Source organism: Pseudoxanthomonas sp. UTMC 1351 (assembly GCF_040948865.1).
Taxonomy (GTDB): domain Bacteria; phylum Pseudomonadota; class Gammaproteobacteria; order Xanthomonadales; family Xanthomonadaceae; genus Pseudoxanthomonas_A.
Window position 1 is genome coordinate 1 of the sequence record NZ_JAVGJT010000018.1, and the last position, 191,974, is coordinate 191,974.

At 62.1% G+C, this 191,974-nt stretch carries 158 protein-coding genes, 4 tRNA genes and 1 pseudogene; 82 read left to right on the forward strand and 81 right to left on the reverse strand.

What is annotated here, in order from left to right; all coding sequences use genetic code 11:
- Nucleotides 1-425: 425 nt before the first annotated feature.
- Entirely contained in the window at nucleotides 426-1,601 is a 1,176-nt protein-coding gene (locus AB6O04_RS13005; RefSeq protein ID WP_368564437.1) for a PQQ-dependent sugar dehydrogenase, read from the reverse strand.
- A gap of 209 nt (nucleotides 1,602-1,810) precedes the next feature.
- On the opposite strand from AB6O04_RS13005, the gene AB6O04_RS13010 reads away from it, so the two are divergent.
- The 4 genes from AB6O04_RS13010 to AB6O04_RS13025 are packed head-to-tail and all read left to right on the forward strand — an operon-like array spanning nucleotide 1,811 to nucleotide 5,629.
- Entirely contained in the window at nucleotides 1,811-2,059 is a 249-nt protein-coding gene (locus AB6O04_RS13010) for an acyl carrier protein (protein ID WP_368564438.1), read from the forward strand.
- Between the two features lie 13 nt (nucleotides 2,060-2,072).
- Entirely contained in the window at nucleotides 2,073-3,602 is a 1,530-nt protein-coding gene (locus AB6O04_RS13015; RefSeq protein WP_368564439.1) for a class I adenylate-forming enzyme family protein, read from the forward strand.
- Nucleotides 3,599-4,579 (forward strand): NAD(+) synthase, encoded by a 981-nt coding sequence (nadE, locus tag AB6O04_RS13020; protein ID WP_368564440.1) that lies wholly within the window; start codon nucleotides 3,599-3,601, stop codon nucleotides 4,577-4,579. The genes AB6O04_RS13015 and nadE overlap by 4 nt, the downstream gene beginning before the upstream one ends.
- Before the next feature lie 3 nt (nucleotides 4,580-4,582).
- Complete coding sequence (locus AB6O04_RS13025; RefSeq protein WP_368564441.1) at nucleotides 4,583-5,629, forward strand: hypothetical protein; 1,047 nt, start codon at nucleotides 4,583-4,585, stop codon at nucleotides 5,627-5,629.
- A gap of 342 nt (nucleotides 5,630-5,971) precedes the next feature.
- Here the strand turns inward: AB6O04_RS13025 and AB6O04_RS13030 are convergent, their stop codons facing one another.
- Complete coding sequence (locus AB6O04_RS13030; RefSeq protein WP_368564442.1) at nucleotides 5,972-6,991, reverse strand: polysaccharide deacetylase family protein; 1,020 nt, start codon at nucleotides 6,989-6,991, stop codon at nucleotides 5,972-5,974.
- Between AB6O04_RS13030 and AB6O04_RS13035 the strand changes: the two genes are divergently transcribed.
- Nucleotides 6,990-7,904, forward strand: coding sequence for a glycosyltransferase (locus tag AB6O04_RS13035; RefSeq protein ID WP_368564443.1), 915 nt, complete (start codon nucleotides 6,990-6,992; stop codon nucleotides 7,902-7,904). The two genes, AB6O04_RS13030 and AB6O04_RS13035, sit on opposite strands and share 2 nt — an antisense overlap.
- Nucleotides 7,905-7,925: 21 nt before the next feature.
- On the opposite strand, the gene AB6O04_RS13040 is transcribed toward AB6O04_RS13035, so the two are convergent.
- On the reverse strand, nucleotides 7,926-9,320 hold the full coding sequence (locus tag AB6O04_RS13040) for a TIGR03013 family XrtA/PEP-CTERM system glycosyltransferase (protein ID WP_368564444.1): 1,395 nt from the start codon (nucleotides 9,318-9,320) through the stop codon (nucleotides 7,926-7,928).
- 534 nt (nucleotides 9,321-9,854) lie between these two features.
- On the reverse strand, nucleotides 9,855-11,426 hold the full coding sequence (locus AB6O04_RS13045; RefSeq protein WP_368564445.1) for a right-handed parallel beta-helix repeat-containing protein: 1,572 nt from the start codon (nucleotides 11,424-11,426) through the stop codon (nucleotides 9,855-9,857).
- 295 nt (nucleotides 11,427-11,721) lie between these two features.
- Here AB6O04_RS13045 and AB6O04_RS13050 point away from each other — a divergent pair.
- Nucleotides 11,722-11,798: transfer RNA gene (locus AB6O04_RS13050), tRNA-Arg, on the forward strand.
- 379 nt (nucleotides 11,799-12,177) lie between these two features.
- Here the strand turns inward: AB6O04_RS13050 and AB6O04_RS13055 are convergent.
- From AB6O04_RS13055 to AB6O04_RS13090, 8 genes are all read right to left on the reverse strand, one after another.
- Nucleotides 12,178-12,270, reverse strand: a tRNA-Ser gene (locus AB6O04_RS13055).
- Between the two features lie 75 nt (nucleotides 12,271-12,345).
- Complete coding sequence (gene csrA / locus AB6O04_RS13060) at nucleotides 12,346-12,552, reverse strand: carbon storage regulator CsrA (RefSeq protein WP_368564446.1); 207 nt, start codon at nucleotides 12,550-12,552, stop codon at nucleotides 12,346-12,348.
- Between the two features lie 146 nt (nucleotides 12,553-12,698).
- On the reverse strand, nucleotides 12,699-15,347 hold the full coding sequence (alaS, locus tag AB6O04_RS13065; protein ID WP_368564608.1) for an alanine--tRNA ligase: 2,649 nt from the start codon (nucleotides 15,345-15,347) through the stop codon (nucleotides 12,699-12,701).
- A gap of 93 nt (nucleotides 15,348-15,440) precedes the next feature.
- Nucleotides 15,441-15,953, reverse strand: coding sequence for a recombination regulator RecX (recX, locus tag AB6O04_RS13070; protein WP_368564447.1), 513 nt, complete (start codon nucleotides 15,951-15,953; stop codon nucleotides 15,441-15,443).
- A gap of 66 nt (nucleotides 15,954-16,019) precedes the next feature.
- On the reverse strand, nucleotides 16,020-17,054 hold the full coding sequence (recA, locus tag AB6O04_RS13075) for a recombinase RecA (protein WP_368564448.1): 1,035 nt from the start codon (nucleotides 17,052-17,054) through the stop codon (nucleotides 16,020-16,022).
- A gap of 184 nt (nucleotides 17,055-17,238) precedes the next feature.
- Nucleotides 17,239-17,868, reverse strand: a complete 630-nt coding sequence (lexA, locus tag AB6O04_RS13080) for a transcriptional repressor LexA (protein WP_368564449.1) — start codon at nucleotides 17,866-17,868, stop codon at nucleotides 17,239-17,241.
- Nucleotides 17,869-17,940: 72 nt separating this feature from the next.
- Nucleotides 17,941-18,438, reverse strand: a complete 498-nt coding sequence (locus AB6O04_RS13085; RefSeq protein WP_368564450.1) for a CinA family protein — start codon at nucleotides 18,436-18,438, stop codon at nucleotides 17,941-17,943.
- Between the two features lie 133 nt (nucleotides 18,439-18,571).
- Nucleotides 18,572-21,139, reverse strand: coding sequence for a TonB-dependent receptor (locus AB6O04_RS13090; RefSeq protein ID WP_368564451.1), 2,568 nt, complete (start codon nucleotides 21,137-21,139; stop codon nucleotides 18,572-18,574).
- A 412-nt stretch (nucleotides 21,140-21,551) separates the two neighbouring features.
- On the opposite strand from AB6O04_RS13090, the gene mutS reads away from it, so the two are divergent.
- From mutS to AB6O04_RS13105, 3 genes are all read left to right on the forward strand, one after another.
- On the forward strand, nucleotides 21,552-24,143 hold the full coding sequence (gene mutS, locus AB6O04_RS13095; protein ID WP_368564453.1) for a DNA mismatch repair protein MutS: 2,592 nt from the start codon (nucleotides 21,552-21,554) through the stop codon (nucleotides 24,141-24,143).
- A gap of 471 nt (nucleotides 24,144-24,614) precedes the next feature.
- Complete coding sequence (gene katG / locus AB6O04_RS13100; RefSeq protein ID WP_368564454.1) at nucleotides 24,615-26,867, forward strand: catalase/peroxidase HPI; 2,253 nt, start codon at nucleotides 24,615-24,617, stop codon at nucleotides 26,865-26,867.
- A gap of 233 nt (nucleotides 26,868-27,100) precedes the next feature.
- Complete coding sequence (locus AB6O04_RS13105) at nucleotides 27,101-27,712, forward strand: DUF937 domain-containing protein (protein WP_368564455.1); 612 nt, start codon at nucleotides 27,101-27,103, stop codon at nucleotides 27,710-27,712.
- 62 nt (nucleotides 27,713-27,774) lie between these two features.
- Here the strand turns inward: AB6O04_RS13105 and AB6O04_RS13110 are convergent, their stop codons facing one another.
- The 8 genes from AB6O04_RS13110 to ffh all read right to left on the reverse strand — a co-directional run bounded on the left by AB6O04_RS13110 (nucleotide 27,775) and on the right by ffh (nucleotide 33,268).
- Nucleotides 27,775-28,182, reverse strand: coding sequence for an RNA-binding S4 domain-containing protein (locus tag AB6O04_RS13110; RefSeq protein WP_368564456.1), 408 nt, complete (start codon nucleotides 28,180-28,182; stop codon nucleotides 27,775-27,777).
- A gap of 33 nt (nucleotides 28,183-28,215) precedes the next feature.
- Entirely contained in the window at nucleotides 28,216-28,470 is a 255-nt protein-coding gene (locus AB6O04_RS13115) for a hypothetical protein (RefSeq protein ID WP_368564457.1), read from the reverse strand.
- Nucleotides 28,471-28,598: 128 nt separating this feature from the next.
- The gene (rplS, locus tag AB6O04_RS13120; protein ID WP_368564458.1) at nucleotides 28,599-28,997 is read right to left on the reverse strand and encodes a 50S ribosomal protein L19; all 399 of its coding nucleotides are present in this window, start codon (nucleotides 28,995-28,997) and stop codon (nucleotides 28,599-28,601) included.
- A 172-nt stretch (nucleotides 28,998-29,169) separates the two neighbouring features.
- The gene (gene trmD, locus AB6O04_RS13125) at nucleotides 29,170-29,925 is read right to left on the reverse strand and encodes a tRNA (guanosine(37)-N1)-methyltransferase TrmD (protein ID WP_368564460.1); all 756 of its coding nucleotides are present in this window, start codon (nucleotides 29,923-29,925) and stop codon (nucleotides 29,170-29,172) included.
- Nucleotides 29,926-30,034: 109 nt separating this feature from the next.
- Nucleotides 30,035-30,562, reverse strand: coding sequence for a ribosome maturation factor RimM (rimM, locus tag AB6O04_RS13130; protein WP_368564461.1), 528 nt, complete (start codon nucleotides 30,560-30,562; stop codon nucleotides 30,035-30,037).
- 38 nt (nucleotides 30,563-30,600) lie between these two features.
- Nucleotides 30,601-30,858 (reverse strand): 30S ribosomal protein S16, encoded by a 258-nt coding sequence (gene rpsP, locus AB6O04_RS13135; protein ID WP_337342173.1) that lies wholly within the window; start codon nucleotides 30,856-30,858, stop codon nucleotides 30,601-30,603.
- A 101-nt stretch (nucleotides 30,859-30,959) separates the two neighbouring features.
- Nucleotides 30,960-31,757, reverse strand: coding sequence for an aminotransferase class IV family protein (locus tag AB6O04_RS13140; RefSeq protein WP_368564462.1), 798 nt, complete (start codon nucleotides 31,755-31,757; stop codon nucleotides 30,960-30,962).
- A gap of 137 nt (nucleotides 31,758-31,894) precedes the next feature.
- Nucleotides 31,895-33,268, reverse strand: coding sequence for a signal recognition particle protein (gene ffh / locus AB6O04_RS13145; protein ID WP_368564463.1), 1,374 nt, complete (start codon nucleotides 33,266-33,268; stop codon nucleotides 31,895-31,897).
- A gap of 156 nt (nucleotides 33,269-33,424) precedes the next feature.
- Here ffh and AB6O04_RS13150 point away from each other — a divergent pair, with 156 nt between their 5' ends.
- Entirely contained in the window at nucleotides 33,425-34,216 is a 792-nt protein-coding gene (locus AB6O04_RS13150; RefSeq protein ID WP_368564465.1) for an inner membrane protein YpjD, read from the forward strand.
- A gap of 332 nt (nucleotides 34,217-34,548) precedes the next feature.
- On the opposite strand, the gene radA is transcribed toward AB6O04_RS13150, so the two are convergent.
- The gene (gene radA, locus AB6O04_RS13155; RefSeq protein WP_368564466.1) at nucleotides 34,549-35,940 is read right to left on the reverse strand and encodes a DNA repair protein RadA; all 1,392 of its coding nucleotides are present in this window, start codon (nucleotides 35,938-35,940) and stop codon (nucleotides 34,549-34,551) included.
- A gap of 167 nt (nucleotides 35,941-36,107) precedes the next feature.
- Nucleotides 36,108-38,819 carry a GNAT family N-acetyltransferase gene (locus tag AB6O04_RS13160; protein ID WP_368564467.1) on the reverse strand — a complete coding sequence of 904 codons (2,712 nt, stop codon included), beginning with the start codon at nucleotides 38,817-38,819 and terminating at the stop codon, nucleotides 36,108-36,110.
- A 146-nt stretch (nucleotides 38,820-38,965) separates the two neighbouring features.
- Here AB6O04_RS13160 and AB6O04_RS13165 point away from each other — a divergent pair, with 146 nt between their 5' ends.
- Complete coding sequence (locus AB6O04_RS13165; protein ID WP_368564468.1) at nucleotides 38,966-39,364, forward strand: VOC family protein; 399 nt, start codon at nucleotides 38,966-38,968, stop codon at nucleotides 39,362-39,364.
- 146 nt (nucleotides 39,365-39,510) lie between these two features.
- Here the strand turns inward: AB6O04_RS13165 and AB6O04_RS13170 are convergent, their stop codons facing one another.
- Nucleotides 39,511-41,331 (reverse strand): diguanylate cyclase, encoded by a 1,821-nt coding sequence (locus AB6O04_RS13170; RefSeq protein WP_368564469.1) that lies wholly within the window; start codon nucleotides 41,329-41,331, stop codon nucleotides 39,511-39,513.
- Between the two features lie 443 nt (nucleotides 41,332-41,774).
- On the opposite strand from AB6O04_RS13170, the gene AB6O04_RS13175 reads away from it, so the two are divergent.
- Nucleotides 41,775-42,239 (forward strand): DUF6265 family protein, encoded by a 465-nt coding sequence (locus AB6O04_RS13175; RefSeq protein WP_368564470.1) that lies wholly within the window; start codon nucleotides 41,775-41,777, stop codon nucleotides 42,237-42,239.
- A gap of 136 nt (nucleotides 42,240-42,375) precedes the next feature.
- On the opposite strand, the gene AB6O04_RS13180 is transcribed toward AB6O04_RS13175, so the two are convergent.
- From AB6O04_RS13180 to murJ, 7 genes are all read right to left on the reverse strand, one after another.
- Nucleotides 42,376-42,451 (reverse strand) — tRNA-Thr (locus tag AB6O04_RS13180).
- A 66-nt stretch (nucleotides 42,452-42,517) separates the two neighbouring features.
- Complete coding sequence (locus AB6O04_RS13185) at nucleotides 42,518-44,164, reverse strand: GMC oxidoreductase (RefSeq protein ID WP_368564471.1); 1,647 nt, start codon at nucleotides 44,162-44,164, stop codon at nucleotides 42,518-42,520.
- Between the two features lie 333 nt (nucleotides 44,165-44,497).
- The gene (ispH, locus tag AB6O04_RS13190; RefSeq protein ID WP_368564472.1) at nucleotides 44,498-45,448 is read right to left on the reverse strand and encodes a 4-hydroxy-3-methylbut-2-enyl diphosphate reductase; all 951 of its coding nucleotides are present in this window, start codon (nucleotides 45,446-45,448) and stop codon (nucleotides 44,498-44,500) included.
- 54 nt (nucleotides 45,449-45,502) lie between these two features.
- Nucleotides 45,503-46,003 (reverse strand): signal peptidase II, encoded by a 501-nt coding sequence (lspA, locus tag AB6O04_RS13195; protein ID WP_368564473.1) that lies wholly within the window; start codon nucleotides 46,001-46,003, stop codon nucleotides 45,503-45,505.
- Nucleotides 46,004-46,160: 157 nt separating this feature from the next.
- Complete coding sequence (gene ileS / locus AB6O04_RS13200) at nucleotides 46,161-48,992, reverse strand: isoleucine--tRNA ligase (protein ID WP_368564474.1); 2,832 nt, start codon at nucleotides 48,990-48,992, stop codon at nucleotides 46,161-46,163.
- Nucleotides 48,989-49,936 (reverse strand): bifunctional riboflavin kinase/FAD synthetase, encoded by a 948-nt coding sequence (locus AB6O04_RS13205; protein ID WP_368564475.1) that lies wholly within the window; start codon nucleotides 49,934-49,936, stop codon nucleotides 48,989-48,991. Before AB6O04_RS13205 ends, ileS begins: the two co-directional genes overlap by 4 nt.
- A gap of 85 nt (nucleotides 49,937-50,021) precedes the next feature.
- Nucleotides 50,022-51,641 (reverse strand): murein biosynthesis integral membrane protein MurJ, encoded by a 1,620-nt coding sequence (murJ, locus tag AB6O04_RS13210; RefSeq protein ID WP_368564476.1) that lies wholly within the window; start codon nucleotides 51,639-51,641, stop codon nucleotides 50,022-50,024.
- Between the two features lie 113 nt (nucleotides 51,642-51,754).
- Between murJ and rpsT the strand changes: the two genes are divergently transcribed.
- Entirely contained in the window at nucleotides 51,755-52,027 is a 273-nt protein-coding gene (gene rpsT / locus AB6O04_RS13215; protein WP_337342199.1) for a 30S ribosomal protein S20, read from the forward strand.
- A gap of 193 nt (nucleotides 52,028-52,220) precedes the next feature.
- On the opposite strand, the gene obgE is transcribed toward rpsT, so the two are convergent.
- The 3 genes from obgE to rplU form a co-directional block, all read right to left on the reverse strand.
- On the reverse strand, nucleotides 52,221-53,288 hold the full coding sequence (gene obgE / locus AB6O04_RS13220; protein ID WP_368564477.1) for a GTPase ObgE: 1,068 nt from the start codon (nucleotides 53,286-53,288) through the stop codon (nucleotides 52,221-52,223).
- A gap of 271 nt (nucleotides 53,289-53,559) precedes the next feature.
- Nucleotides 53,560-53,820: a 50S ribosomal protein L27 gene (gene rpmA / locus AB6O04_RS13225; RefSeq protein WP_337342201.1), complete on the reverse strand. Its 261-nt coding sequence runs from the start codon at nucleotides 53,818-53,820 to the stop codon at nucleotides 53,560-53,562.
- Nucleotides 53,821-53,832: 12 nt separating this feature from the next.
- Nucleotides 53,833-54,153, reverse strand: a complete 321-nt coding sequence (gene rplU / locus AB6O04_RS13230; protein ID WP_337342202.1) for a 50S ribosomal protein L21 — start codon at nucleotides 54,151-54,153, stop codon at nucleotides 53,833-53,835.
- A gap of 375 nt (nucleotides 54,154-54,528) precedes the next feature.
- Between rplU and uvrA the strand changes: the two genes are divergently transcribed.
- A complete protein-coding gene (uvrA, locus tag AB6O04_RS13235) occupies nucleotides 54,529-57,468 on the forward strand; it encodes an excinuclease ABC subunit UvrA (protein WP_368564478.1) in 2,940 nt (979 codons plus the stop codon).
- Nucleotides 57,469-57,488: 20 nt separating this feature from the next.
- Complete coding sequence (locus AB6O04_RS13240) at nucleotides 57,489-57,893, forward strand: acyl-CoA thioesterase (RefSeq protein WP_368564609.1); 405 nt, start codon at nucleotides 57,489-57,491, stop codon at nucleotides 57,891-57,893.
- A 167-nt stretch (nucleotides 57,894-58,060) separates the two neighbouring features.
- Here the strand turns inward: AB6O04_RS13240 and AB6O04_RS13245 are convergent, their stop codons facing one another.
- The gene (locus tag AB6O04_RS13245) at nucleotides 58,061-58,522 is read right to left on the reverse strand and encodes a copper chaperone PCu(A)C (RefSeq protein WP_368564480.1); all 462 of its coding nucleotides are present in this window, start codon (nucleotides 58,520-58,522) and stop codon (nucleotides 58,061-58,063) included.
- Nucleotides 58,523-58,560: 38 nt separating this feature from the next.
- Here AB6O04_RS13245 and AB6O04_RS13250 point away from each other — a divergent pair, with 38 nt between their 5' ends.
- Both AB6O04_RS13250 and AB6O04_RS13255 read left to right on the forward strand, forming a co-directional pair.
- Nucleotides 58,561-59,337 (forward strand): enoyl-CoA hydratase/isomerase family protein, encoded by a 777-nt coding sequence (locus AB6O04_RS13250; RefSeq protein ID WP_368564481.1) that lies wholly within the window; start codon nucleotides 58,561-58,563, stop codon nucleotides 59,335-59,337.
- Nucleotides 59,338-59,387: 50 nt separating this feature from the next.
- A complete protein-coding gene (locus AB6O04_RS13255; RefSeq protein WP_368564482.1) occupies nucleotides 59,388-59,693 on the forward strand; it encodes a YciI-like protein in 306 nt (101 codons plus the stop codon).
- A 233-nt stretch (nucleotides 59,694-59,926) separates the two neighbouring features.
- Here the strand turns inward: AB6O04_RS13255 and AB6O04_RS13260 are convergent, their stop codons facing one another.
- The 3 genes from AB6O04_RS13260 to AB6O04_RS13270 all read right to left on the reverse strand — a co-directional run bounded on the left by AB6O04_RS13260 (nucleotide 59,927) and on the right by AB6O04_RS13270 (nucleotide 62,779).
- A complete protein-coding gene (locus AB6O04_RS13260; RefSeq protein ID WP_368564483.1) occupies nucleotides 59,927-60,778 on the reverse strand; it encodes a sulfurtransferase in 852 nt (283 codons plus the stop codon).
- A complete protein-coding gene (locus AB6O04_RS13265) occupies nucleotides 60,775-61,578 on the reverse strand; it encodes a CoA pyrophosphatase (RefSeq protein ID WP_368564485.1) in 804 nt (267 codons plus the stop codon). Before AB6O04_RS13265 ends, AB6O04_RS13260 begins: the two co-directional genes overlap by 4 nt.
- A gap of 499 nt (nucleotides 61,579-62,077) precedes the next feature.
- Nucleotides 62,078-62,779, reverse strand: a complete 702-nt coding sequence (locus AB6O04_RS13270; RefSeq protein ID WP_368564486.1) for an FKBP-type peptidyl-prolyl cis-trans isomerase N-terminal domain-containing protein — start codon at nucleotides 62,777-62,779, stop codon at nucleotides 62,078-62,080.
- A gap of 160 nt (nucleotides 62,780-62,939) precedes the next feature.
- Between AB6O04_RS13270 and AB6O04_RS13275 the strand changes: the two genes are divergently transcribed.
- The 3 genes from AB6O04_RS13275 to nth are packed head-to-tail and all read left to right on the forward strand — an operon-like array spanning nucleotide 62,940 to nucleotide 64,800.
- Nucleotides 62,940-63,722, forward strand: coding sequence for an enoyl-CoA hydratase/isomerase family protein (locus AB6O04_RS13275; RefSeq protein WP_368564487.1), 783 nt, complete (start codon nucleotides 62,940-62,942; stop codon nucleotides 63,720-63,722).
- Nucleotides 63,723-63,775: 53 nt separating this feature from the next.
- Entirely contained in the window at nucleotides 63,776-64,138 is a 363-nt protein-coding gene (locus tag AB6O04_RS13280; RefSeq protein WP_368564488.1) for a hypothetical protein, read from the forward strand.
- Nucleotides 64,135-64,800, forward strand: coding sequence for an endonuclease III (gene nth, locus AB6O04_RS13285; protein ID WP_368564489.1), 666 nt, complete (start codon nucleotides 64,135-64,137; stop codon nucleotides 64,798-64,800). The genes AB6O04_RS13280 and nth overlap by 4 nt, the downstream gene beginning before the upstream one ends.
- A 119-nt stretch (nucleotides 64,801-64,919) precedes the next feature.
- On the opposite strand, the gene AB6O04_RS13290 is transcribed toward nth, so the two are convergent.
- Nucleotides 64,920-66,218, reverse strand: coding sequence for an OprO/OprP family phosphate-selective porin (locus AB6O04_RS13290; RefSeq protein WP_368564490.1), 1,299 nt, complete (start codon nucleotides 66,216-66,218; stop codon nucleotides 64,920-64,922).
- Between the two features lie 554 nt (nucleotides 66,219-66,772).
- Here AB6O04_RS13290 and pstS (AB6O04_RS13295) point away from each other — a divergent pair.
- The 13 genes and pseudogenes from pstS (AB6O04_RS13295) to AB6O04_RS13355 all read left to right on the forward strand — a co-directional run bounded on the left by pstS (AB6O04_RS13295) (nucleotide 66,773) and on the right by AB6O04_RS13355 (nucleotide 77,754).
- Nucleotides 66,773-67,792 carry a phosphate ABC transporter substrate-binding protein PstS gene (gene pstS, locus AB6O04_RS13295; protein ID WP_368564491.1) on the forward strand — a complete coding sequence of 340 codons (1,020 nt, stop codon included), beginning with the start codon at nucleotides 66,773-66,775 and terminating at the stop codon, nucleotides 67,790-67,792.
- A gap of 365 nt (nucleotides 67,793-68,157) precedes the next feature.
- Nucleotides 68,158-69,126 (forward strand): annotated as a pseudogene (gene pstS, locus AB6O04_RS13300) (phosphate ABC transporter substrate-binding protein PstS); the annotation flags it as partial.
- Between the two features lie 192 nt (nucleotides 69,127-69,318).
- A complete protein-coding gene (gene pstC, locus AB6O04_RS13305) occupies nucleotides 69,319-70,290 on the forward strand; it encodes a phosphate ABC transporter permease subunit PstC (RefSeq protein ID WP_368564493.1) in 972 nt (323 codons plus the stop codon).
- Nucleotides 70,290-71,141 (forward strand): phosphate ABC transporter permease PstA, encoded by an 852-nt coding sequence (gene pstA / locus AB6O04_RS13310; RefSeq protein ID WP_368564494.1) that lies wholly within the window; start codon nucleotides 70,290-70,292, stop codon nucleotides 71,139-71,141. Before pstC ends, pstA begins: the two co-directional genes overlap by 1 nt.
- 34 nt (nucleotides 71,142-71,175) lie before the next feature.
- Complete coding sequence (gene pstB, locus AB6O04_RS13315; protein WP_368564496.1) at nucleotides 71,176-71,988, forward strand: phosphate ABC transporter ATP-binding protein PstB; 813 nt, start codon at nucleotides 71,176-71,178, stop codon at nucleotides 71,986-71,988.
- A gap of 99 nt (nucleotides 71,989-72,087) precedes the next feature.
- Nucleotides 72,088-72,798, forward strand: a complete 711-nt coding sequence (gene phoU / locus AB6O04_RS13320) for a phosphate signaling complex protein PhoU (RefSeq protein ID WP_368564497.1) — start codon at nucleotides 72,088-72,090, stop codon at nucleotides 72,796-72,798.
- Between the two features lie 222 nt (nucleotides 72,799-73,020).
- Entirely contained in the window at nucleotides 73,021-73,542 is a 522-nt protein-coding gene (locus AB6O04_RS13325; RefSeq protein ID WP_368564498.1) for an RNA polymerase sigma factor, read from the forward strand.
- A gap of 83 nt (nucleotides 73,543-73,625) precedes the next feature.
- Complete coding sequence (locus AB6O04_RS13330; RefSeq protein ID WP_368564499.1) at nucleotides 73,626-74,105, forward strand: hypothetical protein; 480 nt, start codon at nucleotides 73,626-73,628, stop codon at nucleotides 74,103-74,105.
- A gap of 5 nt (nucleotides 74,106-74,110) precedes the next feature.
- Nucleotides 74,111-74,962 (forward strand): DUF692 domain-containing protein, encoded by an 852-nt coding sequence (locus AB6O04_RS13335; RefSeq protein ID WP_368564500.1) that lies wholly within the window; start codon nucleotides 74,111-74,113, stop codon nucleotides 74,960-74,962.
- Complete coding sequence (locus AB6O04_RS13340) at nucleotides 74,955-75,710, forward strand: DUF2063 domain-containing protein (RefSeq protein WP_368564501.1); 756 nt, start codon at nucleotides 74,955-74,957, stop codon at nucleotides 75,708-75,710. The genes AB6O04_RS13335 and AB6O04_RS13340 overlap by 8 nt, the downstream gene beginning before the upstream one ends.
- Nucleotides 75,711-75,792: 82 nt before the next feature.
- On the forward strand, nucleotides 75,793-76,440 hold the full coding sequence (locus tag AB6O04_RS13345; protein ID WP_368564502.1) for a DoxX family protein: 648 nt from the start codon (nucleotides 75,793-75,795) through the stop codon (nucleotides 76,438-76,440).
- A gap of 81 nt (nucleotides 76,441-76,521) precedes the next feature.
- Entirely contained in the window at nucleotides 76,522-77,151 is a 630-nt protein-coding gene (gene rnt, locus AB6O04_RS13350; RefSeq protein WP_368564503.1) for a ribonuclease T, read from the forward strand.
- 81 nt (nucleotides 77,152-77,232) lie between these two features.
- A complete protein-coding gene (locus AB6O04_RS13355) occupies nucleotides 77,233-77,754 on the forward strand; it encodes an O-acetyl-ADP-ribose deacetylase (RefSeq protein ID WP_368564504.1) in 522 nt (173 codons plus the stop codon).
- Between the two features lie 130 nt (nucleotides 77,755-77,884).
- Here AB6O04_RS13355 and rlmB read toward each other — a convergent pair whose 3' ends face one another.
- Both rlmB and rnr read right to left on the reverse strand, forming a co-directional pair.
- Nucleotides 77,885-78,628: a 23S rRNA (guanosine(2251)-2'-O)-methyltransferase RlmB gene (gene rlmB / locus AB6O04_RS13360; RefSeq protein WP_368564505.1), complete on the reverse strand. Its 744-nt coding sequence runs from the start codon at nucleotides 78,626-78,628 to the stop codon at nucleotides 77,885-77,887.
- Between the two features lie 127 nt (nucleotides 78,629-78,755).
- Complete coding sequence (rnr, locus tag AB6O04_RS13365) at nucleotides 78,756-81,251, reverse strand: ribonuclease R (protein ID WP_368564506.1); 2,496 nt, start codon at nucleotides 81,249-81,251, stop codon at nucleotides 78,756-78,758.
- 87 nt (nucleotides 81,252-81,338) lie between these two features.
- Between rnr and AB6O04_RS13370 the strand changes: the two genes are divergently transcribed.
- A tRNA-Leu gene (locus AB6O04_RS13370) sits at nucleotides 81,339-81,425 on the forward strand.
- A gap of 157 nt (nucleotides 81,426-81,582) precedes the next feature.
- The gene (gene parC / locus AB6O04_RS13375; RefSeq protein ID WP_368564508.1) at nucleotides 81,583-83,826 is read left to right on the forward strand and encodes a DNA topoisomerase IV subunit A; all 2,244 of its coding nucleotides are present in this window, start codon (nucleotides 81,583-81,585) and stop codon (nucleotides 83,824-83,826) included.
- 596 nt (nucleotides 83,827-84,422) lie between these two features.
- On the opposite strand, the gene bfr is transcribed toward parC, so the two are convergent.
- Nucleotides 84,423-84,908: a bacterioferritin gene (gene bfr, locus AB6O04_RS13380; protein ID WP_368564509.1), complete on the reverse strand. Its 486-nt coding sequence runs from the start codon at nucleotides 84,906-84,908 to the stop codon at nucleotides 84,423-84,425.
- Between the two features lie 156 nt (nucleotides 84,909-85,064).
- On the opposite strand from bfr, the gene AB6O04_RS13385 reads away from it, so the two are divergent.
- Entirely contained in the window at nucleotides 85,065-87,479 is a 2,415-nt protein-coding gene (locus tag AB6O04_RS13385) for a penicillin acylase family protein (protein ID WP_368564511.1), read from the forward strand.
- Nucleotides 87,480-87,726: 247 nt separating this feature from the next.
- Here AB6O04_RS13385 and asnB read toward each other — a convergent pair whose 3' ends face one another.
- From asnB to map, 6 genes are all read right to left on the reverse strand, one after another.
- On the reverse strand, nucleotides 87,727-89,415 hold the full coding sequence (asnB, locus tag AB6O04_RS13390; RefSeq protein ID WP_368564512.1) for an asparagine synthase B: 1,689 nt from the start codon (nucleotides 89,413-89,415) through the stop codon (nucleotides 87,727-87,729).
- 357 nt (nucleotides 89,416-89,772) lie between these two features.
- Entirely contained in the window at nucleotides 89,773-90,906 is a 1,134-nt protein-coding gene (gene dapE, locus AB6O04_RS13395) for a succinyl-diaminopimelate desuccinylase (RefSeq protein ID WP_368564513.1), read from the reverse strand.
- Nucleotides 90,903-91,262: a Spx/MgsR family RNA polymerase-binding regulatory protein gene (locus AB6O04_RS13400; RefSeq protein WP_368564514.1), complete on the reverse strand. Its 360-nt coding sequence runs from the start codon at nucleotides 91,260-91,262 to the stop codon at nucleotides 90,903-90,905. Before AB6O04_RS13400 ends, dapE begins: the two co-directional genes overlap by 4 nt.
- A gap of 71 nt (nucleotides 91,263-91,333) precedes the next feature.
- Entirely contained in the window at nucleotides 91,334-92,200 is an 867-nt protein-coding gene (dapD, locus tag AB6O04_RS13405; RefSeq protein ID WP_368564515.1) for a 2,3,4,5-tetrahydropyridine-2,6-dicarboxylate N-succinyltransferase, read from the reverse strand.
- Nucleotides 92,201-92,216: 16 nt separating this feature from the next.
- Nucleotides 92,217-94,820, reverse strand: a complete 2,604-nt coding sequence (gene glnD, locus AB6O04_RS13410; protein ID WP_368564611.1) for a [protein-PII] uridylyltransferase — start codon at nucleotides 94,818-94,820, stop codon at nucleotides 92,217-92,219.
- A gap of 35 nt (nucleotides 94,821-94,855) precedes the next feature.
- Nucleotides 94,856-95,632: a type I methionyl aminopeptidase gene (gene map / locus AB6O04_RS13415; RefSeq protein WP_368564516.1), complete on the reverse strand. Its 777-nt coding sequence runs from the start codon at nucleotides 95,630-95,632 to the stop codon at nucleotides 94,856-94,858.
- A 350-nt stretch (nucleotides 95,633-95,982) separates the two neighbouring features.
- Between map and rpsB the strand changes: the two genes are divergently transcribed.
- Together rpsB and tsf are read left to right on the forward strand one after the other, a co-directional pair.
- Complete coding sequence (gene rpsB / locus AB6O04_RS13420; RefSeq protein ID WP_368564518.1) at nucleotides 95,983-96,795, forward strand: 30S ribosomal protein S2; 813 nt, start codon at nucleotides 95,983-95,985, stop codon at nucleotides 96,793-96,795.
- 129 nt (nucleotides 96,796-96,924) lie between these two features.
- Nucleotides 96,925-97,803: a translation elongation factor Ts gene (gene tsf / locus AB6O04_RS13425; protein WP_368564519.1), complete on the forward strand. Its 879-nt coding sequence runs from the start codon at nucleotides 96,925-96,927 to the stop codon at nucleotides 97,801-97,803.
- 73 nt (nucleotides 97,804-97,876) lie between these two features.
- Here tsf and AB6O04_RS13430 read toward each other — a convergent pair whose 3' ends face one another.
- Nucleotides 97,877-98,572, reverse strand: a complete 696-nt coding sequence (locus AB6O04_RS13430) for an AIM24 family protein (protein ID WP_368564521.1) — start codon at nucleotides 98,570-98,572, stop codon at nucleotides 97,877-97,879.
- Between the two features lie 238 nt (nucleotides 98,573-98,810).
- Between AB6O04_RS13430 and pyrH the strand changes: the two genes are divergently transcribed.
- The 16 genes from pyrH to AB6O04_RS13510 all read left to right on the forward strand — a co-directional run bounded on the left by pyrH (nucleotide 98,811) and on the right by AB6O04_RS13510 (nucleotide 118,454).
- Nucleotides 98,811-99,536 (forward strand): UMP kinase, encoded by a 726-nt coding sequence (gene pyrH, locus AB6O04_RS13435; RefSeq protein ID WP_337342238.1) that lies wholly within the window; start codon nucleotides 98,811-98,813, stop codon nucleotides 99,534-99,536.
- A gap of 283 nt (nucleotides 99,537-99,819) precedes the next feature.
- Nucleotides 99,820-100,737, forward strand: a complete 918-nt coding sequence (locus AB6O04_RS13440) for a cation diffusion facilitator family transporter (RefSeq protein WP_368564522.1) — start codon at nucleotides 99,820-99,822, stop codon at nucleotides 100,735-100,737.
- Between the two features lie 104 nt (nucleotides 100,738-100,841).
- Nucleotides 100,842-101,399 (forward strand): ribosome recycling factor, encoded by a 558-nt coding sequence (gene frr / locus AB6O04_RS13445; protein WP_368564523.1) that lies wholly within the window; start codon nucleotides 100,842-100,844, stop codon nucleotides 101,397-101,399.
- Between the two features lie 8 nt (nucleotides 101,400-101,407).
- On the forward strand, nucleotides 101,408-102,166 hold the full coding sequence (gene uppS / locus AB6O04_RS13450; protein WP_368564524.1) for a polyprenyl diphosphate synthase: 759 nt from the start codon (nucleotides 101,408-101,410) through the stop codon (nucleotides 102,164-102,166).
- Nucleotides 102,163-103,023, forward strand: a complete 861-nt coding sequence (locus AB6O04_RS13455; RefSeq protein WP_368564526.1) for a phosphatidate cytidylyltransferase — start codon at nucleotides 102,163-102,165, stop codon at nucleotides 103,021-103,023. Before uppS ends, AB6O04_RS13455 begins: the two co-directional genes overlap by 4 nt.
- 2 nt (nucleotides 103,024-103,025) lie before the next feature.
- On the forward strand, nucleotides 103,026-104,216 hold the full coding sequence (locus tag AB6O04_RS13460) for a 1-deoxy-D-xylulose-5-phosphate reductoisomerase (RefSeq protein ID WP_368564527.1): 1,191 nt from the start codon (nucleotides 103,026-103,028) through the stop codon (nucleotides 104,214-104,216).
- A 13-nt stretch (nucleotides 104,217-104,229) separates the two neighbouring features.
- Entirely contained in the window at nucleotides 104,230-105,606 is a 1,377-nt protein-coding gene (gene rseP / locus AB6O04_RS13465) for an RIP metalloprotease RseP (RefSeq protein WP_368564528.1), read from the forward strand.
- A 122-nt stretch (nucleotides 105,607-105,728) separates the two neighbouring features.
- Nucleotides 105,729-108,245, forward strand: a complete 2,517-nt coding sequence (gene bamA, locus AB6O04_RS13470) for an outer membrane protein assembly factor BamA (protein ID WP_368564529.1) — start codon at nucleotides 105,729-105,731, stop codon at nucleotides 108,243-108,245.
- Between the two features lie 113 nt (nucleotides 108,246-108,358).
- On the forward strand, nucleotides 108,359-109,375 hold the full coding sequence (gene lpxD, locus AB6O04_RS13475) for a UDP-3-O-(3-hydroxymyristoyl)glucosamine N-acyltransferase (protein ID WP_368564530.1): 1,017 nt from the start codon (nucleotides 108,359-108,361) through the stop codon (nucleotides 109,373-109,375).
- Nucleotides 109,375-109,830 (forward strand): 3-hydroxyacyl-ACP dehydratase FabZ, encoded by a 456-nt coding sequence (gene fabZ / locus AB6O04_RS13480; protein WP_368564531.1) that lies wholly within the window; start codon nucleotides 109,375-109,377, stop codon nucleotides 109,828-109,830. Before lpxD ends, fabZ begins: the two co-directional genes overlap by 1 nt.
- Before the next feature lies 1 nt (nucleotide 109,831).
- Complete coding sequence (lpxA, locus tag AB6O04_RS13485) at nucleotides 109,832-110,617, forward strand: acyl-ACP--UDP-N-acetylglucosamine O-acyltransferase (RefSeq protein WP_368564533.1); 786 nt, start codon at nucleotides 109,832-109,834, stop codon at nucleotides 110,615-110,617.
- Nucleotides 110,618-110,640: 23 nt separating this feature from the next.
- A complete protein-coding gene (gene lpxB, locus AB6O04_RS13490; RefSeq protein ID WP_368564534.1) occupies nucleotides 110,641-111,867 on the forward strand; it encodes a lipid-A-disaccharide synthase in 1,227 nt (408 codons plus the stop codon).
- A complete protein-coding gene (locus AB6O04_RS13495; RefSeq protein ID WP_368564537.1) occupies nucleotides 111,860-112,513 on the forward strand; it encodes a ribonuclease HII in 654 nt (217 codons plus the stop codon). The genes lpxB and AB6O04_RS13495 overlap by 8 nt, the downstream gene beginning before the upstream one ends.
- A gap of 349 nt (nucleotides 112,514-112,862) precedes the next feature.
- Nucleotides 112,863-113,297: a hypothetical protein gene (locus AB6O04_RS13500; RefSeq protein ID WP_368564538.1), complete on the forward strand. Its 435-nt coding sequence runs from the start codon at nucleotides 112,863-112,865 to the stop codon at nucleotides 113,295-113,297.
- A gap of 397 nt (nucleotides 113,298-113,694) precedes the next feature.
- Nucleotides 113,695-117,252, forward strand: a complete 3,558-nt coding sequence (gene dnaE, locus AB6O04_RS13505) for a DNA polymerase III subunit alpha (RefSeq protein WP_368564539.1) — start codon at nucleotides 113,695-113,697, stop codon at nucleotides 117,250-117,252.
- Between the two features lie 242 nt (nucleotides 117,253-117,494).
- On the forward strand, nucleotides 117,495-118,454 hold the full coding sequence (locus tag AB6O04_RS13510) for an acetyl-CoA carboxylase carboxyltransferase subunit alpha (protein WP_368564540.1): 960 nt from the start codon (nucleotides 117,495-117,497) through the stop codon (nucleotides 118,452-118,454).
- 108 nt (nucleotides 118,455-118,562) lie between these two features.
- Here the strand turns inward: AB6O04_RS13510 and lepB are convergent, their stop codons facing one another.
- Nucleotides 118,563-119,105 (reverse strand): signal peptidase I, encoded by a 543-nt coding sequence (gene lepB / locus AB6O04_RS13515; RefSeq protein WP_368564541.1) that lies wholly within the window; start codon nucleotides 119,103-119,105, stop codon nucleotides 118,563-118,565.
- 169 nt (nucleotides 119,106-119,274) lie between these two features.
- On the opposite strand from lepB, the gene AB6O04_RS13520 reads away from it, so the two are divergent.
- From AB6O04_RS13520 to AB6O04_RS13535, 4 genes are all read left to right on the forward strand, one after another.
- On the forward strand, nucleotides 119,275-120,021 hold the full coding sequence (locus tag AB6O04_RS13520) for a tetratricopeptide repeat protein (RefSeq protein ID WP_368564542.1): 747 nt from the start codon (nucleotides 119,275-119,277) through the stop codon (nucleotides 120,019-120,021).
- A gap of 95 nt (nucleotides 120,022-120,116) precedes the next feature.
- Entirely contained in the window at nucleotides 120,117-121,469 is a 1,353-nt protein-coding gene (gene tilS, locus AB6O04_RS13525; protein ID WP_368564612.1) for a tRNA lysidine(34) synthetase TilS, read from the forward strand.
- 26 nt (nucleotides 121,470-121,495) lie between these two features.
- Nucleotides 121,496-121,756, forward strand: a complete 261-nt coding sequence (locus AB6O04_RS13530; RefSeq protein ID WP_337342256.1) for an exodeoxyribonuclease VII small subunit — start codon at nucleotides 121,496-121,498, stop codon at nucleotides 121,754-121,756.
- On the forward strand, nucleotides 121,746-122,624 hold the full coding sequence (locus AB6O04_RS13535) for a polyprenyl synthetase family protein (RefSeq protein WP_368564544.1): 879 nt from the start codon (nucleotides 121,746-121,748) through the stop codon (nucleotides 122,622-122,624). Before AB6O04_RS13530 ends, AB6O04_RS13535 begins: the two co-directional genes overlap by 11 nt.
- 203 nt (nucleotides 122,625-122,827) lie before the next feature.
- Here AB6O04_RS13535 and AB6O04_RS13540 read toward each other — a convergent pair whose 3' ends face one another.
- Complete coding sequence (locus tag AB6O04_RS13540; RefSeq protein WP_368564545.1) at nucleotides 122,828-123,211, reverse strand: DUF4870 domain-containing protein; 384 nt, start codon at nucleotides 123,209-123,211, stop codon at nucleotides 122,828-122,830.
- 400 nt (nucleotides 123,212-123,611) lie between these two features.
- The gene (pmbA, locus tag AB6O04_RS13545) at nucleotides 123,612-124,973 is read right to left on the reverse strand and encodes a metalloprotease PmbA (protein WP_368564546.1); all 1,362 of its coding nucleotides are present in this window, start codon (nucleotides 124,971-124,973) and stop codon (nucleotides 123,612-123,614) included.
- Between the two features lie 90 nt (nucleotides 124,974-125,063).
- Between pmbA and yjgA the strand changes: the two genes are divergently transcribed.
- On the forward strand, nucleotides 125,064-125,627 hold the full coding sequence (gene yjgA / locus AB6O04_RS13550) for a ribosome biogenesis factor YjgA (protein ID WP_368564547.1): 564 nt from the start codon (nucleotides 125,064-125,066) through the stop codon (nucleotides 125,625-125,627).
- 77 nt (nucleotides 125,628-125,704) lie between these two features.
- Here yjgA and tldD read toward each other — a convergent pair whose 3' ends face one another.
- From tldD to AB6O04_RS13570, 4 genes are all read right to left on the reverse strand, one after another.
- Complete coding sequence (gene tldD / locus AB6O04_RS13555) at nucleotides 125,705-127,147, reverse strand: metalloprotease TldD (protein ID WP_368564549.1); 1,443 nt, start codon at nucleotides 127,145-127,147, stop codon at nucleotides 125,705-125,707.
- Nucleotides 127,148-127,302: 155 nt separating this feature from the next.
- Nucleotides 127,303-131,136: a YhdP family protein gene (locus AB6O04_RS13560; RefSeq protein ID WP_368564550.1), complete on the reverse strand. Its 3,834-nt coding sequence runs from the start codon at nucleotides 131,134-131,136 to the stop codon at nucleotides 127,303-127,305.
- Between the two features lie 360 nt (nucleotides 131,137-131,496).
- Complete coding sequence (rng, locus tag AB6O04_RS13565; protein ID WP_368564551.1) at nucleotides 131,497-132,990, reverse strand: ribonuclease G; 1,494 nt, start codon at nucleotides 132,988-132,990, stop codon at nucleotides 131,497-131,499.
- A 169-nt stretch (nucleotides 132,991-133,159) separates the two neighbouring features.
- Nucleotides 133,160-133,804, reverse strand: coding sequence for a nucleoside triphosphate pyrophosphatase (locus tag AB6O04_RS13570; protein WP_368564552.1), 645 nt, complete (start codon nucleotides 133,802-133,804; stop codon nucleotides 133,160-133,162).
- A 171-nt stretch (nucleotides 133,805-133,975) separates the two neighbouring features.
- Here AB6O04_RS13570 and AB6O04_RS13575 point away from each other — a divergent pair, with 171 nt between their 5' ends.
- Both AB6O04_RS13575 and AB6O04_RS13580 read left to right on the forward strand, forming a co-directional pair.
- On the forward strand, nucleotides 133,976-134,716 hold the full coding sequence (locus tag AB6O04_RS13575) for an SIMPL domain-containing protein (protein WP_368564553.1): 741 nt from the start codon (nucleotides 133,976-133,978) through the stop codon (nucleotides 134,714-134,716).
- 594 nt (nucleotides 134,717-135,310) lie between these two features.
- Nucleotides 135,311-135,976 carry an energy transducer TonB gene (locus AB6O04_RS13580; protein ID WP_368564554.1) on the forward strand — a complete coding sequence of 222 codons (666 nt, stop codon included), beginning with the start codon at nucleotides 135,311-135,313 and terminating at the stop codon, nucleotides 135,974-135,976.
- Nucleotides 135,977-136,118: 142 nt separating this feature from the next.
- Here AB6O04_RS13580 and rlmH read toward each other — a convergent pair whose 3' ends face one another.
- Nucleotides 136,119-136,589, reverse strand: coding sequence for a 23S rRNA (pseudouridine(1915)-N(3))-methyltransferase RlmH (rlmH, locus tag AB6O04_RS13585; protein ID WP_368564556.1), 471 nt, complete (start codon nucleotides 136,587-136,589; stop codon nucleotides 136,119-136,121).
- A 120-nt stretch (nucleotides 136,590-136,709) separates the two neighbouring features.
- On the opposite strand from rlmH, the gene AB6O04_RS13590 reads away from it, so the two are divergent.
- Nucleotides 136,710-138,248, forward strand: coding sequence for an alkaline phosphatase PhoX (locus AB6O04_RS13590; protein WP_368564557.1), 1,539 nt, complete (start codon nucleotides 136,710-136,712; stop codon nucleotides 138,246-138,248).
- 87 nt (nucleotides 138,249-138,335) lie between these two features.
- On the opposite strand, the gene rsfS is transcribed toward AB6O04_RS13590, so the two are convergent.
- The 5 genes from rsfS to leuS all read right to left on the reverse strand — a co-directional run bounded on the left by rsfS (nucleotide 138,336) and on the right by leuS (nucleotide 143,966).
- Nucleotides 138,336-138,758 (reverse strand): ribosome silencing factor, encoded by a 423-nt coding sequence (rsfS, locus tag AB6O04_RS13595; protein WP_368564558.1) that lies wholly within the window; start codon nucleotides 138,756-138,758, stop codon nucleotides 138,336-138,338.
- Between the two features lie 55 nt (nucleotides 138,759-138,813).
- Entirely contained in the window at nucleotides 138,814-139,467 is a 654-nt protein-coding gene (nadD, locus tag AB6O04_RS13600; RefSeq protein WP_368564560.1) for a nicotinate-nucleotide adenylyltransferase, read from the reverse strand.
- Nucleotides 139,468-139,568: 101 nt separating this feature from the next.
- Nucleotides 139,569-140,603: a DNA polymerase III subunit delta gene (gene holA / locus AB6O04_RS13605; protein WP_368564561.1), complete on the reverse strand. Its 1,035-nt coding sequence runs from the start codon at nucleotides 140,601-140,603 to the stop codon at nucleotides 139,569-139,571.
- Nucleotides 140,603-141,124: an LPS assembly lipoprotein LptE gene (gene lptE, locus AB6O04_RS13610; protein ID WP_368564563.1), complete on the reverse strand. Its 522-nt coding sequence runs from the start codon at nucleotides 141,122-141,124 to the stop codon at nucleotides 140,603-140,605. The genes holA and lptE overlap by 1 nt, the downstream gene beginning before the upstream one ends.
- Nucleotides 141,125-141,326: 202 nt before the next feature.
- The gene (leuS, locus tag AB6O04_RS13615) at nucleotides 141,327-143,966 is read right to left on the reverse strand and encodes a leucine--tRNA ligase (protein ID WP_368564564.1); all 2,640 of its coding nucleotides are present in this window, start codon (nucleotides 143,964-143,966) and stop codon (nucleotides 141,327-141,329) included.
- 104 nt (nucleotides 143,967-144,070) lie between these two features.
- Here leuS and AB6O04_RS13620 point away from each other — a divergent pair, with 104 nt between their 5' ends.
- Entirely contained in the window at nucleotides 144,071-145,360 is a 1,290-nt protein-coding gene (locus AB6O04_RS13620; RefSeq protein ID WP_368564565.1) for an amidohydrolase family protein, read from the forward strand.
- A 44-nt stretch (nucleotides 145,361-145,404) separates the two neighbouring features.
- Here AB6O04_RS13620 and AB6O04_RS13625 read toward each other — a convergent pair whose 3' ends face one another.
- Nucleotides 145,405-146,019: a DUF998 domain-containing protein gene (locus AB6O04_RS13625; RefSeq protein WP_368564566.1), complete on the reverse strand. Its 615-nt coding sequence runs from the start codon at nucleotides 146,017-146,019 to the stop codon at nucleotides 145,405-145,407.
- A 317-nt stretch (nucleotides 146,020-146,336) separates the two neighbouring features.
- Here AB6O04_RS13625 and trxA point away from each other — a divergent pair, with 317 nt between their 5' ends.
- The 10 genes from trxA to AB6O04_RS13675 all read left to right on the forward strand — a co-directional run bounded on the left by trxA (nucleotide 146,337) and on the right by AB6O04_RS13675 (nucleotide 161,235).
- Nucleotides 146,337-147,194 (forward strand): thioredoxin, encoded by an 858-nt coding sequence (gene trxA, locus AB6O04_RS13630; protein WP_368564568.1) that lies wholly within the window; start codon nucleotides 146,337-146,339, stop codon nucleotides 147,192-147,194.
- 71 nt (nucleotides 147,195-147,265) lie between these two features.
- Nucleotides 147,266-147,718 carry a DUF4442 domain-containing protein gene (locus AB6O04_RS13635; RefSeq protein WP_368564569.1) on the forward strand — a complete coding sequence of 151 codons (453 nt, stop codon included), beginning with the start codon at nucleotides 147,266-147,268 and terminating at the stop codon, nucleotides 147,716-147,718.
- Between the two features lie 208 nt (nucleotides 147,719-147,926).
- Nucleotides 147,927-148,646: a DUF502 domain-containing protein gene (locus AB6O04_RS13640; RefSeq protein ID WP_368564570.1), complete on the forward strand. Its 720-nt coding sequence runs from the start codon at nucleotides 147,927-147,929 to the stop codon at nucleotides 148,644-148,646.
- A gap of 372 nt (nucleotides 148,647-149,018) precedes the next feature.
- Nucleotides 149,019-149,795, forward strand: coding sequence for a queuosine precursor transporter (locus tag AB6O04_RS13645; protein WP_368564571.1), 777 nt, complete (start codon nucleotides 149,019-149,021; stop codon nucleotides 149,793-149,795).
- Nucleotides 149,796-150,030: 235 nt separating this feature from the next.
- On the forward strand, nucleotides 150,031-151,902 hold the full coding sequence (locus AB6O04_RS13650) for a DUF885 family protein (protein WP_368564573.1): 1,872 nt from the start codon (nucleotides 150,031-150,033) through the stop codon (nucleotides 151,900-151,902).
- Between the two features lie 154 nt (nucleotides 151,903-152,056).
- Nucleotides 152,057-153,118, forward strand: a complete 1,062-nt coding sequence (locus AB6O04_RS13655) for a serine hydrolase domain-containing protein (protein ID WP_368564613.1) — start codon at nucleotides 152,057-152,059, stop codon at nucleotides 153,116-153,118.
- Nucleotides 153,119-153,309: 191 nt separating this feature from the next.
- A complete protein-coding gene (locus AB6O04_RS13660; RefSeq protein ID WP_368564574.1) occupies nucleotides 153,310-154,914 on the forward strand; it encodes a FecR domain-containing protein in 1,605 nt (534 codons plus the stop codon).
- Nucleotides 154,911-156,614, forward strand: coding sequence for a CHASE2 domain-containing protein (locus AB6O04_RS13665; protein ID WP_368564575.1), 1,704 nt, complete (start codon nucleotides 154,911-154,913; stop codon nucleotides 156,612-156,614). Before AB6O04_RS13660 ends, AB6O04_RS13665 begins: the two co-directional genes overlap by 4 nt.
- Before the next feature lie 202 nt (nucleotides 156,615-156,816).
- The gene (locus AB6O04_RS13670) at nucleotides 156,817-158,916 is read left to right on the forward strand and encodes a M13 family metallopeptidase (protein WP_368564615.1); all 2,100 of its coding nucleotides are present in this window, start codon (nucleotides 156,817-156,819) and stop codon (nucleotides 158,914-158,916) included.
- Between the two features lie 297 nt (nucleotides 158,917-159,213).
- Nucleotides 159,214-161,235: a M13 family metallopeptidase gene (locus tag AB6O04_RS13675; RefSeq protein ID WP_368564576.1), complete on the forward strand. Its 2,022-nt coding sequence runs from the start codon at nucleotides 159,214-159,216 to the stop codon at nucleotides 161,233-161,235.
- Between the two features lie 248 nt (nucleotides 161,236-161,483).
- Here AB6O04_RS13675 and AB6O04_RS13680 read toward each other — a convergent pair whose 3' ends face one another.
- Complete coding sequence (locus AB6O04_RS13680) at nucleotides 161,484-162,149, reverse strand: rhomboid family intramembrane serine protease (protein WP_368564577.1); 666 nt, start codon at nucleotides 162,147-162,149, stop codon at nucleotides 161,484-161,486.
- Nucleotides 162,150-162,192: 43 nt separating this feature from the next.
- The gene (locus AB6O04_RS13685; protein WP_368564579.1) at nucleotides 162,193-162,531 is read right to left on the reverse strand and encodes an MGMT family protein; all 339 of its coding nucleotides are present in this window, start codon (nucleotides 162,529-162,531) and stop codon (nucleotides 162,193-162,195) included.
- Between the two features lie 40 nt (nucleotides 162,532-162,571).
- Between AB6O04_RS13685 and AB6O04_RS13690 the strand changes: the two genes are divergently transcribed.
- On the forward strand, nucleotides 162,572-162,982 hold the full coding sequence (locus tag AB6O04_RS13690) for a hypothetical protein (protein WP_368564580.1): 411 nt from the start codon (nucleotides 162,572-162,574) through the stop codon (nucleotides 162,980-162,982).
- 165 nt (nucleotides 162,983-163,147) lie between these two features.
- On the opposite strand, the gene AB6O04_RS13695 is transcribed toward AB6O04_RS13690, so the two are convergent.
- Both AB6O04_RS13695 and AB6O04_RS13700 read right to left on the reverse strand, forming a co-directional pair.
- The gene (locus AB6O04_RS13695; RefSeq protein WP_368564581.1) at nucleotides 163,148-164,269 is read right to left on the reverse strand and encodes an anion permease; all 1,122 of its coding nucleotides are present in this window, start codon (nucleotides 164,267-164,269) and stop codon (nucleotides 163,148-163,150) included.
- 9 nt (nucleotides 164,270-164,278) lie between these two features.
- On the reverse strand, nucleotides 164,279-164,905 hold the full coding sequence (locus tag AB6O04_RS13700; RefSeq protein ID WP_368564582.1) for a DUF47 domain-containing protein: 627 nt from the start codon (nucleotides 164,903-164,905) through the stop codon (nucleotides 164,279-164,281).
- Between the two features lie 256 nt (nucleotides 164,906-165,161).
- Between AB6O04_RS13700 and AB6O04_RS13705 the strand changes: the two genes are divergently transcribed.
- Together AB6O04_RS13705 and AB6O04_RS13710 are read left to right on the forward strand one after the other, a co-directional pair.
- The gene (locus AB6O04_RS13705; RefSeq protein WP_368564583.1) at nucleotides 165,162-166,469 is read left to right on the forward strand and encodes a hemolysin family protein; all 1,308 of its coding nucleotides are present in this window, start codon (nucleotides 165,162-165,164) and stop codon (nucleotides 166,467-166,469) included.
- The gene (locus tag AB6O04_RS13710) at nucleotides 166,447-167,094 is read left to right on the forward strand and encodes an exopolysaccharide biosynthesis protein (RefSeq protein ID WP_368564584.1); all 648 of its coding nucleotides are present in this window, start codon (nucleotides 166,447-166,449) and stop codon (nucleotides 167,092-167,094) included. The genes AB6O04_RS13705 and AB6O04_RS13710 overlap by 23 nt, the downstream gene beginning before the upstream one ends.
- A gap of 139 nt (nucleotides 167,095-167,233) precedes the next feature.
- On the opposite strand, the gene AB6O04_RS13715 is transcribed toward AB6O04_RS13710, so the two are convergent.
- The 3 genes from AB6O04_RS13715 to AB6O04_RS13725 all read right to left on the reverse strand — a co-directional run bounded on the left by AB6O04_RS13715 (nucleotide 167,234) and on the right by AB6O04_RS13725 (nucleotide 171,119).
- On the reverse strand, nucleotides 167,234-169,354 hold the full coding sequence (locus tag AB6O04_RS13715) for a putative bifunctional diguanylate cyclase/phosphodiesterase (protein WP_368564585.1): 2,121 nt from the start codon (nucleotides 169,352-169,354) through the stop codon (nucleotides 167,234-167,236).
- On the reverse strand, nucleotides 169,351-170,181 hold the full coding sequence (locus tag AB6O04_RS13720) for a phosphate/phosphite/phosphonate ABC transporter substrate-binding protein (protein ID WP_368564616.1): 831 nt from the start codon (nucleotides 170,179-170,181) through the stop codon (nucleotides 169,351-169,353). Before AB6O04_RS13720 ends, AB6O04_RS13715 begins: the two co-directional genes overlap by 4 nt.
- Nucleotides 170,182-170,339: 158 nt before the next feature.
- On the reverse strand, nucleotides 170,340-171,119 hold the full coding sequence (locus AB6O04_RS13725; protein ID WP_368564586.1) for an RNA methyltransferase: 780 nt from the start codon (nucleotides 171,117-171,119) through the stop codon (nucleotides 170,340-170,342).
- A 95-nt stretch (nucleotides 171,120-171,214) separates the two neighbouring features.
- Between AB6O04_RS13725 and AB6O04_RS13730 the strand changes: the two genes are divergently transcribed.
- Nucleotides 171,215-172,033, forward strand: coding sequence for an inositol monophosphatase family protein (locus tag AB6O04_RS13730; protein WP_368564587.1), 819 nt, complete (start codon nucleotides 171,215-171,217; stop codon nucleotides 172,031-172,033).
- A 179-nt stretch (nucleotides 172,034-172,212) separates the two neighbouring features.
- Here AB6O04_RS13730 and secF read toward each other — a convergent pair whose 3' ends face one another.
- The 7 genes from secF to AB6O04_RS13765 all read right to left on the reverse strand — a co-directional run bounded on the left by secF (nucleotide 172,213) and on the right by AB6O04_RS13765 (nucleotide 179,147).
- Nucleotides 172,213-173,178 carry a protein translocase subunit SecF gene (gene secF / locus AB6O04_RS13735; protein ID WP_368564589.1) on the reverse strand — a complete coding sequence of 322 codons (966 nt, stop codon included), beginning with the start codon at nucleotides 173,176-173,178 and terminating at the stop codon, nucleotides 172,213-172,215.
- A 15-nt stretch (nucleotides 173,179-173,193) separates the two neighbouring features.
- A complete protein-coding gene (secD, locus tag AB6O04_RS13740; RefSeq protein WP_368564590.1) occupies nucleotides 173,194-175,086 on the reverse strand; it encodes a protein translocase subunit SecD in 1,893 nt (630 codons plus the stop codon).
- Between the two features lie 112 nt (nucleotides 175,087-175,198).
- Complete coding sequence (yajC, locus tag AB6O04_RS13745; protein ID WP_368564591.1) at nucleotides 175,199-175,543, reverse strand: preprotein translocase subunit YajC; 345 nt, start codon at nucleotides 175,541-175,543, stop codon at nucleotides 175,199-175,201.
- A 247-nt stretch (nucleotides 175,544-175,790) separates the two neighbouring features.
- Complete coding sequence (gene tgt / locus AB6O04_RS13750; protein ID WP_368564592.1) at nucleotides 175,791-176,924, reverse strand: tRNA guanosine(34) transglycosylase Tgt; 1,134 nt, start codon at nucleotides 176,922-176,924, stop codon at nucleotides 175,791-175,793.
- Between the two features lie 40 nt (nucleotides 176,925-176,964).
- Complete coding sequence (locus AB6O04_RS13755; protein ID WP_368564593.1) at nucleotides 176,965-177,573, reverse strand: flavin reductase family protein; 609 nt, start codon at nucleotides 177,571-177,573, stop codon at nucleotides 176,965-176,967.
- On the reverse strand, nucleotides 177,563-178,639 hold the full coding sequence (queA, locus tag AB6O04_RS13760) for a tRNA preQ1(34) S-adenosylmethionine ribosyltransferase-isomerase QueA (RefSeq protein ID WP_368564594.1): 1,077 nt from the start codon (nucleotides 178,637-178,639) through the stop codon (nucleotides 177,563-177,565). Before queA ends, AB6O04_RS13755 begins: the two co-directional genes overlap by 11 nt.
- 76 nt (nucleotides 178,640-178,715) lie before the next feature.
- Complete coding sequence (locus AB6O04_RS13765) at nucleotides 178,716-179,147, reverse strand: Lrp/AsnC family transcriptional regulator (protein WP_368564595.1); 432 nt, start codon at nucleotides 179,145-179,147, stop codon at nucleotides 178,716-178,718.
- A 123-nt stretch (nucleotides 179,148-179,270) separates the two neighbouring features.
- Between AB6O04_RS13765 and AB6O04_RS13770 the strand changes: the two genes are divergently transcribed.
- Nucleotides 179,271-180,767 carry an aminotransferase class III-fold pyridoxal phosphate-dependent enzyme gene (locus AB6O04_RS13770; protein WP_368564596.1) on the forward strand — a complete coding sequence of 499 codons (1,497 nt, stop codon included), beginning with the start codon at nucleotides 179,271-179,273 and terminating at the stop codon, nucleotides 180,765-180,767.
- Nucleotides 180,768-180,822: 55 nt separating this feature from the next.
- Here AB6O04_RS13770 and AB6O04_RS13775 read toward each other — a convergent pair whose 3' ends face one another.
- Nucleotides 180,823-181,902 carry a phytase gene (locus AB6O04_RS13775; protein WP_368564597.1) on the reverse strand — a complete coding sequence of 360 codons (1,080 nt, stop codon included), beginning with the start codon at nucleotides 181,900-181,902 and terminating at the stop codon, nucleotides 180,823-180,825.
- Between the two features lie 283 nt (nucleotides 181,903-182,185).
- On the opposite strand from AB6O04_RS13775, the gene AB6O04_RS13780 reads away from it, so the two are divergent.
- The 4 genes from AB6O04_RS13780 (at nucleotide 182,186) to upp (ending at nucleotide 187,660) form a co-directional block, all read left to right on the forward strand.
- A complete protein-coding gene (locus tag AB6O04_RS13780; RefSeq protein ID WP_368564599.1) occupies nucleotides 182,186-184,519 on the forward strand; it encodes a TonB-dependent receptor plug domain-containing protein in 2,334 nt (777 codons plus the stop codon).
- A gap of 229 nt (nucleotides 184,520-184,748) precedes the next feature.
- Entirely contained in the window at nucleotides 184,749-186,278 is a 1,530-nt protein-coding gene (locus AB6O04_RS13785; RefSeq protein WP_368564600.1) for a catalase, read from the forward strand.
- Nucleotides 186,279-186,379: 101 nt separating this feature from the next.
- Nucleotides 186,380-186,952, forward strand: a complete 573-nt coding sequence (locus AB6O04_RS13790; RefSeq protein WP_368564601.1) for an ankyrin repeat domain-containing protein — start codon at nucleotides 186,380-186,382, stop codon at nucleotides 186,950-186,952.
- 75 nt (nucleotides 186,953-187,027) lie between these two features.
- Complete coding sequence (gene upp / locus AB6O04_RS13795) at nucleotides 187,028-187,660, forward strand: uracil phosphoribosyltransferase (RefSeq protein ID WP_368564604.1); 633 nt, start codon at nucleotides 187,028-187,030, stop codon at nucleotides 187,658-187,660.
- Nucleotides 187,661-187,847: 187 nt separating this feature from the next.
- Here the strand turns inward: upp and AB6O04_RS13800 are convergent, their stop codons facing one another.
- The 4 genes from AB6O04_RS13800 to AB6O04_RS13815 form a co-directional block, all read right to left on the reverse strand.
- A complete protein-coding gene (locus AB6O04_RS13800) occupies nucleotides 187,848-188,312 on the reverse strand; it encodes a transposase (RefSeq protein ID WP_368564605.1) in 465 nt (154 codons plus the stop codon).
- 341 nt (nucleotides 188,313-188,653) lie between these two features.
- Nucleotides 188,654-189,544, reverse strand: coding sequence for an MBL fold metallo-hydrolase (locus AB6O04_RS13805; RefSeq protein ID WP_368564606.1), 891 nt, complete (start codon nucleotides 189,542-189,544; stop codon nucleotides 188,654-188,656).
- A gap of 160 nt (nucleotides 189,545-189,704) precedes the next feature.
- Nucleotides 189,705-191,426 carry a gamma-glutamyltransferase gene (gene ggt, locus AB6O04_RS13810; protein WP_368564617.1) on the reverse strand — a complete coding sequence of 574 codons (1,722 nt, stop codon included), beginning with the start codon at nucleotides 191,424-191,426 and terminating at the stop codon, nucleotides 189,705-189,707.
- A 62-nt stretch (nucleotides 191,427-191,488) separates the two neighbouring features.
- Nucleotides 191,489-191,737, reverse strand: a complete 249-nt coding sequence (locus AB6O04_RS13815) for a YfhL family 4Fe-4S dicluster ferredoxin (protein ID WP_337342304.1) — start codon at nucleotides 191,735-191,737, stop codon at nucleotides 191,489-191,491.
- Between the last annotated feature and the right edge of the window lie 237 nt (nucleotides 191,738-191,974).

The following is a 191,974-nucleotide window of genomic DNA, read 5'->3' on the forward strand; positions in this document are numbered from 1 at the left end:
AGTCGCGACCGGAAACATCAACGTCGCGACTCACATCGCTCCCACAAGGACGCTATGCCGATGCTGCTGCCATGACGAGTTGAGCGGCCACATAGGGTCTCGGCTCTACGTGAAGCACACTACTGTGCGCCTCGCGATAACACCGAGTCGATAGCAATGAGGCCGTCGCAACGGCAGGCGATAACAAACAACTGCGTTTCGGCCGCCCTCCGTAGAGCGGAGCTTGCTCCGCTGCTCTAAACAAAGAGCAGCCGAGCAAGCTCGGCTCTACAAAGGCGCGGATCAATTCTTTGTGGGAGCGACGTGAGTCGCGACCGGAAACATCAACGTCGCGACTCACATCGCTCCCACAAGGATGCTATGCCGATGCTGCTGCCATGACGAGTTGACCGGCCATATCGGATCTCGGCTCTACGCGGAGCACACTAATTCGCCGGCGTGATCTTCAACAACTTGCCATCCGCCGCATCGACCAACACGTAAAGCGCACCATCCGGCCCCTGTCGCACATCGCGTATGCGCTGCTGGCGCTGCCCCAGCAGGCGCTCTTCATGAACGATCCTGTCGCCGTCCAGCTCCAGTCGAATCAACTCACTGGGTGCAAGCGCGCCGAGGAACAGATTCCCCTGCCATTGCGGGAACAGTTCACCGGTATAGAACACCATCCCACTCAGCGCGGGCGACTTGGCCCAGACGTGGTGTGGCGGAATCATGCCTGGTGCGGTGTTACCTACGGAACCCGGTACCGGCTTGCCGCTGTAGTCGATGCCATGGGTCACCACCGGCCAGCCATAGTTGGAGCCGGGCTGCGGCAGGTTCAACTCATCGCCTCCCATGGGGCCGTGCTCGCTGGTCCATAACTGGCCAGTCTGCGGATGCAATGCGGCGCCCTGCATATTGCGGTGGCCGTAGGACCAGATTTCCGGGCGGGCGCCTTCGCGGCCAACAAACGGATTGTCCTGCGGGATTCCGCCATCGGGCAGTATCCGCACCAGCTTGCCCGGCAACTTGTCCAGTTCCTGCGCGGCCGCGGCGGCCACGCGATTGTCGCCCTGGGTGACGAACAGATGGCCGCTGCCGTCGAACACCAGCCGCGAACCGACGTGCGTGCCATGGGACAGTTTGGGTTCCTGGCGATAGATCACTTCCACGTCTTGCAATGCATCGCCCTGCAGGCGTCCACGCACGACGGCGGTGCCAGCCTTGTTGCCGCGGAAGTTAGGTTCGGCGAACGACAGGTAGACCCAGGGATCCTTGTTGAAATCCGGTGGCAGCGTGACATCCAGCAGGCCGGCTTGACCATCGACGAAGATATTCGGAAATCCACTGATCGGCGCCGAAACCTCGCCATTAGCGCCAATGCGGCGCAGGCGGCCCGGGCGTTCGGTCACCAGCATTCCGCCATCAGGGAGGAAAGCCAGCCCCCAGGGATGGGCCAGGCCGGTGACGAGCTCGGTGACGGTGTAATCGCCTTTTTCCGAGGCATAGGTTTCCGGTGCCATATCCCGCACCGCCTGTGGCGCGACGACAGGCGCCGACGCCGATTCGCCACCCCGGCAAGCCGAAAGTCCCAGCAGAACAACGATAGTCAGACGCCGCATGACCCGATCCCCACATGCATGCCTTGTTGGCGCGGATGTTAGCACCGCCATGGGACCTGCCAGGGCACTGCCGCTGCGATATCGCGCAGCCGCGCGGCTTTGGCTGCGGACCGCCATCTAGCACCCCGACCCGTGTCGCCGCTGGCCGGAACGTGCCCCAAGCTGCGTTTCTGAAGACTAGTAAGGGCAGAAAATTCCAGGGGACTCCCATGCAGCAACGGCGGCAAATCAAGAAATTCATTCTCGAAAATTTCCTGTTCTCGGACGACGAATCCGCCATTGACGATCAGGTTTCGCTGATTCGCGAGGGCATCATCGATTCCACCGGTATCCATGAGCTGATCTTCTTCCTGGAAGACGAGTTCAAGCTCAGCATCGTGCCCGATGAAATGGTGCCGGCGAATTTCGATTCGATCCAGACGGTCGACGAGTTCGTCAGCCGCAAACTCGCTAGCTGACGCTGGAATCCGCGTGAGCAGCTTGCCTGAGCGTGCTTTGACGGAGCGTGCTTTGCTGGAGCATGTAGCCCGCATCGCGCGGGAAACTCCCGACCGCATCGCGATGGTCGATGGCGAACGACGCATCGACTTTGCGCAGCTGTGGGCGTACGCGCAAGGATTCGCTACGCATCTGCGTGAGCAAGGTCTGCAAGCGGGCGACCGCGTTGCCATCCTGCTGCCTAACCGCATCGAAGCCGCGGTGGCCTGCTACGGCACCTGGCTGGCCGGTGGCGTTGCGGTGCCGCTGAACGTGCAGGCACGTGCGCGCGATTTTCTGCCGTGGTTACGTCATTGCGATGCCCGCCACGTGGTGTACGAACAAGGACACCGCGACGCGGAACTTGCATTGGAACAATTGGGCAGCTCACCCGCCATTACGGCCGTTGCCGATGCGAAGCCGCTTTGCCCTTCGTACAACGGCGCTGCGGAACCGCCGCGGATCGATCCGTCTGCGGCTGCCCTGATCCTCTACACCTCTGGCACCACCGGCGCGCCGAAAGGTGTAGCACTCAGCCATGCCAATCTGCTGGCCAATGCAGAAGCCGTGGTCGCGTATCTTGGTTTGAAAGCGGATGATCGCGTGCTGAGCGTACTGCCGTTCTATTACGCGTATGGCGCATCGGTATTGCATACCCATTTGATGAGCGGTGCCTGCGTGGTGCTGGCGCCGAACCTGTTATTTCCGCATCTGGTATTGGAAGCTTTGGGCCGCGAACGCGTCACCGGATTTTCCGGCGTTCCTTCAACCTACGCGCTGCTGTTGGAACATGTCGCACTAGGCGACTACAACCTGTCTTCATTGCGTTATCTGACCCAGGCCGGCGGCGCGATGTCGCCCGCGCTGACGCAGAAGCTGCGCGCCGCGCTGCCGAAGCCGCGCCTGTTCGTCATGTATGGACAGACCGAAGCCACCTCGCGGATCAGCTGGCTTCCGCCCGAGCGACTGGATGAAAAGCTGGGCTCGGTAGGCATACCGGTGCAAGGCGTTTCCTGGAAGATCCAGTGCGAAGACGGCAGCGACGCAGCGCCGGGCCACGACGGCGAAGTCTGGGTCCGCGGCCCGAACGTGATGCTGGGCTATTGGAACAATCCCGAAGCGACTGCCGCCGTGCTGCGTGATGGCTGGCTGCACACCGGCGATATCGGCCGCCTGGATGCGGACGGATACCTGTTTCTGCACGGCCGACGCAACGACATGATCAAGACCGGCGCACATCGCGTGCATCCCACCGACGTGGAAGAGGTCATCGCCGAGATGCCTTTTATCCGCGAAGTGGCGGTGGTAGGCGTGGACGATGCCGTTCTTGGCCAGCTGATCAAGGCGTTCGTGGTGGCCGATGACATTCCGCCGCGCGCCGAAGACCGCATCAAGGCGCACTGCCGTGCGCGCCTGGCGCCTTACAAGATTCCCCGCCTCATCGCCTTCGTCGACGCCCTGCCCCGTACCGCATCGGGCAAGGTCAGACGCGTCCAATTGATGGAACCAGAGACCACACCATGACCGTACTTCAACGCAACGTCCTCGATATCGATTATCAGCAGGAGGCCGACCGCATCGCCGAGCGCCTACGCGAAATCACCGCGCGGCAGCTGCATCGGCGCGGTCTGGTGGTCGCCATTTCCGGCGGCATCGACAGTTCGGTCAGCGCAGCTTTGGCGGTGCGGGCACTGGGGCCCGACCGCGTGTTCACGCTGATCCTGCCGGAGCAGGATTCCTCCGACGATAGCGCCGCGCGTGCCCACATTCTGGCGCAGCACCTGGGCGTGCGCACCGAGACCGTGGACATCGCGCCGGCACTGGCCGCTATCGGCTGCTATCGCCACCGCGATACTGCGGTGCGTAATGCGCTGCCCGAATATGGCGAAGGCTGGAAGTTCAAGATCGTCATCGATGGCGGCACCGAAGGCCGCATCAATCGCTTCCGCTTGATCGCCGAATCGCCGGATGGCGCGCGCCACGAGCGCGACCTGGCGCTGGCCGACTATCTGACCATCGTCGCCGCCACCAATTTCAAGCAGCGCATTCGCAAGACACTGGAATATTTCCATGCCGACCGCTTGAACTACGCCGTCGTCGGCACACCCAATCGCGTCGAATACGACCAGGGATTCTTCGTGAAGAACGGCGACGGCTCGGCCGACGTCAAACCTATCGCACATCTGTACAAATCGCAGGTCTACGGCATGGCCCGGTTCCTCGGTTTGCCGGAACGCGTCTGCGCCGCCATTCCGACCACCGACACCTACAGCCTTAGCCAGGGCCAGGATGAGTTCTACTTCGCGCTGCCTTATCAGCAGATGGACCTGGCGCTGTGGTCGCTCAACCATGACGTGCCGGCGGCTGACCTGGCGACAGACCTGGGCATCAGCGAAGCTCAGGCGCAGGCCGTGTACGACGACATCCGCAACAAGCGCCGCACCACCCGCTACCTGCATTCACCCCCGGTACTGGTGGGCGAAGTGGCGGAACTGGAATAACCAATGACCACGCTGTCTCCGCCCCCACAGTATGTCGTGCATGCCGCCGACGCATTGCGTGAGCGTGAAACGGTGCAGGCGATATGGCGTGGCAATCTGGGGCAACAGGACCGGATGGCGGCCAAGTACGACTGGTTCTATCTCTCCTGCCCGCACGGTCCGCCCTTGCTGCAGTTGCTTCGCCATGCCAGCGGCGACTGGGTGGGCACCGCCTGCGCCGGTCGCCGGCGGATGCGCTGGCAGGGTCGCGACATCACTGCCGGTGTGCTGGTGGATCTGGCCGTATTGCCAGAACACCGTTCGCTGGGTCCTGCACTGATTCTCCAACAGGGCCTGATCGAAGCCGGCGCACGCCAAGTGGATTTGCTTTATGGCTTCCCAAATCCGAAGGCCGCGGCGGTATTCAAGCGCATCGGCTACAGCAAACTGACCGACATAGTGCGTTATGCCCGCGTGCTGCGGCATGGCCGTTATCTCCGCGAGCGCATGCCTTCATGGTTAGCGCTGCCGCTGGGCGCCGCCGCTGACCTGGCCGTTGCGCTGCGTGATGGTTGGTGGCGTTTTAGAGCGGCAGCGGTGCGCAGTGAATGGCGCGACCTCGCTGATCCGCGGATGGATTCGCTGTGGGCTGATTCGGCGCAGGGGGAAGGCTTGGTTGCGGTTCGCGACAGCCGGCATGTCACATGGCGATTCGACGAATCTCCGCTGGAACGCACGCGGTATCTGCTGATTACCGCGCCGGATGGCAACCGCCTGCTCGCCTGGTTCGCGACACAGGACGACGGCCGGACTTTGCAAGTTCGCGACTTCTGGTCGTGCAATGGCGCTGCCGGCGACCGGGCTTATGTCCTCGCACTGCTCGCTGCAGCACGCACCGCTGGTTACGCAGCGGTATCGGTGGAAATAGCGGGCACGGCGTCAGTGATCGGGAACTGGAGTGCCTGCGGCTTTGTCGCGCGTGGCCGGCGGCCGGTGTTCGGTCGTTGGAGCGGCGCGCAGCAACACGAAGACGCTGAAATATTCCTTACTTCGGCCGACGAAGACGAGTAGTGGCGCCCTGCTTTGCCGGCCCAGCTTACGTAGGAGCGGCGTCCCGCCGCGAGCTCTTCCAACAGCTCATCCAAAATGTGTTCGATAAAAATTTGCCGACGATATGTCGATCAATCCCCGTTCTACATTCCCTGCCTGCTTACGTAAAAATCTCGCGGCCGGACGCCGCTCCGCGCCTCGATAACTGCTCAGCGAATACGATCGAGAACGCGCCGCAGCGCGTCTGGGTGGCGAACGGCGGGCTTCAAATCGCTCTTCCTTTTTTCGCGATCTGACGGGAAGAGCTCGCGGCGGGACGCCGCTCCTACGAAGGCATATGCCGGACAGATCGATAGTCGAGGGTCAAGCCAATCGCCGCGCCTCGCGCCGAAACAGATACAACGCCAGCCAGTCGGGACGGAAGCGACCGCGGCGATCCACCACGCTGTCGGTCTCGAAACCCGTCCTGCCCAGCAGCCAGCCCACCTGAGGCGCGACCGGGTTCAATACCGGCACGCTGGTGAATATCAACTCGTAACCTGCCTCTTGGGCCTGCTGCGCTATGGCGGGTGTAAACGCGCCATGCGGGAACGACATCGATTCAGCGCTGGGTTCGCGCCCCAGCAAATTCGCCAAAGCGACGCGCGCGCCCGTCAGCTCCGCGTCCAGATCCGGTGCGACGGTCATCGGCGTATGCGTCTTGCCGTGTAGCCCAAGCGCGACACCGCCGGCTTCCAGCTGCCGTAGTTCGTTGATGTCGACCATGTGGCGGAGGCCATCGTCCAACGCAGCCATGAACGGAGCAAGCACGGCCTCGCGTTGCGCTGCCGGTAGTTGCTCAAGTTGTGCGATCGCCTCACGCAGGCTACCGATCGATTCGTCGGCGGGTGTCCACGTCTTCGTCAGGTACGGCTGCAGGGCGGCGGCCAGGTCGGCAACGCGCAGCGCATCGCGTCGCCAGGCAGCTATCAGGCGCTCCTGGAAAAACGGTTGCGTGGTACCCACGGCGTCGGCGACCACGAACATCAGCGCGGGCAGCCCGGCGCGTTGGAGCTCTGGAAGCGCGTAATCCGCGTTGTCCGCCCAGCCGTCGTCGAAGGTGATCAGCAACGCACGTGGCGGCAGCGGGGTGCCGCTGCGTCGGGATGCCAGCACCTGCGCCAAAGACACCACGTTGTAGTGATGCTTGAAGAAGGCCAGCGACTCGCCCAGCCGATCCGTGGCCAGGGTGTAGTCGGGGTCGCAACTGCGCCAGCGCGAATCGTCGGGGGCCAGCGTGCGGTGGAACATCACCACGGTTAGACTGTCCGCATTGCGGAAGCGGTGGTACAGGCCCAGTAGACCGCTGACATAAAGCAGCTTCTTGGAGAGATCCTTCAGCATGGCGTCAGCGATCGAAGTTTCGGCGATTATACCCACCTACAACCGGCGGGACCTGGTGATACGGGCCATCGAATCGGTGCTGGCCCAGACACGGAGCGTCGACGAAATCGTCGTGATCGACGATGGTTCGACCGATGGTACCGGGGAGCTGTTGCGCGAACGCTACGGCGACCGCGTGCGTTACGTCTACCAGTCCAACGCCGGCGTTTCCGCCGCGCGCAACCACGGTATGTCGATCGCGCAAGGCAGCTACTTCGCGCTGTTGGACAGCGATGACGAATGGTTGCCGGAGAAAACCACGCGCCAGATCGAATGGATGGAGGCGCATCCCGATTTCGGCATGGTGCTGTGCGACGTCGAGCGCATCGACGCGGAACGCCGGGTCATCGATATCTTCCACCGCCGCGAAGTGATCCGCGAAGACGGTTGGGCGTTGCGCTGGATCATCCACAACCCGGCTTTGGCGCCCGCATCGGCGATTTTGCGCCGCGAGGTCTTCGCGGATGTCGGCGGTTTCGACGAGAGCTTGCGCACGGCCGAAGATATCGATTTCCATCTGCGCGTCGCGCATCGCTGGCAGATCGGCGTGGTCGAGGCGCCACTGGTGCGAGCGATGCGTGGGCACGACGGACTTTCCGCCGAGTCCAGTACCTACGACGATTACGTCCGCGTGGTTGAGCGCGCAGTCGACAACGCACGCGGCAAAGTGGATGCCGCTGAACTGAACCGCGCGTTGGCGGCGACCTATGCGCGCAACGCGCGCGGCCTGCTGATCCAGAAGCGCTGGGGCGACGGCTACCGGATGGCGACGCAGGCGTGGCGGCTTACGCCGGATGCCGCGCTGCGCCGCGACTTGCTGCGGCTGATCCCTTTCGGCTTGCGCCGTGCGGTGCGCGGGTTGCTGCCGGGATAACCTGTCGGCGACAACACCCATTCAACGCGCGCCGCGACCGAACAGCACCACTTCGACCGTCTGCAACAGGATCATCAGGTCGAATACCAGACCATGGTTTTTGACGTAGAAGAGGTCGAACTTGAGTTTCTCTTCGGCATCTTTCACAGAGGCGCCATAGGGGTAGCGCAACTGCGCCCAACCGGTCAGCCCGGGCTTCACGCAATGGCGCACGCCGTAGTAGCGGATCTCGTCGTTCAAGAGATCGACGAAATGCGGGCGCTCCGGGCGCGGCCCGACGAAACTCATGTCGCCGCGCAGCACTGCGAACAGTTGCGGCAGCTCGTCCAACCGAGTCAACCGAATGAATCGGCCCACGCGCGTGCTGCGGTCGTCATTCTTGGTAGCCCACTGCGCCACGCCATCTTTCTCGGCATCCACGCGCATGCTGCGGAACTTGGTCAACACGAAGTGCTCGCCGCGTTCACCAACGCGCGTCTGCCGATACAGGATGGGAGTGCCCGATTCCACCCAGACCGCCAACGCCACCAGCAGCATCACCGGCCAAGCCAGCAATAGCAGCACACTGGCCGCGACCAGATCGAAAAAGCGCTTGCTCAGGCGGCGCGGCGTGGAATAGTCGAAGCCGCCTGAAAACACCAGCCAGGAGGGATCCACCACATTGAGCTGTACCATGCCGGCTTCGCGTTCGAAGAACGTGGAAAGATCGATAATCGAAACGCCGCGCTGTACGCAGATCAGCATTTCCTCCATGGGCAGGCCGCCACGGCGCTCGTCCGGCGCGATCACCACCTCATCGATCTGCAGCCGTTCGGTCAGTTCCGCCAGCCCGTTCTGCGGCTGCAGCAACAAATCTTCCGCGACCATCACCGGATGTCCCGCCACCGGCACGAATCCGACCACAACAAATGATCGCCGGTCCGATTGGCGGCGCATGCGGCTGTTGATCAGGTCCGCATTCTTGCCAGCACCCAGGATCAGCACCCGCTGCTTGAGCACGTCCGCCCGGAACACATGGACGGAAAGCACGCGCGCGAGCACCACCGCCACCAGGCCGATCGCCAGCGACATCGCCAGCACGCCGCGGCCGATATACGTCTGTGGGACCAGGTAATAGAGCACCACCAGCCCGATGCCGCCGAAGGCAAAGGACAGCGCGATGCGTAGCACGAAGTCCATGCGGTTATGGCGAACGTGGACCTGGTAAAGCCCGAATGCCGCCATGGACCCGGTAACGAAGAGCGCTACCAGCATGGCGCGTAACGGTGCCTGCTCGACGAAACTGACCTGGGTTTCCGGATCGTTGTGGAAGCGGATCCAGGCGGCAATCAATACTGCCAATACCAGCAGCACCACTTCCGCCATCCACAGTAGCCGGGTAGCACGCGATTTGCGGCTCGCAGGATTGGCTTTCATCACGCGGCGCCCCCTTTCGGAAAGCCCGCGAAAAAGCCAAGGCAAGACCCCGTATCGAAAGGCCCGCGGCGGCCGCCGCCCAGCAGTGTCACCAGCATATGCATATCGCCCCCTGTAGTTCGCAATTCCGCGCGCGACCTTTCACGCCCCGAGCGGAGAGCCCCAATTTCGGCCATAAGGCATCCCCGCGTTTCTGATGCAACACAGGTATTAACGGCGCAAGGGGAGCGATCCGGCCACGGCACGGCGCCCGCGGGATGCGGAAACGGGGAAGGCTTTTGCTTTGCTCCCCTTGACCAGCCATTCGGCTGTTGAAAGCGTATAGGGGGATTGATTAAGGGGAATTGCTTTTGCTCTTCAAGAAAAGCAAAGAAAAGGGGCTGTCCTGGACAAGCAACTTATCCAGGACAGCCCCAAAGAAAATTCCCCATCATCCGCTGCGTGGGCGCCATTTTTTCTGCGCTCAACCGCTGAATGGATGGAAAAGCGGGCTATGCCTGACCGTCAATGCGGTTTCTTCCCGCTTCCAAAACCCTAAAGCATCTGTCTCACGATCCCACGGCGATAGCGCATCGTCGGACTCTGGCGCCAGCGGTGCCGTTGGACTTTCTGCTTCGTACCGGTTGTCGCAGCCGGCGCCGTCTGCGTGGGCTGGTTCTGCGCAGAAGTGGCTTGGGAGCGCGGAGGAATCAAGGGCTGCGAGCCGTTTACACGGATCATCGCGGGTGTCTCGTCGATGTCGAACTGCTCCAGCGCACCGATATCGATCCGGTCCGACAACATCAAACGGGCATGCTGGTCGCCGATGGCCATTTTGGCGCGCATTGGTGGATCAAAGGCAGGCAATGGCTGCGGCGACGGAAACGGAAAAGCCGCTGGCGTAGTCGGAGAATTGTTGCCGGCATTGATCAGCGGGCTACCTGCCCGCGGACGCAGATTCCGCTGCGCCACGTTGGCGAACATCGGGTCGGCTCCGCGCAACGTGCCCGACCATTCGGCGGGAACCAACGTCGCGGCGCTTTGCACCCAATTGTTGCTGCCGGCGACCTGGCGCGTTCCGGACCAGGGCTCGCGGCTCTGTGGTTCGCAAAAATCCGGTTGGTCCACATCGCTGGCGGGATTTTCACGAACGATGGCCGGCGTGCTGCCGGAGGCCGTCTGATAGACCACGTTGTTGTGCATCTCCAGCGAACCCAGCCCCAACTGCACCATCACCGCATTCGCCACCCCGCTCCGGTCGAACACGATGGTGTTGTTGACCATGCGCACCCGGCCTTGACTGCGGCCATCAAGATCGCCGCCCGCACGCACGGCGTTGCGCCAACTATTGGTGTGCACAATGACATTGCCCACCACATCCGCGTCCTCGCGCCGCAGGTTCGTCGTCCAGCCGGCCTTCTGCGTGTCGCAGTCCGGGCCGATCAGTTCCATCTCGCCATAGACGGCGTTCTCGATCCAGTTGTAGTAGATCAGGCTGCGCTCGTGGCGCGTGCGCACCAGCACGCCGCCGGTGCCGTCATGCACATAGTTGTAGTGCATCCGGAAAACCGAGTTCGGATACGTCACTTCATCGGATTGCATATAGATGGAGTGGCGCGTGGTGCCGGAACCGGAACGCGCGATCTCGCTGTATTCCAAGGTGAACGAACCCGAGTTCTGGTCCGCGCCGAGGATCCCGTGCGAAGGGCAGTCATGGATGTAGGCATCGCGCACGGTGACGTTGTGCGCCTCACTGAACACGCAGGTGCTGGAGCCGCCGCGGACTTCAAAGCCTTCGAATACCACATGGTTCGATTGTTCGAACTTGATGGTGTGGGTTCCGCCTTGCAGCACCGGCCGCGTAGCACCCGCCACGCGACGCCAACGGATGATGATGGGGCTGGCCTGAGTACCGCTGTCGTCGGAGCCCACGACGATATTTCCCGAATAGGTTGCGTTGCCGTCGACCTCGACGATGTCGCCCGGCGCCAGGTTGTTGCTACTGAAGACAGTCGACAGCTGCGTGTATTGACGACCCGTCGGCCCGACGGTGAATGTGGCGGCGGCCGCCACTCCTGGGACCGTCATCAGTAGGCACAGACCCGCCCATTTCTTTAAACCTTGCATCGCTTTTTGAACTCCTGTTGGCCATTGATTGGCCGTTGTCGGCAACGCGCGGAGAGCCATTGGATTGGCCATCGCCGCCACCTGAAAGCGCTGCGCCAACTTAGCCACGCCCTCTTTAGAGACGCTATGGCGCGTTTATGAGACGCCTAAAAGGACAGAAAACCGGCCATCGAGCAACCGTGGGCAGTGTTTGGACTAAGCGGGTGTTTAGTCGTTCCTGGCATGAGCCAAATTTGTTACGCCGGAATGATTGACGCCACGAATCAGTTCGTGCAAAATTCCGCTTCTACGCAACGCGCCCGTAGCTCAGCTGGATAGAGTACCTGGCTACGAACCAGGCGGTCGGGAGTTCGAATCTCTCCGGGCGCGCCAGTATCAAGAAGAGGACCACGAGGAAACTCGCTGGTCCTTTTTCTTTGCGTCGATGTTTCCGCGCCGCTGGCTCGCCGCCGCCAACCGCGAGCACTAGCGTTTGGTATCCAGCATGGCGGAGGGTCCGAGCAACTATTCGGTGCGGATCGCCGCAGCTATCGGCTGCTGAGTACTCCAACGTCGCGCGAGGCTTTGATCGGAATAGATGCCAATACAAACTGCGCTTTGGCAGTGCGGCGACTGCGACTCGATGACGGTCGCGCGCGCGCCAACTGATTGATTGAATCTGTGTGTCGGAGAGACCAAAACAAGAGGAACCGCGTGTGAAGAATCGCGCGGTGGTAGCCAGTTAGCCCCTACGAAAGGGGACTTATACAACTGGCGGAGTGAGAGGGATTCGAACCCTCGATAAGGCTTTTGACCCTATACTCCCTTAGCAGGGGAGCCCCTTCAGCCGCTCGGGCATCACTCCGGATGTTTGTTGCGCGCCGCGGCATGCCACGGCGGCCGCATAGGATAACGGCTGACCGTGATTGCGGCAACGAAATTAATCCGACGGTGTATTTTCCGACGCGGGAGCTGAAGCTTCCTCACCGCGCTGGATCCGTTGATAGATCTCTTCGCGATGGACGGCCACATCCTTGGGGGCGGTGATTCCGATCCGCACCTGATTTCCCTTGACGCCGAGGACGGTCACCGTGACCGAGTCGCCGATCATCAGGGTTTCGCCAACACGGCGGGTCAAAATCAACATGTTTCTTCTCCGTAATCCGACGATATTACCGTCGGGGGTGCGTTTGCGCTGTCAAGGCGACAAACTGCTCCAGGTAAATTCATGAACGTAAAGCATGTTAGCGGGCCGAGCTGCCAGCCCGCAAGCAGTTCTAACGTTAACCAATGCTAGATGAGGCGCTCTTGAACCCAGCCAGGAATTCCGCGAAGAGCGGAAGCAAGGGCGGGCCCATCCTCGCCACCACCCTGGGCGAGATCCGGACGGCCGCCGCCCTTGCCCCCGATCTGACTCGCAACATGGGCCAGGAGTTCCCCCGCCTTGACCTTGCCAGCCGCGGCGCCACTGACGCCCGCCACCAGCGCGGCCTTGCCGTCGCTCGCCCCCGCCAGCACGATGACTGAATCGCCGAGCTGCTGCTTGAGCCTATCCACCGCGTCACGCAACGCTTTTGCGTCGAACCCTTCCAGCCGCGCTGCCAGCACGCGCACGCCGTGAATATCCTGCGCTGAGCTGGCCAGATCGGCCGTCGCCCCGGACGCAGCCTTGGCTTTCAGGGCTTCCAGCTCCCGCTCCAGCTTCTTTTGCCGATCCGTCAGCGCGCGGATCTTGTCCACCACATCGGTGGCATTGCCACCCAGCAGCGCCGCTGCCTCTTCCAGACGCCGCTCTTCGGCAGCCACGTAGTCCAGGGCACCTTGCCCGGTCAGCGCCTCGATACGGCGGACACCGGCCGAGACACCGCCCTCACTGACGATCTTGAACAGACCGATGTCGCCAGTACGCCTCACGTGGGTACCTCCGCAAAGCTCGGTGGAGTAATCGCCCATCTTCAACACGCGCACGTTTTCCCCGTATTTCTCCCCGAACAGCGCCATGGCACCGAAATCCAGCGCCTCTTGCATGCCCATGTGATGCACTTCGGCTGCATGATTGGTGCGGATCTGTGCATTGACGAGGCGCTCGATCTCCGCCAGCTCCGCCGAGGCCATCGGCTGGAAGTGAGAGAAGTCGAAGCGGAGCTTGTCGGGTGCGACCAATGAGCCTTTCTGCTGAACGTGCGTGCCCAGCACTTGGCGTAGGGCAGCATGCAGAAGATGGGTGGCGGAATGGTTGAGGATGGTGGCGTTGCGACGCTGCGCGTCGACCGAGGCGACCACGTGATCGCCCCGCTTCAGGGCTCCCTTGGCCACCTTGCCTACATGGCCGTGGAACTGGCCCGCGAACTTCTGCGTGTCGTTCACGTCGAACTCGACGCCCTGCTCCGCCAACACTCCGACATCACCGACCTGCCCGCCAGACTCGGCGTAGAACGGCGTGCGGTCCAGAAACACCACAGCCTCATCGCCCGCGGACACCGTGTCAACCGGACGACCATCCTTGAGAATCGCCACGACCTGCAAGCCGCCGGCGTCCAGATGTTCATAACCCTGGAACTCGGTGGGCTTGAGTTGCGCCACCAGTTCGGCCGGCAAGCCGGTACCCGCAGAGAATTTGCCCGCAGCGCGCGCTGTTTCGCGCTGTTGCTCCATGGCCGCGTCGAAGCCGGCCATATCCACCGACAAGCCGCGTTCGCGAGCGATATCGGCGGTCAAATCGACAGGAAACCCGTAGGTGTCGTACAGACGGAATGCGTCAGCGCCGGGGATCACATCCTGCGAGCGCGAGGCAATGTCGTCAAAAATCCGCATGCCCGAATCCAGTGTTTCGGCAAAACGCTCTTCCTCGGCACGCAAAGCGCGCTCGACCAGATCACGGGCGGACAGTAACTCCGGATACGCCGCGCCCATCAGTTCGGTCAGCGTGCCGACCAACTGGTGGAAGAACGGCTGGCGGACGCCCAGCATCCAACCATGGCGCAACGCACGGCGGATGATCCGGCGCAGCACGTAGCCACGGCCTTCATTGGAAGGCAGAACACCATCGACAATCAGGAATGCGCACGCGCGGATATGGTCGGCAATCACCCGCAGCGACTTGTTTTCAAGATCGGCGGTATGAGTCAGCTCCGCCGCCTTGCCGATCAGCGCCTGGAACACGTCGATCTCATAATTGGTATGAACGTGTTGCAGGATCGCTGCCAGGCGCTCCAAACCCATCCCGGTATCCACGCAGGGCGCCGGCAGAGGCATCAGTGTGCCGTCGGGCTGGCGATCGAATTGCATGAACACCAGATTCCAGATTTCGATGAAGCGATCGCCGTCTTCGTCCGGCGATCCGGGAGGACCACCGGCGATATGTTCGCCATGATCGTAGAAAATCTCGGTGCAAGGACCACAGGGGCCGGTATCGGCCATTTGCCAGAAGTTGTCGGACGCATAGGGCGCGCCCTTGTTGTCGCCGATGCGGACGATACGTTCCGTGGGTAGGCCGATATGGGTGTGCCACAGATCATAGGCTTCGTCATCGGTGTGATAGACCGTGACCAGCAACCGCTCTTTTGGCAGTTTCCAGACCTGGGTCAGCAGCTCCCAGGCCCATTCGATGGCTTCCTTCTTGAAATAGTCGCCGAACGACCAGTTGCCCAGCATTTCGAAGAAGGTGTGGTGACGGGCGGTATAGCCCACCGAATCCAGATCGTTGTGCTTGCCACCGGCGCGCAGGCAGCGCTGCACGTCCGCCGCCCGTACATAGCTGCGTTTCTCAGCGCCAAGGAACACGTCCTTGAACTGGACCATGCCCGAGTTGGTGAACAACAAGGTGGGATCGTTGCCCGGCACCAGCGGCGCGGATGGCACGATGGTGTGGCCCTTGCTGCGGAAGAACTCAAGGAAATCGCTGCGGATCTGGGAGGTGCTGATTCTGGAAGGACTGGTCATCTGGCTGGCATTGGCTGGAGGGCGCATCCACGCACCGCGTCTCCCGCAAGATGCGGGCGCGGGCTGGAGCAAGCAACCCAATGCCTTAGATTATCAGGACGGCCCCGCCCAGTCCTCTGGGTCGACCCGGATCGCGGCGCGAATGCTGGCGCTGTCGAATCCACGGCGCGCCAGGAATTCGGCCGCTTTTCGCTGTTGCGCGAGATCATCTGGGCGAACCGGACCGAAACGGCGGCGGACGAGGTCGCACGCCGTTTCGGTCCAATCGCTTTCGAACGTCTCCATCGCGACGCTAATGGCTTCCCGGTCCAGCCCATGGGTCGCCAGTTCAGCGCGGATGCGCAGAGGGCCATAACCGCCGCCGGCCCGGGTACGTACCAGGACTTCGGCGAAGCGGCTGTCGTCCTGCCAGCCCTCCCCTGCCAGCCGCTCCACGGCGGCCTGCGCTTGCTCTACCTCAATACCCCGCGCGGTCAACTTGCGGGTCAACTCCTTGCGTGAGTGCTCACGCCGGGTCAGCAAGCCGAGCGCCCGCTGTAGCGGCGTTTGTTCTTGTGCCTTCCCACGGCGGCGCTCCTTGCGTCCGCCTTCGCCCTCACTTTCCATTTCATCGTCCCTCTTCCCTTCCCTGCGGGGTAAAGGGAAGAACGTTATCCGCCGCTGCTTTCAGAACTACTCTTCCAGAGCCTCGGCGGCATCGCCGCCAATCACTTCGGCCGGCTGGAACTTCTCGCGCAATTCGGCTTCCAGCTTGGCGGCGATCTGCGGGTTTTCGCGCAGGAATGTGCGTGAATTGTCCTTGCCCTGGCCGATACGTTCGCTGCCGTAGCTGTACCAGGCACCGGCCTTATCCACCAGTTTGGCTTCCACGCCCATGTCGATGAGTTCGCCTTCGCGGCTGATGCCCTCGCCATAGAGAATTTCGGTAACGACCTGTTTGAACGGAGGCGCCAACTTGTTCTTGACCACTTTGATCTTGGTCTGGTTGCCGATGATCTCGTCGCCTTTCTTGATGGCACCGATACGGCGGATATCCAATCGCACCGAGGCATAGAACTTCAACGCGTTGCCGCCGGTGGTCACTTCCGGGCTCTGGCCCGGCATCATCACGCCGATCTTCATGCGCAACTGGTTGATGAATACCACGGTGGTGTTGGAACGCTTGATATTGCCGGTCAGCTTGCGCAGGGCCTGGCTCATCAAGCGGGCCTGCAATCCTGGCAGCTGGTCGCCCATTTCGCCTTCGATTTCTGCCTTGGGCGTCAATGCCGCCACCGAGTCGATCACCACGATATCGATGGAGCCCGAGCGCACCAGCATGTCGGCGATTTCCAGCGCCTGCTCACCCGTATCCGGCTGCGACAGCAGCAGATCATCCACGTTGACGCCCAGCTTGGCGGCATAGATAGGATCCAGGGCATGCTCGGCGTCGATGAACGCAGCGGTGCCGCCCAGCTTCTGGGACTGCGCGATGGCTTGCAGAGTCAGCGTGGTCTTGCCGGAGGATTCCGGCCCGTAGATTTCAACGACGCGGCCGCGCGGAAGACCACCAATGCCGAGCGCAATGTCCAGCATCAACGAACCGGTGGGAATGACTTCGACCGGCTCGATCACTCGGTCGCCCATGCGCATCACCGAGCCTTTGCCGAACTGGCGCTCGATCTGCGTCAGGGCCACGGAAAGGGCGCGCTTCTTGTTCTCGTCCATCGTCGGATTCCTCGGTGAATTTAGGTTGATGCAAGACTATCGGGCCCGGATCGCACGGATTGCGACGCTGGAGCCATGATTGAAAGTATCGTGTGGGAAGCGGTGGATGCCATCGGAGAAATCCGCATAGGCTCGTGGGGAAACACCACGAGCGACGCCCTCAATGACCCGAGCGCCAGCCCACTCACCGATTTGGCCTCACCAGGCCGCAGTAAAGCCCTTCGATGGCGAAATCCTGGTCCGGCAGCACGTCGATGGGCGCGTAGTCGGGATTGCGCGGCAGCAGACGAATGCGGTCTTTGCCGATCTTCAACAGCTTGACGGTGATCTCGTCATCGATACGCGCCACCACGATCTGGCCGGAGCGAGCATCGTGCGTGCGATGAACGCCAATCAGGTCGCCATCGAAGATCCCTTCATCGCGCATCGAATCGCCCTTGACCTTCAGCAAATAATCAGGGGGCGGTGCGAAGAAGGTCCGATCCAAGAGGACGTAGTCGTGGTTGCCGGCATCGGCACCGATGGGAGCACCCGCTGCGACGCGCCCCAGTATGGGAACCCGCAACGCGTTGTCGTCACCGGCGGGAGCCGTCTCCGCCATAACCGGCTGCACCAGGCGAATGCCACGGGCCTGTCCCGGCACACGTCGAATGGCACCTGCCTGTTCCAGCGCTTCCAGATGGTATTGGGCGCCACGGACGCCTTTGAAACCGAAAGCGCGGGCGATTTCGGTCTGCGAAGGCGGCACGCCTTCGCTACCGATCCGCTCAGTGATCAGGGCAAGGATGGCTTGCTGGGTATCGGTCAGATCCATGGTTAGTAGTAATACTACTAACTAAAAGAATCCGCAAGCGTCTTTTTTTCAGATCGCGGCCAAAGTAGAGCCTCAAGCCACCAGCGCCCCCACACCCCGCAGTGCGGCCGCCACGGTCTGCCGGCGGACGACTTCGCGATCGCCATCAAAATGGAAAGTCTCCGCGCGCGCATAGCCGCCGCGCCGCTTCCACCCTATCCAAACGGTGCCCACGGGCTTGTCTGCGCTGCCACCGCCAGGGCCGGCGATGCCGGTGACCGCCACGGCCACGCTGGCGCCGGAATTGACCAGCGCTCCAGAGACCATCTCAATCACCGTTTCCCGGCTGACCGCACCGAAGTTTTCCAAGGTTTGCGGGCGCACGCCCAGCAACGCCTGCTTGGCTTCGTAGCTGTAGGCCACCATGCCGCAATCGAACCAATCCGATGAGCCGGCGATATCGGTCATGCACTTGGCGATCCAGCCACCGGTGCAGCTTTCGGCAGTAACCAGGTGTTCGCGCGCATCGCGCAGGCGTTCACCCAGTTGCTGCGCCAACTGGCGCAGTTCGCTATCGGACAGTGTGGACATCAGTAAGGGTCATTGGGGGAAACCGCCGTTGTATCCCAAATCGACGTGACTGTCTTGCCCGTCGCACCCTAGCGCCGGGAAAAACAAAGCCCGCCACTTCCGTGACGGGCTTTGTCGATTACGCGGGCTGACCTCAGTAGCGTACGCGCAGCGTCATCCCGTACATCCTGGGTGCGCCCAGGAACGCGTTGTAGGTGTTGAACGGATTACCCGGTGCGGGCGAGACGTTCTGCAATGGCCCGTCGAAGCCTACCTGTGCATAGTCTTCGTCGAACAGGTTGGTGCTCCACAGCTCCAACATCCAACGCTGGTCCTGCGCACCAATGCCGAAACGCGCATTGGCCACGGTGTATGCGTCCTGCATCTTCTCCACATCAAGATCCGAGCCGGTGTTGTATTCGGACACGTACTTGGCACCGATGTTGAAACGCCCCATCAGACTGCCAAAATCCCACTCGTACGTCACCGAAGCCGAACCGGACCATTTGGGTGCGAAGCTCATCTGCCCGCCGGGCAACTTGTACAACTGCCCGGTCGGTGCGACGAAGTCCCCGCCGGGAATGTTGTCGCCATATTGCGTATCGGCGTACATCAGTCCGCCCTGCAACATCAGGCCGCGCAGCGCGCGCGGCTGCCACAGAATTTCAGCATCGACACCCTGCGACACCACTTCCGGGATCGAGCGCACCACGAAGCTGGTGCCAAGGAAGCTGTTGAGCTGGAAGTCCTCGTATTTCTGATGGAATAGTGTGGCATTCAACAGCAGATTGCCGTCGGCCCAGGTAGTTTTGGCGCCCAACTCATAGCTGTCGACGAACTCGCCGGCGAAGGATGTATCGAGCACCGGCACGATGCCCGCGCCGCCACTGGATAAGCCATTCGACGACTGCACGCGGTCCAGATTGAAACCACCGCCCTTGTAGCCGCGCGCGGCCGAGGCATAGGTCATGACGTTCTCGTTCCAGCGGTAAGCCGCCTTCAACGTGCCCGACCATTCCTTTTCCTCGCGGTCCTGCACGGTGTCGCGCGTGGGCGAGTTATGCAGCGGGTTGGCCCAAGGCAGGCAGCCGTAACCAATGACCTGGGGGATTACCGCTGGCAGCGCAGCCGCGGGCACACCGCGCGCCATCAATGCCGAAGCGATACGCGCCTGACCACCTGGGCCAAGCATCGCCGAACAACCCGGACTGCCGTTGGGGTTGCTGTAGTTGGAGATCAACTCCTTCTTTTCGCGGGTATAGCGAAGCCCCAACGTGAGGTCCAAGGCATCGGTGGCGTGCCAGGTATTGTTGGTGAACAGTGCCGTGCTCTTGGCGCTCTGTTGGTAGCGATCCAGCGCTCCGAGCCCGGCGAACACCGTTCCCGGCGCAAGGCCTGTGGCCTGGGATAAAAACAGGGGCGCGGTGGGCGAGGCGCCGAGCGCCGGGTTGACCAGCGACAGCAACGCCACCGACAAATACGGTTCATAGTGGCGGCCGATGCTGTACGTCTCGGTGCGGTCCAGATCTTCGTCGGAATAGAAAAGACCCACCATCCAGTCCAGCCGGTCGGTGGCACCGGTCAGGCGAAACTCCTGGCTGAAGGTCTCGAAACCGGTGAAGGATTCGTCCTCGTCAGGGTTGCGGTATAGAACATCCGCGGTGCTGAAGTCGTAATCCAAACCATTGATCGCCTGCCATTCGCGCGAGGCCGTGATCGAGGTCAACGTCGCATCGCCTAACCACGATGTATCCCAATTGACTTCGACCGAAACACCCTTGTCCTTGATGTCCTGGCTGGTGGGGCGGTTGCTGTAGGCGACGCGGTTGAAGGGATTGTCGCCGGGGCGAGCCAGCGCTTGGCCGCCCACCAGCGCATTGAGAATGTTCGCGGTGGCGCCTACCGTTGTCTGCACCGCCGTGCAGCAGTTTTCCTCGCGGCTGGTGAAGTCGCCGGTCAGCAGGATTTCCAGGTTCTCGGTGGGCTCCAGCAGTAGCTTGCCGCGCAAGGTGTGGAAGTTCTGGTCGTAGTCCTCAGTTTCACGGCGCGGGCCGCTGCCGGTACGCACGTCCATCCAGCCGTCGCGCTTGCGCTTGGCCGCGTAGATGTTGAATGCGCCGACCTCCCCCAGCGCATCGTTGTAACTGCCCGACACCCCCAGCGCGTTGTAGTTGCCTACGGTGATCTCGCCCTCGGCGCTTTGGGTGTAGCTAGGACGGCGGGTAATCACGTTGATGACGCCTGCCGAGGTGTTCTTGCCGAAGACGGTGCCCTGCGGCCCCTTCAGGACCTCGATGCGCTCCAGTTGACCTAGATCGCCAAAGCCCACGCTGTTGCGCGGCCGGTACACGCCATCAATGACGACGCCCACCGACGATTCCAGACCGACGTTATCGCCCACGGTACCGATGCCGCGAATGCGCGCGGTGGTGATCGCCTCGCTTTGCGTGCTGGTCACCGTCATGCCGGGCACCAGGACCTGCAGGTCCTTGATGTCGCGCACGCCGGTGTCTTGAAGCAGTTGCTCAGGCAATGCGGTAACCGAAATCGGTACGTCCTGCATCGCCTCTTCGCGCTTTTGCGCGGTCACCGTCATGGTGGCGAGTGTGGTGGGCTCTTCTTCCTCGGCGGCATTCTGTTGCGCATAGGCTTGCGGCCCCATGCATAGCGCAGCGAATACGGCGAGCGTGAGCGTCTTTTTCTTTTGCTTTGCGATGACCATGTTGTCCCCTCCCCGGGTCATGTTCTTGCAGCAACTGTTCGACTTGGCTTGTCCGGCTCAAAGCCGGGAGATACACACTTCCACCTTGGTTGGACGATCGACCGCTGTTAACCCCTACCCGCCGGACTGTACTCCGATTTCGCAATTGGGCATCTTGCACTGCATCGATACCTAGACCGTCCGCCGAGAATGGGGCCGGCACAAGGCTAGCGGCCTCATAGGGACGCCGCCACTGCCGAATTTCATACCCGTTACGGTTGCGGCGGCATGCCGGTCGGCACATCGCCAAGTTGCGGCGAAAAACGTCGCGTTCTGCCTACCAGCGCCTCCCCAAACGATGGCCTGCCCACCTGGACCGGGGCAACCGCGCCCGCTTTCCGGCACAATGCCCTGCGCGCAAACGTCAGGTTTTATGAGCATCGAAAAGACCCCCGAACACACCCCGCTGATGAAGCAATTCTTCAGCGCCAAGTCCGAATACCCCGATCTGCTGCTGTTCTTCCGTATGGGCGACTTCTATGAGTTGTTCTACGACGACGCGCGCAAGGCGGCACGATTGCTGGACATCACCCTGACCCAGCGCGGCAGTTCGGGCGGGGCCCCGATTCCCATGGCCGGTGTACCGGTCCATGCCTACGAAGGTTACTTGGCGCGGCTGGTGGCGCTGGGCGAATCGGTCGCCATTTGTGAACAGATCGGCGATCCCGCGCTGGCCAAGGGGTTAGTGGAACGCAAGGTGGTGCGTATCGTCACCCCCGGTACGGTCACGGACGAAGCGCTACTCAACGAAAGACGGGATACGCTTCTGATGGCGGTCGCCCGTGGCCGCAGCGGTTATGGCCTGGCTTGGGCCGATCTGGCCGGCGGCCGCTTCATGGTCAATGAAGTCGAGAACGACGACGCCCTGGAAGCCGAACTATCGCGCCTTGAGCCCGCCGAGCTGTTGATGCCGGACGAGGAAGGCTGGCCGGAGTTTCTGCGCCAGCGCAGCGGCATTCGCCGGCGCGCGCCGTGGCTGTTCGATCCGGATAGCGGTCGCCGACAGTTATTACAGTTCTTCGGCCTGCACGACCTGACCGGTTTTGGCATTGACGACAAACCTTTGGCGACCGCCGCCGCAGGCGCGTTGCTGGGCTACGTCGAAGAAACCCAGAAACAGCGCCTGCCGCATCTGACCGCGATTGCAGTGGAATCCGCTGGCGATGCGATTGCGATGAACGCGGCCACTCGGCGCCACCTGGAACTGGATACCCGTGTCGACGGCGATACCAAGCACACCTTGCTCGGCGTGCTGGATTCCACCGTCTCGCCGATGGGCGGACGGCTGCTGCGCCGCTGGCTGCACCGGCCTTTGCGCGACCGCCGCGTACTGGCTGAGCGGCACCAAGCCGTCGATACCTTGATCCGGCAAGGCGCGGAACGCGATCTGCGCGACCGCTTCCGCGCATTGGGCGATCTGGAGCGCATCCTCACCCGCGTGGCACTGCGTTCGGCGCGTCCACGGGATCTGTCCACCTTGCGCGACGGCCTGGCGCTGCTACCTGCCATACGCCAGATCATCACACCACTGGATTCGCCGAGATTGAATGCGTTAGCCGCCGAGCTCGGCGAGCATGACGACACGGCCGCGATACTGATGAGCGCCGTGGCCGAACAGCCGCCGTTGAAACTCAGCGATGGCGGCGTCATCGCCACCGGTTTCGACGGTGAGCTGGATGAACTGCGGCGGCTCAGCACGCATGCCGATCAGTTCCTGATCGATCTGGAAATCCGCGAACGCGAAAGCAGCGGCATTGCGACGCTGAAGGTCGGCTACAACCGTGTGCATGGCTATTACATCGAAATCAGCAAAGGCCAGTCGGACAAAGCGCCGGTGCACTACACCCGTCGGCAAACGCTGACCAATGCCGAACGCTACATCACCGAAGAACTGAAAAACTTCGAGGACAAGGTGTTGTCCGCGCGCGAACGCTCGCTTTCGCGCGAAAAGCTGCTGTACGAAAGCTTGCTGGACACGTTGAACCAGAATCTTGAGCCACTGAAACGCTGTGCGTCGGCGCTCAGCGAACTCGATGTACTGGCTGGCTTCGCAGAACGCGCGCAAGCGCTGGATTGGTCGCAGCCGGAGCTCCGTGAAATGCCGGGTTTGGAGATCGAACGCGGCCGCCACCCGGTGGTGGAAGCGGTTCGGCAGGAACCATTCGAACCCAATGATCTGGTCTTGCACGAAGACCGCCGCATGCTGGTTATCACCGGCCCCAATATGGGCGGCAAATCGACCTACATGCGCCAGAACGCATTGATCGTGCTGTTGGCGCACATCGGCAGTTTCGTGCCGGCCTCGCGCGCCAGCATCGGTCCTATCGACCGCATCCTGACCCGCATAGGTGCCGGAGACGACCTGGCGCGCGGGCAATCCACCTTCATGGTGGAGATGGCCGAAACCAGCTACATCCTTCATCACGCCACGCCGCACTCGCTGGTGTTGATGGATGAAATCGGCCGCGGCACCTCCACTTACGACGGCCTGGCCCTGGCAGACGCGGTGGCGCGCCACCTGGCGTCCAACAACCGCTGTTACACCTTGTTCGCCACGCATTATTTCGAACTGACCTCACTCGCTGAGCCGGGCAGCGGCATCGCCAACGTGCATCTGGATGCGGTGGAGCACCACGACAAAGAGCGCGGCGACACGTTGGTGTTCATGCATGCGGTGAAGGACGGCCCGGCAGATCGCAGCTTCGGTCTGCAAGTCGCTGCGCTGGCCGGCCTACCCAAGTCCGCCGTGCAACAGGCGCGCCGACGCTTGGCGGAACTGGAACAACGGGGGCGCGAGACACACGCTTCGGACATGGCGCCTCAGGCGCTGGATGCTCCGCAGCAGTTCGGATTGTTCGCGCCCGCGCCTTCCGCGTCGCTGGAAGCCCTGGCGGCGATCGATCCGGACGAACTCACGCCCAAGCAGGCGTTGGAAGCGTTGTATCGCCTGAAGTCGCTGCTATAGCGATAGTTACTCTGGCGCAGCGCTTGCTCTAGTAGAGCCAAGCTTGTTACATCCCCTTGGGGGCTCGGCTGCTCTTCTCTTCAGGAGCGGGCAAGCGTGACAGCAGCGGAGCAAGCTCCGCTCTACGAGAAGCGGCATCGCTTTGGGCATGGGCTCGGTTTATGTGATACGAGCCATAGCTTCTCCCTATCAAACGATTCATCACAAACGATTTTCACAAATCGTTCAATAGGACTACGCTGCTTCCACTTTCCTAGGAGCGCGACCAGCCCCCGGAGAAAACAGGTCAGCTCTAGAAGCCGTTCGAACGGATGCCTGTACGCGGAAAACCGAATCGCCAAGAAACGGCGATCCGTTACTGCACGCCTGGCCAGAACGGTTATCCATCGCATCGCATTGGAAAAAGATTCACCGGTACTCGAATCCAGCATTGGATCGAGTTGGATGCAAAACACCAAAAGGAACCGAGTCATGTCATCAGAAGCAAAATGCCCGTTCAAACACAGCGCAGGCGTCGGTCCCTCGAACCGCGACTGGTGGCCAAATCAACTACGGCTTGACCTGCTGCATCAGCACTCGTCCAAATCAGATCCAATGGGCGAAGACTTTGATTACGCCAAGGAGTTCAAGAGCCTCGACCTGGCCGCTTTGAAAAAAGATCTTGCCGCGCTGATGACCGACTCCCAGGACTGGTGGCCGGCGGACTTCGGTCATTACGGCCCGTTGTTCATCCGCATGGCGTGGCACAGCGCGGGTACATACCGCATCGGCGATGGCCGCGGTGGCGGCGGCCGCGGCCAGCAGCGCTTCGCGCCACTCAACAGTTGGCCGGATAACGTCAGCCTGGACAAGGCGCGTCGCCTGCTCTGGCCGATCAAACAGAAATATGGCCGCAAGATTTCCTGGGCCGACCTGATGATCCTCACCGGCAATGTCGCCTTGGAAACGATGGGCTTCAAGACCTTCGGTTTTGCTGGCGGGCGCGAGGACGTGTGGGAACCGGATTTGGATGTGTACTGGGGCCGCGAAACCACGTGGCTGGGTGGCGACATTCGCTACGCCCACGGTTCCGAAGGCGTGGAAAAAGAGAGCGGCGTGCTGGTGACCGACAACGCGGCGGACGGCGATGTGCATACGCGCAACCTGGAGAACCCGCTGGCTGCCGTGCAGATGGGCCTGATCTACGTCAACCCGGAAGGCCCGGACGGCAACCCCGATCCTATCGCTGCTGCGCGTGACATCCGCGAGACCTTTGCGCGCATGGCAATGAACGACGAAGAGACGGTTGCGCTGATCGCCGGCGGCCACAGCTTCGGCAAGACGCATGGCGCGAGCGCCGCTTCTCACGTGGCGGCCGAACCCGAAGCCGGCGACATCGAGGACCAAGGCTTCGGCTGGAAGAACAGCTTTGGCAAGGGTGCGGGCGCCGACACCATCACCAGCGGTCTTGAGGTCACCTGGACCACGACGCCGACGAAGTGGAGCAACGACTTTTTCCAGCACCTGTTCGGCTACGAATGGGAACTGACCAAGAGCCCGGCCGGCGCGCATCAATGGCAGCCCAAAAGTGGTGCGGGTGCCGACACGGTTCCGGATGCGCACGATGGTTCGAAGCGGCGCGCCCCCAATATGCTGACAACGGATCTTTCCCTGCGACTCGACCCGGCGTACGAAAAGATCTCACGGCGTTTTCTGGAGAACCCGGACCAGTTCGCGGACGCTTTCGCCCGCGCGTGGTTCAAGTTGACCCATCGCGATATGGGCCCGCTCGCGCGTTATCTCGGCCCGGAAGTACCTGCCGAAGAGCTTATCTGGCAGGACCCACTTCCCAAGGCCAACCACAAGCCCATCGACGAGCAGGATGTCGCTTCCCTCAAGGAAAAGATCCTGGCTTCGGGCTTGTCTGTTTCCCAATTGGTGTCGGCTGCGTGGGCCTCGGCTTCCACTTTCCGTGGCTCCGACAAGCGCGGTGGTGCCAACGGCGCCCGCGTCCGACTGGCGCCGCAGAAGGACTGGGCGGTCAACCAGCCCGCACAGTTGGCGAACGTGCTGAAGACGCTGGAAGGCATCCAGAACGAGTTCAACAACGCGCAAGCGGGTGACAAGAAAGTGTCCCTCGCCGACTTGATCGTACTGGCCGGTTGTGCCGGCATCGAGCAGGCAGCAAAGAACGCCGGCCATGCGGTGACGGTTCCCTTCTCGCCGGGCCGCACCGACGCCTCGCAAGAACAGACCGATGTGGATTCGTTTGCGCCACTCGAACCCGCCGCAGATGGCTTCCGCAACTATCTCAAGGGCAGGTACGGCGTTCCCGCCGAGGCCCTGCTGATCGACAAAGCACAGTTGCTGACGCTAACCGCGCCGGAGATGACGGTTCTCATTGGCGGCATGCGTGTGTTGAATGCGAATGCCGGTCAATCCCAACATGGCGTGTTCACCAAACGGCCGGAAGCACTTACCAACGACTTCTTCGTGAATCTGCTCGACATGCGCACGGAGTGGAAAGCGGTTCCGGATGACAAGAACGTGTTCGAAGGACGCGACCGCAAAACCGGCGAGCTCAAGTGGACCGGCACCCGGGCCGACCTGGTGTTCGGCTCCAACTCGCAACTCCGCGCCTTGGCTGAAGTCTACGGAAGCTCGGACGCACAGGAGAAGTTCGTCGGTGATTTCGTGGCGACCTGGAACAAGGTGATGAACCTCGATCGCTTTGATCTTGCTTGATTTCTGAGGAAGCAGCGCCCGGGGTTAGGTCGTAGGAAATCGGCTTCCGCTAGTGTTCGAGCCGGGACACTACAGCGAGGCATACAGAGAGCCGCACGCCGTCAAGCGTGCGGCTCTTTCTCGTTGCGGATGTCCGCTGGTCGGCCAGCGGCCGGTACGGGTCGGCGGATGCCGGGATTAGCGCTAGCATGGCCGCTCGCTTCACCCCCAAACGTCCAGGAGGACGGCCGACCATGAGCAACCACGCATCTTTGACAGAACAGCTCGCTACGCAACTTCAAGGCGCCCCGTTGCAACAACTCTCTCAGCAACTCGGTATCGACCAGAATCAGGCCTCCAGTGCGGTCAGCGCCGCCCTACCCCTGCTTATGGGCGCATTGGGCCGCAACAGTGCGCAACCGCAGGGCGCTGAAGCATTGTTCGGAGCATTGCAGCGCAACCACAGTGGCTTGGATATCGGCAGCGTGCTGGGTGCGGTGATGGGTGGTTCCAGCACCCCGCAAACCAACGGCGCCGGCATGCTGGGGCATATTTTCGGCGGCAATCAGCCGCGTGCCGAACAAGGCTTGGCCCAGGCCACCGGTCTTGATGGCGACCGTGCCGGCCAACTGCTGAAGACCCTGGCACCTATCGTGATGGCCTTTCTGGCGCAGCGTATGGCGCAAGGCGGACAAGACGCCTCCGGCCTCAGTCGCACTCTGGGCCAGGAGCAGCAGCAAATCGCACAGCAGGGCGGTGTGGGCGGCGGTCTGCTGGGTGCGGTGCTGGATCAGGATGGTGACGGCCAGCTTGGACTGGGCGACCTATTGAAGATCGGCGGCGGGCTGTTGGGCGGCCGCCGTTGAGCGGACACGACTGAAAGCCCGCGACCGAAGCGCATGCGAATTGCGCTTCGGTCGTTCACTCCCTACATCGCGTCAATGTCGCCCAAGGCGCGAATCAGGCGTCTTGCCCGTTTATCAGGCTTGGACTGCGGTGCCTGGTAGCCGGTGCGCTCGGCGCGACGCTGTGCAGCTGCGGCTTCCCGCTTGATGCGCGAGTCTTCGCTCTCGTGATAAAGCGTCCTCGCAACGGTTGCGGGACCTCGTTGGTCACTGAATGCCGTGACCTGCACTTCGAATATTTCTTCGCCGCGCGCGATCTTCAATTCATCGCCCACCCGGACGCCGCGCGCGGGCTTGGCGCGTTGGCCGCCGATCTCGACCTTCCCCGTCTCCACGGCCTGCTTGGCCAATGCGCGGGTCTTGTAGAAACGTGCGGCCCATAGCCAGATGTCGAGGCGGATGCTGGGCGTGGAAGCGGGAATATCTGTCATGCGGTGTTTGGATTTGCAGTATCGAAATGTGGCTCAGGACGGCGGCTTGCCAACTGGGAGGCGGATTTCGGCGGATTGATCGTAGGCCTGCTGACAGGCCTTGGACATGTGGTAGTCGCGCACCGCTTGCTGCTGTTCCCTACTGGCGTCGACGGATAACGGCTGCGATGCAACAGCGCGCGCCTCATCAGCGCACCAAAGGTGCGGCGCCGGTGGGGAGGCGTCCTGGACATATCCGCCGCTGGCGCAACCTGCGGTGGAGGCAATCAGGGACAGCGTCAAAACCAAGAACATCTTCCTGTGCATGGAGTCAGCTCCGACGATCCGGGTACCGGCAGTTTGCTCCCGCCGGCCGCGGACCACAAACGCAAACGGCCACCCGAAGGTGGCCGTTGCTGCAACACTGAAGACGCCGATTACTTGGCGGCGGCAGCGGCGGCCTGGCGGGCCTGCTTGGCAGCGGCGTTGCCGGCCAGATCTTCCTTGATGCGGGCAGCCTTGCCTTCCAGTTCGCGCAGGTAGTACAGCTTGCCGGCGCGAACCTTGCCGCGGCGCTTCACTTCGACGGAGTCGATGATGTGGCTGTGGGTCTGGAATACACGCTCGACGCCGTAACCGTGCGAGATCTTGCGCACCGTGAAGGCGGAGTTCAGACCCGCGTTCTTCTTCGCGATGACCACGCCTTCATAGGCCTGCACACGCTCGCGGTTGCCTTCCTTAACCTTGACGTTGACGACAACCGTGTCGCCGGGGCCAAACGCAGGCAGCTCACGCTGGATCTGGGCGGCTTCGAATTCCTGGAGGAGATTGCTCATGATGGCACCGTTACTTGTTAGCGTGGTTGTGTCGTTCGACAACAAAAACTAATGCAGTCGCCGAATTGCGCTGCACGATATTCTTATGGGGTCCGGCAGCCAGTCATGGCCTAGGAACCGCGTATATTACCCGATTTCCTGGCTACGTGGCTAGGCTGTAGCTTAATTTTGCCTATTTCTGGCCGCGTTCCCGCCATTCCTGCCGGAACGCTTCCAAGAGAGAGAGATCGGCTTTGGACAACCGCGCCTCGTCCACCAGCTCCGGGCGCCTCAGCCAGGTCCGTCCCAGCGATTGCTGGCGGCGCCAGCGGGCAATGGCGGCATGGTCACCGGACCGCAGCACCGCAGGCACTTCGCCCAGCGCATGGACGCTGGGGTGGGTGTAATGCGGGCAGTCCAGCAAGCCATCGCCTTCGAAGCTGTCCTGAATGGCAGATTCGGCGTCATTCAGGACACCTTCCTGCAGCCGCGCCACCGCGTCGATGACCACCGCGGCCGCCAGTTCACCGCCGGACAACACGTAATCGCCGATCGAAATCTCTTCGTCCACCTCGGCCGCCAACAGGCGTTCGTCCACGCCTTCGTAGCGCCCGCACAGCAGAATCAGGCGCGGACGAGTGGCCAATTCGCGAACCTTCCGCTGGGTGAGCGGCTCGCCTTGCGGGCTCAGGTACACCACCGGCGCCGGCTCCGGGTCGGCCGCACGCGTCGCCGAAAGGCAAGCCAGTAGCGGCTCGATCATCATCACCATGCCGGGGCCACCGCCGAAGGGCCGGTCGTCGACGCGGCGGTAGCCGCCTTCGGCATAGTCGCGTGGATTCCAGCCCTGCAGTGCCAACAGGCCGCGCTCTTGCGCACGTCCGACAACGCCGAAGCCCGCGCACTGCGCGATGAATTCGGGAAACAGGCTGACGACGTCGATGCGCATGGCTGGAGGGTAGTAAAGGGGAAAGGGTGAATAGTGAAGGGTAAAAGCAGGTGCTGCATTTTCTCTGCACTATTTACTCTTAACTATTCACCCTTTGCCATTTACCGCTTCAAAAATCCGGGTCCCAATCGACGGTGACGACACCCGCGTCGAAGTCCACCGATTTGACGAATTCGGGCTCGACGAATGGGATCAATCGTTCGCGTTCGCCGCGCGCCACCAGCACATCGTTGGCGCCGGTGGAGAACAAGTGCGAGACATGGCCGAAGTCGGTGCCGTCCGCATTCATTACCCGCAGCCCCTCCAAATCCACCCAGTAAAACTCGCCGGGTTTGGGCGGAGGCAGCGCCGAACGTGGCACGTGGATTTCGGTCCCGCGCAATGCTTCCACCGCATCGCGGTCTTCCACGCCCGGGAACGTCGCAACCAGATGCTTGCCCGAGTCCTTGCCGCGCGCACCGCTTAGTTCGCGCTCGTCGCCAGCCGGATCGCGCAGCGTCCAGGGTTGGTAGCGAAAGATCGCATCGCGCGGTTCGGTCCAGGATTCGATCTTTATTTGGCCGCGCACACCAAAAGCGCCCACTACCCGCCCCAACAGAATCGTTTTCTGCTGGACGGTGGGGCGCTCGGTACTCATTTCGCTTGAAGGATGCGCCGCCGCAACGGCGCAACCGTTTAGGCCGAAACCTGAGTCTTGGCCGCTTCCTTGTACAGGCTGCGGACTTTCTCGGTGAGCTGGGCGCCATTGCCTACCCAATGATCGACGCGGGCGATGTCCAGCTCGACGCGCTTTTCGTTGCCGGCGGCGACCGGGTTGTAATAACCCACGCGCTCGATGTTGCGGCCGTCGCGCGCGCTGCGCGAGTCGGTGACGATGATGTGGTAGAAGGGACGCTTCTTCGCGCCGCCACGGGTGAGACGGATCTTGACCATTTGCTTGTTTTCCAGTGTTGCCCAGTCGCCAGAATGGCGAGGTAAGCCGAGCATTCTAAGCCATTGAATGCTTGAAGGAAACCGGGGTATGCGCCTTGTTTCTAGCTGATCACCTGCCAGGGCTGGCTGGCCAAGGCAGCCTTCAGCTGCGCCATCAGCGTCTCATCGGTGCCGAAGACGACCCCGTCGATGCCCAGCACCGGTTGGATTCCGCTGGCATTGGCGGCGAAAGCGGCGCGAAACCCCTTCGCCTCCCTCAGCGTCACCCGGCGCTGCTGCTGTGCCACCCCTAGATGGTTCAAGCCAGCCTGAAGCAGTTGTTCAGCTACGCCGCGCAGGGCGGGCGCTTCCGGCCAGACCACGTTCGCGCCGTCCCAAAAGCCAATATTCCAGATCGAACCTTCCGAAACTGCGCCGTCCGGGGTGACGAATAGTGCATCGTCGTACCCCGCCTGGATTGCCAGGCGCCTGTAATGGAACAAAGGAAACGTGCCCACGTGTTTGACGTGCGGCAATGGACGCACGAAAGGGTACGACTTCAGTTGTAACGCTGGCTTGTCCGAGCTTGCAGGCGGCGACAGCGACACCAGCAGGTCAGGAAGAAACGCGCCAGTGGGGTGCCGATAGTCGAAGCCGCGAGCGAACACGGTCAGGCGGAGCGAGCAATCCGGTTCGCCAGCGTCTAGCGCAATGCGCAGATTGTCCAGGATGCGTGCTGCTGGCAGGTCGCTGTCGAACAATTCGCGCGTAGCGCTTTGCAATCGACGCAGATGCAAGTCCAGGCCCTGCACGGCGCCACCGCGCACTTGCATCGACGTGAAATGACCGTAGTTGGTCAGCGCCAATGCGCGCAGATCATCAGCGCTGGCAGGGTGACCGTTGAGGAAGGCGATGGACATGGGGTGAGCAACGTCTCCGATGTGCGATCTCAGCTTTGCCTATAGGAATGATGTCGGCACGTCAGCAACATCGGACTGCGACGGCTAGTTAGACATCAAATCGCGACTTACGTCGTTCCTACATGAGCCGGTGCGGATCAACGGAACGGCATGCCGCCGCGCGCGCCACCCATCATGCCCTTCATGCCGCGCATCAGCCCTTTCATTCCGCCACCGGCCAATTTGCCCATCATTTTCTCCATCTGCTGATACTGCTTCATCAGCTTGTTGACGTCCGCTGGCGTGGTGCCGGAACCCCGCGCGATGCGGGCGCGGCGGGAGCCGTTGAGCAACGCCGGGTTGCGACGCTCCTTCTTGGTCATGGAATTGATGATGGCGACCATGCGCGGCACTTCTTTTCCTGCCGCCACCTGCTGCTTCACATGGTCGGGAATCTGTCCCATGCCGGGCAGCTTGTCCATCAGGCCGCTCAGGCCGCCCATATTTTGCATTTGCTCCAGCTGGTCGCGCATGTCGTTGAGGTCGAACTTCTTGCCCTTGGCGACCTTGGCCGCCAGCTTGGCCGCCTTTTCCTGGTCGACGTTTTGTTCGACCTGCTCCACCAGCGACAGCACGTCGCCCATGTCCAAGATTCGGTTGGCCAGGCGCTCGGGATGGAATACGTCCAGACCGTCGGTTTTTTCGCCCACACCGATGAACTTGATCGGCTTGCCGGTGATGTAGCGCACCGAAAGCGCCGCGCCGCCACGCGCATCGCCGTCGGTCTTGGTCAGCACCACACCTGTCAGCGGCAAAGCCTCGGAGAACGCTTTGGCCGTGTTGGCGGCATCTTGTCCCGTCATCGCGTCGACCACGAACAACGTCTCGACCGGCTTGACCGCTGCGTGCAGCGCCTTGATCTCGGCCATCATCGCTTCGTCGATCGCCAGACGGCCGGCGGTGTCGACGATCAACACGTCGGCGAAGGACTTGCGGGCGTCTTCGATAGCGGCGCGCACGATGTCTTCCGGCTTCTGGCCGGCGTCGGACGGGAAGAACAGCACGTCCACCTGCTGGGCCAGCGTCTTGAGCTGCTCGATGGCGGCCGGACGGTAGACGTCGGCGCTGACCACCATCACTTTCTTCTTGCGGCGTTCCTTCAGGTGCTTGGCCAGCTTGGCCGCGGTGGTGGTCTTGCCCGCACCCTGCAGGCCTGCCATCAGGATCACCGCCGGTGCCGGAACGTTGAGGTTCAGGTCGCTGGCGCTGGAGCCCATCACCGTGGTCAGCTCGTCGCGGACGATCTTGATCAGCGCCTGGCCCGGGGTCAGGCTTTTCAGGACCTCTTGGCCGACGGCCCGTACTTTGATGCGTTCGATCAGCGCCTGAACCACCGGCAGCGCCACATCGGCCTCAAGCAGCGCGATGCGCACTTCGCGGGTGGCTTCGCGGATGTTTTCCTCGCTCAGGCGGCCGCGGCCGCGCAGGCGCTCGATGGTGCCGGAAAGACGCTGGGTGAGGGATTCGAACATGGAGGTGTACTGCGGACGGTAAACGGGCACGGATTATAGCCCGGCGGCACGAAGGAGCCTTCCGGAACGGACAGCAAGGCTGACGAAGGAGCCTGGGCGGGCTCGTACCGGCTTGGCACCCGTTGAAGGGCAATGCCGATATGCGACACTTCTGCGATGACAATAATTCTCATCGCGGTAGCGCTCTATCTCCTGGCGACGGGGCTGCTGATCCGGTCCGTGATCCGGGACAGCGGGAACAGGTCGCGCCTGTGGCTATTGCCCGCGTTGGCGGCGGTGCTGCTGCACGGCGGCTATCACCTGTGGGTTGCGTGGGGAACGTCAGGCGGGCCCGACATGCACTTTTTCGCCGCGCTCTCGCTGGTCAGCCTGGGGATGGCGGCCATGACGTCGGTCGTGGGCGCGCAGGGTCGCATGGCGGCCGTGGGCGTCGTCGCTTTTCCGTTGGCGGCACTGCTTCTGTTCACGTATCACGCCAATGGCCATGTTCCCGCTCCCGCCTTGGATTGGCGTTTGCAATTGCATGCCTGGCTGGCGCTACTGGCCTACGCCACGCTGGCTATCGCGGCGTTGCTGGCGGTGATGCTGTGGGCACAGGAACGGGCGCTGCGCAGGCGCGAATTCCATGCATGGCTGCGTGCCCTGCCCCCGCTGACCGAACTGGAAGATCTGCTGTTTCGCACCATCGCGGTCGGTTTCGCGTTGCTTACGGTGACGTTGTTGACCGGCATCTTGTTCGTCGAGAATTTCTTCGCGCAGCACTTGGCGCACAAGACCGTACTGAGCATCCTTTCCTGGCTGGCGTTCGGCGCCTTGCTGGTGGGCCGCTGGCGCTACGGCTGGCGCGGTGGCAAAGCGGTGGGCTGGACGCTGGCGGCGATGACGCTGTTGGTGCTGGCGTTCTTCGGTAGCAAGTTCGTGCTTGAGTTGGTGCTGCAGCGGGGATGACACCAACTCGTAGAGCGGAGCTGCGCCCGGCGATAGGTCCGAATCAGTGGCAATGAGGCCGTCGCAACGGCAGGCGATAAGGAACAACCGTCTGTCGTAGAGCGGAGCTTGCTCCGCTGCTCTTAGCGCATCGGCTCCGGAAGCGCCCGGGATTTCATGGTTCAGGATGAAAAGCAGCGGAGCAAGCTCCGCTCTACGAGAAGCACTTCTAAGTGGCTATTCGCTACCACCTGCCGTTGCGACGGCCCCATTGCTACTGACGCCGAACTATCGCGAGGCGCAGCTCCGCTCTACGAGAAGCGCTTTTAAGCGGCTATTCGCTATCCGTGGCCCTACTCCGCTGCCGCCTCCAACGCCTGGGACAGCCGCTCCACCGCCACTACTTCCAACCCCTTGAACGCACCCGACTTTGGCGCATTGCCTTTGGGCACGATGGCGCGCTTGAAACCGTGGGTCGCGGCTTCGCGCAGGCGCTCCTCGCCGTTGGGTACTGGGCGGATTTCGCCGGAGAGGCCCACTTCGCCGAATGCGACGGTCTTGTCCGCCAAAGGTCGGTCGCGCAACGATGACAGCACCGCCAGCAATACCGGCAGATCGGCCGCGGTTTCCTGCACGCGGATGCCGCCGACGACATTGACGAACACGTCCTGGTCACCGACCACCACGCCACCATGCCGATGCAGCACGGCAAGCAGCATGGCCAGGCGGTTCTGTTCCAGGCCAACCGCCACGCGGCGTGGGTTGGACAAGGGTGACGAATCGACCAATGCCTGCACTTCCACCATCAACGGACGCGTGCCTTCGCGCGTCACCAGCACACAGCTGCCGGGTTGCTGCGTGCTGCCGCCCGACAGGAAGATAGCCGAGGGATTGGGCACTTCCTTCAGCCCTTTCTCGCCCATGGCGAAAACGCCGAGTTCGTTCACTGCCCCGAAGCGATTCTTGAACGCCCGCAATATCCGGAAGCGGCTGCCGCTTTCGCCTTCGAAATACAACACCGCGTCGACCATGTGTTCCAGCACGCGTGGACCCGCGATGCCGCCTTCCTTGGTCACGTGGCCGACCAGGAATACAGCGGTGCCTGTTTCCTTCGCGTAGCGCACCAGGCGGGCCGCGCTCTCGCGCACCTGGCTGACCGACCCGGGCGCGGCGGTCAACGATTCGGTCCACAGCGTCTGCACCGAATCGGCCACGATCAGCTTGGGACGGGTGGCAACCGCCTGGTCCAGTATCTTCTCGATGCCGGTTTCGGCCAATGCCTGCAAGTCATCCAGCGGCAGCCCAAGCCGCACAGCGCGTCCGGCCACCTGCGCCAGCGATTCCTCACCGGTCACATACAACGCTGGGAAATTCGCCGACATCGCCGCTAACGCCTGCAGCAGCAAAGTGGATTTGCCGATGCCTGGATCGCCACCCACCAATACCACCGCGCCTTCCACCAGGCCGCCGCCGAGCACGCGGTCGAATTCGCCGATGCCTGTGGAAACGCGCGCTTCTTCACTATGGCGCACATCTTTCAGCGCCGTGATCTTCGGCGCGTCCGCTTTACCCGCCCAACCCGAACGGCGTGCCGCCGGCGGTGCGCTACCGGCCGCCTCCAACACGATTTCCGAAAGTGAATTCCATGCACCGCATTCGCCGCACTGGCCTTGCCATTTGTTGAAATCGGCGCCGCATTCGCCACAGACATAGGCAATCTTGGTCGCCGTCTTACTCTTGGCCATAAGTTTCCATCGTGCTTGACGGCGTACAGAATAGCCGCGTCACGTCGCAGCTGGCGAGACACAGGCGTTCAGGCCGGCAAGAGGCGCTAGTGCCGCAGATGTAACGGGAACGAAGCGAGAATCGGATCAAGCTTGGCTTGCCGAGCGAAGAAAAAGACATCCCGCTGCTATAAACCATTCGCCGCATCACCCTCACGGATCGACAGCACGACATCCACAAGCAAAGAATCATCCGGATCGGGCACGACACGAAAACCGAACTGCTGGCACATCGCCAGCATGGTGCGGTTTTCGCGCAGCACCTGCCCTTCGATGACCCGCAGCCCCAGCCAGCGCGCATATTCGATCATGATCTGCATCAGCTGCCAGCCGATCCCCTGCCCTTTGAGATCGGAGCGCACCAGGATGCCGTATTCACCGCGATCATAGTCGGCGTCGGCATGCAAACGTACCGCGCCCAGCATCTCACCGCTCTCAGGATCAATGGCGACTAAGGCGATAGAACGCGCGTAGTCCATCTGTGTCAGTCGGGCGATGAACTCATGACTGAAATGCCGCACCGCCTGGAAGAAACGCAGGCGCAGATCTTCCTCGGTCACCTTCGCAAAGAATTCGCGGAACATCGCGTCGTCTTCCGGACGCACCGGGCGGACGAATGCCGGATGGCCGTCGGCGCGAATGATCGTTCTTTCCCATTCCTTTGGATACGGCAGGATGGCGAAACGCGAATGACTGCGGCCTTTGTGCAGGCGGCGCGGCTTGGAAATCGCCACGCGAGCATCCACGGCAACGACGCCATGCTTATCCGCCAGCAGCGGATTGATATCCAGCTCGCGAATTTCCGGAATATCCGCCGCCAATTGCGCCAACTTGACCAGCACCAGCGCCACCGCGCGTTCGTCCGCGGCAGGCATGTCGCGGTAGGCCTTCAGCAACCGCGAGACGCGAGTGCGCGCGATCTGCTCGTGCGCCAGCCGCAAATCCAGCGGCGGTAGCGCCAACGCTTTGTCGTCGATGATTTCGACCGCCGTGCCGCCGCGCCCGAATACGATCACCGGGCCGAAAGTCGGATCATCCGCGATGCCCACGATCAGCTCCCGCGCCTTCGGCCGTACCACCATCGGCTGCACCACCACGCCTTCTATGCGTGCCTCCGGCTTGAGCGTGCGTGCCCGGGACAGAATGGATTCGGCGGCCGTGCGCACGGCCTGTTCGCTGACCAGGTTCAGCCGCACGCCGTCGACATCGGATTTGTGCGCGATGTCCGGCGACAGCACCTTTACCGCCACTGCCTCACCGCCCGCCAGCAACGGTGAAGCCGCCCGCACTGCGGCATCGGGGCCATCCACCACCGTCACCGGGACAACCGGAATCCCATAGGCTTCCAACAACCGCACGGTCGCCAGTGGATCCAGCCAGGTCTGTCCGGCGGCGAGCGCTTCAGCCACGATGGTCTGCGCTGTGGCAACGTCGACACTGAAATCCTCGGGCAAGCTGGGCGGTGTTTCGATCAATGCCTGCTGCGCCTCCCGATAGCGCACCAGATGCATGAATCCGCGTACCGCATCGGCTTCCGTTGGATAGCTGGGTATCCGCGCCGCGTTGAGCGTCTCGATCGCGCCGTCGTCACCCAGCCAGACTGCGAACACAGGTTTGCCGCCGGAATGCCGGGGACGTTCGCCCGTCACGCGCGTCAAGGCTTGTGCCGTTTCGATGGAAGAGGAAAGCGCGGTGGGCACGTTGACCACCAGCACGGCATCATTATCCGAGTCGGTCAACACTGCCTCCAACGCGGCCTCGTAATGAGTGTTGTCGGTATCGCCAACGATGTCGATTGGATTGGAACGCGACCAGGCCGCTGGCAGCATCTTGTCGAGGCGGCGCACCGTTTCGTCCGACAGTGTCGCCAGGGTGCCGCCGAGGTCGACAAGGCGATCGGCTGCCAATGCGCCCACTCCACCGCCGTTGGTGACGATCGCCAGCCGACGCCCCGGAAACGTGCTGAGCCGGTGCAAGGTTTCGGCTGCCGCAAACAGCTCGTCCAACGCCATGACTCGCAGCAGGCCCGCACGCCGGAACGCCGCATCGTAGACCGAATCAGGACGTGCCAACGCGGAGGTATGGGTGAACGTCTCGCCTTTCACTGGCATATGGCGCCCGGACTTGACCACGACGACGGGTTTGGCGCGCGCGGCGGCGCGGGCAGCGGACATGAACTTGCGCGCGTCCTTGATCGATTCGACGTACAGCAGAATCGCGCGCGTTCGCGAATCGGTGGCGAAGAAATCGAGCAAGTCGCCGAAGTCGACATCCAGCGAACCGCCTAGCGACACTGCCGCGGAAAAACCAATGGAACGCGCCATGCCCCATTCGACGAGTCCAGCGGCGATCGCGCCGGACTGCGAAATCAGCGCCAGGTCGCCAGGCGGCGGACAACGTGCCGCGATGCTGGCATTCAATGCTGCGCCCGGTGCCATGATGCCGAAACTGCCCGGCCCGACGATCCGGAGGCTTCTGGAACGCGCAAGCGCTTCGAGTTCTTCGGCGATGGAGCCCCGCCCTTCACCCAGCCCCCCGGTTAGTACCACTGCCGCGGAAACGCCCTTGTCGGCGGCGGCGCGGATAGTGTCCGGCAGCACCCGCGGAGGCGCGGTGATTACCATCAGTTCGGGCGTCCATGGCAAATCGCCGATCCGCGATACCGCCTTGACGCCATCGATCTCGCGGTAACGCGGGTTGACCAGGCCGATTGGCCCGGCAAATCCACCTTCGCGCAAATTTCGCAGCACGATGCGGCCCACCGAACGTTCACGCGGGCTGCCGCCGACAATCGCCACCGACTCCGGCTGGAAGACCGACTGCAGTCGATATGTGCTCATCTTGGGCCTGTTACGGTGTGCGCCAAAGATACACCGCTGTGCCGCCATTGCCATCAGCCATAGCAGACTCAGCAGCGGAACGACGCAGCTACCAGCTCTACACGGCCTTCATGCCCGCTGACCTAACGTGAACTTGAAATGGAACCATGTGCGAGGTCTTCCACGTGCATCGCAGCAGGCTCGGGCAAATCATCATCGATTGCCAGGTCACCGACCTTGATACCGCCGCCCACTTTTGGTCATCGGCCCTGGGACACGAGTGCCAACACCTCAAGGACCCGGCAGATGCGCACTATCGACAACTGGTCACCGAGGAAGGGCAGCTGTGCATTCTGCTGCAGGCGGTGGATCACCCAAGTCGCGTGCATCTGGATATCGAATCCACCGATGTCGAAGCCGAAGTACAGCGACTGGAAGCACTAGGCGCTCGTCGTGTCCAACAAATCCGTACGTGGTGGATCATGGAAGCGCCGACCGGGCACCGGTTCTGCGTTGTCCGCCAGCAACGTTCCGGCCTGGAGGAGCATGGTCATCCATGGCAATAAAACATCGAAGAGGGTGCGTCCCTGTAGGAGCGGCGTCCCGCCGCGAGCTCTTCCCGTCAGATCGCGACAGAAGCAAAATCTCGCGCCAAGGGTGGCGCTCCTACAAACCTATCGGGAAGCGGTGCGCAGGCGGACACAATCGCGACTCACGTCGCCCCAACAGTGAGGCTTCCCTTCCCCGCCTCAATGACCCTGTACCCGTTCCGGCCTCCCTCTTTTGCGGCATAGAGGGCATCGTCCGCACCCACCATCAAATCTTCCGCGACAACGTTCCCGGCAGCAAACGCCACTCCGATGCTGGTAGTGACCGTCAATCTTGCCACCCCTATCTCAACAGGCTCTCTCATCGCTTCGAGTATCTTGGCGGCGATCGCTTCAGCGGCCTGAATCCGCGTGACGTCTTCCATGAGGATGACGAACTCGTCCCCACCAAGCCGAACCACCAAGTCCGTGGTTCGAACGTTTGACGTAAGGCGTTGCGCAAACGTCTGAATCACCCTGTCTCCGGCCGCATGGCCGTATGTGTCGTTGATTCGCTTGAAATGGTCGATATCCAAATACATCAGCGCCACCGGCCTTCCACTGCGCTCAAGCCGCGCAAGCGCCAACGGCAGACGCTGCTCAAGTTGCCGGCGATTGGCCACGCCGGTCAACGCGTCCACTTGACTCAAGCGCTCCAGCTCACGCCGGCTCGCCTCCAATGCCTCTTCAGCCGCCACCCTGTGGCTGATGTCACGCCCCGCGAGTATCAGATCCATTTCACCGATCTGTTGCTCGCTGGGTATGGGGCTCATGATGACTTCCATCCATATGTGGTGGCCGTCCTTGTGGCGTACGCGATACCTGAGCGTCTGCGGCTCTCCCAAGGTCAGCACCTCCGTCATGGCAGCCCGCTGCCTTGCGCGGTCGGCGGGATGAACCAGATCCCAGCGCTGGCCCAGCATTTCCGACGGCTGCCAACCGAGTGTGTCGATCGATGACGGCGATACATAAACACGCTCGCCATCCGCCTTGAGCCGCACGATAAGATCCCCGGAGTAATCTGCAAGCAATCGATACCTGCGCTCGCTCTCGCGCATGCGGGTGTTAAGGCGGTCTCGTTCGGCCATGGCCAGGACCACGGGAATCGTCATCAGGCAGCCGCCAGCGATATACAACTGAAGCAGCGCAATTCGCCCTGCAGTACCGATGTCTTGCAAGAGCCACAAGGGACCATGGCCCGCTGACGTGAGGGCGCTACCGATGGTCGCCAAGAGAATGACGCCCCCCGCCACGCCGAGGAACCGGTGCCGGAAGGCGCCTAGCAGCAGCGGCGGATAGGTCATGAATAGCAAAGGATAGTCAGCTAGAAATACCGCCACGCCAACCGCTGCGATGAGCAACATGCTAATCGCAAAGCTGAGTCGCTTGCCTGACGGCGCGAGGGCGCGGAACCCCTGCCGGTGAATGGCAAGGGTTGTCGTTGCGATGATTACCATTCCGACAACGTGCGCAGCGTACCAACCGATAAAGTTCGCCCAGAACGGACTGTCGTAGATAAACCAAGTCACGGTTGATGCGAGTGAGCCCGACAGAGCGCACGCCACCAGTGTGCTGGCTGTCGCAACGCCACCTAGGCTAACCCAGTGCTTAGGGTCGCCCACATCGGGAACTTTGTAGCGAACAGCGCCCGCGACCGTAAGCACCTCAATGAGATCGCAAAGGCTTATCAACAGGGCCGAGAGCCCGGAGCCACCGGCGAGAAGCTGGGCAGCACTATTCGCCAAGAGGCCGGTAACGATATACGCAGGCCAGGCGGACGTCGGCTTGGAAAGCAGCCAACCCGTGAATATGCCGTTGCCAATCCAGATCGCAGCGAGCTCGCCCGGCCCCTTCGCCAACGTCAGGGACAACCATGCAGTGGCCCCTATCAAGAAACCCATCGTGAGATGGTCTACCCACGGGCGCGCTGGCAACTTGGTTGGCATTCAGTAGGTCCGCCGCTGGAAGCCCCCGAATAGTAGGCCAATCGCCTGCTGTTATGAACCTCGATCAAGCGCGCGTGAGTAGCCCCGAGAGAAAGAAGACGCAAACAACACAACACCGTGACGGGCAGAAGGGCAACCATCACATTTTCCCGCACCACACGGCATTCTGCGAAGCCTCCAGCAAAAGCGAGTTATTTTTCAGACCTTCCCAGGAGAAATCCTCGATACGTTTCTTGAGATGCGCAAGAACGCATGCTTAGACATTAAAAATGATCCAGGCCATGTCTCGGCCCAACTATCGAGCCGACTGACGCCGCGATCTGCCGCGCCGACCGACAACCATAGCCAACGGCGCATGTTCAACGAAGCCGCCGTCCAAAGCAATTCCGACTTCGATAGCGGTTACGATGCACGCCAGCACCCGCGACGTACTCAGGACAGCCATGCGTCAGATACTCCTGCTTGCCGCGCTGTTGATCAGCGCCCCATCCGCTTCACTGCAAGCCGAAGAAACAGCCACGCAGCTGCGGCAGATGGCTTGGCTAGCCGGCACCTGGAAACGCGTCGAGCTGCCCGATGGCCAGAGCGGCTATGAACGATGGACGTACGACGACGCACAGGGTTTCGTCGGAATTGGAGTGACCGAGCGCAACGGCAAGACTACATTCGAGGAAAAGCTGCGTATCGTACCGAAGGACGGCACCGTCTATTACGTAGCCGATGTTCCGGAAAATGCGCAACCGGTTTACTTCAAACTAACCAAACTCAGCGAAACCGAATTCTCATTCGAAAACCCCACGCACGATTTCCCACAAAAGATCGCCTATAGAAAAGACGGCTCACACTTGCACGTCAAAGTGTTCGCCGGCGAAAAAGCCGAGCAATTCGAATTCGAACGCCAGCGTTGAGGCAATCAGCGCTGACGATAAACGAGGCAACCGTTCAGCGGCGGCAACATGAGGATGCACGCCACTCACACCCGGCATTGCCCGCCACGGAACCCTGCAAAAACAAAGCCCCGCATCAGCGGGGCCTTGTCTAACCTGGTGCCGGAAATAGGAATCGAACCTACGACCTACGCATTACGAATGCGCCGCTCTACCAACTGAGCTATTCCGGCGGGGCTGCAGATTCTAGGCGTCGCGCGGGGTGTGGTCAATTCGGAGCGTCCGTGAACGGGCGGGATTCATAGCAAAGGCCGCAGGTGGTCGGCCAGGCGCAGGCTCATGGATACCAGGGTGAACGTGGGAAACGCCCATCCGCCGGTGGGAAATACGGAGCTGCCCGCGACATAGAGGTTGCTCATGCCGTGGACGCGGGAATTGAGGTCCACTACGCCCTGACTGGGGTGTTCCGCCATGCGCGTGGTGCCTATGTGGTGGGCGGTTCCTTGGATCTGCGGGCTCTCGTCGCGTCCGTTGGCCAGCCACGGCTGGAGTTCGAATCGGCCGTTGCAGGCCCGCGCCAATTCGGAGCCGAACATTGACGCGGCCGTCCGATAGGTATGCCAGTCCAGTGGGGTCAGCCGCCAATCGATGCGCACCTTGCGCTGGCCCAGCGCATCGGTTTCTTGCCCTAGCGTTATGCGGCTGTCCGGATTGGGGGCTTGCTCGAAAAAGCCCACTACGTCGACGCGTTCGGTTTCCACCAGGGGTTTTCCGGCCCGCTTCCGCAGCATGGCTCGGGCGACATCGCCGAATCCTCCGCCAAGATCCAGAGCCAGCGAGCCCATTGTGCGTGCTGCCGGCTGCGGCGCACCGCAGCCCGCCATGCCGGGTGTGCCGGTATGTATCTTCCCTTCCAAGGCCATCGAATCATCGCGCGAGGGTTTACGCATGGCTTTACGCAAATCACGCAGGGCCCTCACTCCCCGAGGGACCGGACCCTCGACGGCGATCGGCCGAACGCGGCTGCTCAATAGTCGGTGCCCGCGCTGCGCGGGCTCGGACAAACAGAGTTCGGGAAAAGCAGGTGCAACGCCTTTTCCGCCTTTTCGGTTATAGGCCCACGTTACCTGCTCTGAAGCGCCAGTAGTCAGGGTGCCCAGGATTCCGCTGGGGTGATCCATGAAATAGCGCCCGACCAGATCGCGGTCGTTACCCAATCCTGCCTTCGCGACCGAATCCGAAAGCAGCAACAATCGTGCGTTTTCTATTCCACCGCTCGCCAGAACGTACTGCTTTGCACGCACGGTTCCGCGCTGTCCGTGAAGCGAGGAAACCTGCACTTGCCGAACACTCCGCGCGTCGGGGCAGCTCTCCAGTTGCAGTGCATTGACGTGCAGGAACACTTGGATGTTGGGCGCACGCCTCAGGTCTTCACCGTAGGTTTCGGCAAAGTAGACCGGGCTGAGAACGAAATTGCGATTGACCAGCTTGTCTTCGTCGAATGACGGCGGCTTTCGTGCAGGAGCCGTATGGAAAGAGCCTTCGCCGAAATCATGTCCGTCGATCCTCAATAGCGAACGGGCACGGGAATAGAAAGGTTGCAGTTGCTCGTAACTCAGTGGCCAACCGCTATGCGGCACCCATTCACGGCATTCAAAATCAAGATGGGATAGCGGGATGCAACCGCCACCCCACACATTGGTGCTGCCGCCGAAAGCGCGTAAACGGCAAGCCGCGGCATTGAAGGGGGCCTGGCCAACCGAAGTTCCTTCGCACAGCATCTGGCTGTTTGCTTCCGCATTCATCCCTCCGCTTTCCAGCACGCACACGGTCACGGAGGTGTTCAGGAACTCCCGCGCTATGGTGATTCCCGCCGGGCCGGCGCCAATAATGCAAAGATCGACTTCGATCTCCGAAAACGGATCGTTTCGATAGTCGAATATCACCCCGCCTCCTGTTCGAATAGCCGAGTTATTCGGACCAGACCTTACTAGAGACGAAAAAGCCGGCAATGGCCGGCCAACAAAACAGAACAGATGAACGGAGTGGACATGCCGCAGCTATCGCGCTGTCCGTACCCCTGCTAGAACATTTTCGAATCAATGTTTATAGTGGGAGGTTGTTTCGTCACCCCCGCGAAGGCGGGGGCCCAGCGACTTGGCCGCGATCTGGACGGTTCTCAACAGCCGAATGGCTGGTCAAGTCGCTGGGTCCCCGCCTTCGCGGGGACGACGGCGCGGCAACTATCTGGGCCAAAAACGCGCCAGAACCAAGCCCGGTCAACTCACCAACCGCAACCGCAGCTCCTTGGGCAGCGCGAAGACCATATTTTCCGGCTCGCCTTCCAACTCGCCGACGCCGCTGGCGCCCAGTTCCCGCAGGCGCTGGATGACGCCGTCTATCAGCACGTCAGGGGCAGAGGCACCGGCGGTTACACCGATACGCTGTTTGCCCACGACCCAGACCGGGTCGATTTCCTGTGCGCCGTCGATCAGGTAAGACTCCACGCCATCGCGCTCGGCCAGCTCACGCAGGCGATTGGAGTTGGAACTGTTGGGCGAACCGACCACCAGGACCAGATCGCACTGCTTGGCCAGATCGCGCACGGCATCCTGCCGGTTCTGAGTGGCGTAGCAGATGTCGTCGTTCTTGGGCCCCTGCATCTTCGGGAACTTGTCCTGCAGCGCCCGGATAATACCCACCGTATCGTCCACCGACAGCGTGGTCTGGGTGGTATAGGCCAGGTTTTCCGGCTGGCCGACTTGCAGCGAGGCGACTTGATCGATGTCCTCGACCAGATAGATGTGCCCGGTGCCGCCCTCGGCACTCCATTGGCCCATGGTGCCTTCGACTTCCGGGTGGCCGGCATGCCCGATCAGCACTACGTCACGGCCGGCTCGGCAATGGCGGGCGACTTCGAAGTGCACTTTGGTTACCAACGGACAGGTGGCGTCGAACACCTTCAGACCGCGCTGATCGGCTTCCTTCCGAACCGCCTGGGAAACACCATGCGCACTGAAGATCACGGTGGCGCCATCCGGCACTTCGTCCAACTCTTCCACGAAGATCGCGCCGCGCTGCTTTAGATCGTCCACCACAAACCGGTTGTGCACCACTTCATGGCGCACATAGATGGGCGCGCCCAGCGTCTCGATGGCGCGCTTGACGATTTCGATGGCACGGTCGACGCCGGCGCAGAAACCGCGGGGATTGGCGAGCAAGACTTTCATAAATGGACCGTCCGGTCAGGCGGGTTCTTCAACAAGGACGTTGGCACGCCATTATCACGCTTTCTTACTACGCTTGCCGTCAAACAGCCCGAACAGCGCAATACCGACGGCGCCGGCCACGATGGCGGAATCGGCCAGGTTGAAGGCGGGCCAATAATGATCGCGCCAGTGCCATTGAATGAAATCGATCACGTGGCCATGCATCAGCCGGTCGATGACGTTGCCCAAAGCCCCGCCAACCACCAGCGAGTACGGTAGCGCCTGGCGCCAGTCACCCCGGGCGGCACGCGAGAGCCAGAACGTCAGCAACCCGCTGATCCCCACCGCCAAACCAGTAAAGAACCATATCTGCCAGCCCCCCGCGTCACTCAGGAAACTGAATGCAGCGCCGGTGTTGTAGGTGCGATACCAATTCCAGAAGCCCTCGATCACGGGGATCGCGGTGTACTCCGGTAGGTCGCGCAGCACCCAGGCTTTCGACCATTGGTCCAATGCGATGACGACCACCGACAGGATCAGCCAGATCAGCGCATTGGGTTTTGGATGTTTCGACATGAATGCCTTTGTTTTTAATCCTTCTCCCTCTGGGAGAAGAGCCTGCCCCGTACCTGATACGGGGTGCCCGAAGGGGATGAGGGAATGGACTATCGGATCACGGAAAGCGTGCTACGGAATGCGAACAGATCACTCTCTCAGGCGAAGACAGCAAAGCCTAGAACCATTTCCGATCCTCTCCCTGTCCGTCCACATTGCTCACGCAGCGCCCGCACAATTCCGGATGCTCCGCATGCGCACCGACATCAGCGCGATGATGCCAGCAGCGCACGCACTTGGTCTTCTTGGTCGGTTCGGCCAGGACAAAGACTTCGTCCGCATCTACCGGCGTTACCGTGACGTCGCCGCTGATGAAAAGAAAACGCAGTTCTTCGGCCAGCGGCTGCCACTTGGCGGCCGTCGCGGCGTTGACGGAAATTGCGATCTCCGCTTCCAACGCGGCGCCGATCAATCCGTTGGCGCGCATCGGCTCCAGCACCTTGGAAACCTGTTCGCGCAAGGCCAGCAGCTGGTCGAAATCTTGCGCAGACAGCGCACCATCCGTCGGCATCGGCGCCAGACCGTCGTACCACGTCGCGAACAGCACGTTGCCGACGTGTTTGCCCGGCAGATAATTCCACATTTCGTCTGCGGTGAAGCTGAGTACCGGCGCGATCCAACGTACGAACGCCTCGGCGATGTGGTACATCGCACTCTGCGCCGAGCGGCGGCCGCGCGAATCCCCGCGCATGGTGTACAGACGATCCTTGGTGACGTCCAGGTACAACGAACCCAAATCCACACTGCAGAAGTTCAACAGCGCCTGCACGATCTCGGCGAAATCGTAGCGCTCATAAGCCGCGGTGATCTTCTGCTGGGTTTCCCAGGCGCGGTGCACGATCCAGCGGTCCAGCGCCACCATGTCTTCCAACGGGCATAGATCGCGCGCGGGCTCGAAGCCATGCAGGTTGCCCAACAGGAAGCGCGCGGTGTTGCGCAGGCGGCGATAGGCGTCGGCGTTGCGTTTCAGGATTTCCTGCGACAGCGACATCTCGTTGCTGTAGTCGGCCGAGGCGATCCACAGGCGCAGGATATCCGCACCCAGGTTCTTCATGATGTCTTGCGGTTCGATGCCGTTGCCCAGCGACTTGGACATCTTGCGGCCGTGCTCGTCCACGGTGAAGCCGTGGGTCAGGCACTGCTTGTACGGTGCTCGCTTGTCGATGGCCACGCCGGTGAGCAGCGACGACTGGAACCAACCGCGGTGCTGATCCGAACCTTCCAGATACAGGTCGGCCGGCTTGCCCAGGCCGCGTTCCAGCAGTACGCCCTCGTGGGTGATGCCGGAATCGAACCAGACGTCCAGGATATCGGTGATCTTGTCGTAGTCAGCGGCTTCGGCGCCCAACAGATCAGCCGTGTCCAGCGTGTACCAGACGTCCACGCCACCCTGCTCCACGCGATCCGCGACGGCATGCATCAGTTCCACGCTGCGTGGATGCGGCTCGCCGGTTTCGCGATGCACGAACAACGCGATCGGCACACCCCAGGTGCGCTGGCGCGAGATGGTCCAATCCGGGCGGCCTTCCACCATTCCGGCGATGCGTGCCTGGCCCCATTGCGGGAACCAGCCTACGTGCTTGATCGCTTCCAACGCATCGGCGCGCAGGTTGGCCTGCTCCATCGAGATGAACCATTGCGGCGTGGCACGGAATGCAATCGGAGTCTTGTGGCGCCAGCAGTGCGGATAGCTGTGCTCGAACTTGGCGAACGCCAGCAACGAGCCGTTCTCGCGCAGTACGTCGACCAGTACATCGTTCGCTTTCCAGATATGCAGGCCGGCCAGTTCGACACCATTCGCAGGCGGGGTCGAAGGCAGATAGACGCCACGGCCATCCACCGGGTTGAGCTGCGCCGCTGTGTATTTATCGAGCAGGCCATATTGCTTGCCCACTACATAGTCGTCCTGGCCGTGGCCGGGCGCGGTGTGGACGGCGCCGGTGCCGTCTTCGGCCGACACGTGATCGCCCAGCACGATGGGAATGTCGCGTTCGGAATAGAACGGATGCGCGAGCATCTGATTTTCCAACGCAGTGCCGCTGACGCGCGCATGCACGACCGCTTCCTGCACGCCATAGCGTTGCAGCGCACGCGCCGCGAGCGCATCGGCAAGAATCAGCCAGCGGCGATGTCCGTCATGCAGTGGACCTTCGACGAGTGCATATTCCAGGTCGCCGCCTAACGACACCGCCAGCGAAGCCGGGAGCGTCCAGGGCGTGGTGGTCCAGATCGGCAATGCGATGTCCACGCCCGCCGGCAACTCCACACCGAAGATACGCGCCAGCGCCTGGCTATCGCGCGCTGTGTAGGCAACATCGACGGCGGGTGAAACCTTGTCCTGGTATTCGATCTCCGCTTCGGCCAATGCCGAACCGCAGTCGAAACACCAATGCACCGGCTTCACGCCGCGCGTCAGGTGACCATTGGCGACGACCTTGGCCAGCGCACGGATCTCGTTCGCTTCGAACCGGAAGTCCAGCGTTTTATACGGATTTTCCCAATCGCCTATAACACCCAGGCGCTTGAAGTCCTTGCGCTGGATGTCGATCTGTCCGTTGGCGTATTCGCGGCACTTTTGCCGGAACTCCACCGCATCCAGTTTCACGCCGACCTTGCCGTACTTTTTCTCGATGGCAATTTCGATAGGCAAGCCGTGGCAATCCCAGCCTGGAATGTAGGGCGCATCAAAACCGGCCAGGTATTTGGACTTGACGATAATGTCCTTGAGGATCTTGTTGACCGCGTGGCCCAAGTGGATCGCGCCATTGGCGTAGGGCGGACCGTCGTGCAGCACGAACAGCGGGCGGCCCTTGGCGTTGTCACGCAGCTGCGCGTACAAGCCATCGGCTTCCCAGCGCGCCAGTGTGTCCGGCTCGCGCTTGGGCAGGTCGCCGCGCATCGGGAATTCCGTTGCGGGCAGATTTAGTGTGGCTTTGTAATCCTGAGTCACGCCGTCGCTCGTTGTTTTTCTGCGGTAAGGAGACGACGCGCAGTTTCGGCGTCGCGTTGCATCTGCTCGGTAAGGCTGGGCAGATCGGGGAACTTCAATTCTTCGCGCAGTTTTGCGACGAATTCGACTTCGATATGGCGGCCGTACAAATCGCCATCGAAATCGAAGAGGTGTGCTTCCAGTAGCGGCTCCACGCCATCCACGGTAGGCCGGGTGCCGAAGCTGGACACCGAAGGCCACGGATGGTCGCCCACACCATGCACCCAGGTGGCATAGATGCCGGACAACGCCGGTGTTTTCGGGAAGCGCAAATTGGCGGTTGGGAAGCCCAGCGTGCGGCCTAGTTGTTTGCCTCGCACCACACGTCCGCTGATCGCGTAGGGTCGACCCAACAACCGCGCCGCGCCCGAGAAATCGCCGTTGCGCAGCGCCTCGCGGATGCGGGTGCTGGAGACGCGTTCGTCCTGCACGTGCACCGGTTCGATTTCGCCGGCAGTGAAACCCAGGTCGCTGCCCATTCGCTGCAAAAGCGCCAGATCGCCGCCACGGCGATGGCCGAACCGGAACTCGGGACCAATCCAGACTTCCCGCGCATTCAAGCGCTTCACCAGCACGGTCCTGACGAACTCTTCCGCACTCATCGCAGACAGTGCGGCGTTGAAACGCAGCAAACCCACCCAATCCGCGCCCAGTGCGTGAAGCCCTTCGACTTTGGCACGCGCCAGCGTCAGGCGCGGCGGCGGATTCTCTTTGGCGAAGAATTCCCGCGGCAGCGGTTCGAAAGTCAGCGCCGCCGCAGCGACCCCGCATTCACGCGCACGCGTAACCGCATGGCGCACCAGCGCGCGGTGACCCGAATGGAGGCCATCGAAGGCGCCGATGCAGACCACGCTTCCCTGCGGACACAAAGGCCCGCCATCGACGTCACGAAACAGCCTGCTCATAGATGCTTGGTTGGTTTACGACCGGAAACGGCCTGACCGATGCGAAATACCCACATCCCATGAAGTATAGCCGGCCCGTCCAGTCTCAATGCCCCTTCAGATCGCGCAAGCGGATGCCTTGCAGCCAGAGTAGCGCCGCGTACAGCGCGCCACCGGAGCCGACCAGCACCGCCAGATGCCAACCGCGCTCCCACCAGGCCCAGTCCGACCAATCCGGCCAGACCAACCGGAAGGCGATCAGCACCACGGCCATGGCCAGGGAGGCGACACCGATCTGACGCAGGAAACGGCCCCAGCCAGGCTGGCGCTGATAGACGCCGGCGCGGCGCAGATACCACGCCAACTGCACCGCATTGGTCCAGCCAGCCACTGCAATCGCCAGCGCCAGCAATGCATGCGCACCGGGGATGTGAGCTAGCGCGTCCAAGTACCGGCCGTCCGCCTTCGCCAGCGCAGCCTGTCCCACCTCAGTCAGCATCAGCAGACCGATGAAGAACAAAACGGTGGCCACCACGTTCACCAACACCGAGACTACGGCCGCCTTCACCGGCGTGCGGGTGTCCTGCCGCGAATAGAACGCCGGTGCCAGCACCTTCACCAGCAGAAAAGCAGGCACCGCAGTGGATTGGGCCATCAGGCTCCAGCTGATCATGCGCGTGTCTTCTGCGGTCAGATTGCCATATTGGAACAGCGTCGCGAAAAGCGGCTCGGCGCTGAGAACCAAGCCCAAACAAGCCGGAATGCCGATGAGCAAACAGAGGCGGAAACCCCAGTCCAGCCCTTTGGAAAAACCTTCCGGATCGGTGACTGCATGGCGGCTGGATAGATGCGGCAGGATCACTGTACCGATGGCTACGCCGAACATGCCCAACGGGAACTCCAACAGGCGGTCGCTGTAGTACAGCCAGGTCATGCTGCCGCCGATCAGGAACGACGCCGCCATGGTGTTGAACAGCAGGTTGAACTGCACCACGGACGAGCCAAATAGCGTTGGCACCATCAGCTTCATGATCTTGCGAACGCCCGCGTGGGCAGCACCCCACTTGGGACGCGGCAGCAATCCCAGCTTGGCAAGGGCTGGCAATTGGAACAACAACTGAAGGATGCCCGCGAAGAACACGCCCCAGGCCAACGCCATGACGGAACCGTCCATCAGCGGGGCCAAGCCTAGAGCAGCGGCGATCATCGCTAGGTTGAGCAGAACTGGCGACAGTGCGGGAATGGCAAAGCGCTGGTAGCTGTTCAGGATGCTGCCGACCAGCGAGGCCAGCGAGATGAACAATGCGTACGGGAAAGTGAGGCGCAGCATCTCGATCAGCAACTGGTGCTTCTCGCCGCCCGCATCGAAGCCCGGCGCTATGACCTGAGTGAGCCAAGGTGCGAAGGCGATAACCAGCGCCGTCATGACCACCAGCGCGGCCGTCAAAGTGCCGGTGACCCGGTCGATCAACTCCCGCACGGCCTCGGGTCCATGCTTCTCCTTGTACTCGGCCAGCACCGGTACAAAAGCCATCGAGAACGACCCTTCGGCCGAAAGCCGCCGCATGAAATTGGGAATCCGGAATGCTGCAATGAATACGTCCATGGCCGGATTTGCCCCGAACACGATGGCGTATATCTGATCGCGGACCAGGCCCGAAACCCGCGAAATGAAAGTCATCGCGCTAAAAATGGCCGAGGACCGCAGCAGGCGGTGGCCGCTCATCAGGCGCTCTCCGCGGCCGAACGGCCCGGGTTGACCCAAACCCCTGAATAGTCCATACTTTTCTGTCTAATTTCCCGCAATTTCATCTCTACCCCAGCTTTCAGGAACCCACCGTGGCCAATATCAAGTCCGCCAAGAAGCGCGCCAAGCAGACCGTCGTGCGCAATGCGCGCAACGCAGGTCAGCGTTCGATGCTGCGCACCGCCGTCAAGAAAGTGCTCAAGGCCCTTGACTCCAACGACGCCGCCGGCGCCCAAGCCGCTTTCGCTGTCGCCCAGCCGATTCTGGACCGTTTCAGCTCGCGCGGCCTGATCCACAAGAACAAGGCTGCTCGCCATAAGAGCCGCCTGACCGCCCGCATCAAGGCCCTTCAGGTCGCTGCCTGATACGGCATTGACGGGAAAACAAAAAAGCCCGGCTTCGGCCGGGTTTTTTGTTGTCTCGAGAGAAGGGCCGCAACGTAGAGCGGAGCTTGTTGCATCCCCTCGCGGGGCTCCGCTGCCTTTCATTCTCCGTTCGGCAAGACCCTCAAAGCAGCGGAGCAAGCTCCGCTCTACATAGGGGTGACAGGCCGCTGCCTCAACCATCGTTTTGCGCGGCCTCTTGCGCTTCTTCGCGCTGACGGTCGAAGAATGCCATCACGTCCTGCATGATCGGCCAGGTACCTTCACGCGAGATCGCCGAGACCAAGTACCAGGGGCCACTCCAGCCTAGCTCGTCAATGATTTCGCGAGCACGCGTCTGCGCCTCATCCTCGAACATCAGATCGGCTTTATTGAGCACCAGCCAACGCGGTTTCTGCAGCAGTTCCGGGTCATGCCGCTCCAGCTCGCGCTCGATGGCGCGCACCTGCTCCGCGGGCGAAGCCACCACGCCGCTGTCAGCAAACTCTTCTGAAACCGGCGCCATGTCCACCAGATGCAGCAACAACCGGGTGCGCTGAAGGTGTCGCAAGAACTGCGCACCCAGGCCAGCTCCATCCGCGGCACCCTCGATCAGACCAGGGATGTCGGCGATCACGAAGCTGCGATGCGCTTCCACACTGACGACGCCCAGGTTCGGGTACAGCGTAGTGAAGGGGTAGTCCGCCACTTTCGGCGTGGCCGCGGACACCGCGCGGATGAACGTGCTCTTGCCGGCATTGGGAAAGCCCAAAAGGCCCACGTCGGCCAACAATTTCAGTTCGAACTTCAGCAAGCGTTGCTCGCCCTCTTCACCCGGCGTGGCCTTGCGCGGCGCGCGCGTGATCGAGCTCTTGAAGTGCATGTTGCCCAGGCCGCCCTTGCCGCCCTTGGCCACCAGCAGGCGATCGCCCTGCCGGGTCAGATCGCCGATCACTTCGTCGGTTTCGACGTTGATGATGACGGTACCCACCGGCACCGTAATGGTCAGATCGTCCCCCGCCTTGCCGTACATCTGCCGGCCCATGCCGTTCTCGCCACGCTGGGCGCGGAACTGTTTCTGGTGGCGGAAATCAACCAGCGTATTGAGGTTTTCGTCGGCGACCACCCAGACATTGCCGCCGTTGCCGCCATCACCGCCATCCGGCCCACCCAGAGGAATGAACTTCTCCCGCCGGAAGCCAATGCAACCATTGCCGCCATTGCCGGCGATGACTTGGATTTCTGCTTCGTCTACTAGTTTCATGGGGGACCGGAAATGAGCGGGGAACGGGGAACGGGGAACGGGGAACGGGGAACGGGGAATGAAATAGTGCGTCGAAGGAAGAGTCTAGCGGCCTGCGGTGGAATGGCGGCATACACCGCGTCGCATCTGACTATAGAAAGCATGTGGAAGGGTCAGAGGTAGTGATCTCTCATTCCCAGTTCCCCGTTCCCCGTTCCCGCCTTTTCACGGCTTCCCAACGAAAAACCCCGCCGAAGCGGGGCTTTCCAATGTGCAGCGGGAACCGGAAGGCTTACGCCTCGGTCACCACGCTGACGGTGCGGCGCTTCTTCAGACCCTTGGTCGAAAACTCGACCTTGCCATCGACCAGCGCGAACAGCGTGTGGTCGCGGCCCAGGCCGACGCCCGGACCCGGATGGAACTGGGTGCCGCGCTGGCGCACGATGATGTTGCCGGCGTCGATGGCCTGACCGCCATAAACCTTGACGCCCAGCATCTTCGGGTTGGAGTCGCGGCCGTTGCGCGATGAGCCTACGCCCTTTTTATGTGCCATGACTGCTTCTCCTTACTTGCTATCGCCACCGGCAATGCCGGTGATCTCGATTTCGGTGTAGTACTGCCGATGCCCCTGCTGCTTCTTGTGGTGCTTACGGCGACGGAACTTGATGATGCGAACCTTGTCGGCACGGCCCTGCGACTTGACGGTAGCGGTGACGGTGGCGCCCTTCAGCGCATCGCCCAGCTTCACGCCTTCGCCATCGCCCAACATCAGGATGTTGTCGAAGGTGATCTCGTTGCCAGCCTCGACGTCGAGCTTCTCGACGCGCAAGGTTTCGCCCTTCATCACGCGGTATTGCTTACCGCCGGTGACTAGAACTGCGTACATTGGGTGTTTCCTCTTCTGTAGTTATTTTATGCCCTGGCCGCCATCGAGGGCAGACAGGAGCGGAATTGTAGAGCTTTCAGGGGGTTAGGGTCAACACGCCCGTGGATCGGGAATGCCGAGGCTCCGTTCAGCCTTTGACCGAAGGCCGGGCTCGGGATCGCGGAGCGGGAGAGGAGCCGCGCCCAGGCCAAAAACGCGGCGGTCGCCTGGCCTGCCGCCCCAACGTTCACGCCCCGCCGGGAGGGCGCCTGCGCCCCGCTGATCTTTCCTAGCCGGCGCTGACCGCGGCGGTCCACACTTGCTGGTAAATCCGGTATTTGCCCCCAGATCGGGAGACCGCTACGCTTCCTTGTTCGCTTTCCGGACCCCCACCCGATGGCTATGGATTTCATCCGCATTCGCGGCGCTCGTACGCACAACCTGAAGAACATCGATCTCGACCTGCCGCGCGACAAGCTGATCGTGATCACCGGTCTGTCCGGATCCGGCAAATCGTCCCTGGCGTTCGACACCATCTATGCCGAAGGCCAGCGCCGTTATGTCGAATCGCTGTCGGCTTACGCGCGGCAATTCTTGTCGGTGATGGAAAAGCCCGATGTCGACCACATCGAAGGCCTATCGCCGGCGATTTCGATCGAACAGAAATCGACCTCGCACAACCCGCGTTCCACCGTCGGCACCATCACGGAAATTTACGACTACCTGCGCCTGCTGTACGCGCGGGTCGGTTTGCCGCGCTGCCCCGACCATAGTTATCCGCTGGAAGCGCAAACCGTCAGTCAGATGGTCGACCAAGTGCTGGCACTGGGCGCTTCCGATGAAAGCCGCGAACAGCGCTACATGCTGCTGGCGCCGGTGATCCGCGAACGCAAGGGCGAACACGCACAAGTGTTCGATCAGCTGCGCGCGCAGGGATTCGTGCGCGTGCGGGTGGACGGTGAGCTATACGAGATCGATGCCGTTCCGCCGCTGGCGTTGCGTCAGAAGCACACCATCGAAGCGGTGATCGACCGCTTCAAACCGCGCGAAGACATCAAGCAGCGCCTGGCCGAAAGTTTCGAGACCGCGCTGAAACTGGGTGATGGCATGGCGTCGGTGCAATCGCTCGATGACGCCACCGTCGCGCCGCTGCTGTTCTCGTCCAAATACAGCTGCCCGGTTTGCGATTATTCGCTGCCGGAACTGGAACCCCGCTTGTTTTCGTTCAACTCGCCGGTCGGCGCCTGCCCCACCTGCGATGGCTTGGGCGTGGCGCAGTTCTTCGATCCCGGCCGCGTGGTCGTGCATCCGGAACTGTCGTTGTCCGCGGGCGCGGTGCGCGGATGGGACCGGCGCAACGCCTACTACTTTCAGCTGATCGCTTCACTGGCCAAGCACTACCGCTTCGATGTGGATGCCCCGTGGCAGTCTTTGCCGGAGAACGTCCAGCAGGCGGTGTTGTACGGCAGCGGCAGCGAGATCCTCACTTTCACCTATCTCACCGAATCCGGTGGCCGCACACAGCGCAAGCACAAGTTCGAAGGCATCGTGCCGAACCTGGAGCGGCGCTATCGCGAAACCGAGTCGTCGGCGGTGCGCGAGGAACTGGCGAAGTACATCAGTGAGCAACCCTGCCCAACCTGCGGCGGCGCCCGTCTCAACAAGGCCGCACGCAACGTCTTCGTCTCCGAGCGCCCGCTGCCTGACTTGGTCGTGCTGCCGGTGGACGAAGCACTGAAATTCTTCCGGGAGCTGTCGTTGCCGGGCTGGCGCGGCGAGATCGCGGCCAAGATCGTCAAGGAAATCGCCGAACGCCTGGGCTTCCTGGTCGATGTCGGCCTGGATTACCTGACACTGGAACGCAAGGCCGACACGTTGTCGGGCGGTGAAGCCCAGCGCATCCGCCTGGCGTCGCAAATCGGTGCCGGATTGGTCGGCGTGATGTACGTGCTGGACGAGCCCAGCATCGGCCTGCATCAGCGCGACAACGAACGTCTGTTGGGTACGCTGACGCGTCTGCGCGATCTGGGCAACACGGTGATCGTGGTGGAACACGATGAAGATGCGATCCGCGCGGCCGACTACATCCTGGACATCGGTCCGGGTGCCGGGGTGCACGGCGGCGAAATCGTGGGCGAAGGCCAGTTGGACGACATCCTGAAAGCGCCGCGCTCGTTAACCGGCCAATACCTGTCCGGCAAACGCCAGATCGAGGTTCCGAAGGTACGGCACAAGCCGAATCCGAAGATGTCGCTGCATCTGCGTGGCGCCAGCGGCAACAATCTGAAAGATGTCGACCTAGAGATTTCATCCGGCCTGTTCACCTGCATCACCGGCGTGTCCGGCTCTGGCAAGTCGACGCTGATCAACGACACGCTGTATGCGCTGGCCGCCAACGAGATCAACGGCTCTTCGCACAAGCCAGCGCCGTACCGCGAAGTGAAGGGATTGGACCTGTTCGACAAGGTAGTCGATATCGATCAGTCGCCGATCGGCCGCACTCCGCGCTCCAATCCAGCGACCTATACGGGGCTGTTCACCCCGTTGCGCGAACTGTTTGCGCAGGTGCCGGAATCGCGTGCGCGTGGCTACTCGCCGGGCCGCTTCAGCTTCAACGTGCGTGGCGGCCGCTGCGAGGCCTGCCAGGGCGACGGCCTGATCAAGGTGGAGATGCACTTCCTGCCGGACGTGTACGTGCCTTGCGATGTGTGCCACGGTAAGCGCTACAACCGCGAGACGCTTGAGATTCTGTACAAGGGTTTCAACATCAACGATGTGCTGGAAATGACCGTCGAGGATGCGCTGAAGTTGTTCGAGCCGGTGCCCAGCATTGCCCGCAAGCTGGAAACGCTGATGGACGTTGGCCTGAGCTACATCAAGCTGGGCCAGAGCGCGACCACGCTGTCCGGCGGCGAAGCGCAGCGCGTCAAACTATCGAAAGAATTGTCCCGCCGCGACACCGGCCGCACGCTCTATATCCTGGACGAGCCCACCACCGGCCTGCACTTCCACGACATCGAGCACCTGCTCGCCGTGCTGCACAAGTTGCGCGACGACGGCAATACCATCGTGGTGATCGAACACAATCTGGACGTCATCAAGACCGCCGACTGGGTGGTGGATCTGGGGCCGGAAGGCGGCCACCGCGGCGGCCGGATACTGGCCACGGGCACGCCCGAAGACATCGCGGCGCATCCCGATTCGCATACCGGTCAATTCCTCGCCAAGCTGCTGCCGGCATCTAAAGTAGCCAAGGCCAGCAAACCGGCGGCCATCGCCAAACCCGACGTGCTTCCGCCCAGGAAGTCCGCCACCAAGAAGAAGGCCGCACGATGAGTCCCGCTACTGACGCTACGATCCCGTCACGCAAGCTCCTGGCGCGCATTCCGATCAGCGTGCGCTGGCGCGACATGGACAGCATGGGCCACGTCAACAACGCCAAGTTCATTTCCTACCTGGAAGAAGCACGCGTGCGCTGGATGTTGACCGTGCCCGGCGTGTCGATGACCGATCGGATTGCGCCGGTGGTGGCCGCCAACAACATCAACTACAAGCGTCCGCTGACCTGGCCGAACGACGTCGCCGTTGAGCTCTACGTGGATCGCCTGGGCACCACCAGCGTGACCATCGGCCACCGCATCGTATCGGCGAGCGACGAAACCGTGCTGTATTCGGATGGCAATGTGGTGGTGGTGTGGATGGACACCCAGACCGGCCACAGCGCGCGGTTGCCGGAAGCGATTCGCGCCGCTTCCGTTTGAAGAGGTATCAATGACACGCAGGAGCGACGTAGTCGCGATCGGAAACCTAAACCTTTAGACACGGATCAACGCAGATAAACACGAATAAGAAAAATGTTTTTATCCGTGTTTATCTGCGTTGATCCGCGTCCAAGGGTTTGATCGCTTTTTACGACCGTGCGTGAGTTTCAGGGTTTGGGCTTGCGGACCGTAAACGTGACCGGAATCGATCGCCCGTCCTGCAACTTCAAAGCGATCACCGCTTCGTCGCCTTCCTTCAGCGCCTCGTACGGGCGATAGAGCATCAGGTGCATGCCGCCGGGTTTCAACTCGACCGCTTTGCCTGGCTCGATGCGCAGCTGCTCTACTTCGCGCATCTTGTTGACGCCATCGACTTCGCGCGTTTCGTGGACGGTCACCTCGCCGAAGGAAAGGCTTTCCGCCGAAACGATCACTGCCGCTTGGGCGCATGGGTTTTCGATCCGCACGAAGCCGGCCATCATCGGCATCGCCATCGGCGGTAGCCGTATCCAGCCCTGCCCGGCCTTGGGCAGGCAGTCGGCGGCATGGGCTGATGCGGAAATGCTCAGCGACAAAGGGGCCAGCAACAGCGTGGCGGCGAGAAGGTGACGGGCGGGATGGCGGCTCATGGCCCTATGATATCCGTCCCCGAATACGGAGAAGGTAAATGACCGACCTTATCGAGATCGTCGCCCATGGCGACATCCGGGAAATCAGACTGGCCCGGCCACCGGTCAACGCGCTCAATACCGAGCTGTGCCGCGCGCTGATCGCGGCTTTGAATTCGGCGATGGGCGAAGGCGTGCTCGGTATCGTGCTCTCGGGTAACGAGAAGATCTTTTCCGCGGGCATGGATGTGCCGTACCTCATGTCGGTGGGTGAGGATCGTCATGCGCTGATGGACAGCTGGCAAGCCTTCTTCGGCGCCGCCCGCACCTTGGCGGAATCACGAATTCCGGTGGTTGCTGCCATGGCCGGTCATGCGCCGGCCGGCGGTTGCGTGCTGGCGCTGTGCTGCGACTACCGGATCATGGCGCGCAGCGTCGACCCGGCGCGTCCGTTCGCCATCGGGCTCAATGAAACCCAAGTGGGCTTGGTGGTTCCTGAAGGCATCCAGCGCCTGCTGCGCCGTGTGGTGGGCACCTATCGCGCCGAGCGTTTGTTGGTGGCTGGCGAAATGGTACCGGCTGAGCGCGCCTTGGAAATCGGGCTGGTGGATGAACTGGTGGACCAACCCGACGTTGCTACCCGCGCCGTAACTTGGCTGCAGGATCTGATCCGTCTGCCCCACCACCCCATGCTGCAGACGCGCGCCATCGCGCGCCGGGATCTGGTGGAAGCGATGAGCCCCGACCTCATCCAACTGGATCGCTTCATCGATGCGTGGCACGCACCGGATACGCAGGCGGCGTTGCAGGCACTAGTGGCCAAACTCAAGAAATAGCGGCGGGTGTCAGCGATTGCCTGTCACGAGTAACGGCGGAGAACATCAGAATGCACTACGTCATGATTTACGACTGCTCACCCGATTATCCAACCCGGCGTGCTGAGTTTCGTGCGGAGCACCTGAAGCTCGCATGGGAGGCGCATGCACGCGGCGAACTGATCCTGGCTGGCGCCATGGACGACCCGCTGGATGGCGCGTTGCTGCTTTTCCAATGCGATTCGCCGGCGATCCCCGAGGCTTTCGCAAAAGCGGATCCTTACGTCAAGAATGGACTGGTCACGCAATGGCGCATCCGGACCTGGCATACCGTGGTGGGCACGGATGCCACTCAGCCGATCCGGCCGGGAGCTTAAGGCGGAACAGACGTCCTTGTAGGAGCGGCCTCCGGCCGCGAGCTCTTCCTGTCAGATTGCGATAGAAGCAAAGAGCTCGCGCCGAGACGGCGCTCCTACAAAAGCATGGATGTTCCAATGAAGGTGGTTGCAGCCGTTCGACTTCGTCCCGCTGTAGGAGCGACGTGAGTCGCGATGAAGCGTTCTTGGGAAAGCTTTATCGCGACTCACGTCGCTCCTACACGTCAAGTTTGCTAGTCGCCTTGTGCGATCGGACGCGACGGATCGCTGATCCAGCCGCTCCATGAGCCGGCGTAGATCTTCGCGCCGTGCAGTCCCGCATGTTCGAACGCGAGCAGCAGATGACAAGCGGTGACGCCTGATCCACACATCAGCACCGTATCGGAAGGATCGCGGCCAGCCAGCATCGGGACCAACTCTTCCCGCACTTTTTCCGAAGATTTGAACCGGCGGCTCCGGAGGTTTTCGGCGTACGGACGATTGATCGCGCCTGGTATGTGGCCTGCCACCGGATCAATAGGTTCGACATCACCGCGGAATCGTTCCGCGGCGCGCGCATCGAACAGCCAGCCGCTGTCTTCGTCCAACCGCTCGCGGACTTCGTCGGCCGTCGCGACGCGATGCCAGTTGAACCGTGCCGGGTAGCTCGGCACCGGATCGATGTCGGGAACGGCGCTGGTCTCCGGCAACCCTTGTTCACGCCACGCCGCCAGCCCGCCATCCAGTACCGCAACACGCGAATGCCCCAACAGCCTCAGCATCCACCAGAAACGTGCGGCAGCCATGCTGCCGTCGCCAGCGTCGTAGACCACCACCTGGTGTTCAGGACCGATGCCCCTCTCGCCGAGTCTGCTGGCGAACGCGATGTCATCCGGCAAAGGGTGGCGGCCTGCGCCCTGCCTCCCCAGATCGGAAAGATCATTGTTGAGGTCTGCGTATACCGCACCCGGAAGATGCGATTGTGCGTAGCCCTCCCGCCCCGCGTCGGGATCGGTCAGCACGAAACGCGCATCGACGATTCGCAGCTCATCGTCGCTCAAAGCCGCTAAAAAATCGGTGGTGGTTACCAAGGTCGTCCAATTCATAACGAGCTCTCCAGACGTTGCCTCAGGTTGAACAGAATGGCCGCCGTCGCTCCCCATATGCGCTGACCCGGCCAATCGTATTCCAGCACCACACGTCGGCGGCCGCGGTACTCCATGTCCACTTGGCGCAGATTGTCGGGTGACATCAGGTACTGCAGCGCTACTTCGAACACATCCGCGACCTCACCCGGCTGCGGCTTGGCGACGTATGTCGGATCGATAGCAGCCACGACCGGAGTAACACGGAAACCGCTGATAGTCGTAAAAGGATCCAGAAAACCCAATGGTGCGGCCTGCGTCGGCGCCAGGGCGATTTCCTCATGGCTTTCGCGCAGCGCAGCCGCCACCACGTCAGCGTCGCTGGGCTCCACGCGCCCACCGGGAAAGCTCACCTGTCCCGCATGGTGGCGCAGGCTGTCGGTGCGTCGGGTCAGCAGCACATGCGTACCTGTCGGGCGCGGGACCAGACCCACCAGCACCGCCGCCTCAGCCGGGTCGCCCGGCGGCAGCAGATCGGCCAACTCTTTATGGTTCCAGCCAAGGCCCATCGGCGTGGCGTTGAGCGGGTACAGCGCTTTTCGCAAGGCGGAAGCCTCGGAAAGCTCCATCACAAACGGCGCCCGCGCGAATTCGCGGGCCGGCAGAACCGTTTCCATCAAACGCAGGCGTTCGTCATCATTCATTTGCGACCAGCGTGCAATCTCTGAAGTCGTGCGCAAACAACCTTCGCACAACCCGTCGTTTCCCAGCGTACAGACGCCAGTGCACGGGCTGAGCACAGCGCGGAAGGCACTATTCATGGACTCTTACACCTGCGGGGGGCACGCGCAACGCCATGGATACGGTCTCCCCTAAAGCATTGCGCCGGCACTAGGCCGGCGCAATGGTTGAAGCTGCTGAAAGCCATTGGATGACCCGCCATCCGGCGGTTAAAAAGCGCTTCCCGCCTTCGCGGGGGTGACGCACAACGGCTAAAGGCTCTAGATCCCCGCCTGCGCGGGGATGACGCTACGGCAAAGGCTCTTGATCCCCGCCTGCGCGGGGATGACGCTACGGCAAAGGCTCTTGATCCCCGCCTGCGCGGGGATGACGCTACGGCAAAGGCTCTTGATCCCCGCCTGCGCGGGGATGACGCTACGGCAAAGGCTCTTGATCCCCGCCTGCGCGGGGATGACGCAACGGCAAAGGCTCTTGATCCCCGCCTGCGCGGGGATGACGCAACGGCAAAGGCTCTTGATCCCCGCCTGCGCGGGGATGACGCAACGGCAAAGGCGGGCGCTTTGCGCCCGCGCCGTTGCGTCACTTGACGCTGATCAGCTTGATTTCAAACACCACCGCCAGGTTGGGCGGGAAACCGGTCCGCGGGTCGGCACCGTATGCCTTATCCGGCGGCAGGGCGATTTCCCACTTGGAACCGGCTGGCATCTGCAGCAAGGTTTCGCGCATGGCCGCCATTTCGACCGCGCTGACCTTCAGGTCCTTCATCTGCTGGGCAGGACGCGCTTCGGCCGGACGCTGGCCGAAGGGGAACGGACCGGCAACTTCCAGCTCGACCGTGCTGGCCTGGGTCGGTTTGGCGCCATTGCCGGCCTCGATCACGCGGTACTGCACGCCGCTGGGCAGCGTCTGCACGCCGGCCTTGGCCTTGTTCTGAGCCAGGAACTGATCGCTCTTGGTTTTGTTCTCGGCGGCGACCTTGTCGTAATCGGCCTTGGCCTTCTGGGCGCGAGCCTGCTCACGCTTCTGGAAAGCTTCCAGCGCCGGACGCAACTGGTCGGCTGTCAGCGCAGGCTGCTTTTTGCCATACGCATCCTGCAAACCCTTGATCACCGTGTTGATGTCGAGTTGCTCGCCTCGGCCAGTCAGTTCGGCGAGGTTATTGCCATAGTCGTAGCCGAAGTAATAACTCAGCTTGCCTTTCTCGGACGTGGTGTCCTGAGCCAAGGCGCTGCCGGCCATGGCGAATGCCGCAACAGCGACCACTAACGAACGCAACTTCATCAAACGATTCTCCGGGTGGTGGCGGACATACCGCCTGGAATGACGCGCTAGGATAGCCGTCGAAGCGCTTAACCGCTACTGCACGACCGGTTCTTGCGACCGCGGGCTGTGTGGAAGAGTTCCCTTTTACTTAATATTTACAAGTCCCCGAGATTCCCTCATGTCCGATACCCCTGTCGCCATTTCCGATCAAGGCGCCGTTCGCCGCATTACCGTCAACCGCCCCGAGAAGCTGAACGCATTGAACGCCGCCACCCTGGACGCCTTGTCGCAGGCGTTCGAACAGGCCGCAGACGACGTAGCGGTGCGGGTGGTGGTATTGACGGGTGCCGGTCAGAAAGCTTTCGTTGCCGGTGCGGACATTGCCGAAATGGCGGATCTTCGGCCTACCGAAGGCCGTGACTTTTCGCTGCGCGGCCAGCGCCTGATGCGCCGTATCGAAACCTTGCCCAAACCCGTGGTCGGCATGATCAACGGATTCGCGCTGGGCGGCGGGCTGGAGCTGGCCATGGCCTGCCACCTGCGGATCGCAGCCGACAGCGCCAAGATCGGCCAACCCGAAATCAACCTGGGCCTGATACCTGGTTTTGGGGGCAGCCAGCGGCTACTGCGGCTGGCGGGCCGTGCCGCGGCATTGGAACTGTGCCTGCTCGGTGTGCCGATCACGGCCGAACGGGCACTGCAGCTAGGCATCGTCAATAGAGTGGTAGCAGCCGCGGAGCTCGAAGCAGAAACCCAGAGAGTGACCGACCAACTAGCCAGTGCCGCGCCGTTGGCGCTACGCGGGACGTTGGACATCATCAATGTGGGAGGCGAATGCGGCATCGAAGAGGGACTGCAGTATGAGTCGGCTCAATTCGGGCTCATGTTCGCCACCGACGACATGCGCGAAGGCACTCGCGCCTTCCTGGAACGTCGTAAACCCGAATTCGCTGGACGTTGAATTGAACCGCAATACCGAGAACTACCGCGACTGGGGTGCCTATGCATATTCATATGCATAGTTGCCAGTCCGGTCCGTCGCCACAGGCTTTGCTGCGCTTGTTGCAAAGCGACGACGTGGATGCCGCTATCGAAGCGGGCCTGATGCGCTTCCGTCCTTGCGCGGCTTGCGAACGGGACGTGGCGGGTTATATGTCGTTGTGCGCACCGATCATGGAAGCGCAGCAGCGCCTGAGCCGCGCGTGGGCGGCGCGTGATCGTTACCGTGCGCGGCAAGCACGGCTGGCACGCGTTGCTGCGGAGCGAGACGCGCGGCGCGCGTCAGCGCCAGCAGAAAAAGAAAAGTCCGCGCTGCCACCCAGCGCCGCGGCCATCCTGGCACGCGCCAAAGCCAAGGCGGCGGAACGCAACCGATGACGGTAAAGACCAGGCGCAGCAAGACGCTGACAAGGGAAGAAATTCGCGAGCTGTTCTCGCGCCTTTCCGAACTCAATCCCAAGCCAACGACGGAACTGACGTACTCCACACCCTTCGAATTGCTGGTGGCGGTGATCTTGTCGGCGCAAGCGACCGATGTAGGCGTCAACAAGGCGACCCGCCGACTGTTTCCGGTCGCCAACACACCGGAAAAGATACTTGCTCTCGGCGAAGAGGAATTGAAGCGCTACATCTCGACCATAGGCTTGTTCAACGCGAAGGCCAAGAACGTGATCGCTGCCTGCCGCATGCTCGTCGAACAGCATGGCGGTGAAGTCCCCCGCTCGCGCGAGGCCCTGGAAGCCCTGCCCGGCGTCGGACGCAAGACCGCGAACGTTGTGCTGAACACCGCGTTCGGCGAACCGACCATCGCGGTGGACACGCATATCTTCCGTGTATCCAACCGCACCGGCCTGGCGCCGGGCAAGGACGTTCGCGCGGTGGAAGATAAATTACTGAAGGTGGTGCCGGACGAGTTCAAACAGGATGCGCATCATTGGCTGATCCTGCACGGCCGCTATGTCTGCAAAGCGCGCAAGCCGGACTGCCCGCAGTGCGTGATTCGCGATATCTGTCGGTTTCCCGACAAGACAATTGCCTGACGCAGCATCCACTGTCTGCCGCCGCCGACAAGAGCCAGGGTCAAGGTCTTTCGAAGCTGAAATGAAAATGCCCCGGCCAACCACGCCGGGGCATTCGATTCTCAGCTAAGCGTAAGCGATCAGAAGCTCAGCTGTGTGCGAAGCGCGTACTGGCCGGTCTCGTCGCCGGTGAAGTCGTTTTCGCCACGGGTGTAGTTGAACATGAAACGTACGTTGGAATTGACGTAGTAGTTCAAACCCAGCGTCGCGGCAGTCGCCTTCATATCGGCGATTTCCTTGTTCTCAATAGTGTCGTAGCGCGCGGTCAATTCCCAAGCACCGCCGTCACCCAGCTTCGGGCTTCCGAACACGCCGGTAGCCGACTTGTAAGGCTTGTGCTGACCGGTCAGCATCCAGCTGCCCATCACGTAGAACGTTTCCACGTCCTGGTCCCCGCCGATCGGACGGCCGTACTTGGCACGCGCGAACTCAGACTGGAAATAGGCTGGGCCAAACGCACCCGCGAATTCCAGGCCTACCGTATCGATGGAGTCGCCGCTGGCACCGGTGGTCGTGGCGAGTGTCTGCGAGGGACCGCGACGTCCGGCATAGTTCGCTACCGCCGTCATGTTGGCCGAACCCTTGTTGGCGTTCTCGGTGCTGGCGGAAACGCCGAAGTGCAGCGTGCTGTCGTCGTTGTTGATCGGCGCATAGGTGAAGCGAGCCGAAGCGCCAGTACCTTCATTGCGCGAACCGGAAGCACCGCGCAGATTGAATGCGGCTGCGCCGAACGTGTAGTTGTTGCCAGCGGTCAGGTAGCCCACGCCCTGCTGGAACTGACGGCCGTTATAGATGCCGGTGGCCGAGGCGAACGGACGTTCCATCATGGTGATTTCGTTGGAGCTGGTCAGCTCTTCCATCGAACGGTACGGCTTGAAGTGGCCGATGGTGAACTTGCCGCCCAGTGCGCTTTTGGCGATGTACATATCGCGCATGCCATCCAGGTTGCTGCCGCCGGCGAAATCCTGCTCCATCTTGTATTCCCAGCCCAACGCCTTGCCCGCCAGCGTCAAGCGGGCACGACGGAACTCGGTGGTGCCGGTGACGTCGGCCAAATCGCGGTCGAAGGCGTAGGTGTCGAAATGGATGCGGCCGCCAACGGAGGCTTCGAATTTCTTGTCGGCCGAGGTGATCTTGATACCGCCCTTGGTTTCCACCTTCGGCATGCTGGTGGTCATCTTGTCCAGGCTTTCCTGGGTGCCGACGTTGATGTCGGATTGCGCATCGGTACGCTCTTCCAGTTCGACCACTTTGGCCTGCAACGCAGCCAGCTGCGCCTTAAGTTCTGCGAGTTCCGCATCGCGGTTTTGCGCCGTGGCGGTGAAGCTGGTGCTGCCCATGGCGACGGCAAGCGCGGCGGCCAGGATGGAATAACGCATGATGGAACTCTCCAATAGGTGGATACGTGGTTAACGCGGGACTTTGGAGGCGCTTTCTTCGTAGAAAACCATTAAGCGCTTGTCAAAGATGCGCTAAGGATGAGGACGAAATTTGACAGCCACATGTGAGTTTCATGACGGCAATGTGACAATCCCACTGCGGTATCCGACACGGACGCCCTGCGCAAGTGTGAAGCTCTGAGATTTCAGGCTTCTTACTGATCGAGATTCTTATTGGTAGGAATTTGCCGTCGCCCTCGCCTGGATGCGCCATTCGACTTCCAGACAGCAGGGGCCATGAGACGCGAGAAAGGATGCGAGAGAGAAGCTCCTAACGCTCCACGCCCTGCACAACTCCGCTGTAGAGCAGGAAAGAAACCACTAAACAAAGGCCGGGCGCCTGAATAGCGGTGCGCCTTCGCGCAGGAACCGCTCGCGCCCCGTCATCTGGAAGTCGTCTGACCGACACACAAACGTCACATAAACGTCGTGCAATGCACACCAACGGGCATTCCGTGCCGTTGTTATTCCTATTCCTCTGAGGAGCAGCCACCTTGTTCAAATCACTCAAGTCCCGCGTTGCGGTGCTGACGTTCGCCGCTACGCTCTCGACCGGCGTGATCGCCGCCGACATCACCGGCGCAGGCGCCACGTTTATCTACCCACTGCTGTCCAAGTGGTCGGCCGACTACAACAGTGCCACCGGCAACAAGATCAACTACCAGTCGATCGGCTCGGGCGGCGGCATTGCGCAGATCAAGGCCGGCACGGTCGATTTCGGCTCGTCCGATGCTCCGATGAAGCCAGAAGAGCTGGCCAAGTTCGGCCTGGGCCAGTTCCCCTCCGCCATCGGCGGCGTGGTGCCGGTGGTCAACATCGCCGGAGTACCGGCCGGCGCCATGAAGTTCGACGGCCCGCTGATGGCCGACATCTTCCTGGGCAAGATCAAGATGTGGAACGATCCGCGCATCACCGAACTCAACGGCGGCGTGCAGTTGCCGGCCATGAAGATCACGGTGGTCCATCGTTCCGACGGCTCGGGCACCACCTTCAACTGGGTCAACTACCTGTCCAAGGTCAGCCCGGAATGGAAGAGCAAAGTGGGCGAAGGCACCTCGGTCAGCTGGCCGGCCGGCGTCGGCGGCAAGGGCAACGAAGGCGTCGCCGCTTACGTCAAGCAGATCAAGGGCGGCATTGGCTATGTCGAACTGTCCTATGCGCTGCAGAACAAAATGTCGTATGCCCGCATGAAGAACGCCGCCGGCAACTTCGTACTGCCCAGCGATGAAACCTTCCAGGCCGCGGCCGCCAGCGCCGACTGGGGCAAGAGCAAGGACTTCTACCTGATCATGACCAATGCCCCGGGCGAGAACTCCTGGCCGGTCGCCGCCACCAACTTCATCATCATGTACAAGAAGCCGAAGAACGTCGAGCGCGCCAAGGCCGCCAAGGAGTTCTTCCGCTGGGCCTACGCCAATGGCGACGCCCAGGCCAAGTCGCTGGATTATGTGCCGCTGCCGGATCCGTTGGTGGCACAGATCGAAACTTATTGGAAGCAGAACTACCAGTACTGATCCAATCGTTTGATCCAACCGGATCCTGTCCGCTTCTCTCCCTCCCATGGCGGGCGGGGTCCACTTCTCCGCTGTACCTTGTAAGCGGACCCTCACGGGTCCGCTTTTTTTTTGGCCGACTAGCATTGGCGCATCAATGTCTCATTACGTCGCAACCAACCATGAGACATGATGTCATCACGCTGTAACAAAAACATCATTTCATAGGGATACCCCGCCTTATTCCTATGGGAATCGCCATGTCAGCCGCCAGACCGGTTCATATTGCACTGCTCGCCTTCGCCGCCACCGCCTTCGTGGCAGGCTGCAAACCTTCCACGGATGCTCCGCTGCCAGGCAAGGACTCGAATGCTGCTACGGCTCCGGCCGCTGGCGAGCGCATTACCGCCGAGATCACCGGCGCGGGCGCGACGTTCATTTACCCGCTGCTGTCGCGCTGGTCGGCCGACTACAACAAGAGCACCGGCGCCAAGATCAACTACCAATCGATCGGTTCCGGCGGCGGCATTGCCCAGATCAAGGCCGGGACGGTCGATTTCGGTTCGTCCGACAAACCCCTGACGCCGGAAGAACTCGCCGAAGCTGGCCTGGGCCAGTTCCCCTCCGCCATCGGCGGCGTGGTGCCGGTGGTCAATCTGGAAGGCGTCGAACCCGGCAAGCTGCGCCTGACGGGTCCGCTGGTCGCCGACATTTTCCTGGGCAAGGTTGCCAAGTGGAACGACCCCGCCATCGCCGCGACCAACCCTGGCGTGACGTTGCCCGACAGCAAGATCACTGTCGTGCACCGCTCCGACGGCTCGGGTACCACGTTCAACTTCGTCAACTACCTGGCCAAGATCAGCCCGGAGTGGAAGACCAAGGTCGGCGAAGGCACCTCGGTCAACTGGCCCACCGGCGTGGGCGGCAAGGGTAACGAGGGCGTCGCGGCGTACGTGAAGCAGATCAAGGGATCGGTAGGCTACGTCGAGCTGGCGTACGCCACCCAGAACGGCATGTCCTACACCAGCATGCAGAACGCGGCCGGCAGTTGGGTGCAGCCCAGCGCCGAGAGCTTCCAGGCGGCCGCGGCCACTGCGGATTGGACCAACGCCAAGGATTTCAGCCTGATCATCACCAATGCTGGCGGCGCCGATGCCTGGCCGATCGCTGCGACCAACTTCATCCTGATGTACAAGCAGCCGAAGGATGCCAAGCGTTCGAAAGATGCGCTGAACTTCTTCAAGTGGGCGCTGGAGAACGGCCAGGCCCAGGCCAACGAACTGCATTTCGTGCCGTTGCCCAAGCCACTGGTCGATCAAGTCGAAGCCTACTGGGCTTCTGAATTCAAACTGTAATCGCCCTGAAATGAAGCGCCGGCGATGATGATCGCCGGCGCTTGGAACCTGTTCAAAGTCTGTCGCTAGCGCCGCCATGTGGCGCGTGGCGGAGCGCATCAAGACTTTGAACAGGTTCTTATGCATTCCTCGGCCCAACGCGCGGCGTCGCATAGGGTCGGCTTCTCTCACGAATCGGTCATTGGCCCTGCGATGAATGCTGCAACACTTCCGGTAGCAAAAATCTCCGACCGCGATACCAAAGACACCCGTGCCGACAACGGCTTCCGCTGGCTGGTCACCGGTGCCGGCCTGCTGGTGCTGCTATCGCTAGCCGCCGCCGCGTTTTCCATGCTGTGGGGCGGCCGCGCCGCTTTCGAAAAATTCGGCCTGGAATTCCTGTGGCGCGATGCCTGGGACCCGGTACTGCAGGATTTTGGCGCGTTGGTGCCGATCTACGGCACGTTGGTCACCGCTTTCATTGCGATGCTGATCGCCGTGCCGATCAGCTTCGGCATCGCGATGTTCCTCACCGAGATTTCGCCCAAGTGGCTGCGCGGCCCGATTGGCGCTGCGATTGAACTGCTGGCGGGCATCCCCTCGATCATCTACGGCATGTGGGGCCTGTTTATCCTGGTTCCGTTCCTGGCCGAACATGTCTATCCGTGGATGGACGAAAACATGGGCCAGCTACCGCTCGTCGGCATGTTCTTCTCCGGTCCGCCGTTGGGCCTGGGTATGGGAACCGCTGGCCTGGTGCTGGCCATCATGGTCATTCCCTTCATCTCCTCGGTGATGCGCGAGGTCTTCCTGACCGTACCGGGGCGACTCAAGGAATCCGCTTACGCGCTGGGCTCCACGCGCTGGGAAGTGGTCTGGGATGTCGTGCTGCCTTACACCCGCTCGGCAGTGATCGGCGGCATCTTCCTGGGCCTGGGCCGCGCCCTGGGCGAAACCATGGCGGTGACCTTCGTGCTGGGCAATGCGCACAGCCTGACGACATCGCTGCTGGAACCGGGCAACTCAATTGCCGCCACCATCGCCAACGAATTTGCCGAGGCTGATTCGCCGATGTATCTGTCCTCGCTGATCGCGCTGGGCTTTGTGTTGTTCCTGGTGACCTTCGTGGTCCTGGCGATCGCGCGCCTGATGCTGCGCCAACTTTCCAAGCGGGAGGGCAACTGATGAGCGCCTCGCTCTACGGCGTCCGCCGTGCAAAGAACATCGCAGCCCAAGTGTTGGCCATCCTGGCCACCATCTTCGGCTTGTTCTGGCTGGTCTGGATCATGTGGACCACCCTCAGCAAAGGCCTGGGTTCGTTGAACCTGGCGCTATTCACTCAGATGACGCCGCCACCCGGCGACAGCGGCGGCATGCTCAACGCGTTCTTCGGCAGCATCGTGATGAGCTTGCTCGGCATTGCCATTGGCGCCCCTGTCGGGGTGCTGGCCGGTACCTTCCTGGCCGAATACTCGCAAAAGAGCTGGATCGGCGAAGCAGTACGTTTCGTCAACGACATCCTGTTGTCGGCACCTTCCATTGTGCTGGGCTTGTTCGTCTACACACTGGTGGTGGCGCAGATGGGCCACTTCTCCGCATTGGCCGGCGCCATCGCCCTCGCCTTCATCGTGTTGCCGGTGGTGGTGCGCACCACGGATGAAATGCTTCGCCTGGTGCCTTCGCAGATGCGCGAGGCCGCGCTGTCGCTGGGCGTGCCGCAGTGGAAGGTGATCGTGCAGGTGCTGTATCGCTCCTCGCTGCCCGGCATCGTCACCGGCATCCTGCTGGCGTTGGCGCGCATCAGCGGCGAAACCGCACCGTTGCTGTTCACCGCCCTGAACAACCAGTACTGGACCACGGATGTATTCTCGCCCATGGCCAATGTGCCGGTGGTGATCTTCCAATACGCCATGAGCCCGTACGAGAACTGGCACACGCTGGCCTGGGCCGGTGCTTTCATCCTGACCATGTTCGTGCTGGTCGTCAGCCTGCTCGCCCGCGCCATCGTCCTGCGGAACAAGATCACTCATGAATGACCTCACCCACCCCATCGCAGCCCGGACCCCGGCCATGAACGACGCACGCCTGAATCTCGCGACAACCGAGCGCATCCAGTCGGCCGAAAAGGCCCCGGTCAAGCTCGCCGCACGCGACCTGAACTTCTACTACGGCGACTACCAAGCGCTGAAGGACATCAATCTTGAGATTCCGGAGAAGCGTGTTACCGCGCTGATCGGTCCCTCCGGCTGCGGCAAGTCCACGCTGCTGCGCATCTTCAACCGCATCTACGCGCTATACCCGAAGTTGGAAGCGCGCGGACAGGTGCTGCTGGATGGCCAGAACATCCTGGATCCGAAGTATCCGATGAACCGCCTGCGCAGCAAGGTCGGCATGGTGTTCCAGAAGCCGGTGCCGTTTCCGATGACCATCTTTGAAAACGTCGCCTACGGCATCCGCCACCACGAGCGGCTGTCCAAGGCCGACATGGAAGTGCGCGTCGAGCAGGCGCTGCGCCAGGCAGCGCTGTGGGACGAGGCCAAGGACAAACTGAAGCAAAGCGCATTGGGCCTGTCCGGCGGCCAGCAGCAGCGCCTGTGCATCGCACGCGCCATCGCGCTGCGTCCAGACGTGATCCTGTTGGACGAACCCACCTCGGCGCTGGATCCCATTTCGACCAGCAAGATCGAAAACCTGATCGAAGACCTGAAGAACGACTACACCATCGCCATCGTCACCCACAACATGCAGCAGGCCGCGCGCGTTTCCGACTACACCGCCTTCATGTATCTGGGCGAGCTGATCGAACACGACGCGACGTCCACCATCTTCTCCAAGCCCAGCAAGCAACAGACCGAGGATTACATCACCGGTCGCTTCGGGTGAAGCCGGAAATCGGGAATGGAGAATGGGGAATCGAACCCTCGCTCCTTCCCGACACCGCCTTCCATTCCCTATTCTCCATTCACCATTTCCGGCATTCCTATGAGCACCCACCCGCACGACCACATCGTTAAGAGCTACGACGAAGAGCAGCGCCGGCTGGCGGGCGAAATCGTGCGAATGGGCGAAACCGCTGTCGCGCAGTTGGAAGCGGCCCTTGACGTGGTGGAGCGACGCGACGACCGCGCCGCGCAGCGCATCATCGCCAACGATGAAGCCATCGACGGCATGGAGCGCACGATCAGCCACGACGTCATGCAGCTGGCCCTGCGTGGCCCCTTGGCGCGCGACCTACGCGAAATACTGGCCGCACTTCGTATCCCGGCGGACATCGAACGTATCGGCGATTACGCAGCGAATGTGGCCAAGCGCTCCATCGCGCTGAATGTCTCGCCGCCCATGCCGCAGATCCTGGGCCTGCGGGCACTGGGAAAACTGGCGGCACGCCAGGTCCGCGATGTGCTCTTCGCCTATCAGAACGGCGACGCCGCCCACGCCTTGCAGGTGCGCGAACGCGACGCGGAACTCGATGCCCATTACACCGGGCTGTTCCGCGAGCTGCTGACCTACATGATGGAAGATCCGCGCAATATCACCCCCTGCACGCACCTGCTGTTCATGGCCAAGAATCTGGAGCGCATCGGCGACCACGCGACCAACATCGCCGAAAATGTCTGGTTCCTGGTTCATGGCGACCAGCCGCTGCCGCCGCGCGACAAGCGGGACGAAACCAGCACGACCGGCGCGGTCTGACCAACGCGATCTGACTAACGCGATCCAACCACGAAGCTCTGGTCTCAACGATCTGATCACGAACGTTGATCAGATGATCTCGCCGGGCGATCCGATCAGCGTTTCAGCATGAATACGGCTTAACCGGAAACGGCGGCGGCGAATCCTTTCGCCCCTGCCCCCTCTCTTTGGTACTGGCAGGCACAGCGCAGACGCGCCATGCTCTTTTACCAGGAGAGGGGAATGAATACCGCATCACATACCGCTACCGACGATATTCTTGCGGCGCGCGATGGCGACATTGCTGCACTGCAGCGCGTCCTGACCTCCTCTCGCCAGAACCTGCGCCGCTATGCGGAATATCACTGCGTCGTCAACGATGCAGAAGATGCCGTCCAGGAATGCATGATGCTGGTCTCCCGCCGCATCGGCGACCTGCGGGTGGCGGAATCCTTCACCTCCTGGATGTTCCGCATCGTCAAACGCGAGTGCAATCGGCTCAAGCGCGGAATGCGTTTGCTGACCGGCGACGCCATTACCGAAGACATCCTGCCACTGGGCCATTTCGAGCCTGTCGAACTTCGCCATGACGTGGCGGCGGCATTGGAGTCGCTGCCAATCCACTACCGCGAAATCATTCTGCTGCGCGACCTGGAAGGATTGACTATCCAGGAGATCGCCCAGCGCCTGGACCTGACCCCGGAAGCCACAAAATCGCGGCTGCACCGCGCCCGAGTGCTGGCACGCGAATACCTCGAATCTTGAGCGAACGATTTACTACCCACCGCCGGATTACACTGGCGCCACACCCCGTGCGGACGAACCGCACATTCCATGGAGAACCGCAAATGTCCAAGTCACACCACAAACCCGTCGCTTTCGCCTTGCTTGCAGGCGGCATCGCTCTAGCCGGTTCCGCTTTCGCCATGCAGCCGATGGCGCAGGGATACCTGCTGTCGGCTTCTGCCGCGGATGAGAAAGCAACGGATGCAAGCGGCACGGATAAGAAAGCCGAAGGCGGCTGCGGTGCCAGCAAGTCGGCCGAAGGAAAGTGCGGCGAAGGCAAGTGCGGAATCGCCAAGGCAGATACCGACAAGGACGGCAAGGTATCCCGTGCTGAGTTCGATGCCAAGCATGCTGGCAAGGGCGAGAAGTTCACCGGCATGGACACCAACAAGGATGGCTTCATCGATGCCGCCGAAGCCAAGGCCCATCACGAAGGCAAGTGCGGTGAAGGCAAATGCGGCGCCGACAAGAAAGCAGCGGCGGGCGGCAAGGCCGCGGCCGAAGGCAAGTGCGGCGAAGGCAAGTGTGGCGGCAGCATTTAAGTAAAATGTCCGGCTCTCTGGCCAATGCCAGTGCCGGCCTCGGTCTGCGGCGCGCCCTGTTGGGCGCGCTGCAGGACGCGGCTACAGATGCGTTCGATTTTCTGGAGTGCGCACCGGAGAACTGGATCGGTGTCGGCGGCAAGTACGGCCACGCGCTGACCGAACTAACGGCACGTTACCCGCTCACCTGCCACGGTTTGTCGTTGTCGCTAGGCGGCGTGGAACCATTGGACGAAACCTTTCTGGCCCGCGTCCGCCGCTTCCTTGACCAGCACCATGTCGAGGTCTACAGCGAACACCTGAGCTACTGCACCGACGACGGCCATCTCTACGATCTGATGCCGATCCCCTTTACCGACGAAGCCGTACACCACGTCGCCGCGCGCATCCGCCGCGTGCAGGACATACTGGGCCGGCGCATCGCGGTGGAGAACGTCTCCTACTATGCCGCGCCCTACCAAGCAATGGACGAAGTGGATTTCGTCAACGCCGTATTGGACGAGGCCGACTGCGATCTGCTGCTTGACGTCAACAACGTCTACGTCAACGCCATCAACCATGGCTACGACGCACGCGCGTTCCTCGCACGCATGCCCACTCGCCGCATCGCTTCCTACCATATCGCCGGCCACTACGATGAAGCCGACGATCTAAAAGTCGACACCCACGGTGCATCGGTCAAATCCGACGTATGGTCGCTGCTGGAACATGCCTATCACCTGCATGGCGTGCATCCGACGCTGCTGGAACGGGACTTCAACTTCCCGCCAATGACAGAACTACTTGGGGAAGTCGAACGCATCCGTACGTTGCAAGCCGTGGCGCGATCGGACGCCAATCGTTCGGCTCATGGCTGACACCTTGCGCCAGCAACAGTTCGTACTATCGCGCTATCTGCGCGATCCGACAGCGAACCCACCACCCCCGAACATCGAAGAGCGGCGGTTGACGATTTACCGCGAGCTTTTCTTCAACAATATCGCCGGCCTGCTGGCAGGCAATTTTCCGGTCATCCATACCACGCTTGGCGAATCCGCCTGGCTGCAACTGGTGCGTGCGTTCTATGCGCAGCATAGAAGCCGTACGCCGTTGTTTCCGGAAATTCCGCGCGAATTCATTCGTTTCCTGGAAGCACGCGCCGAAGATGACAGTGACGATCCACCCTGGCTGCCAGAACTGGCGCATTACGAATGGGTGGAACTGGCGCTGCAGCTGGCCGACGACCAAGCGCCTGAGCACGACGCCCAGGGCGATCTGCTGGCCGGCGTTCCCGTCGTCTCGCCCACCGCATGGGCTTTGGCGTATCGCTGGCCGGTGCCGCACATCGGCCCCGATCATCAACCCACCACGGCGCCGGAATCACCCACGTTGCTGCTGGTACGTCGCGATGCGAAGCAGCAAGTCCGCTTTGCCGAACTATCGCCGCTGGTCTATCGCCTGTTGATCCTGCTTGGCGAAGACGCTGCCTGCACCGGCCTGCAGGTCTTGCAGCGCTTGTGCGAAGAAGCCGGCATTGCGGCCGACGACGATTTCATCGCACAAGGTGCGGCGATGCTCGAACGCATGCGCGAGGAAGGCACGCTGCTGGGCACACTCTCGCCGTAGCTGCAACTCACGCGAATCCTTTTGCCCGCGACCTGCCTCTTTATTGGCAACGCAGTTTGCCTGCATCAATATCGAGCGTGCGATGAATTTCAAGAATCATCTTTGGCCAAAGTGCCGCAGCCAGTTGGAAGGCATCGGCCGTTGGTTGGCGCCGCTCGGATTGCGACTGATACTGGCTTGGGAATTCTATGAGGCCGGCAGGGAAAAGCTGCGTGGCGAGAACTGGTTTCCCAGCATCATGGATGCGTTCCCGTTTCCATTCGACCGCATTCCCGCTGGTTTCAGCTGGACATTGGCGACCTGGTTCGAACTGATCGGCGGGATCGCATTGCTGCTTGGCTTAGGCACGCGGTTCTTCGCTGCCTCGCTGTTCGTGCTGACTGTCGTTGCCACCGCCGCCGTGCATTGGCCCCAGGACTGGATGGGGCTGTCCGAACTGGCGAAGGGGTACGCGATCACCAACCAGGGCGGCGGCAACTACAAACTACCGCTGATCTACCTGACGATGCTGCTGCCGCTGATCTTCCACGGCGCCGGAAAGCTCAGCGTGGATGCGCTGTTCTCGTGCCGCGGCAACGCCTTGCTGCCGTCCGCCGATAGGTTCGGCTGGGGTGTTTTCCTGGTGGCTTTCGGGCTGCCGCTATCCATGCTGCTGCCGCTACCGGGCCTGGCAGCCGTCGCTACCGGGTTGATGTTATCGACGCTGGCCATGCGGCGGCGCATTGCGTGAGCACTGTCGCGGCCGGCACGCGCCCGGTCGCGAGCATCGTTGGAACGTCCCGGCTGCTCTCGCTCTGCTACGCTTGTCGGCATGACCGACCCCAGCGTACCGCCTATCTCGACGCCGATGGCCCGCCGTTTTCGCGGCTATCTGCCTGTCGTGGTGGACGTGGAAACCGGTGGCTTCGACTGGAACCGGCATGCGCTGCTGGAAATTGCCGCTGTGCCGATCGATCTTGATGAGAACGGCCTGCTGATCTTGGGCGAAACCTGCAGCGCACACCTGCACCCCGCACCGGGTACCGAGATTGATCCGAAGTCATTGGAAGTGACGGGCATACAGCTGGATCATCCCTTCCGCTTCGCCAAGCAGGAGCGTGAGGCGTTGGATCATGTGTTCGCGCCTATCCGAGTCGCACTCAAGAAGCACGGTTGCCAACGCGCCATCCTGGTGGGACATAACGCCCATTTCGATCTGAACTTCCTGAACGCCGCCGTCGCACGCGTCGGCCACAAGCGCAACCCTTTTCATCCCTTCAGCGTGTTCGATACCGTCACCCTCGCTGGCGTCGCCTATGGCCAGACAGTCTTGGCGCGCGCCATTCAAGCCGCCGGTTTCGAATGGAACGCCGAAGATGCGCATGCGGCGGTTTATGACGCCGAGCAGACGGCGCGATTATTTTGCAAGATCGCCAACGCGTGGCCGGCACCGAATCCTTAAACATCGCCGTCGGCAAAATCTCTGTAGGAGCGGCGTCCCGCCGCGAGCTTTTTTGGCTTTACCGCAAACCCGCAAACGCCGATGAACACCCGACTGAGCGCCATACACGCCGACATCACCACCCTGCGCGTGGACGCCATCGTCAACGCCGCCAACTCATCGCTACTGGGCGGAGGCGGTGTCGATGGTGCAATCCACCGCGCGGCGGGACCAGAACTCTTGGCCGAATGCAGGCTACTCGGCGGCTGCAAAACGGGCGACGCCAAGATCACCCGCGGTTATCGCCTGCCGGCGCGACATGTCATCCACACGGTCGGCCCGGTCTGGCGTGGCGGCGATCAGGGCGAACCGGAATTGTTGGCTTCGTGCTACCGGCGAAGTATCGAAGTAGCGGCGCAGCATGGACTGCGCTCGCTGGCCTTCCCTGCCATCAGCACCGGTGTCTATGGTTATCCGATTGACAGCGCCACTCGCGTAGCGGTTGCGGCTACTCGGTCGGCAATACATGGCCACCCGAGTATTGAGGAAGTAATTTTCTGCTGCTTTTCTGGCCGCGACTTATCTATCTACGAACGATATCTCAGCGAAACCATATCCATATAGAGTCCCGTGGGTCAGCGTCGGCGTAGCCGCACGGAAGCTGTCCTTGTGGGAGCGACGTGAGTCGCGACCGGAAATATCAACGTCGCGACTCACGTCGCTCCCACAAGGACAGTACGACTTCGCCGCTGGGCTACTGCCGCTGCCGCACCGCTTCGAACAGGGTGACACCAGCAGCGACCGAGACATTGAGGCTTTCGATGTCGCCGGGCATTGGAATCTTGACCAAACCATCGCAGTGTTCGCGCGTCAGCCGGCGCAGTCCGTCGGCTTCGCCACCCAACACCAGCGCCACGTTGCCGCGCAGGTCAATGGAGTACAGCGAAGCGTCGGCTTCGCCCGCCAAGCCATATATCCACACACCCAGCTGCTGCAGATCGCGCAGGCAACGCGAAAGATTGGTCACCGACACCACGGGAATCCGGTCCGCCGCGCCCGCCGAAGTCTTGCGAACAGTCGCATTGAGCGTGGCCGATTTATCCTTGGGAATCACAACGGCCGTCACGCCCGCCGCGGCGGCGCTGCGCAAACAGGCGCCCAAGTTATGCGGGTCCTGCACACCGTCGAGCACCAGCAGCAGCGCCTTGCCTTCGGCAGCCTCCACCAATCCTTGCAGTTCGTTCTCGTCCCACGTCTTGGCGGCGGCGTAGCGAGCGGCCACGCCCTGGTGGCGCACCGAACCACCGACACCGTCCAAGGCCTGGCCGGTAACCCGGCGCACCTCGATACCTTTGCGGCGGGCGTTCTCTTCGATTTCGGTCAGGCGCGCATTCTTGCTGCCGCCTTCCACCAGGACTTCACGCACGTTCTCGGCATCGTTCTCGATGGCGGAGGCCACTGCGTTGACGCCGACGATCCATTGGCTTTGTTTGCTCATTAGGGAACTTGTAAAAATAGATGAATGATTGTTGTAGGAGCGGCCTCCCGGCCGCGAGCTCTTCGCTTCTATCGCGATCTGACAGAAAAAGCTCGCGCCGGGACGGCGCTCCTACGGAATGGGTGTATCAGTACTTCTGTTTCTTGCGCTTGACCGGCTGTCCGCGCGGCGGAAGCTCCGCGACTTCGACTTCCTTTTCGTTCACCAGCTTGAAGTCGATCTTGCGTTCCTCAAGGCTGGCTTTAAGCACCACGATACGCACCCTGTCGCCCAAGCGGAACTGCATGCCGCGTCGTTCGCCCGATAATGTCTTGCGAATAGGATCGAAGTGATAGTAGTCGTGCGGCAGCTGGGTTACGTGCACCAGCCCGTTGACCTTCGATTGATCCAGTTCGATAAATAGTCCGAAGCTCGTCACGCCGCTGATCACACCATCGAACTGGCCGCCGACGTGCTGTTCCATCCATGCGGCGCGGTAGCGTTCGTCCACTTCTCGCTCGGCTTCGTCGGCACGGCGTGCGCGTTCTGAACATTGCAGCGCCAGTGCCGCCATCTGGTGTTGCGCATACGGCGCATTCTGCGGCTTGCCACCCGCCAACACGTGCTTGATCGCGCGGTGCACCAGCAGGTCGGGATAGCGGCGAATCGGCGAAGTGAAGTGCGCGTAGGATTCCAGCGCCAGGCCGAAGTGACCGATGTTGTCGGGCGTGTAGACGGCCAGGCTCTGGCTGCGCAGCACCACGGACTCCAGCAACGCCACATCGGGACGTTCGCGGATCTTCTTCAGCAGCTGGGTGAAATCGCGCGGCTGCACTTTGCTCCATGCCGGCATGCTCAGCTTGAATTCTTTCAGGAACTCCAGCAGGTCGGCGTACTTGGATTCCGGCGGCCGATCATGCACGCGGTAAGGCGCCGGAATATTCGCTGCCAGCAGATACTTGGCCGCTTCCACGTTCGCCGCGATCATGCACTCTTCGATCAGTTTATGGGCATCGTTGCGCGGCATCATGCCGGCCTGGGTGACTTCGCCCCGGTTGTCCAGCACGAAGCGCACTTCCGAGGTCTCGAACTCGATGGCGCCGCGCTTTTCACGCGCCTTGGCGAGCAGTTGATAGAGCTCGTACAGGCGATCGACCTGCGGCAACTGCTTGCCGATGGCATCGCGCGTTTCGGCGTCGTTCTCGCCTACCGCTTTCCACACCTGCTCGTAGGTCAAGCGTGCGTGCGAGCGCATCACCGCTTCATAGAACTTGGACTGGACGACTTCGCCGTCGCTGTTCACCTGCATGTCGCAGACGAAGCACATCCGGTCCACCTGCGGATTCAACGAGCAGATGCCATTGGAGAGCGTCTCCGGCAGCATCGGCACCACGAATCCCGGGAAGTACACCGACGTGGCGCGCTTCTGGGCTTCGTCGTCCAGCGGCGTACCCGGCTTCACGTAATGCGAGACATCCGCGATGGCGACCACCAGTCGATAACCCTGGCGGTTCTTGACCCGGAAGCCCTGGCGGTTGCTTTCGCAGTACACCGCGTCGTCGAAATCCTTGGCGTCCGCGCCGTCGATGGTGACCAGCGGCAGGTCGCGCAGATCCACGCGCCCGCCGATCATGCTTTCCTCGACTACCAATGGCACCGCGGCGGCCTGGTCCAGCACTTCTTGCGGGAATTCATGCGGAATCTCGTGGCCATGGATGGCAGCTTCCACCACCAGCGACGGCGTCAGCTTGTCGCCGAGTACCGCGATGATCTTGCCGATCGGCGGACGGCGGGTATCCGGCGGCATGGTCAGCTCGCAGACCACCAGCTGGCCATCGCGAGCGCCGCCGGTGGCGTCCGGCGGAATCTGCACGTTGCGCTGTATGCGCTTGTCGTCCGGCACCAGATAGGCGATGCCGGCCTCGAAGCTGAAGCGGCCGATCAGGCGCGACAGCCCACGCTCCAAGACGCGCGCGATGCTGCCTTCGCGACGGCCGCGGCGATCGACGCCGGTGACGTTGGCCAGGGCACGGTCGCCGTGCATCACCTTGCGCATCTCGTACGGCGGCAGGAACAGATCGTCGCCGCCCGCTTCCGGGCGCAGGAAACCGAAGCCGTCCGGATTGGCGATCACCACGCCGGCGATCAGGTCGGTATGTTGAACAGGAGCAAAGCCGCCGCGCCGGTTCTGCACCAGCTGGCCGTCGCGCACCATTGCGCCCAGGCGCTTGTTCAAGGCTTCAAAGCGGTCGGGCGCGGTCAGCTCGAGCTCTGCTGCCAAGTCTTCCGCGGTCTGCGGGCCTTCGGAAGTTTCCAGCGTGGCGAGGATTGCCTCACGGCTGGCGATAGGATCGGCGTAGCGTTCGGCTTCGCGCGAGGCATACGGATCGGTGAATGCGCCGCCGCGTGGCGATGGCTGACGCGGTGCGCCGCCGCGGGGTGCGGCAGAGCGGTTTCCTCGCACAGGTTTGGTGGCGGGCAGATCAGGCATCCACGGCGGCAGCTTCGATTTGGACGCCGCTCCAGGTTTGCCGGGGTTGCCCTGCTTGGCGGCTTTGCTCTTTGGGTTGGAGCGGGTGCCCGCACCTGGCGGGGTCTTGCCGGTGCCGGATTTGCCGGAACCTTTGGTTGGTTTTGTAGTCATGCGGGCATGGTACACCCGGCCTGAACACCGCCACGTGCAAAAGCGTTGACAATCATCCGTGCAACTCTCAAAATGCGCCCCGCACCTGCCCAGGTGGCGGAATTGGTAGACGCACTAGCTTCAGGTGCTAGCGGGGGCAACTTCGTGGAGGTTCGAGTCCTCTTCTGGGCACCATCTGATAGTTCGTGAAGGCCACCACGGATTCACTGGATGATTAAAAACCCCGCTTTGGCGGGGTTTTTTGTTTCTGGCGCGATGTCCAGGCGCAGTGTTTGAGAACGCGGCAGGTAGAATTGCCGGCAGGATTCCACTGCGAACGAAACATCTTCTGATGACCGAAACCATCCGCCCCACTTTTCACGGCTTTGAGCAGATCCCGCTGCGCGAGTACGCCGAGCGCGCTTATCTCGACTACTCGATGTACGTGGTGCTGGACCGCGCATTGCCATTCATTGGCGATGGGCTGAAGCCGGTACAGCGCCGCATCATCTATTCGATGAGCGAGCTGGGTCTCAACGCCGGGGCCAAGCCGAAGAAGTCGGCGCGCACCGTGGGCGACGTGATCGGCAAGTTCCACCCGCACGGCGACAGCGCCTGCTACGAAGCGCTGGTGCTGATGGCGCAGCCGTTCTCGTACCGCTATCCGCTGATCGAAGGCCAGGGCAACTTCGGTTCGCCGGACGATCCGAAGTCGTTCGCGGCCATGCGCTACACCGAATCCAAGCTGACACCCATTGCCGAAGTTCTACTAGGCGAACTCGCTCAGGGCACCGCGGATTGGACCCCCAATTTCGACGGCACCCTGGAAGAGCCGACCTGGCTCCCGTCACGGCTACCGCACTTGCTGCTCAACGGCACCACCGGCATTGCCGTGGGCATGGCGACGGACGTACCGCCGCATAACCTCAATGAGATCGTCAGCGCCTGCATCCGGCTGCTGGATGACCCGAATGCCACCGTCGCCGACCTGTGCGAACACGTGCGCGGCCCCGACTATCCGACCACGGCCGAGATCATCACGCCGGCCGCGGATCTGCTCAACATGTATCAGACCGGCAACGGCAGCGTGCGCGCGCGCGCCACGTTCCTGAAGGAAAACAGCAACATCGTCATCAATGCGCTGCCCTATCAGGTGTCGCCGTCCAAGGTGATCGAGCAGATCGCCATGCAGATGCGCGCGAAGAAGCTGCCTTGGCTGGAAGACATTCGCGACGAATCCGATCATGCCAACCCAGTGCGGGTGGTGCTGATTCCGCGCTCCAACCGCGTGGATGCCGAACAGCTGATGGGTCACCTGTTCGCCACCACCGATCTGGAAAAAAGCTACCGCATCAACCTGAACATCATTGGCCTGGACGGGCGGCCACAGGTCAAGAACCTCAAGGCTCTACTGGCCGAATGGTTGGTCTTCCGCACCGATACAGTGACGCGCCGCCTGAAGCACCGCCTGGACAAGGTGGAACGGCGCCTGCACCTGTTGGAAGGCTTGCTGGTGGCGTTCCTCAGTCTGGATGAAGTGATCCGCATCATCCGCAGCGAGGACGAACCCAAGCCGGCGTTGATCGCCCGCTTCAAGCTGAGCGAGGAACAGGCCGATTACATCCTGGACACCAGGCTGAAGCAGCTGGCGCGCCTGGAAGAAATGAAGATCCGCGGCGAACAGGATGAACTGGCCGTCGAACGTGAAAAGCTGATTGCCATACTGGATTCCAAGGCCAAACTGAAAAAGCTGATCAAGGACGAGCTGACTGCCGACGCCAAGAAATTCGGCGATGCGCGCCGCTCGCCATTGGTGGAGCGCGGCGCGGCGCAGGCGCTGGACGAAACCGAACTGGTCGCCAGCGAACCGATGACGGTGGTGGTTTCTGAAAAAGGCTGGGTACGTGCGGCCAAAGGCCACGATGTGGATGCCGCCACGCTGTCGTATAGAGAGGGCGATGGGCTGCTGGCGGCGGTACGCAGCCGCAGTACGCAACAAGTGGCGTTCCTGGATTCGGAAGGCCGCAGCTATTCCACCGCCGTGCACACCTTGCCATCGGCGCGCGGCAATGGTGAGCCCTTGACCGGGCGCTTCTCACCCGCTGCCGGCGCATCGTTCCAGGCCGCAGTCAGTGGCGACAATGATGCGCGCTTCGTGCTGGCGTCCTCGCATGGCTATGGTTTCGTCACCCGCTTTGAAAACCTGACCAGCCGCCAGAAAGCCGGCAAGACCATGCTGAACCTGACGCCCGGCGCCAAGGTGCTTCAGCCGGCGCAAGTGACCCGTACCGATGCCGACCGCATTGTGGCTGTGACCAGCGCCGGCCATCTGCTGGCTTTTCCCATCAGCGAACTGCCTGAACTCGACAAGGGCAAAGGCAACAAGATCATCGAGATTCCGAAGGCCAAGCTGGGCACCGAGCACGTGGTCGCCATTGCATCGGTAACGCCCGGAAATACGCTGTTGGTGAAGAGCGGCCAGCGCACCATGTCACTGTCGTTCAAGGACCTGGATGCGTATGTGGGGGCGCGGGCGTCACGTGGGGGATTGCTGCCCAGAGGTTGGCAGAAAGTGGATGGGTTGGATATCCAGTAGTTCGCCTTCCGGGCGCGCTGCGGCGCGTTCGGGGATCCCTTTCACCATGCGCTACGGTGGCGCGGATGGGCTGGATATTCAGTAGCTGGATATCCGGTAGTTCACCACCCGGACGCGCTGCGGCGCGTTCGCGACCTCATCAGTCACACGCTATGGAGGCGCGGATTTTCACTAGTCCGCCCTCCGGGATTTCGAGAATTGAGAAATGGGAAATCGATAGGGAAGCACTAGAGTGTTCGTATCGAATAGTCACTCAAAATTGGATCCATCGTCATCCCGGCGCACGCCGCCGGAAAGATGTGCCACTCAGCCGTCGTCCGGTATCAGGCGATGCCGAATTGCTTTATAGCAATCTTAGAAGCGAGAGCTCGCGCCGAGACGGCGCTCCTACGGTCATGAGCGATTTTTTTGCTTTGGACTTTGCTGTTGTAGGAGCGGCGTCCCGCCGCGAGCTCTCCCCATACCGTCCCGTTAAATCAAAAGCTCGCGCCGGGATGACGAACCTTTCACAGGTGTGCGGACGATCTCGTAGTCAGCGTACTTGGACGCGCTGCCGCGGCGGCGGCTTCCCTTTAGCTGCGCGGCGCGCGGCGCCTTCACGCTGAACCCGATTTTCTAGCGATTTTTGCCGTCAGATAATTCTCCATACCCAGGCGCTTTATCAGCCTGAGCTGCTGTTCCAGCCAATGCGCGTGGTCTTCCTCGGTATCCTTGAGCTGGGTCAGCAGGATGTCGCGGCTGACGAAATCGCCATGCTGTTCGCAAAGGGCAATGCCCTTGGCCAGATTCGCGCGGACTTCGTATTCCACTTCCAGATCCCGCTGCAGCATCTCTTCGACGGTATGCCCGGCCCGGAATGACGTAGGGCTCATGTCAGGGTCGCCTTCCAGGAACAGGATGCGCCGCAGCAGCGCATCGGCATGCTCGGTTTCTTCCTGCATTTCGTGGTTGATACGCTCGTACAAGGCCGGTATCCCCAGGTCGTCGTACCGACGGGAATGGATGAAGTACTGATCGCGCGCGGCCAGCTCGCCACGCAGCAGCTGCTTCAGGTATTCGACGACTTCGGGATGGCCTTTCATAGCGGCAACTTCGGTAAAGGGGCATGCATGGTGCCCTATCCCTGTCGGCAATGACCTAATCAGAATCAATCTCAGTTGTATCGGCAGCTCGAAGCATCACAACTTCATGGAATAATCCGCGAAAGCGTCTTTCGCGCGCCGTTACGGAACACACGCATGCTTATTTGGACAAAGCGCCTGCTGTGGGTGCTCTTGCTGTTGATCGCGATCCTTGTGCTGGCGGCGACACTGTTGCTGCGCGGTAGCCTACCCTCGCTGGACGGCGGAATGACGCTGCCGGGTTTGACCGCAGCGGTCACGATCCAACGCGACGCCAATGGCGTGGTGACCATCGACGCCGGCAGCGAAGCCGACGCCCTGCGCGCGCTGGGATACGTACACGCACAGGAGCGCTATTTTGAAATGGACCTGATGCGCCGCACCTCGGCCGGAGAACTGGCGGAGTTGTTCGGTCCCGTCGCGATCGACCTGGACAAGAAGCGCCGCGTCCACCGCATCCGTGCACGGGTGACCGAACACCTGAACGATTTCGCCGGCGAAAAGATGCCGCAGCTGATGGCCTATGCCGATGGGGTCAACGCTGGCCTGGATGATCTCCGCACGCGTCCCTGGCCTTACCTGTTGCTGCAGCAATCGCCGCGCCGGTGGGATGTGGTGGACTCGGCGCTGACCGGCTATGCGATGTACTTCGATCTGCAGGATTCGGAGAACACCCGCGAATTGGCATTGTGGAAAATCCGCCAGATTGGCCCTCCCGCACTGGCCAATCTGCTGGCGCATGACGGCACCGAATGGGATGCCCCGATGTTTGGCCAGCCGCGTGGCAATGCCAAGCTGCCTGCGTTGGAACATGTAGATTTGCGCGAACTGCCGATGCCGAAATCCGATACGCACCGCCGCCTGGCCGACAAAGGCACGCCCGGCAGCAACAACTGGGCGGTCGCGGGTCCGCTAACCAAGGACGGACGCGCCACCCTGGCCAACGACATGCATCTGGGATTGCGCGCACCGAACATCTGGTTTCGTGCGCGCTTGCGCTACCCGGATGCGCGCGCGCCGGGCGGCAAGGTCGACGTTTCCGGCGTTACCCTGCCCGGCTTGCCGGCGGTGATCGTCGGCAGCAACGGACACGTGGCATGGGGGTTCACCAACAGCTATGCCGATACGGCGGACTGGTATCCCGTGCGCCCCTGTGCGAACGAAGAAACCGCAGCGGATACCTGCGACCGTGTGACCCGCCACGCCGAAACCATTGGCGTCGCAGGCGCCGACGCGGTCCCTTTCGAAGTGGTGGAAACCGCCTACGGCCCGATTCTGCATGAACGCGCGGGCGACATACCCGCGCTGGCCTTGCGCTGGACGGCGCACCTGCCCGGCGCGCTCAACTTCGAACTGGCGGATCTGGCGAGCGCCAGCGATCTGGGCTCCGCGCTCGCCGTGGCCGAACGCACCGCGATACCCGCCCAGAACTTGGTCATCGGCGATCGCAACGGCGAAATCGCTTGGCGCATTCTTGGTCCATTGCCGGTGCGCTCCGGCCGTTGCGCCAGAAACCCGCCACTGGCCGCGATTACTTCCGCTTCAGCGGACAACACCACCGCAGCCTTTTCCAGTATCCGGCGCGAGGCTTGCTATCAGTGGAGTATCTCAACGGAGCTATCGCCCGTATTGCGCCGACCTAGTCAACACCGTCTGTGGACAGCCAACGCGCGAGTCGTCGATGACGCCGGCTTGAGCGCACTCGGCGACGGCGGCTATGCCCTGGGCGCCCGCGCGAAGCAGATCCGCGATGGACTCTTTGCGAAAAATCAATTCTCCGAGAAAGAGTTGCTCGACATCCAACTGGACAACCGCGCGGTATTCCTGAAGCGGTGGTGGCAGTTGCTGCAGGACCAAGCCAAGAAGAAGGGCGATGGAACCGCCGTGCGCGCACTGGCGACCGCTGGCCGTAAGTGGGAAGGCCGCGCCAGCACCGATTCGGTCAGTTTCCGCCTGGTTCGCGCATGGCGGCTAGCGGTACACGCACGCATCGCCGATGGCTTGACCGCACCGGCGCAGGCGGCGCTTGGCGAGGAGTTCGTCATGCCTGATTTGCCGCAGTTGGAAGGGACCGTCTGGCCATTGCTGCAACAGCGCCCCGCACACTTGCTGTCGCGTCGCTATCCGACCTGGGACGCGTTGCTGGAGGATGCCGCCAAGGAAGTTCGCGACGAATTGATCGAACATGGCCCGCTGGAGCAGCGCATCTGGGGCGAACGCAACACGGCGAATATCTGCCATCCACTGACCGACGCTCTGCCCGGTTTTCTAAAAAGCAGGTTGTGCATGCCTGCCGAGCCGCTGCCCGGCGATGGCGCCATGCCACGCGTGCAGGGACCGGCATTCGGCGCGTCGGAACGGATGGTGGTCTCACCCGGGCACGAGGCCGACGGCATCCTGCATATGCCTGGCGGCCAGAGCGGTCACCCGCTGTCGCCGTTCTGGGGAGCGGGTCATGGCGATTGGGTGCATGGCCGGCCGACGCCTTTCCTGCCGCAGAAAACGGAATACGTGTTGACGCTGAAACCGTAGGCTGGCATTGCGGCCTTCGGTACGTAGGAGCGGCGTCCCGCCGCGAGCTCTTCCCGTCAGATCGCGCTAGAGCGAAGAGCGGTTGAAGCCTGCTGTTCACCATCCGGACGCGCTGCGGCGCGTTCTTGATCGCGCGCGCTGAGTAGCTACCGGGGCGCGGAGCGGCGTCTCGCCGCGCGCTCTTCGCTGCTATCGCGATCTGCCGGGAAGAGCTCGCGGCGAGACGCCGCTCCTACATATACATCGCTTACAACGCTGCGTTGTGCACGCCCGCTATCGCGCGCCCGGACGGATCCGCCGCTGCGGCGAAGCTCGCGTCCCAGGCGATGGCCGTTGGTGATGAACATGCGATCGACTTGCCACCTGGCACGGTCTCCGCGCAGGCTTGTCCTGGATAGAACTGCTCGAACAAGCTGCGGTAGTAATACGCTTCCTTGGTCAGTGGCGGGTTGATAGGAAACCGCTTGTCGGCCGCTGCCAGTTCGCGATCGCTAACGTGCGCTTCGGCATGCGCTTTCAGTCCATCGATCCAGCCATAACCCACGCCGTCGCTGAACTGCTCTTTCTGCCGCCACAGGATGGAATCCGGCAGATAATCTTCGAAAGCTTCGCGCAGCACGGCTTTCTCGATGGCTCGCTTTCCACCGCGGCTCTTGTCGATCATTTTTTCCTGCGCATCCATCTTCATCGCGACATCCAGGAACTCCACGTCCAGGAACGGCACCCGCGGCTCCACGCCCCACGCCATCATCGATTTGTTGGCCCGCAGACAATCGTAGTTGTGAAGCGCATCCAACTTGCGTACGAGTTCCTCATGGAATTCACGCGCGTTCGGTGCCTTGTGGAAATACAGATAGCCACCGAAGATTTCGTCCGAACCTTCGCCGGACAGCACCATCTTCACACCCATCGCCTTGATGCGGCGCGCCAGCAGATACATCGGCGTGGACGCACGAATCGTCGTGACGTCGTAGGTTTCGATATGACGGATCACTTCAGGCAAAGCATCCAAGCCTTCCTCGAAGGTGTATTCGAAACCGTGGTGCACCGTGCCCAGTGACTCGGCGGCGATGGCGGCGGCGGCCAGATCGGGCGATCCCTTCAGACCGATGGCAAAGGAATGCAGACGCGGCCACCAGGCCTCGGAAGTATCGTCGTCCTCCACACGCTTGCGGGCGAAGCGTGCCGCAACGGCCGCCACCAGCGAGGAGTCCAATCCGCCCGACAACAGCACGCCATAGGGCACGTCGGTCATCAACTGACGGTGCACGGCGCGTTCGAATGCTTCGCGCAGTTCCTGCTTGCTCACTTCGACGCCTTGCACGGCTGCATAGTCGCGCCAAGGCTTCTGGTAGTACTGGGTCAATTCACGGGTCGCACTGTCGTAGTAATGCCCAGGTGGAAACTGCGATACGTCGGCGCATAAATTGGCCAGGGCTTTCATTTCGGAAGCGACGCATAGCCGTCCTTCGCGGTCATGCCCCCAGTACAACGGGCAAACACCCATCGGATCGCGCGCGATCAGGAAGCGCTGCTTCGCTGCATCCCACAACGCGAACGCAAAAATGCCGTTGAGCCGGTTGAGAAGGGAGTCTGGTGTGTCTTCGCGGTACAGCGCGTTGATTACTTCGCAGTCCGAGCCGGTCTGAAAGGCATAAGGCTGCGCCAGCTCTTTCTTCAACTCGCGGTGGTTATAGATTTCGCCGTTGACGGCCAGCACCAGTTCGCCATCGGCCGAGCGCAACGGCTGCGAGCCGCCGGCCGGATCGACGATGGCCAGACGCTCATGCACCAGAATGGCGCCATCGTCGATATACACACCGCTCCAATCGGGACCGCGGTGGCGTTGCCGCTGGGAGAGCTCCAACGCCTGTCTTCGCAGGGTTCGCAGGTCGTCGCCGGACTGCAGGCCGAAGATGCCAAAGATGGAACACATGTGGGGGTAGCTCCTGAGAAAGATGGATCGGTCGTGGTTCGGGTTTGATATCGCACTTCTCGGCCCAGAAACAAAAAACCCGCATCGTGGATGCGGGTTTTTCTGATCGCTCGGCTGGTTACTTTTCGCCTAGTCGCAGACCCGCATCGGCCGCGCACGATTATTCGCGCGCGCATTATTGCGGCGGTTCGAATTAACCAGGGCGTTGGCGGGAGAGCGGAGCATGGGGGTGAACCTAACCGGTTTCCTGGGCAGCTGGCAAGTACTTTCTTTGTATATGCGACCAGCAGACGAAAGCCGGCCCCTTAGTTTCTTATGCAACGAACCGGCGCGCGGATTCCGATTGGCGAGCGCCCCTCAGGAAACGATCAGCAAGCGCTGCACCAACGCCTGGTACAGCCCCGGCAGCGCTTCCAGGTCGGCGATGGCGATGTTCTCATCCACCTTGTGGATGCTTGCGTTGACCGGACCTATCTCAATGCACTCGGCGCCCAGCGGCGCGATGAAGCGCGCGTCGGACGTGCCGCCCGCCGTGCTCTCCTCGGGAGGCGCTCCAGAGAACTCGGCCAGCACCTGCCGCGCGGTCGCACGCAGATGACCTTCCGGCGTATAGAAGGGCTCGCCGCCACGATGCCAAGCCATGGTGTAGTCGAGGCCATGCTTGTCGAAAATTGCTTCGATTTCCTTTTCCAGTTGCTCGGCCTGCCAGCTGGGATTGAAGCGCAGGTTGAATACCACGTGCAGCTCGCCCGGGATGACATTGCTGGCGCCGGTGCCGGAATGAATGTTTGAAATCTGCATGCTGGTGGGCGGAAATGTTTCGTAGCCCTCATCCCATTGGCGAGCAACCAGTTCGCCCAGCGCAGGCACCGCCTTGTGAATGGGATTGAGCGCTTTGTGCGGATAGGCCACGTGGCCTTGCACGCCACGGACATGCAGCGTGCCGGTCAGCGTGCCGCGGCGGCCGACACGCAGCAGATCGCCGAGTTTTTCCTTCGATGAAGGCTCACCGGTGATGCACCAGTCGATGCGTTGGCCTCGCTCACGGAATGCCTCGGCAACCAGCTTGACACCATCGAGCGCGTCGCCTTCTTCGTCCGAGGTGACCAGCAATGCCACCGTGCCCGGATGATCCGGGTGCGCATCGACGAATCGCTCCAGCGCAATCGTGCAGGCGGCCACGCTGCATTTCATATCGGCGGTGCCCCGTCCGTACAACACACCGTCGCGCACCGTAGGCACGAATGGATCGCTGGTCCACGCATGTAATGGTCCCGGCGGCACTACGTCGGTATGACCCAGCAACACCAGCACCGGCGCACCGCTACCGTGCGTGGCCCAAAGATTGTCGACATCGCCGAAACGCAGGTGCTCGCATTGGAATCCCGCCTGCTGCAGGCGCTTGGCGATCACTTGCTGGCAGCCCGCATCGTCCGGCGTGATGGAGTGGCGGCGTATCAGCTCGCTGGATAGTTCAACGACATCGCTCATGTGCCCACTCCAAACAGCTTCTTGAAGCCATTGTCGCTGAAGCCTTGTGAAAACCGGCCGTCGTCGGTGATCACCACGGGTCGCCGGATCAATTGAGGGTATTCCTTCAACAACAACTTCCATTCCGCGTCCGAACCCGGCGTCTTGCGGTTCTCGGGCAACTGGCGCCACGTGGTGGAGGATTTGTTGATCAACGCATCCCAACCGCCAGCATGCTGCGCCCAGGCCGCCAGCGACTCAGGTGGCTGCCGGTTGTCGCGGTAATCAATGAAATCATGTTCTACACCGAAGCGCTCCAGCCACTTGGTGGCTTTCTTGCAGGTGTCGCAGTTCTTCAGGCCGTAGAGGGTGGTCATATCTGCTTTTCTTATCCCTATCGCCGTCATTCCCGCGGCTGTTAAGAGCCGCGGGGATGACGAGAAAGAACCTAGTCCGCCAATCCGCGCAGCAGTTCATTGACGCTGGTCTTGCTGCGCGTCTTCTCATCCACCTGCTTCACGATCACAGCGCAGTACAGCGAATACTTGCCGTCGGCCGATGGCAGAGACCCGGACACGACCACGCTGCCGGGCGGTACGTAGCCATAGCTGATTTCACCGGTGGCGCGGTCGTAGATGCGGGTGGACTGGCCAAGGAACACGCCCATCCCGATCACACTGTGATGACCGACCACCACGCCTTCCACCACTTCCGAGCGCGCGCCGATGAAGCAATGGTCCTCGATGATCGTCGGCGACGCCTGCAACGGCTCCAGTACACCGCCGATGCCCGCGCCGCCAGATAGATGACAGTGCTTGCCGATTTGCGCGCAGGAACCCACGGTAGCCCAGGTGTCCACCATGGTGCCCTCGCCCACATACGCACCGATGTTGACGAAGCTGGGCATCAGCACGACGTCCTTGCCGAAATAGGTGCCGCGCCGCGCGACAGCGCCGGGCACGACACGGACGCCAGCCTTGCGGAACTCGGCCTCGCCATAACCTTCAAAACGGGCCGGAATCTTGTCCCAGAACGGCGCCGGCTGGGCGTCGATCACCGCCATGTCATTGACGCGGAAATACAGCAGCACCGCTTTCTTCAACCATTCGTTGACCTTCCAGCCACCTTGCCCGTCTGCTTCGGCGACGCGGAATGCGCCGGTCTCCAGGCCTCCGATCACTTGCTCCACCGCCGGGCGGACAGTGGTTTCGGTTTCATCCGGCGTCAGCTCTGCGCGGCGCTCGAAAGCGCTTTCGATAGCTGACTTCAACAGCTCGGACTTCAACGGCCCGGTGGGCGCGGTTTGCTCGGTCATCAATCCTTATTCCTGATCAGGTGGGGTTATCTAGGCTGGCGCGCAATGCGACCTGCAAAGCCTGCTGCTGGGCTTCATCGGTGATCGGGAGATCGCGCTCATCGGTAATCTGAAAAATGTCTTCGGCGCGTTCGCCGAAGGTGGCGATACGCGCATCGTGCACGCGCAAGCGCATGCGGCGCAGCACTTGCGCCACATCCGACAACAGACCCGGCCGATCGGGCGCCACCAGGCTGAGCACGGTGCGGCGCCCATCCGGCGTAACGCCGAATTCGATGCGCGGAGCGAAGCGAAAATGCTTGAGCTGACGGGGCATGGCACGGCGCGAAGTACGGACGCGATCCAGCGGGCCATCCAGAGCGTCGCTCAACGCCTGCTCGATCTCCGCCGGAACACGCGGCGCGTAGCTGTCGGTGGGTAAAACCTCGAAGGTATCGAAAATGGTCCCGTTGGGGCCTACCAGCACGCGCGCCTGATGGATCGCGAACCCTTTCCTGTCCAGGGTGGCCAGAATAGCCGCGAACAAGCCGTCGCGGTCCGGCGAATACACGAACACTTCCATCGCATTCGCGTCGTCACCGATATGCCGCGCACGGACACGCGTTTCTCCAGCCTCGGCACCGCGAATGGCGGTGGCCTGCCAGGCAAGTTGCTCCGGGCGGAAGCGCAGGAAGCTTTCGTCCGGCATGGCGGCGAACAAAGTGTCGGCTTTGGCGGCATCCACACCTTGAATCTTCAGTAGTGCTTTCACCGCATCGCGTGCTTCGATCAGGCGTTCGCTCACCGCCACCGGATGCTCCAGGCCTTCGCGCAGCACGCGACGTGCGGCGAAGTAGAGATCGGCCAGCAGCCGGTCTTTCCAGGCGTTCCAGAGTTTCGGGCTGGTGCCGGCGATGTCGGCGCAGGTCAGCAGGTAAAGGTAATCGAGACGTTCGCGGTCCTTCACCAATGCGGCGAAAGCACGGATGACCTCCGGGTCGGAAATGTCCTGCTTTTGCGCGGTGACCGACATGCGCAAATGCTGTTCGACCAGCCACGCCACCAGCTCGTTGTCCGACTCGCTCAAACCATGCGCCGTGCAGAACTCGCGTGCATCAACCGCCCCGAGCTCCGAATGATCGCCGCCACGGCCCTTGGCGATGTCGTGGAACAGGCCGGCCAGCAACAGCAACTCCGGTTTGCGCAGACGTGGCCAGACTTCATGGGCGATGGAGAAGCGTTCGTCGGCTCGTCCGGATGCGAAGGCCGCGATGTTGCGCAACACCATCAGCGTGTGCTGGTCGACGGTGTACACATGAAACAGATCGAACTGCATGCGTCCGGATACGCGCGCGAAGGCCGGTACCCACTGCCCCAGCACACCCAAGCGTGCCATGCGCGTCAGCGTCTCCACCGCACGCGGGCCGCGCAGCAGAGCCATGAACGCCTCGCGCTGGGCTGCGGTGGCCGCTTCGAACGAAGGCAGCTTCAGCAGCGACTCGGCCAATGCGCGCGCAGTGCGCGAATGCAATCCGCGTACCTGAGGCTGCGCCGCCCACATGGCGAACAGAGCGAAGACTTGCGAGATGTCGGCAGTCGGCCAATGCGGATCGCGCGCCGCCAGATAGCCGCGGCGGAGTGCGAACGCTTCGTCCAAGGGTTCGGGCAGAGCTTCGCCATCGAACTGTTCCTCGAAACGCTGCAGCAGACGATCGCTGATCCGGCGCACGATGGCGGCGCTGCGATAGAAGCCCTGCATCATTTTCTCGACGCCAAGGTTCTCCGCGTCATCGGCGAAGCCCAGGCGTTCGGCCAGGGTCTTCTGGTAATCGAATCGCAGACGTTCTTCCGGCCGGGCGGCTACCAGGTGTAGCCCGTAACGCAAGCGGCCCAATGCGCGGCGTTCGCGCGACAACGCGGCAGCTTCGTCAGGGCCCAGATGGCCCATACCCACCAGCGGTTCAAGATCGCGCACGCCAAAGGCGCGCAAAGCCATCCAACCCAGCGTATGCAGATCGCGCAAACCGCCGGGACCATCCTTGATGTTGGGTTCCAGATTGTCGGAGGTGTCGCCGAAGCGCGCGTGCCGGACGCGCAACTCTTCGCGCTTGGCAACAAAGAAATCACGCGGCGGCCAAACCCGTGCCGCGGCGATGGCATCAATCAGGGCAGCTTCATCATGTTCGTCGGCGACCAGCGGACGTGCTTCGATCAGTGCGGTCAAGACGGTTTGTTCGCCCGCGGTAGCGGCGGTGCATTCATCGGCGGATCGCACCGCGTGGCTGATCGGCAGTCCTGCATCCCAGAGCACGGCGAAGAAGCGCGCCAGTGAATCATGGTGGGTTTGCTGCGCGTCGGCTTCCGCGAGTACCAATAGATCGACATCCGACTGCGGAAACAGTTCACCGCGTCCGTAACCGCCTACTGCGAACAACGCCATCGGCGCGTCATCCGGGACGCAGCGCGCCCAGGCGTCCTTCAAAAGATGGTCGACGGCGCGCGCGCGCAATGCCAACAGCCGGTCCATGCTGTCGTTCTGGTCGAATCGTTTTTCCAGGCGCGCGTCCGTATGCGCCAGCGAAACACGCGCCGCAGCCGACCATGTTGAATCATCAGCGGGCGACGGGCCGATGTCGGGCAGCCGCGGTGCGGAACCGTTCGCGGCTACGGAGGTGTTCACAGGTCGTTGTCGTCGCCGGGCACGCGGGTCAGGATCTCGACGCCGTCCTGGGTCACCGCGACAGTGTGCTCCCACTGAGCCGACAGCTTGCGGTCCTTGGTAACCACCGTCCAACCGTCCGGCAGCACCTTGGAATGGCGGGCGCCCTCGTTGATCATCGGCTCGATGGTGAAGGTCATGCCCGGCTTCAGCAGCATGCCTTCGCCCGGCCGGCCGTAGTGCAGCACCTGCGGCTCGTCGTGGTAGACCTGGCCGATGCCGTGGCCGCAATACTCACGCACCACGGTGAAGCGCTGGGATTCGGCGAATTGCTGAATGGCGTGGCCCACATCGCCCAGGGTCGCGCCCGGCTTGACCGCCCGGATACCGCGAAACATCGCCTCGCGGGTGGTTTCCACCAACCGCTTGGCCATGACGGACGGAGTACCAACGTAATACATGCGGCTGGTATCGCCGTGCCAGCCGTCTTTGATCACGGTGACGTCGATGTTGACGATGTCGCCGTCCTTCAACACCTTGGCCTCGCTGGGGATGCCGTGGCAGATGACGTTGTTGACCGAGGTGCAGACCGTGGCCGGAAAGCCGCGATAACCGACGTTGGCGGGAATCGCCTGCTGCACGTTGACGATGTGATCGTGGCAGATGCGGTCCAGTTCGGCGGTGGTAACGCCCGGCTTCACATGGGGCGCCACGACTTGCAGCACCTCGGCGGCCAGGCGGCCGGCGACGCGCATCTTTTCGAGGTCTTCGGGGGTTTTAAGGGTAATTGCCATGGGCGGATTATCGCCTATTTCACTTCTCCAGGGCCCGCTACGTGGGGTTCTGGCGCCAAGATGCACGCCAGCGACGTGTCCACACACCAGACCCGCTCCATGGAAATTTGCGGCAGCCGTCACGGCGAGGCTATAATTCCGCGGATTGGCCGGGTCCGCCCTGCCAGTCGTCCACGTCGGACGACACCGACGAATCCACACCTGCAGCCACAGCCCGTGCCGGGGTGCCTCTGAGAATCAGGGGTTCGGTCACGGAAGCCGCAGGGAGGCCCAACCCCGGAACCATGCCCTCACCGGCAAACCGCCTTACTCAATGATCGGCGGTCGGTTCCTTTTCAGGAGTTCAAGCAATGCCCCAAGTCACCATGCGCCAGATGCTGGAAGCCGGCGTCCACTTCGGCCACCAGACCCGCTACTGGAACCCGAAGATGGCCCCGTACATTTTCGGCGCGCGCGGCAAGATTCACATCATCAACCTCGAGAAGACCGTTCCGCTGTTCAACGACGCGATGAACTTCATCTCGGGCGTGGCCCAGAAGCGCGGCACCATGCTGTTCATCGGCACCAAGCGCAGCGCGCGCGATCCGATCAAGGAAGAAGCGATCCGCTGCGGCCAGCCGTACATGACCCAGCGCTGGCTGGGCGGCACGCTGACCAACTTCGCTACCGTGAAGAAGTCGGTCGCCCGCCTGAAGGAACTGGAAGCCGCCGAAACCGACGGCACCTTCGAGAAGCTGGTCAAGCACGAAGTGCTGAGCCTGCGCCGTGAGCGCGACAAGCTGGAAGCCTCGCTGGGCGGCATCAAGGAAATGAACCGCCTGCCGGACGCGCTGTTCGTCATCGACATCGGCCATGAAGACATCGCCATCAAGGAAGCCAAGAAGCTCGGCATCCCGGTGATCGCGGTGGTCGACTCCAACTACGATCCGGCCCTGGTGGACTACCCGATTCCGGGCAACGACGACGCCATCCGTGCGGTGCAGCTGTACGCCCGCGCCGCCGCCGACGCCGTGCTGGAAGGCAAGGCCGCCTCACCGAACGCCGCCGTGGTCCGCGAAGAAGAGTTCACCGAAGCTGGCGAAGACGGCAAGGGCGCGCGCCGCGCACCTGCCAAGAAGGCTCCTGCCAAGAAGGCTGACGAAGCCGCACCGGCTGCCGAGTAATCGGCTTGCAATGCCGCCGCGCCATGCTGCGCGGCGGCTGTTCCGATAAGGCGGGTGTTGACCCGCCGTCATCTACAAGTCGGCGGGCCTGGGCCCGCCCTACGACACCGCACAACTGAGGTAATTCCCGTGGAAATCACTGCTTCCCTGGTCAAGGAACTGCGCGAGCGCACCGGCGCCGGCATGATGGAGTGCAAGAAGGCGCTCACCGAGAACAACGGCGACATCGACGTCGCGGCCGAGTGGCTGCGCAAGTCCGGCTTGGCCAAGGCCGACAAGAAGGCCGGCCGTGTGGCCGCCGAAGGCCGCATCGCGGTTGCCCAGAACGGCAGCAAGGCCGTGCTGGTGGAAATCAATTCCGAAACCGACTTCGTGGCCAAGGACGAAAACTTCCTGGCTTTCACGGAAGCCGTTGCCCAGGCCACCCTGGCATCGGGCGCGACCGATGTCGAAGCACTCAAGACCGCCAAGCTGCCTTCCGGCGAAACCGTCGAGGAAACCCGCGCCGCCGCCATCGCCAAGCTCGGCGAGAACATCCAGATCCGTCGCATGGCCACCGTCAATAGCGCCAACAACGTCGCTGCCTACGTGCACGGCGGCAAGATCGGCGTGCTGATCGAGGTCAAGGGCGGGGATGCCGAACTGGCTCGCGGCCTGGCGATGCACGTGGCCGCCATGAATCCCCCGCACATCAAGGCTTCCGACGTTCCGGCAGAGTTCGTGGCCAAGGAAAAGGAAATCGAACTGGCCAAGATGTCCGACAAGGACAAGAACAAGCCGGCCGACATTCTGGAAAAGATCATCAGCGGCAAGATCGCCAAGATCGTCAACGAAGTCACCCTGTACGGCCAGCCGTACGTGCTGGACACCAATCAGTCGGTGGAAGCCGTGCTGAAGGCCGCCGGTGCCGAAGTGGTCAGCAGCCAGCGCCTGGCTGTGGGCGAAGGCATCGAGAAGGTGGTGGAAGACTACGCTGCCGAAGTGATGAAGCAGGCCGGCCTGGCATAACCGCCGACCGCCTCGCGTCGAAAAAAAGCCGCGGAATTCCGCGGCTTTTTTTATTCATGCAGTTTCGATGCGGTTATTCCTTGGCCTGAAACACCACTTCCTCATATGGCTGGACCACCACCCAGCCTTCACCGGCGAATCGCAGTTGAATGCTCTCGCCCGAGCCGCGCCCCAGCAATGTGCCGAACGAAATATCGGTGACGATTTCCGGCGTCAGTCCGCCGGACCAGGCCACGGTGGCGTTGGGATCGGTGAATATTGGGCCGGTTGCCGCCGAAACCGGCAACGTCAATGGCTCGTAGTGCGAACTGATGGCAACGATGCCGTGTCCGCTCAAACGGACGTTGAAAAGGCCGCCTGACATCATGCCTGCGGCTTTGCGCATCATGGTGATCTTGCTTTCTATGCCCGATTCGATCGCCAGCACGTCGTTGCCATTGACGAAGATCGCTTCGCCAGCCAAACGCAACAGCGTGACCTTCTTGCCTGCATCGGCCAGGTATACGCGGCCGTTTCCTTCCATCTTCATCAGCTGCATGCCTTCGCCGCTGATCGCCTTTTTCAGCAAATTGCCCAGACCTTGTTCCAGCACACCCTGACGGGTGAACTTGACGTTGCCGACGCGCGCCACCATGGCGCCAGCCTTGGCCCATACCAAGCCATTGAGGCGCACCTCCAGCATATGGGGGCTTTCCAGCTCGAAGGCATCGCCGCCGACATCCTTTTCTTTCGATGAAGCGAGGAATTCCTGCAGTGTACGTATGGCCATATCCGCTTTCCGATGGTCGAGCCGCGCCGTTCGCGACGGCGGCGAATGTAACGGATTTCGATCACTGCATGATGGCGGTCGTCGTACTCCCAGGGACGAATCCTCCGATGCGCATGCCGCTGGGAGTCACTGGAAAACGCCATGAAAGAGGCATTCCACGCAGGCAAGCGGATATCGTGAACACCTGATGCCCGGGCTCGGATAGAATTGCGCTGTTTATCCCCTGCCGAGATCGCCCATGACAGCGCCCCTAGTCTTTCGCCGCATCCTGCTAAAACTTTCCGGCGAGGCGCTGATGGGATCCGAAGATTACGGCATCGACCCGGCGGTAATCGGGCGCATTGCCCGAGAGATCATCGAGGCACATGAAGCCGGGGCCGAGATCGCGCTGGTGATCGGCGGCGGCAATATCTTCCGCGGCGCGGGCCTGGCCGCTGGCGGCATGGACCGGGTCACCGGCGACCAGATGGGCATGCTGGCTACCGTCATCAATGCCTTGGCCATGCAGGATGCACTGGAAAAACTCGGCGCCAAAGTCCGCGTAATGAGTGCCATCAAGATCAACGACGTCTGCGAGGACTACATCCGTCGCCGCGCCGTGCGCCACTTGGAAAAAGGCCGCATCGCGATCTTCGCTGCGGGCGTTGGCCAGCCGTTCTTCACCACGGATTCCGGCGCCGCGCTACGCGCGATCGAGATCAACGCCGATTTGCTGCTGAAAGCGACCAAGGTCGACGGCGTCTACGATTGCGACCCACGCAAGAACGCCGACGCCAAGCGTTTCGACCAACTGACATACGACGAAGTACTCAACCGCAATCTCGAAGTCATGGACACCGCCGCTTTCGCGTTGTGCCGCGACAGCGACCTGCCGCTGCGCATCTACGACCTGACCGTACCGGGCAATCTGATGCGCATCCTGCGCGGCGAAAACGTCGGCACGCTGGTGAAGGGGCGCGACTGAGGGTTTGGCGAAGGGTGAAGTCGGCCGCTTCGCGGCCTGCAAAGAGTGAAGAGGAAAATCGGTCGCTAAGCGGCTAGCGAGGAAATGGCTCTGCCCTACTCCGCTTTATGTACCCAATGCCGCCAGCTTTCGGAAATTCCCACCCTCATATCGCCTGGAGGAGAGGCAGGCGCGGCTACTTCTCTTCACCCTTCGCAGGTGGCGCAGACACCGATCTTCCAGCGCCGCGCGCGACTTTCCCCTGTAATTGTGTCCGCCCTTCCCTCACGGCACCCTAGCCGTCATGGGACATGCTCACGGCGCTCACCATCACGGCCACGGCTCGGCGACTCGCGCCTTTGCGCTGGTCACGCTGATCAACCTGGCTTACACGGTCCTGGAAGCAGGCTACGGCTTCTACATCAACTCGCTGGCGCTGCTGTCCGACGCCCTGCATAACCTGGGCGATGTACTGGGGTTGGGCTTGGCCTGGGCTGCCGCGGCATTGGCCCGGCGGCGACCCACCGGAAACCACACCTACGGCTGGCGCCGCGCGACACTGCTTTCGCCGTTGGCCAACGCCATTTTGCTGATGGTGTTCTCCGGCGCATTGGGCTGGGAAGCGATGCAACGCTTCAACGCCCCGCCGGCGATACCGGCTGTGCCTGTGATTGTGGTGGCCGCTATCGGCATCTTCGTCAATCTGGGCGCCGCCTGGCTGATGCGCGAAGGCCATGCCCGGGATATGAACAAGCGCGGTGCTTTTCTCCACTTGATCGCCGACGCGGCAGTCTCGCTGGCAGCCGTCATCGCCGGTTTCGGGATGTGGATGTTCGGTTGGTCCTGGCTGGATCCGGCGACAGCACTGCTGATCGGGGTGGTGATCGCCGTGGGCACCTTCGGCCTGTTGCGCGACAGTTTCAATGCCGCCATGGATGCGGTGCCAAGCAACATCGACCATTCGGAGGTCACCGCGTTCCTGGTGGCGCAACCGGGCGTGGATGCGGTGCACCACCTGCATATCTGGCCGCTGGGGGCCGGTGAGGTCGCCTTGACCGCCCATCTGGTGCGCCGCCAGCCGGACGATCACGACGCCTTCATCGATGCCACCGTCCGCGAACTGGACCAGCGCTTCGGGATCAATCACGCGACCCTGCAGATCGAGCGCGGGGCGCGATGCGAGCACGATCTGCACGATGCCGCGCCGCATCATTCGCATTGATCCGCCGCAGGCGGTGCCAGGGCCGGAAAAGGGACCTGAAAAGGCCCGCCCATGAGTGAAACGCCCTATAATCGGGCGTTTAACGCCATGCAACGGAACTAGCGATGCTCAACGAAATCAAGAAAGACGCGCAGACGCGCATGATCAAGAGCATTGAGACGCTGCGCCACAATCTGACCAAGCTCCGTACCGGTCGCGCTTCCACGGCTCTGGTGGACCACCTGAAAGTCAATTACTACGGTTCGGACATGCCGCTAACTCAGGTCGCCAGCGTCGTCGTCAGCGACGCCCGCTCACTGACCATCACACCGTGGGAAAAGCAGATGGTCTCGGCCGTCGAAAAAGCGATCCTGGCCTCGGACCTAGGGCTGACTCCCAATACCGCCGGCACCACGATCCGCATCAATATTCCCGCGCTGACTGAAGAACGCCGCAAAGAATTGTCCAAGCACGTGCACGGCGAGGGCGAAGAAGCCAAGGTCGCCATCCGCAATATCCGCCGCGATGCCAATCAGCAGGTCAAACAGCTGCTGAAGGACAAACAGATCACCGAAGACGAAGAGAAGCGCACCGAAGACGAAATCCAGAAGCTGACCGACAAATCCATCAAGGACGTGGATGACGTGGTTAAAGCCAAGGAACAGGAATTGATGGCGGTCTGAGGACTGCCATGTCGCCGACCGCACAAAAAGCCGTCCCGCACCACATTGCCATCATCATGGATGGCAACGGACGCTGGGCCGAGCGCCGCAAGCGCCCGCGTGTCATTGGCCATCGTGCCGGGGCGCGGGCGGTCAATGTCTGCATCGATTTCTGTCTGGAGCGCGGGATTGGCGCGCTGACTCTGTTCGCGTTCTCCAGCGAAAACTGGGGACGCCCGGAGGACGAGGTCGGGGCGCTGATGAAGCTCTTTCTCAATGCATTGGACCGCGAAGTCGCCGAACTGGACCGCCGTGGCGTGCGCGTGCGCTTCATCGGTGAGCGCGAGCGCTTTCCCGCCGATATCGTCCAACGCATGACGGCCGCCGAGACGCTGACGGCGGGCAACACACGCCTGCACCTGACCATTGCGGCCAGCTATGGCGGACGCCAGGACATCGTGCAGGCGACGCGTGCGGTCGCCGCCGACGTGGCAGCCGGCCGGCTACGGCTGGAAGACATCGACGAAGCCACGGTGGGTGCGCACATTTCGTTGGCCGATCTCCCTCCGCCCGATCTGTTCATCCGCACCGGTGGCGATCACCGCATCAGCAATTTCCTGCTGTGGCAGCTGGCGTATACCGAACTCTGGTTCACCGAGATACTCTGGCCGGAATTGGACGCGGTCCATCTGCAACGCGCCTTGGACGATTACGCGCGGCGCGAGCGCCGCTTCGGCCTGACCAGCGCCCAGATCGCCGATAGCGCGACGGAGAAGACATCCGCATGAGCAATCCCAGCGCCACAAGAGTGCGCGTCATCGCCGCGTTGGCCATGGCTCCTGTCGCCATCGCTGCCATCCTGATGCTGCCCACGTCGTGGCTGGCTGCTCTGGCCGCCTTGGTGTTCCTGATCGGCTTGTGGGAATGGTTCAAGCTGGCGGAAATCGACGACACGCTGCCGCGGACGGTATTGCTGACTGCCAATCTGTTGTTGATGGTGTTGCTGGTATGGGCGTCCGCGGGCTCGCCGGACCTGGTGCCGTTGCGGCTCGTGGCACTGCTGGGCGTGATCTGGTGGTTCTTTGCTCTGCTATGGCTGCGTTTCTACAGTTTCGCGTCCGATCACCGGACTTACGCACGCGCGTTCAAGCTGGCTGCCGGGACGCTGGCGGTGGTACCTGCGTGGTGCGCTTTGGGGCTGATCCATGCCAGCCAACCCAACGGAAACCGCTGGCTGTTCGTGGCGTTGATCATTGTCTGGGCGGCGGATAGCGGCGCGTACTTCGTTGGCCGTCACTTTGGCGGCAGGCTGTTCGGAAGCCGCAAGCTGGCTCCGCGTATCAGCCCTAACAAGACCTTCGAGGGCGCCATCGGCGGTTTGGTGGCGGGTATGGCGGTCGCTGCTGCGGGCACATTCCTGGCTGGCGGCGGTTTCCCGCAGTTGCCCGCGGTGCTGGTGGTAGCGGCGGCGACGGTGCTGTTCTCCATCGTCGGCGATCTGTTCGAGAGCCTGCTCAAGCGCCATGTCGGCGCCAAGGATTCCGGCGATCTCATTCCCGGCCATGGCGGCGTGCTGGACCGCATCGACGGCGTTTTGGCCGCCTTGCCGGTGTTCGCGCTGGGCAAGGAACTGTTCGGATTCTGAATATGCCCGCCCCACAGAAACGCAAGGTCGCGGTGCTTGGCGCCACGGGCTCCATCGGCGCCTCGGCGCTGGATGTGATCGCGCGTCATCCAGAACGATTCGAAGCCACGCTGCTGGCCGCAGGCAGCAATGTCGACACCCTGCTGGCGCTGTGTATCGCCTATCGCCCTGCGCATGCGGTCATCGCTGAGCAGCGCTTATACCAGCGACTTCAAGACGGCCTTCGCGACGCGGGGCTGCCCACCCAGGCGCATGCCGGCACCGAGGCGCTGGACGAACTGGTGGCTAGCGACATCTGCGACACCGTGGTGGCCGCTATTGTTGGAGCCGCGGGGCTGTCATCCACACTGGCCGCCGCTCGCGCTGGCAAACGCCTTTTGCTGGCCAACAAGGAATCGCTGGTTCTGGCGGGCGAGCTGCTGACTTCCGCCGTCGACAAGGCGGGCGCCGAAATCGTGCCGATCGACAGCGAGCACAATGCGATCTTCCAATGCCTGCGTTCACGCCGGGCTCAGGACGACGTCAGGCGTATCGTGCTCACCGCTTCCGGCGGTCCGTTCCGCGGCCGCACCCGGGAAGCTCTGGCGCAAGTAACGCCCCAGCAGGCCATCGCACACCCGAAATGGTCGATGGGGCCGAAGATCTCGGTCGACTCCGCCACGCTGATGAACAAGGGACTGGAAGTGATCGAGGCTCACCATTTGTTCGGTGTGGCAGGCGATCGCCTTGCGGTACTGGTGCATCCGCAAAGTCTGGTGCACTCGCTGGTGGAGTTCGTCGATGGCTCCACGCTGGCGCAACTGGGACTGCCCGATATGCGCACATCGTTGGCGGTAGGTCTCGGTTGGCCGGAACGCATTGAGTCCGGGGTCGGCGGTTTGGACCTGCTGACCCAGGGAAGACTGGACTTCGAGGCTCCGGATACCGACGCATTCCCCTGTCTGAAGTTGGCTTGGCACGCATTGGAAGCCGGCGGCACCTCGCCGGCTGTGCTGAATGCCGCCAACGAAGTGGCCGTTTCAGCCTTTCTTCAGGGCCAAATCGGTTTCCTATCCATTCCCGCGCTGGTCGAAGAGGCCCTCGCCGCGCTGCCCGCCGCTCCCGCCGATTCGTTGGAGGCGCTGCTGGCAGCCGATGCGCAGGCCCGCCGACTGACGGAACGGGCCATCGCAGCCCACGCTCCACGTGCATGAGTGTCGATAATCGATGAGTGATCTGGTGGGCTCAATCTGGTGGATGATCGTCGCCCTCGGGGTGCTGGTCACATTCCACGAATTCGGACACTACTGGGTCGCTCGCCGCTGTGGCGTAAAAGTGCTGCGTTTTTCGGTGGGATTCGGCAAGGCGCTGTGGTCGCGCCGCGACCGTCATGGCACCGAATTCGTCATCGCCGCACTGCCGCTGGGCGGATACGTGAAGATGCTGGACGAGGCCGAGGGCAATGTGCCGGCGGATCAGTTGCCGCACGCTTTCAATCGCAAACCGGTATGGCAGCGCATCGCGATTGTTGCTGCCGGCCCCATCGCCAATCTGGTGCTGTGCGTCGCACTGCTGTGGGCGATGTTCGTGGTGGGGAAGGAAGATTACTCGGCCACGCTGGGCAGCGTTAACGGCATCGCCGCGGAAGCCGGTTTTCAGCCTGGCGACCGCCTGCTGCGGATCGAGGATGATCGCATCGCCACCTGGTCCGATGCGCTGACGGTGCTGACCCGCTACGCACTGGATCGCCAGGATGTCGAAGTCGAGGTCCAGGACACCGATGGTGCGACGCATACGCGTCAACTCCCGCTGTCGGACCTGCCTCCGTCATTCGATGAAACCAATGTGGCTGCCATTGCCGGGCTGGATTGGCAGCACCGCCGGGTGCCTGCCGTTATCGAGCGCACCGAACCCGGCAGCCCCGCCGACGGTCTGCTGCTGCCCGGAGACCAGATCACCGCGATCGACGGCACGCCCGTCTACAGCTTCAGCGACATATCCCCATTGGTGCAGAAACTCGGTGGGACTCAATCTGCCAAGAATGGGTCCGCCTCGATGGTGGAGGTCGATCGCGCAGGCGTACGGCATGCTTTCGAAATCCGGCCGGCGCGAACACGCGATCCGCGATCAGGCACCGAATACTGGGCGTTGGGCATCGCCCCTCCTTCCAAGCTTGAGCCGGCTCCATACGACGCCGTGCAACGCTTTGGACCGGTGGCCGCCATCCCCGTCGCCTTCCGCGAAACCGGCAAGATGGCTTCGGATTCACTGGGCATGATCCGGCGGATGCTGACCGGGCATGCGTCCGTCAAGAACGTTTCCGGCCCGCTCACCATCGCTCAGGTCGCCAACGCGACCGCCAAGCGCGGCGTGGCGTGGTTCCTGTTTTTCCTGGCCCTGCTGTCACTCAGCCTGGCCATCATCAACCTGCTGCCGATCCCTGTCTTGGACGGCGGGCACCTGCTGTATTACCTTATAGAGTTGGTCAAAGGCAGTCCGTTGAGCGAACGCACCATGGCCACCGGGCAATATGTGGGTCTGGCTCTGTTGGCCGGACTGATGGGCCTGGCGTTCTACAACGACATCCTTCGTCTGGTGACCTGATGCCTTTGAACTTTCTTTCGCCGGCCCGCCTCAAACCTTTTAGTTCCATTTCTGCTTGCCCACCGCAAGCGCCTTTCCGGCAAACCCCTGCACAGCAGGATCGACCCCAATCGGATGTGATGATGACGCGACTGCCCTCCCGCCGCCTGCTTGCCCTCGCCCTGGCTTCGGCCATTGCCGTGCCGGCTCTGGCACAGACGACGGAACCCAGCCCGACCGCGCCTGCTCCTGCAGCTCCTGCTGCTGCGCCCACGCCGGCCGCCGCGCCTCTGAGCTCAGAGAGCTTTACTGCCACCGATATCCGCATCGACGGTTTGCAGCGCATCTCCGCGGGTACCGTGCTGACCTATCTGCCGATCGAGCGTGGCGACACGGTCACCCCGACCAACATCGGCGAGTCGATCCGCGCGCTGTACAAGACCGGCTTCTTCGAAGACGTCAAGCTGGACCGCCAAGGCAGCATCCTGGTGGTCACCCTGACCGAGCGGCCAGCCATCAACAAGCTGACCCTGACCGGCAACAAGGACATCAAGACCGAAGACTTGCTGCGCGGCCTGAAAGATATTGGTCTGGCTGAAGGCGACACCTTCGATCGCCTCAGCCTGGACCGGGTGACCCAGGAACTGACCCGCCAGTACAACAACCGCGGCAAGTACAACGTGGAGATCACGCCCACCGTCAGCCAGCTGGACCGTAACCGCGTGGATGTGACCATCGCCGTCAAGGAAGGCAAGGCGGCCAAGATTCGCCATGTCAATGTAATCGGTGCGGAGAAATTCCCCACCGAGGACATCCTGGAAGGCTGGGAGTCCAAGGAAAGCAATTGGATGTCCTGGTACCGCCGCGACGATCAATATTCCAAGGAAAAGCTGTCCGGCGACTTCGAACGCCTGAACTCCTTTTACCTGGATCGCGGCTACGTCGATTTCAGCATCGACTCCAGCCAGGTGGCGATCAGTCCCGACAAGCGCGACATGTTCATCACCGCCGGCATCAGCGAAGGCGAGCAGTACAAGATCTCCGACGTGAAAGTCTCCGGCGATACGGTGCTGCCGAAGGAAGAGATCGAGAAACTGGTGATCGTCAAGAAAGATCAGATCTTCTCGCGCGTGCTGCTGGAAATGACCTCCGATTCGATCACTGCCACCCTGGGCAACATCGGCCATGCGTTCGCGGCGGTCAATCCGATCCCGACCGTCGACCGCGAAAATCGTACGGTGGCCATCAACCTGCAGGTGGTGCCCGGTCCACGCGTGAACGTGCGCCGGATCGTATTCAAGGGCAATACCCGCACGTCCGACGAAGTGCTGCGCCGTGAGATGCGTCAGTTCGAAGACAGCTGGTATTCGCAGGCGGCCATCGATCGCTCGCGGGTGCGCCTGCGGCGTTTGGGTTACTTCGAAACAGTGGACGTTGAAACGCCGGCCGTACCGGGCACCAACGACCAGGTTGACGTGGTGTTCAACGTCAAGGAGACCACGTCCGGCAGCTTCGTGTTCGGCCTGGGCTATTCGCAGCTCTCCGGCCTGACCACCTCGATCCAGCTGTCGCAGAACAACTTCCTGGGTGGCGGCAACCGCGTGTCGGTGGAAGCGCAGCGCAGCGATTACCTGCAGCGCTATTCGTTCTCGTACACGAACCCGTTCTTTACCGACGAGGGCATGTCGCTGGGTTACAACCTGTGGTGGCGCGAGTTCGACTACTCGGACTTCAACACCGCGCAATACTCCACCACCAGCGCCGCCGCCCAAGGCGTGCTGGGCCTGCCGATCACCGAGAACGATACGGTCTCGCTGCTGTTCGGCCTGGACAGCAACGAGATCCTGACGTTCGGCGGCTCCACGCCGAGCTCCATCATCGACTACATCGATGCGGTCGGCCAGCGCACGTTCCATGCATGGCGCGCCGAGATCGGTTGGGCGCGCGATACCCGCAACGACTACTTCATGCCCACAGGTGGCCTGTACCAGCGGATATCGGCGGAAATCGCGCTGCCGGGCTCGACGGTCGAGTACTACAAGCTCAACTACGAATTCTCCAAGTACTGGCGCCTGGGCAGCGCCATCGTGCTCAACACGCGCGCCGAACTCGGCTACGGCGACAGTTATGGCTCGGACATCGTTCGCAATATTTGCCGGGTCAATGGTTCCGACCCGCAGATCCCAGGCGATCCGGCCACGTTGGCGGCGGCTTCCAGTGCAGCTGGCTGTGCCCCCGGCTCCGTCCTGGATCGTACCCTCACGGCGACAGGCCTGCCGTTCTACGAGAATTTCTACGCGGGCGGTACGCGTTCGGTGCGCGGCTTCCGCGACAACACTCTGGGCCCACGTTCGGAACTCATTTCCGGAAACCGAGGCCAGCCGTTGGGTGGCTCACTGAAGACCACCGGCTCGGTGGAAATGATCTTCCCGAAACTGTTCGACTCCAATGCAGCGCGCGTTTCGGCCTTCCTGGATTTCGGCAACGTATACGACGGCATCGACAATTTCGACGCCAGCCAGCTGCGTGCCTCGACCGGCGTGGCACTGCTATGGCGCGCGCCCGTCGGTCCGATCTCGATCAGCTACGCCTTCCCGCTGCGCAAGGAAGAAGGCGACGAGATCGAGCGCCTGCAGTTCACCTTCGGCGGGGCGTTCTGATCCGCTGACGCGGTCGAACATACGGCAGGCCACGGATGATTCGTGGCCTGCCTCCGGCTACTCACCGCGGCAGGCGGCATCGCTCATACACAAGGCGCTAAACTAGCGCCCTTATGGCACAGACTTTTACCGCATCGGAACTCGCTCGCCGCTTCGAGCTGGCGCTGCATGGCGACGGCGACGTTCGGATCGAAGGCGTGTCCACGCTGGCGCGCGCCGCCCGTGGTCAGCTGGCATTCCTCGCCAACTCTCGCTATCGCTCACAGCTGGCCGACAGTAGTGCCGGCGCAGTGGTGATGCGTCAGGAGGACATTGACGACGCCCCCGGCACCGCGTTGATCGCCAAGGATCCCTATACAGCCTTCGCGAAGATTGCCGCACTGTTCGACACCAAACCTGTGCATTCGCCAGGTATCCATGCCAGCGCGGTGATCGATCCAGCGGCGACGATTTCCCCCAGCGCCCATGTGGGGCCGTTCGTTGTAATCGGTGCCGGCAGCACGGTGGGTGACGGTTGCGTCATCGGGCCGGGCTGCGTGATCGGCGAGAACTGCGAAATCGGCGCCGGCAGCGAGCTGATCGCGAGGGTGACGCTGGTGACTCGCGTACGTTTGGGCCAGCGTGTGTTGATCCATCCTGGCGCGGTGATCGGTGCCGATGGATTCGGGCTGGCCATGGACGCCGGCCATTGGATCAAGGTGCCGCAACTGGGTGGCGTGAGCATCGGCGACGATTGCGAAATCGGCGCCAACACCACCATAGATCGCGGCGCGCTGGAAGACACCGTATTGGAAGAGGACGTGCGCCTGGACAATCAAATCCAGATCGGCCACAACGTCCGCATCGGCGCGCACACGGCTATGGCCGGCTGCAGCGCGGCGGCCGGAAGCGCCCGGATCGGACGCTATTGCCTGATCGGAGGTGCGGCGGGAGTCCTGGGTCATCTGGAGATTTGCGACCGCGTGGTGATCACCGCCATGTCGTTGGTGACCAGCTCCATACGCGAGCCTGGCGAATATTCCTCGGGCACGCCGCTTACCGATAATCGTACTTGGCGTAAGAACGCTGCCCGTTTCAAGCAACTCGACGTACTGGCCCGCCGTGTGCTGGCGGCTGACAAGGAAACCTGATGACCCACGAAGTGCAACTTCCCATCGATGCCGCCGGCATCCGCAAGCTGCTACCGCATCGTTACCCGTTCCTGCTGGTGGATCGCGTGGTCGAGCTGGAGCACAACAAACGTGTGCTGGCCTACAAGAACATCACCCAGAACGAGCCCTTCTTCACCGGTCATTTTCCGGGACATCCCATTATGCCGGGCGTGCTGATCATCGAGGCGCTGGCGCAGGCGGGTGGGCTGCTGACTCAGCTGTCGCATCAAGGCGACACTGCAGGCCGCATGTTCTACATGGTCAAGGTGGAAAACGCCCGTTTCACCAAGATGGTGGTACCTGGCGACCGCTTGGATCTGGATGTCACCCTGAAGCGCCTGATCCGCAACATGGCCTTCTACACCGGCGTCGCAAGCGTTAACGGCGAACAAGTCGCCTGCGCCGACGTGCTGTGCGCCGAGGACACGAACTGAGATGAGCGCTTCCGTCATCCATCCCAGTGCGGTGATCGAATCGGGCGCCAAACTGGGCGCCAACGTGCGTATCGGCGCGTTCGCGTACGTCGGCCACGATGTCGAGATTGGCGATGGCACCGTCCTCGGTCCGCATTGCAGTGTCACCGGTCCTACCCGCATCGGCCGCGACAATCATTTCGTTGGCCACGCCGCAGTCGGCGGCGATCCGCAGGACAAGAAATTCAAAGGCGAACGCACCGAGTTGATCATCGGCGACCGCAACAGCGTGCGCGAATTCGTCACCTTGAATCGGGGTACAGGCGACGGTGGCGGTGTCACCCGCATCGGCAACGACAATCTGCTGCTGGCGTATACGCATGTGGCGCACGATTGCGACGTGGGCAACCATTGTGTGTTCTCCAACAACTCCACCTTGGCTGGACATGTCATTGTCGAAGACTGGGTGATCATGAGCGGTTTTGCGGGCGTGCATCAGTTCTGCCGTATCGGTGCGCATGCGTTCCTGGGCATGGGCGTGCTGATCAGTGGCGATGTGCCGCCGTTCACCATGGTGGCGACGGAAACCGGCGGGCGCCCGCGCGGCGTCAACAGCGAAGGCCTGAAACGGCGCGGCTTCGATAGCGAACGCATCAGCGCCATCAAACGCGCCTACCGCACCTTGTACATGGCCGGACTGCCGCTGGCCGAAGCCAAGCAGCAACTGGTCGAACAAGCCAAGGACAGCGACGACGTGCGTGCCCTGCTCGACTTCATTGAAGCCGGCCAACGGCCGTTGTTGAGATGAGTGCCGGGAATGGAGAATCGGGAATGGAGAATCGGGAAAAGCCAAAGCCCGAACCTGCCTCCATTCCCCATTCCCGATTCCCTAATCACGGCGCCACGCTGCGCGTAGCGATTGTCGCTGGCGAAGCCTCCGGCGACGGTCTGGGCGCTGGATTGATCGCCGCGTTGCGCCAACGATTCCCGCAAGCTGAATTCGCTGGCATCGGTGGCGACGGGATGCGTGCAGCCGGTTGCCAGACCTGGTTCGATGCGAGCGAATTGGCGGTGATGGGATTGGCCGAGGTCCTGCGCCATCTGCCGCGTCTGTTGAAATTGCGCAAGGCATTCCGCGAACGCGTGCTGGCGTGGAGGCCCGATGTCTTCATTGGCATCGATGCACCGGATTTCAATTTGGGCGTGGAGCGCTGGTTGAAACAGCGCGGCGTGCGCACGGTGCACTACGTCAGTCCGTCGGTCTGGGCATGGCGGGAGAAACGCGCGGAAAAGATCGGTGCCAGCGCGGATCGTGTGCTCTGCTTGTTTCCCATGGAGCCGCCCATCTACGCACGCCATGGCGTCGACGCGAGTTTCGTCGGGCATCCCATGGCTGATGAAATACCGCTGCAGCCGGACCGGGATACCGCGCGCCAAGCCCTGGGCCTATCAGGAGATGCGCCGGTGCTGGCGGTGCTGCCCGGTAGCCGCCTGGGCGAAATCCACCGACTGGGCGCACCCTTCCTGGAAGCCGCCGCCCGCGTAGCCCAGGAAATCCCGGGGCTGCGTGTAATCGTTCCCGCCGCCAGCGCAGCTTGTCGGCAGGCATTGGAATCTCTGCGTTCCGATCCTCGCTTCTCGGGGCTCGACTACCACCTTCTGAATGGACAGGCCCGTGAAGCGCTGTATGCCAGCGACGTGGTGCTGCTGGCCTCCGGTACCGCGACGCTGGAAGCGATGTTGGCCAAGCGTCCGATGGTCGTGGGCTACAAGATCGCGCCCGCCACTTATAGCCTGGTCAAAATGCTGGGAATGCTGAAGATCGAACGGTATGCACTGCCGAACGTTCTGGCCGGCGAAGACCTGGCACCGGAACTGATGCAGGACGACTGCACGCCAGAGAACCTGAGCCGCGCGGTGCTGCATTGGTTCACCCATCCCGAGGCGGTGGCTGCATTGCAACCGAAGTACCTTGAGTTGCACCATGCGCTGCGGCAGGATGCTTCCGCGCGTGCGGCCGATGCCGTAGCCAATCTCTTATCGTCCACCCATGCTTGAGTCGTCCATCCCCTCCGCCGCCGTACGTCCTGTTCGCATCGCCGGAATCGATGAGGCTGGGCGCGGCCCGCTGGCCGGACCGGTCGTTGTCGCGGCGGTGGTTTTCGATCCGGCGCAGCCTCGCATCAATGGTCTGGCCGATTCGAAACAGCTGTGCGCGTCCCGTCGCGAACTCCTGTATGAGCGCATCGTGGAGCGCGCGCTGGCTTGGCATATCGTATTCATCGAGGTCGGGGAAATCGATCGCATCAATATCTATCACGCCACGATGCTCGGCATGCGACGCGCGCTGGAAGGCGTGGTACAGGCGGCAGGCGGCGCGGATGGATGCCTGGCGCGGATCGACGGCAATGCGCTGCCGCGCGACCTGCCGTGCCCGGCAGAGGCCTGGATCGGAGGCGACGCACGCGATCGCTCGATCATGGCCGCGTCGATCCTGGCCAAAGTGTCGCGCGACCGTTTCATGCGGGAACTGCATTCCATGCATCCGCAATATGGCTTCGATCAACACAAGGGCTATTCCACGCCCGAGCATTTGGCTGCGCTGCGGATGCACGGACCATGCCCGCAACACCGACGCAGCTTTGCTCCTGTGCGCGCTTCGGAGCGACCTTGGTTCAACGATCTGGCCGCTAGTCCGACCTGATGGTTCTTGCACGGCTTGATGGATGTTCGCAGCGTTGACCGGACACAACATGCCGAATCGAGCCCGCGGTTCCAGAGTTCGAATTCAATCGCGGTGAATTGGGAACACGCACCACGTTGAAGCTGGGTTAGTCGCACGTCGGGAACGTGTGTACGAAACGGTCATGCGCCTATTCTCCCAGCCTCTTTCACACCCATCTAAGGTGCGCACTCTGGCAGCGTAAGCCGCGTGCGGCGCCACCCTGCCTATCGTCATGGCGACTTCCAGCAGACGACGGATGCCATGCAACCGTGCAGCATGTACCTGCATCCAACCCATATGCCGTTCCCCCGACGGCCCGAGGTGTTCCATGTCTGTTTTGCTTGGTACGAAAATCCGTCTTCCACCCGAACGGCCGTCAGATCAGCAGGCCAACCCGCCCGTCCACGCTGACCGGCTGCCGCTACTGCGCATGATGTTGACCGACCCACAATGGAGCTGCGACGAGTGGGTCCGAGTGCGGCTGGAGCGAACATTGGCGGATCTCAGCCACAGCGCCGCCGGCAGCAATATCGACGAAGCCGCGTGGTCGCTACTGGCGCAAGAAACCGAGCGCTATCTGGACTACCGCCGCCTGGGCGATCTGGAAGCCTATCTGCGCGGCTGTGCACGCACCGATTTCCGCTTCACGCGCGACGACTGGGCCTTGGCACGGATTGCCGAAGCCCAGCTGCACGCTCACTACCGCCATGTCCGTGACAGCAGCTACGTCCCGGAGCCAGCCCCCATGTTCCGTATTCACTAGAAAGTTCCACTCTCTTCCCCTGCCGCTCGCAAGGGCGGCTTTTTTTTGCCTCTGGAAAGGTACGGCGCACCTGGAGCGTTTTCGTACCAAGCCAGGACCAGGTCGTCATGACCAGCCTTTCGGCTGTTGAGAGGCGCTTCCGGCGCAAGCCGGGACCCAGCGACGTTTCGCCGTCTGGAGTGCAAGACACTGGGTCCCGGCCTGCGCCGGGATGACCACGATTCTTGATTCCAGTGAACATGCGATACGAACGCTAGCTCTCCGCTCTAGCTTCTCGCCGCCACTAGCTACCAAATAAACTGCCCGCCAACCCAATCTGACAACCAAAGACCAGCTGTCAAGCCTTGCCCCGTTTCACCCCCGCCGCTACCCTGCCCAGGTAGCTATCCGAGTCGGCATGACCTCCCGTTTCGTTCACCTTCACCTGCACACCGAATTCTCGATGGCGGATTCCATTATCCGCGTGCCCGAGAAGCCGGATCAGGCCGACCCGAAGAAAGCCAAGCAGCCTAATCTGCTGAGCCGCGCAGTCGAATTGCGCCTGCCCGCGCTGGCGGTGACCGACCGCAACAATCTGTTCGCGCTGGTGAAGTTCTACAAAGCCGCTGAAGGCGTCGGTATCAAGCCGATCGCCGGAGCCGACATCAGCGTGGTCGAGGGCAACGAAACGCCCTGGCAACTTACCTTGCTGTGCCGCGACAACACCGGCTACTTGTCGCTGTCGCGGCTGCTGACCCGCGCCTGGATGGAAGGCCATCGCCTGGATGGCGTGGCGATCGATCCGGACTGGCTGAAGCAGGACTGCGAAGGCCTGTTCGCCATCGTCGGCCGCAACAGTTATGCCGGGCGCTTGGCCTTGAGTGGGCGGCACGAACTGGCCGAACAACACTTGGCCGATTGGCAGCGTACGTTCGGCGAAAACCTGCATCTGGAACTGACCCGCACGCAGCGTGACGGCGAGGAAGCCTTCAACGCATTCGCTCTGCATGCGGCAGCGGCGCGCGGCCTGCCGGTGATCGCCAGCAACGATGTGCGCTTCCTGGATCCCAGCGGTTTCGATGCGCATGAGGCGCGCGTGTGCATCTCCACCGGCCGCGTGCTGGACGACCCCAAGCGTCCGCGCGAGTACAGCGCCGAGCAGTACATGAAATCCGCCGAACAGATGGTGGAACTGTTCGCCGATGTGCCCGACGCCATCGACAACACGCTGGCGCTGGCCCTGCGCTGCAACCTGGAACTGCGGTTGGGCGAATACGCGCTGCCTGCATATCCGGTACCCAGCAACGAGACGCTGGAAAGCTGGATTCGCAGCCAGTCGCATGCCGGCCTGGTCAAACGGCTGGAAAAGAATCCGTTGGCACCGGGACGCACTCGCGAAGACTACGTGGAGCGACTGGACCGCGAGCTGGACGTGATCGTCGGGATGGGCTTCCCGGGCTACTTCCTGATCGTGGCGGACTTCATCAACTGGGCCAAGGATCACGGCATCCCGGTCGGCCCTGGCCGCGGTTCGGGCGCCGGTTCGCTGGTCGCATGGGTGCTGGGCATTACCGATCTGGACCCGATCCCGTACGACCTGCTGTTCGAGCGCTTTCTGAATCCGGAACGCGTGTCGATGCCCGACTTCGACATCGACTTCTGCATGGACCGGCGAGACGAAGTCATCGACTACGTCGCCGCGAAGTACGGCCGAGACCGCGTCAGCCAGATCATCACCTACGGCACCATGGCGGCCAAAGCGGTGGTGCGTGACACCGGCCGCGTGCTCGGTTACCCATACGGATTGGTGGATGGCGTCGCCAAGCTGATTCCCAACATCCTGGGCGTCACGCTGAAGGATGCGATGGGCGAAGGCAGCAGCGAGATGGCCTCGCAAGAGCTGATCGACCGCTATCGCGACGAAGACGATGTCCGTGACCTGATCGATCTGGCGCGGCAGCTGGAAGACCTGACCCGCAACGCCGGCAAGCACGCCGGTGGCGTGGTGATCGCACCCTCGCCGCTGTCGGACTTCTGCCCGCTGTACGCCGAACATGATGTGGACGGCCGTGGCAAATCGCCGGTCACCCAGTTCGACAAGGATGACGTGGAAGCGGTCGGCCTGGTGAAGTTCGACTTCCTGGGCCTGCGCACACTGACCATCATCGATTGGGCGGTGAAAGCCATCAATGTTCGTCGTGCCAAAAGCGATGAGCCGGCGCTGGACATCTCCACCATTCCGCTGGACGACAAAGCCACCTACGACCAGGTCTTCTCCACCGGCGCCACCGGCGCGGTGTTCCAGTTCGAATCGCGCGGCATGCGCGAACTGCTGAAGCGTGCCAAGCCCGATCGTTTCGACGATCTGATCGCGTTGGTGTCGTTGTACCGCCCGGGTCCCATGGACCTGATTCCGGACTTCATCGAGCGCAAGCACGGGCGCCAAGAAGTCCAATATCCGGATCCACGCGTCGAGCCGATCCTGCGCGACACCTACGGCATCATGGTGTACCAGGAGCAGGTGATGCAGATGGCGCAGATCGTCGGCGGCTACTCGCTGGGCGGCGCCGACCTGCTGCGTCGCGCGATGGGTAAGAAAGTGCCGGCCGAGATGGCCAAGCACCGCGAAATCTTCCGCGAAGGCGCCGGCAAGGGCGGCGTCGAAGAGCGCAAGGCCGACGAAATCTTCGACTTGATGGAGAAGTTCGCCGGCTACGGCTTCAACAAATCGCACGCGGCCGCTTACGCACTGGTCTCGTACCAGACGGCTTGGTTGAAGTGTCATTATCCGGCCGAGTTCATGGCAGCGGTGTTGTCTTCGGACATGGACAACACCGACAAAGTGGTCGGCTTCCTGGACGAAGCGCGTTTGCTGAAACTCAACGTGCAACCGCCGGAAGCCAACCACTCGAACTACATGTTCGAGGCCACCGATCCGCGCACCATCCGCTACGGCCTGGGCGCCATCAAGGGCGTCGGACAGGGCGCATGCGAAGCGATCGCCGCCGAGCGTCGGCGCGGTGGTGCGTTTACGGACCTGTTGGATTTCTGCAAACGCGTCGATTCTTCCAAGCTCAACCGGCGCGCGATGGAAGCGCTGATCAATGCTGGCGCCGTGGACGCGCTAGGTCGCAACCGCGCTTCGCTGATGCTGCAAATGCCCGAAGTGATGAAGGCGACCGACCAGTTGGCGAAGGAACGTGCGGCTGGGCAGAACTCGCTGTTCGGCGGCGGCGACGCTGCGCCTGCGCTGGAGGTCGTGCTGCCGGAATCCGACGAGTGGCCGCTGTCGCAGAAGCTCAATGGCGAACGTGAAACGCTCGGCCATTACCTCAGCGGTCATCCACTGGATCCCTATCGCGAAGACCTGCGCGCGCTGGTCGGTAGCGACCTGGGCGAACTGGACCGTATCTGGAGTTCGCAGCCCCAAGGTGAGAAGAAAGGTTGGCGCCCGGAAGTCAACGCGGTGCTCGCCGGCCAAGTGGTGGGGGTGCGCCGCAAGGGCGACAGCCAGATGTTCGTGCAACTGGAAGACGGACGCGGCCGCATCGAGTGCAGCGTGTTCTCCGATTCGATGGCCGAGTTCGGTCCGCTGCTTACCCGCGATCGCATTCTGATCGTCAAAGGCGGCCTGCGCGAAGACGAATTCAGTGGCGGCTTCAGCCTGCGCATCCGCCAATGCTGGGACTACGCGCAACTGTGCGCGAATCACGCACAACGGCTATCGCTGCGACTGGATCTGCGTGTGCCGGGCCTGTGGGAGCGCGTGGATGCGTTGCTGGCGCGCCACCGCCCCGGCGGTACTCCCTTGCGCCTGGACCTGCTGATGGAATCCGGCAAGACACGCACCGCCGGCATGCTGGACTTGAACGGCAGCAAGGCCGTCCGCGTGGATACAGAGCTGCTGGATGCCCTGCGTGCTCAGCCCGGTGTACGTGCGGTGAAGCTCAGCCTTGCTCGGCCTTGGACGAATTGAGGGCAGGGGCCAGAGGCCAGAAAAGCGTGGGGTTGTTGCCTTCTTTTTGCAAAGAGCCGATGAGGAACTTGCTCTTGCCTCTTTGCACTGTGAGGAGCAAGAGCAAATCCCCACTCCGTGCCCCTGCTCCTTCCTTGATCTCTTGCCCCTGATCTCTGGCCCCTGCCCCTCGCCCCCCGCACGGCTCGGTATGGTGACGCCGGCTGCGATAAACTCCCCACTTTCCGGCCCACGGCCCGCAGATGAATCCGAACTACCTCGATTTCGAACAGCCCATCGCCGATCTGGAAGCCAAGATCCAGGAGCTGCGTAACGCCAGCGCCGGCCCGGCGGTCAATGTCGACGCAGAAGTCCATGCGCTGCAGGACAAGCTGCGGATACGCACAGCGCAGATCTTCCGCGATCTGACGCCGTGGCAGGTTTCCCAACTGGCGCGCCATCCGGCCCGTCCTTACACGCTGGATTACATCCGGGTGTTCTGCGATGAATTCCACGAACTCGCGGGCGACCGTGCGTTCTCCGATGACAAGGCTATCGTCGGCGGCCTGGGCCGCATCGACGGTCGCAGCGTGATGATCATCGGCCACCAGAAAGGCCGCGACACCAAGAGCAAGGTTGCCCGCAACTTCGGCATGCCCCGGCCCGAGGGTTACCGCAAGGCGCTGCGCCTGATGAAAATGGCCGAGCGCTTCAAGCTGCCGCTGCTGACCTTCATCGACACGCCTGGCGCCTACCCCGGCGTCGGTGCGGAAGAGCGCGGCCAGTCCGAAGCCATCGCCCGCAATCTGCTGGAAATGGCCGAACTGAAGATTCCGGTGATCTGTACCGTGATTGGCGAAGGCGGCTCCGGCGGCGCATTGGCCATCGGCGTCGGCGACCGCACATTGATGCTGGAATACGGCACCTATTCGGTGATCTCGCCGGAGGGCTGCGCTTCCATCCTGTGGAAATCCGCAGATAAAGCGAAAGACGCCGCCGAGCAGCTGGGCCTGACCGCCAAGCGGCTACTGTCGTTGGGCTTGGTCGACAAAGTAATCCGCGAGCCTATAGGCGGTGCGCACCGCAATCCGAAACAGATGGCAACGCGCCTGAAGGCGGTGCTGATGAACGAATTGGATGCACTGGAGCAACTGCCCGTCGACGACCTGCTGAAGCGTCGGTACCAGCGCCTGCGCGGGTACGGCGCATACGAGGCGGCTTGAGCTAAAGCCGCCAGCAAAAAGAAAGCCGCGCCCTGCGCGGCTTTCTTTTTGCTGGCGGCGGTCAGTTGAACGTGCAATACGAAGAGCTACCGATGCGCAGCTAAAGATTCACTGGAGAATCGCGACCACCTTGCCAGTGATGTCTTCGCGCCGGGTCAGATCCTGCATGCGGCTATCCATGCTGTTATCTCGATGGTCCCCCATCAAGAAATAACGGCCTGGTGGGATAGTCATCGCCTCCATCGATAGCGAGTAGTCGGCTGTCAGGTTCTCCGGGGAGACATAAGGCTCCTCCAGAGGACGGCCATCAATCATCACCTTGCCCGTCGTGATCTCGACGGTTTCTCCTGGGAGGCCAATGATCCGTTGCAGCCAAACCTGTCCTTCATATCCCGGGACGAACAGCGTGACCACATCTCCTCGCTGCGGCGATCGCTTCACGTAGTACCCCGCCCGCGTGATGAGTACTTGGTCCGGCTTGATGCCCGGCAACATATTGGAGGCCGGCACGCGGTACAAACCATATCCAATGATGCGTTGGCGCGGATCAACCGAGCGCACACCAAATGGATTGATGACGTAAACGGCTATCAGGGTCAATGGGACGGCCACCGCCATCGATATCAGAAACCTGGCTATCCAACGACGCATCGGGTCACCCCTCCCTTTTGGCGCTCTGTAGTAATCGCTTCGTGCCTGCCGTAGCCAGGCAGGCTATATGAGTCTTGGGCCGGGTTCCAACTGGATACAATTTGCTCCAGTCCTTTCCTGGCTGGGGCAGACTATACCGGCCCGTCCATTGCTGCGGATCACGCATTCCATGAGCCCCATTATTCTCCTGTCCATTGTTCTGCAGATCGCCTGCTGCGTGCACGTAGTACGCACCGGCAGACCGTTGTACTGGGTGTTCATCCTGCTGGTGTTTTCTTATCTGGCGGTGCTGATATACGTCATCGCGGAAATCCTGCCGGACCTGCGGCATAACCCCGCCGCGCGGCGTACCGTCCGTACCATGCGCAACCGCATCGATCCGGAACGCGACAAGCGCGATGCCGCACGCTTGCTGCAAGCCGCCGACACACCGGAAAATCGCCGCCGGCTGGCTGAGGAAAGCCTGCGCAGCGGCGACTATGCGCACGCCGCCGAGCTATACGAGCAATCGTTGAAAGGTCTGTATGCCACGGATCCAAATCTGATGCTGGGCTTGGCGAAGGCGCAGTTCGGCCTGGGCCAGGCGCAACAGACGCGCGATACGTTGGATGCATTGATCGCGGCGAATCCCACCTTCCGTTCCAGCGATGGCCATCTGCTGTATGCACGAGCGGTGGAAGGCACTGGCGACATCACGGCCGCGTTGAACGAATACGAGGCAGTCGTACAGGGTTACCCGGGCGAAGAAGCGCGCGCCCGTTATGCGCTGTTGCTCCAGCGCAGCGGCGACGCGTCGCGGGCTGTTTCCATGTTCAAGGAGATCCTCACCCGCTCCGATGTGGCGCCGAAGTATTACCAGCGCGAACAGCGCCCGTGGATCGAGTTGGCACGCAAGGAACTGGCCACCCTGGCCTGAGAAAACACGCCTGGCATTTCCGCGCTTGAGTTGGCGGTAGAGCCGCGCTGCGGCTACCCGGATCACGCGACAAGGCCTAGCATGCGCGGGTGAGCATCACCGATCCGACTTCCGTCCTGCGCTTGGCATTACGCCGCGAGGAACCCGCCCCCATCCTGGCCGCCCTTAGCGGTGGTCTGGATTCCTGCGCACTGCTACACGCGCTGGTGCAGGACCACCAGGTGCGCCAGCAGGGTCTGAGCGCCATCCACATCCACCATGGCCTGCATGCGGCCGCGGACGAATGGGCGGCCCATTGCGCCACGCTTTGCAGAACATGGGGCATCCCGCTGAACGTCGTCCGCGTGCATGTCGAACGCGATGGCGAAGGACTGGAGGCCGCTGCGCGCCGCGCCCGCTATCTCGCTTTCGCGCAAGCCCTGGGCGAGCAAGAGACGCTGGTGACCGCGCATCACTTGGACGATCAGGCGGAAACCTTCTTGTTGCGCGCGTTGCGTGCTTCGGGCCCTGAAGGCCTGGCGGCTATCCGGCCTTGGCGGCGCTTCGCCCATGGCTGGCATTGGCGGCCCTTGCTGGATGTGCCCCGCAAAACCTTGCTCGCCTACGCCCAGGCGCTCGGCCTTGCCTGGGTCGAAGACCCTAGCAATGAAGATTCCCGTCACGATCGCAATTTCCTGCGCCATCAGGTTCTGCCGCTCCTACGGCAGCGTTGGCCGCAAGCCGACGCCGCGTTCGCCCGCAGTGCCAGCCTGATGGCCGAAACGGTCGAGCTGCTGGAAGACGGCGATGCACAAGCCTTGGCGATGGCACGCACCGCCGACCCGCAGGCGTTATCGGTTGCACCACTTGCACAACTGCCCCGCAGCCGACGCGCGCGAGTGCTGCGGCGATGGATCGCCGAACTGGGCCTGCCTCCGCTACCCAGCGAGGGCGTGGCAAGGATCGAATCCGATCTGCTGCCGGCGGGTACCGATACGGCGGCCGAGTTCGCCTGGAACGACGCCGCCGTGCAGCGTTGGCGCGGATTGTTGTTTGCCAGCCGCCACCAGGAGGCGCTGCCTCCGGATTGGCAGGCGCATTGGCGCGGCGACGCGTCACTGTCGTTGCCCGGTGGCGGCTCCTTGGTGCTGGAAGGCGCCGGCGCCTTCATCGAACCGCTGCGCGTTTCCGCCCGGCAAGGCGGCGAGCGCATCACCCTGCCCGGACGCAATCATTCGCATGAGCTGAAGAAGGTCCTCCAGGAGTTGGGTGTGCCGCCGTGGGAGCGGCGACGGTTGCCGTTGCTCTGGGATTCCCACGACCGTCTGTTGGCGGCCGGCGATTTGATCTGTTCGGCCGAATTCGACGCATGGCTGCGCCAAAACGGCGCAACACTGCGATGGCGCCGTGACGCTGACGCTCAGGCCCGTCACCCATCCCTCGGTCCAAGCAGCGGCGCGTTGACCTAGCCCACTGCGGTCCGCACACTTCCCACATGGCCAAGAAAAACACCCCCGACGCGTCGCCAGTCGCCCATTTCGAACAGTCTCTGGACGAATTGGAGCAACTGGTTGAAAAGATGGAGCATGGCGACCTGAGCTTGGAAGAGTCGCTGGCCGCTTACGAGCGTGGCGTAGGCCTGTACCGCCGTTGCCAGACGGCGTTGGAACAGGCCGAACTGCGCGTACGGCTGCTCAGCGACCCAGAAAATCCGGAAACCGCCGAACCCTTCGCGCCCGCGCCCGATGTCGACTGAGGCCGCGTTCGCGCGGTGGACAGCGCGGGTTGAGGCCAAGCTGGAACAATCCCTGCCGGTCGCATCGCAATCGCCTGAGCGGCTGCACGCCGCCATGCGCCACGCGGTGCTGGGCGGCGGCAAGCGCGTGCGTCCGTTGCTGGTCTATGCGGCCGGTGCGCTGTTCGACGTCGATGAAGCGATCCTGGATGCACCCGCGGCCGCCGTGGAATTGATCCATGCCTATTCGTTGGTGCACGACGATCTGCCCGCCATGGACGACGACGACCTGCGCCGTGGCCAGCCCACCGTGCACATCGCATTCGACGAAGCCACCGCCATTCTCGCGGGCGATGCCCTGCAGACCTCGGCATTCGACCTGCTGGCTCATGCCGACGCCGATGTCGCGTTACGTTTGGATTGGCTGCAGGTGCTGAGCCGTGCTTCCGGCGTTGCCGGCATGTGTGGCGGCCAGGCGTTGGATATCGACGCGACTGGCAGCGTGCAATCTCTGTCGGCACTTCAGCGCATGCACGCGCTGAAGACCGGTGCGCTGATGCGGGCTGCTGTCCGAATGGGAGCGGCCGCCGGCGGAGCAAGCGGCGACGAATTGCGGCGCCTGGATGATTTCGCCGCGGCTTTGGGCTTGGCTTTCCAGGTGCGCGACGACATTCTGGATATCGAATCCAGTTCCGAGCAGCTGGGCAAGACCGCGGGCAAGGACGTGGCGCAAGCCAAATCCACTTACCCTGCCCTGTTGGGTATGCAAGGCGCGGCGGCGAAGCTGGAAGAACTCGCCAGCACCATGCAGAACGCACTGGCCCCCTTCGACGCACGCAGCAATGCGCTGAAGGCACTGGGCGAATTGGCGATCAATCGGGTGCACTGACGCGCCGCAGCCGTCGGTGTTCTCGTTGTATGCCGCTGCCTCTTTTGTAGGAGCGCCGTCTCGGCGCGAGCTCTTCGCTGTTACCGCACGTTGACAGGAAGAGCTCGCGCCGGGACGGCGCTCCTACAGGTATTGCGATGACACCTGGCCGCAATAAAAAAGGCCCGGACTAGCCGGGCCTTCTTTGAACTTGCCGCGCGCGATTACTTGATCAGACGCAACGCGAACGGATAGCGGTACGCTTCACCGGTGTTGGCCTTGACGGCAGCCAAAATGCAGAACACCAGATTGGCGACCCACACCAGCATCGGCAGGAAGAACAGCAAACCGAAGGTGATCGTCGTCAGGATGATGGCGGCTACATAAGCGATCGCGATGGTGATCTGGAAGTTCAGCGCTTCCTTGGTCTGGTCGATCAGCCACGGCTTATCGGCCTTATCCTTGTTGATCAGCCACATGATCAACGGAACGATGAACCCCGCGACGATTCCCGATAGATGGGTAATCAGCGCGATGGTCCGGTCTTCCTGCGGGCCGGCGCTGGTCTGCGGCGGAGGCGGCGCCGTGACGTTTTCGAATTCACTCATGCATGGATCCCTTAGCAGTGGATGGTCTGGCGAATTCCCGGGTGGGCTTCCCCCCTGGGCTCCCCTAGGAAGCATAACGTTAATTTAGTCATGCGGCGGTCATTGGAATCGGCTGCAGGTAGCTGAAGCGCTCTGAGCCGAATGACCGGCGATGACGATGTGACGGCGTCCCGGCGTAGGCAGGGAGCTAGCGGCCTCTGACATCCGTACTGGCCTGCGCCGGAAGCGCTCTTCAACAGCCAAATGGCTGGCCACGGCGAATTGCGTCCCACGAGTTGCCCACCCGGGCCGCGCTTCGCTACTCGACCTGCGATGACAAGGGCGCCGCAGCGCCCAAATAGCGAACGATCAGCCCCTACTCTTCGCCCGCGACCGCGCCCCAACTATCTCTACGAAACTGCTACTCCTCGCCCGCCACCATCATCTTCCCAATAAGAATAGAACCCACCTTGATATGCGAGCGTGGATCCACATCGCTGCCCACCGCCTCGATATTCGCGAACATCTGCTTGAGGTTGCCCGCAATCGTGATGCCATCGACCGGATAGGCGATGACGCCGTTCTCGACCCAGAAGCCGGCCGCACCCCGGGAATAATCGCCGGTGACCGCATTGATACCCTGGCCCATCAACTCGGTGACCAGTAGCCCGCGCGCCATGCCGCCGATCAGCGACTCGAAACCGCCTGCATTGGCAGCCACTTTCAAGTTGTAGACACCGCCCGCGTTGGCCGTGGTCTGCAGACCTAGCTTGCGTGCCGAATAACTGCCAAGCACATAGCGCTGCAATACGCCGTCCTGTACCAGTGGCGAGGTGCGGGTCGCCACACCTTCCGCATCGAAGGGCGAGGAACGCAACCCTCGACGCAGCAGCGGTTGTTCTTCAATCGAAAACCAGGAGGGGAATATCTGCTTGCCGGCATGGTCCAGCAGGAAGCTGGCGCGGCGGTACAGCGCGCCGCCTGACACCGCGCCCAACAGATGGCCGATCAGCGAGCGCGCGATTTCGGCCGCGAACAGCACTGGATATTCTCCCGTTGGCAGCGAGCGCGGTTGCAGCCGCGCCACGGTGCGTTCGGCGGCTCGTTTGCCGATGGCTTCCGGCGTTTCCAGATCGGCGTACGCCAAGCCGCTGCTGTACCAGCCATCGCGCTGCATGCCATCGCCTTGCCCCGCGATCAATGCGCAGCCGATCGAGTGCTGCGTGTCGCGTTCCCGGCCAACGAAACCATGCGAATTGGCGTAGACCGACAGGCTTTCGCCGGTGCCCACCGAAGCACCGTCGGAATTCTCGATCTTGGGATTAGCGTCGCGGCCCGCCGCTTCGCAGGCCAGTGCCAGATCGACCGCGCGGTCCGCGTCGACCGTCCAGGGATGCCACAAGTCCAGATCGGGAAATTCCCGCGCCATCAGCTCCGGATCGGCCAGGCCAGCAGCATCGTCGTCTTCGGTGTAGCGCGCAATGGCGCAGGCCTGTTCGACGGTGGCATCCAGGCTTTCTTCACGTAGGTCCGCGGTGCTGGCGCTACCCTTGCGCTTGCCGAAGTAAACGGTGACGCCGATACCGCGGTCGCGGTTGGATTCTACGGTCTCCACCGCGCCCATGCGCACGTTGACGTTCAAGCCGGTTTCTTCGCTGCAGCTGACTTCCGCCTGGGTGGCGCCGCGTGCCTTGGCGCGCTCCAGCAGGCGTTGCGACAACTCCGCCAGGTGTTCCAGACGGGCGCGGCTGTTGTCAGGGGTTTGGGTGGTAATGGCGTTCAATGCTTTATCCTTTGTACTGCACCTGCGAATTCCTTCGCGACAACCCGGCTGTCCCTTGCCGGAAACTCAAAATGAAGAACAGGCTCCAGCATGCGCGGACGCGACTCTGAAACCGGCGAATTCCTCGGCCCCAGCCGCACCCAGCAACGCCAGGGCGCCCTGGAAGTGCGTGGCCTGGCCGAACAACTGGTGGCGCTGCCGCCCGCTCAGCTGGCCAAATTGCCGATTCCGGAAGAACTGCTGCAGCATATCCACGACACGCAGAAGATCACCTCGCACATCGCGCACAAGCGGCAACTGCAATTTCTTGCCAAGCAGATGCGCCGCGAGGACGACGAGACGCTGGAAGCCATTCGCGATGCGCTGGATGAAGATGGCGAAGCAGCCAAGCGCGACGCGGCCGCGCTGCACCGCACCGAGCAGTGGCGCGAGCGCCTGCTGAGCGATGGCGACGCCGCCTTGGGCGAACTGCTGGACACGTATCCGCACGCCGACCGCCAACACCTGCGCCAGCTGATCCGCAGCGCCAGCGAAGAACGGCTCAAGAACAAGCCGCCGCATGCGTTTCGGGAGTTGTTCCGTGAACTGAGGCAACTGTTGGAAGAGCCGGGAACCGGGAACCGGGAACCGGGAATGGAAGATCAGGAAAACTGACTGGGCACGAGCGGATGGGGCACCGAAGAGCCTGCATTCCCGCTCCCCATTCCCAGTTCCCCGTTCTCCGCTTTCAATCACGCCCGCGTTCCGCCGACGGTCAGCCCTTCAATCAATAGCGAAGGCTGGCCCACGCCTACCGGCACGCTTTGCCCGTCCTTGCCGCATACGCCCACGCCGGCATCCAACGCCAGATCATGGCCGATCATCTTCACTTTCTGCATGGTTTCCGGGCCGTTACCGATCAGCGTCGCGCCTTTGACCGGCGCCGTGATCTTGCCGTCTTCAATCAAATAGGCTTCGGTCGCCGAGAACACGTATTTGCCGCTGGTGATGTCGACCTGACCGCCGCCGAAGTTGACCGCGTATAGCCCTTTCTTGACCGAACGGATCATTTCTTCGGGGTCGTGCTTTCCGGCCAGCATGTAGGTGTTGGTCATGCGCGGCATCGGCAGATGCGCGAACGATTCGCGGCGGCCGTTGCCGGTGGGCGCCATGCCCATCAGACGCGCGTTCAATGTGTCCTGCATGTAGCCGACCAGCACGCCATCTTCAATCAGGGTGGTGCAGTTCGTTGGCGTGCCTTCGTCATCAACGTTCAGCGAACCGCGGCGTTCCGGCAGCGTGCCGTCATCGACGATGGTGACGCCCGGCGACGCGACGCGCTGGCCCATGCGACCGGCATAGACGCTGGTGCCCTTCCGGTTGAAGTCGCCTTCCAGGCCATGGCCGACCGCTTCGTGCAGCAATACGCCCGGCCAGCCGGCACCCAGCACCACCGGCATCACGCCGGCGGGTGCGTCGACCGCATCCAGGTTGACCAGCGCTTGGCGCAGCGCTTCACGCGCCAGATCCTCCGGCTTGCCGTCGGCGAATAGTTGCGTATACGAATAACGCCCGCCCATGCCGGCATAGCCCGATTCACGGCGGCTGTTCTGTTCCACGATCACCTGCACGTTCAGGCGCACCAGCGGACGCACGTCGGCGGAGAGCACGCCGTCGCTGCGCGCGACCAGTACGGTGTCGACACCACCGGACAGGCTGACGGTCACCTGCTGCACACGCGGGTCGGCCGCCCGAATGTAGCGGTCGACGGCACGCAACGCCTCGACTTTGTCGTCATTGCCCATCGCATCGATCGGATCGTCGCTGGCGTATAGCGAGCGCCCGCCACCACGCACCAGTGCATGCGGTGCGTGCGCGGCACCGTCGCGCGCGATGGCACGCGCGGAATGAGCGGCGCTCAGCAATGCCTGGCTGTTGATGTCATCGGAATAGGCGAAGCCGGTCTTCTCGCCGGAAATCGCGCGGACACCCACGCCTTGTTCGATGGAATGAGCGCCGTCCTTGACGATGCCGTCTTCCACCGTCCAGCTTTCACGGCGCGTGTGCTGGAAATACAGATCACCGAAATCGATACCCGGCCCCAGCAGGGTTCCAAACGTGCGGTCCAGTTGTTGTTGGTCCAGGCCCGCGGGCAGCAGCAGGCGGGTTTCGGCGAGTGCGAGGGAATTGGTCATGGGACTCAGGGTTGGGGCTGCGAACAGCGAACGCAAGCGGCGACGCTATACATGGCGGGAAAAGGGCGGCTATTCATGCATTCAGGCGCATCAGGCGGGATTGCGGCGGCTTGCTACTTGGAGCGCGGGCCTGCCAAACATACGGGGAGCCAACATCACGGACTGCCGGCAGGCGCTGAAGCTCTCACCGCGGCTCGCGATTCCTGGCGACCCATGACCTCTACCTTGGGATCCTTCCAGGGTCCGGTGACGCGGTACGTCTTGGCGCCCATCTGGCCCAACGGTCTCTTCAATACCGCGTTGGCGACCGCACCCACCGCCGCGCCGATCGGGCCTCCCGCCACAGCACCGACGGCGGTCAGGACATTGGCGGATTTGGGCAGTACTTGGACGGTCTGGTCGAACCGTTCGGCGCGCAGGTCGGTGTCGCCGCGGATGCGGATTTCGGCGGACGGGCCATCGATCACCAGGTTGTCGCTGCTGGCCAAGCCATTGTTCAGGCGGATGTCGCCGTCAATGCGATTGAAGGCGAACCCTTTGGAAAAGAAGTCGCTGAAGTCCAGCATCATGCGCCTGCGCAGTTCCGCCACGCTCAGCAGACCGAGCACGCGCCCCGCACCGGGTTCCAGTTCCAGCAGGTGGCCGTCGCGAACGGCGACGTGGACGCTGCCTTCCAGCGCCGCCAGTTGGAAAGCCCCCGGACTGCCCGCCCAACCGGCATCGATCTTGATCTGGCCGTAGCCGCCACCCACGCGGCGCTTGTAACCCAGTCCATCCATCATTGCCCCGATGTCCTGGCTGTCGATCGCAACGTTCAAGCGGGTACGCGCAGTGGTACCTCGGCCGGTCCATTGGCCATTGATATCGATGGCCTGCTTGGGCGAGCGCAGTTGCAGTTGATCTACCTGCATTCCACCAGCCAGCTGTTGCGTCCGTAGCTTGGCATTGCCGAAGCTGGCATCGCCAAAACGTAGATCGTCGATGTCCAGCGATAGCGGGGGAATACTGGAAGGATCGAAATCATTGGCGGCCGCGCGCTGTGCCGGCGTGGAAACCGTGCCAGGCGGGGCCGCGCCACGCCAGTGAACGCGCGAAAGCTTGCCGGAAATCGCCGCGCCTTTCGCGTCAGGCACCAGCACCGAGCCCGCGAGCGCCTGGCCATCCAAGGCGATAGCCACCGCTTTGTTGGCGGGCGCCAGTTGCAACCGGGTGTCGGGGAACGAGGCACCGATCAGCAGCAGACGCTCGGCCGTGACATCAATGTGCCGCAACGGCAGTTTGCCTTCGCCATCGCCACCTTTGGCCATAGCGATCCAATCCATGGCGTCCAGATCGCCGGTGCGGCCGGTGACGATCAGCCCGGAGGCAGGCGCGGCTTCGGTCACTTGGCGGCTGCCCAATGCGACCCGGATGCCGGTCTGAGTGCCGGTGCTGCGTGCGCGCAAAGCCAACAGATCGCCGAAGGCGACATCGATTTGTCCACTACCCATTGGCAGTGGCGCGCGTACGCTGGTCGCCAGTGGCGTAGCGGCCGCTTTGCGCAAGGGTGCCGGCAAGTTGAGCGCTGTGCCGACCAGGTTGGAACGCAGGCTCAGCTGGGCCGGCAATGCGGCGTTGGCTGGCGTACCGGCAGGCATCCTGGGAATGGCCACGCCGACCGTCCACGCCGAAGTGCCATCCAGATATGGTTTTAGCCAAGCCAGTTCGGGCGCGCGGTCCAGCAATTCCTGCGCACCCAATTGAGCGGAGAGATCGGCCTCGAACACCTGCTGCTTGTCGCGCACACCGCTGCCTGCGCGCAACGCCAGCACGCCGGGTTGTGCCTGATGCATCACCGCCAACGGCTCGGATGAAAAGCCCTTGTCGTCGTAGCGCGCTTTACCGCGCACCTCGGTGAACGCCAGATTCCAGCGTTTCTCCGCCAATTTGGCGCCCTGCAATTCCACTATGCCCTCGACCCGTTTGAGTGCGGCCTTTTGCCGACGCAGCGGTTGCAGCAGACTGAAGCTGGCGCGCACAGGACCGCTGGCTTCCAGATGAGCCATGGTCTCGCCGTAGGTCTTCTGCAAGGGACTCTGTCGCAACAGGCTCAACAAACGACCGGCATCGGCGCTGGCCTGCGCATCGATCTTCAGCTCCGCATCGTTGAACGCCGCGACGCCGGCCTGGAAGGAATCGATGGCAACTCCACCCAGCGCGCCACGTCCCTGCAACTGGAAGCCATTGGCGATGAAAGCGATGTCCGCATCCACCTGCTCCAGTGCCGGCCAATCGGGCTGGAACTTGAATCGGCCACCCTGGATATGGCCGACAGCCTCGAAACGGCCGTTGTTGTCGCGGAATGGCCAATCGTCCAAGTCGCCGCTGACGATGGCGCGACCATTTCGCACGTTTCCACCGATCAGCGCCGCATTGAGCCAGTCGATGGCGGCTTTGGGCATGCGGTGGTGAACCCAGAAGCGTTTGGCAGCGGAAACCGGCGCATCGTCCAAGTCGGCAGCAACATCGATCCAGGGGCGGGTGCCGTCCCCTTGGAACCACAGGCCGCCGCGAAGATCCGCAGCGTAGTCTTTGCCGTGCACGCGGAGCGCAGAGGTACCGATGCGCCAGCCGGCGCCTTCGCGCCAACCCGTCACTTTGCCGTGCAGATCGACTTCGTGGGCAACGCCGAACCCACTGGGCCAATCGAAACGCATCCGCGATTGCGGGTCCAGCGTCAATTCAAAACCTTCGGCGTCGCCCAGGAAATCGCCCGCCAATCCGCTCAGCCCAGGTGCGCGCCCTATCGGCAGGAACCCGACACCGCTCAAGCGTCCCTGCCCTCGCATGGCGCCGCCCCGCTGCCCGATCAACGACAGTCCGGTCAGGCGCGCACTTGGCTTGGCCTGTGCGAGCCAGCGACGAAGACCGTCGTCCACCCGATCGCTTAGGCCGAGGATGGCGAATAGCGGTGCCGCATCGACTTGATCCGCCAATAATCCGTATTGCTGCCCGCCCGCTATCACCAACCCGTCCAGCTTCTGCATTTGCGGCCGGGAATCGATGCGCAGCCGCGGCGCGTCCAGGCGCCAACCGCCAGCCACCAATCGCCAGCGCATGAGGCCATCGATCTGATCGAAGCGGGCGCGCGGGATTTCGCTTCCGCCGGTGATCGCCGCGCCGCGCAGGCCAAGCTGCTGCAGCTTGGCATCGACAGTCGCCAGCACCACGCGGTGTTTACGCAGTTCAGCCCAACCCCGTATGCGTCCCTGCCCGCGTTCGGCCGTCACGCCGGCGTAGCGCAACAAGGGCGACCAGACGCCGATATCTTCGGCCTCCACATCCAGGTAAGCGCGCCCGTTGCCCTGCCGGCGATCGAAATCCACCGTAAGCTGCAGTGGCTCCGCACGGCGGTCGATCCATGCCCGGGTACCGGCACGTACCCGATCGCCTTCGACACGCAAGCGCAAATCGATATGCGGCAGTTCCAGATTCCCCGACACCGCAGGCGCGATGATGGCCAGCTTGCCGCCGATCACTTGCAATTCGCCCAGCCCTTCCAGGCTTTTCAACGGATCGCCGTCTGTCTGCTGCTGGCCCGGCAGGCCGCGTACCGACCAAGTGCCATCGTCGGCGCGCTGCAGTGTCAGCGACAAACCGCGCAACCGCAGCTCAGTGAAGGAACGGCTAGGCAGCAGCCCGCTGTACATCGCCACAAGCACTTCTGCCTGGCCGATACTGACCCCGGCCTCGCCTTCGCCAATGCGCAAACCATCCAACTGCAGCAAAGGACCGCGTCGCGTCCATTGCGTCTTCACATGATCGAACGACACCGGCCGGCCGGCGCGCTCGCTCAACCACGCCGCGATGCGGTCCGGATGGCGCTCCGCCAACGGCAGCACCTGACTGGCAACGCCCAGCACCAACGCCATCAACACCAGCGTGATGGCCACGCAATACCCCGCGCCACGGCGCGCCAGGCGTAAACGGCGGCGAAGGGGAGTAGGCATTAGGTAAAAGCCGGGAACGGGGAACGGGGAACGGGGAATGTGGCATCTCGCACGCGCCTAGTTCCATCGGCGCGGCGATAACACAAAAACGCATGATTCGAAGGAGCAACGACAAAGGCACGTAGGCTCAGACGCAAGGCAACTCCTTCATTCCCTGTCCCCCGTTCCCTGTTCCCCACTCCATAAGACGGGAACAGGGAACAGGGAACAGGGAATTCGGCACCAAGCGCGCATTCGGCCCCCTTGAAAAGACCGATCAAGAAGGGCGCAGCGAAATTAGCCATTGAAATCGTGGAGAACGGAACGCCTAGACGCGAGGAGGTTCTCTCATTCCCCGTTCCCCATTCCCTGTTCCCGCTTTCACAACAAGACCACATCGAACTGCTCCTGCAGGTACTGCTCGTCCGCTTGGAAGCGGATCGACTTGCCAAGGAATTCTTCCAGCTCCGCGACCGCGGCTGATTCTTCGTCGGTGATGCGCGCCACCACTTTGGGCGAGGCGATCACCAGCAGCCGCGCTGCTTCGAACTGGCGCACTGCGCGGGTGATCTCGCGGAAGATTTCGTAGGTGACCGTTTCGGTGGTCTTGATGGTGCCGCGCCCGCTGCATTCGGGGCAAGGCTCGGACAACTGCCGCTCCAGGCTTTCCACGGTGCGCTTGCGGGTCATCTCCACCAGGCCCAACGGCGAGAACTCGTACACCGTGGTTTTCGCGTGGTCGCGCGCCAACGCTTTTTCCAGCGTGCGCAGCACTTGGCGGCGATGCTCCGGATCATCCATATCGATGAAGTCGATGATGATGATGCCGCCAAGATTGCGCAGCCGCAGCTGACGCGCCACGGATTGCGCGGCTTCCAGATTGGTGCGGTAGACCGTTTCCTCTAAATTGCGCTGGCCAAGGAACGAGCCCGTGTTCACATCGATCGTGGTCATCGCTTCGGTCTGATCGATGACCAGATAGCCACCCGATTTCAGCGGGACCTGCTTGTCCAATGCACGGCCGATCTCGTCTTCGACGCCGTACAGATCGAAAATGGGCCGTTCGCCGGAGTAATGCTCGATGCGCTCGGCCAGCACCGGCATGTACTTGGCTGCAAATGCCTGAAGCCGTTCGCTGGTTTCACGCGAATCGACCTTCACCTTTTCGACATCGCGACGCATCAGGTCGCGCACTGCACGCAGCGGCAACGTCAGGTCTTCGTAGACGCAGGTGCCCACCGCGGAATCGCGGCTGCGTTGCTCCACCAACGCCCAGACACGCGCCAGGTAGGCGATGTCTTCGGCCAGCGCCTCGGCAGGCTGTCCTTCCGCGTTGGTACGGATAATGTAGCCGTGCCCGCCGTGCTGGGCCGACAAATCCGTAACCAGCGATTTCAGGCGCTGGCGCTCGGCTTCATCTTCGATGCGTGCCGATACGCCCACTACTTTCGATTGCGGCAACAGCACCAGATAGCGCGAAGGAATGCTGATCTGCGTCGTCAGGCGGGCACCCTTGCTGCCGATGGGATCCTTGACCACCTGCACCACGATATCCTGTCCATCACGCAACAGGTCCATGATCGGCACCGACAACGGCGGCGTCAGCGGCATCGAGGCCTCTTCGGTTTCGCCGTTGGCGATCGGCGCCGGCCGCACCACATCGTTGGCGTGCAGGAAGGCGGCACGATCCAGTCCGACTTCCACAAAGGCTGCCTGCATGCCCGGCATCACCCGTTGCACCTTGCCTTTGTAGATATTGCCGACCACGCCACGGCGCCAGCCGCGTTCGATGTGCAACTCTTGCAGCATGCCGTTCTCGATCACGGCGACGCGGGTTTCGCGCGGAGTGACGTTGACCAGGATTTCCTCGCTCATGCGCGGCGCATCCCTTCAGGCCGGAACACGCTGCTTAGGAGCCCGCTACTTAGGAGCACGTTACCTAGCAGCACGTTGCACCGGAGCCGGCCGCGCTGGACTGCGACTGCGACTGCAATACCGGCAGCGCCGGCTACGTTGGTCGCGATGACATGGCACCCCATTTGCATTAGCCGTACCGCTCCCTATCTGAAAACGTCTGTGAAGTTGTTGGCTCTGAAGGCATGTGTGCGGGATCTTGATGCGCGTGGTCTTGGCCGAACCGCCGCAGCAACCGCACCGTTTCGTACAACGGCAGGCCCATCACGCCGGAGAAGCTGCCGGACAAATGGGAAACGAACTGCTCCGCTGCACCCTGGATGCCATAAGCGCCCGCCTTGCCCATCGGTTCGCCACTGGCGACGTAAGCGGCGATATCTTCTTCGTCCAGCGGTGCGAAGGTCACTTCCGAGACAGACACCGCTTGCGCCTCGCGCGAAGCGCTGACCAGCGACACCGCCGAGATCACCTGGTGGGTGCGCCCGGACAACCGGCGCAGCATCGCCGCGGCATCGTCGGCGTCTGTCGGCTTACCGAACACCTCGTCGTCCAGCACCACTTCGGTGTCCGCTCCCAGCACCCATGCGCCCGGCGTGGCGAGCACCTGCAACAGGCCGGCGCCGGCCTTCTCCCGCGCCACTCGGCGGACATACTCTTCCGCCGGCTCCCCGGGCTGGCGATGCTCCGGGACGTCCAGGTCGAGCAGCCCGAACCGCTGGCCCAGACGGGTCAGCAGTTCGGCACGGCGGGGGGATTTAGAGGCCAGATAAAGCATTCGTGAAAGAATAACCCGCGACAGCTGACTGAATGGTCTTAATTCCCACCCTGTAACACTGCCCCACGGCGGTAACCCCATTCCGGCTCACAACGCGTTCATGCTTAAGCGAACACCCAACGCACCGCTGTGACCGGGTGCACACCTCGGCATGCACCATAAGGAGATCCCATGCGCCAACACTCGTTACGACCGCTTCTGCTCGCCCTGTCCCTCGCCCTTGGAACCGCCGCCATGACTTCCCACGCACAGTCCGTCCCCGGCTATGCCGTCGCCACCGACGGCACGCTGCTGAATGTTTCGGCTCAGGCGGACGCCTCGCGGATTCCGGACGTGGCGACCATCTCCGCCGGCGTGGTGACACAGGCCGCGGATGGCAATGCCGCCATGCGCCAGAACGCCGAGCAAATGGCCAAGGTCACCGCCGCCATCAAAGCGGCCGGTATCGCCGACAAGGACGTGCAGACCAGCGGTATCAGCCTCAACCCGCAGTACCGTTATGCGGAAAATGTGCCGCCGGTCATCACCGGCTATCAAGCCAGCAACACCGTCAACCTGAAGGTGCGCGACATCACCAAGCTGGGCAAGGTGCTGGACGCGCTGGCCGCGCAGGGTGCCAACCAAATCAACGGGCCCACTTTCGAAATCGATCAACCCGAACCCGTGTACGACGAAGCACGGTTGGCAGCATTGAAGAAAGCACAGGCACGTGCCGAAACCTATGCGAAAGCACTAGGGTTGCGCGTACGTCGCATCGTCAGCGTGTCCGAAGGAAACGGCGGCGGTTTCCACCCGATGCCGGCGATGGCCATGATGAGCGCGCGCGGCAAAGCGGAAATGGATACCTCGGTTTCGCCGGGAGAAACCAAGCTTTCAGTGAATCTCGACGTGGTATTCGAACTGGGCAAGTAGACCCTTGCGACTTCGCAAAAAAAGCAGGGCTTCGGCCCTGTTTTTTTGTTTCCGGAAATGAGCTTTGATGACGTAAAAACAAATTTTCGCAGCCTGCGCTCCACGTAGAGCCGAGATTCTATGTTGGCCCGTCAACTCGTCATGGCAGCAGTGCCGGCATAACATCCTTGTGGGAGTGGTGCCGGCATGCCGGCACCACTCCCACAAGGGAATTATCCCTCTCGTTGTAGAGCTGAGCTTGCTCAGCTGATTGTCTCCGGAACCGACGGAAGAGCAGCGGAGCAAGCTCCGCTCTACGAGAAGCACGCTGAAGCGGTTTTCACTATCGTCCGACGTTGCGACGGCCTCATTGCTACCAACTCGGTACTATCGCGGAGCGCAGCTCCGCTCTACCAGAAGCGGGGGCTCTGACCGGGGGGAACAACAAGCTCTCCACATCGCTTCAGCGGCTTGAGATTGCCGGAGCGACGTCCCGGATACCCCTCTTGCGCAACGGCCGGGGCCGGCGCAATGTTGCTCCAGGCACGGATGCTTCAACCCCGCTTCCCGCGCCCGGTCGTTGTTCCTCTTGCATACCCAATATGGAGGTGGATCATGGTTCGCATACAGCACTACGGTTCCGATTCCCGCATCGACTTCGGCCGCATACTGGCCATCGCCGCCGCCTTGGTGATCCATGCCATCGCCCTGCTTCTACTGTTGATGCCACTGGCCGCGCCGCAGGTAGCCATCGCCGTCAAGCCTTATAAGCCCGAGATTTTCTTCATCGAGCGACCAAAACCGGTTGAACCTATACCCGTCACGGTGACGAAACCTCAACCTGTCACGCGAACGCCGCAGAATGTGGCGGTAACCCCAAGACCCACCACCACCACGCCGCCCGTGGAACAACCGATTGTCGAAGGGGGCAGCGAGCCGATGGTGGTACCCGCCTCGGAAGGTCCGGCTGATACTCCTACCATCGCCATGACGACCGGGCCCATCGCGGCCAGCCATCTGGAGTACGTCACGGCGCCGCCGCCCAAATACCCGCGCGAAGCCGTACGTGACGGTGCGCAGGGAACGGTCATGCTGCGCGTGCTGGTGGACACCGATGGCACACCGCTGGAAGTGAGCATCGACAAAAGCAGCGGCAACAAATCGCTGGATCGCGAAGCCAGGCAGCACGTCCTGAAGAACTGGCGCTTCCGTCCCGCCATGCGTGATGGCGTGCCGGTGCAGGCTTATGGCCTGGTGCCGATAGATTTCAGTCTGCAGTGACGAACGAAGAAGCCCGCCGAAAGGCGGGCTTCTTGCTTTTGCATCCCGCATTTGTAGGAGCGGCGTCTCGCCGCGAGCTCTTCGCTTCTATCGCGATCTGATGGGAAGAGCTCGCGGCGGGACGCCGCTCCTACATGATCTGTCAGGCGCGGTGATAGGGGTGATTGGCCAACAACGCGGCCGCGCGATATATCTGCTCGGCCACCACCAGCCGCGCCAGCATATGCGGCAGCGTTAGCGGTCCCAGCGACCAGGTTTCGTGTGCCGCCGCCAATACATCGGGGGCATGCCCTTCCGGCCCGCCTATCAGGAAAGCCAGATCGCGCCCTTGCCCACGCCAGTGCTCCAGCCGTTGCGCCAGCTGTTCGGAGGAATACGCCTTACCCCCCACCTCCAACGCCACGACGTGGGCATTCTTCGGCAGTGCGGCCAATACACGCTTGCCTTCTTCTTCGATGGCGCGCTGCGGGTCACGGCCCTTGCCGCGCAGCCCCGGCTCTATCTCCACCAGTTCCATCGGCAGCCAATGCGACAAGCGCTTTTGGTACTCGGCGAATCCTTGCACCACCCACGATGGCGCGCGTTCGCCGGTGGCGATCAGCTTGCTTTTCATGACCGCATGATAGCGGCGTCGCACTTCCGTGAGATGGCATGCAAGAGACATACCTTTGTCATATGCCGGTTACACCGGAAACCTAGCGTGCAAGCTCCCCCAGCCAGCAGGAGTCGCACGATGAGTGTCTTCGATCCCGCCCGCCGCCAGGTCCTGAAAGGTAGTGCCGCCGCCGTCGCGATGGGCACGATAGGCAGTCTGGGCGCGCTTTATTCGCGCCAGACCCACGCCGCCACCGGATCCACCCGGCTTTCTCCCATTCCCAGCCGCTACGGCCCGCTCGCCCCAGTGGCCGACCGCACCACAGGACTGCCGCTGCTGCAGTTGCCGCGCGGCTTCAGCTATCGCTCGTTCGGCTGGAGTGGCGACCGCATGGATGACGGTCAGCCCTGTCCCGACCGCCACGACGGCATGGCGGTGGTTTCCGTGCGTAAGTCCGGTGGCTGGAATGGCCGCGGCCGCGGTCGCGGTCATGGCCTGGAATACGTCCTCATCCGCAATCACGAACGCGGCGCCGGCACGCCCATCCAGGCACCCGGCATGTACGACACCGGCATCGTCAGCAATGGCCTGCAAGCGGCCGGCGGCACCACCACCCTCACCTACCGCCACGACCAATGGGGCAGTCTGGAACCCAGCCTGGGCGGAACATTGGTCAATTGCGCCGGTGGACTGACCCCGTGGGGCACGTGGCTGACCTGCGAAGAAATCAAGACCGATGCGGTCTCCAGCATCGGTCGCAAGCATGGTTATGTTTTCGAAGTCGACCCGCAGAGCGAGCGCACCACCGGTCGGCCACTGGTGGGGATGGGCCGCTTCAGCCACGAAGCCGTCGCCGTGGATCCGCGCACCGGCATCGTCTATCTGACCGAAGACGACCGCAACAAATCCGCGCTGTACCGCTTCATCCCCAATGACCGCTTCGGCCGCTGCGGCTCGCTGGAGAACGGTGGCCGGCTGCAGGCAGCGCGCGTTCGTGGCAAGCCCAACGCCGATCTCACCGTCGCGAACATGGGCGACGAGTACGCGTTGGATTGGGTGGACGTTCCCGATCCGGATATGGACACTGTCGTTGCCCCCAGCGGCTTCCCTGATGTATCGCCCGGCGACACGCTCAGCGGCCCATTCGCCCAAGCGTGGAGCGAAGGCGCACTGCGGATGAGCCGCGGCGAAGGTATCTGGTACAGCTACGGCAAGATGTTCATTGTCGACACCAGCACGGGTGTGGATAGCCAGGGACGCAAAGGCCGCGGCAATGGCTCTGTGTGGGTCCTGGATCTGTTCACCCAGCGCCTGCGCGCACTTTTCGTCAGCGGCAATCAGCTGGCGGCGCACAACCCCGACAACATCACCGTCAGCGCACGCGGCGGCGTGCTGCTGTGCGAAGACGGTGGCGAAAGCCCGGACCAATACGGCCCCGGTTCGCGCCTGATCGGGTTGACCCGGGCCGGCGAATCCTTTTATTTCTGCAAGAACAACGTCGAGCTGACGTCCGCCCAAATCGCCAATGCCGGCAAGACGATTACCGAAGGCGACTATCGCGGTTCCGAGTTCTGCGGCGCGTGCTGGGATCCGCTGTCGCGAACGATGTTCGTCAACATCCAATCCCCCGGCGTCACCGTCGCCATTACCGGGCCGTGGGAGCGTGGACCGCTGTAAGCGGCGGCGACATGCGAGTCGCGAGGTATAAGCTATAAAACGAAAACGGCGCCTCTTGGCGCCGTTTTCCATCGAATACTCGTGGCGTCAGGAGCGGTCTTCCGCCCCGGCCTCGAGCTCGTCGTACTGCGGCGGCTGATCGCCCACCGTCCACAGACGCTCCAGCGCATAGAACTCGCGCACACGCGGCAGCATGACGTGGACGATCACGTCGCCCAGATCGACCAATACCCATTCCGCTTCGCGCTCGCCTTCCACGCCCAACGGCATGACATCCAACCTCTTGGCGAACCTGACCACTTCGTCGGCGATCGATTTGACGTGGCGAGTCGAAGTACCCGATGCGATGACCAGGTAATCGGTGACGCTGGATTTGCCGCGCACGTCGATCTCAACGACATCCTTGGCTTTGAGTTCCACAACCGCCGCATGTACGTTGGCGAGCAGGTCCGGCAGGGCCGGAGGCGGGCTGGGAAGACGGGTCTTGATGACTTGCGCTTGGCTGGACAAAGGTCTGCTGTCTTTAGGGAATGCGGCCGAATTATACCGAACTCCGGTCCGGCGCTTACGTGAAATAAAGCCGGTTATCGGCTATGTAGTCAGCCACAACGCCCGGCACTAGGTCCTGCCAAGCCTGGCCCATGGCGATTCGGCGCCTGATCTGGCTGGCCGACTCCATCTGCAAGGGGTGCTTGAGCCGAAACAGAGACCCAGCAGGCGCTTCGGTCAATTTTTCCGGCAATGACACCCAACGTACTTCGATGAAGCGTGCAAGTTCTTCCGGCATTCCACTGTCCAGCGGGCTGCCTGCTCGTTCGGCGACGATGAAATGCGTGTAGTCGAACAGCTGCCGCCATTCCCGCCAGGTCGGCAGTCCAACCAGGCTGTCGGCCCCGATCAGTAGCGCCATCGGCGCCCGCTCGCCCAGCTCCCCGCGCAGTTCATGCAGGGTATCGATGGTGTAGGAGCGACTGCCAGGTTGCGCCTGGGCGCGTTGCAACTCCCGTCGGTCGACCACCAAACCTGGCTCATCCGCCACCGCCAGATCGAGCATCACCGCCCGTTGTTCCGCTGTCGCGCCCGGCGGAGCGCGATGCGGCGGATCGGCGGCCGGCATCAGACGCACGACCGCATCCAGTTCATCACGAGCCGCCCTGGCGATCGCCATGTGGCCGTTGTGAACCGGATCGAAGGTACCGCCGTAGAAGAGATTGAGCATTTGAGAGTGGGAACCGGGAATAGGGAAAGGGGAATGGGACAAGCTCTTGCTTCGCTCCCCATGATCAGCCGTTCGGCTGCTGAACAGCGGTCCTCAGTACCTCAAGCTACCAGCAAGCGCACCGCTTTCGCGTCCGCGACCGCCAACAGCAAACGCTCCATCGCCACCCAGGCATCGCCATCGCCCCGTCCTTTTGCGATGCGGTCGATCCGCGAGGCTTCGGCCACGAAGCGATCCCAGCGCGCAGGAGACGCGTGTCGTTGCAGAGCTCGTTTGAAGGGCGCCTGCTTGGTTTCCCAGATGCCTTGAGCTTTCATTTCGGCACCCAGATTGCCGCCACGGGCCTGCACACGCGCTAATGCCGCGGTGCGCAGCAGTTCCTTTACCACCATCGGCATCAGCCCGGCGACCACATCACCTTCCGCGCGCAATCCGGTCAGCATTCGTGAAACGTGATCCGCCTGCCCCGCCAGCATTGCGTCGGTCAGACGAAACACGTCATAACGAGCCGCATCAGCCACCAGCGACTCCATGGTCGCCGCGTCCAGGGTCTTCCCTTCCGCCAACAGCACCAGCTTGTCGATTTCCTGCGCTGCCGCCAGCAGATTGCCTTCCACACGGTCGGTCAATACCTGTACCGCCGTTCGGTCCGCTCGCAGCCCTTTCGCGCGCAGACGGCTTTCGATCCAACCGCTCAATTCGTGCGGTTTTATTGACCAGGCAATCGCAATCGCACCCACCCGCGCAATGGCGTCGGCCCATTTGCCGTGATGTGCTTTGCTCCACTCGCCGGCAGTAACCAGCAGGATCACATCGGGCGGCGGATTCGCGCAGAACGCGCTGATCACTTCCGCACCGTCCTTGCCCGGCTTGCCGCTGGGCAGGCGAACCTCGATCAATCGGCGCGCACTGAAAAGGCTGGGCGCGTTGAAGGAAGCGTCCAGCGTATTCCAGTCGAAATCTCGGCCATCGGCATCGAACACTTCCCTTTCGCCGATGCCTTGGGCACGCGCTTGTGCTCGCACGGCGTCGGCGGCCTCCAGCACACGCAGGATTTCCGGGCCGGCAATCAAATAGACCGGATACAGCGGATCCGTGGCGGAACGTGAAGCTAATTGCTCCGGCTTGAGTTCCATTACTCGGTCTTGACGACCTGTCCTGCCCGCATCACGCCATCGATGCGGCGCAGGATCGACGAAGCCATTTCCTGCCGTAGTTCGTTGGCCAGGACTTCGCGTTCGGTACTGGTGCCGGTGGCGTTCTCGGGTGGCGACACATAGTCCCGCGACATCTCGACCACCTGCTGCGGCACCAGATCGGTGCCGTCGGCCTTGCGGAAGACGAACACCACCGCGTAGCGCAGGCTGTATTCCTGTGACCGGCCGTGGCTGTCGATACTGATCGGAAGATCGCCCCAACGCTCGGACAGAACCTGCAAGGTCGCGACATCTTCCTTGCTGTCTTCCGGGGCGGGCGTGGCGCCCGCGGCCTGCAGGCCGCGCGACAACGAGGTGGCCAGTTTGCTGTAAGGGCCCGAAGAGACTACCCGGACGGGCCCCAGGTCAGCCGGCAAGGCGATCTTGTTGCGCAAGTGGAACCCGCAACCGGAAAGGATCAGGGCAAGGGCGGCTACGGCGATGAGTCGGAATCGGGTCATGGAGGAAGTCTGTACGAGCCCGGCATGGGCGGCAATAGGCAATCCGGATGGCAGGTGAACATGGAGCGGAGCCCTAGGCCGCCGCGATAGCTATGTAGGAGCGGCGTCCCGCCGCGAGCTCTTCGCTTCTATCGCGATCTGGCCGGAAGAGCTCGCGGCGGGGCGCCGCTCCTACAGGCCGGAGGTCCTTCCGGCAGGTGGATCAAGCCACCACGATATTGATGATCTTGCCCGGCACGATGATGATCTTGCGGATGGTCGTGCCTTCCAGGAATTTGGCGGTGTTCGGCTCCGCCTTCGCCAGTGACTCGATCAGCTCGCGCGGGGCATCGGCGGCCACGTCAATGGTGCCGCGTAGTTTGCCGTTGACCTGAACCGCCAGCGTCACCGAATCGCGCACCATGGCGGACGCATCGGCCTGCGGGAATGGCACGTCTTCCAGCAGCGTCTCCGGGTGGCCCAATGCCTGCCACAAGGTATGGCTGGTGTGCGGCGTAATGGGGTTCAGCAGCAATACCGCGGTTTCCAATGCCTGCTGGCGCAGCGCACGTCCATTGTCGCTGGCGTCGTCGAACTTGCCCAATGCATTGGAAAGCTCCATTACCGCCGCGATGGCCGTGTTGAAGCTGTGGCGTTTGCCGTAGTCGTTGCCGACTTTATCAATGGTTTCGTGAATCTTGCGGCGCAGGGCTTTCTGATCGGCACTCAGCGCTGACAGATCGACCGCCGATATTTGCCCGCCATCGGCAGCGTGCTTGTGCACCTGCGTCCACAGCCGGCGCAGGAAACGCGCCATGCCTTCCACGCCGGCTTCGTTCCACTCCAGCGATTGCTCAGGCGGTGCCGCGAACATCGAGAACAGGCGCACCGTATCGGCACCGAACTTGTCGACCATCGCTTGCGGATCGACGCCGTTGTTCTTCGACTTCGACATCTTCTCGCTGCCGCCAATGGACACCGGCTGCCCATCGGCGATCAGCGTCGCCCCCGTCACTCGACCGCGCTCATCACGCTGCACATCGACGTCGGCAGGATTAATCCATTCGCGGTTTCCCGTTGCCGATTCGCGGTAATAGGTGTCGGCAATCACCATGCCTTGGCACAGCAGATTCAGCGCCGGCTCGCCGCTGTCCACCAGCCGCGCGTCGCGCAATAGCTTGTGATAGAAGCGGAAATACATCAGGTGCAGGATGGCGTGCTCGATACCGCCGATGTACTGGTCCACGGGCAACCAGTAATTACCACGCTTGTCCACCATGTCCTTGGCGCCGGGTGATGTATAGCGCGCGTAATACCAGCTGGACTCCATGAAGGTGTCGAACGTATCGGTCTCTCGTTCGGCCGGCCCGCCGCATTCCGGACAAGTCGTCTTGCGCCATTGTGGATCGGCCTTGATTGGCGACTTCACGCCATCCAGGGTGACGTTTTCCGGAAGCACGACCGGCAGCTGTGCTTCGGGCACCGGCACCGCGCCGCACTTGTCGCAGTAGATAACGGGAATCGGGCAACCCCAGTAGCGCTGCCGCGAAACACCCCAGTCGCGCAGGCGATAATTCACTCGTCGCTGGCCCCGGCCCTGGCGTTCGAAACGTTCGGCCAGCGCTTCGAAAGCGCCGCGGTAGTCCAGACCATCGAACTCACCGGAATTGACCAACTCCATATCCGTCCTGGTCTTGTCCGAATACCAGTCATGCCAGACATCCGGGTCGTAGGTTTTTTCTTCTTCGCTCCTGGGGGCCGTCAGTGCGATGACCTGCCGGATGGGCAAACCGTATTTGTGTGCGAACTCGAAATCGCGCTCGTCATGCCCGGGCACCGCCATCACCGCGCCGGTGCCGTAGCCCATCAGCACGAAGTTGGCGATCCACACAGGCACTTTTTCGCCCGTCACCGGGTGCACGGCGCGCAGGCCGGTATCGATGCCGCGCTTTTCCTGCGTTTCCAGTTCGGCCTCGGAAACGCCGCCGTGCTTGAGCTCTTCCAGGAAGGTGGCGATAGCCGGATTGGCGGCGGCGATCTTCTGCGCCAGCGGATGTTCACCGGCGATGGACAGGAAGGTCACGCCCATCAGCGTGTCCGGGCGGGTGGTGAAGACAGTCAACGTCTCGCTGCCGCCTTCCACCGCAAAGTTGATCTCCAGCCCTTCCGAGCGGCCGATCCAATTGCGTTGCATGGTCTTGACCGCATCCGGCCAGCCGGGCAGATCGTCCAGGCCGTCCAGCAGTTCCTGGGCATAGTCGGTGATGCGCAGGAACCATTGCGGGATCTCGCGCTTCTCGACCAACGCACCGGAACGCCAGCCGCGGCCGTCGATCACCTGCTCATTGGCCAGCACGGTCTGGTCCACCGGATCCCAGTTCACTACCGAGTTCTTGCGATAGGCCAGGCCCTTGCGCAGCAGGCGCACGAACATGCGCTGTTCGTGCACGTAATAGTCGGGATTGCAGGTAGCGAACTCACGCGACCAATCGATGGCATAACCCAGCGATTTCAGCTGGCTGCGCATATGGTCGATGTTCGCGTAGGTCCATTTGGCCGGCGCGGTCTGGTTCTTGATGGCGGCGTTTTCCGCCGGCAGGCCGAAGGCATCCCAGCCCATCGGCTGCAGCACGTTCTTGCCAGTCATGCGCTGGTAACGGCTGATCACGTCGCCAATGGTGTAGTTGCGCACATGGCCCATGTGCAGCGCCCCGGACGGATACGGCAGCATCGACAGGCAGTAGAACTTGGGCTTGTCGCACTTTTCGTCGACCTCGAAGGCGCGATTGCGCTCCCAAAAGGACTGCGCGGCGGTTTCGACGGACTTTGGGTCGTAGACGTTGGGTTCTGCGGGAACGGACATAGGGACGGCTGATGGGGTGCTGCGGCAAAGCGTGGAAGGGTACCGCAGTGCACAAAGCGCCGCCAACGCAACCGCTAAGATGGCCCGTCCTTCCGGAGCCCGCCATGTCCCGATACGCCCTGCCCGTACTCCTCGCCAGCCTGTTCGCCCTGCCCGCCGCCGCCGCCGAGCCACTGGCCCTGCAATGCGGAAAGCTCTTCGATGCGCGCAGCGGCAAGGTCCTGGAAGCCCGCACAGTGGTCGTCCGCGACGGCAAAGTGGCCGAGGTACTGCCAGGCCGGGCCGACGTGGCCGGCGTCAAGGCCATCGACCTGACAGGGCGCACCTGCCTGCCGGGTTGGACCGACTTGCACGTGCACCTGTCCGGCCAGTCCAGCCCGCAGAGTTACTCCGAGGGCTTTCGCCTGGATCCCGTGGATTTTGCTTATCGCTCCGTCGGCTATGCGGAAAAAACACTGATGGCCGGCTTCACCAGCGTGCGCGACCTGGGCGGCGAAGTCGTCCCGCATTTGCGCGACGCGGTCAACCAGGGGCTGGTGAAGGGACCGCGCATCTTCGCCGCCGGCAAATCCATTGCCACCACCGGCGGCCATGCGGATCCGACCAACGGCTGGAACGACCAGCTGTCCCATCTTATTGGCCCGCCCGGCCCGACTGAAGGCGTCATCAATTCCATCGAAGAGGCACGGCAAGCGGTGCGCCAGCGCTACAAGGACGGCAGCGACGTCATCAAGATCACCGCCACGGGTGGCGTGCTTAGCTACGCCAAATCCGGCGACGCGCCGCAGTTCACCGTTGATGAGGTGAAAGCGATCGTCGACATCGCCAACGACTACGGCTACAAGGTCGCCGCGCACGCGCATGGCACCGAAGGCATGAAGCGCGCCATCCAGGGCGGGGTGACCAGCATCGAGCACGGCACTTACATGACAGACGAAGTGATGCGACTGATGAAGCAGCACGGCACCTGGTACGTACCGACTATCTACGCCGGACGCTTCGTAGCGGAGAAAGCCAAGATCGACGGCTACTTCCCGGAAGTGGTGCGGCCCAAGGCCGCGCGCATCGGTGCGCAGATCCAGGATACGGCGGCCAAGGCGTATCGCAACGGCGTGAAGATCGCCTTCGGCACCGACATGGGCGTGGGCCCGCATGGCGACAACGCCCGCGAATTCCTTTACATGGTGGAAGCCGGGATCCCGGCCAATGTGGCGCTACAAGCCGCGACCATTCGTGCCGCTGAAGTACTGGGCGTGGACGACCAGGGCGTCATCGAAACCGGCAAGCGTGCCGACGTCATCGCGTTGCCGGGCGATCCGGTGGCGGATATCAACGCCGTGTTGAACGTCGATTTCGTGATGAAGGACGGCGTGATCTTCAAGCAGCCCGATTGAGGCAGCATATGTAGTGTGCGCTGTGCGCACGCTACGGGTACCCGTCAAAGATGGCTCTTGTTTGTGAGTGCAGCCCGCGGCGTCAGGCCCGTGATGCACATCCAAACCCACCACACCGCGAACGCCACCCGTTGCGCGGTGCCGGCCGGCAGCCAATCCACGGCGAACAACACCAGCACCAGCAGCAGCAACGACGCGATCGCGCTGATGCGTACTACGGTTCGCCACGCCATTTGTCCCCGCAGCCCTGATGCCAGCAGCGCCGCACCGGGAACAAACGCGACCCACCACAGCATCCACGCAGTCGCGTGGTAGCTGCTGGTTTTGTTGTGCAGGTCCGCCGGATCGAGCGGCAGCACTCCCAGCGCGACAAAGCCTAACGAAGAAAGCAACAGCAACTGCGCGCCGATGCGTAGCATCCACCCGGCATTGCCTGGCAGACGCAAGCGCAATTCCAGCATGACGACCGATGCCAGCAGACCGGGCAGCACGAAACCCAACAGATTGAACATCGTCGCGTGCGGAAAACCCTTGGCACCCAGCACGGCGACCGGATGCGCCGATTGCGAATATCCCGGCAGCGCCAGGCCAAAGCCGATCACAGCGGCCGCGAAGAGAACCGCTCCGGCAAGACCCAAATACGGCAACCCACGATTCATTGCGCTTCCCAACGGAACATCTCCTCAAGCCAGGACCAAGCGCCCACCAATGCGAACGCCAACCTCAACGGCAGCATCTGCCAGCCACCTTCGGCGCAATGATAGTTTGCCGAGCGATGCTGCTGCGCTCCGACGGCGCGCGGTTGCGCATCTCGACCGTGGCGCACCGGCCAATTCGCGTCCATCGGTAGCGGGCGTATCCCTGGGGCGAGATCCGCAATGCAGGCCGCCAATGATCATCAACCACCGGCACATCGCGCTTGAAAGGTGCGTAATTCGCCGCCATGTTAGCCCGCATCCCTGATCCGAGCGGCCCTATGAGCGACCTGCCCCACGTTTTCGACGCCACCACCGAGACCTTCGAGGCCGAAGTCCTGCAGAAATCGTTGCAGGTGCCGGTGCTGGTCGATTTCTGGGCCACTTGGTGCGGTCCGTGCAAGACACTGGGCCCGATCCTGGAGAAGCTGGCGGGCGAGTACAACGGCGCGTTCGAACTGGCCAAGGTGGACGTGGACAAGGAGCAGCAGATCGCCGCTGCATTCCAGATCCGCTCCGTCCCGACCGTCTTCCTGGTCAAGGGCGGCCAGTTGGTGGATGGTTTCCCCGGTGCGTTGCCGGAAGGCCAGTTGCGCGAATTCCTGAAGCAACACGGCATCGAACCGGCCCCGGCCGAGGCCACTGCCGATGAGCCGCCAGTCGCGCTGGACCCGCACGCGCAGGTCCTGGCGTTGCGCAAGGCGATCGAAGCCGAGCCGGACAAGGACGAGCTGAAGCTCGATCTGGCACTGGGCTTGCTGAAGACCGGCGCTGCCGGCGAGGCCGAGCAGTTGTTGAATGCGTTGCCGGCCAATCTGGCGACCGACGACCGCACTGTGCGGGCGCGTGCCCGCTTGGGATTTTCGGCGACACTGAAAGATGCGCCGCCGGTCGAAGTGCTGGAGAAGGCCATCGCCGCCAATCCGGACGATCTGCGTGCGCGCCATCTGCTGGGCGTCCACCGTCTGGTGGCCGGCGAATCGGAAGCCGCCCTGGAGCAGTTCCTGGAAATGCTCCGCCGTGACCGCGGTTTCGAGGACGGCCTGGCCCGGAAAAGCCTGATCGATGCTTTCCGCGTGATCGAGGACGATGCGCTGGTCGCCACCTACCGGCGCAAGATGTCGTCGCTGGTGTTCTAAGAACCAGGCTCCTAGCGTCACCGTACCGCTACGTATGGTAGCCTGCCGACCTCTCCCGGGCAGGCTGGTGAATGAAAGCTTCCACGCTGCGGCACATCTTCAACTTATGGCCGCCGTTCCTGTTCGGCGGCATCCATGTCGCCCATATGTCCAGCGACTGGCGCCATGCCCGGGTGGAACTGCGGATGCGTCCCTGGAACCGCAACTACGTGGGCACGCATTTCGGCGGCAGCCTGTTCGCCATGACCGATCCGTTCTGGATGATCATGGTCAAGGAATCCCTGGGCAGCGATTACTACGTCTGGGACAAGGCGGCCGAGATCGAATTCGTCAAGCCTGGCAAGGGCACGGTGCACGCCGAATTTCGGCTGGACGATGCCACTTTGGATGACATCCGCCAGACCGCCGCCGATGGCCAGAAGCATCTGCGCTGGATGCCGACGGAAATCCTCAATGCACAGAACGAAACCGTTGCACGGATCCGCAAGCAGATTTATGTGCGCTTGAAGCCGAAAGCGCGGTAAGCGGTAACTATCTCGCTTTTGCTTTGGCTTTTGCTTCTAAGAGCAACAGCAAATCCCCCTCAAATGCTTTTCAACCGCCGAATGGCGGGTCATCCCCCTTTAAAAAGGGGGAGACAAAACAACAGCCTCGCACCACGCACTTTTCCCCCGACCCCATAAATATCCGGCACAAAGCAACGCCAAAGCATCGCTGCCCTACAATAGCCCGATGTCGACTGACCACCCTATTCCCCGCCCCTCCCTGCAAAAACTGTTTTTGACCGGCCTGCTGACCTTGCTGCCGATCTGGCTGACCTGGGTGGTGGTGAAGTTCGTCTTCGTGCTGCTGTCGGATATCAGCAAGCCTTGGGTGGGTCCGATTTCCCAGCAAATCGCCGCATCGTTTCCACAATCGCTGGGCTGGTTCAATGCACTGTGGGTGCAGAACACCATCGCGCTGCTCGCGACGTTGATCGTCATTCTGGTAGTGGGAATACTGGCACGACGCGTCATCGGGCAACGGCTGCTCGGCTGGTTCGAAATGCTGATACAGCGTATTCCGCTGGCCAGCACCATCTACTCCAGCGCGCGTCAGTTGTTGGATATCCTGCAGACCAAACCGGGCAATACGCAGCGCGTGGTGCTGGTCGACTTTCCCCATCGCGATATGAAATCGGTGGGCTTCGTCACGCGTGTGATGCGCGAAGAAGGCAGCGGGCGCGAACTGGCGGCCGTCTATGTGCCCACCACACCCAACCCGACCTCCGGTTATCTGGAAATCGTTCCGGTGGAACTGTTGACGCCAACCGACTGGTCGGTGGACCAAGCGATGAGCTTCATCATTTCCGGCGGTGCGGTAGCGCCGGAATCCATGCCATTTACGCGAAACGCCGATAAACCGGGCGAGCCTCCAGCGACCCTTCCACCGACGCCAGATACTACAATCTGACACTGTGGTCCTTTGGTACCGCTCGGAGATTAGTAAATGCGCCAAGCACATGCACTGATCTTTCCCTGCGATATCTGTGGCAATGGCTGCAAGGCAGGCGCTGGCGTGCATGGATACCAAAAGATCCCGGGTTACGCCTTGACTGTGTGCAAGAGCTGTTTTCAGGGCAGTCACGAAGGATGGGCGCAGGCGCACGAAGAAGCCTTTGAGATGCATCTGGAATTGAAGGGAATCCCGCTTCCGCCGCGCAATGCAAACGGCTGCTATCCAAGGGAGCCCGAATGAGCTTCACATATCTCCAAACTTCGGCTAAAACAATCGTCGACATGCCGGAATCCATTCCATTCACTCGCGCTGGGGAGCGACGAACCGATGAGCACAAGCCGTACCCTTGATGATCGTGCGGTGCGGTTGTTCCTCGCACTGGCGGCTTTCTTCTGCGTCAACGCGGTACTGGCCGAGTTCATCGGCGTCAAGATTTTCGCGCTGGAGGACACACTGGGTGTCGCGCCGCTGGAATGGAACCTGTTCGGGCAGAGCGGCTCACTCAACTTCACTGTCGGCACGTTGTTGTGGCCGTTCGTCTTCATCCTGACCGACACCGTCAACGAATTCTTCGGCAAGCGCGGCGTTCGCTTCATTTCCTGGCTGGCCGTCGCGTTGATCGTCTATGGCTTCGTGTTCGCCTTCCTCGCCATTGCCGCAGCACCGGCGGGCTGGTGGGTGAAGGCGGCCGAAGGCCAGGGCGTTCCCGATTACCAGGCAGCGTTTGCCGCCATCTTCGGGCAGGGCATGTGGTCCATCGCTGGTTCGATAGTGGCCTTCCTGCTGGGTCAACTGATCGACGTATCGGTGTTCCACCGCATCCGCGTTGCCACTGGCGAGCGCTGGGTCTGGTTGCGTGCTACCGGCTCCACAGCCATCTCGCAATTGGTCGACAGCTTCGTGGTGATCTACATCGCCTTTGTGCTGGGTCCACAGAAATGGCCGACGTCGCTGTTCCTGGCGATCAGCACGGTCAATTACTTCTACAAGATGCTGGCGGCCATTGCCCTGATACCTCTGCTCTATCTGATGCGCCGTGGCATCCGTATCTATCTGGGCGAAGCGCGCGAGCGCCAGCTGCGCGCTGAGGCTGCCAGCGATTAAAACGATCTATTGTAGGAACGCCGTCCCGACGTGGTATTTGCCATTTGGACGCGCTGCGGCGCGTTCTTCATTGCGGATACTGGACGGCTACGGAGGCGCAGTCGCGACTCACCGGTGCCGACATGCCGGCACCACTCCCACAAGCACGGATCCGGGCAAACCATGACTTCCGTCGCTGGCGGGAACCGGCAGGACGGGCCACGCTCCCGGTTTGCCCAACCTGCCGGAACCGTCCATGAGCCGTCCCCTGCCCGCCTTGCTGACCTTGGCCATCGCCTTGGCGCTGCCCGCCGCTATTCATGTCGGCGAGGCCAGCGCTGCTGAATCCACCGCTGTCGCTGCCTCACCCGCCAGCAGCAAAGCGACGCAGTTGAACCAGCTTTACACGCAGTACTGGGAAGAATCGCTCAAGCTCAATCCGTTGCGGGCGACCTTCCAAGGGGACCCGCGTTACAACGATCAGCTGCCGAATTTCCTGTCCGCCGAGTACCGCGAAAAGTCGCGCCGGTTTACCGAGGACTGGCTGAAGAAAGTCGAGGCCGTGGGCGCTGAGGGATTGGAAGGCCAGGACCTGTTGAGCTATCAGATTTTCGTCCGCGACGCGAAGAACGAACTGGAAGGCGAACGTTTTCCCGGCTGGATGCAGCCGGTCAATCAGTTCTACAACATCGCCAGCACCGTCGTGCAATTGGGCTCCGGCACTGGCGCGCAGCCGTTCAAGACGGTGCAGGATTACGACAACTGGAACAAGCGCGCCACCCGCATACCCGTGTTGTTCGATCAAGCCATCGCCAATATGCGCGAAGGCATGAAGGCCGGCGTGGTGCAGCCGCGCGCGTTGATGGACAAAGTCGTGCCGCAGCTGGATGCGCTGATCAAGCCGAAAGCCGAAGACACGCTGTTCTGGGGACCGGTCAAGAACTTCCCAGCCAGCTTCAGCGACGCGGACAAACAACGCCTCGCCGCCGATTACCGCAAGTTGATCGAAGGCGAGTTGATGCCTGCGTACGCCAAACTGCGCGAATTCATCATCAAGGAGTATCTGCCCAAGACACGCGTCAGCGCCGGCATGGATGCGCTGCCCGACGGCGCGGCGTGGTACGCCTATAACGCACGGCAGAGCACTACCACCGATCTGTCGCCCGCACAGATCCATCAGATTGGCCTGAACGAAGTCGCGCGCATCCATGGCCTCATCGGCGAAGTGATGAAGGAGACCAAGTTCCAGGGCTCGCTGCAGGACTTCTTCAAGTTCATGCAGACCGACCCACGCTTCAGTTTCAAGACTGAAGAGGAGCTACTGATCCATTACCGCGGCCTGGAAGACAAAATCAACGCCAAGGTTCCGGAACAGTTTTCGCTGGTGCCCAAGGCGCCGTTCGAAATCCGGCCGGTGGAAGCATTCCGTGCGAAATCGGCGGCGGGCGGCTCTTATATGCGGCCCAGCGAAGACGGCAAGCGCCCGGGCATTTTCTACGTCAACACGTACGATCTGCCGACCCGCAAAACGTGGGATGCGGAAGATCTTTACCTGCATGAAGCCATTCCCGGCCATCATTTCCAATTGGCGCTGCAACAGGAATTGACGGGGCTGCCGATGTTCCGCCGCTTCGGCAGCGAGATCGCCTTCTCCGAAGGCTGGGGCCTGTACGCCGAGTCGCTGGGCAAGGACCTGGGCGTCTACCAGGATCCTTACAACTACTTCGGCTATCTGCAGAACGAGTTGTGGCGTGCCATCCGGCTGGTGGTGGACACCGGCCTGCACAGCAAGGGATGGACGCGCGAACAGGTGATCGCTTACATGCTGGCGAATTCGGCGGAGAGCGAAACCCAGGCGACGGCCGAAGCCGAACGCTACATGGCCATCCCAGGCCAGGCGCTGGCCTACAAGGTGGGCGAACTGAAGATCAAGGAAGTGCGGGCCAAGGCAGAACGTGAACTTGGCGACAAGTTCGACATCCGGGAGTTCCATGCTGAAGTGCTGAAGGACGGTTCGGTACCGCTGGATATCCTGGAAGAGAAGATCGACCGCTGGATCGCCGCGCCCCGCGATAGCACCGGGCCTCGTCGCGATGAAGCCGTCGCAACGGCAGGCAATGGCGAATAGCCGCTAAGGACGCTTTTTGTAGGAGCGCCCTACGGGCGCGAGGCTTTTCCCTCGCGCCCCGCGAACCTTCACGGGCATCCTGCGCACGACCGGATTGCCAAGGTCGTGCGCACGGAGCACGCTACGCATGCACTACAGGCCAAATGAGGTCGATATGAAGTGGGTCGATGCGTTGCGCGCTTTCGTACTGGGCACCGGAATGCTGGCGAGCGCATTGGCGCATGCCGGCAGGGAGGAAGACATCGACCAGCTGATGAGCCGCTATCAAGGCCAGGTGCCTGGCGCCTCGGTATTGGTGATCCGCGATGGCCAACCGGTGTTTCGCCGCAGTTACGGGTTGGCGAAACTGGAAGACAACGTCGCTGCCACGCCTTCCACCAACTATCGCCTCGCCTCGATCACCAAACAGTTCACCGCGGCCTGCATCCTCCTATTGGCGGAAGACGGCAAACTGAGCCTGGATGATCCGGTGAAACGATGGCTGCCGTCGCTGCCTGCCGCCGCCGATGCGGTCACTTTGCGTCACCTGCTTAGTCATACGTCCGGACTGATAGATTATGAAGAGGTCATGCCGGAAGACCTTACCGGTCAACTGCGCGATGCCGACGTGCTGCGCATTCTGGAAGGCGAAAATCGTGGCTACTTCGCACCTGGCTCGCAGTATCGGTACAGCAACAGCGGCTATGCCCTGTTGGCATTGGTGGTGGGCCGGGCTTCCGGACAGGATTTCGCGAGCTTCCTGCGTCAACGCATCTTCCAGCCACTCGGCATGGACGACACGGTTGCATTGGAGGAAGGTCGCTCCACCGTTGCTCGCCGCGCGTACGGCTATAGCGAAATCGACGGCCGCTGGACGCGTACCGACCAAAGCCCGACCAGCGCGGTGCTGGGCGATGGCGGCATTTACTCGTCTCTTGACGATCTGGCCAAATGGGACGCTGCCTTGTACGACGAGCGTCTGCTGAAGCAATCCTCTCTTAATCTCGCATTTTCTCGCGCCACCTCAACCTCCGAAACCGATGTGCCGTTCTATGGTTTCGGCTGGCGAATCAACAGCGATTCGGTGTGGCATTCGGGCGAAAGCATCGGTTTTCGCAACGTTATCGTGCGTTATCCGAAGCAGCGGCTGAGCATTATCGTGTTGACCAACCGCAATGACCCGGAGCCATACAAGACTGCGCTGGCGATCACTCGCCACTATTTACCCGGTCCCTGATTCCCTGGCACACCCGCTTCGACCAGACGCTCTTCGACTTGGCGGTGAATCAGAAACACGAATTGCTCGTATAGTCGGCCTCCACCACCAAGGTCTCGCCTATAATTGTGTGAGACGCTGCGAAGCAGCATAGGCAAGGGGACCCTTTGAAGTCGATGGCTGGACTCCAGAGAAACTGGCGTGGGTGGGTCATGTGGATCGCTCTGCTAGTGCTATGCGCTCCAGCATCGGCTCAGGAATGGACCTATCGAATCCGCCCTGGCGATACGCTGTGGAATTTAGCTGGCGAACATCTCAAGCCCGGCATTCGTTGGCAGCAGCTGCAGCAACATAATCGCATCGGTAATCCCTACCGCTTGCCGCCGGGAACAGTTGTCCGAATTCCACTGACCTGGCTGGCGCGTCAGCCGGTCAAAGCGAAAGTCATGCTGGTGCGAGGCGACGCGACCGTGGCGCTGGGAAAGACCAGCCGCAAAATCACTCAAGGCATGCAACTGGGCGCTGGCGCGCTGCTCAAGACTGCGGCTGACGCTTCGCTTTGCCTGCAATTCGCCGATGGCTCGCGCCTCGTTCTGCAGGGCGACAGCGAACTACGACTGGATCGTCTCAGCCGTTTCGGCCGCAGCGGCATGGTCGATACGCGACTGCGCCTGCAGCGCGGCCGCATCACTAATGACGTCGAACCCATCGTCGGTCCCGGTGCAGGCTTCATCGTTGAAACCCCCAGCGCCTCTTCCGCGGTGCGCGGAACGCAGTTCCGGGTGGAAGCTGCGAGCGCCCGGACGTTGACGGAAGTGCTGGAAGGCGGCGTTGCGGTTAGCGCCAAACAGAAACCCACACTGATTCCCAGCGGCTTCGGGTCGGTGGTGGAAGCCGGCCAAGCCGGTGCGGTGAAAGCCGTGCGGCTGTTGCCGGCGCCCGACTTGTCTGCGCTGTCGGCGGCTGGCCGCCAGCTCGGTCGCGATGTCTCCTGGCCGCCGGTCGACGGCGCGGTTCGCTACCGCATGCAAGCCAGCGACCAGAGCGACTTCGGTACCTTGGTGGCCGACCAGCAAGTCGACACACCCCAGACCCGAATGCCCGCGTTGCCGGCAGGCGACTATTTCCTGCGGGTACGCGCGATCGATGCGCAAGGCTTGGAGGGACAGGACGCGGTAGTACCTTTCAGTATCGAAAACCCGCTGCCGCCCTACGCCATCGCACCCGCTGCCGACGCGGTGGTGCGCGACAGCCCCGTCGCTTTGAGCTGGACCCAAGCGCCGGGCGCCAGCACCTACCGCTATCAGGTGGCCAGCGATCGACAGTTCGACCAGCCGCTGGTCGATATCAGCGGGATTGGCGACACACAGGTGAAATTGCCGAAGTCCTTACCGCCGGGCACCTATTTCTGGCGGGTGGCAAGCATCGATGCCGCTGGCAAGCAGGGTTCTTTCGGCGATGTCATGACCTTCGAACTGCGCTTGCTGGCCGAAGCCGGCCAGATCGACAGCGAAGCCGCCGAAAACCAGTCGGACGCCGTGACATTCCGCTGGCAGGCCGGTCCGCCGGACCAGCGCTATCGTTTCCAGATGTCGCGTACGCCCGACTTCAGCACCTTGAAAATCGATGAAATGGTGTCGAAGGCGGAGATCACGGTACCCAAGCCCGGTTCCGGCACGTGGTATCTGCGCGCCCAGGCCATTGGAAGCGACGGCTTCGAAGGACCATTCCCCGAGCCCCAGGTCGTGAAGATCCCTTGCCGGTTCTGCCGTATCGGTGCCGGGGCAGGTGCGCTTATCATCCTGCTGACTCTATGATCACGCCATCGCCTGCACCCAAGATCAAGACGCGCGTCCTTATCACGATCGCGGCGGCGGCGCTGGTGGTACTGCTCGTGCTGTCGGAACTGACGGCGGGCGCCGATGCCTGGTTATACGACTCACTGGTGGCCGGCACGGTAAGGCATGCCGACGATCGCGTCGTTCTGGTCGATATCGACCAGCGGAGCTTGGTCGAGCTGGGCCGCTGGCCTTGGTCGCGACGTACCCACGCCCAATTGATCGACCATCTGCGCGAGGCCGAGGTCAAGGGCGTGGCCTTGAACATCCTGCTGTCCGAGCCCGCCCTTTTCGATCCCGAAGGCGACGCATTGCTGGCGCGTGCCTTGAGCCGCAGCGGAAAAGTGGTTCTACCTGTATTAGCCGAGCCCGGTCAGCTCAATGCCCCGGCGATCGAACTGATGCCGATTCCCGAGTTCGCCGCCTCGGCCGCAGCATTGGGCCATGCCGAAATGCCATTGGACGACGACGGCGTTGCACGCCGGATGTTCCTGCAGGCCGGGATGGGTTCTGCACATTGGCCCGCACTGGCGCTGGCGCTACTTCAATTGGACACAGGTACCAGCGGCAACATGACCGCCAAGCTGCCCGGGCTGCACTACAGCGCACCGGAAGCTGCATCCCCCCAGCGCTGGGTTCGCGACCATGAAGTGCTGATTCCTTACGCCAGTTCCCCCAACGCGTTCCGCCACGTCTCGTATGCCGATGTGTTGAACAACCGCATTCCACCTTCGCTGCTGCGTGACCGGTGGGTGATCGTGGGTGTATCCGCCTTGGGCATGGGCACGCAGGCGCAAGTGCCCGGGCATCCCGCCTACCCCGGCATCAGTGGCTCGGATTACCAAGCCAATGTTTTGAACATGCTGTTGAACGGTGCCGCCATCACGCCGCTGTCGACGGGTTGGCAGGTGCTGCTGTCGTTGATCCTGGTGGTGGCTCCGCTGGCGTTGTGCAGCTTGCCGGGGTTGCAGCGCATCTGGCGCCCCACTGCTCTCATGATGGCGGCGACGATACTGGTGTCCTTCCTGCTGCTGCAATTTGCACATCTATGGTTCCCGCCGGTATCCGCATTGCTGGTTCTCACGATCGGAACGTTGTTGTGGGTATACCGCCGGCTGCGGCGCACCCACAAACAGGCGCAATCGGATCCACTGACCGGGCTCGCCAATCGCAACCGCTTCAGTCAGGTGCTCGAGCAGGAAATGCGGACGACGCGCCGCACCGGGCAGCCGTTATCGCTGTTGGTGCTGGATATCGATCACTTCAAGCAACTCAACGATAACCAGGGGCATGCCGCTGGCGATGCGGTATTGCGTTCGCTGGCGCAGATCCTGCGCAGCCGCGCCCGCCGCCCGCGCGACCTGGTCGCCCGTTTGGGCGGCGACGAATTCGCGGTGTTGCTGCCGGAAACCTCCGCACAAGCGGCTGCCACTATCGCCACGACCGTCCATGTCGATCTGGCGAATCTGGCCACCAATGCCGAACTCGGCAATGGACCTCCCGCTTTTTCGATCAGTGTCGGCATCCACACTCATCTGAACGAAGACGATCTGACGCCGGACGATCTATTCGAGCGTGCCGACAATGCGCTGTACCGTGCCAAGCAGGCGGGACGCAATCGCAGCATCAGCCATGCGGACGAAAAACCCGCTTTTGGTGGCGCACCGGTAGTTGAGTGATGTGCGCGTAAGTAGCGCCGGATGAGCGTATACGGGGGCCCTCCCGACTTGCCGGCCGCCGGTACGCTGCAACGAATGATTAACAACAATGCCATTACCTTCGACACCTCTTCGCCGCGGATGACAAGCGTAGAGTCGCGCGCACGCCCCGGCTGGGGCTTTCCTTTTATGCTGCCCTTTAGTTGGGCCGGAGTAGACCGTGATTGCCCGTAAACCCCAGATTCTTCTGCTGTCGCTAGCCATAACCACCGTATTGGCGGCCTGTTCCAAAAAGGACGACACCGCCCCCGCCGCGAGCACGGCATCCACCACGCCTGCCGCTCTGGAGCTGAAGCTGGACGAAAGCCAGCTGCCACCTGTCAATCGCTTTCAGGTCAGCGACCTGGATACCAGCAAGAACGCCTGTACCGATTTTGGCGGCTACGTCAACGGCAAGTGGCTGGCGGCCAACAGCATTCCTGGCGACCGCGCCAGCTGGGGTGCTTTTGAAATGCTGGGTGAGCGCTCCATCGCGGTACAAAAGCAGTTGGCCGAACAGGCTGCTGCTCACCCGGAAGCCGCTGGCGTGGAGAAGATCGTCGGCGACCTATGGGCGACCGGCATGGATGAAGCCAAGATCAACGCCCAGGGCATCGAACCGATCAAGCCCATGCTGACCGCCATCGACGGGCTGAACGACAAGGGTGCCATTGCCGAATACCTGCGCACCATCGCAGCGAAGGGGCAGAACTTCCTGTTCGGTTTCGGTGCCGAAGCCGACTTCAAGAACTCCAGCATGACGATGGCGTACGCCTCGCAAGGCGGCCTGGGCCTGCCCGATCCGGAGTACTACACCAAGCCTGAAAACAAGGAAAAACTGGACGCATATCAGGCGCATATCGCCAAGGTGCTGGAACTGGCTGGCACGGCTCCCGCTGAAGCCGCCGAACAGGCGAAGACCGTCATCGCCTTCGAAACCCGCTTGGCCAAGGCTTCCAAGACCAGCGAAGAACTTTCGCGCGACGTCGAGCTGTACTACAACCCGGTGACGCTGGCCGAGGCCGACAAGCTGACGCCGAATTTCTCCTGGACGCAGTTCTTCGAGTCGCAAGGTGTAGCGCCGCAGGAGAAGTTCTCCCTGGCGATGCCTGCATTCCATCAGGAAGTCAGCAAGATGCTGGGCGACACCGACCCGGCCGCGTGGCGCGCCTACTTGCGCTTCCACACCATCGATGGCGCCTCGCCCTACTTGAGCGATGCCTTCGTCAACGAAAACTACAACTTCAACGGCAAGGTCCTCAACGGCCAAAAAGAAATCAAACCGCGCTGGAAGCGCGTGCTGGATACGGTGGAAAACCAGGCTGGCGAAGCGCTGGGGCAGATGTACGTCAAGGTCGCCTTCTCTCCCGAATCCAAAGCCAAGATGGAAACCTTGGTAGCTAACCTGGCGACGGCGCTCAAGGCACGTATCGAAAACCTCGCCTGGATGAGCGATGAAACCAAGCAGAAGGCGATAGCCAAGTGGGAAACCTTCACGCCCAAGATCGGCTACCCGGACAAGTGGCGCGAATGGACCGGCCTGAGCACCAGCCGCGACAGCTTTATCGGCAACGTGCTGGCAGCACAGGAATTCAACTACAAGTGGAACCTGAGCAAGATCGGCAAGCCGGTCGACAAGACCGAATGGGGCATGCCACCGCAGATGGTCAATGCCTACTACAACCCGCTGCAGAATGAGATCGTGTTCCCGGCCGCTATCCTGCAGCCGCCATTCTTCGATCCCAATGCAACGGATGAAATGAACTACGGCGGCATCGGCGCGGTGATCGGCCACGAAATGACGCACGGTTACGACGATCAGGGCGCGCGTTTCGGGCCGACCGGTAATTTCGAGAATTGGTGGTCGGAAGTGGATGCCAAGGGTTTCTCTAGCCGCACCGACAAGCTGATCGAGCAGTTCAACGGTTATGACGCCAACGGCACCCCGGTCAACGGCAAGCTGACGCTGGGCGAGAACATCGCCGACCTGGGCGGCTTGGCCACGGCTTACGACGCCATGAAGAAGGCGACCGACGGCCAGCCCGATCCGAAGACCGATGGGCTGACCCGCGACCAGCGCTTCTTCCTCAACTGGGCGACCGTGTGGCGTCGCAACTTCACGCCGGAAAACCTGGCGGTGCGCTTGAAGACCGATCCGCACGCACCCGCCAACTTCCGCGCCATCGGTGCGCCCTCCAACCTGCCGGCGTTCGCTGCGGCGTTCCAATGCAAAGCAGGCGACCCGATGGTGCGTGCCGACGGTAAGCAGGTGGTGATCTGGTAACCACGGATCGAAGTCACGCCAACTTGAAGCGGTAACCAAGGAGGCCCGGCAAAAAGTCGGGCCTCCCTTTTTCCCGGCATCGGAAATCGACGCCCGAACGCTGTAGCCCCGGCTACGCTTTGCAAGCGACTGTCGTAATCCGGCCGCCCGTCACAAAAGCTTTCCGATTCGCGGGCGATGCGGCCAATGCACGCTGACCAAGCGCTTCCCACAGGCGCATTTAGAGCTTCCGGCGCGCGTTTGCTGCTGTGCGCTTGCTAGAATCCGGGCACCTTACAAAGCACCGGAAAACCGCTGATGCCCTTCCCGCGTACTGCACTTGGCAAGCCTGCCTTACTCGCCTTCGCCCTGGTCGCCATTCTGGGCGCCCCCCAGGCGGAAGCAGCCAAGAAGAAAAAGCGTGCTCCGAGCACGCCGGCGATCAGCGCCGAATGCAGCGATTTCTATACCGCCGCCAACGCCGACTGGCTGAAGAAGAATGCATTGCCGTCCGGTGCCGGCTCCATCAGCGTGCTGGGCCAGTTCCGCGACCGCACCTTGCAGCAACAGCGCGACCTGCTGGATGCCGCCATGAAGGCGCCGCAGGGCAATGTGCAGAAGCTGCTGGGCGACTTCTGGGCCAGCGGGTTGGATGAAGCCGCGGTCGAAGCCGACGGATCCAAGCCGATTGCGCCATTGCTGGACCGTATTAACGCCATCAAGAAAGCCAAGGACATCACACCTTCGATCGCCGCCTTGCACCAGGTCGGCATTCCGGTGGCTTTCAATTTCAGCCCCGATGTCGATCTGGAGCATCTGGACAGGCACATCGGCTACTTCATGCAGGGCGGCCTGGGCCTGCCCGATCCGGCTTACTACACCCGCACCGACGCCGACACCCGCGAGTTGCTGGGCCGGTACCGGTCATACGTGCAACAGATCCTGGCGCTGACCGGCACCCCCAAGAACAAGCTGGAAGCCGAATCGCAAGCGGTGATCGACCTGGAAACGCGTCTGGCGCAAGCGTCCAAGCCGCTGGCAGACCTGCGCAATCCGCTGACCAACTACGTGCCGGTCGCCACCAAGGATCTGGGCAAGCAATACCGCAACCTGCAGTTGGACGCCTTCCTCAAGGCTCAGGGTGTCAACGACGATAAGGTGTCGATGGCCGACCCGCAGTTGTTCAAGCGCCTGGATGGGCTGATCGCCAGCGTCAAGCCGGATCAATGGAAGGTCTATCTGCGCTGGCGCGTGGGCGATGCCATGGCGCCTTATCTGGCCAAGCCTTTCCGTGAAGCGGAATTCGGCTTCCGCGGCCGTGTGCTGCGCGGCGACGTGGCGCCTGCGCCACGCTGGCAGCAAGTTCTGGACGCCATCAATCTGGCAGCCGGGCCGATGGTCGGCCGTGAATATGCGGCACGCTATCTGCCCGACGCCAACAAGGCGCGCGCCGTCGCGATTGCCGAGCAGGTGCGCGATGCACTGGGTCGCGGCATAGAGCGCAACCAATGGATGAGCGCAGCCGCAAAGGCCGAAGCCACCGCCAAACTGAAAAAAATGAAGATCGAAGTCGGCACGCCCCGCCGCGATCTCGACTACAGCGTTCAGCCGATGGGCCGCGGCAGCTTCGGCAGCAACATGCTGATTGCCTCCACATGGCGTCATCGCGAGGAAATGAAACGTATCGGCAAAGGCAATGCTGACCGTCGCTGGGACGTGCTGCCGCAGCAACCGGCGCTGGCTTATGACATCGCGCAGAATCGTCTGATCGTGACGGCCGCGGTATTGCAGGCAGAAGTCTTCGATGGCAACCAGCCTGCAGCCCAGCAATATGGTTCGTTCGGCGCATTGGTCGGGCACGAACTCAGCCGCGGCTTCGACAGCAAGGGCCGCATGGTCGACGCCCACGGCAAAGTGCACGATTGGTGGACACCCGCGGACATGTCGGCGTGGAATGCCATCGGCGAGAAAGTCGCTATGCAGTACGACCGCTACGCTTATCCGGGCCTGTCCACCAAGATCAACGGCAAACTGACGCTGGACGAGAACCTCGCCGATCTTTCCGGCGTGGAGCTGGCTTGGGACGCCTACACCACCGCCGCACCGCAGGCGACAAAGACCGACAAACAAGCCTTCTACAAAGCCTGGGCATCGCTTTGGGCACAACGCCTGTCCAAGAACGAAGCCGCGCAACGCGTCGCCACCGACGTGCACGCGCCCGGCCAATGGCGCGCCAATGGACCATTGACGCAACAGCCCACGTTTGGCGAAGCGTTTTCCTGCAAGGCCGGGCAACCGATGCAGACGAAGGAAACCGACCAGATCAAGATCTGGCGCTGAGGCATAACTTCAGCGAAAAAAACGGCGCGGAGAAATCCGCGCCGTTTTTGTTTGTTCCAGAAGCTCTTTTTGTCAGCGATTGGGCCTGCGAGAACCGGCAGATCCCTCGTAGAGCGGAGCTTGCTGCGCTGCTCTACTTGCCGACCCAAGAGCACTCGTAGAGCGGAGCTTGCTCCGCTGCTTTCTACTTGCCGACTTAAGAGCAGCGGAGCAAGCTCCGCTCTACATGGAAGCGAACTTGCAGCCAATCAACGCACGATGCGGATATTCGGCGGCCCGCGACGACCCTTGCCGAACGGCGGTTGCCCACGCCAGTAACGAATCAACAACCAACCAAATAGCATGCCGCCCAGATGAGCGAAATGCGCGATGCCCGGCTGCCAGCCGGTGACGCCGAGCAACAGCGCCAGCGCACCGTAGATGATCACCAAAGTGCGGGCACGGATCTCGACGGGAATCGGAAAAATGATCATGCGGTTGTTCGGAAACAGCATGCCGTAGCCCAGCAGCAATCCGAACACGCCACCGGAAGCACCCAATGCGGGATAGGCTTCGCCCGTGGAGGAAAGAGTCCAAGTGGCCACCAGTACTTGGCAAACGTTGGCCCCGATCAGGCAGGCCATGTAGAAAAGCAGGAAACGGCGGTCGCCCCAGGTCTGTTCCAGCGGTGAGCCGAACATCCACAGCGCCAGCATGTTGAAGAACAAATGACCCAGGCTGCCGTGCATGAATCCGCTGGTCAGCAGCTGCCAGATCTGAAACGAGTAGCCAAAAGGCGTATCGGCATCGCCGAGATTCATCGGCCACAACAGGAACGGCGCGACCGTCGTGTCGGCCATCACGCTTTGCAACAGGAATATCACCACGTTGGCGATCAGCAGCGCGCGCGTTATCGGCAGGAGTCTGGGGAACATGGTCAGTCTCGAATCGGTAGACCGCCATCATAGCGATCCAAGATTAATCCTGGCCCGGGCCCCAGATCGCTTCGTCCAAGTTGCGTTCCGGTTTGGCGCGCTTCACCCGGCCATTCACCACCATCACACCTTCCGCACGCAATCGCTGGCTTTGTTCGCGAAACCCCGCCGACCCCTCAGGAAATGCGATGCGTCCGTCCGAGCGCAGCACCCGGTACCACGGCAACTTGGGATCGCTATTCTGGCTTAGCACGCGCGCCGCCAGCCGCGCACGGCCGGGCAACCCCGCACGCTCCGCCACTTCGCCGTAGCCTGCCACCTGGCCGCGGGGAATCGCGCGGACGGCGGCAAGAATGCGTAATTCGGGAGACTTGGCGGCCATTGCGGATTAGCATAGCGTCCCCGGCGCACAGGAGCATCCCATGCAGAATTTCGAACAGATCCGCAGCCATCTGCATACCTCTGGCTACAAAGTCTCCATGCAGGAACCCTATGTGGCCTGCGTGGAGCTGTCGCTGGGCAATGGCCGCCGTCATCAGGCGATCTTCCTGTCCGAACTTGGCAACGACGACGAACGCAGCTATCTGCGCGTGAGCACGGTGATTGCGCCGATCACCGGCATCGACGCCCGCCGTGCACTCACCTTCAACTGGCAGAGCAGCGTTGGCTATCTGGCCATCGGCGATCTGGATGGCGTGCCTTATCTGCAGTTATGCGAAAACCGCCCCTACGACGGTCTCAACCCCGCCGAAGTGGACCGTTTAGTGCTGGAAATCGGCGGACTAGGCGACAGCATGGAACGGGCGTTGTCGGCGGAAGGCGATCTTCTGTAGGACCCAACCCGCTTTTGTAGGAGCGGCGTCCCGCCTTCTGTAGGAGCGGCGTCCCGCCGCGAGCTCTTTCCATCAGATCGCGATAGAGCGAAGAGCTCGCGGCGGGACGGCGCTCCTACGTTTCCGTTCCCGTATCCCGTATCCCGTTTCCCTACTCCCGGCTCCTCACGTCCAGCCCAGCGCCTCCAGCAACCGCAGCAGGCCGTAAGCGATACCGCCGGCAGCGGGAATCGTCAGGATCCACGCCCAGATGATGCGTTCGATCACCCCGATCTTCAGCGCGCGCGGATTCTTGGCGAAGCCCACACCCATGATGGCCGTGGAAATGCTGTGGGTGGTGGAAACCGGCATGCCGAAATGCGCCGCCGTGACCAGGATGGTGGCCGAGGCGGTTTCCGCCGCGAAACCATCGATGGTCTGCAACTTGACCATCTTGTGACCCAGCGTCTTGATGATGCGCCAGCCGCCGGCCGCCGTACCCGCGGCCATCACCAGCGCGCAGGTCGCGATCACCCACGAATCGATATCGTCCTTGCCTCCATCAGGATGCAGGAAAGCGAGCCATGGCGGCAAAGCATCGAGCGTGCCCGCCGACTGCGCGGCGAACAACGACAGCGCGATGATGCCCATCGTCTTCTGCGCATCCTGGCGACCATGCGCGAAGCCCATGTAGGCGGCGGAGACCAACTGCGCCTTGCCGAAGAAGGCATTCACCCAGCGTGGCCGGGCAATACGCGCCAGTGGCCCACCCGCTTTCATCATCCCCGCGATCAGCAGATACAACAGCGAAATGATGGCGACACCCAACAGGAACCCGGCCAGCGGCGAAGTAATCATCGGCATGACGACCTTCCACAGCAGGCCCTTGTTGGTCGCCCAGTCGCCATCGCCGGCCTTCGACCAGATCAAAGCGCCCCAGTTGTTGTGTGCTGCCGCCAGTGCCGCGCCGCACAGTCCGCCAATCAAGGCATGCGACGAGGATGACGGCAATCCGCGCCACCAGGTGATCAGGTTCCAGATGATCGCGCCGAGCAGCGTACAGATCAGCACTTGCGAGGTCATGTCGACCACATCGGTGTCGACCAGGCCCGAGGCGATGGTCTTGGCCACGGCCGTGCCCATGAATGCGCCAATCAGGTTGGTGCTGGCGGCCAGCACGATGGCCTGGCCCGGCGACAGCACCTTGGTGGCGACCACCGTGGCGATGGAGTTGGCGGTATCGTGAAAGCCGTTGATGAATTCGAAAACCAGCGCGGCCAGGATCACCACAAGGACCAGAGTAAGCATGACCCGTCCTTAGCTGTTTTTCAGAACGATCTGGTAAGCCACCACGCCGGCTTCGCGGCAACGGTCGATGGCTTTTTCCAGGATCTCGAAAAACTCCTTGAGCAGGAACATCTGCAGGTTGTCCAGGCGGCCGGAATAGATGTCCCGGTACAGCTCGAGCATCAATCGGTCGGCCTCGTTCTCGATCGCGCGCAGCTTCTCATTGAGCGCGGTCATGCGATCAATGTTCAGTTTCTTGAGCTCATGCACCATCTCCACCACCACGCCGGCCGCCTGTTCCAGCATCGCCGCGCGTGGCGCGAAGTCGATGCCTTCCAGGTGCTGGATGGCCAGCGAGTAGCGGTCGGCGAATTTCTCGACCTGCTTGGGGATCTTGTACAGCGCCGACCCCAAGGCTTCGATGTCCTCGCGCTCGATGGGCGTGATGAAGCTGTCCACCAGCGCCTGGCCAATCTTGTCCGAGGCAGCGCGCTCACGGGTGCGGGCCAGCTTGAAGGCATCCAGCGCCGGCAGGCGATCGGGGGCCTTCATCATGGCGTACAGGGCCTGGGTGCTGTCGAACGCAGCCTGGGCGGCCTCGTCGAGCAGGGTGTAGAACTGCTGGCCGGAGCCGAAAATGGTCTGCAACGAAAACATGGAACTCACCCCACCGTCACGGAGAGGACGGCTTCAGGGCGGAATTATGACGGTTCAATGACAGATAGCGACAGCCTTGACCGGCCATGGCGGCTTAGCCGGCCTTAATGGCCGACCATGAGGCACCGGCAGTTTGATAAACTCGCCCGGCGCCCCCAGGGTGCATCTATGGACGACGACCCTCCTTCCCCCGCCCACTGTCGCCCGCGACACGCAAGCATGCCCGCCCCTCCCTTCCATGGCCGGGGAGCGTCCCGTGCTTGAACTTCTCATCGTTGCCGCCCTGATTGTCCTGAACGCGTTCTTCGCGTTATCGGAAATGGCGCTGATGACATCCCGCAAGCTGCGCCTGAAACAGATGGCGCTGGAAAGCCGCGGCGCCCGCGTGGCGCTGGCGCTGGCCGAGCATCCGGACAACCTGCTGTCGACGGTCCAGGTGGGCATCACCCTGATCGGCATCCTGACCGGCGTCTTTGGCGGCGACGCCATCGGCGCGGTGATTGCCCAGTGGCTTGCCGACGTCTGGCCCAACGCCCAGGAATACGCCAGAGGCATCGGTATCGGCACCGCTGTGGGCCTGATTACCGCTGCGCAGGTGATCTTCGGCGAACTCATTCCCAAGCGCCTGGCGCTGACCAACGCCGAGAAGATCGCCGCTGCGGTGGCCATCCCGCTGGATTGGTTGTCGCGTTTCGCCCGGCCCGTCGTGTACGTGCTGGGCGCGATCAACCGGCTGGTGCTGCGGCTACTGGGCATTCGCGACGACAACCGCAATGCGGTCAGCGAAGAGGAGATCCGCCTGCTGGTCAGCGAAGGTCATGCCCAAGGCGTGATCGATGTCGACGAGCGCAACATGATGAATCGCGTGCTGCGCCTGGGCGATCGCACCGCCGACAGCCTGATGACCCCGCGCAAGCGCGTGGTATGGCTGGACATTTCCGCCAGCTACGAGGAAAACCTGGAGACCATGCGGGAGTCGCAGTTCTCCCGCTTTCCGGTGTACCGCGGTAGCGACCAGGACGTGGTCGGCATACTGGAAGTGAAATCGCTGCTTGACCGTTTCGCGGACCCGTCGCCAGAGATTTTCCGCAACCTGCGCGACACGTTGTTCGTATCCGAATCCACTCACGCCATGAAGTTGCTGGAGATCTTCCGCGAAGAGCAGCAATCGCTGGCGCTGGTGGTCGACGAATACGGCGAAATCCAAGGACTGGTGACGCTGAGCGACCTGATGGGCGCGGTCGTCGGCCGCTTGCAGGCCGCCGAAAACAAGGAAGAAGACGCACTTGTCGTGACGCGCGCGGACGGTTCACTGCTGGTGGATGGGTCGCTGGGCAATGACGATCTGCGTGAGCTGCTGGGCGGCGTCGCGCTGCCCGACGACGACGAATACAACACCGTGGCCGGCCTGATGATCGAGCACTTCGGCCGCATTCCGCATGTGGGGGAACATTTCGAAATGGCAGGATGGCGTTTCGAGGTAGTCGACCTGGATGGGGCGCGTATCGACAAGTTGCTGTTGCAGAGGCTGCCGGAAGGCGATGGCGAAGACGTCACCGCCTGATATGGCTGCTCCCGATCATGCCGCTCCCAGTACCCGTGCCCTGCTCGACGCCTTCGCCTCGGGCGATCCGGATGAAGTGCTGCAGTTAGGCAAGCTGTTGTCGGGCTTCGGCCAAAGTGCCTTCGGCATGCTGCTGTTCATAGGCGTGTTGCCGGCCTTCATTCCTGTGCCAGGGCTCGGTGGCGCCATTGGCGGCCCGCTGGTGATACTGGTGGGCGTGCAGCTACTGGTGGGACTGAGCAAGTTGTGGCTGCCGTCCTTCATCGCCAGGCGCGGTCCGCATCGCCGCATGTTGGTGAAGTTCCGCACCCGGATGTCGCCGTGGCTGGGGCGGCTGGAAAAGCTGGTTCGCCCGCGCCTGCACGTCGTGCTGGATCATCGCCTGGCGTTATCCTTCACCGGCCTGTTGCTGGTGCTGCTCGGCTTGTTGTTGGCCCTGCCCGTTCCTTTCACCAACTATCTCTTCGGCGGACTGTTGCTGCTGTTCGCGCTGGCGCTATTGGAACGCGACGGCGCACTGATGCTGATCGCCTGGATTGGCGGTGGCATCGCGGTAGTGGTATTCGGCTTCCTCTCGGGCAATCTGGTTACTGCGGCGACGCAATTCGTGGACCGGTGGTTTTAGCTATCGTCGCCGAAAGACGACGAGCAGAAGCTAAAAACCTTGGACACGGATTGACGCGGAAAGAAGCGGATAAAGCATTGAACGCTTTTCATCCGTGTTCATCTGCGTCAATCCGTGTCTAAAGGCTGTTTGGCTCGGCTCAGGTAACCAAATGCGCGAACTCGGCGGCGGTGACTGGATAGCCCAGCCAGTAGCCCTGCGCCAGATCACAGCCGCGCTCGCGCAACAGGTTGAACTGGCCTTCCTTCTCCACGCCTTCAGCCACCACCGTAATGCCGAGCGAATGGGCCATCGCGATGATCGCCGTGGTCAGCGCCAGGTCGTCAGGATCGCGCAGCATGTCGGCAATGAAACTGCGGTCGATCTTTACGCCATCCACCGGTACGCGGCGCAGATGGCTCAGGCCGGAGAACCCGGTACCAAAATCGTCCAGCCATACTTTCACACCGGTTCGATGCAAGGTCGCCAGCAGCGCGCTGGCGTGGGCCTCGTCGCTGATGACAGCGGTTTCGGTCAACTCCAGGTGCAGGCGCGAAGACGCTAGCCCCGTATCGCGCAGGCATTCGGCCACGACTTCCGGCAAGTCTCCGCTACGCAATTGGCGTGGCGATACGTTGACAGATACGAACAACTGATCGAGCGAGTCGCGGTCCGTACTCCAGCGTGCCGCCGCGGTGCAAGCCGCGCGTAGCACGCGCGGACCGATGGTTTCGATCAGGCCGCTCTGCTCAGCGACATCAATGAAGACCGACGGCGCCACCATGCCCAGTTCCGGATGCTGCCAACGCAACAATGCTTCGGCACCGATGATCTTGCTGTCGGACAAGCGGAATACCGGCTGGTACAACAAGCTCAGCTCGCCACGCTCCCAAGCGCCGCGCAGCTCCTGTTCCATCCGCACACGTCGTTCCACCGCCTGATCCATCGCACGGCTGTAGAAGCGGTAACAGTTCTTGCCCGCCACCTTGGCCTGGTACATGGCGATGTCGCCGTTCTTCATCAAGGCAGTGGCACCGGAAGCGTCTTCGGGAAACAGCGTGATGCCGATCGAAGTACCCAGGAATACCTGGCGGTCCTGCACCAGGATCGGCCGTCCCAACTCAGTGACCAGCTTCTCCGCCAACCGGGTGGCGCAGGCGCGCACATCGCCGTCCTGGATAAGGATCACGAACTCGTCGCCGCCGAAACGTGCCAGCAGCGCGTCGTCACCGCCGAGCAGCTCCACCGCATCGCGAATACGGTTGGCGAACTGTTGCAGCACCTCGTCGCCCGCTTCGTGACCCAACGTGTCATTGACGCGTTTGAAATCGTCGATGTCGGCGAAGAGCAACGCCAATTGCCGACCCGCGCCACGCAGCATCATCAAGCGGTGATCCAGGCTTTCGCGGAACGCCAGGCGATTGGTCAAGCCGGTCAATGAGTCGGTGTACGCCATCCGCCGCACGTCGCGATCATGCCGGGCGATGCTGTCGCTCATGCTGCCGAAGGCGCGCACCAGTTCGCCGACTTCGTCCTGGCGATTGCTGGCCAGGCGTTCGCCTTCGTAATTGCCCGTTTCGATGGCGTGCGCCGCCTGCGCCAGCTGGCGTATCGGCCTTACCAGTGTTCGCTGCACATAAACGACGATCGCAAAGCACGCCACGATCAGCGCGGCCAGCAACGCCGCCACCCAGCCCAGGTGCCGCGCACCGAGTTCCTTCAAACGCGCGCGCGCCGCACCGATGGCGTCGTCCTCGTAGGCCTTCACCGAGGCGATGGAGTAGCCTACGCGCACGCCGCCGATGCGCTGGTTGCCGATCATGATCGGCTCGGACACATCGACGATCTGCGCCGACCACTGTGTATGCAGTTTGTTCGTGGAGATGGCTTCGTATGCCAAAGGGTCGACCATCTGCTTGCCGTAAGCAGCGATCTCTTCGGTGCCGTCATGGATGATCCGGCCCTGCGGGTCGTAGACCAGCACGTAGCTGACATCCGGCTCCTTTTGAGCCGAACGAACAATGTTCCCTACCGTATCCAGGTCGAAATAATAAAGCGGGTTGGCTAGCGTATCGGCCAATTGGTCCACGGTGGCTTCGCCATGTCGACGCAGGCTGCCTTCCACGATGCTGTGCATCGCTTCGCGGCCCAGCTCGCCGACTTCCTGTTGCATTGCCGTCTGTCGATGCAGCAATAGCAGCACCAACGCCGCGACCACGGCCAACACCACCGCCATCACCGCCAGGAACCGGGCCTGCAAGCCGAAACGCATGTTCTTCATTCGACGTGCTCGCGTACGCGCAGGACACCTTGGCGCAGGTGATCCAATGTTTGCTGGGACGTCGAGTCAACCGGCAGAAACCGCGTGGTACGGAAGAACAGTTGCAGTGCTTCTCGCGCGTCGGGATCGTTGGCGGCTTGCAACAGCACCTCGCGTAGGCGCGCCTCCACTTTCGGACTCAGGTCCCCGCGCACCATTTCCAGCGCGCGCGGGTAGTCCGGTGTTTCATGGATGATGCGGAAATCAGCGCGAAACGCCGGCGGCATCCGCCGCACGTCTTCCCAGTCCAAATTGCTGACGACACCCGCGTCGACCAAACGCTTGTGGACCCACGTGGCGACGTTCATTTCAGAACGGGCGAACACGTAGCCCACCGAGTCCGGCGCCGGCCGGTCCATGGGCGACAGAAGAATTTCCAGGCGTTGCCCCGCGTCCAGGAGCTCCATCGCCGGCGCGAAGTACGCGCTGGTAGACGCGGTGTTCTGGAACGCCACTGTGCGTCCGGTCAGATCCGCCAGCTTTTCCAGTCCGCTGTCGCGGCGGACGAAGAAGACTCCGCGATAACGGTCCACCCCACCCCGCTCGGTCAGCAGCAACGGGCGCGCCCGTGCGCGCTCCTGCAAGCGCATGGCCGTGCCGGCAGTTTCAGTGACCCAATCCACCCTGTCGCGACGCAGATAGCTGGTCATCTGCTGCACGTCGCGCGCCATCAGGATCCTGCCTTCGGTGATGCCCACATCGCGCATGCGCGGCACCACATAGTCCAGCAATGGCTTGAGCTGTTCGTAGTGGGTCTTGGGATCGTCGCTGATGCGTCCCAGCACCAGTACCTGGTCGTCGTGGGCGGCGTTGGCCGCCGCGGTGGTAGAGGAAAATGTGGCTGCGCCTGCCAGAACCAGTGCCAAGCCGAACCAGATTGTACGCAACGGGGAAAGCCCGACTAAACGATGCGGGGAGACTAGCTGAATTTGTGACTGGCGGACAGTCAGGGCGCCTTTTCCCGTGCCAATCGGGCCATGCGCTGGGCGTCAGCCAGAATTCCGCGCAACAGGCGGACCTCCTGTTCGTTCAGATTGGCCCGCAGGAACAGCCGGCGCAGTTTGCGCATGGCTGAGTCCGGTGCGCGGCCTTTGTGGAAATCCACATCCATCAGCGTTTCCGCCAGCTGGCCGAAGAATCCTTCCATCTGCGCATGATTGGCCGGCGACTCGTCAGGGTGCATGGTCTGCGGAGCCGGAACGGCTGCCAGCGCGAGCAACGCCAGGCGGAGCTCGTACGCCAGCACCTGCACCGCAGCCGCCAGATTGAGCGAGCTGTATTCGGGATTGGCGGGAATATGCACCGATGCGTGGCACAGCTGCAGTTCCTCGTTGGTCAGGCCGGTCCGCTCACGGCCGAACACCAGGGCCACTTCGCCGAGTCCGGCCGCCTCCACCGCCTTCTCCGCGGCCTCGCGCGGCACCCATTCCTCCAACGCCACCCGCCGGCTGCGCGCGGTGCACCCCAGTACGAAGCGGCAGTCCGCCACCGCTTCGGCCAGCGTGGCGGTCACCACTGCTTCGGCCAGCAAATCGTCGGCCCCGGCCGCGCGCCGGAAGGCTTCTTCGGCCGGATAGTTTTCCGGCGCCACCAACACCAGTCGCATCAGGCCCATGGTTTTAAGCGCACGCGCGGCGGCGCCGATATTGCCAGGGTGCTGGGTACCTACCAGCACTACCCGGATGCGCACCGCAGCGGCGTCGAAAGGATTATCGGGAGTCTTCATGGGTGCAGATGGTAAACTGCGCGGGCCGGCCATCGAGCCGTGCTGCTCTTTCCCACTCGTTACGCCCATCACCGCCTGTCCGAGGTTCTTTACCCATGCAGAAGCCCGTCATCACCGTCATGGTCAAAGCCGCCCGCCTGGCAGGCAATGTGCTGTTGAGGAACATCAACAAGCTCGACAGCCTGAACGTGGTGCAGAAAGAGCGCATGGACTACGCCAGCGAAGTGGACGCCGACGCGGAGAAGGTCATCGTCAAGGAACTTCGCCGCGCCTATCCCGACTACGCGGTCGTGGGCGAAGAAGGCGGAAACCAGGGCAGCGGCCGCTACACCTGGGTCATCGACCCGTTGGACGGCACAAGCAACTACCTGCGGGGTTTCCCCCACTATTGCGTTTCGATCGCCCTGGTCGACAACGGCGAACCGACCGACGCGGTGATCTTCGATCCGTTGCGCAACGATTTGTTCACCGCCAGCCGTGGCGGCGGCGCCCAGCTCAACGAGCGCCGCATCCGGGTGACCGATCGCAAGGAACTGGCGGGCGCCATGGTCGCCACCGGTTTCGCGCCGCGCGAGCGCGCACGCACCGGCGCCCAATTGGAATGCATGCGCGAGCTGCTGGTGCATGCTGAAGACGTACGCCGCGCTGGTTCGGCCGCATTGGATTTGGCTTATGTGGCTTGCGGCCGCCTCGACGCCTATTTCGAGGCCGGCGTGAGGGATTGGGATATCGCAGCCGGCGTGTTGCTGGTGCGCGAAGCCGGCGGCAAAGTCTGCGATTTCCGTGGCGCCAGCCTGGCACGCATGGACGGCCGCAGCGCGCTGACCCGGCAAGTCGTCGCCGGCAACTTGCGCGTTTGCGAAGCGGTGCAGAAAACCATCGTGACGTCCGGCTACGCTGCCACGTTCACCTGAGTTGTAGCGTGCGCTGCGCGCACGGCGAGCATTGCATCACGTAGAGCGGAGCTTGCTCCGCTGCTTTGGGATGGGGGCGCCTGAAGAGCAGCCGAGCAAGCTCGGCTCTACGTCAGATCGCGCGCGCGCAAAAAAGGCCGCGCAATTGCGCGGCCTTTTTGTGTTGCGATTCCTGGGACTTAAGGCCGGCGTGCGAGCGCCGCTTCGTCCTTGGCCCGTGGCAGCAGATCCTGCTTGGTGACCTTCAGGAACCCGATGGTCAGCAACGGACAGGCGATGAAGATCGACGAAATGGTACCGATCACAATGCCCATCATCTGCGACAGCGCCATGCCTTCCAGCGAACCGCCACCGTACATATACAACGCCAGCACGGTCAGGAATGCGACGAGCGAGGTGATGATGGTGCGCGACAGCGTCTGATTGATCGACCGGTTCAGTACTTCCATCGGATCGGCGCGCAACGAACGGAAGTTCTCGCGCACGCGGTCGAACACCACGATGGTGTCGTTGATCGAGAAGCCCATTACCGACAACAAGCCAGCCAACACCGTCAAATCGAACTCGCGCCCCGTCAGCGCGAAGAATCCCGCGACGATCAGCACGTCGTGCAACGTAGTCAGGATGGCCGCCACAGCGAACTTCCATTCGAAGCGGAAGGCGATATAGATCAGGAAGCCCACCACCACGAAGATCAGCGCGTACAGGCCATTCATGGCCAATTCCTTGCCGACCTGCGGGCCGACAAACTCGTTGCGCAGCATCGTTGCCTGATTGTCCGCCGTTGACGCCAGGCGAATCACCTCCTGCGCGGTACTGTTGTTCGCGTCGGAACTGGTCTGGCCCTCGCGGGGTTGCAGGCGAACCAACAAGTCCTTGCCCGTGCCGAAGGTCTGTACCTGCGCGCTCCGGTAGCCGCCGGCCTCCAGTCGCTCGCGCACGCCGTCCACATCAGGCGCGGTATTGAAACGCAGTTCCACCACGGTGCCACCCGTGAAATCGAGCGCGTAGTTGAAGCCGTTCACGGCCATCGCGCCAATGGCGACCACCGCCAGCGCGACCGCCACGGCGATCGAGAACCAGCGCAGGCGCAGGAAGTTGACGTTGGTATGGTTGGAGATGAGGTGCAACGGGAAAATTTTCATTGTCAGGGTCTCCCGTCAGATGGCCAGCGACTTGAGCTTGCGGCGGCGGCCGTAGATCAAAGTGGCGATGGCGCGCGACACGGTCACCGCGGTGAACACGGAGGTCAGAATGCCGACGATCATGGTGATGGCGAAGCCTTTCAGCGGACCGGTACCGAATGCGAACAGTGCGACGCCTGCCAGCAACGCGGTCATGTTGGAGTCGAAGATGGTGCCCGAGGCCTTGTCGTAACCGGTGGCGATAGCCGCCTGCGGCGGTACCCCGGCACGCAACTCTTCGCGTATGCGTTCGTTGATCAGCACGTTGGCGTCCACCGACATGCCGATGGACAACGCCAGGCCGGCAAAGCCAGGCAAGGTCATGGTGGCACCGAACAACGACATCACTGCCACCACCATCACCAGGTTGAGCAGCAGGGCGATACAGGTGATCAGGCCGAACATGCGGTAGTAGACCAGGAAGAACGCCAGTGCGAACAGGAACGAGTACATCACCGCCTTGGTGCCACGCTCGACGTTTTCCTTACCCAGGCTGGGGCCGACCACGCGCTCTTCGATGAAATCCATCGGCGCCGCCAGCGAACCGGCGCGCAACAATTTGGCGAGGTTATCGGCTTCGGTTTTCTCCAGGCCGGTGGTTTGGAAGTTCTTGCCGAACACGCCGGCGACGCGGGTCGGCGCCAGCGCTTCTTCCCTGACCTTGACCGTGCGCACTTCCTTGCCGTCGATAACTTCAACCTGGGGAATGCGCTCGATGTAGACGACCGACATCAGTTTGCCAACGTTCTCGCTGGTGAACTCGAACATGCGCTGGCCGGCGACATTATTCAGGGTGATGTCCACCGCTGGCAGGCCATTTTGGTCCGTGCCGGCACGTGCGTTGATCATCTGATCGCCCGACGCAAGCACGCGCTTGCTCAACAACACGGGAACCGGCTTGCCGTCGGGGCCGGGGTCGCGCAAGTAATAGACCTTGGCTTCCGGCGGAATATTGCCGGTGGCCACCGCGTCCTGCGCGTTGCCGTCCACTACGGCGCGGAACTCCAGCGTCGCGGTCGCACCGATCAGGCGCTTGGCCTCGGCGGTGTCCTGCACACCCGGCAGCTGCACGACCACCCGGTCGTTACCTTGGCGCTGAATGATGGGCTCGGCCACACCCAGTTCGTTGACGCGGTTACGCAGCGTCGCGATGTTCTGCTCGATGGCGTCGCCGGCTACCTGGTTCAGTTCGCTTTCGGCCAAGCCGATTACCAGCTGCTGGCCACTGATCTCATAGCTAGGACCGGTTCCCGGCGCCACGCCGGCACCGGCGGATGCCGCAAACGCTTTCGCCAACGCATCGCGCGCGTCTTCGGGCTTCTGCCCGGGGACGAGGGTCACGACCAGGCTATTGTCCGGGCGACGCTCCACCGACTGATACCTCACCCGCGCGTCGCGCAGGGTCGTGCGGGCGTCTTCCAGCAGAGAATCAATACGCTTGTTCAACGCGGCCCGTTGATCCACCTGCAAGACGAAATGCACGCCGCCTTGCAGGTCCAGGCCCTGCACCATTGGGCGGGCGCCCAGGTTGCTGAGCCAGTCTGGCACCGTGGAAGCCAGGTTCAACGCCACCACGTAGTCTTCGCCCAGGCTCTGGCGCAAGCTGTCGTTGGCCTTGGTCTGCGCGTCAAGATCGGGCAGGCGCACCAGCAAGTTGCCGCCGTCCTGCTCCACCTCCTTGGCGTTCACACCCACGGCCTTCAACGCCGCATCCACCCGCTGGCGCAACGCGCTGTCGATGGCGAAACCGCGATTCGGGGTGATCTGCACCGAGGGATCCTGCGGATAGATGTTGGGCAACGCATAGAGCGTGCTGAACATCACTACCAGCAGGATGAGGACGTATTTCCAACGTGGGAATTCAAGCATTGCGGCAACCCGCACGAACCCTTCCCGGATCCGCGCTCAACAGTGGTGTGAAAACAGTGGATTCCGGCGTGGCGCGAATGGCGGCAAGCCGGCGTGGATCAACTCTATGAAATCAGGCGGACTTCAGCGTGCCCTTCGGCAGCACGTTGCCTACGGCAGCCTTCTGCACGCGGATACGCACACCATCGGCGATTTCCACGGTGACGAAGTTGTCGCCGATGTCGGTGACGGTACCGGCGATGCCGCCAGAAGTGATGATTTCATCGCCCTTGGACAGCTTCTCCAGCATGCCGCGGTGTTCCTTGGCGCGCTTCATCTGGGGACGGATCATCAGGAAATACATGACGGCGATCAGAGCGATCGGCATCAGCAGGCCAAAACCACCCAGGCCTTGCGGCGCGGCTGCGCCAACGACCTGCGCATGGGCCGGCGCGATCAGGAAATCTAGCAAATTCATGTATTTATCCATATATATGTGAAACCAGCCGGGAATTATGCCACGCGTGACCGCTCCCGTCCCCAAGGACCGACGCCGCACGGCGCGATGAACAGGGCCGGCGGGTCAAAGACCCCGGGAATGCTGAAAGGTTCCGGGGAGAGAAGCTCGGTAGGAGCGGCGTTCTGCCGGTAGGAAAGGCGTTCCACCGGTAGGAGCGGCGGGGCGCCCCGCCGCTCCTACAAAAAAGCTGTTTCGTCCTAGGGAATCAAGGTGCCGGCAATCCTCGGGCGGCATAGAACGCCGTGCGGAATTCGGCGAAACGCCCCTGCTCGATGGCCGCCCGCATGTCGGCCATCAGCTTCTGGTAGTACCAGAGGTTGTGTAGGGTTCCCAGCATGGGCGCCAGCATTTCGTTGCAGCGGTCCAAGTGACGCAGGTACGACCGGGTAAAGCCGTTGCGGCACGCATAGCAACCGCAGCCGGGCTCGATCGGATCCAAGTCCTGCTCGTACTTGGCATTGCGGATGCGCACCGTGCCTGACGAGGTGAAGTAATGGCCGTTGCGTGCGTTGCGCGTGGGCATCACGCAGTCGAACATATCCACGCCGCGCGCCACTGATTCCACGAGATCTTCCGGACGGCCCACGCCCATCAGATAGCGCGGCTGGTCCTGCGGCAGCAGCGGATGCACATGCTCCAGGATGCGGTTGCGTTCTTCTTCCGGCTCGCCGACCGCCAGGCCACCGATGGCATAGCCGTCGAAGCCGATCTGGCGCAACCCCGCCGCAGAGCGCTCACGCAGGTGTTCGTGCACGCCGCCCTGGACGATGCCGAACAGCGCCGCGTCGTTGCCTTCGTGCGCGGCCTTGCTGCGTTCGGCCCAACGCAGGCTCAGCTCCATCGATTTGCTCGCCACTTCCTCGGTCGCCGGGACACCATCGATCAAATAAGGCGTGCATTCGTCGAAGATCATCACGATGTCCGAATCGAGCACCTTCTGCACATGCATGCTTTCTTCCGGCCCCAGGAATACTTTGCTTCCATCCACCGGCGAAGCGAAGGTCACGCCCTGCTCGGTGATCTTGCGGCGATGCGCAAGCGAGAACACCTGGAAGCCGCCGGAGTCGGTGAGGATGGGTTTGTTCCAGCGCGCGAAACCATGCAGGCCGCCATGCTTCTCGATGACTTCCAATCCTGGCCGCAGATACAGATGGAAGGTGTTGCCGAGAATGATCTCCGCGCCCAGTTCCTCGGTGTGTTCCGGCAGGATGCCTTTCACCGAGCCATACGTACCCACTGGCATGAACGCAGGTGTCTCCACGGTGCCGCGTGGAAACGTCAGCCGGCCGCGACGCGCGACGCCGTCGGTGCCCAGCAGTTGGAAGCTCAGTCGTGACATACCGTTGACTACTTTGAGAATGTTCTAGAGGAAAGGCAGGCTATTTGGGACGAATCATGCTGAAGGTATCGCGGGTCATGGCGTAAAGGCTGCCACCCATGCGGCCGACCAGATCCAGCTTGGCAGCATCGGCATGACGGGCATCGGCCAGCACACCATCGTCGATATGCGCCAGCAGCACTTCGGCGAAAACGAGATGATGGGTGGGCTGCTCGGCCGGATACGGTTTGATCTCTCCTACTCGGCACTCGAACGCCACCGACGCGCCAGCTACACGCAGCGGCTTTACTCGTTCGCTGGGAACAGCGGCAATGCCGAACTGCTCGAATTCGCTGATGCCGTGCGGCAGGCTGGACGAACTGGCATTCATTGTCTCGGCTTGCGCATGACTGACCAGATGCACCACCAATTCGCCACTGTCGCGCACATTGAGCAGCGTGTCCTTCGGCTCGACTCCGTTGCGCTGGCTGATGCTGATCATCAAGGTCGGCGGATCGTCGCAAACCACTTGGAAGAAGCTGAAAGGCGCCAGGTTATCAATACCTTCAGGCGAGCGCGTGGACACCCAGGCGATCGGCCGCGGCGTAACCGTCGCGGTCAGCCAGCGATAGCCTTCCGCGGCCGGCAGTTCGGAAAAATCAAGGCGCATCCGGCTGCCCTTTCGCCGCATCGTCCGCCTGCGGGAACAGCAGCATGGCATCGCCATAGGAGAAGAACCGGTAGCGCTCGCGCACGGCGTGCTCATACGCGGCCATGACCCGGGCTTTGCCTGAGAAGGCAGACACCAGCATCAGCAGCGTGCTTTCCGGCAAATGGAAGTTGGTGACTAGCGCATCGACGCTGCGGATGCGGTAGCCGGGAAAAATGAAGATCTGCGTTTCGCCGGCGAATGGCTGCAGTTCGCCGCGGCTGTTTTCATTCACGCGCGTTGCCGATTCCAGCGCACGCACCACCGTCGTGCCCACGGCGATCACGCGGCCGCCACGGGCACGTGTCGCTCGCACTTGCTCCACCAGCGCAGCGCCCACGTTCAACCATTCGCTGTGCATCCGGTGTTCGCGCACGTCTTCCACCCGGATCGGCTGGAAGGTGCCGGCACCCACGTGCAGCGTCACATGCCCGAAGTTGACGCCTTTGGCGCGTAACGCGGCCAGTAGCGCATCATCGAAGTGCAGGCCCGCGGTCGGTGCGGCCACGGCACCCAACTCGCGCGCGAATACCGTTTGGTAGCGTTCGTCATCGTCGGCACCCGGCTGGCGCTGGATGTAAGGCGGCAGCGGCAGTCGTCCTGCCTTCAAAAGCCAACTTTCCAGCGAATCCGGCACATGAAAACGTAATTGATAGAACTCGCCTTCGCGGCCCAGCACTTCCGCTTCGCCCCCTGCATCCAACTGGATGCGGCCACCAGGCTTGGGCGATTTGCTGGCGCCGATCTGCACCCGTGCGGCGTTATCCGGCAGCAGACGCTCGATCAGTATCTCCACGCGTCCACCGCTTTCCTTTTGACCGAACAATCGTGCCGGAATCACCCGGGTGTCGTTGAACACCAGCAGATCGCCCGGTGCCAGCCACTCCGGCAAGTCCCGCACATGGCGATCCGCGAACGGTTGGTCACCTGGCGGCACTACCAACAGGCGGCTGGCCGAACGCTCGGGTAGCGGCGCCTGCGCGATCAGGGCTTGCGGCAATTCGAAATGGAAGTCGGACTTCTTCACGGGGTAGGCCTGGGGAGGGCGCGCATTGTACGTGAGCGTAGTGGTTCTTATCGGCGACCGGGCCGGTTGAGCGGCGCTACCGCTCGAATTTGGTCGACAGCACGATGGATGAGGTGGTCCGTTCCACGCCTTCGATCACGCCGATCCGGTCGGTCAGCTGGTCCATGGCGTCCACTGAGGGCACCACGCCGATCGCGATCAGATCGTAGGCACCACTGACCGAATGCAGCACCCGCAGTTCCGGCATGGCACGCAGGGCCGCCACGACCGAGGTCATTTGCTTGGGATGGACGGTGATCATGATGTGGGCGCGGATATAGCCGCGCTCGAAATCTTCGCGAATCCGTACGGTATAGCCGCTGATGATGCCTTCCTGCTCCAGACGCTCGATGCGGCTTTGCACCGTGGTGCGGGACAGGTTGAGCCGGCGGGCGATCTGCGCGGTGGAGGCGCGCGCATTCTCCCGTAACAGGGACAGCAGCAGTTCGTCGGTGGCGGAAATCTTCATTCGGCCGGCATTTTCGTCGATTCGACGAAATTTAAAGGAAATTTGCGCAAATCATAACTGTCAAACGACGAATTTATCTAGATAATTAGACGCTTGACTTCAGTAACCCGGAAAGAGACGCCCATGGCCCCGATCGAACTGCTCGCCCCCCTGCGTGCCCACAAGGGCAAACGCCTGACCACTGGGCTCGACGATGCCACGGTGACGCGATTCGCGGCGAGCCACCCCGACCTGATTGCCGCCATCAAGGCGGCGGCGGAAGAGCATGCCGCGCTGCAGGGCGAGTTCGCCGAACTGTTCGACATGGACGAAGACCAGCAGCTGCGCGCCGTCCAGGGTGGCTTCGTCAACTTCTATCCGGATGACGCGATCACCCCTTACATCGCGCTGACCGCACGCGGCCCCTGGGTGGTCAGCCTCAATGGTGCGGTGCTGTATGACGCTGGCGGCTACGGCATGCTCGGCTTCGGCCACACCCCCGAGCAGGTGATGGCCGCCATGGCCAAGCCGCAGGCGATGGCCAACATCATGACGCCCAGCCTGTCGCAGCTGCGTTTCGACCGTGCGCTACGCAAGGAGATCGGGCACACCCGCGGCGGTTGTCCTTACGCCCGCTTCCTGTGCCTGAATTCGGGTTCCGAGTCGGTGGGCCTGGGCGCGCGCATCGCCGACATCAACACCAAGCTGCAAACCGATCCGGGTGCCCGGCACGAAGGCCGTGCGATCAAGCGCATCGTGGTGAAGGGCAGCTTCCACGGCCGCACCGAACGCCCGGCGCTGTATTCGGATTCCTCGCGCAAGTCCTACGTCCAGCATCTGGCGAGTTTCCGCAACGAGGATTCACTGATTGCCATTGAGCCATACGACGTGGAGGCATTGAAGCGCGCTTTCTCCGACGCCGATGCCAAGGGCTGGTTTGTGGAGGCGGTGTTCCTGGAACCGGTGATGGGTGAAGGCGATCCGGGCCGTTCGGTTCCGCCGGCTTTCTACGCCGCCGCCCGCGAACTGACCCGCAGTCATGGCAGCTTGTTCCTGGTCGATTCGATCCAGGCCGGCCTGCGCGCGCATGGCGTGCTGTCCATCGTGGACTACCCCGGGTTCGAAGGCCTGGATGCGCCCGATATGGAAACCTATTCCAAGGCGCTGAACGCCGCGCAATATCCGCTGTCGGTGCTGGCGGTCAACGAACGCGCCGCCGGCCTGTACCGCAAGGGTGTGTACGGCAACACCATGACCAGCAATCCGCGTGCACTGGATGTTGCTTGCACCGTGCTGGAAATGCTGACTCCGCAACTGCGCCAGAACATTCGTGCACGCGGCAAGGAAGCGCTGGAGAAACTCGAAAAACTGAAGGCAGATCTGGGCGGACTGATCACCAAGGTGCAAGGCACCGGCTTGCTGTTCTCGTGCGAGTTGGCGCCCCAGTTCAAGTGCTATGGTGCCGGGTCCACTGAGGAGTGGTTGCGCGAACGCGGCGTCAATGTGATCCATGGCGGCGCCAATTCGCTGCGTTTCACGCCGCATTTCGCGATGGAATCGGACGAACTGGACTTGCTGATCAGCATGATCGGCCGCGCGCTTCGCGAAGGCCCGCGTGCCGCGCAAGCCGCGGCTGCTTAGCAAACCTGTAGGAGCGGCGTCCCGACGCGAGCTCTTCCGTCAACCTGAAATCGTGCTACCGGGCAAGCACACAAGCCGGCAGCTTCAACGCATTGGCAATATCGCGCCAATCGAACGCCGCAACAGCCTGGTCATCATCGACCGCGTAGAAAATCCCCTGAGGGAATCGGGCATCGGCGGTCTGGTCTAACCACACACCATCGGTGTTCGCGGTCTTCTGGCCGGCAAAGGCACCCAGATGTTTCAACGTTTTCCGGTCGAAGATATGGAACAGACTGCGGTCCTTGAACTGGTCGGTGGCGATCCAATAGCCCGCTCCGCCTTCGCAGCGCATCAACGCCATGCCTTCCGCCTGCGCCTTGAACAGATCCGCTCCGATGTCACGGCCACGGTAACGGCCTTCAAGATCGTATTCGCGCAGGCGCGTGCCGGTGGCCACGTCTTCTTCCGCCAGCAGCAGCCGATCGTTTTCCACGTCACCGAATACCGATTCGGCAATACGAATCGCACCCGCATCCGAGGTTTCGCCGAAGCTACCCATTAACCTCGCCTGCCAACCCTCCGGCACACGCCGCAACTGATAGCGCTTGAAACGCTGGCCAAGTTCCGTCAATGGCGGCGGCAGGTCGTCGTTCTGCGGCGACATGTAGTTGTCGCTGACAATCACTTCGTAGCTGTCTTTCTGCGCGCGCACCCATAGGCCATACGGCTGCTTCAGATCCTCCGCACCGAACACCAGGAAAGGCTGCATGGACGGCAGCTGGAACAACTGCACACGGCGGTTGTCGCGTTCCACCACCAGCGCCAAATCATCGATCACCGCGATGCCATTCGGGCGGCGCATCTGTCCCAGCCCCGTACCCGTACTGCCCACGGTCCGCAACTGGTGGCCGGTGCTGCCGTCGTATATCACCAGACGATCGCCGGCTTTGGCAGTGGCCAGCAACCAACGTTGGCCATCCGGTGCTCGCCAGCTAGCGGGCGAATCGATGTTTTCGGCCGGCGTGGCGGCTGTCAGGAACGCTTCGCGAACCACATGGTGCGGCAGTTTCGCTTCGCTCAGCAGCGGATCTTTTTCGAAGGCTTCATCTGGCTCGCGGTCAGGCTTCGGCGCAGCGACACAAGCGGCAAGCATCCAAACAGCCACGCATATGGCGAAGCGAAATTTCACTGGTCATCCCCTGGCATAAAAATGCAATAGACAATCGGAAAGCTTGTACCGGCCGATTATGAAACTTTCGTGTCAGTCCATGGTGGCACGACCTCATTTCGACCCTCTTCCGGAAAACACGTGACAAACCGACGCTACCAGCGCTCAAGCGTTGATTCGCCGATTCGCCGGAAACGTCTTGGTCATATTTTCGCCACATCACCCGCGTACAAAGTTTCGTTTAACTTGATAACGGGGACGTGACACGATGAAACGCAATGCTTTGGCTGCCGGCCTGTCGCAGGGGCTGTTCTGCATGGCGCTGCTGCCCGCCAGCTTCGCCGCCAGCGCTCAGAATGTGGCGCCGGACGCTGGCGCGGCCGATCCCAAGCAGTTGGATACCATCGTGGTACAGGGGGAAATCACCTACCGCAACCGCACCGAGGCCACGGCACCCGTACTGTCGTACGACCTGGAATATTTTCAGCGCTTCGAGCCGCTGACGGTCGGTGACATGCTGAAGCGCGTGCCCAGTATGGTCTTCGTTTCCGATGTATTGGAATACGATGGCGCCCAGCTCCGCGGTCTGGATCCGGGCTACACCCAGATTCTCATCAATGGCAAAAAAGTGCCCGGCGCCGGCAATGATCGCTCGTTCTTCGTCGACCGCATTCCCGCCGAGCTGGTGGAACGTATCGAGATCATCCGCAGCACCAGCGCCAACCGTTCCGGTGACGCGATGGCGGGTGCATTGAACATTGTGCTGCGCGACGCTTATGAGTTCGACGGGAAGTATGTCCGCGCCGGCGTGATGCATTTCGATGACGGCAAGTACAAGAACACTTATGGCGGTGTGGCCAGTGGTGAGGTCGGTGGCGGGCGATTGCTGGGCGGTTTCAACGTGCAGGGCCGTTACAACCCGAAACTTAAGCGCAGCGACCGCTTCGAAGAACCTGGTGGCGATTTCGTCGATGCCGAAGACCAGACCGATACCCGCGACGGCACCGACTATTCGGCCAACCTGTCTTACGCCCGCGATGTCGGCACCGGCCGGCTCACCCTGGACGGTTTCTATGTGCGCACCGACCGCACCGAAACCGAGCACTCGCTGGAGTACAACGATCCGTCGAGTACCAGTCGCGACAATCTGTTGTCCGAGAACAATCAGCTGGAAGACATCGACCAGGACAACGGTTCCCTTGCCGCCGAGTACGTGTTCGATATGGCCGGCGGCCGCACCGAGCTCGCTCTGGGCTATGCGCGATTCGAGGACAACACCGTCAGCACCGAAGAAGAAGTGGGCTACGACGACGACGATGCCCCGCCGTCGTTCGACGGATTCGAAGGCACGCGCACGCTAACCGACACCCAGGACCGCGAACTGACCTTCAAGGCTGCGCACAAGCGCGATCTCGGCGCCGTGCGGATGGAGTTCGGCGTGGACTACCTGGACAAGCAGCGCGAGGTCGCCCTGCAAGTCAGCGAGGTGGATACCGATGAGGAAGGCGCGCCACTGCCGCCATATGACGAGTTCGACCGCGATGCCAGCCGCATCGACGAACGCCGCGTCGATCCCTACCTGATGCTCTCCGGCACCCAGGGCAGTCTGGCCTGGGAAGCCGGCCTGCGCTATGAGAACACCGACATGGATGTGCGCGCGGACGACGAGTCCGCCAGCAACGACTACTCGATGCTGCTGCCTTCCGGTCACCTGAAGTGGGACGTGACCGACAACGACCGGATTAGCCTGTCGCTGGGCCGCACCGTGCGCCGCCCCAACTTCAACTCGGTCCTGCCGCTGCTGCTGGAAGAGGAGTACGGCGACAACGATTTCATCGGCAACCCGCAACTGGACCCGGAGTTGGCCTGGGGTATCGACCTTGGCTTCGAACATCGGCTGGGTAAACGCGGCGTCGTCGGCATCAACCTGTTCTACCGCGATGTGCAGGACCTGATTGAAGTGGTGAACACTGGCGAACCCAGCGCCACCGCCGTCGCCGACTTCGAGGACGAGGTGGAAGAGTTCCTCGAAGAGAATCCGGATGCGGTTCTCGGCTCGCCCGGCTATCCGGAGTTCGATCCCAACAGCTTCGTCTACACCGCCGCCAACGTCGGCGACGGTTATGTCTATGGTGTCGAGTTGGACATGTCAACGCCACTGACGGCCATCGGAATGCCGGATACGGGCGTGTTCGTCAATTACTCATGGCTGGACAGCTCGGTCGATGATGCATTCGGCGGGCGCCGCTTCAACAACCAGGCGAAGTACGTCTACAACGTTGGCTTTATCCAGGATGTCCCGTCGTGGGGCTTCTCTTTCGGAGCCAGCTATCGCCGCCAAGGCGATGCGTTTTCGCGCATCCTGGCCGAAGAGGTCGCCACTCGCTACGGCGCGGATCTGGAGGTGTTCGTCGAGAAGCGTTTCGGTCAGAACCTCTCGCTTCGGTTGACCGGTTCCAATCTGCTCGACGCGGACAAGCGCGAAGCGTTCAACAAGTTCGACAATGCCGCCGATCAACTGGACCGCGACTTCGACGAATACGAACTCGAACGCGAAACCGCGGGTCCGGTCTATCAGTTGATCGCACGCTATTCGTTCTGATTGACGGTACTCACAAGAGAAGCAGCCGCTTTGGCGTGGGACCAAGCGGCTGCTTCGGCAAACAAAAGAATAAGAATCGATGTGAACAAACTCACCGCCATGGTGACAGATCGCAGAACGATCATAGGACAAAGTTATAGCGCCAATCGAAATTGACGATTTCACAAAGGTGTCTGCTCCTTGGATTCTGGAGCCGGAGAGAACAACCTCTTCGTCAATCGGACACCGTATGCGCATACTTCACTCGTCTCTTGCACTACCACTATCCGCCCTGCTGTGTATTGCCAGCAGCGCCGATGCCCAACAGCCGCTCACGCGCGACAATGGTGCTCCGGTGGGAGACAACCAGAACTCACAGACAGCAGGCCCGGACGGGCCGGTTCTGCTGCAGGACGTGCATTTGATTCAGAAGCTGCAACGCTTCGACCGCGAGCGCGTGCCGGAGCGTGTCGTGCACGCTCGCGGCACGGGCGCCCATGGCGAGTTCGTCGCCGCGGGAGACATCACCCGTTACACGCGCGCCAAGGTGTTCGCGCCCGGCACCACCACAGCGGTCTTCGTGCGCTTCTCCACTGTGATCCACGGCAACCATTCACCGGAAACCTTGCGCGACCCGCGTGGATTCGCCACGAAGTTCTATACCAACGAAGGCAACTGGGATCTGGTGGGCAACAACCTGCCGGTGTTCTTCATCCGCGATGCCATGAAGTTCCCGGACATGGTGCACTCGCTCAAGCCGGCACCGGACACCAATCTGCAGGATCCGAACCGTTTCTTCGATTTCTTCTCGCATGTGCCCGAGTCCACTCACATGTTGACCCGGTTGTATTCGGACCTGGGCACACCCGCTAGCTATCGGTTCATGGATGGCAACGGCGTGCATGCCTACAAGCTGGTGGACGCCAACGGCGCCTACGTTTACGCGAAGTTCCGCTGGGATAGCCGCCAGGGCGAAAAGAATCTGTCTGCTGCGGAGGCGGCCAAGATCCAGAGCAGCAGCTTCAATCATGCGTCGCTCGACCTGATCGAAGCGATCAAGCGCGGCGAGTATCCGCAGTGGGATCTGTATGTGCAGATTGTGCAGCCGGAGCAGTTGGACAAGTTCGACTTCGACCCACTCGACCCCACGAAGATCTGGACCGACATTCCGGAAACCAAGGTTGGAACGATGACGCTCAATCGCAATCCCGCCAACGTGTTCCAGGAAACCGAGCAGAGTGCGTTTGCGCCCGCCAATCTGGTCCCGGGCATCGAGCCTTCAGAGGACCGTCTGCTACAAGGCCGTGTGTTCTCTTACGCCGATACCCAGTTGCACCGTATTGGCCCCAATGCGCATCAGCTGCCCATCAACGCATCCAATGCCGCCGTCAATAGCAACAATCAGGATGGCCGAAGCAATGCGGGCGCGCGCACCGGGACGGTTAATTACGAGCCATCGCGCATGCCGCCTAAGCGGCAACCGGCCGAGTACCGTTATAGCCAGCTATCATTGAGCGGCACGACCCAACAAGCACGCATTGCAAAGACGCTCAACTTCCGCCAAGCCGGCGAGTTCTATCGCTCCCTTTCTGCTGCCGAGCAGAAGAACCTGATCGCCAATCTGGCCGGCGACCTGGGCCAGGTCCGCGACGATGCGACTTTATACGCGATGCTTTCGCACTTCCAGAAAGCCGATGCCGATTACGGCGAACGGCTGAGTCGCGCGGTCAAGGCCGAACCTGCCAGAGTGCGCAGTCTCGCGGCCGCACTAGTCGAGTAAACGATCGCGCAAGCGCCTGATCGTCAGTCTGGGCGCAGCGCTCTCAGCGCGCGCTGTGCCCAGCTCTCTTTATGTTGCTCATGCATCCGTCTGGAGAAACTATGAAATCCATCCTGCTGGTCTGCCTGCTGGGTGCGGGTATGGGCCAAAGCGCGCACGCTGTCGACGCGTCCATCGCTCTGACTGCAGAGGCGCTGCAGCCCTACCTGTTCGACGCTGCCCGCACCGGCGACGCCCAGTTGCTGAGCGAGTTGATCGCAAGGGGCTCCGAAATCGACGCACATGACGTGCAAGGCAATACCGCCTTGATCCTGGCCGCCTACCACGGCCGGCTAGTGGCGCTGGACGTGCTGCTGCAAGCCGGCGCTGACCTGAACCTGGCCGACGTCCGCGGCAACACCGCATTGATGGGGGCACTGTTCAAGGGCGAAACGGCCATCGCCAATCGTCTGCTGGCGGATCCACGCACCGACGTCAATACACGCAACCACGCCGGCCAAACCGCTGCCATGTTCGCCGCGCTGTTCGGACGCGACACGCTGCTTGAGGCGTTGGCCGCCCGCGGCGCCGATCTGGCCATGGCCGACGCCCGCGGCGCCACTGCCGAAGTGCTGGCGAGGCAACAGGGCAATGGGCTGCTGGCGGACCGCATCGCGCAGCTGCTCGCCCGCTAGTTCCTTTTTCGCTCGCCTCAAGGCGGCCGATCCGGGCAGACTATGCATACTGTCGCCGCTGCTGGGCCCGCACCAATGAAAACCGTTGAAGTCCGCCATCCCTTGGTTCAGCACAAGATCGGCTTGCTACGCAACGCCACGCTCAACACCAAGGATTTCCGCGAGTTGGTGACCGAATTGGGGACACTGCTGGCCTACGAGGCCACCGCCGATCTCGAAACCGGACCGGAAACCATGGCCGGCTGGGCAGGACCTGTCGAAGTACAGAAGATCGCGGGTGCCAAGATCACTCTGGTGCCCATTTTGCGGGCGGGTCTTGGCATGTTGCCGGGAGTACTGGCGTTACTGCCCACAGCGCGCGTCAGCGTGGTGGGCTTGCAGCGCGACGAAACCACCTTGCAGCCGCTGCCCTACTTCGAAAAGCTCGCAGGCCGGCTGGATGAACGCGATGCTTTGATCCTGGACCCGATGCTGGCCACCGGCGGCACCTTGATCGCCACCATAGACATGCTCAAACGCGCCGGTTGTCGCCGCATCAAAGGCATCTTCCTGGTGGCCGCACCAGAAGGATTGGCTGCATTGGAAAAAGCGCATCCCGACGTGGAGGTCTATACCGCCGCCATCGATGAGCGCCTCAATGACAAGGGCTACATCCTGCCGGGTCTCGGCGATGCGGGTGACCGGATCTTTGGTACGCGTGTTGGTTGACGGTGCGAGAGCGAAGTTCCACGTAGAGCCGAGCTTGCTCGGCTGCTCCTACCGCGACGCTCCATCCGCCAAGAGCAGCGGAGCAAGCTCCGCTCTACGAAGAGCGTCTGGACCGATGTAGAGCCGAGCTTGCTCGGCTACTCTTTGCCTGACATGCATCGCGAAGAGCAGCGGAGCGAGCTCCGCGCTACAGGTCTTCGGTGCGTTGCACCCATCGGCACCACCAATGCGGATAATCCTCGATGCGAGAGACCAGACCGCTGCGAATTGGATTGGCCACCAGATAACGCGCCTGTTCAAGCAGATCCTCGTCCTCGCGAATCCGGTGGTCATAGAACCCTGGTTGCCATACGCTACCGGTTTGCGATGTTTCCATGTTCACGGCGCGCGCCAGGCGTGATTTGAATGCTTGCAAGCAACGGCTCAACGAACCCTGCTTCAGCTCCAATAGCCAATGCACATGATCCGGCATGATCACCCATGCCAATGAGGTGACCCTTTCCTCTTCCTGACACCGGGCTATTTCCGCGGCGGCGGCACCGGCTAGTTGGGATTGCTCGAACAGTGGGTCGCGATTCGAAGTAACGGCGGTGACGACGTAGTACGCCCCAAGTTGGGAATTGCGACCGGTAATTAGACGTGGGCTGGCCATGGAAAAAGCATCGCTTTTTCTATTCACCCCGTCCCTCAGGGCTCTCCCGAATTTTCCGTAGGAATCGGCCGCATGGAGACGTGCGAAGTGTCCGCACGAGCCCAGCGGAGCAAGCTCCGCTCTACGAGAAGCGGTGCCTGGCGTGTGGTGTAGAGCCGAGCTTGCTCGGCTGATAGTTTCCGGAGCCGCTGCACCAACAGCAGCGGAGCAAGCTCCGCTCTACGAGAGGCGTCTTTACGGCGATTCGCTGCCGCCTGCCGTTGCGACGGCCTCATTGCCACTGATTTGGTGCTATCACAGGGCGCAGCTCCGCTCTACGAGAGGCGGCGGATCGTATCGACCTATGCGGCCAACGACCTGGCAGTCAGCTCGGCAACCTCGTGCGCGGTACCGAATTTCCCTTTCTCGTCGCGCACGACTTGCGCCAGTGCGCATTCAGGGTCGTGGGTAAAGAACAAGTGCACATTGCGCGCCAGCTTGTCTTCCAGGAATGCGCGCTTTTCATCGATCAGCAGTTCGGCATTGCGGTCGTATCCCATGGTGATGGGCACATGCACCCACGGGCGGCCGGGAATCAGGTCCGCGCAGAACACAACGCCGCCATGTGCTTCGCCACTCACATGTTCCGGTCCGACGATTTCCGCCAACATCAAACCCGGCGTATGGCCATTGCTGATGCAAAAGCGCACGGTTTCGCCCAACGCTTTCGAATACTCGCCTTCCACCAACTCCAGTCGGCCACTGGCTTGCAACAAGTCCTGCAATTCCGGAATGAAACTGGCACGATCGCGCGGGTGCGGCTGCAAGGCGCGCCGCCAGTGTTCGGCACCCACCACATAGGTGGCGTTAGGAAATAGCAGTTCCGGCGGCTTGCCTTCAGACCAAGGCGCCAGCAGTCCGCCAGCATGATCAAAATGCAGATGGCTCAGCACCACCACATCGATATCGGTGTGATCGAAGCCGGCTGTCTTCAGCGATTCCAGCAGGACGTGTTCCGATTCCTGGACGCCGTAGCGTTCGCGCAGCTTAGGTTCGAAGAAGGCACCGATGCCAGTTTCGAACAACACTGTTTTGCCGTTCAAAGGACTGGCCAGCAATGCGCGGCACGCCAGCGGCACACGATTTTGTTCGTCAGGCGCCAGCCATTTGGCCCACATCGCACGGGGCGCGTTGCCGAACATCGCGCCGCCGTCGAGCTTTTGGGAGTTACCGCGTATCGACCAGAGTTTCATGCGCCGATTCTAACGCCGTGGCGGTCCGCGGACATGAAAACTGCGACCGCGCTGTGTAGGAGCGGCGTCCCGCCGCGAGCTCTTCCGCCAGATTGCGATAGAGCAAAGAGCTCGCGGCGGGACGCCGCTCCTACATGGGGCGTCTATTCAGCCCTTGGACTCAAGGTGAAGCGGCGGACGCCCGCTCCACCACCTTGGCCTCACCCACCGGATTGCGCGGATCGGCACCGCCGCTAAGCGCACCACTGCGCTTGTCCCACAACACTGTCTGCATATTTCCCCAGACGTGGCTGGAAGCGCGGCCAGACACTTTGTCTTCCGGCAGGTTCAGCTGATGGCCCATCGCGCGCAGCGCCGCGGCGACTTCAGGCGTGAACGTACCGGATTCGGCCGAAATCGCATCCGGTGTCCATTGGTGATGGAAGCGCGGCAACGCGGCGACTTCTTGCGGCCCCAGGCCTGCGTCGTAACCCAGTATGCCCAGCAGCACCATGGTGATGATGCGGCTGCCGCCCGGCGTGCCCAGCACGGCCACGCGGTCCGGCGACTCCATGAAACTGGGCGTCATTGAGCTAAGCATCCGCTTCCCCGGTTGCGGCGCATTGGCGTCGTAGCCCATCACGCCGAACGCATTCGGGGTACCGGGCTTGAGCGCGAAGTCATCCATCTCGTTGTTCAGCAGCACGCCGGTCCCGGGCGCAACCAAACCGGAACCGAACAACAGATTGACCGTTTGCGTGGCGGCTACACGATTGCCTTCGGCATCGATGATGGAAAAATGCGTGGTTTCGTCGTCTTCCAAGGGCGTGGGTTCGCCTGACAACAGGTCGCTGGGCGTCGCCTTCTGCGGATGGATCGTCGCGCGCAGGCCAGCGGCGTAATCGCGGCTGGCCAGCGTTTTCACTGGGATTTTTACGAAGTCGGGATCGCCCAGATAGAACGTGCGGTCGCGGAAAGCGCGGCGCATGGCTTCCACGGTCAAATGCGTGCGGTGTGCATCGTCGAGCTTCGCCAGATCCCAGGCATCCAGGATCTGCAGCATTTGCGCCAGCGCCACGCCACCGGAGGACGGCGGTGGCGCGGTGGTGATCTGCCATTCGTTGTAGGCGAAACGCAGCGGCTCGCGCTCGCGTACGCGATAGCCGGCCAGCTCATCGGCGTCCCATCGGCCGCCTTCGGCCTTTACCCCGGCCAGCAGTTTCTTGGCGACTTCGCCGCGGTAGAAACCATCGAAGCCCTTGTCGGCCAGGCGCTCCAGCGTACGTGCGAGATCCGGCTGTTTCAGCAATTCGCCTTCTTTTGGTGGGTCTCCATCGGCCAGAAACACCGCGCGCGTGCCTTTGTAGCGCTCCATCACCTCGCGGCGGGCGCCGTAGCCGCGTGCCAGTCGCCCGTAGACTGGGAAACCTTCGCGCGCGATCCGTATCGCCGGTGCCAGCGAGGTCTTCAGCGGCAACTTGCCGTAGTTCTGCGCCACGTGCACCAGACCCGCTGGCAAACCGGGAATGCCGGCAGCCCAGGGACCGTTCTCGGCGCGGTCGCGATTGAACTCGCCCTTGGCATCCAGATAGCGTTCCGGCGTTGCGGATTTTGGCGCGGTCTCGCGCGCATCCACGAACACGTCCTTGCCGCTCTTGGCGTCGTGCAGCAGGAAAAAGCCGCCGCCGCCAAGACCTGAGCTGATCGGCTCGACCACGGACAATGTGGCCGACACGGCCACCGCGGCATCGAATGCGTTGCCGCCGGCTTGGATGATTTCGAAGCCCGCGTCAGTGGCCAGCTTATGTGCGCTGGCGATGGCGGTACCGGAAGGGTGCTGGGAATGCGGAGCTTGGCCGGTATCGGCGGCCAACACGGCAGGAGCAAAAGCAACCGTCAACAGGACGGCGAAAATTCTGCGTAGTTTCACGGACTCTCCTAGTTTGTGACGAATACAGAGCAGCTTTATTCGGCCTGTAGCCGGCGCAGCTTCGCCAGCAGATCGTCCTGGCTTTCAGGATACGCCGGATCGGGGTCGATGCATTCGACCGGACAGACGACCACGCATTGCGGCTCATCGTGATGGCCGACGCATTCGGTACAACGCGCCGGATCGATCACATAGATCGTCTCGCCCATCGCGATGGCCTGATTGGGGCAGGCCGGCTCGCAGACGTCGCAGTTGACGCAGAGTTCGTTGATTTTGAGGGACATTATTCTTTCGTCATCCCTGCGTGGACGGGAGACCGGTGGCTTTCATGCGGATTGCCAGTAAAGCCACTGGATGACCCGCCATCCGGCGGTTGAGAAGCGCTTCCCGCCTTCGCGGGGATGACGAGCCAGTCAGGGCGTGGTCGGTGCGGCCACGCGCTTGTTGTCGTGATCCTCGCGCAAGCGCGGACCCAATGGCTTGCGTACAGATTACGGGGAAAGCCACTGGATCCCTGCTTT

Excerpts from the sequence above, each read along its gene's own strand:
- AB6O04_RS13005 (WP_368564437.1), bottom strand. The coding sequence starts at position 1,601 with ATGCGGCGTCTGACTATCGTTGTTCTGCTGGGACTTTCGGCTTGCCGG.
- AB6O04_RS13010 (WP_368564438.1), top strand. The coding sequence starts at position 1,811 with ATGCAGCAACGGCGGCAAATCAAGAAATTCATTCTCGAAAATTTCCTG.
- nadE (WP_368564440.1), top strand. The coding sequence starts at position 3,599 with ATGACCGTACTTCAACGCAACGTCCTCGATATCGATTATCAGCAGGAG.
- AB6O04_RS13025 (WP_368564441.1), top strand. The coding sequence starts at position 4,583 with ATGACCACGCTGTCTCCGCCCCCACAGTATGTCGTGCATGCCGCCGAC.
- AB6O04_RS13035 (WP_368564443.1), top strand. The coding sequence starts at position 6,990 with ATGGCGTCAGCGATCGAAGTTTCGGCGATTATACCCACCTACAACCGG.
- AB6O04_RS13030 (WP_368564442.1), bottom strand. The coding sequence starts at position 6,991 with ATGCTGAAGGATCTCTCCAAGAAGCTGCTTTATGTCAGCGGTCTACTG.
- AB6O04_RS13040 (WP_368564444.1), bottom strand. The coding sequence starts at position 9,320 with ATGAAAGCCAATCCTGCGAGCCGCAAATCGCGTGCTACCCGGCTACTG.
- AB6O04_RS13045 (WP_368564445.1), bottom strand. The coding sequence starts at position 11,426 with ATGCAAGGTTTAAAGAAATGGGCGGGTCTGTGCCTACTGATGACGGTC.
- csrA (WP_368564446.1), bottom strand. The coding sequence starts at position 12,552 with ATGTTGATTTTGACCCGCCGTGTTGGCGAAACCCTGATGATCGGCGAC.
- alaS (WP_368564608.1), bottom strand. The coding sequence starts at position 15,347 with ATGACCAGTCCTTCCAGAATCAGCACCTCCCAGATCCGCAGCGATTTC.
- recX (WP_368564447.1), bottom strand. The coding sequence starts at position 15,953 with ATGGAAAGTGAGGGCGAAGGCGGACGCAAGGAGCGCCGCCGTGGGAAG.
- recA (WP_368564448.1), bottom strand. The coding sequence starts at position 17,054 with ATGGACGAGAACAAGAAGCGCGCCCTTTCCGTGGCCCTGACGCAGATC.
- lexA (WP_368564449.1), bottom strand. The coding sequence starts at position 17,868 with ATGGATCTGACCGATACCCAGCAAGCCATCCTTGCCCTGATCACTGAG.
- AB6O04_RS13085 (WP_368564450.1), bottom strand. The coding sequence starts at position 18,438 with ATGTCCACACTGTCCGATAGCGAACTGCGCCAGTTGGCGCAGCAACTG.
- AB6O04_RS13090 (WP_368564451.1), bottom strand. The coding sequence starts at position 21,139 with ATGGTCATCGCAAAGCAAAAGAAAAAGACGCTCACGCTCGCCGTATTC.
- mutS (WP_368564453.1), top strand. The coding sequence starts at position 21,552 with ATGAGCATCGAAAAGACCCCCGAACACACCCCGCTGATGAAGCAATTC.
- katG (WP_368564454.1), top strand. The coding sequence starts at position 24,615 with ATGTCATCAGAAGCAAAATGCCCGTTCAAACACAGCGCAGGCGTCGGT.
- AB6O04_RS13105 (WP_368564455.1), top strand. The coding sequence starts at position 27,101 with ATGAGCAACCACGCATCTTTGACAGAACAGCTCGCTACGCAACTTCAA.
- AB6O04_RS13110 (WP_368564456.1), bottom strand. The coding sequence starts at position 28,182 with ATGACAGATATTCCCGCTTCCACGCCCAGCATCCGCCTCGACATCTGG.
- rplS (WP_368564458.1), bottom strand. The coding sequence starts at position 28,997 with ATGAGCAATCTCCTCCAGGAATTCGAAGCCGCCCAGATCCAGCGTGAG.
- trmD (WP_368564460.1), bottom strand. The coding sequence starts at position 29,925 with ATGCGCATCGACGTCGTCAGCCTGTTTCCCGAATTCATCGCGCAGTGC.
- rimM (WP_368564461.1), bottom strand. The coding sequence starts at position 30,562 with ATGAGTACCGAGCGCCCCACCGTCCAGCAGAAAACGATTCTGTTGGGG.
- rpsP (WP_337342173.1), bottom strand. The coding sequence starts at position 30,858 with ATGGTCAAGATCCGTCTCACCCGTGGCGGCGCGAAGAAGCGTCCCTTC.
- AB6O04_RS13140 (WP_368564462.1), bottom strand. The coding sequence starts at position 31,757 with ATGTCCATCGCCTTCCTCAACGGTCACCCTGCCAGCGCTGATGATCTG.
- ffh (WP_368564463.1), bottom strand. The coding sequence starts at position 33,268 with ATGTTCGAATCCCTCACCCAGCGTCTTTCCGGCACCATCGAGCGCCTG.
- AB6O04_RS13150 (WP_368564465.1), top strand. The coding sequence starts at position 33,425 with ATGACAATAATTCTCATCGCGGTAGCGCTCTATCTCCTGGCGACGGGG.
- radA (WP_368564466.1), bottom strand. The coding sequence starts at position 35,940 with ATGGCCAAGAGTAAGACGGCGACCAAGATTGCCTATGTCTGTGGCGAA.
- AB6O04_RS13160 (WP_368564467.1), bottom strand. The coding sequence starts at position 38,819 with ATGAGCACATATCGACTGCAGTCGGTCTTCCAGCCGGAGTCGGTGGCG.
- AB6O04_RS13165 (WP_368564468.1), top strand. The coding sequence starts at position 38,966 with ATGTGCGAGGTCTTCCACGTGCATCGCAGCAGGCTCGGGCAAATCATC.
- AB6O04_RS13170 (WP_368564469.1), bottom strand. The coding sequence starts at position 41,331 with ATGCCAACCAAGTTGCCAGCGCGCCCGTGGGTAGACCATCTCACGATG.
- AB6O04_RS13175 (WP_368564470.1), top strand. The coding sequence starts at position 41,775 with ATGCGTCAGATACTCCTGCTTGCCGCGCTGTTGATCAGCGCCCCATCC.
- ispH (WP_368564472.1), bottom strand. The coding sequence starts at position 45,448 with ATGAAAGTCTTGCTCGCCAATCCCCGCGGTTTCTGCGCCGGCGTCGAC.
- lspA (WP_368564473.1), bottom strand. The coding sequence starts at position 46,003 with ATGTCGAAACATCCAAAACCCAATGCGCTGATCTGGCTGATCCTGTCG.
- AB6O04_RS13205 (WP_368564475.1), bottom strand. The coding sequence starts at position 49,936 with ATGAGCAGGCTGTTTCGTGACGTCGATGGCGGGCCTTTGTGTCCGCAG.
- murJ (WP_368564476.1), bottom strand. The coding sequence starts at position 51,641 with ATGAGCGGCCACCGCCTGCTGCGGTCCTCGGCCATTTTTAGCGCGATG.
- obgE (WP_368564477.1), bottom strand. The coding sequence starts at position 53,288 with ATGAAACTAGTAGACGAAGCAGAAATCCAAGTCATCGCCGGCAATGGC.
- rpmA (WP_337342201.1), bottom strand. The coding sequence starts at position 53,820 with ATGGCACATAAAAAGGGCGTAGGCTCATCGCGCAACGGCCGCGACTCC.
- rplU (WP_337342202.1), bottom strand. The coding sequence starts at position 54,153 with ATGTACGCAGTTCTAGTCACCGGCGGTAAGCAATACCGCGTGATGAAG.
- uvrA (WP_368564478.1), top strand. The coding sequence starts at position 54,529 with ATGGCTATGGATTTCATCCGCATTCGCGGCGCTCGTACGCACAACCTG.
- AB6O04_RS13245 (WP_368564480.1), bottom strand. The coding sequence starts at position 58,522 with ATGAGCCGCCATCCCGCCCGTCACCTTCTCGCCGCCACGCTGTTGCTG.
- AB6O04_RS13250 (WP_368564481.1), top strand. The coding sequence starts at position 58,561 with ATGACCGACCTTATCGAGATCGTCGCCCATGGCGACATCCGGGAAATC.
- AB6O04_RS13255 (WP_368564482.1), top strand. The coding sequence starts at position 59,388 with ATGCACTACGTCATGATTTACGACTGCTCACCCGATTATCCAACCCGG.
- AB6O04_RS13260 (WP_368564483.1), bottom strand. The coding sequence starts at position 60,778 with ATGAATTGGACGACCTTGGTAACCACCACCGATTTTTTAGCGGCTTTG.
- AB6O04_RS13265 (WP_368564485.1), bottom strand. The coding sequence starts at position 61,578 with ATGAATAGTGCCTTCCGCGCTGTGCTCAGCCCGTGCACTGGCGTCTGT.
- AB6O04_RS13270 (WP_368564486.1), bottom strand. The coding sequence starts at position 62,779 with ATGAAGTTGCGTTCGTTAGTGGTCGCTGTTGCGGCATTCGCCATGGCC.
- AB6O04_RS13275 (WP_368564487.1), top strand. The coding sequence starts at position 62,940 with ATGTCCGATACCCCTGTCGCCATTTCCGATCAAGGCGCCGTTCGCCGC.
- AB6O04_RS13280 (WP_368564488.1), top strand. The coding sequence starts at position 63,776 with ATGCATAGTTGCCAGTCCGGTCCGTCGCCACAGGCTTTGCTGCGCTTG.
- nth (WP_368564489.1), top strand. The coding sequence starts at position 64,135 with ATGACGGTAAAGACCAGGCGCAGCAAGACGCTGACAAGGGAAGAAATT.
- AB6O04_RS13290 (WP_368564490.1), bottom strand. The coding sequence starts at position 66,218 with ATGCGTTATTCCATCCTGGCCGCCGCGCTTGCCGTCGCCATGGGCAGC.
- pstC (WP_368564493.1), top strand. The coding sequence starts at position 69,319 with ATGAATGCTGCAACACTTCCGGTAGCAAAAATCTCCGACCGCGATACC.
- pstA (WP_368564494.1), top strand. The coding sequence starts at position 70,290 with ATGAGCGCCTCGCTCTACGGCGTCCGCCGTGCAAAGAACATCGCAGCC.
- pstB (WP_368564496.1), top strand. The coding sequence starts at position 71,176 with ATGAACGACGCACGCCTGAATCTCGCGACAACCGAGCGCATCCAGTCG.
- phoU (WP_368564497.1), top strand. The coding sequence starts at position 72,088 with ATGAGCACCCACCCGCACGACCACATCGTTAAGAGCTACGACGAAGAG.
- AB6O04_RS13325 (WP_368564498.1), top strand. The coding sequence starts at position 73,021 with ATGAATACCGCATCACATACCGCTACCGACGATATTCTTGCGGCGCGC.
- AB6O04_RS13330 (WP_368564499.1), top strand. The coding sequence starts at position 73,626 with ATGTCCAAGTCACACCACAAACCCGTCGCTTTCGCCTTGCTTGCAGGC.
- AB6O04_RS13335 (WP_368564500.1), top strand. The coding sequence starts at position 74,111 with ATGTCCGGCTCTCTGGCCAATGCCAGTGCCGGCCTCGGTCTGCGGCGC.
- AB6O04_RS13340 (WP_368564501.1), top strand. The coding sequence starts at position 74,955 with ATGGCTGACACCTTGCGCCAGCAACAGTTCGTACTATCGCGCTATCTG.
- AB6O04_RS13345 (WP_368564502.1), top strand. The coding sequence starts at position 75,793 with ATGAATTTCAAGAATCATCTTTGGCCAAAGTGCCGCAGCCAGTTGGAA.
- rnt (WP_368564503.1), top strand. The coding sequence starts at position 76,522 with ATGACCGACCCCAGCGTACCGCCTATCTCGACGCCGATGGCCCGCCGT.
- AB6O04_RS13355 (WP_368564504.1), top strand. The coding sequence starts at position 77,233 with ATGAACACCCGACTGAGCGCCATACACGCCGACATCACCACCCTGCGC.
- rlmB (WP_368564505.1), bottom strand. The coding sequence starts at position 78,628 with ATGAGCAAACAAAGCCAATGGATCGTCGGCGTCAACGCAGTGGCCTCC.
- rnr (WP_368564506.1), bottom strand. The coding sequence starts at position 81,251 with ATGACTACAAAACCAACCAAAGGTTCCGGCAAATCCGGCACCGGCAAG.
- parC (WP_368564508.1), top strand. The coding sequence starts at position 81,583 with ATGACCGAAACCATCCGCCCCACTTTTCACGGCTTTGAGCAGATCCCG.
- bfr (WP_368564509.1), bottom strand. The coding sequence starts at position 84,908 with ATGAAAGGCCATCCCGAAGTCGTCGAATACCTGAAGCAGCTGCTGCGT.
- AB6O04_RS13385 (WP_368564511.1), top strand. The coding sequence starts at position 85,065 with ATGCTTATTTGGACAAAGCGCCTGCTGTGGGTGCTCTTGCTGTTGATC.
- asnB (WP_368564512.1), bottom strand. The coding sequence starts at position 89,415 with ATGTGTTCCATCTTTGGCATCTTCGGCCTGCAGTCCGGCGACGACCTG.
- dapE (WP_368564513.1), bottom strand. The coding sequence starts at position 90,906 with ATGAGCGATGTCGTTGAACTATCCAGCGAGCTGATACGCCGCCACTCC.
- AB6O04_RS13400 (WP_368564514.1), bottom strand. The coding sequence starts at position 91,262 with ATGACCACCCTCTACGGCCTGAAGAACTGCGACACCTGCAAGAAAGCC.
- dapD (WP_368564515.1), bottom strand. The coding sequence starts at position 92,200 with ATGACCGAGCAAACCGCGCCCACCGGGCCGTTGAAGTCCGAGCTGTTG.
- map (WP_368564516.1), bottom strand. The coding sequence starts at position 95,632 with ATGGCAATTACCCTTAAAACCCCCGAAGACCTCGAAAAGATGCGCGTC.
- rpsB (WP_368564518.1), top strand. The coding sequence starts at position 95,983 with ATGCCCCAAGTCACCATGCGCCAGATGCTGGAAGCCGGCGTCCACTTC.
- AB6O04_RS13430 (WP_368564521.1), bottom strand. The coding sequence starts at position 98,572 with ATGGCCATACGTACACTGCAGGAATTCCTCGCTTCATCGAAAGAAAAG.
- pyrH (WP_337342238.1), top strand. The coding sequence starts at position 98,811 with ATGACAGCGCCCCTAGTCTTTCGCCGCATCCTGCTAAAACTTTCCGGC.
- AB6O04_RS13440 (WP_368564522.1), top strand. The coding sequence starts at position 99,820 with ATGGGACATGCTCACGGCGCTCACCATCACGGCCACGGCTCGGCGACT.
- frr (WP_368564523.1), top strand. The coding sequence starts at position 100,842 with ATGCTCAACGAAATCAAGAAAGACGCGCAGACGCGCATGATCAAGAGC.
- uppS (WP_368564524.1), top strand. The coding sequence starts at position 101,408 with ATGTCGCCGACCGCACAAAAAGCCGTCCCGCACCACATTGCCATCATC.
- AB6O04_RS13455 (WP_368564526.1), top strand. The coding sequence starts at position 102,163 with ATGAGCAATCCCAGCGCCACAAGAGTGCGCGTCATCGCCGCGTTGGCC.
- AB6O04_RS13460 (WP_368564527.1), top strand. The coding sequence starts at position 103,026 with ATGCCCGCCCCACAGAAACGCAAGGTCGCGGTGCTTGGCGCCACGGGC.
- rseP (WP_368564528.1), top strand. The coding sequence starts at position 104,230 with ATGAGTGATCTGGTGGGCTCAATCTGGTGGATGATCGTCGCCCTCGGG.
- bamA (WP_368564529.1), top strand. The coding sequence starts at position 105,729 with ATGACGCGACTGCCCTCCCGCCGCCTGCTTGCCCTCGCCCTGGCTTCG.
- lpxD (WP_368564530.1), top strand. The coding sequence starts at position 108,359 with ATGGCACAGACTTTTACCGCATCGGAACTCGCTCGCCGCTTCGAGCTG.
- fabZ (WP_368564531.1), top strand. The coding sequence starts at position 109,375 with ATGACCCACGAAGTGCAACTTCCCATCGATGCCGCCGGCATCCGCAAG.
- lpxA (WP_368564533.1), top strand. The coding sequence starts at position 109,832 with ATGAGCGCTTCCGTCATCCATCCCAGTGCGGTGATCGAATCGGGCGCC.
- lpxB (WP_368564534.1), top strand. The coding sequence starts at position 110,641 with ATGGAGAATCGGGAAAAGCCAAAGCCCGAACCTGCCTCCATTCCCCAT.
- AB6O04_RS13495 (WP_368564537.1), top strand. The coding sequence starts at position 111,860 with ATGCTTGAGTCGTCCATCCCCTCCGCCGCCGTACGTCCTGTTCGCATC.
- AB6O04_RS13500 (WP_368564538.1), top strand. The coding sequence starts at position 112,863 with ATGTCTGTTTTGCTTGGTACGAAAATCCGTCTTCCACCCGAACGGCCG.
- dnaE (WP_368564539.1), top strand. The coding sequence starts at position 113,695 with ATGACCTCCCGTTTCGTTCACCTTCACCTGCACACCGAATTCTCGATG.
- AB6O04_RS13510 (WP_368564540.1), top strand. The coding sequence starts at position 117,495 with ATGAATCCGAACTACCTCGATTTCGAACAGCCCATCGCCGATCTGGAA.
- lepB (WP_368564541.1), bottom strand. The coding sequence starts at position 119,105 with ATGCGTCGTTGGATAGCCAGGTTTCTGATATCGATGGCGGTGGCCGTC.
- AB6O04_RS13520 (WP_368564542.1), top strand. The coding sequence starts at position 119,275 with ATGAGCCCCATTATTCTCCTGTCCATTGTTCTGCAGATCGCCTGCTGC.
- AB6O04_RS13530 (WP_337342256.1), top strand. The coding sequence starts at position 121,496 with ATGGCCAAGAAAAACACCCCCGACGCGTCGCCAGTCGCCCATTTCGAA.
- AB6O04_RS13535 (WP_368564544.1), top strand. The coding sequence starts at position 121,746 with ATGTCGACTGAGGCCGCGTTCGCGCGGTGGACAGCGCGGGTTGAGGCC.
- AB6O04_RS13540 (WP_368564545.1), bottom strand. The coding sequence starts at position 123,211 with ATGAGTGAATTCGAAAACGTCACGGCGCCGCCTCCGCCGCAGACCAGC.
- yjgA (WP_368564547.1), top strand. The coding sequence starts at position 125,064 with ATGCGCGGACGCGACTCTGAAACCGGCGAATTCCTCGGCCCCAGCCGC.
- tldD (WP_368564549.1), bottom strand. The coding sequence starts at position 127,147 with ATGACCAATTCCCTCGCACTCGCCGAAACCCGCCTGCTGCTGCCCGCG.
- AB6O04_RS13560 (WP_368564550.1), bottom strand. The coding sequence starts at position 131,136 with ATGCCTACTCCCCTTCGCCGCCGTTTACGCCTGGCGCGCCGTGGCGCG.
- rng (WP_368564551.1), bottom strand. The coding sequence starts at position 132,990 with ATGAGCGAGGAAATCCTGGTCAACGTCACTCCGCGCGAAACCCGCGTC.
- AB6O04_RS13570 (WP_368564552.1), bottom strand. The coding sequence starts at position 133,804 with ATGCTTTATCTGGCCTCTAAATCCCCCCGCCGTGCCGAACTGCTGACC.
- AB6O04_RS13575 (WP_368564553.1), top strand. The coding sequence starts at position 133,976 with ATGCGCCAACACTCGTTACGACCGCTTCTGCTCGCCCTGTCCCTCGCC.
- AB6O04_RS13580 (WP_368564554.1), top strand. The coding sequence starts at position 135,311 with ATGGTTCGCATACAGCACTACGGTTCCGATTCCCGCATCGACTTCGGC.
- rlmH (WP_368564556.1), bottom strand. The coding sequence starts at position 136,589 with ATGAAAAGCAAGCTGATCGCCACCGGCGAACGCGCGCCATCGTGGGTG.
- AB6O04_RS13590 (WP_368564557.1), top strand. The coding sequence starts at position 136,710 with ATGAGTGTCTTCGATCCCGCCCGCCGCCAGGTCCTGAAAGGTAGTGCC.
- nadD (WP_368564560.1), bottom strand. The coding sequence starts at position 139,467 with ATGCTCAATCTCTTCTACGGCGGTACCTTCGATCCGGTTCACAACGGC.
- holA (WP_368564561.1), bottom strand. The coding sequence starts at position 140,603 with ATGGAACTCAAGCCGGAGCAATTAGCTTCACGTTCCGCCACGGATCCG.
- lptE (WP_368564563.1), bottom strand. The coding sequence starts at position 141,124 with ATGACCCGATTCCGACTCATCGCCGTAGCCGCCCTTGCCCTGATCCTT.
- leuS (WP_368564564.1), bottom strand. The coding sequence starts at position 143,966 with ATGTCCGTTCCCGCAGAACCCAACGTCTACGACCCAAAGTCCGTCGAA.
- AB6O04_RS13620 (WP_368564565.1), top strand. The coding sequence starts at position 144,071 with ATGTCCCGATACGCCCTGCCCGTACTCCTCGCCAGCCTGTTCGCCCTG.
- AB6O04_RS13625 (WP_368564566.1), bottom strand. The coding sequence starts at position 146,019 with ATGAATCGTGGGTTGCCGTATTTGGGTCTTGCCGGAGCGGTTCTCTTC.
- trxA (WP_368564568.1), top strand. The coding sequence starts at position 146,337 with ATGAGCGACCTGCCCCACGTTTTCGACGCCACCACCGAGACCTTCGAG.
- AB6O04_RS13635 (WP_368564569.1), top strand. The coding sequence starts at position 147,266 with ATGAAAGCTTCCACGCTGCGGCACATCTTCAACTTATGGCCGCCGTTC.
- AB6O04_RS13640 (WP_368564570.1), top strand. The coding sequence starts at position 147,927 with ATGTCGACTGACCACCCTATTCCCCGCCCCTCCCTGCAAAAACTGTTT.
- AB6O04_RS13645 (WP_368564571.1), top strand. The coding sequence starts at position 149,019 with ATGAGCACAAGCCGTACCCTTGATGATCGTGCGGTGCGGTTGTTCCTC.
- AB6O04_RS13650 (WP_368564573.1), top strand. The coding sequence starts at position 150,031 with ATGAGCCGTCCCCTGCCCGCCTTGCTGACCTTGGCCATCGCCTTGGCG.
- AB6O04_RS13655 (WP_368564613.1), top strand. The coding sequence starts at position 152,057 with ATGAAGTGGGTCGATGCGTTGCGCGCTTTCGTACTGGGCACCGGAATG.
- AB6O04_RS13660 (WP_368564574.1), top strand. The coding sequence starts at position 153,310 with ATGTGGATCGCTCTGCTAGTGCTATGCGCTCCAGCATCGGCTCAGGAA.
- AB6O04_RS13665 (WP_368564575.1), top strand. The coding sequence starts at position 154,911 with ATGATCACGCCATCGCCTGCACCCAAGATCAAGACGCGCGTCCTTATC.
- AB6O04_RS13675 (WP_368564576.1), top strand. The coding sequence starts at position 159,214 with ATGCCCTTCCCGCGTACTGCACTTGGCAAGCCTGCCTTACTCGCCTTC.
- AB6O04_RS13680 (WP_368564577.1), bottom strand. The coding sequence starts at position 162,149 with ATGTTCCCCAGACTCCTGCCGATAACGCGCGCGCTGCTGATCGCCAAC.
- AB6O04_RS13685 (WP_368564579.1), bottom strand. The coding sequence starts at position 162,531 with ATGGCCGCCAAGTCTCCCGAATTACGCATTCTTGCCGCCGTCCGCGCG.
- AB6O04_RS13690 (WP_368564580.1), top strand. The coding sequence starts at position 162,572 with ATGCAGAATTTCGAACAGATCCGCAGCCATCTGCATACCTCTGGCTAC.
- AB6O04_RS13695 (WP_368564581.1), bottom strand. The coding sequence starts at position 164,269 with ATGCTTACTCTGGTCCTTGTGGTGATCCTGGCCGCGCTGGTTTTCGAA.
- AB6O04_RS13700 (WP_368564582.1), bottom strand. The coding sequence starts at position 164,905 with ATGTTTTCGTTGCAGACCATTTTCGGCTCCGGCCAGCAGTTCTACACC.
- AB6O04_RS13710 (WP_368564584.1), top strand. The coding sequence starts at position 166,447 with ATGGCGAAGACGTCACCGCCTGATATGGCTGCTCCCGATCATGCCGCT.
- AB6O04_RS13715 (WP_368564585.1), bottom strand. The coding sequence starts at position 169,354 with ATGAAGAACATGCGTTTCGGCTTGCAGGCCCGGTTCCTGGCGGTGATG.
- AB6O04_RS13725 (WP_368564586.1), bottom strand. The coding sequence starts at position 171,119 with ATGAAGACTCCCGATAATCCTTTCGACGCCGCTGCGGTGCGCATCCGG.
- AB6O04_RS13730 (WP_368564587.1), top strand. The coding sequence starts at position 171,215 with ATGCAGAAGCCCGTCATCACCGTCATGGTCAAAGCCGCCCGCCTGGCA.
- secF (WP_368564589.1), bottom strand. The coding sequence starts at position 173,178 with ATGAAAATTTTCCCGTTGCACCTCATCTCCAACCATACCAACGTCAAC.
- secD (WP_368564590.1), bottom strand. The coding sequence starts at position 175,086 with ATGCTTGAATTCCCACGTTGGAAATACGTCCTCATCCTGCTGGTAGTG.
- yajC (WP_368564591.1), bottom strand. The coding sequence starts at position 175,543 with ATGAATTTGCTAGATTTCCTGATCGCGCCGGCCCATGCGCAGGTCGTT.
- tgt (WP_368564592.1), bottom strand. The coding sequence starts at position 176,924 with ATGTCACGACTGAGCTTCCAACTGCTGGGCACCGACGGCGTCGCGCGT.
- AB6O04_RS13755 (WP_368564593.1), bottom strand. The coding sequence starts at position 177,573 with ATGCGCCTTGATTTTTCCGAACTGCCGGCCGCGGAAGGCTATCGCTGG.
- AB6O04_RS13765 (WP_368564595.1), bottom strand. The coding sequence starts at position 179,147 with ATGAAGATTTCCGCCACCGACGAACTGCTGCTGTCCCTGTTACGGGAG.
- AB6O04_RS13770 (WP_368564596.1), top strand. The coding sequence starts at position 179,271 with ATGGCCCCGATCGAACTGCTCGCCCCCCTGCGTGCCCACAAGGGCAAA.
- AB6O04_RS13775 (WP_368564597.1), bottom strand. The coding sequence starts at position 181,902 with ATGCTTGCCGCTTGTGTCGCTGCGCCGAAGCCTGACCGCGAGCCAGAT.
- AB6O04_RS13780 (WP_368564599.1), top strand. The coding sequence starts at position 182,186 with ATGAAACGCAATGCTTTGGCTGCCGGCCTGTCGCAGGGGCTGTTCTGC.
- AB6O04_RS13785 (WP_368564600.1), top strand. The coding sequence starts at position 184,749 with ATGCGCATACTTCACTCGTCTCTTGCACTACCACTATCCGCCCTGCTG.
- AB6O04_RS13790 (WP_368564601.1), top strand. The coding sequence starts at position 186,380 with ATGAAATCCATCCTGCTGGTCTGCCTGCTGGGTGCGGGTATGGGCCAA.
- upp (WP_368564604.1), top strand. The coding sequence starts at position 187,028 with ATGAAAACCGTTGAAGTCCGCCATCCCTTGGTTCAGCACAAGATCGGC.
- AB6O04_RS13800 (WP_368564605.1), bottom strand. The coding sequence starts at position 188,312 with ATGGCCAGCCCACGTCTAATTACCGGTCGCAATTCCCAACTTGGGGCG.
- AB6O04_RS13805 (WP_368564606.1), bottom strand. The coding sequence starts at position 189,544 with ATGAAACTCTGGTCGATACGCGGTAACTCCCAAAAGCTCGACGGCGGC.
- AB6O04_RS13815 (WP_337342304.1), bottom strand. The coding sequence starts at position 191,737 with ATGTCCCTCAAAATCAACGAACTCTGCGTCAACTGCGACGTCTGCGAG.